At 38.9% G+C, this 230,686-nt stretch carries 212 protein-coding genes, 2 tRNA genes and 9 pseudogenes (2 of these 223 cut by a window edge); 84 read left to right on the top strand and 139 right to left on the bottom strand.

What is annotated here, in order from left to right; genetic code table 11:
• Positions 1 to 59, top strand: partial view of an O-methyltransferase gene (locus AMD27_RS06160; RefSeq protein ID WP_067657766.1) — the end only. 607 nt of this gene lie to the left of the window's left edge; only the last 59 of its 666 coding nucleotides appear in the window; the start codon falls outside the window, past its left edge; the stop codon is at positions 57 to 59.
• Positions 60 to 394: 335 nt separating this feature from the next.
• On the opposite strand, the gene AMD27_RS06155 is transcribed toward AMD27_RS06160, so the two are convergent.
• From AMD27_RS06155 to cysS, 15 genes are all read right to left on the bottom strand, one after another.
• Positions 395 to 1,237 (bottom strand): universal stress protein, encoded by an 843-nt coding sequence (locus tag AMD27_RS06155; protein ID WP_067657763.1) that lies wholly within the window; start codon positions 1,235 to 1,237, stop codon positions 395 to 397.
• A gap of 134 nt (positions 1,238 to 1,371) precedes the next feature.
• On the bottom strand, positions 1,372 to 1,989 hold the full coding sequence (locus AMD27_RS06150) for an acyltransferase (RefSeq protein ID WP_067657760.1): 618 nt from the start codon (positions 1,987 to 1,989) through the stop codon (positions 1,372 to 1,374).
• Positions 1,982 to 2,578 (bottom strand): IMPACT family protein, encoded by a 597-nt coding sequence (locus tag AMD27_RS06145; RefSeq protein WP_067657757.1) that lies wholly within the window; start codon positions 2,576 to 2,578, stop codon positions 1,982 to 1,984. Before AMD27_RS06145 ends, AMD27_RS06150 begins: the two co-directional genes overlap by 8 nt.
• A gap of 222 nt (positions 2,579 to 2,800) precedes the next feature.
• On the bottom strand, positions 2,801 to 3,289 hold the full coding sequence (locus AMD27_RS06140; RefSeq protein WP_067657755.1) for a type I secretion C-terminal target domain-containing protein: 489 nt from the start codon (positions 3,287 to 3,289) through the stop codon (positions 2,801 to 2,803).
• A 47-nt stretch (positions 3,290 to 3,336) separates the two neighbouring features.
• Entirely contained in the window at positions 3,337 to 3,549 is a 213-nt protein-coding gene (locus AMD27_RS06135; protein WP_067657752.1) for a hypothetical protein, read from the bottom strand.
• A 161-nt stretch (positions 3,550 to 3,710) separates the two neighbouring features.
• Positions 3,711 to 4,898, bottom strand: coding sequence for an HlyD family type I secretion periplasmic adaptor subunit (locus tag AMD27_RS06130; protein WP_067657749.1), 1,188 nt, complete (start codon positions 4,896 to 4,898; stop codon positions 3,711 to 3,713).
• Positions 4,895 to 7,033: a type I secretion system permease/ATPase gene (locus tag AMD27_RS06125; RefSeq protein ID WP_067657746.1), complete on the bottom strand. Its 2,139-nt coding sequence runs from the start codon at positions 7,031 to 7,033 to the stop codon at positions 4,895 to 4,897. Before AMD27_RS06125 ends, AMD27_RS06130 begins: the two co-directional genes overlap by 4 nt.
• The gene (locus AMD27_RS06120) at positions 7,030 to 8,511 is read right to left on the bottom strand and encodes a TolC family protein (RefSeq protein WP_081405934.1); all 1,482 of its coding nucleotides are present in this window, start codon (positions 8,509 to 8,511) and stop codon (positions 7,030 to 7,032) included. Before AMD27_RS06120 ends, AMD27_RS06125 begins: the two co-directional genes overlap by 4 nt.
• A gap of 198 nt (positions 8,512 to 8,709) precedes the next feature.
• The gene (lptB, locus tag AMD27_RS06115) at positions 8,710 to 9,456 is read right to left on the bottom strand and encodes an LPS export ABC transporter ATP-binding protein (RefSeq protein ID WP_067657740.1); all 747 of its coding nucleotides are present in this window, start codon (positions 9,454 to 9,456) and stop codon (positions 8,710 to 8,712) included.
• Positions 9,456 to 10,016, bottom strand: a complete 561-nt coding sequence (lptA, locus tag AMD27_RS06110) for a lipopolysaccharide transport periplasmic protein LptA (protein ID WP_067657737.1) — start codon at positions 10,014 to 10,016, stop codon at positions 9,456 to 9,458. Before lptA ends, lptB begins: the two co-directional genes overlap by 1 nt.
• Positions 10,003 to 10,548 carry an LPS export ABC transporter periplasmic protein LptC gene (gene lptC, locus AMD27_RS06105; protein ID WP_067657734.1) on the bottom strand — a complete coding sequence of 182 codons (546 nt, stop codon included), beginning with the start codon at positions 10,546 to 10,548 and terminating at the stop codon, positions 10,003 to 10,005. The genes lptA and lptC overlap by 14 nt, the downstream gene beginning before the upstream one ends.
• A gap of 32 nt (positions 10,549 to 10,580) precedes the next feature.
• The gene (locus AMD27_RS06100; RefSeq protein ID WP_067657732.1) at positions 10,581 to 11,126 is read right to left on the bottom strand and encodes a KdsC family phosphatase; all 546 of its coding nucleotides are present in this window, start codon (positions 11,124 to 11,126) and stop codon (positions 10,581 to 10,583) included.
• Positions 11,127 to 11,129: 3 nt separating this feature from the next.
• Positions 11,130 to 12,107, bottom strand: coding sequence for a KpsF/GutQ family sugar-phosphate isomerase (locus AMD27_RS06095; protein ID WP_067657729.1), 978 nt, complete (start codon positions 12,105 to 12,107; stop codon positions 11,130 to 11,132).
• A 236-nt stretch (positions 12,108 to 12,343) separates the two neighbouring features.
• A tRNA-Gly gene (locus AMD27_RS06090) sits at positions 12,344 to 12,419 on the bottom strand.
• Between the two features lie 62 nt (positions 12,420 to 12,481).
• Positions 12,482 to 13,903, bottom strand: coding sequence for a cysteine--tRNA ligase (gene cysS / locus AMD27_RS06085; RefSeq protein ID WP_067657726.1), 1,422 nt, complete (start codon positions 13,901 to 13,903; stop codon positions 12,482 to 12,484).
• A gap of 744 nt (positions 13,904 to 14,647) precedes the next feature.
• On the opposite strand from cysS, the gene AMD27_RS06080 reads away from it, so the two are divergent.
• Entirely contained in the window at positions 14,648 to 15,394 is a 747-nt protein-coding gene (locus AMD27_RS06080) for a M48 family metallopeptidase (protein ID WP_067657723.1), read from the top strand.
• A 118-nt stretch (positions 15,395 to 15,512) separates the two neighbouring features.
• On the opposite strand, the gene AMD27_RS06075 is transcribed toward AMD27_RS06080, so the two are convergent.
• Positions 15,513 to 16,340 (bottom strand): SDR family oxidoreductase, encoded by an 828-nt coding sequence (locus AMD27_RS06075; protein ID WP_067657721.1) that lies wholly within the window; start codon positions 16,338 to 16,340, stop codon positions 15,513 to 15,515.
• Positions 16,341 to 16,695: 355 nt separating this feature from the next.
• Between AMD27_RS06075 and AMD27_RS06070 the strand changes: the two genes are divergently transcribed.
• The gene (locus AMD27_RS06070) at positions 16,696 to 17,697 is read left to right on the top strand and encodes a pirin family protein (RefSeq protein WP_067657718.1); all 1,002 of its coding nucleotides are present in this window, start codon (positions 16,696 to 16,698) and stop codon (positions 17,695 to 17,697) included.
• A gap of 231 nt (positions 17,698 to 17,928) precedes the next feature.
• On the opposite strand, the gene AMD27_RS06065 is transcribed toward AMD27_RS06070, so the two are convergent.
• The 3 genes from AMD27_RS06065 to AMD27_RS06055 are packed head-to-tail and all read right to left on the bottom strand — an operon-like array spanning position 17,929 to position 23,843.
• A complete protein-coding gene (locus tag AMD27_RS06065) occupies positions 17,929 to 18,708 on the bottom strand; it encodes a lysophospholipid acyltransferase family protein (protein ID WP_081405932.1) in 780 nt (259 codons plus the stop codon).
• A 41-nt stretch (positions 18,709 to 18,749) separates the two neighbouring features.
• Positions 18,750 to 19,865: a beta-ketoacyl-ACP synthase III gene (locus tag AMD27_RS06060; protein WP_067657715.1), complete on the bottom strand. Its 1,116-nt coding sequence runs from the start codon at positions 19,863 to 19,865 to the stop codon at positions 18,750 to 18,752.
• Positions 19,866 to 19,913: 48 nt separating this feature from the next.
• The gene (locus tag AMD27_RS06055; RefSeq protein ID WP_416202813.1) at positions 19,914 to 23,843 is read right to left on the bottom strand and encodes a DUF3418 domain-containing protein; all 3,930 of its coding nucleotides are present in this window, start codon (positions 23,841 to 23,843) and stop codon (positions 19,914 to 19,916) included.
• A 576-nt stretch (positions 23,844 to 24,419) separates the two neighbouring features.
• Here AMD27_RS06055 and ahpC point away from each other — a divergent pair.
• Together ahpC and AMD27_RS06045 are read left to right on the top strand one after the other, a co-directional pair.
• A complete protein-coding gene (gene ahpC, locus AMD27_RS06050) occupies positions 24,420 to 24,983 on the top strand; it encodes an alkyl hydroperoxide reductase subunit C (RefSeq protein ID WP_067657709.1) in 564 nt (187 codons plus the stop codon).
• A gap of 368 nt (positions 24,984 to 25,351) precedes the next feature.
• Positions 25,352 to 25,558 carry a KTSC domain-containing protein gene (locus tag AMD27_RS06045; protein WP_067657706.1) on the top strand — a complete coding sequence of 69 codons (207 nt, stop codon included), beginning with the start codon at positions 25,352 to 25,354 and terminating at the stop codon, positions 25,556 to 25,558.
• 61 nt (positions 25,559 to 25,619) lie between these two features.
• Here the strand turns inward: AMD27_RS06045 and AMD27_RS06040 are convergent.
• Positions 25,620 to 26,212, bottom strand: a pseudogene (locus AMD27_RS06040) (O-methyltransferase).
• Between the two features lie 36 nt (positions 26,213 to 26,248).
• Complete coding sequence (locus tag AMD27_RS06035; protein WP_067657703.1) at positions 26,249 to 26,470, bottom strand: DUF1653 domain-containing protein; 222 nt, start codon at positions 26,468 to 26,470, stop codon at positions 26,249 to 26,251.
• A gap of 318 nt (positions 26,471 to 26,788) precedes the next feature.
• Here AMD27_RS06035 and ahpF (AMD27_RS06025) point away from each other — a divergent pair, with 318 nt between their 5' ends.
• From ahpF (AMD27_RS06025) to AMD27_RS06010, 4 genes are all read left to right on the top strand, one after another.
• Positions 26,789 to 28,354 (top strand): alkyl hydroperoxide reductase subunit F, encoded by a 1,566-nt coding sequence (gene ahpF, locus AMD27_RS06025; protein ID WP_067657697.1) that lies wholly within the window; start codon positions 26,789 to 26,791, stop codon positions 28,352 to 28,354.
• 234 nt (positions 28,355 to 28,588) lie between these two features.
• Positions 28,589 to 28,933 (top strand): hypothetical protein, encoded by a 345-nt coding sequence (locus tag AMD27_RS06020; RefSeq protein WP_067657694.1) that lies wholly within the window; start codon positions 28,589 to 28,591, stop codon positions 28,931 to 28,933.
• Between the two features lie 119 nt (positions 28,934 to 29,052).
• On the top strand, positions 29,053 to 29,745 hold the full coding sequence (locus tag AMD27_RS06015; RefSeq protein WP_067657691.1) for a VIT1/CCC1 transporter family protein: 693 nt from the start codon (positions 29,053 to 29,055) through the stop codon (positions 29,743 to 29,745).
• Positions 29,746 to 29,927: 182 nt separating this feature from the next.
• Positions 29,928 to 31,139, top strand: coding sequence for a YeeE/YedE family protein (locus tag AMD27_RS06010; RefSeq protein ID WP_067657688.1), 1,212 nt, complete (start codon positions 29,928 to 29,930; stop codon positions 31,137 to 31,139).
• Positions 31,140 to 31,493: 354 nt separating this feature from the next.
• Here AMD27_RS06010 and AMD27_RS06005 read toward each other — a convergent pair whose 3' ends face one another.
• The 3 genes from AMD27_RS06005 to AMD27_RS05995 form a co-directional block, all read right to left on the bottom strand.
• On the bottom strand, positions 31,494 to 32,789 hold the full coding sequence (locus tag AMD27_RS06005) for a dicarboxylate/amino acid:cation symporter (RefSeq protein ID WP_067657685.1): 1,296 nt from the start codon (positions 32,787 to 32,789) through the stop codon (positions 31,494 to 31,496).
• Positions 32,790 to 33,447: 658 nt separating this feature from the next.
• Positions 33,448 to 34,227 carry a TIGR03915 family putative DNA repair protein gene (locus AMD27_RS06000; RefSeq protein WP_067657682.1) on the bottom strand — a complete coding sequence of 260 codons (780 nt, stop codon included), beginning with the start codon at positions 34,225 to 34,227 and terminating at the stop codon, positions 33,448 to 33,450.
• Complete coding sequence (locus tag AMD27_RS05995) at positions 34,228 to 35,487, bottom strand: putative DNA modification/repair radical SAM protein (RefSeq protein WP_067657679.1); 1,260 nt, start codon at positions 35,485 to 35,487, stop codon at positions 34,228 to 34,230.
• Positions 35,488 to 35,838: 351 nt separating this feature from the next.
• Here AMD27_RS05995 and AMD27_RS05990 point away from each other — a divergent pair, with 351 nt between their 5' ends.
• A complete protein-coding gene (locus tag AMD27_RS05990) occupies positions 35,839 to 36,888 on the top strand; it encodes an NAD(P)H-dependent flavin oxidoreductase (RefSeq protein ID WP_067657676.1) in 1,050 nt (349 codons plus the stop codon).
• A gap of 75 nt (positions 36,889 to 36,963) precedes the next feature.
• Here AMD27_RS05990 and dusB read toward each other — a convergent pair whose 3' ends face one another.
• Complete coding sequence (dusB, locus tag AMD27_RS05985; protein WP_265733179.1) at positions 36,964 to 37,980, bottom strand: tRNA dihydrouridine synthase DusB; 1,017 nt, start codon at positions 37,978 to 37,980, stop codon at positions 36,964 to 36,966.
• 128 nt (positions 37,981 to 38,108) lie between these two features.
• Here dusB and AMD27_RS19335 point away from each other — a divergent pair.
• From AMD27_RS19335 to AMD27_RS19085, 5 genes and pseudogenes are all read left to right on the top strand, one after another.
• A pseudogene (locus AMD27_RS19335) lies at positions 38,109 to 38,609 on the top strand (site-specific integrase); the annotation flags it as partial.
• Between the two features lie 143 nt (positions 38,610 to 38,752).
• A protein-coding gene (locus tag AMD27_RS05980) for an IS5 family transposase (protein ID WP_416202806.1) occupies positions 38,753 to 39,504 on the top strand; the annotation gives its coding sequence in 2 pieces (ribosomal slippage) (positions 38,753 to 38,966 and positions 38,966 to 39,504; 753 coding nt in all).
• Between the two features lie 249 nt (positions 39,505 to 39,753).
• Positions 39,754 to 40,410 (top strand): hypothetical protein, encoded by a 657-nt coding sequence (locus AMD27_RS19095; protein ID WP_067657667.1) that lies wholly within the window; start codon positions 39,754 to 39,756, stop codon positions 40,408 to 40,410.
• Positions 40,411 to 40,544: 134 nt separating this feature from the next.
• A complete protein-coding gene (locus tag AMD27_RS19090) occupies positions 40,545 to 40,706 on the top strand; it encodes a hypothetical protein (protein ID WP_228140719.1) in 162 nt (53 codons plus the stop codon).
• Between the two features lie 15 nt (positions 40,707 to 40,721).
• A complete protein-coding gene (locus tag AMD27_RS19085) occupies positions 40,722 to 40,835 on the top strand; it encodes a hypothetical protein (RefSeq protein WP_228140743.1) in 114 nt (37 codons plus the stop codon).
• 72 nt (positions 40,836 to 40,907) lie between these two features.
• Here the strand turns inward: AMD27_RS19085 and AMD27_RS05970 are convergent, their stop codons facing one another.
• A complete protein-coding gene (locus AMD27_RS05970) occupies positions 40,908 to 41,090 on the bottom strand; it encodes a hypothetical protein (RefSeq protein WP_067657658.1) in 183 nt (60 codons plus the stop codon).
• Positions 41,091 to 41,307: 217 nt separating this feature from the next.
• Between AMD27_RS05970 and AMD27_RS05965 the strand changes: the two genes are divergently transcribed.
• On the top strand, positions 41,308 to 42,534 hold the full coding sequence (locus AMD27_RS05965) for a pyridoxal phosphate-dependent aminotransferase (protein WP_067657655.1): 1,227 nt from the start codon (positions 41,308 to 41,310) through the stop codon (positions 42,532 to 42,534).
• Between the two features lie 157 nt (positions 42,535 to 42,691).
• Here the strand turns inward: AMD27_RS05965 and AMD27_RS05960 are convergent.
• A pseudogene (locus AMD27_RS05960) lies at positions 42,692 to 43,006 on the bottom strand (winged helix-turn-helix transcriptional regulator); the annotation flags it as partial.
• A gap of 145 nt (positions 43,007 to 43,151) precedes the next feature.
• Here AMD27_RS05960 and AMD27_RS05955 point away from each other — a divergent pair.
• Positions 43,152 to 43,586, top strand: a complete 435-nt coding sequence (locus tag AMD27_RS05955; RefSeq protein ID WP_067657649.1) for a PaaI family thioesterase — start codon at positions 43,152 to 43,154, stop codon at positions 43,584 to 43,586.
• A gap of 119 nt (positions 43,587 to 43,705) precedes the next feature.
• Here AMD27_RS05955 and AMD27_RS05950 read toward each other — a convergent pair whose 3' ends face one another.
• Complete coding sequence (locus AMD27_RS05950; RefSeq protein ID WP_081405930.1) at positions 43,706 to 44,170, bottom strand: hypothetical protein; 465 nt, start codon at positions 44,168 to 44,170, stop codon at positions 43,706 to 43,708.
• Between the two features lie 239 nt (positions 44,171 to 44,409).
• Between AMD27_RS05950 and AMD27_RS05945 the strand changes: the two genes are divergently transcribed.
• Positions 44,410 to 44,485 (top strand) — tRNA-Asn (locus AMD27_RS05945).
• A 132-nt stretch (positions 44,486 to 44,617) separates the two neighbouring features.
• Here the strand turns inward: AMD27_RS05945 and AMD27_RS05940 are convergent.
• The 10 genes from AMD27_RS05940 to lepA all read right to left on the bottom strand — a co-directional run bounded on the left by AMD27_RS05940 (position 44,618) and on the right by lepA (position 52,776).
• Positions 44,618 to 45,451, bottom strand: a complete 834-nt coding sequence (locus AMD27_RS05940; RefSeq protein ID WP_067657646.1) for a DUF4198 domain-containing protein — start codon at positions 45,449 to 45,451, stop codon at positions 44,618 to 44,620.
• A gap of 134 nt (positions 45,452 to 45,585) precedes the next feature.
• Entirely contained in the window at positions 45,586 to 46,242 is a 657-nt protein-coding gene (locus tag AMD27_RS05935; protein ID WP_067657643.1) for a tRNA-(ms[2]io[6]A)-hydroxylase, read from the bottom strand.
• Between the two features lie 4 nt (positions 46,243 to 46,246).
• Entirely contained in the window at positions 46,247 to 46,981 is a 735-nt protein-coding gene (gene pdxJ, locus AMD27_RS05930) for a pyridoxine 5'-phosphate synthase (RefSeq protein ID WP_067657640.1), read from the bottom strand.
• Positions 46,982 to 46,990: 9 nt separating this feature from the next.
• Complete coding sequence (gene recO, locus AMD27_RS05925; RefSeq protein WP_067657636.1) at positions 46,991 to 47,710, bottom strand: DNA repair protein RecO; 720 nt, start codon at positions 47,708 to 47,710, stop codon at positions 46,991 to 46,993.
• A gap of 29 nt (positions 47,711 to 47,739) precedes the next feature.
• A complete protein-coding gene (locus AMD27_RS05920) occupies positions 47,740 to 47,931 on the bottom strand; it encodes an NF038104 family lipoprotein (protein WP_067657633.1) in 192 nt (63 codons plus the stop codon).
• Positions 47,932 to 47,958: 27 nt separating this feature from the next.
• Positions 47,959 to 48,981: a GTPase Era gene (gene era / locus AMD27_RS05915; RefSeq protein WP_171254829.1), complete on the bottom strand. Its 1,023-nt coding sequence runs from the start codon at positions 48,979 to 48,981 to the stop codon at positions 47,959 to 47,961.
• A gap of 12 nt (positions 48,982 to 48,993) precedes the next feature.
• The gene (gene rnc / locus AMD27_RS05910; RefSeq protein ID WP_067657627.1) at positions 48,994 to 49,686 is read right to left on the bottom strand and encodes a ribonuclease III; all 693 of its coding nucleotides are present in this window, start codon (positions 49,684 to 49,686) and stop codon (positions 48,994 to 48,996) included.
• Positions 49,658 to 50,032, bottom strand: a complete 375-nt coding sequence (locus AMD27_RS05905) for a DUF4845 domain-containing protein (RefSeq protein WP_067657624.1) — start codon at positions 50,030 to 50,032, stop codon at positions 49,658 to 49,660. Before AMD27_RS05905 ends, rnc begins: the two co-directional genes overlap by 29 nt.
• A 28-nt stretch (positions 50,033 to 50,060) precedes the next feature.
• Positions 50,061 to 50,915, bottom strand: a complete 855-nt coding sequence (gene lepB, locus AMD27_RS05900) for a signal peptidase I (protein WP_067657622.1) — start codon at positions 50,913 to 50,915, stop codon at positions 50,061 to 50,063.
• Positions 50,916 to 50,958: 43 nt separating this feature from the next.
• A complete protein-coding gene (gene lepA, locus AMD27_RS05895; RefSeq protein WP_067657619.1) occupies positions 50,959 to 52,776 on the bottom strand; it encodes a translation elongation factor 4 in 1,818 nt (605 codons plus the stop codon).
• A gap of 325 nt (positions 52,777 to 53,101) precedes the next feature.
• Between lepA and AMD27_RS05890 the strand changes: the two genes are divergently transcribed.
• Both AMD27_RS05890 and AMD27_RS05885 read left to right on the top strand, forming a co-directional pair.
• Positions 53,102 to 54,049 carry an IS5 family transposase gene (locus AMD27_RS05890; RefSeq protein WP_081406004.1) on the top strand — a complete coding sequence of 316 codons (948 nt, stop codon included), beginning with the start codon at positions 53,102 to 53,104 and terminating at the stop codon, positions 54,047 to 54,049.
• Positions 54,050 to 54,568: 519 nt separating this feature from the next.
• Positions 54,569 to 55,861, top strand: a complete 1,293-nt coding sequence (locus AMD27_RS05885) for a dicarboxylate/amino acid:cation symporter (protein ID WP_067657616.1) — start codon at positions 54,569 to 54,571, stop codon at positions 55,859 to 55,861.
• A 312-nt stretch (positions 55,862 to 56,173) separates the two neighbouring features.
• Here the strand turns inward: AMD27_RS05885 and AMD27_RS05880 are convergent, their stop codons facing one another.
• Complete coding sequence (locus AMD27_RS05880; protein ID WP_067657613.1) at positions 56,174 to 57,061, bottom strand: LysR substrate-binding domain-containing protein; 888 nt, start codon at positions 57,059 to 57,061, stop codon at positions 56,174 to 56,176.
• 134 nt (positions 57,062 to 57,195) lie between these two features.
• Here AMD27_RS05880 and AMD27_RS05875 point away from each other — a divergent pair, with 134 nt between their 5' ends.
• Positions 57,196 to 58,611, top strand: coding sequence for an aspartate ammonia-lyase (locus AMD27_RS05875; RefSeq protein ID WP_067657610.1), 1,416 nt, complete (start codon positions 57,196 to 57,198; stop codon positions 58,609 to 58,611).
• Between the two features lie 232 nt (positions 58,612 to 58,843).
• Here the strand turns inward: AMD27_RS05875 and AMD27_RS05870 are convergent, their stop codons facing one another.
• The 5 genes from AMD27_RS05870 to AMD27_RS05850 form a co-directional block, all read right to left on the bottom strand.
• Positions 58,844 to 59,308, bottom strand: coding sequence for an IS1 family transposase (locus AMD27_RS05870; protein ID WP_067657607.1), 465 nt, complete (start codon positions 59,306 to 59,308; stop codon positions 58,844 to 58,846).
• Positions 59,301 to 59,582 carry a transposase-like zinc-binding domain-containing protein gene (locus tag AMD27_RS05865; protein WP_067657604.1) on the bottom strand — a complete coding sequence of 94 codons (282 nt, stop codon included), beginning with the start codon at positions 59,580 to 59,582 and terminating at the stop codon, positions 59,301 to 59,303. The genes AMD27_RS05870 and AMD27_RS05865 overlap by 8 nt, the downstream gene beginning before the upstream one ends.
• Before the next feature lie 145 nt (positions 59,583 to 59,727).
• The gene (locus tag AMD27_RS19080) at positions 59,728 to 59,907 is read right to left on the bottom strand and encodes an Arm DNA-binding domain-containing protein (protein WP_067657601.1); all 180 of its coding nucleotides are present in this window, start codon (positions 59,905 to 59,907) and stop codon (positions 59,728 to 59,730) included.
• Between the two features lie 525 nt (positions 59,908 to 60,432).
• Positions 60,433 to 60,894, bottom strand: coding sequence for an acyl-CoA thioesterase (locus tag AMD27_RS05855; protein ID WP_067657598.1), 462 nt, complete (start codon positions 60,892 to 60,894; stop codon positions 60,433 to 60,435).
• Positions 60,895 to 61,078: 184 nt separating this feature from the next.
• Positions 61,079 to 62,464 carry a Do family serine endopeptidase gene (locus AMD27_RS05850; RefSeq protein WP_067657595.1) on the bottom strand — a complete coding sequence of 462 codons (1,386 nt, stop codon included), beginning with the start codon at positions 62,462 to 62,464 and terminating at the stop codon, positions 61,079 to 61,081.
• Between the two features lie 228 nt (positions 62,465 to 62,692).
• Between AMD27_RS05850 and nadB the strand changes: the two genes are divergently transcribed.
• Entirely contained in the window at positions 62,693 to 64,336 is a 1,644-nt protein-coding gene (gene nadB, locus AMD27_RS05845) for an L-aspartate oxidase (protein ID WP_150115754.1), read from the top strand.
• 151 nt (positions 64,337 to 64,487) lie between these two features.
• On the opposite strand, the gene AMD27_RS05840 is transcribed toward nadB, so the two are convergent.
• From AMD27_RS05840 to pabC, 4 genes are all read right to left on the bottom strand, one after another.
• On the bottom strand, positions 64,488 to 64,904 hold the full coding sequence (locus tag AMD27_RS05840) for a PaaI family thioesterase (RefSeq protein ID WP_067657592.1): 417 nt from the start codon (positions 64,902 to 64,904) through the stop codon (positions 64,488 to 64,490).
• Positions 64,905 to 65,014: 110 nt separating this feature from the next.
• Positions 65,015 to 65,623 (bottom strand): dTMP kinase, encoded by a 609-nt coding sequence (gene tmk / locus AMD27_RS05835; protein ID WP_067657589.1) that lies wholly within the window; start codon positions 65,621 to 65,623, stop codon positions 65,015 to 65,017.
• A 9-nt stretch (positions 65,624 to 65,632) separates the two neighbouring features.
• Entirely contained in the window at positions 65,633 to 66,679 is a 1,047-nt protein-coding gene (mltG, locus tag AMD27_RS05830) for an endolytic transglycosylase MltG (RefSeq protein ID WP_067657586.1), read from the bottom strand.
• Complete coding sequence (gene pabC / locus AMD27_RS05825) at positions 66,672 to 67,493, bottom strand: aminodeoxychorismate lyase (RefSeq protein WP_067657583.1); 822 nt, start codon at positions 67,491 to 67,493, stop codon at positions 66,672 to 66,674. Before pabC ends, mltG begins: the two co-directional genes overlap by 8 nt.
• Positions 67,494 to 67,675: 182 nt before the next feature.
• Between pabC and AMD27_RS05820 the strand changes: the two genes are divergently transcribed.
• The 6 genes from AMD27_RS05820 to AMD27_RS05795 all read left to right on the top strand — a co-directional run bounded on the left by AMD27_RS05820 (position 67,676) and on the right by AMD27_RS05795 (position 73,180).
• Positions 67,676 to 68,686, top strand: coding sequence for a sulfate ABC transporter substrate-binding protein (locus tag AMD27_RS05820; protein WP_067657580.1), 1,011 nt, complete (start codon positions 67,676 to 67,678; stop codon positions 68,684 to 68,686).
• 26 nt (positions 68,687 to 68,712) lie between these two features.
• The gene (locus AMD27_RS05815; RefSeq protein ID WP_067657578.1) at positions 68,713 to 69,318 is read left to right on the top strand and encodes an RBBP9/YdeN family alpha/beta hydrolase; all 606 of its coding nucleotides are present in this window, start codon (positions 68,713 to 68,715) and stop codon (positions 69,316 to 69,318) included.
• A gap of 84 nt (positions 69,319 to 69,402) precedes the next feature.
• Positions 69,403 to 70,236, top strand: coding sequence for a sulfate ABC transporter permease subunit CysT (gene cysT / locus AMD27_RS05810; protein WP_067657575.1), 834 nt, complete (start codon positions 69,403 to 69,405; stop codon positions 70,234 to 70,236).
• Positions 70,233 to 71,123, top strand: a complete 891-nt coding sequence (gene cysW / locus AMD27_RS05805; RefSeq protein WP_067657572.1) for a sulfate ABC transporter permease subunit CysW — start codon at positions 70,233 to 70,235, stop codon at positions 71,121 to 71,123. The genes cysT and cysW overlap by 4 nt, the downstream gene beginning before the upstream one ends.
• 12 nt (positions 71,124 to 71,135) lie before the next feature.
• Entirely contained in the window at positions 71,136 to 72,197 is a 1,062-nt protein-coding gene (locus tag AMD27_RS05800; protein WP_067657569.1) for a sulfate/molybdate ABC transporter ATP-binding protein, read from the top strand.
• A gap of 53 nt (positions 72,198 to 72,250) precedes the next feature.
• The gene (locus tag AMD27_RS05795) at positions 72,251 to 73,180 is read left to right on the top strand and encodes a CysB family HTH-type transcriptional regulator (RefSeq protein WP_067657566.1); all 930 of its coding nucleotides are present in this window, start codon (positions 72,251 to 72,253) and stop codon (positions 73,178 to 73,180) included.
• A 156-nt stretch (positions 73,181 to 73,336) separates the two neighbouring features.
• Here the strand turns inward: AMD27_RS05795 and carO are convergent, their stop codons facing one another.
• Positions 73,337 to 74,080, bottom strand: a complete 744-nt coding sequence (gene carO, locus AMD27_RS05790) for an ornithine uptake porin CarO (RefSeq protein ID WP_067657563.1) — start codon at positions 74,078 to 74,080, stop codon at positions 73,337 to 73,339.
• A gap of 303 nt (positions 74,081 to 74,383) precedes the next feature.
• Between carO and dapD the strand changes: the two genes are divergently transcribed.
• The 5 genes from dapD to AMD27_RS05765 all read left to right on the top strand — a co-directional run bounded on the left by dapD (position 74,384) and on the right by AMD27_RS05765 (position 77,875).
• Positions 74,384 to 75,205 (top strand): 2,3,4,5-tetrahydropyridine-2,6-dicarboxylate N-succinyltransferase, encoded by an 822-nt coding sequence (gene dapD, locus AMD27_RS05785; protein WP_067657560.1) that lies wholly within the window; start codon positions 74,384 to 74,386, stop codon positions 75,203 to 75,205.
• Between the two features lie 135 nt (positions 75,206 to 75,340).
• The gene (queE, locus tag AMD27_RS05780) at positions 75,341 to 76,051 is read left to right on the top strand and encodes a 7-carboxy-7-deazaguanine synthase QueE (protein ID WP_067657557.1); all 711 of its coding nucleotides are present in this window, start codon (positions 75,341 to 75,343) and stop codon (positions 76,049 to 76,051) included.
• A gap of 162 nt (positions 76,052 to 76,213) precedes the next feature.
• Entirely contained in the window at positions 76,214 to 76,882 is a 669-nt protein-coding gene (gene queC / locus AMD27_RS05775; protein WP_067657554.1) for a 7-cyano-7-deazaguanine synthase QueC, read from the top strand.
• A 16-nt stretch (positions 76,883 to 76,898) separates the two neighbouring features.
• Positions 76,899 to 77,309: a hypothetical protein gene (locus AMD27_RS05770; protein ID WP_067657551.1), complete on the top strand. Its 411-nt coding sequence runs from the start codon at positions 76,899 to 76,901 to the stop codon at positions 77,307 to 77,309.
• 101 nt (positions 77,310 to 77,410) lie between these two features.
• Entirely contained in the window at positions 77,411 to 77,875 is a 465-nt protein-coding gene (locus tag AMD27_RS05765) for a peroxiredoxin (RefSeq protein ID WP_067657549.1), read from the top strand.
• Positions 77,876 to 78,047: 172 nt separating this feature from the next.
• On the opposite strand, the gene AMD27_RS05760 is transcribed toward AMD27_RS05765, so the two are convergent.
• Positions 78,048 to 78,653 carry a LysE/ArgO family amino acid transporter gene (locus AMD27_RS05760; protein WP_067657546.1) on the bottom strand — a complete coding sequence of 202 codons (606 nt, stop codon included), beginning with the start codon at positions 78,651 to 78,653 and terminating at the stop codon, positions 78,048 to 78,050.
• Positions 78,654 to 78,758: 105 nt separating this feature from the next.
• Here AMD27_RS05760 and AMD27_RS05755 point away from each other — a divergent pair, with 105 nt between their 5' ends.
• Positions 78,759 to 79,658: a LysR family transcriptional regulator ArgP gene (locus tag AMD27_RS05755; protein WP_067657543.1), complete on the top strand. Its 900-nt coding sequence runs from the start codon at positions 78,759 to 78,761 to the stop codon at positions 79,656 to 79,658.
• 70 nt (positions 79,659 to 79,728) lie between these two features.
• Here AMD27_RS05755 and AMD27_RS05750 read toward each other — a convergent pair whose 3' ends face one another.
• Positions 79,729 to 80,295 carry a nicotinate-nicotinamide nucleotide adenylyltransferase gene (locus tag AMD27_RS05750; RefSeq protein WP_067657540.1) on the bottom strand — a complete coding sequence of 189 codons (567 nt, stop codon included), beginning with the start codon at positions 80,293 to 80,295 and terminating at the stop codon, positions 79,729 to 79,731.
• A gap of 104 nt (positions 80,296 to 80,399) precedes the next feature.
• Between AMD27_RS05750 and AMD27_RS05745 the strand changes: the two genes are divergently transcribed.
• Positions 80,400 to 81,200 carry an enoyl-CoA hydratase-related protein gene (locus AMD27_RS05745; RefSeq protein ID WP_067657537.1) on the top strand — a complete coding sequence of 267 codons (801 nt, stop codon included), beginning with the start codon at positions 80,400 to 80,402 and terminating at the stop codon, positions 81,198 to 81,200.
• A 110-nt stretch (positions 81,201 to 81,310) separates the two neighbouring features.
• On the top strand, positions 81,311 to 82,102 hold the full coding sequence (locus tag AMD27_RS05740; RefSeq protein ID WP_067657534.1) for a nitroreductase family protein: 792 nt from the start codon (positions 81,311 to 81,313) through the stop codon (positions 82,100 to 82,102).
• On the opposite strand, the gene AMD27_RS05735 is transcribed toward AMD27_RS05740, so the two are convergent.
• The 7 genes from AMD27_RS05735 to AMD27_RS05710 form a co-directional block, all read right to left on the bottom strand.
• Positions 82,099 to 82,413 (bottom strand): NGG1p interacting factor NIF3, encoded by a 315-nt coding sequence (locus AMD27_RS05735; protein ID WP_067657531.1) that lies wholly within the window; start codon positions 82,411 to 82,413, stop codon positions 82,099 to 82,101. The two genes, AMD27_RS05740 and AMD27_RS05735, sit on opposite strands and share 4 nt — an antisense overlap.
• An 8-nt stretch (positions 82,414 to 82,421) precedes the next feature.
• On the bottom strand, positions 82,422 to 82,754 hold the full coding sequence (locus tag AMD27_RS05730) for a hypothetical protein (RefSeq protein WP_067657528.1): 333 nt from the start codon (positions 82,752 to 82,754) through the stop codon (positions 82,422 to 82,424).
• Between the two features lie 273 nt (positions 82,755 to 83,027).
• Positions 83,028 to 83,153: a KGW motif small protein gene (locus AMD27_RS19275; protein WP_265733173.1), complete on the bottom strand. Its 126-nt coding sequence runs from the start codon at positions 83,151 to 83,153 to the stop codon at positions 83,028 to 83,030.
• A gap of 203 nt (positions 83,154 to 83,356) precedes the next feature.
• Positions 83,357 to 87,187, bottom strand: a complete 3,831-nt coding sequence (purL, locus tag AMD27_RS05725; protein ID WP_067657524.1) for a phosphoribosylformylglycinamidine synthase — start codon at positions 87,185 to 87,187, stop codon at positions 83,357 to 83,359.
• A 583-nt stretch (positions 87,188 to 87,770) separates the two neighbouring features.
• Positions 87,771 to 89,888 carry a 3-hydroxyacyl-CoA dehydrogenase NAD-binding domain-containing protein gene (locus tag AMD27_RS05720; protein ID WP_171254779.1) on the bottom strand — a complete coding sequence of 706 codons (2,118 nt, stop codon included), beginning with the start codon at positions 89,886 to 89,888 and terminating at the stop codon, positions 87,771 to 87,773.
• Positions 89,889 to 89,977: 89 nt separating this feature from the next.
• On the bottom strand, positions 89,978 to 90,775 hold the full coding sequence (locus AMD27_RS05715; protein ID WP_067657518.1) for an enoyl-CoA hydratase-related protein: 798 nt from the start codon (positions 90,773 to 90,775) through the stop codon (positions 89,978 to 89,980).
• Positions 90,772 to 92,307 carry an AMP-binding protein gene (locus AMD27_RS05710; RefSeq protein ID WP_067657515.1) on the bottom strand — a complete coding sequence of 512 codons (1,536 nt, stop codon included), beginning with the start codon at positions 92,305 to 92,307 and terminating at the stop codon, positions 90,772 to 90,774. The genes AMD27_RS05715 and AMD27_RS05710 overlap by 4 nt, the downstream gene beginning before the upstream one ends.
• 461 nt (positions 92,308 to 92,768) lie before the next feature.
• On the opposite strand from AMD27_RS05710, the gene AMD27_RS05705 reads away from it, so the two are divergent.
• Complete coding sequence (locus AMD27_RS05705) at positions 92,769 to 93,560, top strand: enoyl-CoA hydratase/isomerase family protein (RefSeq protein ID WP_067657512.1); 792 nt, start codon at positions 92,769 to 92,771, stop codon at positions 93,558 to 93,560.
• 63 nt (positions 93,561 to 93,623) lie between these two features.
• On the top strand, positions 93,624 to 96,362 hold the full coding sequence (locus tag AMD27_RS05700; RefSeq protein ID WP_081405928.1) for a LuxR C-terminal-related transcriptional regulator: 2,739 nt from the start codon (positions 93,624 to 93,626) through the stop codon (positions 96,360 to 96,362).
• A 135-nt stretch (positions 96,363 to 96,497) separates the two neighbouring features.
• On the opposite strand, the pseudogene AMD27_RS19075 reads toward AMD27_RS05700, so the two are convergent.
• The 7 genes and pseudogenes from AMD27_RS19075 to AMD27_RS05665 all read right to left on the bottom strand — a co-directional run bounded on the left by AMD27_RS19075 (position 96,498) and on the right by AMD27_RS05665 (position 103,026).
• Positions 96,498 to 96,974 (bottom strand): annotated as a pseudogene (locus AMD27_RS19075) (transposase).
• Between the two features lie 68 nt (positions 96,975 to 97,042).
• Positions 97,043 to 97,297, bottom strand: coding sequence for a hypothetical protein (locus tag AMD27_RS05690; RefSeq protein WP_228140718.1), 255 nt, complete (start codon positions 97,295 to 97,297; stop codon positions 97,043 to 97,045).
• Between the two features lie 1,277 nt (positions 97,298 to 98,574).
• Entirely contained in the window at positions 98,575 to 98,976 is a 402-nt protein-coding gene (locus tag AMD27_RS05685) for a nuclear transport factor 2 family protein (protein ID WP_067657506.1), read from the bottom strand.
• Between the two features lie 28 nt (positions 98,977 to 99,004).
• The gene (locus AMD27_RS05680) at positions 99,005 to 100,222 is read right to left on the bottom strand and encodes an alpha/beta hydrolase (RefSeq protein ID WP_212846460.1); all 1,218 of its coding nucleotides are present in this window, start codon (positions 100,220 to 100,222) and stop codon (positions 99,005 to 99,007) included.
• Positions 100,223 to 100,810, bottom strand: coding sequence for a VOC family protein (locus AMD27_RS05675; protein WP_067657503.1), 588 nt, complete (start codon positions 100,808 to 100,810; stop codon positions 100,223 to 100,225).
• A gap of 21 nt (positions 100,811 to 100,831) precedes the next feature.
• On the bottom strand, positions 100,832 to 101,755 hold the full coding sequence (locus AMD27_RS05670; protein ID WP_067657500.1) for a hydroxymethylglutaryl-CoA lyase: 924 nt from the start codon (positions 101,753 to 101,755) through the stop codon (positions 100,832 to 100,834).
• Complete coding sequence (locus AMD27_RS05665; RefSeq protein WP_228140717.1) at positions 101,752 to 103,026, bottom strand: CaiB/BaiF CoA transferase family protein; 1,275 nt, start codon at positions 103,024 to 103,026, stop codon at positions 101,752 to 101,754. Before AMD27_RS05665 ends, AMD27_RS05670 begins: the two co-directional genes overlap by 4 nt.
• Positions 103,027 to 103,130: 104 nt before the next feature.
• Here AMD27_RS05665 and prpR point away from each other — a divergent pair, with 104 nt between their 5' ends.
• Positions 103,131 to 105,122: a propionate catabolism operon regulatory protein PrpR gene (gene prpR, locus AMD27_RS05660; protein ID WP_171254778.1), complete on the top strand. Its 1,992-nt coding sequence runs from the start codon at positions 103,131 to 103,133 to the stop codon at positions 105,120 to 105,122.
• Positions 105,123 to 105,430: 308 nt separating this feature from the next.
• Here prpR and AMD27_RS19330 read toward each other — a convergent pair.
• The 5 genes and pseudogenes from AMD27_RS19330 to AMD27_RS05640 form a co-directional block, all read right to left on the bottom strand.
• Positions 105,431 to 105,755: pseudogene (locus AMD27_RS19330) on the bottom strand (hypothetical protein); the annotation flags it as partial.
• A gap of 50 nt (positions 105,756 to 105,805) precedes the next feature.
• Positions 105,806 to 106,951, bottom strand: a complete 1,146-nt coding sequence (gene prpC / locus AMD27_RS05655) for a 2-methylcitrate synthase (protein ID WP_067657494.1) — start codon at positions 106,949 to 106,951, stop codon at positions 105,806 to 105,808.
• Between the two features lie 68 nt (positions 106,952 to 107,019).
• Positions 107,020 to 107,904, bottom strand: a pseudogene (gene prpB / locus AMD27_RS05650) (methylisocitrate lyase).
• A gap of 229 nt (positions 107,905 to 108,133) precedes the next feature.
• Positions 108,134 to 108,598: an IS1 family transposase gene (locus tag AMD27_RS05645; protein ID WP_067657491.1), complete on the bottom strand. Its 465-nt coding sequence runs from the start codon at positions 108,596 to 108,598 to the stop codon at positions 108,134 to 108,136.
• Entirely contained in the window at positions 108,591 to 108,872 is a 282-nt protein-coding gene (locus tag AMD27_RS05640; protein ID WP_067657488.1) for a transposase-like zinc-binding domain-containing protein, read from the bottom strand. Before AMD27_RS05640 ends, AMD27_RS05645 begins: the two co-directional genes overlap by 8 nt.
• A 1,483-nt stretch (positions 108,873 to 110,355) precedes the next feature.
• Here AMD27_RS05640 and AMD27_RS05635 point away from each other — a divergent pair.
• On the top strand, positions 110,356 to 111,489 hold the full coding sequence (locus AMD27_RS05635) for an acyl-CoA dehydrogenase family protein (RefSeq protein ID WP_067657485.1): 1,134 nt from the start codon (positions 110,356 to 110,358) through the stop codon (positions 111,487 to 111,489).
• 147 nt (positions 111,490 to 111,636) lie between these two features.
• On the opposite strand, the gene AMD27_RS05630 is transcribed toward AMD27_RS05635, so the two are convergent.
• Both AMD27_RS05630 and AMD27_RS05625 read right to left on the bottom strand, forming a co-directional pair.
• On the bottom strand, positions 111,637 to 112,107 hold the full coding sequence (locus AMD27_RS05630; protein ID WP_067655823.1) for a transposase family protein: 471 nt from the start codon (positions 112,105 to 112,107) through the stop codon (positions 111,637 to 111,639).
• Positions 112,055 to 112,450, bottom strand: coding sequence for a transposase family protein (locus AMD27_RS05625; protein ID WP_067655826.1), 396 nt, complete (start codon positions 112,448 to 112,450; stop codon positions 112,055 to 112,057). Before AMD27_RS05625 ends, AMD27_RS05630 begins: the two co-directional genes overlap by 53 nt.
• Before the next feature lie 91 nt (positions 112,451 to 112,541).
• Between AMD27_RS05625 and AMD27_RS05620 the strand changes: the two genes are divergently transcribed.
• Together AMD27_RS05620 and AMD27_RS18035 are read left to right on the top strand one after the other, a co-directional pair.
• Positions 112,542 to 112,916, top strand: coding sequence for an IS630 transposase-related protein (locus AMD27_RS05620; protein WP_067655598.1), 375 nt, complete (start codon positions 112,542 to 112,544; stop codon positions 112,914 to 112,916).
• Entirely contained in the window at positions 112,913 to 113,461 is a 549-nt protein-coding gene (locus tag AMD27_RS18035) for an IS630 family transposase (protein ID WP_081405901.1), read from the top strand. Before AMD27_RS05620 ends, AMD27_RS18035 begins: the two co-directional genes overlap by 4 nt.
• Before the next feature lie 657 nt (positions 113,462 to 114,118).
• On the opposite strand, the gene AMD27_RS05610 is transcribed toward AMD27_RS18035, so the two are convergent.
• The gene (locus tag AMD27_RS05610) at positions 114,119 to 115,096 is read right to left on the bottom strand and encodes an NAD(P)H-dependent flavin oxidoreductase (protein ID WP_067657482.1); all 978 of its coding nucleotides are present in this window, start codon (positions 115,094 to 115,096) and stop codon (positions 114,119 to 114,121) included.
• Between the two features lie 293 nt (positions 115,097 to 115,389).
• On the opposite strand from AMD27_RS05610, the gene AMD27_RS05605 reads away from it, so the two are divergent.
• From AMD27_RS05605 to AMD27_RS18900, 4 genes are all read left to right on the top strand, one after another.
• On the top strand, positions 115,390 to 116,274 hold the full coding sequence (locus AMD27_RS05605; RefSeq protein WP_067657479.1) for a SphA family protein: 885 nt from the start codon (positions 115,390 to 115,392) through the stop codon (positions 116,272 to 116,274).
• Positions 116,275 to 116,346: 72 nt separating this feature from the next.
• Positions 116,347 to 117,645, top strand: coding sequence for an MFS transporter (locus AMD27_RS05600; RefSeq protein WP_067657476.1), 1,299 nt, complete (start codon positions 116,347 to 116,349; stop codon positions 117,643 to 117,645).
• A 311-nt stretch (positions 117,646 to 117,956) separates the two neighbouring features.
• Positions 117,957 to 118,889 carry an IS5 family transposase gene (locus AMD27_RS05595; protein ID WP_067657395.1) on the top strand — a complete coding sequence of 311 codons (933 nt, stop codon included), beginning with the start codon at positions 117,957 to 117,959 and terminating at the stop codon, positions 118,887 to 118,889.
• A gap of 834 nt (positions 118,890 to 119,723) precedes the next feature.
• Entirely contained in the window at positions 119,724 to 119,855 is a 132-nt protein-coding gene (locus AMD27_RS18900) for a putative transporter small subunit (RefSeq protein ID WP_212846459.1), read from the top strand.
• 77 nt (positions 119,856 to 119,932) lie between these two features.
• On the opposite strand, the gene pstB is transcribed toward AMD27_RS18900, so the two are convergent.
• From pstB to AMD27_RS05575, 4 genes are all read right to left on the bottom strand, one after another.
• Positions 119,933 to 120,856 carry a phosphate ABC transporter ATP-binding protein PstB gene (pstB, locus tag AMD27_RS05590; RefSeq protein ID WP_067657473.1) on the bottom strand — a complete coding sequence of 308 codons (924 nt, stop codon included), beginning with the start codon at positions 120,854 to 120,856 and terminating at the stop codon, positions 119,933 to 119,935.
• 13 nt (positions 120,857 to 120,869) lie between these two features.
• Positions 120,870 to 122,264 (bottom strand): phosphate ABC transporter permease PstA, encoded by a 1,395-nt coding sequence (gene pstA, locus AMD27_RS05585; protein ID WP_067657470.1) that lies wholly within the window; start codon positions 122,262 to 122,264, stop codon positions 120,870 to 120,872.
• Entirely contained in the window at positions 122,261 to 123,640 is a 1,380-nt protein-coding gene (gene pstC / locus AMD27_RS05580) for a phosphate ABC transporter permease subunit PstC (protein WP_067657467.1), read from the bottom strand. Before pstC ends, pstA begins: the two co-directional genes overlap by 4 nt.
• 107 nt (positions 123,641 to 123,747) lie before the next feature.
• Positions 123,748 to 124,764 (bottom strand): substrate-binding domain-containing protein, encoded by a 1,017-nt coding sequence (locus tag AMD27_RS05575; protein ID WP_067657465.1) that lies wholly within the window; start codon positions 124,762 to 124,764, stop codon positions 123,748 to 123,750.
• A 627-nt stretch (positions 124,765 to 125,391) separates the two neighbouring features.
• On the opposite strand from AMD27_RS05575, the pseudogene AMD27_RS19370 reads away from it, so the two are divergent.
• Positions 125,392 to 125,571 (top strand): annotated as a pseudogene (locus AMD27_RS19370) (aromatic ring-hydroxylating dioxygenase subunit alpha); the annotation flags it as partial.
• Between the two features lie 260 nt (positions 125,572 to 125,831).
• Here AMD27_RS19370 and AMD27_RS05570 read toward each other — a convergent pair.
• Complete coding sequence (locus AMD27_RS05570; protein WP_067657462.1) at positions 125,832 to 127,364, bottom strand: pyridoxal phosphate-dependent decarboxylase family protein; 1,533 nt, start codon at positions 127,362 to 127,364, stop codon at positions 125,832 to 125,834.
• A 3-nt stretch (positions 127,365 to 127,367) separates the two neighbouring features.
• Entirely contained in the window at positions 127,368 to 128,741 is a 1,374-nt protein-coding gene (locus tag AMD27_RS05565) for a diaminobutyrate--2-oxoglutarate transaminase (protein ID WP_067657459.1), read from the bottom strand.
• A gap of 471 nt (positions 128,742 to 129,212) precedes the next feature.
• On the opposite strand from AMD27_RS05565, the gene AMD27_RS05560 reads away from it, so the two are divergent.
• A complete protein-coding gene (locus tag AMD27_RS05560; RefSeq protein WP_067657456.1) occupies positions 129,213 to 129,914 on the top strand; it encodes an SIMPL domain-containing protein in 702 nt (233 codons plus the stop codon).
• A gap of 204 nt (positions 129,915 to 130,118) precedes the next feature.
• Complete coding sequence (locus AMD27_RS05555) at positions 130,119 to 130,886, top strand: sulfite exporter TauE/SafE family protein (protein WP_067657453.1); 768 nt, start codon at positions 130,119 to 130,121, stop codon at positions 130,884 to 130,886.
• Positions 130,887 to 130,982: 96 nt separating this feature from the next.
• On the opposite strand, the gene AMD27_RS05550 is transcribed toward AMD27_RS05555, so the two are convergent.
• Entirely contained in the window at positions 130,983 to 132,077 is a 1,095-nt protein-coding gene (locus AMD27_RS05550) for a fatty acid desaturase family protein (protein WP_067657450.1), read from the bottom strand.
• Between the two features lie 12 nt (positions 132,078 to 132,089).
• On the bottom strand, positions 132,090 to 133,157 hold the full coding sequence (locus AMD27_RS05545; RefSeq protein WP_067657447.1) for a flavin reductase family protein: 1,068 nt from the start codon (positions 133,155 to 133,157) through the stop codon (positions 132,090 to 132,092).
• 138 nt (positions 133,158 to 133,295) lie between these two features.
• On the opposite strand from AMD27_RS05545, the gene fabR reads away from it, so the two are divergent.
• Entirely contained in the window at positions 133,296 to 133,991 is a 696-nt protein-coding gene (fabR, locus tag AMD27_RS05540) for an HTH-type transcriptional repressor FabR (protein WP_067657444.1), read from the top strand.
• 130 nt (positions 133,992 to 134,121) lie between these two features.
• On the opposite strand, the gene AMD27_RS05535 is transcribed toward fabR, so the two are convergent.
• Complete coding sequence (locus AMD27_RS05535; RefSeq protein ID WP_067657442.1) at positions 134,122 to 135,825, bottom strand: AMP-binding protein; 1,704 nt, start codon at positions 135,823 to 135,825, stop codon at positions 134,122 to 134,124.
• Between the two features lie 826 nt (positions 135,826 to 136,651).
• Here AMD27_RS05535 and AMD27_RS05530 point away from each other — a divergent pair.
• Positions 136,652 to 137,449, top strand: a complete 798-nt coding sequence (locus tag AMD27_RS05530; protein WP_067657439.1) for an enoyl-CoA hydratase-related protein — start codon at positions 136,652 to 136,654, stop codon at positions 137,447 to 137,449.
• Between the two features lie 199 nt (positions 137,450 to 137,648).
• Here the strand turns inward: AMD27_RS05530 and AMD27_RS05525 are convergent, their stop codons facing one another.
• Entirely contained in the window at positions 137,649 to 138,509 is an 861-nt protein-coding gene (locus AMD27_RS05525) for a DMT family transporter (protein WP_067657436.1), read from the bottom strand.
• Positions 138,510 to 138,636: 127 nt separating this feature from the next.
• On the opposite strand from AMD27_RS05525, the gene AMD27_RS05520 reads away from it, so the two are divergent.
• Positions 138,637 to 140,037, top strand: a complete 1,401-nt coding sequence (locus tag AMD27_RS05520) for a PLP-dependent aminotransferase family protein (protein ID WP_067657433.1) — start codon at positions 138,637 to 138,639, stop codon at positions 140,035 to 140,037.
• Between the two features lie 148 nt (positions 140,038 to 140,185).
• Here AMD27_RS05520 and rapA read toward each other — a convergent pair whose 3' ends face one another.
• The 6 genes from rapA to AMD27_RS05490 all read right to left on the bottom strand — a co-directional run bounded on the left by rapA (position 140,186) and on the right by AMD27_RS05490 (position 148,304).
• On the bottom strand, positions 140,186 to 143,014 hold the full coding sequence (gene rapA / locus AMD27_RS05515; protein WP_067657430.1) for an RNA polymerase-associated protein RapA: 2,829 nt from the start codon (positions 143,012 to 143,014) through the stop codon (positions 140,186 to 140,188).
• Positions 143,015 to 143,297: 283 nt separating this feature from the next.
• Positions 143,298 to 143,942: an RluA family pseudouridine synthase gene (locus tag AMD27_RS05510; RefSeq protein ID WP_067657427.1), complete on the bottom strand. Its 645-nt coding sequence runs from the start codon at positions 143,940 to 143,942 to the stop codon at positions 143,298 to 143,300.
• A gap of 496 nt (positions 143,943 to 144,438) precedes the next feature.
• Positions 144,439 to 144,855: a GlcG/HbpS family heme-binding protein gene (locus tag AMD27_RS05505; protein ID WP_067657424.1), complete on the bottom strand. Its 417-nt coding sequence runs from the start codon at positions 144,853 to 144,855 to the stop codon at positions 144,439 to 144,441.
• A 115-nt stretch (positions 144,856 to 144,970) separates the two neighbouring features.
• Positions 144,971 to 146,269 (bottom strand): glutamate-1-semialdehyde 2,1-aminomutase, encoded by a 1,299-nt coding sequence (gene hemL / locus AMD27_RS05500; RefSeq protein WP_067657421.1) that lies wholly within the window; start codon positions 146,267 to 146,269, stop codon positions 144,971 to 144,973.
• Positions 146,270 to 146,365: 96 nt separating this feature from the next.
• Positions 146,366 to 146,986: a thiamine phosphate synthase gene (gene thiE / locus AMD27_RS05495; RefSeq protein ID WP_067662796.1), complete on the bottom strand. Its 621-nt coding sequence runs from the start codon at positions 146,984 to 146,986 to the stop codon at positions 146,366 to 146,368.
• Positions 146,987 to 147,326: 340 nt separating this feature from the next.
• Positions 147,327 to 148,304: a GlxA family transcriptional regulator gene (locus AMD27_RS05490; protein ID WP_067657418.1), complete on the bottom strand. Its 978-nt coding sequence runs from the start codon at positions 148,302 to 148,304 to the stop codon at positions 147,327 to 147,329.
• Positions 148,305 to 148,436: 132 nt separating this feature from the next.
• Here AMD27_RS05490 and AMD27_RS05485 point away from each other — a divergent pair, with 132 nt between their 5' ends.
• Both AMD27_RS05485 and AMD27_RS05480 read left to right on the top strand, forming a co-directional pair.
• Positions 148,437 to 149,321, top strand: coding sequence for an MBL fold metallo-hydrolase (locus AMD27_RS05485; RefSeq protein WP_067657415.1), 885 nt, complete (start codon positions 148,437 to 148,439; stop codon positions 149,319 to 149,321).
• A gap of 83 nt (positions 149,322 to 149,404) precedes the next feature.
• The gene (locus AMD27_RS05480; protein WP_067657412.1) at positions 149,405 to 149,953 is read left to right on the top strand and encodes a cysteine hydrolase family protein; all 549 of its coding nucleotides are present in this window, start codon (positions 149,405 to 149,407) and stop codon (positions 149,951 to 149,953) included.
• 85 nt (positions 149,954 to 150,038) lie between these two features.
• Here AMD27_RS05480 and AMD27_RS05475 read toward each other — a convergent pair whose 3' ends face one another.
• The 3 genes from AMD27_RS05475 to AMD27_RS05465 form a co-directional block, all read right to left on the bottom strand.
• A complete protein-coding gene (locus tag AMD27_RS05475; RefSeq protein WP_067657409.1) occupies positions 150,039 to 150,329 on the bottom strand; it encodes an addiction module antidote protein in 291 nt (96 codons plus the stop codon).
• A 2-nt stretch (positions 150,330 to 150,331) separates the two neighbouring features.
• Positions 150,332 to 150,628, bottom strand: a complete 297-nt coding sequence (locus AMD27_RS05470; RefSeq protein ID WP_067657406.1) for a type II toxin-antitoxin system RelE/ParE family toxin — start codon at positions 150,626 to 150,628, stop codon at positions 150,332 to 150,334.
• 110 nt (positions 150,629 to 150,738) lie between these two features.
• Positions 150,739 to 151,437: a hypothetical protein gene (locus AMD27_RS05465; RefSeq protein ID WP_067657404.1), complete on the bottom strand. Its 699-nt coding sequence runs from the start codon at positions 151,435 to 151,437 to the stop codon at positions 150,739 to 150,741.
• Positions 151,438 to 151,557: 120 nt separating this feature from the next.
• Here AMD27_RS05465 and AMD27_RS05460 point away from each other — a divergent pair, with 120 nt between their 5' ends.
• Positions 151,558 to 151,839 (top strand): transposase-like zinc-binding domain-containing protein, encoded by a 282-nt coding sequence (locus tag AMD27_RS05460; protein ID WP_067657355.1) that lies wholly within the window; start codon positions 151,558 to 151,560, stop codon positions 151,837 to 151,839.
• Positions 151,832 to 152,296, top strand: a complete 465-nt coding sequence (locus tag AMD27_RS05455) for an IS1 family transposase (RefSeq protein ID WP_067656583.1) — start codon at positions 151,832 to 151,834, stop codon at positions 152,294 to 152,296. The genes AMD27_RS05460 and AMD27_RS05455 overlap by 8 nt, the downstream gene beginning before the upstream one ends.
• A 103-nt stretch (positions 152,297 to 152,399) precedes the next feature.
• Here the strand turns inward: AMD27_RS05455 and AMD27_RS18025 are convergent, their stop codons facing one another.
• A complete protein-coding gene (locus AMD27_RS18025; RefSeq protein WP_081405914.1) occupies positions 152,400 to 152,948 on the bottom strand; it encodes an IS630 family transposase in 549 nt (182 codons plus the stop codon).
• Positions 152,945 to 153,319: an IS630 transposase-related protein gene (locus tag AMD27_RS05445; RefSeq protein ID WP_067655598.1), complete on the bottom strand. Its 375-nt coding sequence runs from the start codon at positions 153,317 to 153,319 to the stop codon at positions 152,945 to 152,947. Before AMD27_RS05445 ends, AMD27_RS18025 begins: the two co-directional genes overlap by 4 nt.
• Before the next feature lie 381 nt (positions 153,320 to 153,700).
• Between AMD27_RS05445 and AMD27_RS05440 the strand changes: the two genes are divergently transcribed.
• From AMD27_RS05440 to AMD27_RS05430, 3 genes are all read left to right on the top strand, one after another.
• Positions 153,701 to 154,948, top strand: a complete 1,248-nt coding sequence (locus tag AMD27_RS05440) for a hypothetical protein (RefSeq protein ID WP_067657402.1) — start codon at positions 153,701 to 153,703, stop codon at positions 154,946 to 154,948.
• The gene (locus AMD27_RS05435; RefSeq protein ID WP_067657399.1) at positions 154,948 to 155,301 is read left to right on the top strand and encodes a hypothetical protein; all 354 of its coding nucleotides are present in this window, start codon (positions 154,948 to 154,950) and stop codon (positions 155,299 to 155,301) included. The genes AMD27_RS05440 and AMD27_RS05435 overlap by 1 nt, the downstream gene beginning before the upstream one ends.
• Before the next feature lie 178 nt (positions 155,302 to 155,479).
• Complete coding sequence (locus tag AMD27_RS05430) at positions 155,480 to 156,412, top strand: IS5 family transposase (RefSeq protein ID WP_067657395.1); 933 nt, start codon at positions 155,480 to 155,482, stop codon at positions 156,410 to 156,412.
• Positions 156,413 to 156,614: 202 nt separating this feature from the next.
• On the opposite strand, the gene AMD27_RS05425 is transcribed toward AMD27_RS05430, so the two are convergent.
• The gene (locus tag AMD27_RS05425; protein WP_067657392.1) at positions 156,615 to 156,995 is read right to left on the bottom strand and encodes a DUF962 domain-containing protein; all 381 of its coding nucleotides are present in this window, start codon (positions 156,993 to 156,995) and stop codon (positions 156,615 to 156,617) included.
• Positions 156,996 to 157,274: 279 nt separating this feature from the next.
• On the opposite strand from AMD27_RS05425, the gene AMD27_RS05420 reads away from it, so the two are divergent.
• The gene (locus AMD27_RS05420; protein WP_067657389.1) at positions 157,275 to 158,735 is read left to right on the top strand and encodes a CYTH domain-containing protein; all 1,461 of its coding nucleotides are present in this window, start codon (positions 157,275 to 157,277) and stop codon (positions 158,733 to 158,735) included.
• A gap of 139 nt (positions 158,736 to 158,874) precedes the next feature.
• On the opposite strand, the gene AMD27_RS05415 is transcribed toward AMD27_RS05420, so the two are convergent.
• The gene (locus AMD27_RS05415; protein ID WP_067662794.1) at positions 158,875 to 159,537 is read right to left on the bottom strand and encodes a TetR/AcrR family transcriptional regulator; all 663 of its coding nucleotides are present in this window, start codon (positions 159,535 to 159,537) and stop codon (positions 158,875 to 158,877) included.
• 115 nt (positions 159,538 to 159,652) lie between these two features.
• Between AMD27_RS05415 and AMD27_RS05410 the strand changes: the two genes are divergently transcribed.
• Positions 159,653 to 160,876: an MFS transporter gene (locus tag AMD27_RS05410; RefSeq protein ID WP_067657386.1), complete on the top strand. Its 1,224-nt coding sequence runs from the start codon at positions 159,653 to 159,655 to the stop codon at positions 160,874 to 160,876.
• Positions 160,877 to 160,957: 81 nt separating this feature from the next.
• On the opposite strand, the gene AMD27_RS05405 is transcribed toward AMD27_RS05410, so the two are convergent.
• Together AMD27_RS05405 and AMD27_RS05400 are read right to left on the bottom strand one after the other, a co-directional pair.
• On the bottom strand, positions 160,958 to 162,667 hold the full coding sequence (locus tag AMD27_RS05405; protein ID WP_067657384.1) for an ATP-binding cassette domain-containing protein: 1,710 nt from the start codon (positions 162,665 to 162,667) through the stop codon (positions 160,958 to 160,960).
• A gap of 86 nt (positions 162,668 to 162,753) precedes the next feature.
• Positions 162,754 to 163,386, bottom strand: coding sequence for a hypothetical protein (locus AMD27_RS05400; protein ID WP_067657382.1), 633 nt, complete (start codon positions 163,384 to 163,386; stop codon positions 162,754 to 162,756).
• A 116-nt stretch (positions 163,387 to 163,502) separates the two neighbouring features.
• On the opposite strand from AMD27_RS05400, the gene AMD27_RS05395 reads away from it, so the two are divergent.
• Positions 163,503 to 163,898: a DUF3144 domain-containing protein gene (locus AMD27_RS05395; protein WP_067657379.1), complete on the top strand. Its 396-nt coding sequence runs from the start codon at positions 163,503 to 163,505 to the stop codon at positions 163,896 to 163,898.
• Between the two features lie 162 nt (positions 163,899 to 164,060).
• Positions 164,061 to 165,125, top strand: a complete 1,065-nt coding sequence (locus AMD27_RS05390) for an amidohydrolase family protein (RefSeq protein ID WP_067657376.1) — start codon at positions 164,061 to 164,063, stop codon at positions 165,123 to 165,125.
• Positions 165,126 to 165,213: 88 nt separating this feature from the next.
• Here AMD27_RS05390 and AMD27_RS05385 read toward each other — a convergent pair whose 3' ends face one another.
• From AMD27_RS05385 to AMD27_RS05360, 6 genes are all read right to left on the bottom strand, one after another.
• The gene (locus AMD27_RS05385; protein WP_067657373.1) at positions 165,214 to 168,003 is read right to left on the bottom strand and encodes a M16 family metallopeptidase; all 2,790 of its coding nucleotides are present in this window, start codon (positions 168,001 to 168,003) and stop codon (positions 165,214 to 165,216) included.
• A gap of 117 nt (positions 168,004 to 168,120) precedes the next feature.
• Positions 168,121 to 168,948 carry a PhzF family phenazine biosynthesis protein gene (locus tag AMD27_RS05380; RefSeq protein WP_067657370.1) on the bottom strand — a complete coding sequence of 276 codons (828 nt, stop codon included), beginning with the start codon at positions 168,946 to 168,948 and terminating at the stop codon, positions 168,121 to 168,123.
• A 329-nt stretch (positions 168,949 to 169,277) separates the two neighbouring features.
• Positions 169,278 to 169,592 (bottom strand): hypothetical protein, encoded by a 315-nt coding sequence (locus AMD27_RS05375; protein ID WP_067657367.1) that lies wholly within the window; start codon positions 169,590 to 169,592, stop codon positions 169,278 to 169,280.
• 279 nt (positions 169,593 to 169,871) lie between these two features.
• A complete protein-coding gene (locus AMD27_RS05370; protein ID WP_067657364.1) occupies positions 169,872 to 170,417 on the bottom strand; it encodes a M23 family metallopeptidase in 546 nt (181 codons plus the stop codon).
• A 66-nt stretch (positions 170,418 to 170,483) separates the two neighbouring features.
• The gene (locus AMD27_RS05365) at positions 170,484 to 170,930 is read right to left on the bottom strand and encodes a hypothetical protein (RefSeq protein ID WP_067657361.1); all 447 of its coding nucleotides are present in this window, start codon (positions 170,928 to 170,930) and stop codon (positions 170,484 to 170,486) included.
• Positions 170,931 to 172,844: 1,914 nt separating this feature from the next.
• Complete coding sequence (locus tag AMD27_RS05360; RefSeq protein WP_067657358.1) at positions 172,845 to 173,084, bottom strand: hypothetical protein; 240 nt, start codon at positions 173,082 to 173,084, stop codon at positions 172,845 to 172,847.
• Positions 173,085 to 173,641: 557 nt separating this feature from the next.
• Here AMD27_RS05360 and AMD27_RS05355 point away from each other — a divergent pair.
• The 3 genes from AMD27_RS05355 to AMD27_RS05345 all read left to right on the top strand — a co-directional run bounded on the left by AMD27_RS05355 (position 173,642) and on the right by AMD27_RS05345 (position 175,440).
• Positions 173,642 to 173,923: a transposase-like zinc-binding domain-containing protein gene (locus AMD27_RS05355; RefSeq protein WP_067657355.1), complete on the top strand. Its 282-nt coding sequence runs from the start codon at positions 173,642 to 173,644 to the stop codon at positions 173,921 to 173,923.
• The gene (locus tag AMD27_RS05350; RefSeq protein WP_067656583.1) at positions 173,916 to 174,380 is read left to right on the top strand and encodes an IS1 family transposase; all 465 of its coding nucleotides are present in this window, start codon (positions 173,916 to 173,918) and stop codon (positions 174,378 to 174,380) included. The genes AMD27_RS05355 and AMD27_RS05350 overlap by 8 nt, the downstream gene beginning before the upstream one ends.
• A 244-nt stretch (positions 174,381 to 174,624) precedes the next feature.
• Positions 174,625 to 175,440, top strand: a complete 816-nt coding sequence (locus tag AMD27_RS05345; RefSeq protein WP_067657352.1) for an rRNA large subunit pseudouridine synthase E — start codon at positions 174,625 to 174,627, stop codon at positions 175,438 to 175,440.
• A gap of 155 nt (positions 175,441 to 175,595) precedes the next feature.
• Here AMD27_RS05345 and AMD27_RS05340 read toward each other — a convergent pair whose 3' ends face one another.
• Positions 175,596 to 177,299, bottom strand: coding sequence for a M61 family metallopeptidase (locus AMD27_RS05340; RefSeq protein ID WP_067657349.1), 1,704 nt, complete (start codon positions 177,297 to 177,299; stop codon positions 175,596 to 175,598).
• Positions 177,300 to 177,477: 178 nt separating this feature from the next.
• Here AMD27_RS05340 and AMD27_RS05335 point away from each other — a divergent pair, with 178 nt between their 5' ends.
• The 4 genes from AMD27_RS05335 to AMD27_RS05320 all read left to right on the top strand — a co-directional run bounded on the left by AMD27_RS05335 (position 177,478) and on the right by AMD27_RS05320 (position 182,416).
• Positions 177,478 to 178,788 carry a D-alanyl-D-alanine carboxypeptidase PBP6B gene (locus AMD27_RS05335; RefSeq protein WP_067657346.1) on the top strand — a complete coding sequence of 437 codons (1,311 nt, stop codon included), beginning with the start codon at positions 177,478 to 177,480 and terminating at the stop codon, positions 178,786 to 178,788.
• 128 nt (positions 178,789 to 178,916) lie between these two features.
• Positions 178,917 to 180,203, top strand: a complete 1,287-nt coding sequence (locus tag AMD27_RS05330; RefSeq protein ID WP_067657343.1) for an NAD(P)/FAD-dependent oxidoreductase — start codon at positions 178,917 to 178,919, stop codon at positions 180,201 to 180,203.
• 135 nt (positions 180,204 to 180,338) lie between these two features.
• Positions 180,339 to 180,821 carry an FKBP-type peptidyl-prolyl cis-trans isomerase gene (locus AMD27_RS05325; RefSeq protein WP_067657340.1) on the top strand — a complete coding sequence of 161 codons (483 nt, stop codon included), beginning with the start codon at positions 180,339 to 180,341 and terminating at the stop codon, positions 180,819 to 180,821.
• A 164-nt stretch (positions 180,822 to 180,985) separates the two neighbouring features.
• The gene (locus tag AMD27_RS05320) at positions 180,986 to 182,416 is read left to right on the top strand and encodes a cryptochrome/photolyase family protein (RefSeq protein WP_067657337.1); all 1,431 of its coding nucleotides are present in this window, start codon (positions 180,986 to 180,988) and stop codon (positions 182,414 to 182,416) included.
• 19 nt (positions 182,417 to 182,435) lie between these two features.
• Here AMD27_RS05320 and AMD27_RS18695 read toward each other — a convergent pair whose 3' ends face one another.
• From AMD27_RS18695 to yaaA, 3 genes are all read right to left on the bottom strand, one after another.
• On the bottom strand, positions 182,436 to 182,606 hold the full coding sequence (locus AMD27_RS18695; RefSeq protein ID WP_171254777.1) for a hypothetical protein: 171 nt from the start codon (positions 182,604 to 182,606) through the stop codon (positions 182,436 to 182,438).
• Between the two features lie 586 nt (positions 182,607 to 183,192).
• Entirely contained in the window at positions 183,193 to 183,822 is a 630-nt protein-coding gene (locus tag AMD27_RS05305; RefSeq protein ID WP_067657328.1) for a metal-dependent hydrolase, read from the bottom strand.
• Positions 183,823 to 183,849: 27 nt separating this feature from the next.
• Entirely contained in the window at positions 183,850 to 184,629 is a 780-nt protein-coding gene (gene yaaA / locus AMD27_RS05300) for a peroxide stress protein YaaA (protein ID WP_067657325.1), read from the bottom strand.
• Between the two features lie 124 nt (positions 184,630 to 184,753).
• On the opposite strand from yaaA, the gene AMD27_RS05295 reads away from it, so the two are divergent.
• A complete protein-coding gene (locus tag AMD27_RS05295; RefSeq protein WP_067657322.1) occupies positions 184,754 to 185,383 on the top strand; it encodes an alpha/beta hydrolase in 630 nt (209 codons plus the stop codon).
• A gap of 46 nt (positions 185,384 to 185,429) precedes the next feature.
• Here the strand turns inward: AMD27_RS05295 and AMD27_RS05290 are convergent, their stop codons facing one another.
• The 6 genes from AMD27_RS05290 to AMD27_RS05265 all read right to left on the bottom strand — a co-directional run bounded on the left by AMD27_RS05290 (position 185,430) and on the right by AMD27_RS05265 (position 191,651).
• A complete protein-coding gene (locus AMD27_RS05290; protein WP_067657319.1) occupies positions 185,430 to 186,059 on the bottom strand; it encodes an FMN-binding negative transcriptional regulator in 630 nt (209 codons plus the stop codon).
• A gap of 39 nt (positions 186,060 to 186,098) precedes the next feature.
• On the bottom strand, positions 186,099 to 186,473 hold the full coding sequence (locus tag AMD27_RS05285) for a hypothetical protein (RefSeq protein ID WP_067657316.1): 375 nt from the start codon (positions 186,471 to 186,473) through the stop codon (positions 186,099 to 186,101).
• A 110-nt stretch (positions 186,474 to 186,583) separates the two neighbouring features.
• Complete coding sequence (locus AMD27_RS05280; RefSeq protein WP_067657313.1) at positions 186,584 to 188,830, bottom strand: bifunctional prephenate dehydrogenase/3-phosphoshikimate 1-carboxyvinyltransferase; 2,247 nt, start codon at positions 188,828 to 188,830, stop codon at positions 186,584 to 186,586.
• A 20-nt stretch (positions 188,831 to 188,850) separates the two neighbouring features.
• Positions 188,851 to 189,960, bottom strand: a complete 1,110-nt coding sequence (gene pheA / locus AMD27_RS05275) for a prephenate dehydratase (protein ID WP_067657310.1) — start codon at positions 189,958 to 189,960, stop codon at positions 188,851 to 188,853.
• Positions 189,961 to 190,249: 289 nt separating this feature from the next.
• Positions 190,250 to 190,480 (bottom strand): hypothetical protein, encoded by a 231-nt coding sequence (locus tag AMD27_RS05270; protein ID WP_067657308.1) that lies wholly within the window; start codon positions 190,478 to 190,480, stop codon positions 190,250 to 190,252.
• Positions 190,481 to 190,508: 28 nt separating this feature from the next.
• Positions 190,509 to 191,651: an acyl-CoA dehydrogenase family protein gene (locus tag AMD27_RS05265; RefSeq protein ID WP_067657305.1), complete on the bottom strand. Its 1,143-nt coding sequence runs from the start codon at positions 191,649 to 191,651 to the stop codon at positions 190,509 to 190,511.
• 300 nt (positions 191,652 to 191,951) lie between these two features.
• Between AMD27_RS05265 and AMD27_RS05260 the strand changes: the two genes are divergently transcribed.
• Positions 191,952 to 192,962 (top strand): glycosyl transferase family protein, encoded by a 1,011-nt coding sequence (locus tag AMD27_RS05260; protein ID WP_067657302.1) that lies wholly within the window; start codon positions 191,952 to 191,954, stop codon positions 192,960 to 192,962.
• Between the two features lie 130 nt (positions 192,963 to 193,092).
• Here the strand turns inward: AMD27_RS05260 and AMD27_RS05255 are convergent, their stop codons facing one another.
• On the bottom strand, positions 193,093 to 193,359 hold the full coding sequence (locus AMD27_RS05255) for a YeaC family protein (protein WP_067657297.1): 267 nt from the start codon (positions 193,357 to 193,359) through the stop codon (positions 193,093 to 193,095).
• A 2-nt stretch (positions 193,360 to 193,361) separates the two neighbouring features.
• Positions 193,362 to 194,303, bottom strand: coding sequence for an NAD(+) kinase (locus tag AMD27_RS05250; RefSeq protein ID WP_067657294.1), 942 nt, complete (start codon positions 194,301 to 194,303; stop codon positions 193,362 to 193,364).
• Between the two features lie 241 nt (positions 194,304 to 194,544).
• Between AMD27_RS05250 and mrcB the strand changes: the two genes are divergently transcribed.
• Together mrcB and AMD27_RS05240 are read left to right on the top strand one after the other, a co-directional pair.
• Positions 194,545 to 196,947, top strand: coding sequence for a penicillin-binding protein 1B (gene mrcB / locus AMD27_RS05245; RefSeq protein ID WP_067657291.1), 2,403 nt, complete (start codon positions 194,545 to 194,547; stop codon positions 196,945 to 196,947).
• Positions 196,948 to 197,015: 68 nt separating this feature from the next.
• On the top strand, positions 197,016 to 197,603 hold the full coding sequence (locus AMD27_RS05240) for a hypothetical protein (RefSeq protein WP_067657288.1): 588 nt from the start codon (positions 197,016 to 197,018) through the stop codon (positions 197,601 to 197,603).
• A 35-nt stretch (positions 197,604 to 197,638) separates the two neighbouring features.
• On the opposite strand, the gene AMD27_RS05235 is transcribed toward AMD27_RS05240, so the two are convergent.
• Positions 197,639 to 198,538, bottom strand: a complete 900-nt coding sequence (locus AMD27_RS05235; protein WP_067657286.1) for an NUDIX domain-containing protein — start codon at positions 198,536 to 198,538, stop codon at positions 197,639 to 197,641.
• A gap of 136 nt (positions 198,539 to 198,674) precedes the next feature.
• Between AMD27_RS05235 and hemP the strand changes: the two genes are divergently transcribed.
• Entirely contained in the window at positions 198,675 to 198,845 is a 171-nt protein-coding gene (gene hemP, locus AMD27_RS05230) for a hemin uptake protein HemP (RefSeq protein WP_067657283.1), read from the top strand.
• Between the two features lie 210 nt (positions 198,846 to 199,055).
• On the opposite strand, the gene AMD27_RS05225 is transcribed toward hemP, so the two are convergent.
• The 5 genes from AMD27_RS05225 to tsaA form a co-directional block, all read right to left on the bottom strand.
• Entirely contained in the window at positions 199,056 to 200,372 is a 1,317-nt protein-coding gene (locus AMD27_RS05225) for a sensor histidine kinase (RefSeq protein ID WP_228140716.1), read from the bottom strand.
• 121 nt (positions 200,373 to 200,493) lie between these two features.
• Positions 200,494 to 201,165, bottom strand: a complete 672-nt coding sequence (locus AMD27_RS05220) for a response regulator transcription factor (protein ID WP_067657278.1) — start codon at positions 201,163 to 201,165, stop codon at positions 200,494 to 200,496.
• Between the two features lie 180 nt (positions 201,166 to 201,345).
• On the bottom strand, positions 201,346 to 201,708 hold the full coding sequence (locus AMD27_RS05215) for a NirD/YgiW/YdeI family stress tolerance protein (RefSeq protein WP_067657275.1): 363 nt from the start codon (positions 201,706 to 201,708) through the stop codon (positions 201,346 to 201,348).
• A gap of 172 nt (positions 201,709 to 201,880) precedes the next feature.
• Positions 201,881 to 203,638: a GspE/PulE family protein gene (locus tag AMD27_RS05210; RefSeq protein ID WP_067657272.1), complete on the bottom strand. Its 1,758-nt coding sequence runs from the start codon at positions 203,636 to 203,638 to the stop codon at positions 201,881 to 201,883.
• Between the two features lie 331 nt (positions 203,639 to 203,969).
• Positions 203,970 to 204,680, bottom strand: a complete 711-nt coding sequence (tsaA, locus tag AMD27_RS05205; protein WP_067657268.1) for a tRNA (N6-threonylcarbamoyladenosine(37)-N6)-methyltransferase TrmO — start codon at positions 204,678 to 204,680, stop codon at positions 203,970 to 203,972.
• Positions 204,681 to 204,785: 105 nt separating this feature from the next.
• Here tsaA and AMD27_RS05200 point away from each other — a divergent pair, with 105 nt between their 5' ends.
• The gene (locus tag AMD27_RS05200) at positions 204,786 to 205,565 is read left to right on the top strand and encodes a ferredoxin--NADP reductase (protein WP_067657265.1); all 780 of its coding nucleotides are present in this window, start codon (positions 204,786 to 204,788) and stop codon (positions 205,563 to 205,565) included.
• A gap of 440 nt (positions 205,566 to 206,005) precedes the next feature.
• Here the strand turns inward: AMD27_RS05200 and AMD27_RS05195 are convergent.
• Positions 206,006 to 206,568 (bottom strand): annotated as a pseudogene (locus tag AMD27_RS05195) (TetR/AcrR family transcriptional regulator).
• A gap of 392 nt (positions 206,569 to 206,960) precedes the next feature.
• Positions 206,961 to 207,608: a cation transporter gene (locus tag AMD27_RS05190; protein ID WP_067657262.1), complete on the bottom strand. Its 648-nt coding sequence runs from the start codon at positions 207,606 to 207,608 to the stop codon at positions 206,961 to 206,963.
• 76 nt (positions 207,609 to 207,684) lie between these two features.
• On the opposite strand from AMD27_RS05190, the gene AMD27_RS05185 reads away from it, so the two are divergent.
• Positions 207,685 to 208,098, top strand: a complete 414-nt coding sequence (locus AMD27_RS05185) for a MerR family DNA-binding protein (protein ID WP_067657259.1) — start codon at positions 207,685 to 207,687, stop codon at positions 208,096 to 208,098.
• Here the strand turns inward: AMD27_RS05185 and AMD27_RS18015 are convergent.
• The 3 genes and pseudogenes from AMD27_RS18015 to AMD27_RS19060 form a co-directional block, all read right to left on the bottom strand.
• Entirely contained in the window at positions 208,072 to 208,260 is a 189-nt protein-coding gene (locus tag AMD27_RS18015) for a hypothetical protein (protein WP_081405926.1), read from the bottom strand. The two genes, AMD27_RS05185 and AMD27_RS18015, sit on opposite strands and share 27 nt — an antisense overlap.
• A 373-nt stretch (positions 208,261 to 208,633) precedes the next feature.
• Positions 208,634 to 209,059: pseudogene (locus AMD27_RS05180) on the bottom strand (arsenate reductase ArsC).
• Between the two features lie 240 nt (positions 209,060 to 209,299).
• Positions 209,300 to 209,443, bottom strand: a complete 144-nt coding sequence (locus tag AMD27_RS19060; RefSeq protein ID WP_228140715.1) for an ArsR family transcriptional regulator — start codon at positions 209,441 to 209,443, stop codon at positions 209,300 to 209,302.
• 171 nt (positions 209,444 to 209,614) lie between these two features.
• On the opposite strand from AMD27_RS19060, the gene yegQ reads away from it, so the two are divergent.
• Both yegQ and AMD27_RS05165 read left to right on the top strand, forming a co-directional pair.
• A complete protein-coding gene (gene yegQ / locus AMD27_RS05170; protein WP_067657256.1) occupies positions 209,615 to 211,006 on the top strand; it encodes a tRNA 5-hydroxyuridine modification protein YegQ in 1,392 nt (463 codons plus the stop codon).
• A gap of 72 nt (positions 211,007 to 211,078) precedes the next feature.
• A complete protein-coding gene (locus AMD27_RS05165; RefSeq protein WP_067657253.1) occupies positions 211,079 to 211,345 on the top strand; it encodes a YfhL family 4Fe-4S dicluster ferredoxin in 267 nt (88 codons plus the stop codon).
• Positions 211,346 to 211,523: 178 nt separating this feature from the next.
• Here AMD27_RS05165 and AMD27_RS05160 read toward each other — a convergent pair whose 3' ends face one another.
• The gene (locus AMD27_RS05160; RefSeq protein ID WP_067657250.1) at positions 211,524 to 212,447 is read right to left on the bottom strand and encodes a metal-dependent hydrolase; all 924 of its coding nucleotides are present in this window, start codon (positions 212,445 to 212,447) and stop codon (positions 211,524 to 211,526) included.
• A 194-nt stretch (positions 212,448 to 212,641) separates the two neighbouring features.
• Positions 212,642 to 213,574, bottom strand: coding sequence for a LysR substrate-binding domain-containing protein (locus AMD27_RS05155; RefSeq protein WP_228140714.1), 933 nt, complete (start codon positions 213,572 to 213,574; stop codon positions 212,642 to 212,644).
• Positions 213,575 to 213,642: 68 nt separating this feature from the next.
• Between AMD27_RS05155 and AMD27_RS05150 the strand changes: the two genes are divergently transcribed.
• Positions 213,643 to 214,314, top strand: a complete 672-nt coding sequence (locus AMD27_RS05150; RefSeq protein WP_067657243.1) for an FMN-dependent NADH-azoreductase — start codon at positions 213,643 to 213,645, stop codon at positions 214,312 to 214,314.
• A 130-nt stretch (positions 214,315 to 214,444) separates the two neighbouring features.
• Here the strand turns inward: AMD27_RS05150 and ahpF (AMD27_RS05145) are convergent, their stop codons facing one another.
• Entirely contained in the window at positions 214,445 to 216,010 is a 1,566-nt protein-coding gene (gene ahpF, locus AMD27_RS05145) for an alkyl hydroperoxide reductase subunit F (protein WP_067657240.1), read from the bottom strand.
• A 219-nt stretch (positions 216,011 to 216,229) separates the two neighbouring features.
• On the opposite strand from ahpF (AMD27_RS05145), the gene AMD27_RS05140 reads away from it, so the two are divergent.
• Both AMD27_RS05140 and AMD27_RS05135 read left to right on the top strand, forming a co-directional pair.
• Positions 216,230 to 217,156 (top strand): NADP-dependent oxidoreductase, encoded by a 927-nt coding sequence (locus AMD27_RS05140; RefSeq protein WP_067657237.1) that lies wholly within the window; start codon positions 216,230 to 216,232, stop codon positions 217,154 to 217,156.
• 15 nt (positions 217,157 to 217,171) lie between these two features.
• On the top strand, positions 217,172 to 217,780 hold the full coding sequence (locus tag AMD27_RS05135) for a DsbA family protein (protein ID WP_067657234.1): 609 nt from the start codon (positions 217,172 to 217,174) through the stop codon (positions 217,778 to 217,780).
• Positions 217,781 to 217,849: 69 nt separating this feature from the next.
• Here the strand turns inward: AMD27_RS05135 and AMD27_RS05130 are convergent, their stop codons facing one another.
• The 7 genes from AMD27_RS05130 to cxpE form a co-directional block, all read right to left on the bottom strand.
• Entirely contained in the window at positions 217,850 to 218,767 is a 918-nt protein-coding gene (locus AMD27_RS05130; protein WP_067657231.1) for a hypothetical protein, read from the bottom strand.
• Between the two features lie 73 nt (positions 218,768 to 218,840).
• Positions 218,841 to 219,971, bottom strand: a complete 1,131-nt coding sequence (locus AMD27_RS05125) for a toxic anion resistance protein (RefSeq protein WP_067657228.1) — start codon at positions 219,969 to 219,971, stop codon at positions 218,841 to 218,843.
• Positions 219,972 to 219,979: 8 nt separating this feature from the next.
• Entirely contained in the window at positions 219,980 to 220,762 is a 783-nt protein-coding gene (locus AMD27_RS05120) for a tellurium resistance protein (RefSeq protein WP_067657225.1), read from the bottom strand.
• Between the two features lie 326 nt (positions 220,763 to 221,088).
• On the bottom strand, positions 221,089 to 223,500 hold the full coding sequence (locus AMD27_RS05115; RefSeq protein WP_067657223.1) for a CSLREA domain-containing protein: 2,412 nt from the start codon (positions 223,498 to 223,500) through the stop codon (positions 221,089 to 221,091).
• Between the two features lie 10 nt (positions 223,501 to 223,510).
• Positions 223,511 to 225,307, bottom strand: coding sequence for a rhombotarget A (gene rbtA / locus AMD27_RS05110; protein WP_067657220.1), 1,797 nt, complete (start codon positions 225,305 to 225,307; stop codon positions 223,511 to 223,513).
• A gap of 384 nt (positions 225,308 to 225,691) precedes the next feature.
• Entirely contained in the window at positions 225,692 to 226,399 is a 708-nt protein-coding gene (gene hda, locus AMD27_RS05105) for a DnaA regulatory inactivator Hda (protein ID WP_067657217.1), read from the bottom strand.
• A gap of 15 nt (positions 226,400 to 226,414) precedes the next feature.
• Positions 226,415 to 227,635: a chloramphenicol efflux transporter CxpE gene (cxpE, locus tag AMD27_RS05100; protein ID WP_067657214.1), complete on the bottom strand. Its 1,221-nt coding sequence runs from the start codon at positions 227,633 to 227,635 to the stop codon at positions 226,415 to 226,417.
• A gap of 134 nt (positions 227,636 to 227,769) precedes the next feature.
• Between cxpE and purM the strand changes: the two genes are divergently transcribed.
• Together purM and purN are read left to right on the top strand one after the other, a co-directional pair.
• Positions 227,770 to 228,840: a phosphoribosylformylglycinamidine cyclo-ligase gene (gene purM, locus AMD27_RS05095; RefSeq protein ID WP_067657211.1), complete on the top strand. Its 1,071-nt coding sequence runs from the start codon at positions 227,770 to 227,772 to the stop codon at positions 228,838 to 228,840.
• 9 nt (positions 228,841 to 228,849) lie between these two features.
• Positions 228,850 to 229,482, top strand: coding sequence for a phosphoribosylglycinamide formyltransferase (gene purN / locus AMD27_RS05090; RefSeq protein WP_067657208.1), 633 nt, complete (start codon positions 228,850 to 228,852; stop codon positions 229,480 to 229,482).
• Between the two features lie 103 nt (positions 229,483 to 229,585).
• Here purN and AMD27_RS05085 read toward each other — a convergent pair whose 3' ends face one another.
• Both AMD27_RS05085 and sppA read right to left on the bottom strand, forming a co-directional pair.
• Positions 229,586 to 230,389 (bottom strand): alpha/beta fold hydrolase, encoded by an 804-nt coding sequence (locus tag AMD27_RS05085; protein ID WP_067657204.1) that lies wholly within the window; start codon positions 230,387 to 230,389, stop codon positions 229,586 to 229,588.
• Positions 230,386 to 230,686, bottom strand: the 3' end of a protein-coding gene (gene sppA, locus AMD27_RS05080) for a signal peptide peptidase SppA (RefSeq protein WP_067657201.1). Its footprint extends 716 nt past the window's final position; the window shows 301 of its 1,017 coding nt (coding positions 717-1,017); its start codon lies beyond the right edge, outside the window; it ends in the stop codon at positions 230,386 to 230,388. Before sppA ends, AMD27_RS05085 begins: the two co-directional genes overlap by 4 nt.

The raw sequence follows: 230,686 nt of genomic DNA, 5'->3' as shown, positions 1-230,686 counted from the left end.
CACTACAGACCGTAGGAAGCAAAGGTCATGATGGCTTTGCCATGGCCATTGTGAAGTAATTTTAAACGGCGCCATATCATCGCAAACAGATAATGACACAAAAGCCTCAATCCTTTTCCAACAAGATTGAGGCTTTTGAATGATTGTCGATTTAACAACCTATTTCACATAAAAACTTATCCCCGATTCCTGTTTGTATATCTGTGGATAAGTTTTAAATATTTGAATAAGTGACTGATTATAAAATAAAATAAACACAAGATTATAAAATAAACAGTGAGATATTTTGTTGTTATTGTCATCTAGACAATATCATAAATACCTATTCAATCAAGCTTTAATCTGTGTATTTTCAACGCAAAACTGGTTGCATTATCAACCTGAGCTTGACGGTTTATTTTGCGACCAATAGCGGTACAGTTGAATTTCGGAAAATATTGGTGGTGATACTACCCAAGAAGAATTGTTTCACTTTACTTCTGCTATACGCACCCAACACAATCAACTGAATTTGGTGCTGCTGTTGATAATCTAAAATATTTTCGGCCACATCACCGTAACGATATTCAACCACGACATCCACGCCTGCCTCTTTAAGAAATTGAGAAGGTGTATTTAAAACCTCTGGATGATCACCCACATACAATAAATGACATTGTAGTAATCTTAACAAATCACTTTTCGCAACGCGATGCATCATCTCTTTACAGGTTGGAGAATCTTCATAAGCGAAAATAAAACGCGTAGGTGGTTTGAAGGTTTCACCCACCGTCATTACGGTACATTTTGCACCTCGGATGAAATTTTCAACATTACTGCCCAAACTTTTATTCTTTTCTGCCGAGCGCTCACCCACTCGACCAATTAGGGCGATATCATTTTCATGAACAATATTAAAACTTTGTTCTAAAAAATCCCCTTTTTCTTGAATTTGTATCGCGGTAATGCCGTATTTCTCTTGGATTAAATCTGAAATATGGGTCAATAGGTTATTGCTATAATCTAATGCAAGTTCACTTTGTTTTTGTTCCAGTTCAGCCAATTCTTTAAGTAACATGGCATTACTTTCAAAACCAATCACTCCGCTAATTTCACCTAGATGATAACTCGCAGGATAATAGTCCAGTACTTGAAGCAGTACCAATTCCCGTTTTGTTTGCTGTGCAATCCAAGCTGCTGCTTCTGCAACGGCATTGATGCAAGGGGAAGAATCTATACAGGCGATCACACGGTTCATATTAACCTCGCTTTAACATTCAGCTAAACCAGTTGTTCTTTTTAAACTAGCATAAGTTTTTTATTTTTTAAGCTTTTTTGTGTAAATTTTAGCGTAGACATAGCGTATAACATGATTAAAATTAAAATCATGACTTATTCGCGGTAGCGAATTCTTTGCGCTGGATTACCCACCACCACTTCACGTTCTGCCACATCTTTGGTAACCATACTGTTCATGCCAACAATTGCCCGATCGGCGATTTTCACGCCGTCTTTAATCCCTACATGCGCGCCTAACCACACATCTTGTCCAATTTCGATGCCTTGTGAACGTACAGCTTGTTTATAAATTGGCTCAGCCAAATCCATACCATGATCGAAAGCATATAGATGGCAATACGCTGCGATGCGCACCTGATCATGTAATTTAATGCCTGCACGGCCACCATCTAAAATACAGTGATGATTAATGGCAACTTCACAACCAATATCTAAAGGCCCGTGAAGCGTACAATCCGCTGCAATAAAGGTATTGTCCCCAATAATAATTTTACGACCCGGTTCTGCAAAAATATGCGCTAGAGGTGAAATGAAACAATTCTCACCAATCTCGACCGTTTCCATCTCCATCAAATAGGCTTGATAGTCTTGTTGCCATGCCTCGGCCCATGCTCTGTGTTTAGGTTTGAGCGTCCAGTATAACCACGGCATATAGTTGAGACGATGTTTATGTTGCTCGCGATATTTAAGCAGAGGGTCTAAATCAGTCATGCTCTATGTCTACTCTTTTGAGATTTACGCGCCCTCGGGTGACGTCTTGAACTTTAAGCCTTAGGGGTTCAATTTGATGAATCTGGAGTTTGGCTTGAACATGCACACCTTCTGCGGTGTATGCTTCAACATATTCGATATCATTGAATTTGAGTTCATATTGAAAAATCGACCATTCATTGAATAGACAATCGAATACGACTTCACATTTCTCAATTAATTCGATCTTTTCTGCCAGCAGTAGACACTGACCTGCACAGCCGCCATAGGCGCGAACCAGACCGCCTGTGCCGAGTTTAACGCCGCCATACCAACGATTGATCAGCACAATCACATTGCTCAGATCATTGCCTTCGATAGTCGCCAAGATGGGCCGTCCTGCCGTACCTGAAGGTTCACCATCATCATTAAAACGTACATTGTGCCCAATTTTCCACGCCCAGCACTGATGTGTCGTCGAAATGTCCAAATGTCGACTTAAAAAATCTTTGACCTGTTGTTCATTTTCAACAGGTACAGCGATGGCTTGAAAGCGACTTTTTTTAATCTCTTCTTCAAAGAACGTTTCAGAAGCAAGGGTAAAAGGCATAGAGCTGTAGGATTCAAACTGATTCAGGAGTGCAGTGATTATAACGATTATCTATTTCTTTAAAGAAAAATCTCCAACGAATTGGAGATTTTTTGTTTGAAATAAAGTTTATCTTTAGAAAATCATTTGATTATTTTGTAATAGCTGATCAAGCGTCAGATCTTTAGCATCTAAAGTCAGCAAGTGCGTAAACTCGAACTCATCTTTGATCACCTGATTATTTTAATCATAGGATTGACCATCCCGATCTATGAAAATGACTGTGTTTCCATCTACAGTTTCAACCGAGACAAAGTCCTTGAGCATCGCATTCGAACCTTGTGTCAGTAACGCAGAGATATCGATTTTGTCGGTATCACCAAAATCTCTCCATACATCTGAGCCATTACCACCTGTTGCATCTTGATCACTAAGCAAGTTAAAGATCAGTGTGTCTGAACCTTCCAATAAAAAGTAAACGTCATCTGCTGAACCACTCTCCACCATATCATCTTTGCTTGAACCCATGACATTTTGACTGACATTAATTTCTAATGTAGATTTATCACTGTCTCCGGTCGGGGAAATCAATTCATAGACAAAAATTTCTTTGCCACCACCTTGACCATTTGCTTGATAACTGTATTGCCCATCTGATTTCACAGTCAATACACCATACTGACCCGTGACCGTAATTTCAGTATCGGTTTTGCTAGCATCCAGTACCACCATCTTATTGTTGATTTTAATAATGGTATGGTTGATGAGATCTTGATTAATCAGATCATTGCTGAGTAAATTTCCGCCAATGGTCTGATCCTCAGAACTTGGATCATTGACCCACTGACAAGCGTACCTTGGAGTTGACCTGCATAATCATCCACATCATTATAATCGTAGACCGTCATATGATCTGCAGTCAGTGTATTTCCTCCAATCACACTCACACCATTGGTGATTAAGTAGGCAACATAGTCGCCTTCTGAAAACATGATTTGCTCGGGTTTGTTATAAATTCTACCCAATGGAATAATTAGGGTACATATTTAATAACTTCTTAATTATCAACTTTTTTTGATATACGTCTGTATTTTTATCACAAAAAAGCCCAAACATAAATTATGATTGGGCTTTTGAAGCAGCTATTAAATTTCTATCGTTCTCTTAAAGCTTCTTTGGCTTTGTTGAATGGTTTTAACAGGTATTCAACAATAGTTTTTTCACCAGTTTTAATGTCAACAGATGAAACCATACCCGGTGTAATCGCAAATGCCTTACCCGCCTTGTTGTAAAGCTTATCGGAATCTGTACGAATATAGACACGGTAATAGAACTGATCTTGCTTGACTTCATCACGTAAAGTATCTGGCGAAATAATGGTCACCTTACCTTTTAAGCCACCATAGATTGAATAATCATAGGCCGTGATTTTCACCAAAGCTTCTTGACCTGGATGAATAAATGCAATATCACGCGGTGAAATACGCGCCTCAATCAGTAATTGCTCATCTAGCGGTACAATCGTCATCAATTTACCATTTTGTGGAATCACACCACCTAAAGTCATCACATCAATTTCTTTCACAATACCGCGTACAGGCGCTTTAAACACGGTACGGTTTAAGCTATCAGACTTGCCTTTAATCACTTGTTGCTGTGTTTCAATATCGGTATTGGCCTTCGACAATTCTTCACGTGCTTGAACATAGTACTGGTTACGAACATCATTGATTTGATTCGTCAAATCGTTGGCTTGGCGCTTTAAACGCAGCACTTCTACTTCGCTGGCTGCACCTTTCGCCACCAATGGTTCAGTCATTCTCAGTTCTTGCTCAACCAAAGCCTTTGCCTGCTTTAAACCCGCAATGGATTCTTCCATATTGGCACGACGCGATTGATACAACTGAGTTTCTTCACGCACCAGTTTAGATTCACTTAAAACACCCTCAGGGAACGCAATTGCCCCCCCATTCACTTCTGCCCGTAAACGCGCCGCAGTAGCCTGAGATGAGGTTAACAGCGATGTGGACTCACCCACGTTGGATGCAAAACGAGTCGGATCAAGCTGTGCCAAAATTTGACCTTTTTGCACAATATCACCTTCTTTCACATTAAGTTTGGTCAAAATACCGCCCTCAAGGGATTGAATGACTTGTTCTTTCGAGGTCGGTACAACTTTACCCGTACCGTTTGAGACTTCCTCAAGCTTAAAAACCCAAGCCCAGATCAACAGCACCAATAAACCAATGCCCACAATCCAAATGGTCACACTCACCTTAGGTAAAGGCGGTTCTAACTGAGAAACTTTCAGTGAACGTTGTTGTCTTACATCATCGCTCATGATCTATCTCCTGTGTTAGATTGCGACTGCTGGGCAGTGTTATTGAGAATCTGATCGCGTGGACCATCCATCACCACACGTCCTTCATTGACCACAATAATACGATCAACCAACTCTAAAACTGCACGGCGATGTGTCGCCACAATTAAAGTACGATGACCCAGCCAAACTTTCATATGGTCAATCAATTGCTTCTCGGACACATCATCAATCGACGCCGTCGGCTCATCGAGTAAAAGAATATTCGGCTGACAAATGAGTAATCGTGAAAGTAATAGCGCTTGTCGCTGACCACCCGAGAACCCAACACCACCTTCAAGAATAATATGATCTAAACCTTCTTTTTTCTCTTGAATGAAGTTCAGTGCACCTGTCACTGCCAATGCTTTAAGTAAGTCTTCATCGGTTGCAAGCGGCGCACCGAGTGTTAAGTTTTCACGTACCGTACCAAAAAACAAATGTGCATTTTGATTGAGCAGACCGACATCACGGCGTACATCAGAGGGGTCAAGTAAGGTGATATCAATATCATCGAGTTTGACTTTACCCTGCACTGCAGTTTGCATGCCTGAAAGTAGTTGTAGAATGGTTGACTTACCTGCGCCATTACGACCTAAAATAGCGATTTTCTCACCTGGATTAATCACCAGTTTTGGAATAACCACGCTTGGCTTCGGATCATCTTCACCGTATTTAAACACCACACCCGTGAGTTCAAATTGACCATTCAACACCGAACGTTGAATCAATTGGGTACGCTCTGGATGATCGACTTTTTTCGCCATCAATTCATCCAAACCCTCTTTAGCAGTCTTGGCTTGTTGGTAACGACCCATCACCCCTGTAATTTGTGCAATAGGAGCCAACATACGAGAAGATAAAATTGAACATGCCACCAAAGCACCTGTGGTCATATCACCTTTCATCACCGCAAAACAGCCCACCAAAACCACAATCGCAAAGGTTAAGCCTTGCAATTTCTGCGTCCAAAGACCTAAAACTCCCACAATTTTACGTTGCTTCATGCTAATGGTCGCTGAAACATCGTTCATGTGATTCCATTGGTTTTGAAAGCGTGACTCAGCACGTAACAACTTAATGTCTTCAATGCCTTGTACAGCTTCAACCAAAATCGCATTACGAATGGAGGATTCGCGCATACCTTCTTTGGCCAGTTGGGCCAATTTTTTTTGTGCCAATAGTCCTGGAATAATCATCAGCGGGACGACCACCAAAATGACCCAGAATAAATTACCACCAATCAGCCAAAAAATACCGAGGAACAAGAAGAAGAACGGCAAATCTGCAAATGCAGTAATAGTGGTCGAAGTGACCAATTCACGTACACCCTCAAGTTCCCGCACTTGCGAGATAAAGGTGCCCGTGGATTTAGAACGCTCACTGTTTTTAATCCGCAGTGCATGCCCAAAAACTTTATCGGAAATACGTAAATCTGCACGTTTACCAATCATGTCAGACAAAATTAACCGCGCGTATTTGAGTGCAAACTCAAAGATTGCCGCGATTAATACGCCACCGGCGAGCACCCATAAAGTCGGAATCGATTGAGCTGGAATGACACGGTCATAGACATTCATAGAGAATACAATGGTCGCCAATGCCAAGATATTTGCCAGCATCGAAGCGAACATAATATCGATATAACGTTTCCAGTCTTTGAGTACAATGTCCCAAAACCAGTTTTTCTCATAGGGTTTGATGTATTCATCAATTCGGGCATCAGGTACTGAGGTTTCAGGACGTAGGATATATACACTGTCAATCTCTTGTGCCAAGGTTTCCGCGGAAAAGGTTTGTGCAAGACCTTCATCACCGCTTAACTGAACACTGACATTGCCCTCAGAATCTGCTTTATCTATAACCCCAACTTGCCCGTCTTTAAAGCCCACCAAGACCGGTAAGCGCCAAGGATTTAAAATATCTTGTTTAAATTCGACTTTTCGTAAATGCAAACCCACCTGACGCGTCATAATCGCCAGCACGTCATCGGTACTTTGATTTTGATTCCAATTCAGTTCTAAACGTATTCTTTCTGCCGAAGCCTCAATACGGTAATGTCTTGCTACAGTTAAAACGCCCTGTAACCATGGCTGATAATTTATTCTTTTATTCATGGTTGTATCTCTACCCCTTGAATGGTGAGGTTATTAAGCTGATAGACATCACGGGTCTTACCTGCAGCGGCAACATATTGCACCAAATTTTCATAAATATCGTATCTTGCTGTTTCTATTTGTGAGTTCGCACTGTGAATGGCTTGTTCAGCATTTAACAAGTCAACAGCTGTACGCGTACCCAATTTATATTGTTCTTGATAAAGTTCTTTGGTTCTCACCGTTGTGGCTTGCTGCGCCACCAAGACTTGCATTTGACGCTGTTTATTTTCAATCTGCTCTTGTGACAAACGTATTTGATCAAGGGTCTCTAAATACACCGCATTAATACGCGCTTTGGCTGCTTCTTCGGCATAACTTGCCGCACGGGTCTGCGATGCCACGGCTCCACCTTGATAAAAATTACTGCTGGCTTCAAACATAATGGAACTGTCTGTGCCATCATCTTTATCGTTATTTGGATTACGACCATTGACCGCTTGGCTGAGTGTACCTTTAACATTGATAGTCGGATAACGGCTCAGTTGCGTTTGCTTCTTTTCAGAAGCTGCGATATCTGCTTGTGCTTTGGCCAACATCATTTGTGGAATTTGATTAAATTGCGGATCGCTATAAATATTAGATCGTGCAATCAGGCTCTCTGGAATTTCCCATTCTAAAGTAGACACTTCAGCACCCAGTAAAGTGCGCAGACGCTGCCTATACAGGCTTAATTGGGTTTCTTGAACAATTAAATTAGACTGCGCAGATTCTAAATAAGACTGGGCTTGAATCGGATCGGCTTGACTACTGATACCCGCCTTTGCTCTGAGATTGGCAATTTCAGCGATACGCGAAATCCCTTTAATTTGCTCACGCGCAATTCGGGTAATCTCTTGATAACGTTTAATGTTCACAATGGAGCTTGCTACTTGCAGCGCAATATCATCAATAGACACTAACAGCTGTGCCTGAGAAGCCATGAGCTTGGCTTCTTGGGTATTAATGCCACTTTTCACTTTACCAAAATCAAAAAGCATTTGCGTTGCATTTAGATTAAATAACTGACGTCCACGCTCACCTGAAGTCATATCTCCCGTCGATAATCCAGCATTTAGCTGCGGATAATAACCAGCACGCGCAACATCAATATTGGCATTTTGAGATGCCAATGAAGAAACACTTTGACTAATATCAGGATGTCGAGAAACAGCCAGTTGAACCGCCTCATCTAAACTTAATCCTGTGGCATTCATGGGGCGATTTACTGGAATATTTCCTGCTGATTGACTCGAAATAATGGGCAAAGATTGAATTTGATTAGGTGAATATTCGAAGTTACTCAACTCATTAAGTTGAATTTTTCGAAATTCATCTGAAGATTTTGGGGTAAATAACCGTTGAACATTGTCTTTAACAGCACCAAGATTAACTTTAGATTGTTCAGCATAGGCAGGAAACGAATACAAACTGAAAATAATCAGCGTTACACTCCCCATTTCTTTATGATTTATTTTATTTCTAGCCACATGGATTCTCTTTATTAAGCAATTTGAGACTTTCATCACAAAATTCACTTTATTTTACATATCTTTATATTATTATTAAACACATTATTAAATTAAAGTCCGATTCAATTAATTTAACTTGTAAACACTTATAAAACAATATTATTTTATAAGTGCCACAGTAATTTATTAGACTGTGAAATCATCGCCCAAATAAACACGTCTCACGGTTTCATCTGCTAGTACATCCTCAGGTGTACCTTCGGCAATGACAGCGCCTTCACTTACGATATACGCATGTTCACAAATGGCTAAAGTTTCGCGCACATTATGGTCCGTGATTAAGACCCCAATACCCCGCTCCTTCAAAGAACGAATAATATCTTTAATATCACCTACAGAAATTGGATCGACTCCCGCAAAAGGCTCATCCAATAACATAAATTTAGGATCTGCTGCCAAAGCTCGTGCAATTTCAGCACGGCGACGTTCACCACCCGACACGCTCATGCCCAGTGAATCTTTAATATGCGTGATTTTAAAGTCTTCAAGCAACTCTTTAAGACGCTCACTGCGCTGCTGCTTATTCAAATCTTTGCGGGTTTCTAAGATCGCCATAATGTTATCTGCAATACTCAATTTACGAAAAATTGAGGCTTCTTGCGGTAAGTAACCAATACCTTGGCGTGCGCGTTGATGCATAGCCAAATCTGAAATATCCAGATCATCTAAATGGATTTCGCCTTTATCCATTTGCACCAAACCCACCACCATGTAGAAACTGGTGGTTTTACCTGCACCATTGGGACCCAAAAGCCCCACAATTTGACCGCTGTGCATACTAAAAGAGACGTCTTTTACCACCCAACGCTTACTGTATACTTTGGCCAAATGCTTAATGGTCAGGGTCTGAACTGGCTTACTTGATACTTGCATTAATCACGTACTCCACCGAATGATTTAGATGAAGAGGGTGGAATAATGATTTGCACGCGACCTTTTGAAGCGCCCGAACCACCGCCTGATACTTCAATATCGCCTTTATTCATGCTGTATTTTAAAGAATTACCACGAATACTCGCACCATCTTGATAAAGATAGGCATTGCCAGTCAAATTCAAAATACCAGATTCCGCGTTATAAACAATTTTTTGTGCTTCACCGCGCGCAATACCGCGATTAGTCTCGAGCTGCTGTTGAAACTTCGCGGGAGAGCCTGATGCAGTCACCGTACTGATTTGTTTATTGGCGTTCAGATTTGCCACGATCGAGGCTGCATTTATCTTCATTGAGCCTTGTTCGATAATGACATTGCCTGTGTAAGTGGTAATCCCAGTTTTATCATTGTAGGTTGCGCGGTCTGCTAGCAACGAAATCGGTTGATTTCGATCACTGGGTAGAGCAAAGCTCATTGCTGAAAATGCACACAAACCAAGACCGAAGATTGATGTTTTCAGGAAAGAACGTGTTCGATTTTGAAGTTTAATTTGCTGCATACTTTCCTCGAATATTGCTAAATTCGTATTGACCTTCATTCAAATTTGCTTGTAAACCCTGACTAACAAATTGTGCATTCGGTGCATCTACTGTCACCTGCTTCGTAGTTTCCATAGTACCCAATTTTGGATAACCAATAAGCTCTGTGGTACGAAACACCATTTCGCCTTGTTGACCTAATGTAGTGGCTTTGACATCACCGGTCAGTACAATTTTTTCATTGTCGTCATACCCCAATGCTTTTTGTGCATAAAAAGTTGAATCCACCTGATTATTGTTATACATACTGGCGTTCAAATTTGAAAGCTTTGAGGTTGAGAGCTTCATGTCTTGCTCTAAATCATCGACCGTGGCTTTGACATAGAGTAGCCCTTTTTCATCTGTTTGAAGCAAATGAATACCTTTTGCCGAATATGTCATACTTTGGGCAGAGGCTGCATCCAACTTTTTGCCTTTACCACTATAGTAGTAATAACCACCGCTCATTGCAGCGATGATAATGGCAGCGATATATAAGACTCTAGTATCCATAAATCATCCACTATTTCGATGTAAGAACATACTTAAACGGATTGGGGCGCTGCGACATACTTTTGCAGCAAATCATGATAAACCCCTTTTGACATGAGCAACATGTCGCAAATTTCACGTACAGCCCCACGACCACCATGTGCTTGTGTCACCAGATCTGCTCGACGACGAACTTCAACATGACCATTTGGCACAGTCACCTTCATGCCTGCAATGGCAAATGCAGATAAATCGGGCCAATCATCACCCATATACAAACAATCTTCAGGCGAAATATTCAACTGAGCACAAGCTTCACGTAATGCTGTGCCTTTATCTTCACGACCTTGATACACCAAATCCACGCCTAAATCTGACATGCGTTTGTCAACGATTTGACTTTTTCGCCCCGTAATAATAATGACTTTAATGCCCGCTTGTTGCACCAACTTCATGCCCAAACCATCACGTATGTCAAATGATTTAAGTTCATCACCTGAATTGGTCAATGTCACAAAACCATCACTTAAAATACCATCTACATCTAAAACTAAAGCATCTACATGGCGTGCTTGTTCTAACAATACATAGGATGCCATTGCTTAATTTACCCCTGCTTGAATAAGATCATGCATACTAATCACGCCAATGACCTGTTTCAAATCATTTACGACCACAAATTGATTAATTTTCTTTTCGTTCATCAACTCTAAAGCTTCAACTGCACGTGCTTCTGGGGAAATCGTCAGTGGGTCTTTGACCATCACATCCGCAATTTTTAAATTGACATCAAAACCTTGCTGTTTATCAATTAAACGACGCAAATCACCATCTGTAAAAATACCCAATAACAGATCATTGTCATCCACAATTGTGGTTAAACCTAGACGCTTATTCGAGATTTCATAGAGTACTTTGTTCATTGGTGTATCTGGAGATACTTTTGGCAATTCATGCTGCGTGTGCATTAAGTGTTTAACATGCAGAAGTAATCGCTTACCGAGTGCTCCAGCTGGATGCGACATAGCAAAATCATTTGCAGTAAAGCCGCGTGCATCCAAAAGTGCCACTGCCAAAGCATCACCCAGCGCCAATGTCGCTGTAGTACTGGATGTCGGCGCCAAACCTAAAGGACATGCTTCTTGGATATCACCCAAAGTTAGAGCTACATCCGCATTTTGTGGCATAGGTCCTTTATCGTCACCACTAATGGTAATCAAAGGCACCTTTAAATGTTTGATTAAAGGCATCAGCATCATAATTTCATCACTCTTTCCCGAGTTTGAAATCGCAATGAGTACATCCCCATGCACCAGCATGCCTAGGTCGCCATGTCCAGCTTCACCCGGATGCATAAAGAATGAAGGTGTACCTGTTGAAGAAAAGGTGGCCGCCATTTTACGACCAATATGTCCAGACTTCCCCATACCGGTGACCACAAGTCGACCTTGGCATTGAAGAATGATTTGACAAGCCTTCGAAAATCGATCATCAATTTGCGCAGCCAGCGTTTCAAGCGCCTTTTGCTCTATAGACAATGTTTCCATTGCAACCTTTTGAAAATCGATCTGATTTGGCATATGTTCTGAATTCAATTTCTTAACCTTTACTCAGCGTTCAATGAACTGATGCACATAAATTTGTTATCGAATTTTATCATATCTGATGATTATGCAAGAGGATATTGTCAGAATTTTCACAAAACTGCATAGGTCGAATTGAGGCTTTATTGATGAGTGAGGCTACACCCTAGGCAAATTTGGTCATTTTAAGTCAAAAAAAAGCTCTGATCATTGATCAGAGCTTTTTTAGAATTTGGAGCGGAAAAAGAGACTCGAACTCTCGACCCCAACCTTGGCAAGGTTATGCTCTACCAACTGAGCTATTTCCGCGATAAAATGAATTATAGAGAATTACACAGCAGTGTCAACTCTCTACGATATCGTTTGATTAATTAATCAGCACGTCGCCAAATTGTACCTTGACGTGTATCTTCAAGCACCACACCTTGATCGAGTAAAGATTGACGAATTTCATCTGCTTTAGCAAATTCTTTGGCTTTTTTAGCCTCTACACGCTGTTGAATCAGTGCTTCAATCTCATTACCCGATAAATCTAGGGTGTCTTGACCAATGTCTGACTTTAAGAAATCATCTACATTGTGCTGCACCAAACCTAGAATATCAGTCAAATGACGAAGGGTAGCGTAATAAACCGCAGCTTGTTCAATATTTTGATCTTTGACAGCACGGTTGAGCTCTTTATTAACTTCAAAGAGCACCGCAATGGCTTCTGAGGTATTAAAGTCATCACGCATGGCTGCATTAAAACGCTCGACCAAAGTTTCATCATATACAGCAACAACGTCTGTGCCATAGGTTTGCTGATAGGCTTTAAATGAATGGTAGAAGCGAGACAAGGTATTTTTTGCTTCTTTAAGCGCTGTATCCGAGAAATTCACTGGGCTACGATAATGTGATGACACAATAAAGTAACGAATCACTTCAGGATGGAATTTCTCCATCACATCACGAATGGTGAAGAAGTTGCCAAGTGACTTCGACATTTTTTCACCATCAACATTGATGAAACCCACATGCATCCAATAATTGACATACTGTTCGCCCGTAGATGCTTCCGACTGGGCAATTTCATTTTCATGATGTGGAAAAGTTAAGTCTGATCCGCCACCATGAATATCAAAATGATTCCCCAAGCAGCAGGTCGACATTGCAGAACATTCGATGTGCCAGCCTGGACGACCGTTACCCCAAGGTGAAGCCCATGCCGGCTCATTTTCCTTGGCATGTTTCCAAAGGACGAAGTCAAACGGATGTTTCTTTTGCACTTCCACATCGACACGCTCAGATGCGCCTGCTTGCATGTCTTCGAGCTTACGACCAGATAAGCGACCATACTTAGCAAATTTTTCAACTTCGAAATACACGTCGCCATTGTCAGAGGCATAGGCTGTGCCTTTATTGACAAGCGTACCAATCATACTTTGCATTTGATCAATATAGTCTGTTGCACGTGGTGCTTCGTCTGGGCGCGCACAGCCCAGACTTTCGGCATCATCATTCATGGCTTGAATAAAACGATCCGTCAATGCGGTAATACTTTCGCCATTTTCATGGGCACGTTTAATAATTTTGTCGTCAATATCGGTAATATTACGGACGTATTTAACACTCCAGCCTTGGCTACGTAGAAAACGAATAATATAGTCAAATGCAACCATGACACGCGCATGTCCAATATGACAGTAATCATAGACTGTCATTCCACAGACATACATGTCGATATGACCTTCGACACGTGGCACGAATTCTACTTTTTTACGTTGCTCTGAGTTGTAAAGAACAAATGGTTGCATAGTTTTTCTAAATGCTAAATACAAAGATGGCTCATCTTAACCTAAGCACTATTTTTCATAAAGTTTTCACTTAAAAAATTGGTAGTGCATGAATACGACGTGATAAAAATAATAAGTTATTGATATTAAAATATATAAATGAATTATTACACGTTGGTTTTTAGCACTACCCAAAATTTATGGGTATAAATAATAATCTTTTTCTTTTTTAACTTTAAATTTTCTCTATAAAATAATACAAATATCGATTTAATAAAAAAAACAGCTGGTTATACAAATAACCAACTACTTCCACACAATACAACAGATATACCCGATAAATATCAAAATTAGTAAAACCGGAGTTTACATTATATGACTTATGAATACTTGATCAGGATCAGTTTATACAGAAAACGCGCAAAATTTAATTATTTTAAATATTATCAACAACTTAAATATTATTAGTGATTTCGAAAAATATGATTAAAAAAAATTAAAATAAAAATATTTATTTATGATAATGTGCCACATGTCACAATTTAACTCAAAAAATATTAATTTAATCAAATTAATAATAAAAATAAAGTTTGTTTAATTTAACTTAACATTGAATAATTAACACACAATAAAATCAGTTTCTATTAACCACCATAAAATTGACTGATTTTAATTATCATTTAAAAGGTGTTTATGAAGTCTTTCACTAGTGGCGTACTAACATTTATAGCAATCACTTTCAGTGGATGTGTAAGTACGACATCTATGGGCACTGTAGGCTCTGAACGTAAACAACTCATGATTATTCCAGAATCTGCGTGGAATAAAGCGGCGGATCGCAATTTTAATAAATTTGAGAAAAAAGCCAAAAGTAAATCAGTGTATTTAGTCGACCCTCGCTTAGACAACATCATGGCGCGCTTGATTCCCCATGCGAATGATTACTTAGCCGGCAATAGAAAAAAAATGAATTGGAAAATTAACGGCAATCTCAGTAGCAAACCCAATGCACATTCTTTTCCAAGTGGTCAGATTGTTGTCAACACCGCCATTTATATGTTTGAAAATTTAACCGATGATGAACTGGCAACTCTGATTTCACACGAAATGGCACATGTAATTCGTGGCCATAGTCGTGAGAAAGCATCGATATATGCAGCAACCAACCTAAGTCTTTTGGGTGCAACCATGGGTGCGGGTTATGCATTGGGCTTTGCAAGTGGTTTAAGCGGAAACTATGGTGTGACTCTGCCACATAGTCGCCATCTTGAAGAGGAAGCTGATCTTATTGGGCTAGATTTGATGGTTCGTGCAGGTTTTGACCATAAGTCAACTGTGACCTTCTGGGAGAAATTCGAAGCGAATTTAGTAAAAAAAGAAATTGATTCAAAATCCCCCACCTTTTTGTCCAGCCATCCAACCAATGAACAGCGTAAAAATGTGTTGAATCAGTATATTCTAGCCATCGACTCTTATCAAGTTAAATCAACACGTTATTCTGCTAAAAGCTAATTTTTATGCTTGAATAGGTCATATCATCTAGGGATGCTATGACCTTTTTTTGTTTAAGTTTATACTTTCCCTCATTGTAAAAAAAAGCCCCATATCGGGGCTCTTAAGTCATCATTTGTTAAGGATCCACAAAAAGATCGACCATCAATTCATCATCAGATGATTCAACACGGTATTTTTCAAAATCAGTTTCGCCAAATTCACTTAGGATTTCTTCATCTATAAGTAATCTTCCTGTCAAAGCACGATTTTGACTGTTCATAATGGCATAAGCTGCATCTGCCATAATTGCTGGTGTACGCGCTTTACTAAATAACTCACGACCTCCCAATGAAAATTCGATCGCAGCTGTGGCAATTATGGTTCTCGGCCAAAGCGAATTAACACTTATACCATAAGAGGCAAATTCTTGATTCATGCCAATCGTCAGCATACTCATGCCATATTTACTGATCGTGTACGGCGCATGCACAGCAAACCAAGATTCTTTTAAGTTTAATGGAGGGGATAAACTAATAATATGCGGATTGTTGCTTTGCTTTAAATAAGGCAATGCCGCCTGACTACATACCATAACAGCGCGGGTATTGACTTGATACATCAAATCAAATCGATTCGGATCTAAGCTTTCCACCCCGTTTAAATTAATTGCACCTGCATTGTTAATCAAAATATCTATTCCGCCAAAATGATCCGCGGCTTGCTTCATCGCAGCGGCTACAGCAATTTGATCACGAACATCCAACTGAATCGGAAGTGCGCTCCCCCCCTTTTTTTCAATTTCTTCGGCAACAGAGTAAATTGTTCCGCCTAATTTTGGATGTTCTGTTATGGTTTTGGCTGCAATCACAATATTTGCACCATCTTGGGCTGCTTTTAAAGCAATCTCTCGTCCAATGCCGCGACTGGCACCCGTAATAAATATTGTTTTTCCTTTTAGCGACATACTTCCCTCATCTTTTAATTATTCAGCAATGTTCAACACCACTGTACAAAAGAAAGTCTGAAACTCAAAATATGATTTTGAACCCCGAAGTCGCTGAACATCAGATTTTGCTATTTCTTTTTGCACTTTTTTTTGAATCTTGACTATTCATCTACATAAGCCATTTAAATATAACAATTTAACTCAAAATTTTGGTCTTGCAATTTACGCCATTTTTCTATTAAACCAATTTTGCAACAGTCTTTTCTAGATTCAAGACTTATCTATATATGCAATATATGCTTCAATCAAGCTCATAACAATTTGAATAAATAATGCTTTGCACGTCCTTGCTAAGTGATTATTGGAGAACCAAATGAGCCATCCGCATATTTATAATATTCAAGCCATTGAATTTCGTCTAGATTTAAAAGACCCGTTTTTATTCACTGCCCATCATATTGATTATTATCCTGAAGGCAATGATCAATTGGGTCCAAGCAAACCCTCAACTCCAGATAAACCCTATCGTATGTACTACGGTGATGTTGTGCCAGGTTTCCCAGAACACCCCCATACTGGTTTTGAAACCATTACTTTAGTTGAGCGTGGTTATGTGGATCATTTTGACTCGCTAGGCAATAGCGGTCGTTATGCAGCGGGTGACGTGCAATGGCTCAGTACAGGCAATGGTGTTGAACACTGTGAAATGTTCCCACTCTTACATCAAGATCAAGAAAATCCGTTTGAACTGTTTCAAATATGGTTCAACTCATCACCAGATGAAAAAAAACAAGATGCCGACTACAAAATGATGTGGCGTGAGCAGATTCCACACGTGTATGAAACCGACTCAAATGGTTTTAAAGCAGATGTTCGCGTGATCTCAGGTCGCTTCAAACAAACCTATGCGATTTCAAGACCACCACATTCATGGGCAGCAGCACCAGAACATCGCGTCAATATTTATATGATTGACTTAGATCCTAATGCAGAGCTGATTATACCCGCGACCACTTCAACCTCTACACGTTTTGCCTATTTTTATGAAGGCCCTGAACTGTATATAGAAGATCAGCCCATTGAATTTAAGCATTTGGTTGAGCTCAAAGCTGATGTTGAGATTAAGCTCAAAAACACCTCACAACGGGCGAAAATCTTATGGCTTGAAGGTGAACCCATTGGTGCACCTGTTGCGATGCGCGGTCCATTTGTACTGAACTCTGACGAAGAACTAAACACAGCCTTTGCGCGATATCGTAAAACTCATTTTGGACCTTGGCCATGGGACTCTGCTGCACCCGTCTTACCAAGAGAACAAGCTCGCTTTGCCAGCTATAAAAAAGGTCAGGAAATCGAACATCCTGAGTCGCTTTAAGATGTCCTGAGCAGCATTTAATGTTTAAAAAAAAAGCCCGAAGAGGAGTATATTCTTCGGGCTTAGTAAACTTATTCGAGTACAGAATCACTATACATTATTTTAGCAAAATATGAATTATTTTTATTTATTTATTTAACACCAATATATTCAACCACTTAATTTAAATATATTAAATAATTTTTTAGCGCTACTACACATTAAACACGCTCATTTAGCTTAACTATACAATCAGTCACTCTTTTCAGTGCTTTGATCTCGTATTTGTTTTAAATCCGCAATGCCCTGATACAACTGTTGCTGAATTTCGTCACGAAATAAGCTCAGATCATCCGTGTGAAAGTCATTCAAGTTCATGCGTTCTAGAAATTTAAAATAAAAAGGAATACGTTTGGGAATGATATTTGTAGGGATCGATGGAATCATCTCACCCTGTCTTAACCATTGACCAATTATGGGTACACTCAACACTTTCTTGAACCATGTTTGCTCTAAAAGTGCGTTGGCATCATAAGCCAAGTCATACACATCATCACCACCCAATGCGACAAAGGGTGCAATGTCATAATTATACGCTTTTGCTAATTTTAGAAAACCATAACGCTCTTTCCAAATCAGCTGATATTCCTCACCTTTACGCTTGACTACTTCACGACCACCGCCAGGGAAAACCAACAGCGAATATCCCTGCTGCATTACCTCTTGAGCATATTCTTGCAAACCATCTACTGCACCCATTTTTTTAACCAGATCGCGCCAAAATGGCACTTTAAAATGCAAATGATCACCCAAGCTGACAATGGCAATTTTATGTTCAGTAAATAAATAATCGATGAGAACGGGTGAATCTAAAACACCATAAATGGTGTGATTACCCACGTACATTGCAGGCTTTTGCGCATCAATATATTCAGTACCTAAGAAAGTCGGCTGAAAGTAAAAGCGTTGCAAGGCACTGCCGAGTCGAATCATTTTCGAGTTATGCTGGATTTGCAACGCTTTTTTAGTCATGTTGGTCTACTTTTTTAAAATATGCTTTTACGTATCAATGATTAAGCGACACGTTTTTGCACAAGAATTGAACCCACTGAGTAGCCCGCGCCGAATGAACACAGTACGCCATACTCGCCATCGTTCACTTGATCCGCGGTACGATGCAACGCAATGATCACACCTGCAGATGAGGTATTGGCAAACTCATCTAAAATAATCGGTACAAGTGCAGGATCTGCTTCTGCTGCCGCCTTACCCACGACTAATTTTAAAATCAGCTCATTCATGCTGGCATTGGCTTGATGTAACCAAAAACGCTTCACATTGGTCGGTTCAATCTGATTCTTTTCAAGTTGCTTGCTAATCATTTTTGCAACCAATGGACAAACTTCTTTAAACACTTTACGTCCATCTTGACGGAATTGTTTGTCGTCTGCTGTCGCATTCTCACTAAAATTCAAGAAGCCAAAGTTATTGCGAATATTGTTTGAGAACTGAGTAAACAACTGTGTATCTATAATTTCAAAACCTGTTTTGGTTTCTGTATCTTCAATAATCGATGCTGTCGCAACATCACCAAAAATAAAGTGACAATCACGTGAGCGATAGTCTGTATGACCCGATGTGATTTCGACATTGACCAAGAGCACACGGCGTGCGCCACATTTAATCGCATCATAAGCTTGTTTTAAACCGAAAGTCGCCGCTGAACACGCGACATTCATGTCATAAGCATAGCCCTGAATACCCAAAGCCGTTTGAATCTCAATGGCAACTGCAGGATAGGCTCGTTGTAAATTTGAACAGGCCAATATCACCACATCGATATCCTCTGCAGTCACCCCTGCATTGTCCATCGCTTGTTTTGCGGCAATCACACCCCACTCCGCTTGCAGTGAAAGCTCGTCATTACTGCGTTCAGATAAGTTTGGACGTAAACGGTTCGGATCAAGCACACCTGATTTTTCAACTACATAACGTGCTTTGACACCAGAGGCTTTTTCAATAAATTCAGCGCTCGAACCACGGCGCGCTTCAATTTCGCCTGCTGCAATCTTTTCAGCATTTTCAAGATTAAACTTTTCTACATAAGCATTTAAACTTTCAACTAACTCTTCATTGGTCACAACTTCAGTGGGATGATACAAGCCAGTACCTGTAATACGAATGCCCATGTAAAACTCCTTCTTAAATTCACTTGAATTTCAAAAACTCACGCTATATTAACTGATTCCGAGACGTTCCCATACTTTTTGTATACGGGTCGGAGAAATTGGCATTTTGGTTTTCATTGGTTGTGAGAACAATGAGATACGCAGTTCTTCCACCATAAAATAAACCTCTTTCATGCGCGGCTCTTTCTCAAACTTAAACAATTTATCCATCCACGGGTCGACTTGTTGAATCGCATCATCATCGCGTTGTAAATTATGCGACAACCGTTCTAAACGCATCAAGAGTGCCTTCAGATAGCGTGGAAATTCCATCCACACATCCACAGGCTTGGTATAAACGAATTGAGATAAATCCATCAGATCGAGCTGATCTTCCATATCATCTATATTTTTGGCATAAATATTTTGATTAAGCACCAAAAGTTGCTGACGAATCTGTTGCCACTGGATATAAATATCACTCATGATTTTTAGGGTGTCCTGACCGTGAGTTAAAAACTCTTTCTTGACTTTTACAAGTAGATTTTGGTACTCATATTCATTGATGGGTAAATCTGTAATCGACATCTGTAAGGTCGCATACACCAGCATTTGTTCAAGTTTGGCCTTATCGCCCAGCGGTGAATATGCCAGCGCCATTGGTCTAGAAATTTGCTTTTTCAACTGACGAATTAAATCCCCCAATTGCATATGCACCAGACGAATCACACCTTCTCGATGCTGTAAAATCGCTTCACTTTGATCATTAAAGGTCTGAATCACCACGCCAGATTCATCTTTAGCATCAAGTTCTGAAAACTTCTTCGTGGCCACCAAGGCTTGGTACTGTTTGACCACCACACCCGTCACTTTTTGAGAAGCTTCAAAGACGAACTTTTCTGGGAAAATGCTAAATTCACCTTTCAACTGTTTGACTGGACTGTGTGTCTCTGCACGGCAACGCGCTTTGAGCTCTGTCAGATCACGACCTTTTTCAATCAGTTTGCCTTTTTCATCAATCACTCGAATCAGCGGTCGTAAATAATCTTCAATACGATCGAATGAAAAATCCTTTTCAGAAATTTGCTCGCCTCGTAAAGCAAAACCTAAATAACAAAAAATATGCTGATTTAAATGGACTGCATCAATGCCTTTGATGAGCTTGCGCGCAGTATCTGGTATCGGCACCAGATTTCGACGCTTGTCTTTAGGAAGCGCTTTCAGTAAAGCTTCGATCAAATCCTGACGCCAACCTGGAATACCCCATGACCAGATATTTTCATCGACTTGAGCCAGCGCTTGAATTGGAATCTTAACCGTTGCACCGTCTTCATCGTGACTTGGATCAAAACGATAGCTTGCCGCTAAACGCAATCCTCCATTATGCAAATAGTCTGGAAATTGTTGTGTAGTCGGACGGTCATCCATCCACAGCGAATCTTCTTCTATATATAAATAACGCGGCTCGCTAGGTTCAACCGTTGCGCGCCAGTCTTCAAAACTTCGACGACTTGCTACATCTTCAGGCACTTTCGATGCATAAAACTGATAAATCGTTTCTTCATCGACCACCAAATCGCGTCGACGCAATTTATCCTCTACCCGCTCAACTTCTTCAAGTTTCAATAAATTGTGCTTTAAAAATGGAGGTGTAATACCCAAATTACCCGTCGTTAAAGCATCTCGAAGGAAAATTTCATGTGCCGCCTCTTGATCAACTTTCTCATAATTCATCAAAAGTTTCGGTTGAACGATCAATCCAAATAGCGAGATTTGATCATAAGCATTGACCACACCGGCTTTTTTCGACCAATGCGGCTCAAAATAATGATGCTTCAGCAAATCACCTGCCGCGAGCAAAATCCATTCTGGTTCAATCTTCGCTAGCGTTCTTAAATACACTTGAGATGTTTCAACCATCTCAAATGCCATCACCCAAGGTATGTTGCTTTTATGCAAAGTTGAAGCAGGGAAAATACGTGCTTTTTGCTGACGCACTGCCATAAACACATTACGTTCATCCGTTTTATTGGCAATAAAAGACAACAGCCCTGTCAGTAAAGCCCGATGCAAGTTTTCATAATTCGCCGCTTTACTGTTAAAAGAGAGTTTTAAACCTTCCGCCAGCTCAGTCAATTGCTCATGGGTTTTCTTCCATTCACGTATACGAAGCCAACTTAAAAAATGCTGCCGTGCAAAATTACGACGTTTATTTTCATTCATCGTTTCACGGTTTTGCTGCAAGGTTTCCCATAACTTTATATAAAATAAAAAGTCAGATTCACCTTCTTTAAACAATGCATGTTTTTGATCTGCCTGCATTTGCTTGTCTGCAGGACGCTCACGGGGATCTTGCACTGCCAAAGCCGAGACGATAATTAAGACTTCATTCAATACCCCAAAATGCGCCCCACCCAAAATCATTCGAGCTAAGCGCGGATCAATCGGCATCTTCGCCATGAGTTGACCAATTTTGGTTAAGGTATCCCGACTTTGCGGAGGTGCATTTTTTTTCACCGCAGGTTGAGAGGGAGGATTCTCTTTTTCAACTTTTTCATTGCTCTTACTTTCAATCGATTGATTTGACTGCGGCGCTTTCTTCTCACTCATTGCACCCAATTCAATCAAAAGCTTACGACCATCATTCACCAAACGGTGATCAGGTGGCTCAATGAAATCGAAATCTTCAAGCGAACCTAAGTTCAAACTTTGCATCTGTAAAATAACGGATGCCAAATTGGTTCGTTTAATTTCAGGTTCAGTAAACTCAGGACGGCCTAAAAAGTCATCTTCACTATACAGACGAATACAGACACCGGGTGCAATACGACCACAGCGCCCTTTACGCTGATTGGCTGCGGCTTGTGAAATCGCCTCGATTGGCAGACGTTGTACCCGTGAACGATAGCTATAACGTGAAATACGTGCAAAACCACTATCAATCACATAACGAATATTCGGAACCGTCAGTGCGGTTTCAGCAACGTTGGTGGCAATAATAATCCGTCGTCCACCACCACCTGCATTGAAAATACGTTGCTGTTCTGCAATCGCAAGTCGAGCATACAGCGGTAAAATTTCGGTGTGTTTTGGACCAAATTTTTGTAGGGTTTCTTGTAGTTCTCGAATTTCAAGTTCTGTACTGGCAAAAATCAAAATATCCGCGTGTTCAGGATGCCCTTTTTCTTGTGCATCTTGAAAACATTCTTCAACCGCTTGCACGACTGCTCGCGGTAAATTTTCTTCAAAATCATCAAATTCATCATCATCACTACCCACAATACTCATTTCTGAAATAGGTCGATAACGCAGTTCTACTGGAAAACTTCGACCTTCAACTTCAAAAATCGGGGCATTGTTAAAGTAAGCACTAAAGCGATTTACATCTAAAGTCGCAGACGTCACGATCACCTTTAAATCTGGGCGTTTGGGTAGTAGCTGCTTTAAATAGCCCATGATAAAGTCGATATTGAGTGAGCGCTCATGCGCCTCATCAATAATGATCGTATCGTATTTTGTTAAAAAGCGATCATGACCCAATTCAGCAAGCAGAATCCCATCGGTCATTAGACGCACCAATGAGTCCTGAGAGCCTTGCTCATTAAAACGGATTTTAAAACTGATCGACTCACCGAGTTTTTGACCGACTTCTTCTGAAATTCGCTGAGAGACTGTACGCGCCGCCAAACGACGTGGCTGTGTATGACCAATCATTCCAGTCAAACCACGTCCTGCAAGCATTGCAATTTGAGGGAGCTGAGTAGTCTTACCTGAACCCGTTTCTCCTGCCACAATCACCACTTGGTTCTGCTGAATGGCCTCAATCAACTTGTCTGTATATTGGGTCACAGGCAAATCTTGATTCAGTTTAATGTTGGGAATACTGTCTAGACGTGAACGGACTTTTAAATTGGATTTTTCAAATAATTCTTGATACTGCTTTGGATTTGCATCTTTACCTTTACGCAGTCGATTTAAACGATGACGGTCGCGAGCCATGACCCATTGATCTACATTTAAATGACTTACCACAGATGACGTACCCTAAAAGTAAAGATGAATTGCCTATTTTACGCTGTAACAAGATACAGGCATAGTCTTTGACCTACAAAACTCAGACTGAACAGATCATTTAACACCATGTCATTTAATTGTTGATTTTTATCCTCAGAAAATTCATCTCTAATATTCTATTAAACTAGTGACCTATTGACCTATTTCGAACTGATGTTTATTTATTTTTTTCTTTAGAAAAGCGTTATATGGCGCATATATCTACGATCACGATATTGATTTCCATTATTTTTCTATCTTTTTTAAACTCAGCCCTTGAATTCTCACTCCAATGGCTTCATGTTTAACAACGGATCTTTTCTTAACTTTTCTTTTGTCATGAAAGAATCATAACTTTGATGTTGAATGACAAAATGACTGTATTGAGTGAAATTGAATACTTCTCACATTACTCAGTTCGGTTTTTCCGATGCTAGTTATGTAAAAATACTGTTTCAGCAATAACACAAGTTTCGATACTCTATTAGAAATTAAAGACAATCCTTAATCATGGAGACAATGATGAGCTTAATTAATACTGAAGTTAAACCATTCGCAGCGACTGCTTACCACAACGGTCAATTTGTAGATGTTACAGAAGCTGATCTTAAAGGCAAATGGTCTGTCGTATTCTTCTACCCAGCTGACTTCACTTTTGTTTGTCCAACTGAACTTGGCGATCTTGCTGACAACTATGCTGAATTCCAAAAATTAGGCGTGGAAGTTTACGGTGTTTCAACTGACACTCACTTCACTCATAAAGCTTGGCATGATACTTCTGAAGTGATTGGTAAAATCCAATACCCATTAATTGGCGATCCAACGTGGACTTTGTCTAAAAACTTTGAAGTTCTAATCGAAGCTGCTGGTCTTGCTGACCGTGGTACTTTCGTTATCGATCCAGAAGGTAAAATCCAAATCGTTGAAATCAACGCTGGTGGTATTGGCCGTGATGCTTCTGAACTTCTTCGTAAAGTTAAAGCAGCTCAATACGTACATGCTCACCCAGGCGAAGTTTGCCCTGCTAAATGGAAAGAAGGCGATGCAACGCTTGCGCCTTCAATCGACCTAGTAGGTAAAATCTAATTCTTTAATTAGATCGAACTGATTTAAAAAAACCACGCTTTTAGCGTGGTTTTTTATTTGAATCATCCATTAACTTTTTTATTTAAAAATCGTTATTAGTGGTCAAAGATGAGGTAATACAGTTCAAAATTCAGGCGTTCTTATACATTTATTTCAGCTTAAATTTTCATAATAGACTGATCTAAAAATTATCATGTTTTTAATTTATTCATATTTTCCATCAAATAAATAGAAAACTTAATCTCATTTTGAGCATGCATTTGGATTTACAAATCTGCTATACATAAGCTTTCCTATCTGACTTATGGTCACAATAGGTTTAGCAAATCTAATAACATCATCATAAGCCTATAGTTCAAGGAGATGCCATGGGAACACCTCTTGCTGTGACGACTTGGAAATATAATGCGACCTCGCGCTATTTAAAAATATTTTACAATAATGGCTCTGGTGAGCTTTATCACCCTGTACCAGAGTTTATCTATAACAACTTATTGCGTAGCAGTGATAAAACGGCTTTTGTTCACAAGTACTTAGAATATGACTTACATTTCACCAGAATCAGCATTAATTAGACATTAAAAAGGATCAAATTGACGTTTGATCCTTTTACCGCTTTAGGTTGATCTATCCACTTTAATCTTTAAAAGTTACCATCAATAAGCCCGCGCCTATGGTCAATGTCGTAGAGATGAATCTTGAATCATTTTCAATTAAATCAAAAATAGCTTGAACCTCATGCGCGTGTGAAATTACATTATCAATGATCAGTACGCCACCCTTGGGTTCGAGCAAATGCTGCAAATATACCCAATAGTCGACATAAGCATCACGCTCTGCATCCAACACAATAAAATCAAATTTTTGCCTACAAGATCGCAAAATATGCCTGCATCAACCACTCGAAAATCAATGACATGATCAAGCTTTAACGCTTTCGCATAATGCTGCGCCTTCACGGTTCTGTCTGGATCAATTTCTAAAGTGATCAGTTTTGCTTGAGTGACTTGCGCTGCATCTGCCAACCAAAGGGTTGAATAACCCGTGGATGTTCCAATTTCTAAAATACGCTTAGATTGTTGAATACGGATCAACATCGCTAAAAAACGTGCGGATTCAGGCTCAATATTTCGATATCGACCTAGGCGCTCAGATTGCGATGCATCATACGCTTTAAATTCTGCATAAATGTCTTGCATCTTGGATATGAAATATTGGTCTAAACTCATAATTAAGCCTTATTTTTATTACTTTACTCAACCTGTTTATAGGACTTCTTGAATGAGTTTAAAGCGCTCCACTTCTCGATCATCGGGTGTGGTAATCATTTCAGTAAACATGGTTAAAGGTCTTACCCAAATCGAATAATCCCCATATAAACATTGATATACCACTAACTTTTCTTCAGTTTCACTATGCGTTGCGACATTCATCACTTGATAAAGTTGACCTTTATAATGTTGATATATTCCTTTTTTTAAGCTCATTGCGTTCAATCTACCTATTCATGTTGATTTAATTATAACATTGCTATTTTATTTTATAAGAATTTAACAATTTGGTCTTATAGGATGATTTTGCTGATCTTTTTCAGTTGTTTTATCCCATTATCATTTGAATTTTCTTACACTTAGCGCCATATAAGCTGTAAATTTCATTTTGATATTTGGCGACTAAATTTCCATTACAGGCTATAAATCCATAAAACCGATTGTTTATATAAAAACAAACTGTTTTACCTATTTCATGTTTTGCTCTACTATGGCTGTATTCAATAAACATTTACTCCTTTGGAGACGTTAGCCATGTTAGATCAAAATACTTCCGCACAACTTAAAACACTTCTTGAACGCTTAGAAAGCCCTATCGAAATCGTGGCAACCTTAAATGATTCTGATAAATCAAAGCAAATTAAAGAATTGGTAGAAGAAGTCGCAGCTTTATCTGCATTGGTGACTGCACGTTTCGACGGTACAAATAGCCGCGCACCAAGTTTTGGTATCGCGAAAATGGGTGAACAACCTCGTGTTAATTTCGCAGGTTTACCCATGGGTCATGAGTTCACCTCGTTAATCTTAGCATTGTTACAAGTATCAGGTTATGCACCAAAAGTCTCTGATGAAGTCTTGGCGCAAATTAAAGATTTGAATATAAAAGCTGACTTTGATGTATTTGTATCGTTGAGCTGTCATAACTGCCCAGACGTGGTTCAAGCACTCAACTTGATTGCAATTAACAACCCAGGCACAACAGCAACCATGATTGATGGTGCATTCTTCCAAGATGAAGTTGAAGAACGTAAAATCATGGCCGTTCCGATGTTGTTCCAAGACGGTGAGCATATTGGTCAAGGTCGTATGACTTTGGAAGAAATCATTGCCAAGTTAGATACCAACTCTGCTGCGAAAGACGCTGAGAAATTGAATGCCAAAGAAGCCTTTGATGTATTGGTGATTGGTGGTGGTCCTGCAGGGAATACCGCAGCCATCTATGCTGCTCGTAAAGGCATCAAAACAGGGATCGTAGCTGAGCGCATGGGTGGTCAAGTCATGGATACCATGGACATTGAAAATTTCACTTCAGTGCAAAAAACACAAGGTCCTAAGTTTGCAGCCGAAATGGAAGCACATGTACGTGAGTACGGTGTCGACATCATGAACCTGCAACGTGTGAAATCAATTGTGGGTGCAGACCAAACTACGTATGGCAATGTTGAAATCACTTTGGAAAATGGTGCAAAACTTGAATCGAAAACCGTGATCCTCTCTACAGGTGCACGTTGGAGAGAAATGAATGTACCAGGCGAGCAAGAATACAAAACTCGTGGTGTTGCCTACTGCCCGCATTGTGACGGCCCACTGTTTAAAGCTAAACGTGTTGCGGTGATCGGTGGTGGTAACTCAGGTGTAGAAGCGGCGATTGATCTTGCAGGGATTGTTGAGCATGTAACACTGGTTGAATTTGATACCAAACTTCGTGCTGACCAAGTGCTTCAAGACAAATTGAATAGCTTACCCAACACCACTGTGATCAAAAATGCCTTATCGACAGAAGTGGTGGGTGATGGCAAACAAGTAACTGCTTTGAAATACAAAGACCGTGCAACTGATGAAGAACATACGGTTGAACTTGCAGGGATCTTTGTACAGATTGGTTTGTTGCCCAATACGGATTTCTTGAAAGAATCGGATGTTGAACTGAGTAACCGCGGTGAGATCATCATTAATGATCGTAACGAAACCAATGTCAAAGGAGTATTTGCTGCAGGTGACTGTACCACTGTGCCTTATAAGCAAATCATTATTGCCACAGGTGAAGGCGCAAAAGCATCATTGTCTGCTTTTGATTATATGATCCGTTCGGGGCAGTAATCGAATTTTAAAAGAAAAGAAGGCAGGTTTTAGATAGATATCTTGAACTTAAATGCATGCCTTCGAGTCAAAGTCCGATATTAAACCCATGATGTTATTACTAACATCATGGGTTTTTATTTTAAGCCAATAAAATCTTTACAATTTTCAATATTTATTTTTTGCTGAACTTGTATATATTGGTCTCATCCAAAGACCTTGGATCAAAATAATAGTTTAATAAAGGTAGATAAAATGAATAAATTACTTGTTGCTTTAGGTCTTGCTGCTACTGTTGCTTTAGTTGGTTGTAATAAAGAGAAAGCACCTGAAACAGGCGCTACAACGGGTGAGCATTTAGAAAATGCTGCAACTCAAGCCGGTGAAGACATTAAAGATGCAACTCAAAATGCTGCTGATAATACGGCTGTAGCGGTAGATAACGCTGCTGCTGCAACTGAAAATGCTGCACATAACACAGCTGTAGCGGTAGATAACGCTGCTGATGCGACTGTTGATGCAACCAAAGATGCAACTGCTAACGCTGCTGCTGCGGTTGAAGAAGGCGCTTCAAATGTAAAAGAAAAAGCTCAACAATAATTTTTGCTGAGTTAAAAAGCCCTGTCTAAGGGCTTTTTATTTATCTGATGATAAATAACTTGATTTAAACTCGAAATATCTTCTATTTTAAATAAACATTCAATTTCACTAAAGCATCAATGTCGATATCTCAGCATGAACAGCCTCACTATATTCACCGCACTGGATGGTTACGCGCCTCAGTCCTCGGGGCCAATGATGGGATTATTTCTGTCACCAGTTTAGTTTTGGGCATGGCAGCAAGTGGCGCATCCAATCACACCCTTTTTATCAGCTGTATTGCGGGCCTTATTGCTGGTGCTTTATCTATGGCTGCAGGTGAATACATTTCAGTTAAATCTCAATCTGATATTGAAGAAGCAGATTTAAAATTTGAAGCCAATGAACTAGAAAAAAATCCTCATTTGGAGCTAGCTGAGCTTACACAGATCTATATTCAACGTGGCGTTAATCCCAAGCTTGCGCATGAAGTTGCGGTAGAGCTTATGGATCATGATGCCTTGCAAGCACATGCACGTGATGAAATTGGGATTAATGAAATGACCAGTGCTAAACCCATACTCGCTGCTTGGTCATCTGCCCTTTCCTTTTCATTGGGTGCATTTTTTCCACTCATGGCGATTTTGTTCAGCTCTGCTGAAAATTTGATGCTTATCGTTGGGCTGGTTGGCGCGTGTTCTTTAGGTTTATTGGGTGTCATGTCGGGTTATTTTACAGGGACATCTATGCTAAAAGGTTGTATTCGCGTCATGCTCTGGGGAATTGCTGCGATGCTGTTAACAAGCTGGCTTGGTTCTTTATTTAATGTTTGATTGAGGACATCGGTTCATATTTAAACTTTATTACGCTAAAAAAAAGAGCACATTATCAAAATAACCAATATACAAAATCAATTAATCTCAGCAAAATACCCGCGTTATATAGATACTCGAATACCCCATTTGAGTGTAGATCACTTAAAATAAACCTTTAATATATTTTACTATTTACTCCCATGTCTATTATCGCAGCAAAATCTGATCGCTCCCAGTTATCGGTTTGGGTGGCTATTTTCCTATTATTGGTGGGTATGATCGGCGCTTATCAAATCGTAGGTATAAACCAAGCGCTGCTGTTTTCAATTGGTGGCGCTTTAGGTATGACCTTATATCATGCTTCTTTTGGCTTCACTTCGAGCTGGCGTGTATTTATTAAAGAACGGCGTGGTCGTGGATTGCGCGCTCAAATGATCATGCTTGGTGTTGCAGTATTATTGTTTTTCCCAGCACTCGGTGCAGGTGAGCTTTTCGGCAATCCAGTGAAAGGTAATATCAGCCCCGTGTCTATGTCGGTCATGATAGGTGCCTTCATTTTTGGTATTGGTATGCAACTCGGTGGCGGCTGTGCATCAGGAACACTCTATACTGTAGGTGGTGGTAGTTCTCGTATGCTCATCACCTTATTCTTCTTCTGTACAGGTTCTTTAATTGCGACCACGCATCTAGACTGGTGGTTCAATCTACCTCATCTTGCACCTATTTCTGTGGTGGCAAGTCTAGGCGTCGTGCCTGCGCTACTTATCAACTTTGTGTTGTTTGCACTCATTGCGCTAGCCACTATATATTTTGAGAAGAAACGTCATGGCTCGCTTGAGCTTGAACCCGAGAGTGAATATCAAGGTTGGAAGCGTTTCATACGCGGTCCATGGCCACTCATCTGGGGCGGTATTATTTTAACCCTGCTCAACTTTGCCACTTTAGCTTTGGCAGGTCGTCCTTGGGGTGTAACCTCTGCGTTGGCAGTTTGGGCGGCAAAAGTAGCAGCATTCGGTGGTATTGATGTTGCGTCTTGGGCCTATTGGCAAATACCAGGCAATGCCAAAGCACTGTCAGAATCACTGTGGTTTGATATCACCTCCATGATGAACTTCGGTATCATGTTGGGTGCTTTATTGGCAGCAAGCTTAGCTGGAAAATTTGCACCTCGCTTAAACATTCCGAAACGTTCAATTGTTGCGGCGGTAATCGGTGGCTTAATGCTCGGTTACGGCGCACGTTTAGCATATGGCTGTAATATCGGTGCTTACTTCAGCGGCATTGCGTCAGGCAGCGTACACGGATGGTTATGGCTCATTTTTGCCTTTATTGGCAATAGTGTCGGTGTAAAACTCCGTCCTGTCTTTTTTCCAGATGAAAAACCGCAGTCTGAAAAATTGACTGGTTGTTAATCTACACACTTTAAAACACGCAGCTCATCTTGATGATGGGCTTTTTTTTTAATGAATGAAACTCAATATAGCGCCTATATCCTTTAAGCTTTATTGCAATCATTCTAAATTTGTTTCTATGAAGAAAATTAAAGACAAACCATATGATCAGCGAAGCATGTTATTTTCATTTCTAAATTGTAGTTTGAGTGATTGCCCTAGATAAGCAATCTTCAATCTTCAATCTTCAATCTTCAATCTTCAATCTTCAATCTTCAATCTTCAATCTTCAATCTTCAATCTTCAATCTTCAATCTTCAATCTTCAAAGCATAAAAAAACCCATCATCAGATGGGCTTTTTTAATCAAACAAACTTATATTTTCTTTTTTAAGGTCGCATCTAATTGTTCTTTATCTAACGCATTATCCCAACGCGCAATTACGATTGTAGCGCATGCATTACCCACCAAGTTGGTGAGCGCACGGCATTCTGACATGAAACGGTCAATACCCAGAATCAAGGCCATACCCGCAACAGGCAAAGCAGGAACAACAGACAATGTCGCTGCAAGTGTAATAAAGCCTGCACCTGTCACCCCAGCTGCACCTTTAGAACTGACCATCGCGACAAGTAAAATGGTTAACTGCTCCCAAATGGTCAAATCGATATTACAAGCTTGCGCAATAAATAGCGCCGCCATGGTCATGTAGATATTGGTACCATCAAGGTTAAATGAATAACCTGTTGGAATAACCAAACCGACCACAGACTTTTCACAACCCGCTTTTTCCATTTTGGTCATCAATGTCGGTAAAGCTGCTTCAGATGAGCTTGTACCCAGTACCAACCACAATTCGTCTTTGATATAACGAATTAAATCTAAAATAGAGAAACCGTTATAACGTGCAACAGCACCCAAAATAACCAAAACGAATAACAATGATGTGATATAGAACGTCAGAATCAATAACAATAAATTACCAATACTTGAGATACCAAATGCACCAATGGTATACGCCATTGCACCGAATGCACCAATTGGCGCGAGTTTCATTAACATACCCACCAAGTAGAACACTGGTGCAGTCAGGTTGGTTAATAATTCAGTGATTGGCTTGCCTTTCTCACCTACTGCGGCAACTGCCAAACCAAAAAGTACAGCCACAAAAAGTACTTGTAAAATATCACCGCCAACCAAAGGGCTCACAAGCGTCTTCGGAATGATATTCATGAAGAAGTCAACGACCGTCGCATCATGTGCTTTTTCAACATAGGTGGCAACTTTGTCGCTTTCTAAAACAGTAGGATCAATATTCAACCCCTTACCCGGCTGAACAAGGTTTGCAACAATCATACCTACGATCAATGCCAAGGTAGAGAAGGTAATGAAGTAAAGCATTGCTTTACCAGTAACACGACCGACCGCCCCCATATTGGTCATGCCAGCAATACCCGTTGCCACTGTTAAGAAAATAACAGGTGCAATAATCATTTTTACGATTTTAATGAAAGCATCGCCTAGTGGTTTTAAGCTTTCACCGAGTTCTGGCATAAAGTGACCAAGCAAAACACCTGCTACAATTGCAAAAATCACTTGAACATAAAGAATTTGATAAAATTTTTGCTTCTTGGGTGGCTGCTGAGATTGCTCATCAACTTGAATATCCATAGAAGACCCTTTTTAAACTCAAAAAAACAATAAACCATTTATTTATATGATATTAGCATCATCAAAATAAATGAATGAGATGAAAATACAGCGCAAATTAGTGCGCAATTCTAAAGAAAACAAATCAGCAATGACAACCTTTTATATAGTTCTTTAGTCGAATAAGGCGAAAAAATTAATAATTTGACTTGATTCTTTTAATGAAATGATTTTGATTTTACAAAAGAAAGGATCATCACAAATTTAATTACAATTTATTGTTTTACATTGTTTTATTAGAAAGTGACATAAGCACTCATTCGCTAAATTGTTATAGTAATGGGGATTACCAGTCCAAAATATTATGACCACATCACATCAACCATACAACAATACCTAAAAAGTATTTTAAATAGCCATTTAAAAATTTAGGTCTATATTAACCACTGAAAATATTTAATTTAAAAAAAAACAACTGAATTAAGCTTTCTTAAAACATTTATTACAAGTTATTAAAATACATCGCACTTAAATATTTAAAATCAATAACTTAAGGTCAATTTGATCTTAATCCAGTGTTTATATTTTACTTAACCAAATGTGGGTTTAAATATTAGAACAAAATAAATAAAGAGTTTGAAGCATGAGGGAGTTAAACGAGATTTAAAACAAATATGAATTAAACCTCCTTTTCATTCATATAGCGCCAATAACGTTTCGGCACATATTGTATATGTAACTTCATATTTTTACGGGCTTGGATATTTACGCTATTAAAATAATCTTTCCAAAGCTGGTCATACAGTACTTCTTCATCATCCAGCTCAATGCTAAAGCTTTGGCTTGCGCCAATTGCAAGTTGTGCATCGACTTCATAAGCATTCATTTGAATTTGATGGACTAGATCTAAATCATAATAGATACCAAATTTTCGCTTTTCATCATAGATCAACCATTTTTGATCTTGATAACGACTTTTAAAATGTCGCTCAATGAGCGGTAAAACATTAAAATCGGGTCGAACTAAACTCAAAAACAAACCATCCTGACACTTTTTGAAACGTACAAAAGCTTCCATACGATGTTTTTCACGACCGACTTGCTTTGCCCACTGCGCCAAAGCCAAAACATCCTGATGCCCATAGTCTTTATCGACAGGTCTGCTCGATTGAAATACATAAAGACTAAAATCGAAAAGCGATTGAAATGCATCTATTTGCTCGGACAAAAACGTGTAATAAAAGTTGCGAATACCACTGCTCGACACTTTCTGCTTTAGGCCTTGCCACACGCGCTGCGCTTGCTCCTCATTAGACTGTACATCGATACTTTCATCAAACAAGGCATGTTGAATGTGATTGGGGGTCACTACTCGAACATCAAACTCTTTAAATTGAAAAGCGCGATACACACAGCTAAGCAAGCCTGTCATGCTGCCATCAAAAACATACTGTGCCATTTAGAAACCAAAGCCCAACTGAGGTGACAGTTGTTTTTGATATTTAGACTGCCCACCTTGCAAGATTTGCTGTCGAATTTGACTGGGCAAGCGCTCTTTAACAAATTGCGGGGTGTCCTGACAGCGAATAAAATGCTGCGCTCGATTGTAAGCCACACCCATACGCTTCAATTGATCAATATGAATCGCACCAAAACGACGTGCCTGAACAATTTTCTTGGCAGAGCGCACCCCAATACCCGGCACACGCAAAATCATCCGATAATCCGCGCGGTTAATATCTATAGGGAATTGATCTGGATGGCGTAGTGCCCAACTCAGTTTAGGGTCTATGTCTAAGTCTAAGTTGGGATGCTGATCATCGACAATTTCTGTCGCATCAAAGCCATAAAAACGCATCAGCCAATCGGACTGATACAAGCGATTTTCACGCAACAAGGGCGGCGCTGACCCAACTGCGGGTAAGGCTTTTTCTTCATCATTAATCGGGATATAACCCGAATAATATACCCGCTTAAGTTTATAATCCTTATAATGTCGATCTGCCATTAAAATCACATCTTGATCGGTTTCTTGATGGGCGCCCACCACCATTTGTGTGGTTTGCCCTGCTGGAACAAACTTAGGCACAGACTTGATTAACTTGCGCTCATCGGTCAATTGAATCAAACGATCTCGTACAATGCCCAAGTCTTTTTGCACTTCGGCATGAGATTTTTCTGGAGCGAATTTCTTCAACCCATCTTCCGTGGGCATTTCTAAATTAATACTCATCCGATCTACATACAGCCCCGCTTCATGAATAATTTCTTCTGAAGCACCTGGAATGGTCTTAAGATGGATATAACCATTAAAGTTTTCTTCAAGACGCAGCTTTTTCACGACTTGAAGCATACGTTCCATGGTGTAATCCGCAGACTTAAAAATCCCTGAACTGAGAAATAGCCCTTCAATATAATTTCGACGATAAAAATTAATGGTCAAATCGACCACTTCTTGCACCGTAAACGCCGCACGTTTTACATCATTTGAGCGCCGTGAAACGCAATATGAGCAATCAAAAATACAGACATTTGAAAATAAGATTTTAAGTAGCGAGACACAGCGCCCGTCTTCAGTATAGCTGTGACAAATCCCGGCGCCTGTATTGCCCAGTCCCTTGTCTTTGTTTTTTCGATTACTACCACTTGAAGAACATGAAACATCATACTTGGCAGCATCAGCTAAGATTTGTAACTTTTCACGGATACGATCTGACATGACAATGACTTTAGAAAATAAGTGATTTGGCTATTATAAAGGTTGTCAAAATTCACGGCATGACACTCATCTTGCATGCGACATGAGATGACGCTTCATTTTATCTCTTGAATTTTTGGATAATAGATTCTTGTGCTTATCTTTGAACCCTATAATTTGGAAGTTTAAGTCTAAAAAAACGAAAGGGACTTTTCCAAATAGAGATTTATCAAACCTCATATTAATGGTATCTCAGTGCTTTCAATATCCAGCCTTTTTATCATATGCATCATTTTTTTATAAAATAATGAATATAAGTTGCTTAGTGCGCAGAGCTTAGGCACATTTGAGTTTAATTCATGGAGCCTAGATATGACTTTATTAGAACAACTTGCGATTCAGCACCCTCTTTTTCTTGCGCCAATGGCGGGCGTTTCTACAGCAAAGCTGGCTGCTGAAGTTTCAAATCAAGGTGGTCTAGGCTCGCTAGGTTTAGGTGCAGCCTCACTGGCTTCAGCAAAACAACAAATTTTGGAGACCAAGGCTTTAACCAATCGACCTTTTCAAGTCAATTTCTTCTGTCATCAATCCTCCCTGCAAGATACACCGCGTAATCGAACATGGATTGAACATTTAAAACCCCAATTTGAAAAATTCGGCGCAGAATTACCGCACGATTTAGACTGTATTTATCCAAGTTTTTTAGACAATGATGATTATTTAAATCTAGTTCTAGATACTCAGCCCAAAGCGGTCAGTTTTCATTTTGGTATTCCACATGAGCGTCAAATTAAAGCCCTCAAAGATGCAGGAATTATAACCATGGTCTCTGCAACCAATCTTGCAGAAGCCAGAGAAATAGAGGCCGCAGGCATTGATATTATTATTGCGCAAGGCATTGAAGCCGGCGGACATCGTGGTATTTTCAATGAAAACATAGACAGTGGGATCAAAACAGCAGACTTGGTTAAATTGCTTGCAGCCCATTGTTCACTGCCTATCGTTGCGGCAGGTGGCGTGATGAATGGCTTCCAAGCGCAGTATCTACTCAATTTAGGCGCAGCTGCGGTGCAGCTTGGTACGGCATTTGTGCAATGCAAATCTTCGAGTGCCAATGCTGCCTATCGTACGGCTTTACTCAGTAAACCCATTACACAAATTACTTCCAGTATATCTGGGCGTCCTGCGCGCGGGATTATCAATGCTTGGGCAAAATCTGTCGATTTACCAGAACGTGTAGAAGTTGCACCTTATCCTTATGCATATGATCTAGGCAAACAGCTAAATGCTGCTGCATTGAAACAAGGCAATTCAGAATATGGCGCATTTTGGGCTGGCAGTAACGTCATTCAAGTTCGAGAACTTGAAGCAACAGACCTGATGAATCAGTTGATTTTAGAAATGAATCAATATGACGAATGATGAAATAAAAAGCAAAAAGCCAAATATGTACATTTGGCTTTTTTATTACCTTAAACTTTTAAAGTCGATTGTAAATTACACGTCCAGTAAATTAAATTGCTCAGTTTGTACATCACTCATAATCAAGCCTTGATCAAGCAATAAGTCAAAATAAGCTTCAACCACTTTGGCTTGATCTACAGTATTTTCAACTTTGTACATGTTTTGGCGAAACTCATTGCTTGAGCGCAAACCTTTGGTATACCAAGCAATATGTTTTCTCGCAATTCGACATCCTGAGTATTCACCATAGAATTCATATAATTCTGATAAATGTCCCAAAAGCACATCTTTCACTTCTAAAATGGAAGGTGCTGCTAAATGCTCGCCAGTATTTAGATAATGCGATATTTCTCTAAAAATCCAAGGGCGACCTTGCGCCGCGCGTCCGATCATCACTGCATCTGCGCCCGTATGTTCCAAAACAAATTTGGCTTTTTCAGGACTATCAATATCACCATTTGCGATGACTGGAATTCCAATACTATTTTTAACTGCTTTAATCAGATCATATCGTGCTGTATTTAAATACATATCTTCACGTGTACGACCATGCAAAGCCAAGGCTGCAATACCCGCTTCTTCTGCACGCTTTGCCACACGTAAAATGTTTTCCTGACCATTTAAATAACCCAAACGCGTTTTGAGGGTCACGGGTACATCCACGGCGTGAACGACTGCATCTAAAATTCGAGCGACCAAATCTTCGTCTTTGAGCAGTGCCGAGCCCGCCAACTTATTGCAGACTTTCTTGGCAGGACAGCCCATATTGATATCGACAATTTGAGCGCCGTTCGACACCTGATAGCGCGCTGCTTGCGCCAATTCTAATGGATCTGAACCTGCAATTTGTGCAGAAATTGGTGCAAGTTCACCATCAAAATTTGCACGATACAAACTTTTTTTACTCATACGCAAGGTTTGATCAGCTGTCATCATTTCACTGACTGCATGACCGGCACCAAAGTATTTGCACAGAGTTCTAAACGGACGATCCGTTACGCCTGCCATCGGAGCGACCCAAATAGGCGTAGGCTTTGATTTATCAAACAAATCTCTAATGACGCTGTGTTGACTCAATTTTTCTAACCTCGTTTAACTTTGTTTAGTCACTTCATATTGACTTTTTAATGCACAAGCGTTGCATCCTATTTGCACCTTAAATATCTAGGTGCAAATTCATGGGTACAGTCACAAATGACAAACTAAAGACGGTACAACACGATATAGAGTACAAATCCGCGTTCAACACCTCGGCTACCCAGAATTCAAACAATCTAAAACATTCAGCAAAAAATCACTCGCTGATGAATGGATCAAAAGAACTGAGGCGACAATTGAATTGAACCCTGAAAAAATATTGAACCTTGAGGTGCAATTAAAACAAAAAACACTCAAAGAATTTATTTTTCAGTAGTTGGAAGAAGCGGACAGTTTTTGCCAGAACTAAAACAGGAATACTGCAACATATCGCTAGTTTAGAGATTCCAGAGAAAAATATCTATTCATTAACTCGACAAGATTTTTCATAATATGCAATGTTAAGAGTAACAGGGAATCCATTAACTGGTTCTGATGGAGTCGCTCCTGCGACTGTCTTAAAAGATCTAAGGCATATTAAAGCGGTGATTGTACATGCGGAGTTCGTTTGGGGCGAGCCATTAGAAAATATCCTGATTGAATAAGCAACAGTGTATAAATCTGACATCTTTCTTCTTGAGTAAGATGAGACTAGGGCGTGTCCTCATTTGAAGTATATATTTCACTCATCAGTTTCATTCTATTAAAATAGCTTAACTCGTTGTCTAGAATTAAGCTTCAGATCATGTCACGTAGAGTCATCACAGACGAAATTTGGAATCAAATCCAACAAACTATGCAATTTTATGGCTGTTATCGTTCACGTAATAGTAAGAATATTATGGAAGCCATCCTATGGAAGCTTCGCACTGGTGCTCCTTGGCGTGATGTTCCTGAAGATCTTTGCCCATGGCAAACGGCTTACAACCGGTTTAATCGTTGGGCGAACAAAGGGCTCTGGGAGAATTTGTTTTTAAATTACGAGGCGTATTGGATAAAGAATGGGTATTCATTGACGGAAGCTATATCCGCGCGCATCAGCATGCAAGTGGAGCTCGGCATGGTGAAGAAAGCGCAATTGGAAAATCAAGAGGTGGAGCGACTACAAAAATTCACCTTGCCGTCGATGCGAGTGGATATCCGATTGATTTTGAAATCACTGGCGGTGAAGTCCACGACAGTCAAGTTGCAAGCCAATTAATTGAATTGGTGGGTGAAGCAGAGTATTTGATTGCAGACAAAGGCTATGATTCAGAGAATATCCGGGAAGTTGCTCGAAATCATCATATGATTCCGATCATTCCAAGAAAATCTAATAGTAAGAAAGTAAACGTTGAATTTGATCATTATCTTTATGGATTAAGACATCTCGTTGAAAATGCGTTTGCTCGCTTAAAACATTTCCGGGGTATTGCCACTCGTTTTGAAAAGTTAGCTCGTAATTACAAGTCAATGTTATTTTTGGCTTGCTCATTCATTTGGTGTAAATCCAAATGAGGACAGACCCTAGGCTTTTATCGCATCTACACACACTATAAAACCAACTTAAATCCATTTAAGTTATTGAAAAAATTAAAATATAATTTAAAACATTAAACCACCCATTTCGAAAGCTAAAGTGAAAATACTCTTTTTGTCTCAAGTTATATCATCTTATTTTTTCAAAATTAAGCCTAGCTTGTCTTAAAAAATTCATAATATGGTCGAACAATAATAAATTGATTAAAAAGTCGCAGAATCTGTAGCTTGGGCAGATCCAAAAACATTCTTTATCAATATGTGCGCTTAGGTACTGAAAAGTCTTTAGCTGAAAAAGGCATTCACTTCACAGATGGTCAACTCTATAAAGCATCAAATGTCCTGATTAAAACACTGGCAGATAACTTACTGATAGGTGTCTATAACGAGCAAAATGAGCTGGTCGTACCAAAAGGTTATCTGCCAAGCTCAAGTGGTATTTATGGTCTAGTACATATGGATGCGACTCAAGCACTTCAGAACTTGGGTGGCACTTTAGCAGATTGGACGGGCATTACACCTGCGAGTATTTTAGATCATTATCTTGGTGCAAATACCTCTGAACTCAATGGTGGTGCAAGCCGCCCATTCTGGTGGTATGTCGAACTTTTAGGCGATGTGATCAAAGCGAATCTTAAAGGGGGTGCAAGCCTCATTCATGTCGTAAGCCAACTCACTACAGAAGGCTTGAATTTTGTCGGTCAATACGTGAATGGTGAATTGCTACATAATGATTTCTCTTCAAAAGATCAACTGGTGAATACCTTGACTCAAGTGGCTTATGTATATGCAGGCGACCTTGCAGGTAATATTGCCATTGCCACCAATATTTTAAATCCAGACACCAACACATCAGCACCCTTAATCCATTTGGTACTACCTTAGTTCAGTCTGGAAATGATGTGATCAAAGGTAACTTAGGCAACAATAGCTGATTTGGTGGTGCAGGTAACGATACGCTAGACGCCAATGGTGGGCTACTCAACATCCCGAATGGTGATGCGGGTAATGACAAACTGTTGGATGGTTTAGGCAACGAAAGCTATGCATTTAAACTCGGTTTCGGTGTTGACACGATCTATGAAAAAGGTAGAAACGATACAATCAAGTTTGGTGAAGGAGTCAATGTAAATGACTTACTATTTAACAGTTCAGGTAAAGACTTAGCCATTTCACTCTAAGATGGTCAAGATCAAATTACCATCAAAGACTGGGCAAAAACCGCAGCCAATCAAGTTGAAAACATTCAATTCTATAGCGGCGAACGTTATGACTTGACCCATATTGATCGGCAATTAAATTTTATCTAAAAAAACTCATTTTAAAGCCATAAAAAATAGGTGCATCATGCACCTATTTTTTATCTTAAGCATAAGGACAGCTTAACGTTTACCAAATGAACGACGTGTGCCACGGGGTGGCATCCAAGTACGGTCTGCATAAGGTGTTGGCCTCGGACGTAAGTCTTCCACCTCTTCATCTGCCGGTTTCGCATCATTTACTTGCTTAATTGGAAACGGTAAATTGACCAATGGTTTTTTCTTGGGAGGATTTTGCGCGCTCATTAGCAGTAACTCAATTCAATCTAGCGCCATTGTACGAAAAAAATCATTTTTTTGCGAGCCTATTCAAATTGTAACTCAGCACTATTTTAGGGCTATTTTTTAAATATTTTCGTGATTTTTTGATAATTCGTCCAGATATTGAACGACGCAGTCGCTCAATTTAAGCTAAGATAGTGTGCTTTTTATTTTTTTAATCCCCATAAGAAGGAATACTGCCGTGGACGTACGTCTCTCTGATCGTGTCAATGCCATCAAACCGTCCCCTACACTTGCCGTTACCAATAAAGCTGCTGAACTCAAAGCCGCTGGCAAAAATGTTATTGGTCTTGGCGCAGGTGAACCGGATTTCGATACTCCGCAACACATCAAAGATGCAGCAATTGCAGCAATTAACAATGGTTTTACCAAATATACAGCTGTGGACGGTACGCCAAGTCTTAAAAAAGCAATCATTGCTAAGTTCAAGCGTGACAATAACCTTGACTATGCAGCAAACCAAATTCTGGTTTCTTGTGGTGGTAAACAATCATTCTTTAACCTTGCTCTAGCATTATTGAACAAAGGTGATGAAGTGATCATCCCTGCACCTTTTTGGGTAAGCTATCCAGATATGGTGATCATCGCTGAAGGCATGCCTGTCATTGTAAAGTGTGGTGAAGAACAACGTTTCAAAATCACACCTGCTCAATTAGAATCAGCGATTACTGACAAAACACGTTTAGTGGTACTCAACAGCCCTTCTAACCCTACAGGTATGATCTACACCAAAGCTGAACTTGAAGCTTTGGCTGAAGTTCTTCGTAAATACCCAGAAGTGTATATCGCATCTGACGATATGTACGAACCAATCCGTTGGGATGATGAGTTTTATAACATTGCAACTGTAGCACCTGACCTTTATGACCGTACCATCGTGCTGAATGGTGTGTCTAAAGCTTATGCGATGACTGGCTGGCGTATTGGCTATGCAGCGGGTCCTGCTAAGCTGATTGGGGCAATGAAAAAAATCCAATCTCAATCGACTTCAAACCCAACGTCTATTTCGCAAGTTGCTGCTGAAGCTGCATTGAATGGTCCTCAAGATGTGCTTGAGCCTATGATTGAAGCATTCAAACGTCGTCATGACTTGGTTGTGAATGGCTTAAATGAAATCAATGGTATCTCTTGCTTACCTGCGGATGGTGCATTCTATGCATACGCAAACATCCGCCCATTGATTCGTGCGAAAGGCTTAAAATCTTGCACAGAATTCTCTGAATGGTTATTGGAAGAAACTGGTGTTGCCGTTGTTCCTGGTGATGCATTTGGTCTAGGCGGTTTCATGCGTATCTCTTATGCAACTGCGGATGAAGTTCTTGTTGATGCACTAGCACGTATCAAGAAAGCGGCTGATTCAATTGAGGGCGTAGATGCTGCGATTGCATCTATTGCTGCTGAAAAATAATCTGAAATTTTTCGGATAAAATAAAACCCGCGTCTATCGCGGGTTTTATTTGCTTTGTACTTTTCATAGTTGCTACTTGTCATTGATCCTTAATTTTCATTGATTAAAGTGTTCCAAGTGTTTACCCCATTAATTGATTGAAGTTCGGTGGATCTGCCTCAGTCCATTTCACTCCCCACTCCACCATCGCCATTAAAATAGGCAGCAGTTCACGTCCTTTTTCAGTTAGTACGTATTCAAAGCGCTGCTGACGATCAATATAGGGCTGTTTTTCCAATATCCCTTGCTCAACCAAACGTGATAATCGCTCAGCCAATACATGCCGTGTAACGCCTAAGCTCTTTTGAAAATGCTCAAACTTGCGCATGCCTGTAAACGCATTTCTGATAATGAGCAACGTCCACCGATCTCCGAAAATCGCAAGACTTTGCGCAATCGGGCAGTTTTGTTCGGTCGCCTCGATCCATTTCATGACTTAATCTTCCACATCGTGATGATCAATTGACATTGACGATACTTTATACAATTATGTATGGTATTCACAAGTTCTTATTTAGAACTTGTTAGATAAAAATCGATATCTAGCTGTATTCAATATGCAACTCGAAGGAAAAACAATGAATCCAAAAGAAATGACAGGACTACAACTTCTCCAAGCAATGGCTGCAGGTCATATTCCTCCTGCGAGTATTAGCGAAACTATTCCAATGAAACCGACTCAAATTGAAAGTGGTCAAGTGACATTCGAAGTTCAAGCGGATCAGCGCCATCTTAATCCTTTAGGCGGTGTACATGGGGGTTTTGCAGCGACCGTACTTGATACGGTGACAGGCTGCGCAATTCATACTGTATTAGAGGCAGGTGTTGGCTACGGCACCATCGATCTGAACATTAAAATGTGTCGCCCTATTCCTAAAGATAAGCCCCTCACAGCGATAGGTGCCGTGATCAATACCAGTAAAAATTTAGCTATTTCTGAAGGTAAAATTATTGATGAACAAGGCAAACTTTATGCACACGCCACCGCGACTTGCATGATTATTCGTGGGTAAATAAAGATTAGTCCCATCAAAAAATGAAGCACCTTATAGGGGTGCTTTGATTTGAATATCAAAATGATTAAGGCAGATTCAATTCGTGACCTTTAATCTTTAATGACCATTTTTAATCATTAATGCGCAGAACCAATCGCTTTGAGCTGTGTCTTGTGTGGTTTGGTTGGGTACTGACAAGCCTTGAAAGTGCAATAGTTTTGCAACACATTATCAATCTGCAAAGTTTCTGTTTGATTGTTCTTTATCGACCATGCACATGTTTCATTTCTACCCGTCAATATATTACCGGTAATGGCATACACATAAAGATCTTTCTCTGGGTTACGCTTGTCATCTTCTACATTTACATTGAGAAAAAGTTCAAATTGATAGTCAATGGGTGCTTTCGCCAACCATTTTTGGGCAAACCAGAGCTGCAGTAAATCGCCCAAACACAGTGATTCTTTTTTAAAGGGCCAAACTTCAATAAAGGCTTCATCCACAGAGATTTGGTACTGCTTTGGATCAGATAAAATAGCGAGATAGTTTTCTTTATAAAAAGAAAGATTAGAAAATATTTGGGATATGCTAAGCGTATTCATTCGCTGTCTCCGAGTTTAGCCATTTTAGTGCTGGCAAGTTGGTTTAAATCCACACTGTTTAAGCAACCGCTTAAACGTTCTGTTATGAATTCAATTTAACAAGCCGAATCGGTTGCTGCAAGTTTTTTTCGCATTTTCTGACATTTCGCGCAAATAAAGAGCATATAAACTCAAAGTGACGCCTTCATGACAATTTAAGCTTGACCCTTGCTCAAATCTCCTTATAATCGCATTCAGATTCTCCAATAGCTCAGTCGGTAGAGCGACGGACTGTTAATCCGCAGGTCCCTGGTTCGAGCCCAGGTTGGAGAGCCAAATATTAAAAAGCCCACTCATTATGCAGTGGGCTTTTTTTATCTCTATCATTTTTATACATATATAAAGATGAGTGAAAGTGAATCACTCATCTTAAGCTTCGTTTTAACAATAAAATGACCAATAAAAACATCAATCAACTACATTGAATGCCAAAGTATATTTATAACGTTTTAAATTATCTGTTTTAAACTCAAATGGCTGCTGATAATCCAGTTTCAGCAAATACTGACCCTTATCTAGTATCCTAAAATTCAGTGTTCCATCTACAGCTGTAGTGAGGATTTTATAGACTTTTTCCTTACGGCTAAAATCGTAAGTCTGTGCTAACAGCTCAACTTTAAGATTTGCCACGCCGTGTTGATCATCCAGAACCTTGAATGACACAGGCTGATTGACCTTAATCGCATTGGGGTGAGTCAAAAACTGCATATCGAAACCGCCATGAATGTGCTTAATCACATGGTCGGAGGTTTGGCGACGCGATAAAAAGCTTTCAATAATTTCTAAAGTTTCAACGCTTTTGACTTGGGTATTTTTTTTCAGCTGAGATGCATAAAGGACATTGGCATTTGAGCTTTGAGCTTCTTTCGGTTTAGCATTGACCAGTGCTTTCCACTTCCCTGTGTCCAATGCAAATTTGGCTGTACTGCCTTGTTTTTCACCGCGAATACGATAAGTACCATCCATCTTATTTTCAAGACTATACGCACTCAAAGTTTGGGTTTTTAACCAGGCTTGATCTTTGATATAAATCTTTTCACCATTAGGCGTATGAAAATGAAAATCAAAATTTTTTATCGCCACTTCTGGTGCAAATGGATTGTCATAAAAGCCTGCAACAATTGCCGTGTGATTATTGAAGGTTTGAAAACTTAAAGGTGCCACATAGGGATAATGTGCATGGGAAATGGTCGTGCATAATGCGGCTGCCGTACAAAAAAGAAGGGTTTTAAAAGTATTCATTCTATCCATTTGATTAATCAAGCATAACCAGATAGTGTAGAAATAACCCAACATTATGTAAATGATTCTTATTTGTTATTGTAATATATTAAAAAAACCATTTAAAAAAATTCCCTCCGTAGAGGGAATTTTGATTAAGCTGCCTGTAATGGTACACCGCTATGGAAGCGAAACAGCTCATCGGGTGCCAATATCAATTTTTTTTCCACTTCGCGAAAATGTGCAATCCGGGCTTGAATATCTTCTTTTGGATTTTTCAGTGTCGAGCTTTGTGCAACATCCAAAGCCAATGACAAATAGTCTTCAAAATGGCGAGATTCAGACTTAAGCAAGTAACGGTAATACCGCCCAAGCTCTTCATCCACAATCGGTGCAAGCGCATAGAAACGTTCACAAGAGCGTGCTTCTACAAATGCCCCAATCACCATAATATCAATCAAGGCTTCAGGCTCATAGGTGCGGACTTCCTTACGTAAACCGCCCGCATAACGTCCCGCACTAATCGACTGCCATTCTTGCCCACGCTTAACCATCAGTTCAAGCACTTGCTCATAATGCAGCATTTCTTCACGTACCAACTGGGCAAGTTTCACTTGCAGGTCAGTATAGAAGTTATAACGAAACATCAGATTCATGGCTGTACTGGCCGCTTTCTTCTCACAATTGGCATGATCTTGCATTAAGATATCAAGATTATCTTTTGCTGCATCTAACCATGCTTTCGGTGTTTCACAGCCTAAAAATGCAATCACAGGCTGAATGAGTTCATCGTATTTGGTGGTATTTTGCATGATTTTAGTTCGTTTCACGCATAGCTTGAATGGCTGCTTTCATATCTTTTACAGCTTGTTCTAAACCCACAAAAACACTGTCTGCAATAATTGAATGGCCAATATTCAATTCATGAATTTCAGCAATGGCTGCAATGGGCGCGACATTATCTAGGTTCAACCCATGCCCTGCATTGACCACTAAGCCTTTTGATGCGGCGTAGGCTGCACCTGCCACAATGCGCGCCAACTCAGCTTGCTGTGCAGCTTCAATTTGGGCATCTGCATAGGCACCTGTATGAATCTCAATGGTCGGCGCGCCACATGCTACTGCTGCATCAATTTGTGCAAAATCAGCATCAATAAATAGCGATACATCACAGCCAATGGCAGTTAGAGCTTGAGTGGCTTTTTTAACATTTTCAAAATGTGCGACTACATCTAAACCACCTTCAGTGGTCACTTCTTGACGTTTTTCAGGTACGAAACAAACATGATGAGGGTTGATTTCTTTGGCGAATTCAACCATTTCATCGGTGACTGCAATCTCAAGATTCATGCGCGTTTTTAAAACAGGGCGCATACGACGTACATCATCGTCTTGAATATGACGACGATCTTCACGCAAATGTAAGGTAATCCCTTCCGCCCCTGCTTGCTCACAAATAAGTGCAGCTTTAACAGGATCAGGATAAGTCGTTCCACGGGCTTGTCTTAAGGTCGCAACATGATCAATGTTTACACCAAGTAATACAGCCATAACATTTTCCTAATTCGATTTGATTTGAGATTGAGCGCTTTGAATCCACAGTTGACGACTTTTTAAAGGGCGATCACCCAATAAAGATGTAATCATCTGACGGTAAAGTTTATTCAACAATTGTAACTGTTTAGCATTAAAATCTGTATCTTTTTCATAGCCCATCATGCTGTGAATTTGCTCACCGGTCAGCGTTGAATTAGCGCTATGTGCCACAGGTATAAAGCCATCATTTAACTGAAACTGATACTTTTGGTGGGGCAGAATTTCATTCTGATGGGAGTCATTATTAAAGTCGATGGCATAGCCCAATTCTTGCATCAGCACATGCTCGAATTGACGTAAAATTTGTTTTAAAAAGGTATCGGATGAGTCTTGCTGCGCAAGCGTTTGCAAATGGGTGAGTGTAATATGATATTGCTTAAAGGTTTCAGGCATCGCTTCTTCAAGCGGACATAAACGCAAAATGACTTCATTTAAATAAAAGCCCGAAAAAAAAGCATCCCCATAGAAAAAAATGGGATGATTCAATATTTCTAATTTGGTGAGATTTTTAAGTTCAGATTTACCTGTGGCTTGCAAAGTAATCGGCTGATACTGGGGCGGCGGCATTTGTCTTAAAATACCATCCACGCGCCCGTACTCTTCGGTAAATAAATGAACGATATGACTGCGTTCACGGTACTTCCGATGATGGATTAAATAACCATGCAAGATTTCATTACGCATGGGATCAGCGCTAAACTTGCTTCATCATCTTAATCTTTCTTCTTTTGATCAGATTCATCTTCATCATCCCCATCAGGAATGACCGCACCGACCACTGCTGCAGTGCCTTTGACCACGCCTTTGGTGGTTTTATAGGCCACTTTGACAGGAACCGTAACAAGTTTATGTATACAGCCTTGTAAAAAAATCATACAAGTGATTACTACCAACACTTTCATCATTACAGTTTTCCCTGTCAAATTAAACGATTAGATATCGCTATAGCCGAGACTTTTCAGTGCTCGTTCGTCATCAGACCAACCCCCTTTCACTTTAACCCAAAGTGTCAGCATGATTTTCTCTTCAAACATTTTTTCCATATCGGCACGGGCGTCCATCCCAATTTTCTTCAATTTTGTACCTTTATCCCCAATCACAATGGCTTTTTGACTAGAACGATCAACATAGATAGTGGCATCAATATAGGTACAAGCAGGCTTCATACGACCTGTTTTTTCATTTAAAATCGGCTCTTCAGTCTTGAAAGACTCAATTTGCACGGTCAAATCGTAGGGTAATTCCTCACCCAACTGACGCATGATTTTTTCACGAATGATTTCACTTGCCAAGAAACGCTCAGAACGATCTGTCAATTGATCCATTGCATAAAGCGGTGGCTGGAAAGGCAAATACTTTTCAATCGTATCACGCAAATGTTCAAGGTTAGCACCACGAAGCGCAGACACAGGAACGATTTCAGCAAAGTTCATCAACTTTTCACGCTCAAGAATCAATGGCAATGTACTGTTTTTATTCTCAAAAGTGTCAATTTTGTTAATGATGAGAATCACTGGCATTTCTGCATTTTTCAGTTTTTCTAAAACGAGTTCGTCGTTTTGAGTCCACTTGTCGGCATCAATTACGAACAACACTAAGTTCACATCACGCAGTGCAGAAGAGGCAGCACGGTTCATCATTTTATTGATCGCCCGAACTTCTTTCTTGTGCATCCCTGGCGTATCGACAAAAACAGCCTGTGATTTTTCACGGCTATCAATACCCACAATTTTGTGACGCGTGGTTTGTGGCTTACGTGAAGTGATCGAAAGCTTTTGACCTAAGATGTGATTCATCAAGGTAGATTTGCCCACATTTGGACGTCCAACAATCGCGACAAAGCCACTTTTGAAGTCAGCAGGAATGGTCATTCCTTGCGAACTAAAGAACTGGTTTAACAGTTCGTTGTTTTCTGGGGTCGTAGGCTGATCTGTATCTTGAGGATCATTTTGCATCGACATAATAGGTTACTGCTCCAATAGCTTTAAAATTTCCGCCGCAACTGCTTGCTCAGCAAATCGGCGACTCAACCCTTCACCTATGCATTTAGGTAAACCTGCCACATCACACTCAACTTTGAAGTGTTGATTTGGCGCATCACCTTGTATATCTACAACCTCGTAAACAGGGAGAGGTTTTTTACGTGCTTGTAGATATTCCTGCAAACGCGATTTCGGGTCTTTCAGTTGATCTGTAGGTTCAATGTGGTCTAAATACGGTTCATACCATTTTAGCACAACGTCTTGTAGCACTTTTAAATCATGACAGTCGATGTATATCGCTCCAATAATGGCTTCTACAGTATCTGCCAAAATAGATTCACGATGATGACCGCCAGATTTTAATTCACCTGCACTGAGTATTAAACTCTGGCTAAGTTTCAAATCTGTTGCAATCTTACCCAAAGCTTCCTGTCGAACCAAAGTCGCACGCATACGCGTTAATCGACCTTCATTTTCACTAGGATAAGCTTCGTACAGATAATTCGCAATGATCATACCTAATAATGAATCGCCTAAAAATTCTAGACGCTCATAATTATATTTATGACTTACCGATCGGTGAGTCAGCGCAAGTTGGAGTAACTCAAGTGTGTTAAATTGATAACCGATGCGACTGAGTAAGCGTGGATCACTTACTTTGAACTGACCTTTGATCAAAACTTTTCTCGAATGTTAGGATTAAGTCAATATTCAATAAGAAGGGTTTTCTTACTTCATATCTTTTAATCACTTCTAGACCATTTTCAGTATTAACACGGGCAATATCGTCGAACTGAATGTCTCTAATATTATTCATGTTAAAACTTTGACTCATTTGAGTCGAAAACTGCGAAGGTGTGATAGATGAAGCGCTTTTTTGAATTTGCTTTTCAATCTCTTTGTTAATCACACGATCATCCCAATATGATGGCCAAACTGCCACAATTGCTTTCAAAATAAAAGCAACCACCATCACCCCTAATAAAATCGAAATATATGATGCACCTTTTTCAGCGTTGCGCATTTTTTATTGTCCATGCTGTAAAACTAAATTAATCAATTTGACCATTGCGACTAAATGAAGGCAATTTGAAACCTGGTTCTTTATGCATCCATACAAAAATCGCCTGTCCTGTTAAATTTGCTTCAGGCACCAATCCCCAAAATCGGCTGTCTGCACTTTGGTCACGGTTATCACCCATCATAAAATAATGACCTGGTTTGACCTTAATTTCCCAACTTTCCCCATTGGTCTTTACAAAACGATCATTTTCAGTGGCAACAAAGGGTAAATCTTTTTTCGACTGCGCATAATTAAACTGCGAAACCAAACTATTTTGGCCTTCTAAGTTACGCACCAAATGTTGATGCTCACCTAAAGTTTCATAATGATAAATCGATTTTGGCGTATCTAAAACATCTTTTTCACGTTTAAACTCTGTCTGTTCAAACGGAATAGCCGTACCATTCACTGTCAGTTGACCATTTTCATAAACTACATGATCCCCCGGCAAACCTACCACGCGCTTGATATAGCTAATCGTCGGTTGTGGCGGATAACGGAACACCGCAACATCACCACGTTCTGGCTCATTAATATTCAATACCTTGGTATTTGAAATAGGTAGACGCACACCATATTGGTATTTGTTAACCAGAATATAGTCACCTGTTTCTAAAGTGGGCACCATCGAATCCGATGGAATGTTATACGGCTCAAATAGGAATGAACGCAACACCAAAACCACTGCCAACACAGGCCAAAAGTCATATGCCCAAGTGATAATGAAATTTTCATTGCCTTTCCCTTTCGTTTCGCGCTGCTTAAGCACCAACTTATCAAGCAACCACAGTCCAAAGAAAATCAGTGTGGCAGGTACAAGGATCAAATTAAAATCAAAATCCATCAGGCATATATCCTTTGTTTCTTCAATGTTTTCTTAAATGTTCTTATCTATCGACTTTCAATACAGCAAGGAACGCTTCTTGTGGGATTTCAACACTACCCACTTGCTTCATGCGTTTCTTCCCTTCTTTCTGCTTCGACAACAGTTTCTTCTTACGTGAAACGTCACCGCCATAACATTTAGCGAGAACGTTTTTACGCATAGCTTTCACTGTTGAACGCGCAATAATTTGTGCACCAATGGCTGCTTGAATTGCCACATCAAACATCTGACGTGGAATCAATTCTTTCATTTTTTCAACCAATGCAATACCGCGATGACGCGCATCATTACGGTGACAAATCATGGCCAAAGCATCGACTTTTTCACCATTAATCAGAACATCTACTTTCACCAGTGACGAACTTTCAAAACGTACAAAGCTATAGTCTAGTGATGCAAAACCACGTGAGCACGACTTTAAACGGTCGAAGAAATCCATCACGACTTCAGCCATCGGCACTTCAAAAGTCAATGACACTTGTTTGCCCAAGAACTTCATTTCTTTTTGAACACCACGACGTTCAACACACAATGTCATGACATTACCCAAGTATTCTTGCGGTACAAGAATATGACACTCCGCGATTGGCTCGCGCAAATCTTCAACAGTTGAACCATCTGGCATCTTAGACGGGCTATCGACATAAATCGTTTCACCATTTTTCATCAAAGATTCATAGATGACTGTTGGCGCAGAAGTAATGATGTCTAAGTCGTACTCACGCTCTAAACGTTCTTGTACAATTTCCATATGCAGCATACCTAAGAAGCCACAGCGAAAACCAAAACCTAATGCATCTGAACTTTCAGGTTCAAAAAATAGTGCCGAATCATTAATTTGTAACTTCTGCAACGCTTCACGAAAGGGTTCGAAATCACTGGCATCAATGGGGAACAAGCCTGCATAAACTTGTGGTTTAACCTTTTTAAAACCTGGTAAAACCTCAACATCAGGTGTTGTAGACAACGTAATGGTATCGCCCACTGGCGCACCAAAAATATCCTTAATTCCTGCAATGACAAAACCAACTTCACCTGCTTCTAATTCGCCAGTTTCAGTATGTTTAGGGTTAAAAATACCCACTGAAGTCACGATATGCGTTTGGCCTGTTGATTTCACCAACATTTTGTCGCCCTTACGGATACGACCTTGTTTAACACGAACCAAAGACACAACGCCTAAGTAGTTATCGAACCAAGAATCTACAATGAGTGCTTGTAGCGGTGCGTCACGATCGCCTACGGGTGGTGGAATAATATTAACCAATGTTTCTAGAACACCCTCTACACCCAAGCCTGTTTTTGCAGAACATGTTGGCGCTTCAGTTGCTTCGATACCAATAATATCTTCAATTTCTTGAATCACACGCTCAGGCTCAGCCTGTGGTAAGTCAATTTTATTGAGGACAGGAAGCACTTCAAGACCTTGCTCAAGCGCGGTATAACAGTTCGCAACAGACTGTGCTTCTACGCCCTGTGCAGCATCGACCACCAAGAGTGCGCCTTCACAAGCAGCCAGTGAACGAGAAACCTCATAAGAAAAGTCAACGTGTCCTGGAGTATCAATGAAGTTCAACTGATATTCTTGACCATTTGGATGCGTGTAATATAGAGTCACTGAAGCGGCTTTGATAGTGATCCCGCGCTCGCGTTCAATATCCATAGAATCAAGGACTTGAGCTTGCATTTCGCGAGCTTGCAATCCACCACAGGTTTGAATAAAACGGTCGGCCAAAGTCGACTTACCGTGGTCAATATGAGCGATAATCGAAAAATTACGTATGTTATTGATATTTACAGATTTCTTAGCTGATGCCATATACTACTCTAAAAGTATGTACACACTAATGTACTCAAAAATATGAAGTACTAACAGTGAATAAAGATGTTACTAAACTTGGAGGACAGTATAAGCAGTTGATCCTTGAAAATACATAGACATCATTAAAAAAAAATTATACTTGTATTTAAACTGTTCATCGATTTCACATCTATACAATAAACCTTTATTTAGAGGATTTTTCAAATAACTTGCGTTCAAACTTTAGACGATTTACTAAGCTTTGCATGCACCTCTATGTCCTCCAGTAGGCTTTGTTGCACAAACCTACCATTAGATGCTTATTCAGCAATATAATTTCGGAATGAATAAGCCTACACCTAAAATTTATCGTACAACCAATTGGTCTTCCTATAATCGGACCTTAATCAACCGAGGAAATATCTCCATTTGGTTTGATCCTAACACTCAGTGGTATGCCCAGCCAAAAGGTAAACACGGTCGAAATCACACCTATTCCGATACCGCTATCCAATGCTGTTTGATGATCAAATCTCTATTTCGCCTATCTTTACGTATGGTCACAGGCTTTGTTCAAAGTCTGATTAAACTCTGTGGATTAGATTGGGCAGCACCAGATTATTCGACCATATGCAGAAGACAAAAGCATATTGATATCGCAATTAGCTATCAGAAAAGTAGTGATGGACTACATCTACTCGTCGATTCTACTGGTCTGAAATTTTTAGGTGAGGGTGAATGGAAACGTAAGAAACATCAGCCTGAATACCGTCGTCAATGGTGCAAACTTCATATTGGTATAGACGCTAAAACCCTACAAATACGGGCTGTACAACTCACTACAAATGATGTCAGTGATTCACAAGTATTAGAAGATTTACTTGCTCAAATTCCCTTGGATGAGCAAATTGATTCTGTCTGTACAGATGGTGCTTATGATACAAAGCACTGCCGACAAGTCATTTTAGATCGAGATGCACATGCGGTAATACCACCAAGGAAAAATGCAAAGCCTTGGAAAGATCAGCAAGCGATGTCTATAGAGCGGAATGAGTTATTGAAAACAATCAATCTTGCGAAGCAGTGCTTCTCAGGAAGATCCCTTTGGAAAAAGTGGTCTGGTTATCATCGTCGAAGTTTGGTGGAAACCAAGATGCATTGCATCAAATTATTAGGCGATAAATTAACGGCAAGGAGTTTCCCTAGTCAGGTGAATGAGATTCATGCACGCGTAGCAGTCTTAAATAAATTCACAGAGCTAGGTCGCCCTCATACCCATGTTGCCACTTAAATTTGATTGGCCTAGGATAGATTTATCTTTCACACCTTTATGCAACAAAGTCATTCTAGATTAAAAAACGTTGTTTTTGCACACCACCAATAATATATTATATGGTGATAATCTTGATTTAAAATTTCCAGTTTTACCAAATAATTTTTAAATTCAACCTCAATTCCTATAAGAACGATATTATAATTATGGCTATTATTTTTTAAATAAAAAATCACTCATGTTTTCAAAATTTTTATTTTTCTGCATTCATACACTCCCTTCAAAGACTGTTTAAAAAAAATATCCAGTAAGACTAAAGAATTATTTTATGCATTTTTTGCATGAAAAATTTAATTTTTGCATTGTCGTTTTTTCTTAAAAAAAGTGACACTGGCGCAGTTCATCGTTAGATCGATGCTTTTGTACACACTTTCTGGATGAAAGTTTGCATCATGCACTCAACACGGAATGTCATCAACGTCTTTGTATTAAAGAAACTAAGTTGATGAAAACAACATAATAGAAGGAACTATTTTTATGAATCAAAAAAAACTGCTAAAGTATATTTTGATTGCGATGGTATCGGGAATTTTAATTGGTTGGGTATGTCATTATGCTTTAACTCCCTTACAAGCTACGAATATTGCCTCTTATTTTAAGATTATTACCGATGTATTCTTAAGATTAATTAAAATGATTATCGCACCTTTGGTTTTTGCCACGATTGTCTCTGGCATCATTTCGATGGGTAAATCGACTTCTTTAGGTTCTATTACATTAAAAGCAATGAGTTGGTTTATTGGTGCCTCCCTGATTTCACTTTTATTAGGCATGGGATTGGCCAATTTATTTCAGCCGGGCGCTGGAATGAACTTAATTATTCCCACAGAGGCTGTAGATGTAGGCGTAAGTGCCACCAGTTTAAGTCTACAAACATTTATCACACATATTTTCCCGCGTAGTTTTGCCGAAGCGATGGCAAATAATGAAATTTTACAGATCTTAATTTTTGCTATTTTCTTTGGTTCTGCACTTGCATATGTGCAGCATCAAAGTGAAGCAACTGTGATTGGTAAGATCATTCATGAACTTTGTCGCGTCATGTTCCGTATCACCGATTATGTGATGGCTTTGGCACCGATTGCCGTTTTTGCCGCAATTGCTTCTGCTATTACTGTTCAAGGGCCTCAGTTAATTATCGATTACAGTATTTTCATTGGTGAATTTTATATTGGCTTATTCATTCTTTGGACTATTTTGATTGGTTTTGGTTATATTTTCCTGAAAAAAGATATTTTCCGCTTAATGCGCTTCGTTCGTGAACCAACTATGCTGGCTTTTGCTACAGCGAGCAGCGAAGCTGCTTATCCTAAAACTATGGATGCCTTGAACAAGTTTGGCGTACCTAAACGAATCACCAGTTTTGTCTTGCCATTAGGCTATTCTTTCAACCTAGATGGTTCAATGATGTACATGGCATTTGCAGTATTATTCATTGCACAAGCCTACAACATTGATTTAAGTTTCGGACAACAAGCATTAATTCTATTTACACTGATGATTACTAGTAAAGGGATTGCAGGCGTTTCACGTGCTTCAATTGTGGTTATTGCCTCTACACTTGCGATGTTTAAGTTGCCAGAAGCCGGTATTTTACTCATTCTTGCGATTGATCAATTCTTAGATATGGGTCGTACTGCAACTAATGTGATTGGCAACAGTATCGCCACCGCAGTCATTGCACGAACAGAAGGCAATAAGCATGATGTACCTGAAGAAGAAGCTGTAGAAGCGATTGTTTCGTTCAATCGCTTAGCAGATAACAGTTAATTCGTTTAATCTCTGTGTTTATAAGTTTTATTCAAATACTAATCATAGAATATGACCATTTAAAAAGTGATGAGTGTTTTAAACTCACCATCTTTAAATGGTCATTTTTCTGATTTTAATCATGATCATTAAAAAATTATTATAATAATTTCAATCATTCTAAATAACTTAAATTCAATATGAATGAGTTTATTTAAACAATAAAAAGTATGCAAAATAAATATAAAATTCAAACAATCACTAGAGATCTATAAATAAAAAAACAAAAAATTAACTCTTTTAAAATATAAATATTTAATCAATAGAATTTTATTATCCTTCTTGATAAACCAAGGCATCCCAAATATAATTAATCCTTTTTGAAACAATCATTTCGCGTCGAATAATATAAACATCTTGGAAAAAATTATATTCTTGCATATCCAATACTTTTAATTTATTTTCTTTAATTTCTTTTCCGACTAACAATTTAGGTAACCAAGCAATACCTAGACCTTGTAAAACCAATTCTTTTAAATCACCTGCATTATCTGTTTCATATAAAATTCGATAATCTAATTTATTTTCAATTACTTCATCTACGCATTTTCTTAAATAGGCCTGTTTACTATACGCCAATAATGGAAAAGGTTGATCTAAAGAATATTTTTGCTCCTTACCATTGACTAAGGTGACAGGCAATACTTCCATTTCAACAATTTTGTGATAAACAAAAAAATCAAGATCGAATTGTTGTAACGTTTTTTGGTCACAGTAACAAATTAAAAAATCACATGAACCATCTTTAAGTAAACGCATGCCCTGTTTTACATTTGCTGCAATAATTTCTAATTTTAAATCTTCAATATCTGTGGATAATGGATGAATAAATTGTGGGAAGAACTGTGTGGTCAATGAATGAGAAACTGCAAATTTAATTGTTAATTCATTGTTCTTAATATTTTTTTCTAAATATTTTATGGTGGTCAATAATTGGCTTTGTATGTTTTTTGCAGATGCTAATAATACTTGTCCAGCATCAGTGAAATCGATATTTTTACTATGCCTTTTCAGAATTTGAAAACCCAATGCCGTTTCAATATTTTGTATTCTACGGGTAAAGGCAGACTGTGTGACGTGGCGCATTTCTGCCGCTTGAGAAATAGATTTTTCTTGCTCTAACGCAAGTAAGTCCTCAATCCATCGAATTTCCAATGTCATGACTTATCCTTTATTGATACATTTACATATTATAATCTATTATGCAAAAAATGCATGCAGTAATATCTTTTTACATTAGAAAAAAAACAATTAACACTCTAATATAAATTAATGGTTAATTAGGGTCGATTAAAATGAATATTATGATTAGTACACGCACTGAAAAAGATTTACTGGGTTATAAAGAAATACCTTCTCATTGTTATTATGGCGTACAAACATTAAGAGCTTTAGAAAATTTTAATTTAAGTCAAAATAAATTAAACCATTTCCCTATTTTCATTAAAGCACTTGCCATGGTTAAATCTGCATGCGCACATGCCAACTTTAAACTGAATAAATTAGAAGAAAATAAGAATAATGCAATTCAATTTGCTTGCCAACAACTTTTAAATAATTTACATCACGATCAATTTCCAATTGATATGATTCAAGGTGGTGCAGGTACTTCAACCAATATGAATATAAATGAAGTGATTGCAAATATTGGTTTAGAATATTTAGAACATGCTAAAGGTGAATATCAATACTTACATCCAAATAATGATGTTAATATGTCTCAGTCTACAAATGATGTTTATCCAACAGCGATCAAAGTCGGTTTAATCGCTGCAATAGCACAATTAAATACTCCATTTGAACAACTCATTCAAAGTTTTAAATTTAAGTCAGATGAGTTTTCTGATATTTTAAAAATGGGCCGTACTCAATTGCAAGATGCTGTACCAATGACTTTAGGTCAAGAATTTGGTGCTTTTGCAAACACACTGCAAAATGACTTGAACAAATTGAATCAAATTATGCCAGATGCTTTAAGTGTGGTGAATTTGGGTGGGACGGCAATTGGAACAGGTATTAATACTGAAGCTCAATATCGTGAATATGCAATTTCCTCATTATCAGAAATTACGCAACGAAATATGAGTAGCGCACCAGATTTAATTGAAGCGACTTCAGATATGGGCGATTTCGTTTTATTATCTAGTTTATTAAAACGTACAGCCACTAAACTTTCAAAAATTGCAAACGATTTACGTTTATTATCGAGCGGTCCTCGAACAGGTTTAAATGAAATTCATTTAGAAGCTCGTCAACCAGGCAGCTCAATTATGCCAGGTAAGGTTAATCCGGTAATTCCTGAAGCGATGAACTTGGTGTGTTATCAAATTATTGCCAATGATTTGGCCATTACTTTAGCAGCAGAAGCCGGTCAATTACAGTTAAACGCTATGGAGCCTTTAATCGCTTTCAAACTTTTTGAATCTATTGAATTGTTAGGTAAAGCAATGCAAATGTTCCAACTTAAATGTATTGAGAATATTCGCGCCAATACTGCTCATTGTAAGCAATTGGTTGAAAATTCAATCGGTATTATTACTGCTCTTAATCCCTACTTGGGCTATGAAACAACAACACGTATTGCAAAACTGGCGAATGAATCAGGTCAAAGCGTTTTAGCTTTAATTAAAGCAGAAAACTTACTTTCTAATCAAATTTTATCAGATGTTTTATCAGTGAATAATATGGTGCAACCAAAGCAGTGTGCTTAAGGCTAAACTTATTACTTAAAATTTGGGTAGTGCATGAATACGACGTGATAAAAATAATAAGTTATTGATATTAAAATATATAAATGAATTATTACACGTTGGTATTTAGCACTACCAAAATTTGAATGATTTTATTTAAAAAGGAACCGATTTATTTGGTTCCTTTTTATTTTCCACTCTTGTTAATTTAAACTTCTACTATCGATCAAAAGATTACATTTTTTGGTAGTGTTTAAGTATGACGTGTTAACCACTTATCTTTCATGTCTTGATTGTATTTTAATAAAAACATATGCAAGACAGCTTCATGATTTTCTTTCTTCTTCGAAAAGCTTAAAGTTTTCCGTGTAAAACGCCCTAAGCGATTTCTTAATGTGGCATTGAACCGCTCAACATGGTTCGTTAAACCTGTATGTTTACCTACAGAGCGATGGGTACCAGGATCAAACACCTCAGCATAACTTGACCAATAATCACTACATGTTGCTAAATTAAAGTAGCTTGAGGGAATACGGCAACGTAAATCTGTACATGTTTTATCATTGCGCTGACCACATACATAAGCGACGACCTGACGTGTACGACGGCATAGTGCAATCCAACTCCAAACCTTATGACGACGAGCTTTTACAAAGCTCCAAAGTTCATCCAGTTCTAGAACACCTGTTGGATGAGCATCAAGTAATTCGTCACTCAATTTCCTGTTGTTTACTTTTTTTTATCCATCCCATGAGCGTTTGAGGTGCAACACCAAATAGACGTTGCATGCCTCTTAAACTGCCTCGTTCAAGATAAGTGTTGATCATAAGTTCTTTTTGCTCTTCGGTATATTTGATTTTAGGTTTGAGCACACTTGATCGACCGCAATCTTTACATCTGAACTGCGCATTCCCGCTTTTATTGTGCCCATTCTTATAAATATTTGCTGATTGGCAACGGGTACATAAGTAGCTTATCGTTTCTATGATCATGTTTAAGGTCTATTGCTCAGGCATTTTCAAGTCTATTCTAGATTAAAAAACGTTGTTTTTGCACACCACCCAGAATTTTTCATGCCATTCATAAAATAATTTTTCAAATGTTTAGGCATCTTTAATATTTGATTTTTCTTGCAGCTTAACCTGTTGTGGGGGCGTAGCCCTTTTCTAATTCTTCTCTTAATCTATCGCTTTCTGTTCTGACTTCTTTAAGAGGTATATTCGGATATAAATCAAGATCCAAGCGATGTTGCTTACCTGCATACCTATATCTAAGTTGAAAAACAACTTTGCCTTTAGGCGTGACACGGACACTCATGGCATCACAATCAGCAATCTTCTACCTTGCCTCTATCTCTGCTGACCTGTGCTTTCAGCCATGCTTCTGTTAAAGTCATTAATGTCACCATGTACACAAATATTAGGATGTGACACAAAATACTTATTTATGTACACGATTATGTACATATTTAGCTTGTCTTTATGTGTCTCGATATGCCCTATTGTGTCTACTAAATGTGGCGCAATAAAAAAGCCCAATAGTGGGCTTTAGTAAGGTTTTATATCTCTTTCCACCTTCTTGTGACTCTTCGTGTCTTTATCACAACTGTAAATATAAGCGATAATCAAAAATTTAAGTATATTCCTGATATCAATAATTTTTTTAGATTGCGCCATGAGGTGCCTTGAACTATAAATTGCGCTACGTATGACAAGCAGACTACATAGCAAAAGCTGTTTAATAAATTGCGCTCATTTATAGCAGATGGATTTTTCAAAGTATTCATAATAATGAGTTAGTGATGTGGAAATATTTAGCTCTCATTTCCTGCCGTCAAATCAATCACTCATCTCCAATCATTTCAAGATTGGAAAAATCCAGTGGATTCACTCCATCTTCAATACTTTGATAGGCATGCGTAAAGGTGGGAGACAAGCGTTTAGGCTTGCCTGTTGCGATTTCAACGCACGCCCATTTGGTACTGGCCACAAATAAAACCGCACGATCTGCAGGTCTATAAAATACGTATTGACGATATGAATACATGGCATTGATGTCACTAAACCACGTTCTGAGCACTACGTCATCCCCAAGTACACTGGCTTTTTTATATTGCATATGATGTTCCACTGCCACCATTGCATGTTTAAGTTCTAGGTATCCCTTAAGACCTAAACCAATATGATCAATATGTGCGGTCGCCACATCCTGCATCCATTTCACATACACTACATTATTGACATGCCCAAGTAGATCAATATGTTCAGGTTGTACTTTCAATTTTAAATCAAAAAATGTGGTCACGAAATCGCCTTATATAGAGATAGAACGCATTGCGCTTCAATCTAGCAAAGCCTGTACCTTAAAGAAATCACAAAAACAAAAAAAGCCACTCGAAAATAAGTGGTTTTAAGAATGGCTCAAGCATTCGGTCTGCAAAATGTGCTGAACATGAATGCTAGGGCCTTAACTTATTATCTAATAACGATTAACGAATGCGTAATCCCACAACAGCATTACGTCCATCTCGAACGATACCAACACGCGCTACTGTATTATTTTTCAAATTGGATACCTGTTCGATAAAATCATTCGGTGTAAGGATAGTTTTGCCATTAATTTGCGTCACCACATCACCCGCTTGAATACGTGATTGTGCAGCTAAGCCACCTGGAGTTACACTCTGAATAAGAACTCCACCTCTAATCTCAAATCGAGTTTTTTCCGCTTCAGAAAGTCCACGAATTGCAACACCGAGCACTGGGCCACGCTGTGCTTTTTCTACTGTTTTATTTGCTTTCGCTGGGGTATCGTCTGGTGCAGTCGTTAAAGTCGAAGAAATCACACGTGCTTTATCATCACGTAAAACTTCAAGCTGAATCGTTTGATTTGGCGTAGTTCGGTTTAAATAGTTTAACAAATCTGAGGTTCTGGAAATCGGTGTACCGTTATATTTTAAAATCACATCACCTGCTTTAAAGCCCGCTTTTTCCGCTGGTGAATTGGGTGCAATTTGGGTAATCAATGAGCCTTCTGGTTTAGGTAATTTATACGCTTCTGCCAAGTTACGATCAATATCTTGCAACATCACCCCCAAATAAGAGCGCGTGACTTTACCATTTTTCTTCAACTGATCGGCTACATCCATTGCGACATCAATCGGAATGGAAAATGACAAGCCCATATAGCCACCCGTTCCACTAAAGATACGAGAGTTTACCCCAATGACTTGACCTTGCTGATTAAACAAAGGTCCACCTGAGTTGCCGGGATTTAAAGCCACATCTGTCTGAATAAAGGGCACAGACGTTTCACCCAACATATTTCTTGACTTGGCACTGACAATGCCCGCGGAGGCAGAATAATCAAAACCAAAGGGTGAACCAATTGCAAGGACAGGCTGACCCACTTTCAACTGATCCATATTGCCTGTGCTTAATGCAGGGAAATTTTGACCTTCAACTTTGAGCAAGGCCACATCGGTACGTTCATCACTCCCGATAACTTTGGCATCAATTTCACGGCGATCATTCAGCATGATCGTCACTTCGGAAGCATCTTCAACCACATGGTGGTTGGTGAGCAAGTAACCATCTTTGGTAATAAAAAATGCACTCCCGAATGCCGTCTTTTCTTGCGGGGCGCGCTGCTGAGGAATAATGATCTGATTACCAAAAAAGCGTTTTAAAATTTCCGGCACTTGTTGTTGCAGAAGTTCTTCTTGGGTCATTTTTTTGACCACATTGACACTTACCACGCCCGGACTGACTTGTTCGACCAAATTTGAGAAATCCACAGCCGATGCCGCTTGCGTCTGAACCGCTACGGTAAATACGATTGCAAACACGCTTTTTTGTATCAGGTTTTTATTCATCTCAGACAAACTCACATCTTATGATTTTCGATAAAATTATATTTAGCACAATCAATATATAGTTTGCGTAAAAAAATGTTACTTAATTTATGAAAAACAATAGTTTACTTAATTTTCCCTTAAACCGTTCTATATTCACCATTTTCATTAAAATTTTAGAATTGACACTATTGTAATTTTATCTAAAAAAGCGTCTGATAAAGCCACTTTTTTTAATTCAATTAGCGAATGGAAATGTCTAATTTTATTAACGCGCAAAATTTTGATGTGATTATTGTAGGAAGCGGTGGTGCAGGTCTTACTTTGGCACTTTCCTTACCGGATCATTTTAAGATTGCGCTTTTGGCGAAATCACATCTCAATGATGCCAGCACTTACTTTGCGCAAGGCGGTGTGGCTGCGGTACTGCATGAATCCGATTCGATTCAACAGCATATTGAAGACACCTTAATTGCGGGTGCATTTTTATGTGAAACTCAAGCGGTACAGCAGACTGTTGAAGGAGGCAAAGCCGCGGTCGACTTCCTACTGGGTCAAGGGGTGCAATTCACCTTAGATGAGGATCAAAATTTACATCTGACCCGTGAAGGTGGACATTCCAAGCGAAGAATTATCCATGCCGCAGATGCAACAGGTAAAGCCATTTCTACAACCTTAGTAGAGAAAGCCATGGCGAAAGAGAATATTCAAATTTTTGAAAATTTTATCGCGATTGATTTAATTACTTCTCAAAAATTAGGTTTGGACACAGATCAAAATCGAGCTTGGGGACTCTATGCACTTAATGAGAAAACAGAGCAAGTACATACCTTTTTAGCCCCCTTTACCGCACTGGCCTGTGGCGGTGCCATGAAAGCCTATTTGTATACTTCAAATCCTGATATTGCCACGGGCGATGGGATTGCGATGGCGTATCGTGCAGGTTGCCGTGTTGCCAATATGGAATTTAATCAATTCCATCCCACCTGTTTGTATCACCCACAGGCAAGATCATTTTTAATTACAGAAGCGATGCGTGGTGAAGGTGCATATTTGCGTCTGCCTGACGGCGAACGCTTTATGCTCCGCTTTGATGAGCGTGCGGAACTTGCTCCGCGTGATGTGGTAGCACGAGCAATCGATTTTGAAATCAAGCGTTTGGGTATACGTCATGTCTGGTTGGATATCACTCATAAACCTGAAAGCTTTATCATTGAACATTTCCCGACATTACATGCACGTCTTTTAGACTTAGGCATCGATATTTGCAAAGAAATGATTCCAGTTGTGCCTGCTGCACATTACACCTGTGGCGGTGTGATGGTTGATCCACATAGTCAAACAGATCTTTCGGGACTATATGCCATTGGTGAAACCGCTTATACAGGCTTACACGGCGCAAACCGCATGGCAAGCAACTCACTTTTGGAGTGCTTTGTCTATGGTTTAGCTGCAGCGAAACATATTCAATCTGAGCATCATCAACATGTTCAATTGCCTGTCGTTCCACATTGGGATACCTCCCAAGTCACCAATGCCGATGAAGATGTGGTGATTTTACAAAACTGGGATGAACTTCGCCAAACCATGTGGAATTATGTGGGCATTGTGCGTACAACCAAACGCTTAGAACGCGCTTTGCATCGGATTGAAATGCTCAAAAATGAAATCGCAGAGTACTATAACGATTACCATGTTTCTAAAAACTTGATTGAGCTGAGAAACCTCGTCTTGGTGTCTGAAATGATTGTGCGCTGTGCCATGCAGCGTAAAGAATCTCGTGGATTACATTACAGCTTGGATTATCCAGAAATGTCTGATCAGCTTCACAAAACCATCTTGATGCCGCCCAACTTTGAATTGAAGAATAGTGCGATCAATGAACCTGCTTAGTGCTTAGTTTAGTTCTTAACTTCTTCTGAAAAGCGTGAATTTTAATTCACGCTTTTTATAGACTCTTTTATAAACTACAGATTCGTTGATAAGGTCATAACAGCCTGCAAACCCAAAGATCATGCCTCAGCTTGCGCTTCATTGTGGATGCTTATCGTTTAGGCGGAATTGAATAGGTTCCTGTCACATGAGCAATCGGTTCCTCTAAACCGATAGAATACAGATAAACCTCTCCGACCACCAAAGTTCTGCCCACTTTTATTAATTTACAAACAGCGCGAATATCTTGCCCAGCGGCAGGTTTTCGCAAAAAATTAACATTTAAATGGGTCGTCACCGTCAGCCCCACAATTCCTATTTCACCGAGAATCGCCACGTAGAGTGCATAATCGGCTGCGGTCATCATGGTCGGGCCAGAGACTGTACCCCCCGGTCTAAGATCTTGTGCATCGATGTGATAGATGATGCTTGCACCAGCCTCCACCACAGATTCGATTTCACATTTTTCTAAGCTCTGTGGAAATTCACGTTGTAAAAATTCGATAATCTCATCTTGAGTACTTTGCATAATCCTTCACAATAAAAAATCCCTGATATCTTTTAATATAAGGGATTTCATAAAAATGAACAGTGATTTAAAAGACCATTGTTATGCAAAAGACCCAAATTATGGATGGTTTAAGATAGTTTGCTCAGCTCAGACAGTGCATCTGCAAAAACGTGCTCAGGGGTTTGGGTTGCATCCAAGCGCTTCATACGGTTGGGTTCATACTGATGAATTTCAGCAAAGCCGGATCGGACCTTTTCAAAAAAGCTCAGCTTTTCTTGTTCAAAACGATCTAGTGCACCACGCTCACGCGCACGCGTCATACCGAGTTCTATGGGTGCATCTAACCAAAAGCTAATATCGGGCATTTTTTCAACAAAGTGATCATTTAATAATTTGAGTTTATTACGGCTTAAACCCCGACCCGCACATTGGTAAGCAAAGCTTGAATCACTAAAACGGTCACAGAGTACAATTTTACCTGCCGCTACAGCGGGCATAATCACTTGCTGTAAATGTTGCGCACGTGCTGCATACATAAGAAGTAGCTCAGTATCATGACTCATGCTTTCTTCATGATTCACCGATAACAACAGTGAGCGAATTTGCTCAGCCATGGGCGTCCCTCCCGGTTCTCGGGTTAACACCACTTCACGACCGCTGGCTTGAAAATGTTCAAACATTTTACGAATTAAGGTGGTTTTGCCTACACCTTCCGTGCCTTCAAAACTAATAAACATGCTGACTCCTTAATTTTTAGCACGGATGACGGACAGATATTCTTGAACAGCACGATTATGATCTTGCAGATTACTACTGAATTTATGCCCACCATTACCTGTTGCCACAAAGTAAATATGGTTTGAGCTGTCCGGATGCATCGCAGCTTCAATGGCTTTTGAGCTTGGCAGTGCAATTGGCGTTGGTGGTAAACCACTGATGGTATAGGTGTTATAGGCTGTTGGTGTACGCAAATCTTGACGCGTAATATTGCCTTTATAAGCATCGCCCATTCCATAGATCACAGTTGGATCGGTTTGCAAACGCATGCCCATTTTCAAACGGCGCACAAAAACACCTGAGACTTGTTCAAGCTCACGATCGACACTGGTTTCTTTTTCAATAATCGAGGCCATAATCAAGGCTTCATATTTATTTTGATAAGGTAAATCTGAGGCACGCTTGGCCCAAGCGTCATCAAGCGCTTTTATTTGACGCTGATACAGATCAGATAAAATTTTACGATCCGTTTCACCTTTGGCAAAAAAATAAGTGTCTGGTGAAAATAACCCTTCCGGATGATCATAAGGAATATTCAGCGCTTTCAGCAATTCAGGATAAGGTAGATGTGAAACTTCTTTCGTCACCAACTCATCTTTTTTAAGTGCCTCAATCAATTGTTTAAAGGTCGTGCCTTCAATCACCAAAATTCGGTTCATTTGCGCATTATCTGCGTCAGACAACATATTCAGCACTTGGCGAATGCTCATACCTTGGGTGACTTCGTAGACGCCGGCTTTCATGGTGTCATGAATCATCACGCGATGATAAAGCTTTAACACAATGGGAAAGTTCACCTGATCATCCTTGGCTAAACGATCAATAAAGCCTGAATAGGTGTCACCACTGCCAATGGCCAGCATTTGTTTTTGACCATCGACTGGATAATTTTTAAACAAACTCGACCACAGCACAAAAAATAGGATCAGTAAAAGTCCAACGATCATCACCAACAGCCCTTTGAGCTTGGTTTTAAACGTCGATTGTTTATTGTTGTTTGTTTTAGGACTAGGCATATTCAGACATTTGATTCAATTGAAGAGTTTGGAATAGTTCAAAACAAGGTTGAACATCTAAAGGCAATGCATTTAAATCCGTTACCGCTTTCATCGGATTCAATGCGTTGCAAAAAAATAAACTTTGAAAGGTCGAAATTTCGCCCATATCAACATATCGCTGTTCACATACAATTTGCTGTTTCTGCATGCGACTCAGAATTTCAGCACGCATCACGCCATGCACGCCATTATAACGAAGTTCTGGTGTAATCCATGTATTGTTTATTCTAATAAAACAATTACTGCTCACTCCTTCAACGATACCGCCTTGCACATCTGTAACCAAAGCTTCAAGCCAGGCTTTATCCTGTGCTTCTTTTTTAAGCAACACTTGTTCTAGACGGTTCAAGCTCTTAATCCCAACCAGTTGCGGCATGGATAACCCCATCGCGGTATTGAGCACCCCACTTGAGATCGTCTCAAATTGGAAATCAGTTATTGTTTGCGGATAGAAAATCACATAAATATCGGCTGGATGATCGGGCAAAGCATAGCCACGATTGCCCTCGCCTCGGCTGATCATAATTTTTAAGGTGCCATTCATCGGATTGTGTTGCTGCTGAATACGACGAACACTTTGTTCAATCAAATCTAAGTCTACATTTAACAGTAAACGTTTGGCGGCAAATGCCAAGCGCGCAAAATGTCGCGCTTTTAATTCAAATGTATTGTCATGCATTCGTGCCGTGCTAAAACAGCCATCACCATAATGAAAAGCCCGATCCAACAGCGATAGGTTTTTGACCAGATCAGCATTTTTAAAACACAACATATCAGTCCAAGCCCTTTCAAATCGCGACACATAATCGAGAAATATAGTTACAGCCACTTATCTCATTTATTCATATAAAATTCGTTTTTTATTATTTTTTATGGATAAAGAGAACCGCTATTCTGCACACATATTCACTTATTTACATTACTTAAATCATATAACCTTTGGGGATTATATACATGCGATTATCAAAATTAAAACTCGGATTACTTGTTGCTTTAGTTTCAGCGTCATCTCTGACCAGCGCCGCACGTGACTTCCTTAACGTGTCTTATGATCCTACCCGTGAACTTTATACTGAAGTTAACAAAGAATTTGGCGCCTATTGGAAGTCTCGTACAGGTCAGGACATTAATTTCCGTCAATCGCATGGGGGTTCAGGTAAACAGGCCCGCGCCGTAATTGATGGCCTAAATGCAGATGTAGTCACGCTGGCTTTGGCTGCTGATATTGATGCGATCGCAGAAAAAACCAATTTGCTTCCAAAAAATTGGCAAAAGAAATTCCCGCATAATGCGACACCCTATACCTCGACCATTGTCTTTTTAGTGCGTAAAGATAACCCTAAAAAAATTAAAGATTGGGGTGACTTAATTAAACCTGGTGTGGAAATCATTACACCTAACCCTAAAACCTCAGGCGGAGCGCGCTGGAATTATTTAGCGGCGTGGGCATGGGCAAAACACCAACCAGGCGGCAATGATGCTAAAGCACAAGAATTCGTCCGCAAAATTTATAAGCAAACCAAAGTTTTAGATTCTGGTGCACGCGGTTCAACCACAACCTTTGCCGAACGTGGTATTGGTGATGTGTTATTGGCTTGGGAAAATGAGGCATATCTTGCACTGCGTGAGCAGCCTGGTAAATTTGAAATTGTGACGCCTTCTTTGTCTATCTTGGCCGAGCCACCTGTCGCAATTGTTGAAAAGAATGCAGAAAAATCTGGCAATAAACAACTCGCACAAGGATATTTGAACTTCCTTTATTCAGCTAAAGGTCAAAACATTGCTGCAAAAAACTTTTATCGTCCACGTGATGCTAATGTTTTAAAAAAATATAGTTCTACATTTAAACCACTGAAACTCATTACCATTGATCGTGAATTTGGTGGCTGGACCAAGGCCCAAAAACAACATTTTGAAAACAACGGCATATTCGATCAAATTACCAAAGCGAACAGCGCAAAGTAATTTGATCACTTGATACAGGAGCACGTCTGATGCATACGATTATTGTCCCAGGTGTAGGTGGTAGCGATCAAAACCATTGGCAGTCTTGGTTACAACGTCAGTTATTGTCGTGCTCACGTGTGCAACAACAGGACTGGAATAAACCACTATTACAGAAATGGATTGAAAATTTCGTTACTTCCATTTCAAAAATTGAAGGCTCTATTCAGGTGGTTGCACACAGCTTTGGCTGTTTAACAACAGTTGCTGCCATACACCAACACCCCGAGTTGGCAAAAAAAATTAAAAACCTGATTCTGGTGGCCCCTGCAAATCCAAGTCGTTTTGGTGAAAATGGTTTTGCGCGTGACAGCATTGGCAATTACGCAGATTTTTTTCACAGTATCAAATTGAACATTCCGACCCATATGATCATCAGTGAAAATGATCCTTGGTTGAGTTTTGAAGATGCCAACACACTTGCTCAAGCATGGAATATTCAACCCATTAACTTGGGTCAAGTTGGTCATATTAATGTTGATTCTGGTTTTGGACCTTTTCCTGAAATTTATGATTACTTGATTGCTGAACAGAATCATCGCTATATAAGCAATACTGATGACGCCAAGTTGTATTACACATTTGCAATTTAAGGGATGCCTTTTATTCTTGGCGTAACTTTTTAAATTTACATGCTTACTGCTTTCAGTAAGCTTTCTCTCTTTTGAGGAGCAGTCATGTCGCAGCGATCCCGAGTGCTGCCAGGTTTTGGTCTTTCTCTAGGCTTTACCCTAGCGTATCTATCGTTAATTGTACTTATTCCCCTCTCTGCGGTTTTTATCAAGTCGCTGGGTATTGGCTGGGATGGTTTATGGGAAATTCTAAGCTCAGAGCGTATTTTAAAATCTTTACAACTGAGCTTTAGTGCTGCACTCATTGCGGCTTTGGTGAATGTGGTATTTGGTTTATTACTGGCGTGGTGCTTGGTACGTTATAGTTTCCCTGGTAAACGTATCGTCGATGCTTTGGTAGATTTACCCTTTGCACTTCCAACGGCGGTTGCTGGTATTGCGCTGACTTCTTTATATGCCCCAACAGGTTGGATCGGTCAGTACTTAGAGCCCATTGGGATTAAAGTAGCTTATACCCCCATTGGTATTACCCTTGCCTTGATTTTTATTGGTTTACCTTTTGTGGTGCGCACGGTTCAACCTGTACTGAGTGATCTGGAAATGGAACTTGAAGAAGCCGCTGCAGCACTGGGTGCGAACCGTTTTCAAATTATCACTAAAGTGATTTTACCCATTCTTCTTCCTGCACTGATCACTGGCTTTGCGCTCGCATTTGCCCGTGGTGTAGGTGAATATGGCTCAGTGATCTTTATTGCGGGTAACCAACCTTTTGAGACTGAAATTGCACCGCTGATGATTATTTCCCGTTTAGAAGAATATGACTATGCGGGTGCAACCACCATTGCGGTGGTGATGTTGGTACTTTCCTTCTTCATTTTATTCTTAATTAACTTATTACAAGCTTGGGCAAGCCATCGTACAGGGAGAACTGCACAATGAGCTTAAATAGCAACAGCAACGCTTTAGCTTTAAAACTCCAGTCTAGAGATGCGACACGTGAACCCACATGGGTACGTCATACCTTGATTATCATTGCCATGATCTTCTTCTTGAGCTGCTTAATTTTGCCTTTGATTTTGGTCTTTGTGGAAGCCTTTAAGCAAGGTGTTGGGGTTTATGCCCAAGCCTTGGTTCACCCAGACACCTTATCTGCGGTCAAACTAACGCTATTAACGGCTGTGATTGCTGTTCCATTAAACGTGGTGTTTGGTGTCGCAGCAGCATGGTCTGTTGCGAAATTTAACTTTCGTGGTAAATCACTTCTGACCACCATCATTGACATGCCATTTTCGGTATCGCCTGTGATTGCCGGTCTAATGCTGGTACTCATGTTTGGTGCGCAAGGCTGGTTCGGCGGTTGGCTCATGGACCATGACATTAAGATTCTTTACGCCGTGCCTGCAATTGTACTGGCAACGATTTTCATCACTGTACCTTTTGTCGCGCGTGAACTTATTCCATTAATGGAAGCACAAGGCACAGAGGAAGAAGAAGCTGCAATTGTACTGGGCGCATCAGGCTGGCAGACCTTTTGGAAAATCACCCTGCCCAATATTAAATGGGGTCTAATTTACGGTGTGATTCTATGTAATGCCCGTGCAATGGGTGAGTTCGGTGCGGTATCTGTGGTTTCAGGTCATATCCGCGGTGAAACCAATACCTTGCCACTGCATGTCGAAATTCTATATAACGAATATACATTTAGTGCGGCATTTGCGGTTTCTTCTCTCTTGGCACTGCTTGCGATTGTGACCTTGATTCTAAAAACATGGGTCGAAATTCGTCAAGAGAACCAAAATAAACGCAATGAAGATTCAACAGTTTAAAGGAAACACCCAATGAGTATTCAAGTCAAAAATATTGAAAAACACTTTGGTGCTTTCCATGCACTAAATAACATTTCACTAGATTTTCCAGATGGTCAATTGGTGGCATTACTCGGCCCTTCTGGCTGCGGTAAAACCACCCTACTTCGTATTATTGCGGGTTTAGAGTCTGCAGATGGCGGTCAAGTCATCTTAGAAGGTGAAGACTCCACCAATGTGCATGTGCGTGAACGCCAAGTGGGATTTGTATTCCAGCATTATGCGTTGTTCCGTCATATGACAGTTTTTGACAATATTGCCTTTGGTTTACGTGTACGCCCACGTGCAACACGCCCAAACGAATCTGAAATTAAAAAACGTGTCATGCGTTTACTCGATTTGGTGCAACTGGGTTTCTTGGCAGATCGCTATCCTGCACAGCTCTCAGGTGGTCAGCGTCAACGTATTGCGCTAGCACGTGCCTTAGCAGTAGAACCTCGTGTATTGTTGCTGGATGAACCATTTGGTGCACTCGATGCCAAAGTACGTAAAGAACTGCGCCGTTGGTTGCGTACTCTACATGACGAATTACATATTACCTCTATTTTTGTGACCCATGACCAAGAAGAAGCTTTAGAAGTAGCCGATCAAATCATTGTCATGAACAAAGGAAATGTGGAGCAAATTGGTTCCCCGCGTGAAGTATATGAAAAACCGGCAACACCATTTGTCTTTGATTTCTTGGGTCAAGCCAATCGTTTTGAGGGTCAAAACAGCAATGGAGTGATTCAAATTGGTGAGGATCGCATTCAAGTGCCGTTGGCAAAAGATGCGCCTCAAGGCGAAGTAATTGCCTTTGTTCGCCCAGATGAGCTGCGCATTCATGCCCAGCCCACTGACAATGCTTTTCAAGCAACCTTTATGCGTGAAGTATGGATTGCAGGGAAAGTGGTTGCTGAACTACAAAGCCGTCAAGGCAATTTAATTGAAATCCTGCTTACACCAGATGAAGCTAAATTACATCAATTTAGACCCAATCAAACCGTTTGGTTAAGCCCTTCTAGTTTGCATTTGTTCGCAAATCAAGTCGCTTAAGGAACATCTGATGGGGCTGATATGCTCCATCCCTTTATAAGGTCAATATAATTATGAATTTCCAACAATTAAGAATTATTCGTGAAACCGTTAGACAGAATTTTAATTTAACTGAAGCTTCAGCAGCCTTATACACCTCACAATCGGGTGTAAGTAAACATATCAAAGATTTAGAAGATGAGTTAGGGGTTCAGCTTTTTATTCGTAAAGGCAAACGCCTATTGGGTCTAACTGAGCCGGGACAGTCACTACTTGGCATTGTAGAACGCATGTTGGTCGATGCAGATAATATCAAACGACTTGCAGACGACTTTAATAAAGTCGATGAAGGCACATTGACCATTGCAACGACACATACACAGGCGCGTTACGTGCTGCCGCCCATCGTCAATTCTTTTAAAAAATTATTTCCCAAAGTACATCTGATTTTGCAACAAGCCAGTCCTGTCGAAATTTCCGAAATGCTGCTCATGGGTGATGCCGATATTGGTATTGCGACTGAGTCACTTACCACTGAAGACAATTTAGCGAGTGTTCCGTTTTACAACTGGAAACACAGCATTATTACACCGCAAGGTCATCCCCTGACGCAAATTCCGCCGCGTGAGATCACTTTAGAGCGTTTGGCTGAACACCCTATCATTACCTATCACGGCGGCTTCACAGGACGCTCTAAAATTGACAAAGCTTTTGAAGAGGCACAGCTGGATGTAGATCTGGTGATGTCGGCGCTCGATGCAGATGTGATCAAGACTTATGTTGAACTGGGTATGGGGGTCGGCATTGTCAACGACGTTGCCTATGATACCGAACGTGACCATCGCCTTAAACAAATCGATACTGATCTGTTTGGAGTCAACACCACATGGATTGCTGTACGCAAAGGGCATTTACTGCGCGGCTATGGTTACGAATTTGTATCACTCTGCGCACCAAGTGCTGATATTAAAGCGCTCAAGAAAATCGCTTATCCAAATGATTAAACTTTAATGCCACATAAAATTAGAGGACATTAAGTCCTCTTTTTTTGTATCTGATTAATGCAAAATGAAGTGTTATCTCAATCATTAAAAACGAAATATTAAATGCAATAAAAAAACGAGCCGAAGCTCGTTTTAATTTAAATCATATATTGATGATTAGAAATGGAAGCTTACGCCGACTTTACCGACTGGCAACCATTCATATTTGTCTTTGTTTTCTAATTTGTATTTAAGATCGTCTGCAGCATCTTGACCAGTTGCAGTACCGCCAACCTCAGCTAAACCAACAGATTGGATACTCGCTGTAGGGTTACCTGTATAGTAAGCACCGACTTCACCGAACACACCCCAATTTTTGTTGATCTTCGGTGCAAAACCAAGACCTACGTATGGAGCAAAGTCATTATCATTTGACATTTTGCCACTGATAGAACCTTGACCAGTTGGAGCATTATAGTTTTTACCATTAATTTTGATTACATCATTAGAGTTAGATAGACGCTTCTCTAAATCATATTCAGTATCAACATAACCAACACCAGCCGCTACATACAAACCTTGAGCCCATACGTTATTGCTTGCACCCCAAGGACGGATTTCAGCATTTAAATAACCAACGCTGTTATCCATTTCCATATCATATTTAGTGCCATCGATCGACAAATCATCAGACCAAGAGATATCCCCACCGTTATAACCCAGTGCCAAACCGACATAAGGGTTTGCAGTCCAAAGTAAAGCACCGCCGTAACCTGTAGTACCCACTTCAGCACGAACGCCAGTTGGGATCAATTGGTTAGCTTCAAATACGTTGCCGCTATGCACAACTTGAGTTTCAGCCATAGCCAAACCTGATGTTGTTAATGCCGCAGTGACTGCAAGTAATTTTAACATTTTCATTTTTTTCTCCTCAAGAAAATGAGTTGTTCTTTAATCGTTAATGTGTTCAGACTCGGCACATCATAATTGATAACGCACGCGCGATTAATACACAAATTGATTATTTTTTGTTATTTTTTGATACAATTAGGTATTAGTTATTGTTTTTTATTAGTTTTATGATTAATAAACAACCACCCTGCACCGTTATATATTTTGATCGAAAATTTAGCATCAGTATTTTCTATCACAATGTGTTTTTTTATCTAAATCAGTGTCAATTTGGTGTAGAATCTTTAAAATTTTTTTTGGAAATGGAAGATCATGTCTCAGCTTTCGACAATCATTGAACAAGCGTTTGAAGACCGTGCAAATTTTACTGCAGCAGACTGCTCAGCTGAAATTCGTCAAGCAGTTGAACAAGCTATTTCAGGCTTAGATAACGGAACACTTCGTGTTGCTGAAAAAATTGATGGCGAGTGGGTTGTTCATCAATGGCTTAAAAAAGCGGTATTGTTATCTTTTAAATTAAATGACAACAAACCTGTTGAGTCAGGCGATCTTCGTTTTTACGATAAAGTTGAAACTAAATTTGCACATTGGACGGAAGCTCAGTTCCAAGAAGCTGGAATTCGTGTGGTACCCCCTGCTGTGGCACGTAAGGGTTCTTTCCAAGCGAAAAACGTGATCATGATGCCATCGTATGTCAACATTGGTGCTTACGTCGATGAAGGCACAATGGTTGATACTTGGGCAACAGTTGGTTCATGTGCTCAAATTGGTAAAAATGTTCATTTGTCAGGTGGTGTAGGGATTGGTGGTGTACTTGAGCCACTTCAAGCGAACCCAACAATTATTGAAGACAACTGCTTTATTGGTGCACGTTCTGAAATCGTTGAAGGCGTGATTGTTGAAGAAGGTTCAGTAATTTCAATGGGCGTATTTATTGGTCAATCGACTAAAATTTATGACCGCGCAACGGGCGAAGTGCATTATGGCCGCGTGCCCGCAGGTTCTGTCGTTGTTGCAGGTAGTCTTCCATCTAAATGCGGTACTTACAGCTTATATGCTGCCATTATCGTGAAAAAAGTAGATGCACAAACACGTTCTAAAACAAGCTTGAACGATTTACTACGCGAGGATTAAGTCTCGATTTTTCGGAACTTAATGTTCCTCAGAGCTTTAGTCGCTCTTCGTCTCTACGGTTAGTCTTAATCGTAGAGATTTTATTTTTCTATCTGTTGTATTTTATCTTCCTGATTTTATTTGGTTAACTTTGTTATGAGTACTTTGCGATCTTCTGCTATTCCTGTTTCTGATCCTTCTGCAGGTTTACGCATTACAGAAATCTTCTATTCACTGCAAGGTGAAGCCGATGCTGCGGGCTTGCCAACTGTATTTATTCGTCTGACGGGTTGCCCTTTACGTTGTACTTACTGCGATACTACTTATTCTTTTGAAGGCGGTGAGCGTCAGTCATTAGATCAAATTATTCAAACAACACTCGACTTTAAAACCCCATATATTTGTGTGACGGGTGGTGAACCACTCGCACAGCCTAATGCCATTCCGTTGATGAATCGTTTGATTGAATTAGGCTTTGATGTTTCACTTGAGACCAGTGGGGCGTTGGATGTCTCTAAAGTCGATCCACGCGTATCCAAAGTCTTAGACTTAAAAACGCCAACTTCTGGTGAAGTTACACGTAATTTGCAGAGTAATTTTGAGTATTTGACTACACATGATCAAATCAAATTTGTGATTTGTAACCGTGAAGATTATGAATGGTCAAAGCAGCAAGTTGAACAATTTCAACTAAACGAAAAAGTAAATACAGTCTGGTTCTCTCCCGCTTTTGCCGTAGAAAAAGCGTCAGTCAAATTGCCTCCACTGGCACGTGATTTGGCGCAGTGGATTTTAGAAGACCATCTGCCTGTCCGTTTCCAGCTACAGTTGCATAAATTGCTCTGGAATGATGAAACAGGGCGATAATCTCGTTTAACAACACGTATAGCAAACTGGCTATACACAACTTGAGAAGCAGATCTAAACTAAATGGGTGTACGCGCTCCCAAGCCTATGCCTTTTCATTTTAATCGTTGAATTTGCTTTTTACAGTCAAATATCTATACATCAATATTTTGGAGATTTGTTATGCGCACTCGTGCCATTGTCTTGTTATCTGGCGGTTTAGACTCAACCACGTGTTTGGCTTGGGCGCAGGCGCGTTATGAATGTATCGCACTGAGCTTTATGTACGGTCAGCGCTCAACGACAGAGCTTGATGCTGCGCGTAAATTATCAAATGAGGCTGGTATAGAGCATCGTGTCATTAATATTGATTTGGGCAATCTTGGCGGTTCTGCCCTGACCGATCACAATATTGATGTACCTGATCATGAACAAGACGGTATTCCTGTAACTTATGTTCCAGCACGTAACACCATTTTCTTGTCTTATGCACTTGCAGCGGCTGAAGTTTTTGGCGCTGAAGCGATTGTGATTGGGATTAATGCGGTTGATTATTCAGGATATCCAGACTGTCGTCCAGAATTTATTGATGCGTTTGAGAAGATGGCGCGCCTAGCAACCAAAGTCGGCGTTGAAGGAAAACCTCTTAAATTTGAAACACCTTTACTACAATTATCCAAAGCAAATATTATTCGCTTAGGGGTAGAACATGGCGTAGACTACAGTCAAACGGTGTCTTGCTACCAAGCAGATGACCAAGGACGTGCTTGTGGCACATGCGATAGCTGTCGTTTACGTAAACAAGGTTTTATGGACGCAGGTATCGAAGACCCAACACGTTATATACCGTAATAACAAGGTACTTTTTATGAAAAATTTAAAATCAAACATTATTCTTTCTACATTTGTTTCTGCGATTGCATTGGCTGCGACTGCCTCTCACGCAAATGATTCAAGCAAAATGCAACAAGCCTACAAAAGTACAAATGTAAAATCTGCACTCATTAATGTTTGTAAGGAAGAAACTGCAAAAAGCAAAAAACTATCTGCTGCTGAAGTAAGCAAGTACTGTTCATGTGCAATTGATGCAGATGGTAAATTGACCAATGCGCAAAAATGGGAAATCCAAAGTACCATTAACCAAAAGAAAAGCCCTGCGACTTTAAGCTTTGTTCAAAACCAAAATAAAGATCTTCAAGCGTGCTTTGGTCCTCAGTTAACGGGTAAATTAAAAACTTTAACTGAAGAAGCAATGAAAGCAGCTCAAGCGAAAAAATAATCGTTTTGAGTCATGCCCATGAGCCACTTTATGTGGCTCATTTTTTATGTAAACTTCTAATCAATATTTATAGATACACTTTTGCTTTTTTGGAGAAATACATGACCACGGAATCAATAAGCTTGCCGAATCAAAGCTTTTTAACCACTACAAGCGAAGTGAATTTAACTGAAGTTGCTACAGAATGGTTAATCCTTTATTTCTACCCTAAAGATTCAACCCCAGGTTGTACCACACAGGCTGTCAGTTTTTCAGGTTTAAAAGATCATTTTGATGCCTTAAATACTACGATTTTTGGCGTATCGCGTGACTCAGTCAAAGCACATCAAAATTTTACTGAAAAACAAGCATTAAGCATCAACTTGATCAGCGATAAAGAAGAAGTGCTGTGCCAACATTTTGATGTGATCAAAGAAAAGAATATGTATGGTAAAAAAGTGATGGGTATTGAACGCTCAAGCTTTATTTTCCACAACGGTACGCTTGTCAAAACGTACCGTAAAGTCAAAGCGGCAGGACATGCTGAACAAGTGTTGGAAGATTTAAAAATGCTTCAAGGCAAGTAAAATCTGCTTGGTTATAGCTTAATTACTATAGCTTAATTACTACCGCTTAGTTATCAAAGCCCGTGAATACTGGATCAGACACCCACGCAAAAAGATTACGTTTAAAATCCCCAATTGGGGATTTTGTAAATTTTGCTCTGCATAATTTCGATTTTTAGAGATTCAACAGTCCTTAGATATTTAAAACTAAGGACAACGCAATGCCCCACATCATCATTCCAATCAGAATATCCAATACCCTCCATGCTTTGGGATTTTGAAACCAAGGCAACAAGAATTTCGCACCATAACATAGACTAAAAAAGAACAACCAAGATGAGATCACCGCACCTAAAGCAAACCACCATTTATAGGGTGCATATTGGGAGGAGATCGACCCCATCAACACAACAGTGTCCAAATAAACATGCGGATTTAACCAAGTAAAGGCCAAACAAAGCAACACAATTCGTTGAAGGCTTGAAGGCGAATCTGCATCAAGTGAAATTGCCTGCTCCGTTCTATACGCACTATAGAAATGCTTTGCTCCATAGATCAATAAAAAGAGTGTCCCTAAATATTTAGAGACGATAACCACATGAGGATAGTGCTCGATCACCTGTGCAAAGCCTGCAACACCTAACAGAATTAAGATTGAATCAGAGCCTGCGCAGATCACACAAATCCATAATATATAGTGCTGCTTTAAAGCTTGCTTCAACACAAAAGCATTTTGTGCCCCTATAGCCACAATTAAACTCAAACCAATTGCAAATCCACTTAAGAGACTGTTTAACATTTCAGATTGCCATTATTTTTAATGATGGAATTATCTATCAATATTGATTTAATTCATTAAAACTAAGTTAATATCAATCTAACTAAAAACAATTAAGTTAGATCAATGCTCAATAGTAAACAAACCGATGCATTTTTTGCAGTCGCACAGACGGGCAGCTTTGATTTGGCGGCAACGATGCTCAATATCACTGCTTCTGCGGTGACATTGAGAGTGCAAAGCCTAGAAAAATATTTGGGGCATTTACTCTTGGTACGTGATCGTCCGTGTCGAGTGACCAAAGCTGGTCAAACCTTACTCACTTATTTACAGCATCAAAAGCGCTCACAGCAAAGCTTGATGCAAGATTTGGGCGGACAAGACGTTGAAAATGGATTTTATCAACTCAATATTGCAAGCAATGCTGACTCATTGGCCTCATGGCTGTTGCCGACCCTACAATCTACTTTGCTTAAACATCAGATGACCTTACACGTCGAAGTCGATGATCAATCTCGAACACATCATTTACTTGAAGCGGGTCGAGTGAGTGCATGTCTGAGTACGCAAGCAGATGCAATGAAAGGCTGTGTTGCGGAACAACTGGGCAAGATGCATTACCACCTTTTGGCAACACCTGAATTTGTGAACAGATGGTTCTCAACAGGCTGTCATCGAGACAGCTTACGATGGGCACCTGCCGTCATGTTTAATGAAAAAGATCGCTTACATAGCGACTTTATTTTACAACATTTTGGTCTTAATCCGACTCAGTATCCGCATCACCTCATTCCCTCTTACAGCGCTTTTTATGATGCGATTTTCTCAGGGCTGGGTTTTGGCTGGGTACCTGCATTTCAAGCCAGACAGGCAATGTTACAAGGAGATTTAGTCGAAGTGATCAAAGACGCAGTATTAGAATTATCGTTGTATTGGCATCATTGGAAACAGCAGTCAACACAACTTGAACTGCTGACTGAAGTGCTGTGCCGTGAAGCCAAACATGCCATGAATGCGGCAAACTAAGCACATTGAGAATCAAAATCAGGGCTCAAATATAATCGTGTCAATCAACTTGAGCTCTGTTGATTCAAAATTAAATATTGGAAAAATCTTGCTGTTCAAATTTGGTTTTTAGCTGGGTATATAACACTGTTTGCTGAAAAGCACGCAGAAAATCAGTTGTACCGAGTGGTAAAGCGGATTCCATAATCTCACCACGATAATACGCTTCTCGAAGCGGCGTCGCTGACATTGAACCGACCAAGCTCTCGAGTTTTAACATTTCCCACTCCGGAAAAAGTGCTAAATAATAAGACGAATCATCTTTAAAATGCCCTATCAATCCAACTTTATCATCACTTGTGACACGCTCTGCCACCAAAGATTTGACTAACTTCACCCATTTCACATCATTATAAACATCAATGACATGTACAAAATGAATGCGTTTTTGATCTGCTTCTGAAAAGTTAGACAGAACCATCTGTTCACGCTCTAAAGCTGAAAATGGGTTTTTGATATTTCTTTCACTTTGTGCCGAACCCAGTGCCAAAATAATATGCTGACTGTTATTTAATGCAATTTTGATGGTCTGCATGTGCGCCAAATGAAAGGGCTGAAAACGACCAATAAACACCAAGTAATCAAATTTATATTGCATAGGGCATCTTATTTTTTATGAACTCGCCAGTTGTGTCGTACCTAAAAATATGCGACATAATAAGCGTCATAAAATTAAATTCAGTTTAAAGCAAGGATAGTACGATGACACTGAGCTGTATTCAACAACCACATGAACATTTGGACGCGAATTTAACCGATGGCGTATTGACGTTGGCGATTAATCGTCCTAAAGCCAAAAATGCCCTGTATGGTGAATTATATCTTTGGATTGCAAAAGCTTTGGATGAAGCAGATGTGGACAAAGATGTACGTGTGGTGATTTTACGTGGTGCGGATGCAGATTTCAGTGCTGGCAATGACATGCAGGACTTTATGAAGTCTGCTGCAATGAAAGATCAAATTCGTCCACAAGATGGCCCTCCTTTTGTCTTGCTTAAATCTGCTGCACAATTTTCTAAACCGCTCATTGTTGCTGTTCGCGGTGTGGCAATTGGCATTGGTGTGACGATTTTGCTGCATGCAGATCTGGTTTATACAGATCATACTGCAGTCTTCCAAATTCCTTTTGTGAGTCTAGGCCTATCTCCAGAAGGTGCGTCAAGTAAGTTATTGGTTAAGCAAGCAGGTTATCATCAAGCCGCTGAACTTCTTCTTACTGCACAAAAATTTAACAGTGAAAAAGCGCTTCAAATCGGTTTGGTGAATAGCATTGAAGAGGATGCCTATGCCAAAGCGGCTCAGCAAGCTCAAACTTTGGCTGCATTACCGCTTGCCTCATTGGTGCAAAGTAAAGCCTTGATGAAACACAATGTAAAAGAAATTGTCGAATGGATTGACCATGAAGCTGAAATCTTTATGCAGCGTGTTGGTTCACCTGAAATGATGGAAGCTGTGGGTGCCTTTATGCAGAAACGTAAACCTGATTTCACTCAGTTCAATTAATTTTTTGCACTTAAATAGACTCGCTCAAGTATGCATTTTGTATTTGAGCGTAGCTTCCTCATATCCGAGTGTTAGGATATTTTTCTATTTCTCCCACATTTTGAGCTGATATGACCGACTCTAATCATTCTAATACCAATTTACAGTCTGAATCCCAAAATACCAAAAAACGTTATTTCGAAGCAGCGCCGCTGAATATAGACGTTGAGAACTTTAAGAAAGTGCTTGAAAGTCGCCGTTCGGTTCGAAAATTTACAGATAAAGCCATTCCTACTGAAGTGCTTGATGATTGTTTAGATATGGCACTACTTGCACCAAACTCATCCAACTTACAGCCTTGGACGTTTTATGTAGTGCAATCTGCTGCTAAGAAACAGCAGATAGTCAAAGCCTGTTTAAACCAATTGGCAGCCAAGACTGCATCGGAACTGATTGTGTGTGTCGCGCGTACAGATCGCATTGATGAAATGGCAAAACGTAATGTCAATGAATTTCCATTTCCTGAAATTCCACCTATGATCAAAAAGTACTATAAATTTATTCCTTACAATTATAAAACAGGCTATTTCAATGCACTAGGTAACTTTAAGAAAGTCGCTTTCAAAGTTGCACGTACTTTAAATAAACAACTTCCTGTTACTGCATTTAATGAAGCGGACGCGAAACTTTGGGCGAGTAAAACTACCGCTCTGGCATGTGAAAATTTAGTGTTGGCTTTGCGTGCACATGGTTTTGACAGTTGTATGATGGAAGGTTTTGATGAGCCTTTGGTGTGTAAAACCCTAGGACTCAATGATCAGCAATATCCTGTCATGGTAATTGGTGCAGGCGAACGTGCAGAAGATGGTGTATTTTTCCCGCAGTATCGTTTTGACCGCAAGCTGTTTATTCAAAAAGTTTAATCGATATCGATGATTTGAATAAACTCAAAGGCAGGTTCTTCATAAGGATGGCTTGCCTTTAATGCTTTGGCAACAGCAGATGCTTTGGCTTCAGGGACAATGGTTTCTACCCGCCACTCTGGAATTTGCTCTAAGGTATATAGCTTACCAATAAATGGATTAGCCCCTTGAATCGGTTTGAATTGACCTGTGCCTAAAACTTGCCAAGCACAATGTTCATAGTTGCCTATACCACCCGCCCCTGCGTCAAAAATGGCACGTTTGGTGGGTTCGAGGTGTGATTCAGGGACGTAATAGATCAGTTTTAACATTTCTTAGATTAACCTGCATAAATACAGGTTAATTTTGAATGACCTTGAGCAGTCTCTTCAAGTAAATTTTCAATATTCCATGTATCACCCATAGATTTTTTCATACGGTAAAGTACATCCGCAGGTGAGCCTTTAAAAATAAAGTAGTAAATACCTGACTCTCCCTCTTCAGTTTTATATGACTGAAAAGCAATTTTAATTAAATTCGCATTAAATACATTGAAATTAACAGATAAGTCATTTTGCTTCATATGTTCGGTTTTATAGAATTGATAACCTTGGATACCAAAATATGAACTGTTTTTTATTTTTAATATTTGTTTTCCTGTGTCTAATTTCACGTTTGAGTTTGTGCTTCCTGAAAAATCCTGAAGAATTTAAACAAACTTACTTTTTTCAGGTTGAGAGAAAACATGACAGTTGATTGCATGTTCATCTATCAATTCAGTTATTTGAAAATTTTTAGCATTTGCTGATTGAAGAGCAATAAAAATAGTAAAAGTAAAAATTAGAATTTTATGCATTTTTTATACTCATTTATTTATCATAAATTATAAATGAATTGTTTTTCTACTCATTAAATTTCTGATTAAAGCTCCCACTGACCCAATTAATTAGATGCGTAAATATACATATCCGAGCAAAATCAGCAACAATTGCAATGACACGACCATCCCAAACAAAATCCATCCTTTTTGGCGTAAAACCACTCGGTCTAAATAACGTTCAATTCTTGTCATTTTGTCACCTCATTCATAATTCATTTATTGAACACTTCCGGGGCAAAACTTCTATCCTTCAATAGACAATTTATAACAAGCAAGAAATAAACCAAGTTAAACAATGTAACCCATTATTTTCTCAAATTGATTTTTGATACTCATCTCAAAGAAAAAGCCCCTTTCGGGGCTTCTTCAATTTGACTAATTCATATTCAAATTAATTAACCAGTAAATTTACGGGCATTGCGGAACATACGTAACCAAGCACCATCTTGATCCCAATCTTTAGGTTTCCAAGAATGCTGAATCGCACGGAAGTTACGTTCAGGGTGCGGCATCATAATCGTTGCACGACCATCAACAGACGTCACACCTGTAATCGCTTCTGGCGAACCGTTCGGGTTCAATGGGTAGTGTTGAGTTGGGTTACCTAGGCTATCGACATAACGTAATGTGACTTGATTGCCTACATTTAATGCTGCGATTGAGCCATCAGCAGCAACCACACGACCTTCACCATGCGCCACAGCGATTGGAAGAATTGAACCTTCCATATCTTGTAACAATACAGAATTTGATTTTTCTACACGAACATTGACTGCTCGTGCTTCAAACATTTCAGACTTGTTGCGATGGAAACGCGGCCAGTTCTCTGCACCCGGAATTAAAGGCGCAAGTTGCGACAACATTTGACAACCGTTACAAATACCCAATGAGAAGGTTTCGTCACGGTTAAAGAATTGTTCAAATTGATCACGGAGCTTTGGATTAAACAATACAGACTTCGCCCAACCGCCCCCAGCACCCATGACGTCACCATAAGAGAATCCACCACAAGCCACTAAGCCTTCGAACTCATCTAGGCTGACACGACCTGCAAGAAGATCACTCATATGGACATCAATGGTATTGAAACCGACTTTATCGAATGCAGCCGCCATCTCAACGTGACCATTGACCCCTTGCTCACGCAGGATCGCCATATTTGGACGGCGTAAATTGATAAATGGCGCTTCAATTTCTTCATTCAAATCGAATGTAGGTTGTGCAATCAGACCTTTGTGATCTTTATTGGCAATCAAACTATATTCTTGATCTGCTGTTTCAATATTGTCACGTAAGCGTTGAATTTGATGTGAAACTTCAGTCCACGCTTGTTGCAATTCAACACGGCCTAAGCTCAAGCCATTTACAGTTAAGCTATCTGTGGTATTGACTGTACCCACCACTGTAATCGCATCTTTAAGCGTAGAGGCAGCAACTTCAGCTTCTAAAGTCGCCCAGTCTGCTTTAGAAATTTGCAATACAGCACCGATTTCTTCAGCAAATAAGCCAGCAATCGATTGATCTTCAAGCGCCACGCCTAAACGTGATGCAAACATCATTTCAGCAACAGTTGCCAATAAACCACCATCACCAATATCATGGTAAGCCTTGATCAAACCGCGGTTGTTCCAGTCTTGCACCAAGGCGAAGAATGCTTTGAAGTCATCAAAACTGTCAACGTCTGGTGTGACAGAACCAATCGCTTTATAGACTTGCGCTAAGATCGAACCACCTAAGCGGTACTGACCTTTAGACAAATCAATACGCACAAGAACAGATTCAATATTTTTAAGTTCTGGTGTTAACGTCTTGCGTACATCAAGAACAGGTGCAAATGCAGTGATCACGCCTGACATTGGTGAAGTCACAGACTTATCTACACCATCATCATTCCACGTGGTACGCATAGACAGCGAGTCTTTACCGACTGGAATAGCGATGCCCAGTGCTGGACACATTTCCATACCAATGGCTTTGACGCCTTCAAACAAAGCTTGATCTTCGCCCGGTTGACCCGCTGCTGCCATCCAGTTTGCAGACAGCTTAATGTCGCTAATCTGTTCGATGTTGGCACACATGATGTTTGAAATCGATTCAGCCACTGACAAACGTGCTGACGCAGCTGGATTTAGAAGTGCTACGGGTGGACGTTCACCCATTGCCATAGCTTCACCGGTAAACCCTTTTAGGCTTGTTGTCGTGACAGCAGCATCTGCCACAGGCACTTGCCAAGGACCCACGAATTGATCACGAGCAACCATACCGGTAATCGAGCGGTCACCAATGGTGATCAGGAATGATTTAGAGGCAACGGTTGGATTCTTCAAGACACGGAAAATCGCATCTTTTAATTCAACTTTTGCAGCGTCAAAGTCATCGCCTTTACGCTCTATCGTTTCGTATGATCGGCTCATACGCGGTGTGCCACCCAGCATCACTTGCATGGGCATATCCACGGCTTTATTGTCAAACAATGGATCTTCAACGGTTAAGTGACGTGCTTCAGTCGCTTCACCCAGTACCGCAAACGGACAACGTTCACGCGCACAGATCGATTCGAACAATTCTAATGAGCTTGGGCGAATCGCAAGCACATAACGCTCTTGCGCTTCATTGGACCATATCTCCATTGGAGACATGCCCGGCTCTAAGGATGGAATTTTACGTAAGTTAAGAATCGCACCCAATTCATGATCATTGACCAGTTCAGGCATGGCATTAGACACACCGCCCGCACCAACATCATGAACAGATACGATTGGGTTGTTGTCTTCAAAGCGCCAGCAGGTATCAATCACTTCTTGGCAACGGCGTTCCATTTCTGGGTTTTCACGCTGTACAGAAGCAAAATCTAAGTTTTCACCGAGTTTACCGCTGTCTACAGAAGACGCTGCGCCACCACCTAAACCAATCAGCATTGCTGGTCCACCGAGGACAATCAGCAAATCACCCGGTTGGATCGGATCTTTTTCAACGTGGTCTGGACGAATATTACCGTAACCACCCGCGATCATAATCGGCTTATGGAAGCCTTTGACATCGCCATTCACGTTTTGTTCAAAGGTACGGAAGTAGCCATTTAATGCAGGACGACCAAACTCATTATTAAACGCAGCACCACCGAGTGGCCCTTCAATCATGATTTGTAGTGCAGACGCCATACGTGACGGTTTGCCGTAGTGGTCTTCCCACGGTTGTTCAAAGCCCGGAATATTCAAGTTAGACGTGGTAAATGCGGTTAAACCTGCTTTTGGCTTACCGCCACGACCTGTTGCGCCCTCATCACGGATTTCACCACCAGAACCTGTCGCAGCGCCTGCAAATGGTGCAATCGCTGTTGGATGGTTATGGGTTTCAACTTTCATTAAAATATGAGCCGCTTGGCTCTTATATTTATAGACATAGTGCCCGTTTTCATCAGGTTTTGGATAAAAACGTTGGGTGTCATAGCCTACAATGACAGAGGCATTGTCTTTATAGGCAGACAACACGTCAGTAGGCGATTCTTTATAGGTGTTTTTGATCATTTGGAACAATGACAATGGCTGTTTTTCGCCATCCACTGTCCACTCAGAACCAAAGATTTTATGACGGCAATGCTCAGAGTTTGCTTGGGCAAACATCATCAGCTCGATGTCATTGGGGTTACGCCCCATTTTAGTAAAGGCTTCCGTTAAATATTCGATTTCTTCAATCGACAATGCGAAACCAAATTCATTGTTGGCATCCACAAGCGCTTGTTGACCTTGACCTAAAATATCAATGCTATTTAAAGGTTTCGGTGCAGTCTCAACAAACAATGCAGCCGCTTGATCAATCTCAGTAAACAAGGATTCAGTCATACGGTCATGCAAAGCAAGTTTTACTTCATTCGACACTTCAGAGATGCCTTTTAAAGTAAACAAAACACCGCGTTCAAGGCGGTGTATCGGGATATTACAATTGGCAAAAATATCAGTCGCTTTAGATGACCACGGAGAAATTGTCCCCAAACGTGGCGTGACAAGGATCTGAATTTCATCAGCTGCTGCTTGGCGAAGTTCAAATGATTGACCATCATTTAAAAGCGCTAATGCAGATTGATGCTGCGGCTCGTTAAGGGCTTGATCAAACAGATAAATCCATTGACTTTCAATTGATTGAACTGAACTCATTGACGTTAAACGATTGAAGAGTTGAGTTTTCTTAAAAGAAGAGTGTGCTGGTGCACCGGCCACGATATACATGCTGATTTGGCTCCGCGGGCAGGGTCTTGTGGACCATACCGCCAATGTGACTTGAAGAGAGCGCATATTCTACTGCGTATTGAGTGAATCATCTAGATAAAAAATTGGCTTTATGGTGTTTAATGCCAAGCAATTCTTTAAGAAACTGTGTAATTTCATATAAAAAAATTGAATTAGCAATATAATTTCGTGCTAAAAAGCTTGTATCTAAATGATTCGAAATAATATCTTCAAATATTTATTAAAATAAGAGATCAAATAGAAATGATTCAAACACTCCTATACCACTCCCCCGACAACGATCAAATTCTATTTCAAAAAATGACGATTTCCCTCAATGAAAGTTGCATGGTATTTAAGATTTGCACCCAAATTTCATCAGTATGACTCTGCGTGAGATTTGTTCCAGAACTTAATTTTACAAGTTAGAAGGATGATATAAGATATTTTAATTGAATAGACCAGAAGATTGGGATCTGCACATCAAATGAGAACATACCTTAGAATTTTGATGGCTATTCAAGTTGATATCCACAAATTTTTTAACGTGCGATAGAGGTTTAAAATCCTCTCTTCCTTGAAATCAAATAGTGTGAAATTTCTCTTTCGAACTCGCCATTTGGAAAAGTTTATCTGGAATTAAATGCTGTATTTTGTACGTTTTTGCTAATTCAATAATCTTATTGCTGCCGATCCAATCAATATACTTAAGTGGCCCTCCAAGATATTTAGGGAACCCTACCCCCATCACCATTGCTGAATCCAACTCATAAGGATACTCAACAATTTTTTCTTCAAGACACCACACTGATTCTAGGAGCATGGGTAACATTAGATAATGTAATATGTCCTGATCTTCTAAATGATAAGTATTATTTTGAGGTGGTTGAACAATCATCTTTGGATTTAATGATTTCTCTTTTTTATTAGCATAGACATAAAAGCCATTATCATTTTTTGCGCCCAGCATTCCCTTAGACACAGCTACTTCCAAAATAGCAACATGAGAAGAGTCCATTCTTTCAGGATAGGCATCGGCAATATTGATTAGAACATGGGTTAACGTATCAAATCCGACGACATCTTGTAACAATGCAGGTCCCATAGGCCAACCAAAATCAACCATAACTGAATCGATTCTTTCAATTGAGATACCTTGTCTTACTAACTTTAAAAAAGCAATCATATAGGGTGTCAAAACACGATTAACCAGAAAACCCGCACAATCATTTACAACAATTGGCGTTTTTTTTATGTCCTTTACGTATTGAATAGCTTTTTCAACGATACCAGCTTCAGTCAATGGCGTCTTAATTACCTCTACTAAGTCCATTTGTGAAACCGGATTAAAAAAATGTAACCCGATGAGTCTTTCTGGATGAGCAAGTGAAATAACAAGATCTTTTAAGCATAGCGATGACGTATTCGTAGCAAAAATACAATCATGATTTACAATTGTTTCAAGCTCTTTAAGCACGTTATGCTTTATATTTAATTTTTCTGTTACAGCTTCAATCACAATTTCACATTGATTAATAGCGCCTAATTTTTTGCTTTTATGAAACTGATTCAATACCTCAGATTGCTTTTTTTTATTGATTTTATTTTTAGTGACTTCTTTACTCATTAATCTATGAAATTCATTTGAACACTCTTCTAAGGATTTTTCTGAAATATCATAAACTGTCACATCTATGCCATTTCGTGCGTTTACATACACTATCCCACCACCCATAATTCCAGCACCAACTACTCCAGCTTTTTTTATAGGGACAAAGCTAGATGACCTATTTAGATTTTTTTTAAGTTTTGAATTATTGATAAATAATTGTACCAGACCTGTCGCTGCCTGTGTTTTAGCAATCTCACTAAATTTTACTGACTCGTGTATTAATGCATCATTATATGATAAATCCATTGAGTCATAGATCAGCTTAATTACTTCAGAAGCAGCTGGATAATCCTTCGCATTTTTAGTTTTATATTTACTGAGTGTAGACTGGTACTCTGCATGGTTAATTCGTTTTTCTACTGGAAGCGCAGATTGTTTACTTTTACGAATTAATTTCCAATCTATTGTACCATCGATTGCATCATTTAAAATTTTATAAGCGCAATTCAAAAGCTCATTTTTTTCACATATTTTGTGTACAAGACCATACTCTAAAGCTTGTTCCGCACCAACATTTCTGCCTGAGGCCATCATATCAATAGCGATTTTAGTATTTGTTACGCTAGGAAATCTTACAGTGCCACCATAGCCTGGTATAAGTCCAAGAGTTACTTCAGGAAATCCCAAATGAGCATTTTGCTCAATAACCCTTAAATCAGTTGTTAAACTAAGCTCTACCCCTCCTCCAAGAGCAAAACCATTGATCGCAGTTAATGTGGGATAAGGTAAACTTTCAAAAGCAGTTAAAATGGTGTTTTTTTCCAAAACTTCCGATAAAATATCCTCAGTGTTTAATTGCATTAATGCTGGAAATTCTAAGATATCTCCCCCTAAAATGAAATCATTTTTATTGCTCATTACAAGCAAACCGCTGATATTTTCACTATCAGTAAGGGTGATTAATGCCTCATGTAATTCTAAGAGTGTACGTTTATCAAGTTTATTGATACGAGTATTTTTCCTATCGAAACATAGCATGACAATATCATTATGAATTTTTTTTAAACTAAGCGTTTGACCTTGGTACACAACCATCACCTTGGAATATATTTTAGTTATTAAACCAATCAAAAGGAAAAAAAAGTATTGTTCAATTGGACTAATATTATTTTCAGCGGTTATTTTTTAAATTGAGGTTTTCTTTTTTCCATAAAAGATTTAACGCCTTCTTGAAATTCATTTGAATCAAACAACTCTGACTGCTTAATACGTTCATAATCGAGCTGTTCTACAAGAGTATTGACGAAAGATTGACGGTAAAGGTTGTTAATTTCAGATTTGGCATATACTGGAAGGCTGGATAACTGGCTTGCTAACTTCATGGACTCAGTAATTAAAAACTCATCTTTTACAACTTTCCAAACGACTCCCCAATCTTTTGCTTTCTGTGCATCTAATTTCTCACCAGTTAAAGTTAATGCTTTCGAACGCGCCAACCCAATGGTTCGGAGCAACTGCCATGATGAACCTAAGTCTGGAATTAAGCCAAGTTTAGGCATAAATGTTAGTAAAAAATATGATTTTTCTGCCGCAATAATAATATCACCAGCTAAAGCCAATCCAACTCCTGCCCCTGCAGCAACGCCATTCAGAGCGATAATTACCGGTTTTGGGAAATATGTTAATTTAATTATCCAAATATTAAAATAATCTTCCATATCTTTATTAAGATTTTCACCAAGTGACCGATTAGAATTTCCTTGAATTAACTCTTGATTTAATTCAGCACCAGCACAAAAAGCATCCCCATCACCCGTGATCACCAGACTATAGACATTATTATTAGCTTCTAAATCATCTAAAATAGAAATAAATTGCTTAGCAATATCAACATTGAGACTATTAAAAACTTCCGCCCGATTTAATTTTAGCAGTGCTATTTTGTCTAAATATTCAACGATAATGTTTTCTTTCATATAGTATCTCCGCATTTTTTTATATTTCTAGAACGTAATACATTTTTTAGAATTTTACCGGCACCTGATAACGGGAGATCACTTGTAAATTCATAGCTTTTCGGGCATTTAAATCCTGAAAGATATTTTCTACAATGAGCATCTAGATATTGATTAGAGAAGGTATAACCTTCTTTGGGAATAATGACTGCATGTACTGACTCCCCCCACACATCATGAGGTATTCCAATTACAGCACACATGCCCACGCCTTCAATTGCCATAATCACATTTTCAACTTCAGTTGAGTAAACATTTTCTCCACCCGTAATAATCATGTCTTTTATTCTGTCTACTAAGACCAAAAAACCATCTTCTCTGAGATAACCGCCATCACCTGTATACAACCAACCATTTTTAAGCGTATTTTTTGTTTCTTTTGGTTTTTTCCAATATCCCAACATAATATTAGACCCAGATACAATAATTTCACCTACTTGATTACATTGTAATTCTCGTCCTTCACTATCTACGATTTTTACAGTGCATTGATGAAGTGGAAATCCTCCTGATTTTAGATTGTGGTCATGATTATGTGCTTCCATATCTAATACAGTTACACATGGTGATGCCTCTGTCATACCATAAAATTGCACAAAGCCAGCATTAGGAAAAATTTCAGATGCTTTAGTAATGAGCTTACGATTAATTGCAGATCCACCATAAATCAATCTTTTTAGAGTTGTTAAATTATAGTTTTTGGACTCTGGAGAGTTGATTAACATTTGCAACATTGTAGGGACAAAAAAACTTTCAGTAATTTGATACTTCTGAATAGTTTTATAGACTTCAATAACATCAAAACCTTTTAAAATCACAAGCGGCATATGCCTTTGTAAAACTTGTATTAACCAGTTTACGCCACCAATATGAAACAATGGTGGTACCTGAATAGCTATGCCCATATTATTTTGAAGATAAGTAGATGCGATCCACGCATTATTCTTTATATGGCTGTGCGTTAGCATCACCCCCTTAGGCTTTCCTGTTGTACCACTGGTATAAAATACTGCAGCTAAACGGTCATCTTCCGTATAAGAATCTACAATTCCTTGATGATTCCGAACCATCGCATGGTAGATGTTTAGTCCTGGCAAATCATCATCACCCAGATAAATGACATGCTTTAGAAGAGGACAACTGTGCTTCAAATCATTAACTATATCGGTGAAATTTTTATCTACAAAAAGTATTTCAGATTCACATTCATTTAAAACATATACCATCTCATGAATGGCCCAACGTATATTCATAGGGTTAATTACACCACCCAGCCAGAATACAGTTAGCATAGTCTCAATGTATTTATTACTGTTTGGAGCAAGGATACTCATCGGCCTACTTAAGTCTGTATTTAAAGCAGAAATGGCTGATGCAAATCTTGATATATTGTTCTTAAGCCCCTCATATGTCGTGATTTTGTCTTCATAAATTAAAGCATTATGATGAGGGTACTTTTCTATTGCTTCATGCAGAAAACTTGTGATTGACATTTCATCACTCCCTTAAATCCAATTGGTCAATTTATAATATTTATATAAAATAACTTATAGATTTTATTTAAAATAAATAAATACCTCAAAAGAACTAAATTTATTTTTAGTTATTAACAATAAGGTAGTGCATGAATACGACGTGATAAAAATAATAAGTTATTGATATTAAAATATATAAATGAATTATTACACGTTGGTATTTAGCACTACCATAAAATTTAATAAACAATTCATAAATTTTATTTATATAAAGTATTAAAATTAATTTAAGAATTGCAACTTTCATTCACTTGACTTAATTAAATTTAAGGCTAAAAATAAGCCATTCAAAAAAATTTATTATTTAGATCATCTAAATAATATTGAATAATTTTACGTAATGAACAAGGATGGTAAAAGTTTATATTTCACAATATGAATGTAAACCAACATAGAGAAGCAGAATTAAGGAATGAATAATGTTAAATAAATATAATTGTATTAATTGGAATTATCAAGATCGCATTTTAACCTTAACATTAAATAGACCAAATAGGCTTAATGCTATAAATGATGAGTTACATAAAGAGTTAGCAACTCTTTTTATCGATGCAGCAAATGACCCATTATCTGATGTCATTATTTTAACAGGTGCAAATGGATCATTTTCTGCTGGAGGTGATATCGATTGGTTACAAGGTCAAATTGATGATCATACAAAATTTGAACTCACTGCAAGAGAAGCCAAGCAAATTATTTTCGCAATGTTAGATTGTGAAAAACCGATTATTTCTAAAATACATGATAATGCAATTGGCTTGGGGTGTACTCTTGCATTATTTTGCGATGTTATATATGCGGCAGAAAATGCAAAAATAGCAGATCCCCATGTGGGAATTGGTCTAGTGGCAGGTGATGGTGGTGCCATAATATGGCCGCAACTTATTGGATATGCACGTGCTAAAGAATATTTAATGACAGGAAAAGCTTTGACTGGAACTGAAGCTGCGCGAATTGGGTTAATCAACCATGCTGTTCCGGCATCACAACTTGATGAAAAAGTTGAAGAATTTTCAAAAAATATTGCTAATGGGCCACTTAAAGCAATTAAATGGACTAAAGCTAGTGTGAATATTGGTTTAAAACAATTAGCACATTCCATTATGGATACTTGTATTGCATATGAAATGATAACAAACCACACTCAGGATCATCAAGAAGGTCTCGATGCATTTAAGGAAAGACGTCGACCAAATTTTAAAGGCATGTAAATATAAAGGTAGTATTAATATACTGCCATAATTCTTAATATTACTCACTATCAAGGATGAATTGTGAAGTTAATAACAGATGCACAGATATTTAGAAATAAACAGAATTATTTAGATAATACAATAACCACCCCAAATTATTATGTATATAGAAAACACCTAATAGAAAATATTATTGCATACCATAATTCTGTTAAACTCGTTCTTATTCAAGCACCAGCTGGTTATGGTAAAACTAGTTTAATGGAACAATATAACGAATGGTGTCAATTAAATAAAATAGCCACGTGTTGGATTAGTATTGATTCATCAATGAACGATTTTGATGAGTTTATTCAATCCATATCAAACGCTATCAATGATGTCGTAGAAAATAACGAAAAAATTAAAATTGGTTTAATTGACAGAATAATTAAACACAAAAAACCTTTAAAAATCTTTATCGATGAAATAGAAATAATCAATAACAATTTAATATTAAACTTTTTGGAAAATTTACTAGATTTTTTACCACCAAATTTACAATTAATCGTTAGCACAAGAAGGATTCTTAAAATAAATTTGGGTAAATTACGGATAAAAAGAGAAGTTCTTGACTTTTACTTCAATGACCTAAGATTTACTTATGAAGAATGTAAAGTATTTCTAAACAAACATCTCAGCTACAATTTAGATGACGTTGAAATTGATCTGTTGAATGAAAAAACGGAAGGTTGGCCTGCAGCAGTTCAATTGGCTTCTTTAGCTATTCGAGAACAAAAGAATAAAATTAGCTTTCTAAAAAGCTTTTCAACAATAAATAATGAACTTTCAGATTTTTTAGCAGAAGAAATTTTAGATATAATGGATAAGAATGACAAAGATTTTTTACTTAAAGTTTCTTTACTAGATCAAATTGATCATGAAATTTGTGAATACATTACAGGAGATAAAAACGCTAAAGAAATTTTATATAAACTTTATAAAGATAACTATTTTTTAATACCTATAGATTTGAATAAAAGAAAATTTAAGCTTCATGCTTTGTTTAAAGATTTTTTAAAGAACAAAATCCATGAGTCTGTTAAATTTGATGTTAACGTATTAAATGCGAAAATTGCTGAATGGTACTTAGATAAAAAAAATATTACATTGGCAATTAATCATTTCATTGAAGCGCAGGATCTTAAAAAAACAGTCTACTTACTAAAAAAACACGCTAAACAGTTTTTGATTGCAGGTCGAGTAAGAAAAATTTTAAAATGGTTAAACCATTTAAACATTGAATCTCCTCAATATGATGATGATTTTGAACTCCGACTTATCTATGCTTGGGCGCTCATTTTAAATCGACAACAATTTAAAGTAGAAACCATCATCGATAAATTAGTTGATAAATTTCATCAAGATTTAGAAAAGTTCCAACAAATTCAAATTGTCATGTGCTTACAATTATCTATGAATGATAAAATTTTGGAGTGCCATAACTTATCTAGTCAACTTCTTGAGACTATAGAAGTCTCATACAAATTTGAACGTAGTATATTATCCAGTATTGCTTCTTTTTGTTTAATTAGTCTTGGTAAATATATTGATGCCCGAAAGTTAATAGCTAATTCTTTACATAATGATGCAAGTTTAAAATTTAGCTTCGTACGTAATTTAAGTGACTCGCAAGATGGTCTCATTGATTTTTTACAAGGAAATTCCTTAATTGCAATTTCAAAATTTGAAATTTGTTATGAGTCTTATTGGTATGGTGAGTCTAATATCCTTTCTGGTGGAATTGCCAATATTAGTATTCCTTATGCCCAAGCACTGTACGATATAAATCAATTAGATAAATCTGAACGAATTCTTGCAGAGACTCTCTCATATGCTCGTGAAAATGGTACAACAGATTTAATTATTTTAGGTTATGTACTGTATGCTAAAATTTATTATAAAAAAGGAAAACGACTTTCATGTTTTAAAATTTTGAAAGAATTAGAAAGTATTTCACAAAAATTAAATATCGAACGAATGAATGCATGTTCTAAAATTGAGTTTTTTAGGATCCATTGGTTAGAAGGAAATTTATTTGAAGCACAAAATGTTTATTCGGAGTTGTGTAATTTTGAATTTTGGAACTCGTATACTTCATATATTTTACCCTCACTAGATGAAGATGATCTAAAATCTGTCGGATGGCGATTGAACATTGCGAATGGGAATGCATCAAAAGTCATTCAAGAAGTTACAGAAGAAATTGAAATTGTAAAAATATTTAATCGTCGGAGAAAGTTGATTAAATTACAATTAATTTTATCTTTAGCATATTTTTCAATGTCTAACATCGAAATGTCATTTAAATGTCTCTTAAATGTGCTTAAGCAGTCAAGTCAAAATGGTATAATCAACCTAATACTAGATGAAGGCTCTAATATTCAACTTTTGATTAAGTTACTTTTAAATAGTTTTGACTATAAAAAACATTTATCAAAAATTAATATTGAATATTTAGAACAACTTAAATCCTTAATTAATGTTGATCATATTTCAATTGATAATACAATTTTCAAAAATAGTATTTTTGATAAAATATCATCAACGATCAAAATGTTAAATGTTAATAATTCTCTTACGATTGATCACAATGTATCTAAACGTGAAATTGAAGTTTTAACATTACTTGAAAAAGGTCTGTCGAACAAATCTATTGCTGAAAAGCTCTTTCTGTCAGAGACAACTATTAAAGCACACCTTAGAAATATTAATTCAAAACTTTCTGCTAGCAATCGTACTGAATCTGTTGCAATTGCTAGAGATTTAGGTTTGATTTAATGCTTCAACAACTTTCTTTTCATGAAATAATTCAGCTTTAATCATTTACTTAAAAAAGACTCCTATTGGGAGTCTTTTCATTTCCTATAATTACGGTCTTTTTGGCTTCTGGTATAGCTGGATTTAAATTTTAAGCTACATTTCCTTCAAACCCAAATCGAGTGCTTCTTCTATCGTTTTGTCTAACCGGACAGCGATATTTTTGACTTTGGATTTTAGCACTGACCATGCTTTTTCAATTGGGTTTAAGTCTGGACTGTAAGCAGGCAAGCACATGATTCTACAGTTAAAGTCTGTGGCTGGTTTTTTGATATTCCCATTCTTATGAATCGAAGCGTTATCTAGAATCAGCAGATGCCTCTTGGTCTTATCCTGATTATTTTAGTTAAATTTTCAAGTAGATATCTCAGCCATCCCGTGAACATTGCTCGATCGCATGAATCTTGAAAAAACCAAAGGGTAAAGGAACTCATATGCCGAATTAGACCTCACAGCACTGATGATACTTAATCTTTTCCCATGACCACCCAATTTTAAAGCAGGGCAACGACTGCCTAGTCTAGACCAACCACATTGCGCTGTATCTGTGGTGTTTATTCCAGATTCATCAATATAAAGAATCTGATCTTATCCAAACTCCTCTTTCCATTGCGGAAGAAACCAGTTGAATACAGCCCTTGTTATTTTATCGGCTTGCTTGTAGAGAAAACTCTTTTTTTACGTGTCCAACCAAGCCTATGAATGGCTTTTAATAGGGTTGAGTAAAGGATTGGATACCCAAACTTTTGTTCAAATAAAGGAATGAGATCTTTCACTTGAGAAAATTCAGTAGTTTGAACAAAGTGTTTGAAAACGTCCATATCCTTGATTTTAGTGGGTCGACCTGCATTGATTTTAGGCTGTTTCAATTCTCCAGTAGTGTTCTGAAGAAGCATCCAGTCATCTAAAGTGGTCCTAGATATTTTGAAAGTTTTACATGTGTATGATTTGTGATTGTTTTCTTGATAAAACTACATGACTTTTTCACGTAAATCCACTAAATATATTTCAGGCATAATCTTGATCAAATGAATTTTTAATCATTGTATCCTAAAATAGGATTGCAGCTATATATAGGCCGACCAAGATTCATTTTAAAAAATTATTCGATACTCCAAATTTAGTTGATAATCACAATTAGAGCACTCTAAATTTTTATTATTTTACGAAAATTCTATTTAAGCCAATTATTTCAATGGTTTGAATTATTGGATTATTCTGATGACTGCGTTGCTAAGCAAATAGAGAAACAGACCTCCCCTAAAAAGCCAGCATGACTACGAGCTTTACTCATGATTAAATTGTACCCTTCTTTAAATAAGCTGAAGAGTATTTCTATTTTTTTATGTTATTTTAAGTGGTACTCATCCAAGGTAGACGATTAAATAAACGGTAGTGCTAAAAACCAACGTGTAATAATTCATTTATATATTTTAATATCAATAACTTATTATTTTTATCACGTCGTATTCATGCACTACCAAATAAACTACATGTTCGTTCTTTGATATGGAATTAAATTAATATCTTGTTGTTTTAATATACTTTTAATTCCTGGCCAATATAACCAAGAGCCGTATATAATTTGGCTTGTAATCCTGTTAGCAATTTTAATGTCAACAATATGTCCATTCGATAATGCATCGCTGATAATCTCAACAAACTGATTCATAACTTGGTGTGATTTACAGTCATAAAATTACCATAGAGCTTTTGTCTCGATACTCAATTTTAGCTAAAGTGTTATGACGCTAAATGCTTTGATTTATACATACAAGCAGTGTCGTAGAATCCATTCATAGATATTTTTCATCAAAGCCACATGTAAAGCGTGTATTGCCAATTGATGAGATGAGTTATGAGAAAGTAACAGGGTAAGCTTTTAAACACACGGCTTTCATGCTGTTTCAAAGATGTAAAAAAAGCTGTTAAACTATTAAAATGAAAGTGCTTATACTGAATTTCAATAAAGATGATTTCTGCAATACTCAGTTGTGCAGAACAAATATACAAAATCGACTGTGGTGCTTGAAAGCGTGAGATGTATGATGCCCCCTCCTAATAGTTTTCAATCACGTTTTAAGTCAAATTCTTATCCGAGATTCAGGTTATTTAAAATTGTAAGATTAAAATTATCTGAAATAAAAAGGTCTCTAAGTAGAGACCTTTTCTGTTATTTACTGAATAACTTTGTAAAAGTGTAAGTGTCCATATATTCAATCATACGGTAAATCATGCCCTCATCATTGAATAGATATAAAAAATGATAGGTGTTTTCGTAAACAATGCCATTTTTAAATTTAAATAATCCTACTGCTTCAGCTGAAACCCTATTATCTTCAGCTGTTAAATGTAGAATATCAAATTTAGCCTCTATCACATTTCCTTGAAATCTATTTTTGATTCGGGTTATATATTCCTCCAATCCATTCATTTGTCCAGCAAAAGGAAATTTTCCTGGCATACTATGAGTTACATCATCTGTAAATAACGTTAACATCTCATCATAATTTTGATTCACAAAATAATCAAAAAACTTTCTGGTAGTTTCTTTGTTTTTTTCAATTTTTTGCATAATACTCCCTCATTTTACTACTTACGAATTACCAAAAATTTCTTTTCTCAGCCCATTCTTTAATATGGTCAATACATTGAGTCATTAACTCTGGCTGACTACGGTAATAATGTGTTGCACCTTTAATTTCGATGTACGTTGCATCACTAGTGGCTAAAGCATCACGAATTGTAGGATTATGAGTAGCAGGTACTGCATCATCTGCTTCATTTATGATCTGTAATACAGGAGTTTTCTGAATTAACTTGGCACTATCGACGCCTTTTGCATTGGTATAGTCTATAGACCATTGCGAGAGCCAACTTCTTAAAGTTGAGAATCTAGCCAAACCAGCAGGCGCACAGTTTACAGAAACAGGATCTCCTAAATAACATTCATTTTCAGTACGACCATTGGGATCAATTGTTTTATCAATCCATCTCACATCACACATAGTTCGATGTGTTACAAATCCTCTTTCGCTCTCCCCTTTTTTATTAATTTGTTTGAGTGTAGCCAGTACCCATTCAGTAATTTTTCTGTTTCTTTCCCTTTGTTTTTGTCTAAAAGCTTCAACAAAATCTGCAGAAAAAGGTGGTTTATTTGGACAATCTGGTGAGTAAATATCGAATTCGATATCTCTTACGTCAGGATTGTTTTCATCAATAACAGATGGATCAATCCATTCCGTTAGCGTTTCTGCACGACTGAGATGTGCTGCAATAAATATTACTGCATCAGCTGGAATAAGGTTTTCCTTGGTCAGATCATAAACATCACCAGCTGGTGTATGTGTAATGGTTGTATTTTCGGCCTGCGCTTGATAAAAGAGAGAGAGTGAACCTCCTCCAGACCATCCAACTAAAACAATTTTTTCATATCCCTTCACTTCCTTGGCATATTGAATATATTGACTTAGATCCTTAACTACTTTTTCCATAATTAAAGATGAATCATTAGATGGGTAACGACTATTCGCACATAAAACGTGCTTACCTGCTTTAACTAATGCAAGGGGCATTGGTAGTCTGTTCAAACTACCAGTAGGATGCATCATTACGTATAAAATTTTAGACTCGATATCTTTTGGAATCAAAAATTGTCCTTCAATACTGACTTGACCTATTTGTCCATAAGAACCGTATGTTTCAACAATTTTTGATGGATCTGTAAATTTTAATATCACTGGAACACGATCGAACTCGTGTACATTTTTAGTGAGATTACCTTTGTCAAAATCAATAATTTTTTCTTGAGCTAATGTCATTTAATTTTTCACTCCCTTGTGCTGTTTCTTTTTTTCAATCCATTGTTTCAAATATTGATGAGCCTGATCTTTTTCATTTTGCATATATAATTCGTCTACGGAATCAACTGCAAATTCTAAATTAACTCCATTAGGATCGTTAAAATAAATTGATTGTGTAAATTCGTGATCAATAGGTCCGGCTACTCTTACACCTGCATTTTCAAGTCTCTCCTTGGCTTGATATAGTTTTTCCATATCATTTAGCTTAAGTGCAATATGATCCGTCCAAGGTTTTTCAGCCGCCATACCAGGATGATCAGGTTCACCAAGCGTGTCGAAAAATGCAATACTCGAACCATCCTCTAATTCAAAAAATAGATGTACGTATGGGTTATAGCGCCCACTACCAGGTAAATTTTTAACTATTAGCGTATGAACTAATCTTAAGCCAAGTAGATCTTCGTAAAAATGACGTGTTTCTTCGGCATCATGGCAATAATGCGCGAGATGATGTAAACTTTTTACAGTAACTCCAACAGGTTCTACTGTTTCATGAATACGAGTCTTCATATTCGGATAAGCACTTGTTGATTTTGAATTTTCCATGACCTTTCTCCTTGGCTGGCTTTAAAAAAATGTATCTAAAGAGGTAATATTCTGTTTAATCCAATTCAGAGAACCACCTCCCAAATTTCTATTTAAAATATTTTCAGCATGTTGAACCGCATCTACCAATTTTTGCAAAGATATACCAGTGCTATAACCGCATTGTTCAGCCATAAGGACTAAATCTTCTGTCGCCATATTCCCAGCTGCTCCTTGTGCAAATGGGCATCCGCCTATACCACCAACACTTGCATCAAACCATCTGACTCCCACATCTAATGCTGCCCAAGCATTTGCTAGTGCCATCCCTCTCGTATTATGTAAGTGTATAACTGTCTGATGTTGTGGAATAAACTGGAGAGCTTCAATCAATCTCTCTCTAACTAAAAAAGGGGACGCTGATCCAATTGTGTCAGCAACAACAATTTGATCTACACCTTCGTCATACATTTCACGGGCAAGTTTAAGAACTGTCTCCTTACTCACTCTTCCCTCATACGGACAGTCAAAAGCGACACCAATATAAGCTTTGGTTCTTAATTTATTCTCTTTAGCTAATGCAATAATCTCTTTACTTGAAGAAATAGCTTTGTCCAAACTCATATTAATATTCTTTTGGTTCATAGTCTCAGTAGCACAAAGCACTAAAGCTACTTCTTTAGCGCCTGTAGTTATTGCTCTTTCCACACCTTTTATATTAGGTATTAATACTGACGCATCAACCTCAGGAAAATCTTGTAAAACTTTAGGCACAAGCTCCATGGCATCTGCAAGCATCGGAACTGCTTTAGGTGATACGAAACTAGAGACCTCAATGTGTTTTAAACCAGCATTAACTAATTTTTGAATAAGCAGGTATTTATCAGTTGTGCTCACGTATTGGTTTTGATTTTGCAGCCCGTCTCTTGGTGAGACATCTGTTATAAAAATTTTTTCCTTATTCATTGTATTATTCCGTTCTTTGCCAATTCATCAATATGAACTTGTGAATAATCCAATAAATTACGAAGAACTTCAGATGTGTTTTGTCCTATTTTAGGAGGGGGACTAAATATTTCTGTAACAGTACTAGTGAGTTTAATCGGATTACCTGGCATACGAATCATTTCACCAGAATCCAATTCAATATTAACAACCATATTTCTTGAATTTACTTGAATATCTTCAAGTGCTTGGATCATATTGTTGACAGGACCACAAGGTATCCTTACCTTCGTCAAGTTAGTAAGCCAATATTCAGTAGTATTTTTTAGGAGTTCTTCAGAGATCAATTTGTCAATAAGCGCTTTATCTTTGAAGCGGACTGGCTGAGATCTATACTCTGGGTTTTGGAGCTCAGGTATCTTAATAAACTCTGCAAATTTCTCAAAAAAACTATCCCCAATACATGCGATAACAATATATCCATCTTGTGTCTTATAACAATTATAAGGAACGTGTATAAAATGGCCATTACCGATACCTTTTGGTGCCTCATTTGACATTAAACTCATGGTACCCATATAGCTGAGAAGCGAAATTTGAACATCTAGCATCGATATATCTACATGCTGCCCAACGCCTGTTTTTTCACGCGCCATCAATGCTGCAAGAATACCTAAAGCACCGAATATTCCACCTCCTAGGTCACCAATCGGAATACCACTTCTAATGTGGCCTGTATGTTCATCACCTGTTATAGACATCCCCCCACCCATTGCTTGAATGACTTGATCAAATGCAGGTCTGTGAATATCTGGACCAGTACTCCCAAATCCAGTAATTGAACAAGTAATAATGCGGGGATTAACTTTTTTAAGTTGTAAGTAATCAATGCCTAAACGAGCGGTTACTCCAACACTAAAGTTGTCAATAACGATATCTGCTTTCCTAACAAGTTCTCTAAATACAAGTTTGCCTTCATCAGATTTTAGGTCAATACAAATACTTTTTTTATTTCTATTCAACGTTAAAAAATATGCCCCCATCCCATCTTTTGAATAAGTACTATCGTTTTCAAGTAATCGACGTGTACCTTCCCCTATCGTTGGAGGTTCTACTTTAATAACTTGTGCACCCAAATCTGCTAATAGCATTGCCCCATATGGACCCGATACCATATGGGTCAAATCTAAAATAGTTAAATCATTTAACGCCATCATATTCTCGATAGAAGCAATTATAGTTATACTGTTTAAGCAGGTTTTATGCCAACCCATAATAATGGCAATAAGCATATGAATATGAACATTTTTTTAAAATAGAAACTTATTTTTATGTTACATTTTTTTCATTAATGAAACATTTGAAACATTATTATATAAATCATGGTGGAACCAGGATGGTTCAAAGAGTTTTTGAAATTATGGATATATCATCTACACACAAGGATAGCTTTCCCAAAATTTGTTTTATGACGTATTACAAATTAAGAGAGTTAGCTGAACCAGCAATTTTTCAATATTCAAATCGTGCGAATATAAGAAGTATAGATGCTAGTTTTGAAGAAACACTGTCAATCGCTCGCAAACTAATAGAAAATAATGAAGTAGATGCCTTTGTAAGTGCAGGTTCAAATGCGTCCATATTACGTGAACATTTACAATTGCCTGTGATTTCCATTGAAGTGTCTGGTTATGATCTACTCAGATCGCTTATGGAGGCAAAACGGTATGGAAAAAAAGTAGGTGTAATAAGCTTTAAAAATGCCCTGCCACCACTTAAAGAATTTGCAAGCCTCTTAAATCTAGATCTCTACGAATTAAATTATCATAGCCCTAATGAAGCTATCGCTTGTATTGAAGAGTTAGAAAAAGAAAAGGTCGATGTCATTATTGGCTCAAGCTTAATTTTCGACTTATCGACTAAAAAGAACCTCAATAGCATTTTGGTCTATTCACTAGACAGTATACATAATGCCTTCGATCAGGCTTTAGAAGTTTGTCGAATCAAAAAACTCGAATCTAATCGTTTTTTTCAGATTAATAATATCCTTCAAACTTTACCAGAAGCCGTTGTAGCAGTGGATGTTGACGAAAGAATCACTGCGATAAACAAAAAAATGAAGATGATTATCTCGTCATCAGATTCAAATATTTATGGCAAAGTACTCTCAGAATTAAATGACGTTTTATCCTTAAAAAAAGTTCTGAGTAAAAAAGATATTACAACACCTAAAGCAATTCAATTAGGTGGGAAAAGCTGGTTCGCTGTATCGGCACAAATTTTTGAAAATGATGAAATCATTGGAGCTACATTAACCTTATACGACTCTAGTTTGATTACAAATGCTGATGAAAAAATTCGAATTTTTGAAAGAAATAATCTACTTCAAGCACGCTTCACATTTAGTGATATCTTGGGTAATGAAGACAATATTAAAGAGACGATTCATAAGGCAAAAAGATATGCAGAATCTCAGCATGATATTTTAATTATTGGTGAAACTGGAACAGGCAAAGAACTTTTTGCACAGTCCATTCATAATGCAAGCTCAAAAGCAAATAAGCCTTTTATTGCAATTAACTGTGCATCCTTTCCAGAGACCTTGATTGAAAGTGAATTGTTTGGTCATGAAGAGGGTGCTTTTACTGGTTCAAAAAAAGGTGGGCGTAGAGGTTTGATTGAAGCAGCTCACACTGGAACTCTTTTCCTAGATGAAATTGGAGATATGCCACTTTCTTTACAAACACGTTTGTTAAGAGTTTTACAAGAAAGAGAAATAACACGTTTAGGTTCAACAACACCGATTCCTATTGATATAAGACTTATCGCTGCTACGCATCAAAATTTAAAACTACATGTGAAAGAAAAAAAATTCAGGCAAGATCTATTTTTTAGATTAAATACCTTACAAATAAAGATTCCACCATTAAGAGAAAGAAAACAGGATATTTATGAATATTTTAAGCTAAAAATTACACATCAATTTCAAACTGATCAAGAACAAGCTCAGATTAGAAAACTACTTGAACTTATTTCACCATATTTAAGTAATTATTTTTGGCCAGGTAACTTTCGAGAATTAGAATCAATTACCAATCGAATTGTATTATTGCTATCTGAAAAAATTAGTATTTCTTTTGAAGAATTATTGAATGAAATACCAGAAATATTTGAGTTAAATGATGACTTCAACTCAAATGAACCACTTGAAAATACCGAAAGTGATGCTCTGAAGCATCAAGAACTATCCTTATTAATTGAAAAAGAAACGTCTAAAAAACAACAAGCTTTAAAAGCAATGAAATTAGCACATGGCCAACATATAAAAGCATCAAATATTTTAGGTATAAGCAGAACAACACTATGGAGATGGTTAAATGAAGACTAATATGGACTAAAGTTTAGCAGTTTGTGCAATAAATGCTAATCTAAGAATACTCACCTAAAGCACGATCAAGTACAATCGCATTTTATAGTGATAGGCCATGTTGTCATCCAAAATCGCTAGCGGACGCATATTGGCTAAAATGCACGAACGATGGATATGGTTACTTTATGGATGCCATTCATATAACGGACTTGATACTTTTATAGCTTCTCTCAAATAAAACATTGGAATATAAGCTTTAAGAAACTGCTGAGGTTTCACCGCTATTTTCACCAAAGCATCAGTCATATCTGATAAAACATCGATATTGGCGTATGGGGGGCTATTCCCACACAAGTATTTGGATAATGAATCAAAGAAGATATCTTCTCTAAGTTGATCTAATGCATGATGCTTTTATCCGCAAGTAGCACATCTATATTTTCAAAGACAGTTTTAGTCTATTCAATAATAGGGAACCGGCCTCGATTATGTCGGTTTTCCACTACCTTGATTATTAAAAATCAGTTCTTCTGGCGATTGTTCTAAAATGACAGGATCACCATGGTTGGCCAACTATTCTGCTAAAACATTAGAGGTATACGGTAATTTTGCATGTGCGCCTGACTGAATATCGTCTAATGCCTGACGCACATCATCATATTCGAGCTGGGTACCCTATAGTGATTTATGGTAGAAAATTTTCATTCGTCTCGCTCAACCAATGGTTTAAACGCTAAATCTTCTGGACCAATATAATTTGCACTCGGACGAATAATTTTTCCATCTTCTCGTTGCTCAATCACATGCGCAGACCAACCAGCTGTACGTGCAATGACGAATAATGGTGTGAACATTGCAGTAGGCACCCCCATCAAATGGTAACTTACAGCACTAAACCAGTCCAAATTTGGAAACATATTTTTAATTTCTTTCATTACTGATTCTAAGCGCTCAGCAATATGGTACATTTTTAAATTTTTTTGTGCATGGCCCAAGTCAAAAGCAACTGTTTTAATCACGTCATTTCGTGGGTCGGAAATTGTATAAACAGGATGTCCAAAACCAATTATAACCTCTTTGTTTCCAACACGTTTTCGAATATCTGCTTCTGCCTCATCTGGATCGTTATAACGCTGTTGTATAACAAAAGACACTTCATTAGCTCCTCCATGTTTTGGTCCACGTAAAGCACCTATTGCTCCTGCAATTGTAGAGTAGATATCTGACCCTGTACCAGCTATGACACGTGAAGTGAAGGTTGAAGCGTTAAACTCATGCTCCGCATACAAAATTAAGGATGTATGCATAGCGTCTACCCATTGTTTTGATGGCATACGACCGTGTAAAAGGTGTAGGAAATGTCCACCTATAGAATCATCATCAGTTTCAACTTCAATACGGCGCCCATTGTGACTATAGTGATACCAATACAACAGCATTGAACCGAAACTTGCCATGAGTTTATCAGCAATATTACGTGCACCCGCATAATTGTGATCTTCATTTTCTGGAGTCAAGCAGCCTAATATCGATACACCAGTACGCATAACATCCATCGGATGAGCTGATGGTGGCAACTGTTCTAAAGCAACTTTGAGCGCAAGCGGTAGTCCACGCATGGTCATTAATTTTGTTTTATATGCATGTAATTCAATAGTATTTGGCAATTTTCCATGTACCAATAAGTAAGCGACTTCCTCAAATTCGCAGTTCAATGCTAAATCTTTAATATCATATCCACGATAGTGTAAATCATTACCACTACGCCCAACCGTACATAACGCTGTGTTCCCCGCAACTTGTCCGCTGAGAGCTACTGATTTTTTTGGTTTACTTCCAGTTACCATAGTCCTACTCCTTAATTTTTTATATTGCTAAAGTGATTCCATCACTTCCCTATCATTATCTTTATGCGCTATTTAGTTTTTGCAAAGGTCTGCTCTAAGTAATTTTCAAAAGTATGGTAATTAATTCTCTCGTATAACTCTTGTCTCGTTTGCATAGTATCTAGAATATGTTTTGAGTGCCCTTTTCACACAAACTCAAATATACATTTTCAGCAGCTTTATTCATGGCGCGGAATGCAGACAATGGATACAACGCCAAACTAACCTTTGCTGTGGCTAATTCCTCAGTCGTGAAAAGTGGGGTAGATTCAAACTCAGTCATGTTTGCAAGAATTGGAACCTGTATTTTTTCAGCAAATTCTTGATACATTGACAGTTCCGTTACTGCCTCAGGAAATAACATATCAGCGCCAGCTTCAATGTATGCACCCACATGATCTATTGCAGCTTGCAGACCTGCAACCGCAAGAGCATCAGTACGTGCCATAATCACAAAGTCTGTATTCGTTCTCGCATCTACAGCCGCTTTAATACGATCGACCATCTCTTGTTGAGTTACGATTGCTTTATTTGGACGATGACCCGCATCGCTTAGCACTAACCTGATCTTCAATATGCATTGCAGCAGCGCCAAATTTGATCAAAGACTTCGTGGTTCTTGCAATATTAAATGCCAATTCACCGAATCCTGTATCAGCATCTACTAGTTGTGGCAAATCACAGACATCAGTAATACGACAAACATCAACAAGTAAATCCTCAAGATTAGAAATACCTAAATCAGGTAGTCCTAAAGAACCAGCAGCAACACCACCGCCCGATAAATAAATTGCTTTATACCCTACTCACTTCGCCAATAAAGCATGATTTGCATTTATTGTACCCACAACTTGTAACGGTGCTTCTGATAGAACTGCTTCTCTAAAATGATATCCTATTGAAGTATTAGACATATCTGCATCTCTAGTGTTATTAATATGAAAAGTATTGTGTTACACATTTTTTCAAGTGAACGGAAATTTTCTCGTCGCTTTAAGCCACATATAGTATTAATCCATATAAATTTCATAAACTTAAATTTATATTTTTTGATTAACATTAAAGCTGTTTAACACTATTTTTATTAATCTATCCGAGATGTAAGAAGGATAAAACGTTCTAAAGAACTAATTTAGGTAGTGTCTAAATATGACGTGTTAACCACTTATCTTTCATGTCTTGATTGTATTTTAATAAAAACATATGCAAGACAGCTTCATGATTTTCTTTTTTCTTCGAAAAGCTTAAAGTTTTTCGTGTAAAACGTCCCAAGCGATTTCTTAATGTGGCATTGAACCGCTCAACATGGTTCGTTAAACCTGTATGTTTACCTACAGAGCGATGGGTACCAGGATCAAACACCTCAGCATAACTTGACCAATAATCACTACATGTTGCTAAATTAAAGTAGCTTGAGGGAATACGGCAACGTAAATCTGTACACGTTTTATCATTGCGCCGACCACATACATAAGCGACGACCTGACGTGTACGACGGCATAGTGCAATCCAACTCCAAACCTTATGACGACGAGCTTTTACAAAGCTCCAAAGTTCATCCAGTTCTAGAACATCTGTTGGATGAGCATCAAGTAATTCGTCATTCAATTTCCTGTTGTTTACTTTTTTTTATCCATCCCATGAGCGTTTGAGGTGCAACACCAAATAGACACTGCATGCCTCTTAAACTGCCTCGTTCAAGATAAGTATTGATGATGAGTTCTTTTTGCTCTTCGGTATATTTGATTTTATGTTTGAGCACACTTGATCGACCGCAATCTTTACATCTGAACTGCGCATTCCCACTTTTATTATGCCCATTCTTATAAATATTTGCTGATTGGCAACGGGTACATAAGTAGCTTATCGTTTCTATGATCATGTTTAAGGTCTATTACTCAGGTATTTTTAAGCCTATTCTAGATTAAAACACGTTAATTTTGCACACTACCCTAATTTAAAAGGTAAGCAACTCGAATCCTATTTAAACTAATGATTTCAAAATTTGAATTGTTAGTTTATTCTGATGACTGAATTGTTATACACATAGCGAAACATAGCCCCCCTAAAAAGCCAGCATAACTACAAGCTTTAATCTTCATTAAATTGTATCCTCCCCTCAGTAAACTAAATAATATTTCTATATTATTGCGTTGCTTTAAGTAGTATTCATCTGAAGTAGACAATTGAATAAACTATATTAAATCTCTTTCATAAATCAAAAAGTGAGCTATTTTTGCTTTATATTTGTACTCCAAGTTTTTTAGCATTCGTGCATAATTTTCAGATAAAATCCATTAATTCAAAGAAGCTTTCTGATCCTCAGTTTAAGTTATACACGGGCATCTATGGTCAACCTTCTATTTAATGGTTGAGCAATTAAAAATATATGTTGCTGTAAAGGTAGACCACCCAAGTTAAGTCTGGAGGATCAGGTTTTACTTTGTCTAAGCTATTGGCGAGAATTCATTTCACATTGCCACGAGTTATGGGATGTCAGAACCCACAACCTCAAGAATTGTACGTCACGTTGAAGACTATCTGATTCAGTCCAATCTTTTAAGCTACCGAAGAATTTAACCGAAGGCGGAGGTATAAACTGGAATGTGGTAATAGTAAATGCCACAGAAATTCAAATACAGTCACCAAAAAAATAGCAGAAAAGCTATAGCGGTAAGAAAAAGACACACACTTTTAAAGTACAGGCCATGATTCATTGCAGGACTCACCAAATTTTAAGTTTGTGTAGCAGTCATGGTGCAGTGCAAGATTTCGAGCTATTCAAACGCAATTTAAAGTAAATTCCTTTAGGGGCTATAAAGGCTATCAAGTGGTTTAAGTTTATTGCCCTTAAAAGCCAAAAGATGCGGTAAATTAGACTCTAAACTAAAAATTTATAATCAGGAAATCAACAAAAGAAAAAGAAGAATTGAGGATGTCTTTGGTCGCCCCGCATTGGTTTTAGGCTGTTTCAATTCTCCAGTCGTGTTCTGAAGAAGAACCCAGTCTTCCAAAGTGGTTCTAGATATTTTCAAAGTTTTATTACATATGTATGGTTTGTGATTGTTTTCTTCATAAATCTGCATAACTTTCTCACGTAAATCAACTGAATATATTTTAGGTATAATTTTGATGAAATGAATTTTTCATCATCGTATCCTAAAATAAGAGTCCTGCTATAGCTCCTTAATAGTATTCGACCATCTTTTGTATAAACAAAATTCTTATCCACGATTCCGATTATTGATATTTTCAAATAATAAAATAAATTATTCAAAATAGTTCTAAAGAACAATGAAAATAACTTTTTACATAAATACTATAAAAAATGGAATTTAACATTACACAGGTATGCAACGACTGTTATGGATGCTGAACTAGAACTATACAGAGATAACTTTAGACGTTTTTTAAGTGAGTATATTGAACCTTTCTATCCAGATTGGGAAAAAGAAGGGATCATGCCTCGTTCAATATGGAATGCTTTGGGTGAAAATGGTTTTCTTTGTATTGACCTTCCCCAAGAATATGGTGGTTATGGAGTGCCTATTGAATACTCACTTATGCTGGTAGAGGAATCAGCACGTGCAGGATATGGCGCTTTAGCAGCATCAATATCATGTCATTCTGAAATTGCAGCCCCTTATATTCTTCATATTGGCACTGAAGCGCAAAAAAAATATTGGCTCCCTAAAATGGTGTCAGGTGAAGTCGTCGCAGCAATTGGCATGACTGAACCGGGTGCAGGCTCTGATTTACAAGCGATTCGAACCAATGCTGTACTAGAACAAAGTACATATATTGTAAATGGATCTAAGACATTTATTTCGAATGGCCAACATGCTGATTTAGTGATTTTAGCAGTCAAAACCACTCCAAATATTGGTGCTAAAGGAATTTCTCTATTACTTGTTGATACAAAACTACTAGGCTTCAAAAAAGGTAGCAATCTAAAAAAAATTGGATTACATGCACAAGATACCTCAGAATTGTTCTTCGACAATTTACACGTTCCACAAGAGCAGTTACTTGGGCAGGAAGGTAAGGGCTTTTTTTATCTCATGAAAGAGTTACCTAGAGAGCGAACCGGTATTGCAGCTCAAGCACTTGGGTCCATCAAAGGGGCTATAGATGTCACAACACAGTATGTTCAAGAAAGATCTGCTTTTGGTCAGAAAGTTTCACAATTTCAAAATTCACGTTTCGTGCTGGCGCACGCTAAAATTAATGAATTGGCCGTATCAGCTTTTTACAAAGAAAATTTAGAACTATATAAAGCGCATCAACTTAGTGTTGAACGCGCAGCAGCTTTAAAATGCTTTAGTACAGATATGCAAATGAAAATTGCAGACAATCTACTACAATTATTTGGTGGATATGGATACATGCAAGAATATGTAATTTCAAGATTTTTTGTTGATGCCAGAGTTCAAAAAATTTATGGTGGAACAAATGAAATTATGAAAGAAATTGTTGCACGAGAATTACTGGGGCGCTAAACAATGCCCCTCTTCGTTTGAATTTTCGAGTTAATTTATTATTTGCATGCACTTAGGGTTTAACCAAATTAATAATGATTACTTTCATTGGATAATTTTTTAAAAATAAAGGTAATTAAGTTATAAATATTAGACTTCTTTCATAAGTCATTTTTTATTCAGCTCCATGTTGTAAATTCCAGCAATTAAATTGAATCTTAAGCCCAGTCTTTTTCCACGGTTACGATATCGCTCAGCAAGAATTTTGAAAGTTTTCAAACTACCAAATATATGCTCAATGCCAATTCTCCTTTTATTGATTTCTTGATTATACATTTTTAGCTCAGGATCCAGTTTGCAGCGCTTTTTTGCTTTTAATGGCAATAGGCTATTCGCATATACTGCATAAATCCCTTGATAGCCTTTATCTGCAAGAATGAAGGCACCTATAGGAATCTGATTCAAGTTACGTTTGAAGAGTTCAAAATCATGTACAGCACCACGACTCGTGCATAAACTTAGAATTTTCTGAGTCTTATAATGAATGATGGCTTGAACTTTGAAAGTATGTGCCTTCTTCTTCCCACTATAGCTTTTCTTCTGTTTTTTTAGGCCTTTGTATTGTAATTTCTGTGGCATCTACGATCACCACATTCCAATCAATGCCTTCGCCTTCTGGCAAATCCTTTGGTAAATTAAATAAATTCGACTTGATGAGGCAGTCCTCTACGTGGCGGACGATTCTTGAAGCTGTAGGCTCTGAAACACCATAACTTGTTGCGACATGGAACAATGTTCGGTATTCACGCCAATAACTTAAGCATAGAAGGATTTGATCTTCTATGCTCAATTTAGGTGGTCTGCCTTTGGCAGGAACATGCATATTAAGTTGCTCAACCATTAAATAAAAGGTTGACCATGAGATGCCTGTATATCGCTTGAACTGTGTTTCAGAAAGCTTTTTTGAATCGATGTATTTCATTCAAAGATTATGCATGATTATTGAAGAGGCTTTGGTATAGCTGCAATCTTATTTTGGGATACAATGATAAAAAATTAATTTGTTCAAGATCATGCCTAAAGTATATTCAGTGGATTTACGTGAAAAAGTCATGCAGTTTTATGAAGAAAATAATCACAAATCATATACATGTAAAACCTTTAAAATATCTAGAACCACTTTGGATGATTGGATTCTTCTTCAAAACACCACTGGAGAATTGAAACAGCCTAAAATCAATGCAGGTCGACCCACTAAAATCAAGGATATGGATGCTTTCAAACACTTTATTGAAACTACTGAATTTTCTCAAGTGAAAGATCTCATCCCTTTATTTGAACAAAAGTTTGGGTATCCAATCCTTTACTCAACCCTGTTAAAAGCCATTCATAGACTTGGTTGGACACGTAAAAAAAGAGTTTTCTCTATAAGCAAGCCGACAAAATAACAAGGGCTGTATTCAACTGGTTTCTTCCGCAATGGAAAGAGGAGTTTGGGGAAGATCAGATTCTTTATATTGATGAGTCTGGGATAAACACCACAGATACAGCGCAATATGGTTGGTCTAAACTAGGCAGTCGTTGCGCTGCTTTAAAATTGGGTGGTCATGGTAAAAGATTAAGTATCATCAGTGCTGTGAGGTCTAATTCAGCGTATCAGTTCCTTTACCCTTTGATTTTTCAAGGTTCATGCGATCGAGCAATGTTCACGGGATGGTTGAGATATCTACTTGAAAATTTAACCAAAGATAATCAAGATAAGACCAAAAGACATCTGCTGATTCTAGATAACGCTTCGATTCATAAGAACGGAGATATCAAAAAACTAGCCAAAGACTTTAACTGTAGAATCATGTACTTGCCTGCTTACAGTCCAGATTTAAATCCAATTGAAAAAGCATGGTCAGTGCTAAAATCCAAAGTTAAAAGTATCGCTGTCCGTTTTGACAAAAACATAGAAGAAGCGCTCGATTTAGGCTTGAAGGCAATGTAGCTTAAAATTTAAATCCAGCTATACAAATAATCGGCAAAAGATTGATTATTTTTTGATTTATGAAAGAGATCTATTCTATTATTTTTATTTATTGTTAAATTTAAGTTTAGTAGACCTCTTTCATAAGTCAAAAAATCTTCTTTTGGTTAATATTTACACCTTATATTTCTGAGCTATCGTGCATAATCTGCAGATTAAATATATCAACTCAAAAGCTTTCTGAAACACAGTTCAAGCTAAATATTCATAAAAATAAAGATAAAATAAGTTCTTAGCAACCCAATAAAAAAACTCCTTTCTATTAATTCTAATTTAATTTTAAATATTATTAAAATTAAAACAACCCGAATCATACTTAAGAAGTTGAGATAATCTATTCTGAGAAGTCTCTATGATTTTTAACATCAATAAGTCTATGAACTAATCTGATAACACTAAAATTTGATTCAAATAGATCATAAAATTACATATATTTTATAATTTTAAAGGAAAAATCCTTATCCGCGATTCGCGGTTAAAATAAGATCTAATATATAAACCAACAGCTCATTTAATACAATCATCAAAAAAAACTTTACTGTGATTTAATGTGAATTTAAAAAATTCTCTTTAGGCTTACTCCATCTCTTATTCCATTTTAAATTTATTTCGATTAAATCAATCTGAATAATGTGCTAGCCTATCATTTATAATCTTATTCGCTTCTGAAACAATACTTTCAATTAACTCTTTACAATTTGGAATATCATTTATCAAACCTTGAACCTGACCAGCCCAAATTAAGCCAGCATGTACGTCACCAGTTTCAAGAGCATTCTTACCAATTGCACCAGAAACCAGGTTTCTAATATCTTCAAAAATGCTGTCCTGTCTGCTTGAAATTTCTATCACTTGATCAGAAATTTTGTTTTTGGCTACACGCGCAGTGTTATTGAATTTTCTAAAAATCAAATTAGTTGATTTCGCATCATTCTCAACAATAAATTTTTTAATGTTCTCGTGTATTGGTGCCTCTAAAGTTGCACAAAACCTAGTACCCATATTGATCCCTTCAGCTCCTAATGCCAAAGCAGCAACAAGCCCCCTACCATCAGCAATGCCACCACTTGCAATCAACGGAATTTTAATTACGTTAGCGGCAGAGGGTATCAAAATTAAGCCAGGAATATCATCCTCACCGGGATGCCCTGAACATTCAAACCCACTAATAGATATAATATCTACACCCATTTTTTCTGCTGAAATAGCATGTCGTACAGATGTACATTTATGAATTACGATGATGTCATTCTGCTTGAAGTGGTTTACATGTTCCTGTGGTTTAGAGCCTGCGGTCTCCACAATTTTGATCCCCCCCTGAATAATGGCATCCCTATATTCAGCATATGGAGGTGGATTGATTGAAGGTAGAATCGTAAGATTCACTCCGAAAGGCTTATCTGTAAGTTCTTTACAGCGTTGAATTTCTTTGTATAAATTTTCAGGTGTTGACTGAGTTAATGCAGTTAAAATACCTAACCCTCCTGCATTAGAAACTGCACTAACAAGCTCAGCTTTCCCCACCCACATCATCCCCCCCTGAACAATAGGATATTCGGTGCCTAATAACTTGTTCACTCGCGTATTTAATTTCATTTTAACACTCAATTCAAAACTTACTTTTACTAATTATAAAACTCTAATTATTTAAAAATAAATCGATCAAAAGAACTATTAAATTATTCAAACTATGTTTCATTTATAAAGTAATTTATTTCAAAAATGAAACGCAAAATATTTTTTATCAATACACTTTCTATTCAAACCCAATAGTTCCAAGGATCCTAAATATTGGCATGAGTTTTGCCTTAAATAAAACCAGGTATTTTAATAAGATTACCTCATATATCTCATTAATGGATTAATTGTATTTTATATTAAGGATTAAAATGAAAACCAATAAAACAAATATAGCTTCAGCAGTATTATTAACCATGGTTTCAGTTAAATTATATGCAGCAGAAAATGGAAACTCAACCTATTCTGGAGGTTCATCAAATTTTGGTATCGCTGTATATCCGACTAAAGCTGGAAACTATCTACAGGAAAGTACAGTATTTTTATTTTCAGATTCATTTCATGATGCAGATGGTGATAAAGCAGACAATAACTTTGACCTAAAAGCACTGACACAATCATTCAGATTCATCACATCGTGGGACAAGAAGTTTCTTAATGCAGATGCAATGGCAACTGAAGTTATATTAAGTTATACAGGGGTTTTCAATTCTTACGATGTAAATGGACAAAAAGTGGATGCCGATCGTCATGGCGTCAGTGACATTTATATTCATCCTATAAGCCTACAATGGAATGTAGATGAAAACTGGAGTTGGGCTGGTTCGCTTGTATTTCGTATTCCTAGCGACTCAGACGTCTCTGGTCAAAAATTTGCCATTCAACCAAGCGTAGGCTTCAAGTACAAACATGATACTGGTGTAGAGTTTGCTGTTTTACCACGTGTTTCTTTAAGCTTCAAAAACTCAGAAACTAACTATCAAAATGGTACTGAGCTTTTTGTTGACTATAGCCTTACCACCAGAAATGGCCCTTTACAATGGGGGATCTCCGGATACTATGCAGGTCAACTGGAAAATGATGAAAAGAATGGTATAGAACTTCGAAACTCTAAAACAAGTGGTTTTGGTATTGGGCCAGGTTTTCGCTATAACCATGGGAAATTTTCATCACAATTCAACTGGATTCACGATGTATTTGCTGAAAACAAATCAAAAAATGACACTATGAGTTTTTCGATCATATTCGCATATTAAATGGCTGCTATGTAATAAAAAAGATTATGGCCAACACTTACAAGGAATGTCTCACAATCGGAGGTGGGTCAAATGGATGCTGAAATATCTATAAATGTTAATCATTTAATTGATAACGCCAAACTAAAACCTTTCCATTACACGGTTTTTTTTTGGTGTTATTTCATCGTTGTTGTAGACGGATATGATGTAATGATCAATGGTGTAGTTCTTCCTCTTTTAATGAAAGAGTGGAATTTAACGACCTCACAAATGGGTCTGTTAACCAGTATGACCATGATAGGAATGATGTTCGGCGCAATGATCATGGGTATCGTCGCAGATATCATTGGACGAAAAATTTCAATTATTATTTGTGTAATATTGTTCTGCTGTTTTACCTTCTTAGGAGGTTTCTCAAGCTCACCTGCAGAACTCGCTATCATACGTTTTATAGCTGGATTAGGGATTGGTGGTGTATTACCCAATTTAACAGCTTTAACCTCTGAATTCGCACCTAAAAATATCAAAACAACATTTGTTACTATTATGCTAAGTGGTAGTGCTGTTGGTTCTGTAATTGCTGTATTAGTTGGACAAATGGTAATTCCAGAGCATGGATGGAGAATGATGTTCTATTTAGCAGGTTTGCCACTACTACTGATTCCTTTTATGTTTAAGTTTATCCCAGAATCTTTAACATATTTAGTAAAAAATAATCAGACTGATCGATCAAAAACTATTATTCATAAAATTGACCAGAACTTATTTATTAATGATACAACTACACTTGTTTTAACTGAACAAAATGCTAAAAAAGCTTCATACAAAGAGCTTTTCATCAAGAACCGTACTCGCTCAACCCTTTTATTTGGTTGTGCGATGTTTATGGCACTTTTAATGCTTTATGCATTAGGAAGTTGGGTACCTAAGATTATGATTAATGCTGGCTACTCTATGAGTGCTGGTCTTAACTTCTTGCTTGTTGTTTGTATTGGTGCAGTTTTAGGCAACATTCTTGGTGGTGTTTTAGCTGACAAATTTGGTATTAAACCAATTATTGTGTCGATATTCCTAGTCGGTGCTATCTCTCTTTATTTACTTAGTTATAACCCTACTGATGTAATTATTTACCTATTACTCGGCTTTTCTGGTGCTTCTGCAAGTGCATCAGCCATGTTGCTATACAGTTACGTAGCTCAGTATTACCCACTTGATGCGCGTTCAACAGGAATTGGAGTTGCATCTGGTGTTGGACGTATAGGTGCAATAGTAGGCCCCATCATACTCGGACTCATTTTAGCAATGGAATTCTCTATTAAAATGAACTTTGTGATAATTGCAATTCCCGCGCTAATCGGTGCCATTACTGTAGCTTTGATTAAAACTTAGATCCTCAAATGAAGTGCAACAGAGATTAATTTATTGAAAGGAAGCAAGATGAAATAGCATTTTGCTTTCGACTGACCAAAGTCAAAGTTGCACTTTGAACTATAACCATCTTACTCAAAAAGTAAGAGTTTAGATTTATACATTATTGCGTGAAGATTTTTCTAAACAGCACACTGCTTTAAGGTTTCAACACGCATCCACCATGATTGGTTGGAAAGTCAATCGTAAGAGAAACATTTATGTTTTAAAAACAACATGGCTTTGTTGCACAAAGCTGTTCTTAAAGGCATCTTCATCAATATAATTTCTAAATGAATAAGCCAACACCTAAAATCTATCGGACAACCAATTGGTCTTCCTATAATCGAGCCTTAATCAACCGAGGAAATATCTCCATTTGGTTTGATCCTAACACTCAATGGTATGCTCAGCCAAAAGGTAAACAAGGTCGAAATCAAACATATTCCGATACAGCTATTCAATGCTGCTTAATGATCAAATCCTTATTTCGACTCTCTTTACGTATGGTCACAGGCTTTGTCCAAAGCCTCATTAAACTTTGTAGATTAGGCTGGACCGCACCAGATTACTCTACCCTCTGCAGAAGACAAAAGCACATTGATATTGCGGTTAGTTACCAAAAGAGCCGTGATGGACTGCATCTACTTATAGACTCCACTGGCTTAAAGTTTCTAGGTGAAGGTGAATGGAAACGTAAGAAACATCAGCCTGAATACCGTCGCCAATGGCGTAAACTTCATATCGGTATAAATGCTGAAACCCTGCAAATACGTGCTGTTCAGCTCACGACGAACAATGTGAGTGACTCTCAGGTTCTTGGCAACTTGCTTGCTCAAATTCCATTGGATGAGCAGATTGACTCTGTCTATACAGATGGGGCTTATGACACGAAACACTGCCGACAAGTCATTTCAGATCGACAAGCGCATGCTGTGATTCCGCCAAGAAAGAATGCAAAGCCTTGGAAAGACAAACAAGCGAGGTCTATAGAGCGGAATGAGTTATTGAAAACAGTCAAACGGCTAGGAAGAGCCCTTTGGAAAAAATGGTCCGGTTATCATCGTCGAAGTTTGGTAGAAACCAAGATGCATTGCATCAAATTATTGGGAGATAAATTAACGGCAAGGAGTTTCTCTAGTCAGGTGAATGAGATTCATGCACGTGTAGCAGTCTTGAATAAATTCACGGAATTAGGCCGCCCTCATACCCAAATTGTATCTTAAATTTGGATCCTTTGGGATAGCTCTGCCTCTCAAGCATTTGTGCAACAAAGCCGTTTATCATTAATATTGATGTTCTCATATTAAACTCCTCTGATGTCTCTGTAAACACGTCTATTTGGGCTGTTATATCTTAATTTTTCGCCGTTAATAACTTATATATCTTTATATATTTCAAAACTTTAATCTAATTCACAGCTACAGCTCTGATCTTCCATAACCTGACTCCAGAACAATTAGACTTCTTTTCTAAGACCGCATTCTTAGAAAAAGGCGCACCCTTTTTTTATTGTGGTTCTCGCCTATGCCATTGGTAACCAAACCATTTCCCAGCGTTTATTTGTAGTACAGGAATATCTAATCAAATCCAGCTTGATTAATGCGTTGGAAAACTATTCTCTTCCCTTTGATCGTCAGTTTGCATTGGAATTGAGTGAATGCTCGCACCTTTAAATGGTCTATATTGAGTGCTTTCGTTGCATTTCTATTGATTCGCTTTGAACTCACTCCACTAATACTCTCACTGCAACTATTTTTGAAATTCTTGCAACTATTGGTACGGGTGTGGCACTTGGTCTAATGAGCTTCCGATTCTTTGGTAAAAATACTGCGCTCGTTGTGGGTTGTAGTGCAATCATTCTACTAATGCCGAATATGATGGGTTCCTACGAGATCATTTAACCTTGCTGAGTTCACTAACTGCATACAGTGCAAGCGCAGTAGTCTGTACGGCACTCACCCTTTTAAACCGTAAAACCACTTTTAATTTCGATGACATTAATAAAAAAGGGATTGCATTACACGATCTACCTCAACAAGTAAAATAAGGAGCATATCATGACCCCAAACCTATTAACCCTCTATCTCATGTTATGGCCAACCCTTGCTATGGGCGTATTAACCATTCTATGTGTAAGTCTTTATCAAGATTATAAACTTGCGAAAGAAAATGGCGATGACTTGGTCTGACGGGCTGAGTGAATCCTAGTCCAATCAAAAAAAGAGCCTGAAGGCTCTTTTTTTGATTCATATTAAGCGTATTTCGATTAACCAAAACGTCCTGTAATATACGCTTCAGTCAATTGATGATCGGGCTGAGTGAAGACTTTTTCTGTTGAGTTGACTTCAATTAAATCACCCAAATGAAAGTAAGCGGTACGATCAGATACACGCGCAGCTTGCTGCATCGAATGCGTCACAATCGCAATAGTATATTGCGTTGATAACTCAGAGATCAATTCTTCAATTTTCGCTGTTGCAATCGGATCAAGCGCAGAACATGGCTCATCCATTAAGATCACTTCAGGGCTCACTGCAATGGTACGCGCAATACATAACCGTTGCTGCTGACCACCTGAAAGACCAGTACCTGGCTGGTTTAAACGGTCTTTGACTTCGTCCCACAAACCCGCTTTGCGCAGACTATTTTCAACAATTTCCTCTAAGTCATATTTATCGCGTGCAAGACCGTGTAGTTTAGGACCATAGGCAACATTGTCAAAAATTGATTTTGGAAAGGGATTCGGTTTTTGGAACACCATGCCCACTTGTGCACGTAGTAACACGACATCCAAGTTGGGATCATAAATGTCTTGATTATCGAGTAAAACCTTACCCGTGACACGACAAGAATCAATGGTATCATTCATACGGTTTAAAGTACGTAGGAAAGTCGATTTACCACAGCCAGATGGACCAATAAATGCGATCACTTCATTTTCATAAATATTTAAATCAATACCTTTAATCGCTTCAGCTTCTCCATAATATACATGGACATCGGAAGTGCTGAGTTTGACTTGATCAGACTTGGCATCTTTCTTATTTGAAGACTGGGTATCGAACTGAGAAACAAATGAAGTTGTTGGTTGTTTCTGATTTGCACCAGTTACTGAAGATGGTGTAGGTTCTGAATTCACTGATTTATCCTGTTCTAAGGGATTAGTTTTTGTCGTCGTAAAAGTATTCATATCATGCCCTCAATTACCAACGTACTTCAAATTTCTTACGTACCCAAATTGCAACGCTATTTAGGCCGACCATTAAAGCGAGTAAAACGATAATTGCTGCAGCAGTACGCCCTTCAAAGAAGTTACGTAATTCATTACCTTGCCATAAATAAACTTGAACAGGTAAAGCGGTTGCTTGATCTATAGGTGAAACTGGAATATTGGCAACAAATGCACTCATACCAATTAATAATAGTGGCGCTGTTTCACCTAACGCATGTGCGATACCAATGATCGCACCTGTCATGATTCCTGGTAAAGCTAATGGCAATACATGGTGAAATACGGTTTGGATTTTTGATGCGCCAATACCCAAAGCCGCTTGACGTATAGAGGGTGGAACTGCTTTCAATGTCGCACGTGTCGTAATAATCACAGTGGGTAAAGTCATTAAACTTAAGACTAAACCACCTACTAACGGTGCAGAAATAGGTAGATGCATCCAACCAATAAAGATTGCCGCACCTAATAAACCAAACACAATCGATGGAACAGCAGCTAAATTATTGATATTTACTTCAATAATATCAGTAATGAAGTTTTTAGGCGCAAATTCTTCCAAATAAATCGCACTTGCTACACCTAAAGGTATCGATATAAAAATAACAATGAGCATCATGAATAAAGAACCCATGAATGCACCTGCCAAACCCGCAGTTGCAGGCGAACTACGCGAATCTGGATTGGTAAATAATTGCGTATTGAAAGTACGTTCAATCACACCTTTCGCAGCAAGTTGATCTGACAATTTACGTATTTCTGGGCTTAACTGTTGCTGATCATTAGGTAAACTACGATCAATACTACCTGCTAACCAAACATCAATATTTGCATCGGCCAAGAAGTTTAATTCAATTTTTTTACCAATGAGTGCTGGATCTTTAAATACCATATCACGGACACGATAGGCTTCTGAGCTGGTATATAAACTGCTTAATTCATCACGGTGACTTGCTAGAGATGGATCTTTAGCAATCAAGCCATTTGCGATAATCGCGTCCCAATCCACCATACCCATTTTGGTTTGCCAATCAACATACCGTTCTTGATATTGTGCAGGAGATTCACCTACTTTTTGAGTTGGTCTAGGACCAACATCAATTAAAGCAGGATCAAAATATACAGGCACTGTCATACTGGCTTGCCAAAAAGCAGGTAAACCTTTATATAAAATACTGCCAAACAATAACGCCACGAAAGCTAAACCGATTATGACTGATGTAAAGCCAAATAGACGAAAAGTTTTTTCTTTACGATGACGCTTCGCCAAAGTGCTTGCGATTCGAGCTTTACGCTTTTCACGCAATTGAGCAGCGATGTGAGGATCAAATACATTTTGACCCTCTTGAGATGTATTTGATCTACTCATTCGTATTGCTCACGATATTTACGCACGATATAAAGTGCAATAATATTAAGACACAATGTAATGACAAACAGTGTCAAACCTAATGCAAATGCAACTAAAGCTTGTGGACTTGCGAAATCAGTATCACCTGTTAACTGCTTAACAATTGTGACGGTCACCGTAGAGACTGCTTCAAATGGATTCACATGCAACAAAGGGCTATTTCCTGCTGCAAGAACTACGATCATGGTTTCACCTACTGCACGAGAGACAGCAAGTAAGAATGCACCTGTAATCCCAGGCAAAGCCGCAGGTAATACAACCTGACGAATTGTTTCAGATTTTGTTGCACCTAAACCCAATGAACCATCACGCAATGACCGTGGCACTTGGGTGATAATGTCATCTGATAATGAAGAAACGAAGGGAATGATCATAATCCCCATCGCAAAACCTGCGGTTAATGCACTCGTTGCATTAATTTCAAGCCCAATAGATTCACCCATCATTTTAAGAAACGGCCCAATGACCATTAGTGCGAATACACCATAAACGATGGTAGGAATACCCGCTAAAACTTCAATGGCTGGTTTTGCCCAAGAGCGAAAACTGGGTGATGCATATTCTGCTAAATAAATCGCAATCATTAAACCCAATGGCACGGCAACCAAAAGTGCAATACCGCTCACCATCAGCGTACCCCAAAGTAATGGTAATAAACCATAACTTCCTTCTGCACTTCCCGAGGTACTAAAGCCTGGATCCCACACAGTACCAAAGAAGAAATCAACTGGACTGACAAATTTGAAAAAGTTTACCGCTTCACTAAACATCGACAGCACAATGCCGATTGTAGTCAAGATGGCAACACCTGAACAAAGAATTAATGCGACATTTATGGTACGTTCAACATGATTACGAGCGCGATATTTTTGATTAACTTTTTTCTTCGCCCAAATCAAACCTAATATTGCAACACAAATCACCACTGCAAATTTTGCTAACGAACCCATTCTTTCAAATTTTGCTAATTGTTCTGCTGCTGCAACTTCATAGGCAGCTGGAGTATCTGTAACCCCAAAACCAGAAGCAATAGCTTGCACACGATCAATCAATACGTCTATTCCAGCTTCATCCAAAGTAGATGCAATATTTGCTGGAACATTTTGTAAAATATAGTGTTGCAGAACACTTGGTTCAACAAAATTCCAAATCAGTAAAATCAAAAAAGCAGGGATACCACACCACAACGCAACCAAAGCACCATAGTAGCCTGGTCGTGAATGGAGTATAGCTGAGTTGTTCCCCTTACCTGCTAGGCTGCGGCTTTTACGTAGCCCAATTTGATATGCGATAGCCATTAAAGCTAATAACACGCCAATAAGTAGCAGATTCATGTATTCTCCACCGTTTTTCCCATTCTAATTATTCGAAAAAACTCTGCTTAGCCAAAAAGGCTGATAATAGTCTCCCACCATCAGCCTTAATATTTCTACTCTAGACTTTATTTACCAGCCTTAAATGCTGCAAGTACTTTTGCACGTTCAGCATCAGACATTGAAATCAAACCAGCTCTATCAAGCTTAGAACCTTTTCCTGAAACTTTTTTATTCAAGAAATATTCAGTGAACTGTGAAAGACCTTTGATTGATTTTAAGTGTTCGCCTTTCACATAGAAGAACAAAGGACGTGAAACTGGATAAGTTCCGTTGAGTACTGTTTGCTCAGAAGGAATAACGTTATTTACTGTCGCCACACGTAGTTTGTCACGGTTTTGATCATAGAAACCTAGACCAAATACACCGACTGCACTTGGAGAAGTTTTTAAACGTGCAAGCGTTTCAGTGTAGTCACCCGCAATTTCAATCACTTTGCCATCTTTACGGAAAGTAGAACATGCTTTTTTCTGAGCATCTTTATCTAACTTTTTGTAATAATCGTAAGATTCACAACCTGCTTCAATCATTTTTTCTTGGAATACTTCACGTGTTCCGTGGTTTGATGCCGGAATGACCAATGTAATCGGTTCATTTGGAAGTGATTTATCAATTTGATTCCAACGTGTATATGGGTTAGCAACCAATTTACCATTCGATGGTAATTCTGCCGATAACGCAGCAAAGACATGCTGAGGTTTTAATTTATAAGCTGCTTTGGTTGAGTTTGAAGCAAATACGATGCCGTCATAACCAATTTTAATTTCTTGAATTTTATTGACGCCTGCTTTTTTACACGCTGCAATTTCAGTATCTTTAATTTTGCGTGAAGCATTTGCAATATCAATGGTATTATCGCCTACACCTGAACAGAATTGTTTTAAACCCGCAGAACTACCACCAGAACCAACAACAGGTGCTTTGAATTGAGGGAAAGTATTACCAAATTCTTCAGCCACAATACTGGCATAAGGCAGTACCGTAGAAGAACCAGCGATTTGAATGGTGTCACGAGCTGCATGTGCAGTGCTCGTAACTGCTACCCCAGAAAGTGCTAACGCAATTGCAATGTTAGTAAAGCGCATTTTATTTTCTCTCAATTTATTCAAATTTGAAGTACGCCACTTTTAATTCAGTTGAGTACTTATTTCGATCTATGCATTTTGAGTTTAAAATATGACAACAAGGTTACAGCTAGATGACGATTTAATGATATTCAATGTAACATTCAGTATTTAGATGACAATTATAAAATGTCCACTAGCATAACTATGCTCTTCAAATTTCAGATAAATTATTGAAAATGTGAATCTTTAATCGCTCAATGCTGGCATATTTAGACATATACGCTGTGCTAACTCATGGCATTAGATAAAGCCTCAGGATTATTCTCTCTTTTCTAATAGAGCCGCGCAGTAATTAAGATTTCATCAAACATGATGTTGCTTTATAGTCGAATAAAGACCACATTCAATTCAGATTGCGTTGTCCACATAACCCTTAATGAGCATGATTGGCATATTTTGACCCAGCGTGGGTATCCGATTGCACCTGATTAAAACATCACTGAACAGCCTATTGCGACCCTATTTCTAAACATGTCTTTAGTGCTGTATAGAATAGGAGATGAATTGATTGTCGCGAAAGATGTTTGTCTACATTGCGGTGTACGTCTGAGCTTAAGTCAAAAGGATAAAAACTTAACCGTTTAGGATACCTATGATTTTAATTTGAAAATATTCCAAGAAGATCGTCTAATTGTAGAAAATCAAAAACCCGAATATTTGCCACTAGATTTGAGTATAGAGGTGCATTGCCCCGCGTATCACAGTCCAAATATGTATCGAAAATACTTGAGGAAGATGGGGTTTAGTCCAAAGTTTGTAGCCTAGATCAAACAATAGAGCTTGGTAAAAATAGTACTAAATTTACTATCCTGATAATTGACATGGATGTCTCTATTGCACTTCAGGATAGGACATCCATAGATGAAACACAGGATTTCGTTACTTTGATATCTCAAGATAACAATCCACCTACGCAAAAAAACATACTTCAATGATAATTCAGGCTATGCCATAAATTAAGCTTATTTTAATTTAGACATAAAAAAGGAGCTCAAATGAGCTCCTTTTTCTGCTTCAAGCCACGATTAATCGAGCGCTGTCACATAGCTACCATCCGCAATGGCATCTTTAATACGATCGGCTTCTGCAAGCACAAGTGCAAGCAAGTTCTTCACGTTATCTAAAGTTGCAACAGGACTTAAGGTCGTCATTTTCAAGGATTGATTTTGACCGACTTTGGTCACACCAATGTTCGCTTCACCACGAGCAAACAATTCGTCTGCCACGTTTTGGTTCAGTGTATCGAGTAATTCAACAGGATAACCTGCTGGAATCACGCGGAACAACACAGATGCAAACTGAGGATCAACCAACATCTCAAGTCCGTCAGTTGCCGTAATATAATCTGCAACGTCACGTGTTAGACCAACACCATGGTCGATCATTGAACCGTAAAGCTCTTCACCGAGTGATTCCACCGTCATCCAAAGTTTCAACGCATCAAAACGACGCGTGGTTTGAAGTGACTTCGACACAAGGTTGGGTACGCCATGCTCTTCATCATAAGCTGAGTTTAAATACTCCGCTTCATAATGCATGAAACGATAGTTCGCCTCATCTTTAAGTAAGAATGCACCACATGAAATGGTTTGGAAGTAATGCTTATGGAAATCAAGCGTGATCGAGTCAGATAACTCAATACCGTCGAGCATAGAACGGTAGTCATTCGAAAGAATCAGTGCACCACCCCATGCCGCGTCAATATGCATCCACGCGCCATATGTGTTGGTAATGTCACGAATTTCTTTCAATGGATCAATCGCGCCTGCATCGGTTGTGCCTGCAGTTGCCACCACACAAGCCACAATCTTACCTTCAGATTGAAGATGCGCCATAGTTTTTTCTAAAGCAACCACATCCATCTGAGCGTTATCGTTCACAGGAACAGTCACTACAGATTGGAAGCCCATGCCCATCATCGCCATGTTCTTTTGCACAGAGAAGTGTGCATTTTCAGAACAAATGACTTTGACATTCCGCATTGCATCCGCAGGTACGCCATCGCGCTGAACAGACCACGGCTTGCCGTTTTCATCTTTCCAGTGTTTAGCAATACATGCATCACGTGCAAGCAACACACCCATCAAATTCGATTGTGTACCACCAGAAGTGAACACACCAGCTTGACCTACGCCGTAGCCTACTTTTTGACGAAGCCAGTCAATCAACTGCACTTCCATTAATGAACCTGCAGGGCTTTGATCCCATGAGTCCATTGATTGGTTGGTGGCGTTAATCAATACTTCCGCAATTTGACTGGTGACCATGGTTGGGCAATGCAAATGCGCAAGTGAATGCGGATGATGTACTTTCAAGCTTTTATTGAGGAAAAGCTCCACCATACGATCAAGAGATTTCTGTACACCCATACCTTCTTTTGAAGGATTGAACGCAATTGCAGAGCGAAGATTTTTAATGCTACCGCCCGTATACATTTTGTCATTTTGCAACCATGCTGCTACAGCTTTTGTAGCCTCACCCATTGCTGACTGATAGTCAGCAATGGACGCAGCATCATTGCAGAGTAACGCTTTACGATGTTCTGCAAAATCAACCATAATTTACGCGCCTCGAGTTGCAACGAGTGCTTCAGCAAGTGCTTTCTTAAAGCGAGAAACTGCTTCAACACATTCATCATGCGTGATGATCAATGGGCAAAGTAAACGAATCACTGTACCGTTACGACCGCCTTTTTCTAACAACAATTTGTTGTCAAAACATGCCGCTTGAATGGCTGCTGCCAATTGACCATCACCAGGTAATGAACCCATGTGATCTGCCGCTTGACGCTCATCTACAATTTCAACACCAATCATCAAACCACGGCCACGCACGTTACCGATACATGGGAACTCTACCGCTAATTTTTTAAATTCAGCCTGTAAGAAATCACCACGCTCTTGTGCATTTTGAGCCAAGTTTTGTTCTTTAATGGTTTTGATCGTTGCAAGACCTGTACCCATAGCCAATTGGTTACCACGGAAAGTACCGGTGTGACCCGCTGGTTGCCAAGCATCAAACTTACGTTTAATACCCAGTACTGCAAGCGGTAAGCTACCACCCACAGCTTTAGACATCACAATTACATCCGGTTCAATCCCTGCATGTTCAAAGGCAAACATTTTACCTGAACGTGCAAAGCCTGCTTGAACTTCATCAAGAATCAACACGATGTTATGCTTTTCAGTCACTTCGCGAATTTTCTTTAACCATTTTGTTGGTGCTGTCACCACACCGCCTTCACCTTGAATTGCTTCAAGAATTACAGCTGCAGGTTTCGTCACACCACTTTCAACGTCTTCAATAAAGTTTTCAAAGAAATACGTTAATGCGTCAACGCCTGCTTCACCACCCAGACCTAATGGGCAACGGTATTCGTGCGGATATGGCATAAATTGAACGCCTGGCATTAAACCATTTACGGCATTCTTCGCAGACAAGTTACCTGTCATTGCTAAAGCGCCGTGTGTCATGCCGTGATAGCCACCTGAGAAGCTGATCACGGTATTACGACCTGTATATGTTTTTGCCAATTTAATTGCTGCTTCCGTGCCATCTGCACCAGATGGACCACAGAACTGTAGACAATACTCCGCCTTACCACCTGGTAATTGCTCAAGCAATGCTTCAGTAAATGCATCTTTTAAAGGGGTTGTTAAATCTAATGTGTGAAGTGGAAGACCACTTGCTAAAGTATCTTGGATACTTTGGATTACCGCAGGATGGTTATGGCCTAAAGCCAAAGTCCCTGCCCCAGCTAAACAATCGAGGTACGTTGTACCTTCAACATCAGTAACCCAGCAGCCTAAAGCTTTTGCTATTGCCAACGGTAATTTACGTGGATAGCTACGAACATTGGATTCCATCTGGCTTTGGCGAGTCAAATAGTATTCGTTAGTAGAATTAGGGGCAGGATTTACAGAAGAAACGCTCATATCGAATTACCATCTCTGATATGGGTTGATAGAAATAAGTCGGGTGACTTGCGGTCTGTTGACTCGGTGCTTTATAAATTCCAGTTAGACAGTTTTTTGTTTACGTTAACTAGGAGCGCGATCATACCTCGTTTTACAGAAAAATAAATAAGTTTTGGTACTTAAGGCACCTAATTTCATCGAAAAAAAACGTTTGGCTAACTGCTGTACAGTATCATCATCTTACAATGTGACATGCAAAAGAAACCCCTCATTTTATTCCAATTACTTTTTTTTATTGATGCGACCCTAACACTGAAACAAAAAACAACACCAAAGTATTGATTTAAAATAATTATCATATAAAAACTTAATTTAATTTTGATGGAAAATTTTACAAATGCACCACAAATTTTGCATCAAAAAACCAACAATAAAACCTAAGCTTAATTCAATAGAAATAATTCACTTCTCACAAAAAATGGAAATCAAATGCGCTATTTAAGCCTTGCTACCCTCATGATCTCTGCCGCTGTCAGCAGCAACCTCTTTGCGCAGTCAAATGACGCACTTAATTATAATGTGGTGAACATTCAGGCGGAAGCGATGCGTCAGGTGTCAAATGATGAAATGCATGCCGTTTTATTTATTGAAAAAAGCAACAAACAACCGGCTGAGCTATCCAGTCAAATTACACAACTGATGAATCAAGCGATGCTATTGGCAAAAAAATATCCACAAGTAAAAGTAGAAACAGGTTCACAAACGACTTATCCAGTCTATGACAATGACAGTAATAAACTCAAAGAATGGCGTGGTCGCGCCGAAATTAATATTGAAAGTACTGACTTTAAGGCGGCAAGCCAACTGGTCAGCGAGCTGCAACAAAGTTTCCAGACGCAATCGATAAATTTTACTGTCTCAGATGCGCAGCGTAAAAAAGTGGAAAACGAGTTGATGGTTGAAGCCTCAAAAAACTTTCAACAACGTGCACAGCTATTAAGCCAAACATGGAATAAATCTGGATACAATCTGGTCAATTTAAATCTTAATACCAGTAACCATTACCCTCAACCCATCATGCGTGCCAGCATGGCAAAATTTGCAAGTGCTGAAGCAGCAGATGCACAAAGCGTAGCCGCGGGTGAATCTAAAATTACCGTTAATGCAAATGGTACAATTCAATTTAAATAAGCATGATTTACATGAAATTTAGATTTAGATATCATGTGAAAAATATAGCGAAATAGTTTTAATGACGCAGGTATCTCAAAAGATATATGCGTCATTTTGATTTCGCCTTTAGGAATTTTTTATAGGCTTTTCCAGTGTCTTCATTCAGCTTTATCCGCTATGATCAGTTTTAAAGCTCTAAAATACAGCGATAAAAACTAAAAAATGATCCTAGAATCCCTTAACTTTTCTCTAATTTTTTTTGCCTTTTGTGCTGGACTGGTCGATGCTACGGTAGGCGGTGGTGGTTTAATTTTGGTGCCAGCACTGATGTATGCTTACCCAAATCTGAATATCGCCACTATTTTTGGCACCAATAAAGTCACTGCGCTTGCTAGTGCCTCTTCATCTGCTTTTGGCTTTATCAGACGTGTAAAAATCCCATGGAAATTGGTTTTACCCACCATGGTATCTGCATTTATTTTTGCCTATATTGGCGCTATTTCTGTGGCATATATTCCCAAAACTTTCATGCAATATGCAGTCTTCATATTACTGATTGTCATGGCGATTTATACCTTTGTAAAAAAGGATTTGGGGAAAGTTCATACACTCCTGCATGTAGGTGCAAAAGAAATCTGTATGGGCATGCTGTTTGGTGCACTCATTGGTTTTTATGACGGTGTATTCGGACCTGGCTCAGGCAGTTTCTTTTTATTTTTGTTTATTAAAGTCTTTGCCTTCGATTTTATTCATGCTGTGGCCTCTGCAAAACTTCTCAACATCGCCACCTTTAGTGCAGCGCTGATATTTTTTATTCCCGCAGGTCATGTACTGTGGGCCGTGAGCTTTTATATGGTTATTTCCGCCATGATCGGTGCATTGATCGGAACACAACTGGCCTTTAAATATGGCAGCGGCTTTATTCGAATCTTTTTCTTGGTGCTGCTCATCTTTCTCATTGCCCGCATGGGCTACCAATTGTTTGCCTGATAGAAATAAGAAGCGTATTTATTTAAAAAACCAGAATCAAAAAAATTAACGTAAAAAAAAGACACTTTATCAGTGGCTTTTTCATTTAAACGATCATTATTTCTTAAACGGAAATGCATATTTCACAATACGTTTAATCACACTACCGTACTGTTTGATTAGACTCGCATTGTTATAATTCAAGCCATATTTTTCACACACAGCTTTTACTTTTGGGCCCATTTGACGGTAACGGCGCGCCGGAATGTCTGGATACAAATGATGCTCAATTTGATGACTCAAATGACCGGTCAAAATATGGAATCCTTCAGAACCCGTTAAATTAGATGAACCACGAATTTGGCGCATATACCAATGTCCGCGACTTTCGTTTTCCAAAACTGATTTCGGAAACACTTCAACGTCTTTGGTAAAGTGACCACAGAAAATAATACTAAAGGTCCAGATATTACGCAGACCATTGGCAACCAAGTTCCCTGTAAATACAGGCAACGCCGCAGGTCCTGCAATCAGTGGGAAAAAGATATAATCTTTGAACAGTTGTTTAGAAATTTTCTTCTGCATCGGCTGCCAGCGCGAATGAAACTCTTGCTTAGACATGCGACCTTTTAAATATTTACCAATTTCTAAGTTTTGAATCGCTACGCCCCACTGGAACAGCAAGCAAAACGGAATGCTATATAAAGGTTGTAATAAATAACCTTTTTTCCAACGTTGCTCTGGGAACAAACGAATGATGCCATAACCAATATCATCATCCATACCTTTGATATTGGTATAGGTATGATGCTTAAAGTTATGGGTCTGACGCCAATCTGAAGCAGTGCCGACAATGTCCCATTCATAGGTTGTGCCTTTGAATTTCGGATCATTCATCCAGTCATATTGACCATGCATCACGTTATGACCGAGTTCCATATTTTCCATGATTTTGGCAAAGCCTAATAGCCCTGTACCTAAAATCCAAGCTGGTGGAAACCACCCCGCGAATAAACAGGCACGACCTGCAATCGAACTATATCGAATTGCAGCATACACACGCTTGATATATTTTTCGTCTTTCTCACCAATATCATCAAGTACGTCTTGTTTAATGGCATCTAATTCACGTGCAAGCTCATCTAACTCATAGTGGCTTAATTCACGATTTTTAGGATTCTTAAAATATTGTAACTTTACTGGCATATTCATAGAAATACTCGCTTAAAGATCAATGACTAAATCAGTCTGAGCTGAATTGACGCAAATTTTTAATAGACCACCTGGTTCTGTATGTTCAGCGCCATTGACTAAATTCTTGGTTGAACCTTGTGCTTTGACACACGCACATTTATTGCACACCCCCATACGACAGCCGTGAGTGGGTTTAATATTTTGTTGTTCAAGTCCAAGTAAAATCGATTGTCCTTTTGGAATCGATACACTTTGATTCAACTTAGACAAAGTTACCGTAATAAAGCCCGTTTCATTGTTGATCACTGGGGTCAGGCTAAAGGCTTCACTTTTGAATACTTTGGCTTGAGCAAACATCTGTTCAGCTACAGCCACAAAACCAGATGGACCACAGCTATATACGGTCGTTGTATTCAAGTTTTCAATACATTGCACATGTTCAGGGTTTAGACGTGCATCCATCTCCTGTTCTTGCGTATAAAAAATATGTAGCTTGAAATTTGGATACTGGATTGCCCACTGTTCAAGTTCAGTTTTAAATGCAGCATCACTGTGTTTTTTAACCCAATACATCAATTGAACAGGCTTATTTTCAATTTGCTTCGTTTTTACCAATGTCTTAAGCAAACTGTACATTGGGGTAATCCCGCTACCCGCTGCCAATAACACCAAGGGCGCATGATTCTTGTCAATCAACATATCGCCATAAGGCAAGCCAAACTCGATCACATCTCCAATTTTAGAGAGCTCGCATAACCATGTGCTCGCCATACCCTTATGCACTTTTTTTGCAGTAAGCAGCACATGTGCATCATCAAGTTGCGTCAAGCTATAGGTACGCTCATAGCGACGACCATTACGTGTCACGATGACAGGATGATGTTGCCCTGCTTGACCCATATTGAATTTTTTATTGATTTGAATTTTGAGACTAACCGTTTCTGAAGCTGTTTCGCTTTTTTCAACAATACGACCGAGTGACTCATTGACCGACCAGATTGGATTAATTTTTTTTAGCCAAAAATTTGCAGCCTGTGCATCAAAGACAGATTCAACAATCGAACCGAAAACAGATTTTCGTTGCATAACAGCGTGCATATTTAGCTCACTACAGTGTGGTTTCTAATTATTATACACATGTATATATATTTGTATAGCTATTCATTTTGCATCTATTCATTTCACTTCCCCATTGTCGAGGCTATACTAGCCACATAATCTAATGTCTTCGATTTTATGACTGCCTTAAACATTGCGTTACCCCTAACTGCTTTAGAACGAGATTCCACATCTGCCTCAGACCATGGAACGATACGATCTGTCGGTCGTAAAGCCACGATTACCAAAGAAGAATTGTTCCAAGCTGCTTTAAATCTGATTGGGCCGCAAAAAAGTATTGCGTCTTTAAGTTTGCGCGAAGTTGCCCGTGAAGCAGGCATTGCACCAAATAGTTTCTATCGTCATTTTAAAGACATTGATGAACTGGCTATAGAGTTGATTGATCGCTCTGCAATTGTACTGCGTCAAATTTTGCATGAAGCACGCTTAAAAGCGTCGAGGCACTCAAGCATTGTACGTAGTTCAGTTGAAGTTTTTATTGAACAATTAGATGCAGATGAAGGCAATTTAAGTCTATTGTTACGCGAAGGCTATACCGGATCAGCCTCTTATAAAGAAGCGGTAGAAAAACAGCTCAATTATTTCCAACAGGAATTACAAGAAGATTTGGTGCGTTTAGAGCGACTGAATAGCAGTAAAATGCTACATCCTGAATTGGCTGCCAAAGCCATTACCCAGTTGGTGTTCAATATGGGTGCTAAAGTGATTAATTTACCGAGCGAAGAGCGTAAAGAAGTCGCGGAACAAACCATGATTATGATTCGGATGATTTTAGAAGGTGCGCGTCATTTGAAAGATTCTAAAACACCTTAACCAGCATTTATTCACGTCTATTTTTCTTTAGAGAATCATAAATAAGCCCTTTATTTTAGATTTACATAAAGGGCTTTCTTGCATTGTATTTTGAATCTTAAGTTTTGATGGTTCACTGTAGAAATTCAAATTACTCCCAAATGACTTCTTTGTTTTCTGCCACCCACTGTTCGATCCGTGGCTCATACTTAGATTCAATCTTATTGCGCTTAATTTTCATGGTTGGGGTGAGCATATCGTTATCCATGCTCCATAAATCTGTAATCACCACAATAAAACCAATTTTTTCATGTGACTCCAATTTTTCATTGATCTCATTTTTTAAAGCAAACAATGTGCTTTCAATCTCATCACGCTTGTTGTCTTGTTTGAGTTTATGACGAACTTCCTCAGCCAACATCACAAATGCAATGGGTTGCTTGTGACTTGCTCCGCCTACACAGACAGATTCAATCATTTGATGATTACCAATCTTTTGTTCAATCGGGACGGGCATTACATACTTACCTTTGGATGTTTTGAAGATATCTTTAACACGACCAGTAATTTTGAGTCTGCCTTGGGCATCTATTTCCCCCATATCCCCTGTGCGTAAGAACCAATCCGGTGTTAAATCCTCAGCGGTCTTCTCAGGATTTTTATAATAGCCGAGCATAGTACCTGGGCTTTTTACCAAAATTTCGCCATTTTTATCAATTTTACATTCAACTCGATTTTGCACATGACCTACAAAACCACTTTCATACTGTCCAAAACGGGTAATATGCGAATAGCCCGCATTTTCAGTCATGCCATAAACTTCAAGTAGCTCTAACCCTAGACCGCGATACCATTTAATAATATTGACAGGGAGCGGTGCAGAACCTGTTAGCGCATAACGAACATGATTTAAACCGAGCTTGGTCAACAGTTTATTTTTAATAAACTTACCTATCACAGGCAATTTGAATAAGACATTCTGAACACTTAGCGGAATTTTTTCATTGATGCCTAAATAGAATTTGGTCCATAGCCTTGGAACTGAGAAGAAAATGGTGGGTTTTGCCCGATTCAAATCATCAATAAAAGTATCGAGGGAATTGGTAAAATATACTGTAAAGCCACAAATGAGTGACGATGATTCAATGAAAATACGTTCAGCTGCATGCGCGAGGGGTAAATAGGACAACGCCCTTTCAGCTGGTGTCACACTAAAGGTATTTTTCAGCTCACTCGACGGCGCCAATAACGTGGTGAAACTTTGCATCACCCCTTTAGGTAAGCCCGTACTTCCTGATGTATAAATAATAGTGGCTAAATCATCCGCTTCTGGAAATATAACCGTTTCCAAAGGTTCAGTTTTAGCTACGATATCTTCCCATTTGGGTGCATCATAATCTGGCGAAAGCGGTAATCTCACGCATGGAAAATTTGCGGGAATAATCTTCTTGACGTCATTCCAGCTGTCACCCATTCCGTCTAATTTCCCAATAAACAGAAATTTACTCTCACTATGATCGAGTATATATTGCGTACCGTCAGCATTTAAAGTGGTGTAAAGTGGTACTGAAATGTGCCCTGACATCCAAATGGCTAAATCCGCCATAATCCAGTGCGCACTGTTCTTGCCTAAAATTGCAATCTGACTTTTCGCAGGCATATTTAATGATGTTAAATATGCCGCCATACGGCGCACCTGATTCGCAACGTCTTTCCATGTAAAACTGATCACCTCACCACTGGGCAAGGGTTGAACTAAGTAGACTTTGTTCGGCGTGATTTTTTCCCAATGCAATAAATAATGAATATGTGTGGGTAAAAATTCCTGCTGTTCCGACTGATTTAAATCTTCCATGTGCTTTAATTTCCTATCATCTCGATAAATTGGCGAAGTCCATTTTGTTTATTTATTATTCAATTTAAATTCTTAGCATAATATCGAGATAAATCAAGTACAAAAAAGCGTTATTTGATTGACAATATAAACCAAAATTCAACTAGAACATTTTAGGTCAATGACGTTGAGTTTCTTCGCCAATACAAAAGTACATTATTCAAGCTATCACGAGATCATCGCTCATGAATTGAATTAATCCTGATTGGCTAAATGATCAGTAAGAATTAAAGCCAGGACATAACTAAAAGTCGTACAAGCACTCACCTATATATTAGCTGTTTCACACCGATTAGTTTTGCAGTACCCAACTGAGCATTAAATTAATCTGACAACATTTATCAACTGGGCATGAAAATTGGGCACGAAAAGAGTGCTGTTCGTGACCGATGCAATCTCACTAAAACTAGGTTTCATTCACTCCCTGTAAAATAAATTAGCGTAGGCAGGCATTCAGGTCACTATTTTTCCGAGCTCAACCCTGATCCTACTTTTGAAGTGATTAAAAACGGATCAAAGCACTTTTAACCGAATTAAATATCAGTATCAAGGTGTGCAACCACATGATTTTCCAGATATGATAGAAGTCGCATTTACAGAAGCACATGGCATGTACGCTGTGCCTAAGTATATGAATTATGCAGATGCCGAACGTATTTTAATTCACCTCGAGAAAGTTTGATTTAGTACCCTTTGAAATTTAAAAGCCAATTAAAAAAATTTAAGCGGTTTAAATTATAATCAAAAGCTAAACAGCATCATCTATTTAAAATAAGGATATTTTAAAATGCTGAAATCGCTTGAATTCCCTTACCCACACCTGCATGCTCAACTCGAACAAGGGGTACTGACACTTGTCATTGATCGTGCAGAAGCTAAAAATGCTTTAAATACGGAGTTGTATATCAATCTTCGCCAAGCCATCTGTGAGGCAGACCAAGCAAGTGAAGTGCGAGTTTTAGTTTTACGGGGTGCTAATACCGACTTTAGCTCTGGAAATGATATGAAATCACTCTTACAGCTTCCAAAGTTTCCTGAAGCGGGTCAAGCAGGCTCAACGCCACCATTTATGTTACTCAAATCCGTAGCTGAATTTTCAAAACCATGTATTGCTGCTGTTCGTGGTGCTTGTATTGGTGTTGCCAATACACTTCTTCTGCATTTTGATTTTGTTTATGCCGATAACAGTGCAACTTTCCAAATGCCTTTTGTCAGTTTAGGTTTATCTCTAGAAGGTGCAGCCAGTTTACTGTTGGTACAATGTGCAGGCCACCATCAAGCAGCGGAAATACTTTTGAGTGCAAAAAAATATGATGCAAATAAAGCTTTAAAGGTAGGCATCATCAATGAAATCGTAAATCTTCCTTACGATTATGCATCCGCTCAGGCGCAGCACTTAGCAACACTTCCGATTGCTTCGCTTAAAGCTGCCAAAAAATTAATGAAACATAATTTGGATCAAATTTTAAAATGTATAGACGATGAAGCAGAAGTCGTGATGCAGCGGGTGGGCTCACCTGAAATGTTTGAGGCAGTGAATGCTTTTATGCAAAAAAGAAAGCCTGATTTTTCACAATTTAATTGATGGAATATTTGGTAAATCGCCAAGAAATAAGTCTGTAACACGAAGAACTCATAAACAGAGATTCCTATGCGAGAAGATCTGAAACGGCCTGATTCAAAATATCAATGCTGAAAAGAGAATTCTAAGTACTTCTTACCAAAGATGTTTGATGCAAGAAATTGAGCATAGGTTTACCATTTATTTTAAAATCTATAATTTATTATGCATATTGCTTTGCTCCTGCAACACATATTACAGCAACTAAAGTTACAATAAACATTGACCAACTCACTGTTTCATGCAGTAGCAATGCAGCAAGACCAAGTCCTATAAAAGGTTGAAATAATTGAAGTTGCCCTACAACAGCAATTCCCCCTTGTGCCAATCCACGATACCAAAATACGAAACCTAACAGCATACTGAAAACAGAAACATAGCCCAAACTAATCCATGCTGGGTTCGTGACATGCTCAAATGATGAGGGCATAGTGATTAAAGCCATTGGTAACATAATTGGCAACGATAATACTAAAGACCAACTAATCACTTGCCAACCTCCAATCTTTCGAGAAAGGCGCCCACCTTCTGTATAACCCAACCCGCATATAACAATGGCGGCCAACATCAATAAATCACCTTCAAATGAAATACTTTCATAGCCTATCACGGCATAACCTACAACAAAGGCGGCACCTATAATGGAGAATACCCAAAATAAGGGCTTTGGATGTTCTCCACCACGTATCACAGCAAATACAGCTGTACAGAGAGGTAAGAGTCCTACAAATACAATGGAGTGGGCTGAAGTAACATGCTGGAGTGCCAATGCTGTTAATAGAGGAAACCCCACGACAACACTTAAGGAACTGATTATTAGTGAATAAATATCAATAATCTGTGGGCGAGATTGTCTAAGCAAAAGAAGCAAAATTACCGCTAATAAAGTAGCAATTATCGCACGTGCACTAGTGAGAAATATCGGATCAAAGTCTGCAACAGCTATGCGAGTGGCCGGCAATGATCCAGCAAATATCACAACACCAATAAAACCGTTAATCCAGCCGCTTGTTGATTCTTTCATTCAGTTTTCATCACTTCATTCAATATCCTTATATGAACATATGCTACATTTAATGTACCAGCTACACTTCAGTACAATTTATAGAAACTGTTATGGATTAAAAAACAGTACAGTAAAGGATTAAAGAATGAGAAATGGTACACGCATCCATGCAGTGATGGTCGAAGTTCAATCGAAAATTGCTTCACGTACCTATCTATCAGGTAGTCGATTACCTTCTGTACGACAGCAAGCTCAAACAATGCAAGTTTCTGTTTCAACTGTGGTTGAAGCGTATGAACGCTTAATGGCTGAAGGAGTTGTTACATCCGTAAAGGGATCAGGTTTTTACGTAAATGGACCAGTCCCTCCACTTGCACTCACACAGCTTGGGCCGAAAATTGATAGAGAAGTTGATCCGTTGTGGATTTCACGACAATCACTAGAAACAAATCAAAACGTTCTTAAACCAGGCTGTGGTTGGCTTCCTTCATCATGGTTATATGAAACAGGAGTTCGTCGCTCCCTACGTCAGTTAGCACGGGCAGATATAATAGAATTATGCGAATATGCAACACCATTAGGTCATCCTGCATTACGTCAACTTCTCTCAAGAAAATTAACAAATACTGGAATTGAGGTACCCCCAGAGCAAATTATGCTAACTGATTCAGGAACTCAAGCTATTGATTTAATTTGCCGTTTTTTCCTTGAACCAAATGATACAGTCTTAGTTGATGATCCTTGTTACTTTAATTTTCATGCCTTACTAAAAGCACATCGCGTAAAAGTGATAGGTATTCCCTATACTTCAAATGGACCTGATATAAATGCGTTTGAATTTGCTTTAAAAGAATATTCCCCACGACTTTATATCACAAATTCAGGTATTCATAATCCAACAGGCGCTGTTCTTTCACCTGTAACAGCTCATAAACTTTTGAAGTTAATTGATGATACTAATCTGATTATCATTGAAGATGATATTTTTGTAGACTTTGAAAATACACCCGCACCTAGGCTTGCCTCATTGGATGGATTATCAAGAGTTATTCAAATTGGGAGCTTTTCCAAAACCGTATCAGCTTCAATACGTTGTGGTTATATTCTTGCTCGAAAAGACTGGATTGAACATCTTGTGGATTTAAAAATTGCAACTTCATTTAGTAGCGGAAGACTGACTGCAGAAGTGATATTAATGACATTAACTGACAGTGGTTACCGTAGACATATGGAAAAAGTGCGTTTGCAGTTAGCAGATCAAATGATAAAAACTGTTGCCAAACTTAAGGATATCGGTATAGAGCCTTGGCTAGTCCCTAAAGCAGGAATGTTCCTTTGGTGTCGTCTACCAGAAGGTATAGACGCTACAACTATCGCTCGGGCATGTCTGCAAGATGGTGTAATTCTTGCGCCTGGTAATGCTTTTAGTCAGTCATTAAATGCTTCAAGATTTTTACGTTTCAATGTTGCTCAGTCTACTGACGATCGTATATTTGATATTTTGAAAAAAGTTTTATCAGAAAAAAATAAGTCCTTCAGCACTTAATTAATATAATACAAGTTATATAAAAGACTCAATTTATAGCACCGTTAATTATTAAATTAATAACAATCAGTTATACAAAGTTCATCAAAGAAAATTAAGAACTAAAATAAAAAAGCACCCGAAGGTGCTTTTCTATAATCCATTCAAATTAGGGTTTAACTACAACCAAGACTTGAATCGCCTCAGGCGTCACAGATAAACCATCGAGTAAGCTTAAACCTTCTTTTTGCAGTTTTTGTAGACGTGAAATTTCATCTTCACGAATACTTGGATTGAACTGTTTCAGGTAAGTCAAACGGTCAATTTCGTATTGCCATTTAGTGCCATAAATTTCTTTGGCTTGCTTGGTCAAATCAGGCAATGCACCTTTGGCAATATCCAATGCTTGCGCATAACGCTGCTCAACCACATCACGACGTGCTTTCACCACTTGACGGCAACTGTTGCCATCCAAATGATGTAAATACGGTTTTAAAATTTCAGGTGCAATTTTTTGCGATAAGTCCTGACCTTTTTCGCTTAGAAGCACACGGATCAATTGTGTCGGTAAGCTTGATGGCAAGTTTAGTGCTTTCGGCGCAACCACACCCACTTTGAACCACACTTCAACCAATACTGAACCTTGTGGCAATGCAGCAGATTTCAACACAGAAACGTTAGTACTACCAAACGACTGGGTATTGATCATCTCCATCACGCTTTCAGTAAATGGATGCTCTAAAGTCAAATATTCTGCATCTTCACGAATTTGCGCTTGGTCACGATAGAATGTTACCGTCATACCATCTTCATCCAGCGGAATACCTTGCACTTGCATTTGCTCAGTTGGCTTGATGATGACTGTACCGTTACTTTGCTCATCAAAGTCGATATTGGTCGATGCCATAAAACGTTTTATGAACATTGGCAATAAGCTATTGTCATCATAATTTTCAAGTGCAGTCACAATTTCTTGTGCAACGATCGGACGACAAGAGTTGTACTCGAGTAAACGGTCACGACCTGCTTGTAGCTCATGCTCAAGTGCTTGACGCTGTACATTGACCGCTTCAAGTAATGCTTCAAAAGCTTCAGGCTTATCATTGACTAAGCATTCTTTTATATCGAGAATGAAGTTTTCTTGTAAGGTTTGCGCCGTCGGTGAAATGTTGCTGAAAATATTCAACGCTTCGTTATACCAGCGGAACATACGCTCTTGCGCTGTACCCAATAAATACGGTACATGAATTTGAATACGATTTTCTTGACCAATACGATCTAAACGACCAATGCGCTGCTCAAGTACATCTGGGTTTGCAGGCAAATCGAATAAAATTAAGTCTGAGGCAAACTGGAAGTTACGCCCTTCTGAACCAATTTCAGAACACAGTAAAATCTGTGCGCCATACGACTCTTCTGCAAAGTATGCCGCTGCTTGGTCACGTTCAAGTAAACTCATACCTTCATGGAACATTGCCGTACGAATCCCTGCGTGGATACGTAAGGCATTTTCAAGCGCTTCAACCACTGGGCCACTACGCGCAATCAGTAATACTTTCTTATGTTTTAACTGGGTACGTAGCATTTCCATAATCCACGATACACGTGGATCAAATTCCATCCAAGCACCATCAAGTTGTGCTTCTTCAGGCCACATTTGCTCACGCAATTTACCCGCTTTCGACCAGTTTGCAGGTGCAGGCAAAGGTGCAGGTTGACAGTCACGACCTGGGAAACCTTGAATCGCTTCACGTGTGTTACGGAACAACACGCGACCGGTACCATGACGATCTAAAAGTTCATGAATTGCGCGGAAACGCTGTTCAGGATCATCATTAATTTTATGACCCAATAACTGTTCAATTGCTTCAAAATGTCCTGCTTCGAGTGGCAAATCTGACATCAGTACTTCGGCAATTTGCGCGGTGTGATGATACGTTTCTTCTTCATCCAAGAAACGATCGAGTGAACTAAAACGCTGTGGATCAAGCAAACGTAGACGCGCAAAATGACTTTCCACACCCAATTGTTCTGGGGTTGCAGTCAATAACAACACGCCCGGTGTTTTTTCTGCCAACTCTTCAACGAGGTCATAACGGTCGTTCCCGCCCTCTTCCTCAGACCACATTAAGTGATGTGCTTCATCGACCACCAACAGATCAAAACCAGCTTCAATGGCTTGCTCACGCAAATCATCATGGTCAATCATTAAATCTACTGAGGCAATAATGCATTGCTCAGTGAGGAAAGGATTCAGTTCAGGGTCATGTTCTTTAATTGACGCAGTACGGGTCAAATCAAACAAAGAGAATTGCAAATTGAAACGGCGACGCATTTCAATCATCCACTGGTATTGCAGTGAATCTGGCACCAAAATTAAAATACGTTCAGAACGACCTGTTTTCAGCTGCTGATGAATGATCAGACCTGCTTCAATGGTTTTACCTAAGCCGACTTCATCTGCCAGTAAAACACGCGGTGCAAAACGCTTACCGACTTCATGTGCAATATAAAGCTGATGCGGAATCAAACCGACACGTGCGCCCACCATGCCACGAAGTGGGCTATTTTGCATATTGGCTTGCATTTGCATTGCTTCAATACGCAAGTCATACCATTCTTTATAGTCGACTTGACTCGCAAGCAATCGATCTAAAGGCTTAGACAGCTGGATGGTTGCACCAATACGAGTTTCATTTAAAGACTTGCGCTCTTCTGTACCATCGACCAAGGTACGAATCACATTGTAACGAATTACGCCATTACGTTCTTCAAATGACTCGACATTCCAAAGTGCGCCTTCTTGGTCTTGTAATTCATCTTTTACGTTAAAAACAATCCGAGATAAAGGTGCGTTATTGCGTGCATAGACACGGGTTTCATCACTCTTTGGGAATAAAATACTAATTGATCTTTCATCTACATCAATTAATACACCTAACCCAAGTTCTGTTTCTGTGTCAGAAAGCCAACGTTGACCAATAGCAAATTGCTGCAATTTTTTCCACCTTATCTCAAGTTAGGACTGAAAAACCAATGCTCAATCAGGAGATTATTTGAACAAAGTTTAACGTCTTTAAGCAATATATTTTGACATAAAGCCCACCAAAAAGTGAGCAATATTTAGGGTTGATTGGTTTTAAGCATTAAACGCTATGTTTTGTGTAGAAACCTAAGATTCAACAGCTTAAAACATCCTTCCCAGACCGACTAAATGTGATAACACATTTAAAAATGTCATTAAAAAATGAATTTAAAATGAATTTAAAATGAAGGTACAACTAAAAAGGAACAGGACAATGAAAATCCATACGTTCGTCAGTAATTGGATGATTAAAACTTAACTGCTCGGCATGCAAACATAGACGCGGCATCAGGTTCTGGTGCTCAGACTGCGCATAGAGCGTATCCCCTACAATCGGATGACCCAAGTACTGCATATGCACACGAAGTTGATGCGCACGCCCCGTAATCGGCGTCAGTTTAACACGAGTCACAGGCTGACCTTGAATTTCAAAATGCTCAGTTGCGATCCAATGGGTTAGAGCCACCTTATTGTGAGTTGCATCTACGATATGCAACGGCGGACGCGTTGGATCATAAATGACAGGAATATCGACTGTACCCTCACCGTCTAGATGACCCACCACAAGAGCTTGATAGGTTTTTTCTGTGAGTCTTTCTTGAAACTGTCTTGAAATGGATTTCTGCCCTGCTTTAGATAAACCAAACACCAAAATGCCTGAGGTATCTCGATCTAACCGATGAATCAGCAGTGTACGACGTTCTTCTTTCAATAAACGTTTGATCACGCAGTCTTGTAAATCTTCGGTTTTACCTGGAACGGAAAGCAGTCCAGCAGGTTTATGGATGACCATAAAATCTGTATCACGATAAATGAGATGTTCTTTTAGAAAGTTACTCAAAGTTCAATTCCTAGCAGATCGTGAAAGTGAGCCGGCAATGATAAAAAGCTTGGCATAAAATTACAATGTAAATTCAGAAAAACTTGAGACTTAAACCGAGAAAATTACGATTAATCTGATTTGTTTTTCTGAGAGGTACCTGAAATACCGATGCTTGAGAAAAAGAGCAGCTGAAAATCTCTCTATCTAAGAGCATTCGGATCTTTTTAAATACTGACTGAAGATTTGCATTAGAGACCAGATCTTTATCACAACCTGAATGATCATTTTAAATTATCATTTAATGCGATGAGAAAACGTGAAATCAGACCATGTTGAGGGGCTACTGGCTTAACTATGACCTTTTATACCGTTAAAGACATGATGTTAGAACAGGTTGAAGCCATATTAGAAAACTTCATTTTTAACCAAAAACTCTAGAGCCTTAATGATTTTTTGCAGCCTTTAATTTTTTGCGTGATCGAAACAGCTTTTGTCTAATCACGCGATTTTTAAATTAATCTGCCAATGCCAAAAACACTTGAATTGCATGTTGCGCAATTTCAGCATCTTCATAGGACTTTACGCCCGACACGCCTAATGCACCGACCAAATGCTCTTTATAAATAATCGGCTCTGCACCTTCAACCATACCTGAAAAAGAATTGACCGTCAGAAAGCCCAACTGACCGTCTTTAATGAGTTCTTCAAAGATTTGCGATGGTTTACGACTTAAGGCAGAACATTTGGCTTTTTCAACAGCTAAATTTGCCGTCATCGGTGAAGCACCATCCATACGTTTCATTGCCAGTAAGGTTCCTGATTCGTCCACCACGGCGATACTAACATTGAATTTTTGGTCTATGGCATATTGGTGCGCGCGCGTCAGCAAAAATTCAGCATCTTCCAAAGTTAAATAATGTTTGGTTTTCATTTCTAATCGCTATCCCTGAATTTTCTACTTGAGACTAGGCTCAAGACCAAGCCTGACACAAAAAGCCCACAGCATTCATGCTATGGGCTTATGTTAATAGATTTTTGAAAAAAAACTATTTTATACGTGCAAATACCGTTTTAGCTGCTTGAATTGTATACGCAATATCTTCATCTGAATGCGCACTTGAGATAAATCCAGCTTCAAATGCAGACGGTGCAAGATTTACGCCCTGTTCAAGCATCCCGTGGAAAAATTTACGGAACATCTCAACATCGCATTTTAACATTGAATCAAAGCTGGTAATGTCTGTTTGATCTGTGAAATACAAACCAAACATTCCACCAACTTGCTGAGTTTTAAATGCAATACCCGCTTCATCTGCTGCTGCTTGTAAACCCGCGAGTAGCTTTTCCAGTTGTGCAGTTAAGTTTTCATAAAAGCCTTCAGCACGTAAATGCTTAAACATTTCAATCCCTGCACGCATTGCCAGTGGATTACCTGACAACGTTCCTGCTTGATAGACTTTACCCAGTGGTGCAATGCATTCCATCACTTCACGTTTACCACCAAAAGCACCTACTGGAAGCCCTGCCCCAATGATTTTACCCAAAGTGGTTAAGTCTGGTGTTACGCCATAATGTGCCTGTGCGCCGCCCAGACCAACACGAAAACCGGTCATCACTTCATCAATGATAAACACTGAACCATGTTCATCACAAACATCACGAATCGCTTGTAAGAAACCATCAATCGGCTTCACCAAGTTCATGTTGCCTGCCACAGGCTCAACGATGACACCTGCAATCTGTGAACCAAACTTCGCGAAGCATTCTTTTAATGTTGCGATGTCATTGTACGGAAGCGTTAAAGTATGTTTTGCAAAATCTGCAGGTACACCTGCAGAAGTCGCTTCACCTTCACCACTGGTAAGCAATCCAGAACCTGCTTTTACCAATAATGAGTCTGAATGACCGTGGTAGTTACCTTCAAATTTTACAATCTTGTCACGACCGGTATAACCACGAGCAAGGCGAATTGCCGTCATGGTTGCTTCTGTACCTGAGTTGGTCATACGGACCAATTCAATAGAAGGCATGATTTCACAAATGATATCCGCAAGTGTGGTTTCATGAACTGTTGGCGCACCAAAGCTTAATCCGTCAACCGCTGCTTCTTGCACGGCTTTAATAATCGTAGGATGTGCATGTCCTAAGATCATTGGACCCCAAGAACCGACGTAGTCTACGTAACGCTTACCATCCACATCATACAAATAAGCACCTTGTGCTTTTTCGATAAACACTGGGGTACCACCCACGCCATTAAATGCGCGTACAGGTGAGTTCACTCCACCTGGAATGTGTTTGCTGGCTTGTTTAAACAATTGTTCTTGCTTGGCAGATAAAGTCATGGAGATTCTCAACTCAAAAATTTAAATGATTTAAATGATTTAAAAAGATAAAAGCTTTTACGTCTTTTCAGCAATCTTTAGCCTTTTTCAATAATCTTATGCTTTTTCAGCAAATAACTCAGACCAGTCATACACTCGTTGGGCAACCCCTGACATTGAACCTCCCAATACATCACTGATCACAGCACACAGATCAGCACCTGCTTCAATCACAACACCTGAGTTTTCTACAGTCAGACCACCAATGGCACAAATGGGTACATTCAGTTTTTCTTTGGCAAGTTTGAGGGTTTCAAGACCGATATTACCCGCTTCAGGCTTGGTATCCGTTGCATAGATTGCACCAAACGCTACATAGTTTGCGCCATCTGCAATCGCTTGCTCAGCGAGTTCAATCGAGTTGTTGCAACTCCGACCGATCAACACATTTTTAGGAAGACGAGCAACTGCATCTACAATCGAGCCGTCATCTTGACCTAAATGTACACCCACGCCATATTGCACAGCCGTTTCTAAATCATCATTGATCACGAAAGGTACGTTATATTGATTGCACATATTTTTCATATATTCAATTTCGTAGGCTTGATTTTCTTTCGCCACATTTTTACGGCGATATTGCAAAACAGCCACTTCATAGGTCGCCATTGCGCCTTCTAATTTCGCCAGTAACAGTTCAATCGGATCATCATTGGTAATTAAATACAAACCGCGCATGGTTAAATCACTCAAAGCAAATACAAAAATTGAACCCATTATAGGACAAAGCACAGTGTTATCGCATTTGTTAAATTGAACAAAATATAAAGCTCAGCAATTTACTGAACTTATAGAAGATACGGATTGCAGATAATTCCAAGAATTTAAATGATGAAAGATCGGTGAAAAATTCAAAACAGCTTGCTTATTGATCGTTTTGTTGGCAATAAATATCAAAGTCACTCAAAAGTAACCAACATGTTTTACAGTCGGCTCTTTAGGGTATTTTGAGATTATTTAAGATAGATAAGATATGATTTTTAAATAAATAAAAAGAATATAGTTCGCATAATCGCCATTATATTAAATGGGGTAGATTATCCTCATTAATTATCCCAAAAGCTTTTCTCCATGCCTGAGGGCTGGTGCCATATTTTTCACGAAATTTTTTTCTAAATGACACTGTATTATTAAAACCTGAAAGCTCGGTTATCTTTTCGATAGACAAGTTTGTCGTTTCTAGTAGTTCACTGCTTAATCTGATTCTTTCAGTATTCAGCCAATCGACTAAGGTCATGCCTGTCGCTTTCTTAAAATGCCTTGTGAATGTCCTACGTGTCATATGTGTCCGTTGAGCTAGGCCTTCAATATTATGTTGTATAGCTAAATTTTTTCTTAAAAAATCAAGTAATAGGTTAATTTTTGCATCTTGGCCCGATTCTGCTACTGGCTGTTCAATAAACTGGGCTTGCCCACCTTCACGGTGAGGCGGAATTACCATTACTCTAGAGAATTTATTCGCAATTTGTGCATTATAGATTTCACGTACCAAGTACAAACAGCAGTCTAACGCTGCGCCTGTTCCAGCAGAGGTTACGATCCTTTGATCTTCTACATACAAGGCATCATGATCAAGCTGAATCTGTGGAAATCGTTCACTGAAATCTTGTTCAGCCATCCAGTGCGTAGCTGCTTTTTTACGTTCAAGTAAACCTGCATATGCCAATGCGTAGGTTCCATAACATAACCCAACAATTCTAGATCCATTTTTATATGCGTTATTGAGTCCATCCATTAAGATTTGATCTGGCACATGATTGAAATCATCCCATCCAGGAATAATGACCAAATCAAAATCATTGATAAGGTCGACGCCACCATCAGGCGTAATTGTCATCGCGCTTTCTGTTTTGACGGAATCACCATCTAGAGAAAATACTTTTAGATCAAACAATGGTTTATCTTCAATTTTGATATTGAAAATAATATGGGGGATAGAGAAGTGAAATGGACTTATATTGGGATAAACAAACAATCCAATCACTGGTATACCCATTTAACTTACCTCTCTAAAATAATGAATATAGCATGTTGTCCCAATAGTTTCGATGATTGTCCTTAAGGACAATTTTTTTGTTTGATTTTTTCTATCATGATTCAAGTATGACTAAATGATTGGATCTGGAACATGAATAAAATTTTAAGTAGCTCTGTAATTGCGCTCTCTCTGGCAATGGCTTCAGTCCATTTATATGCGAATGATAAGGTGGTTCAGCGAGATACTTCTAAAGTTACGCATATACAAGAAATTCGCAATGCGACGATTAAAGTAACCTATGCTGATACGACTTTTTTAATTGACCCAATGTTTGCTAAAAAAGGGTTTTATGAAGGTTTCCCTGATACTCATCGTAGCTATTTACGCAATCCATTAGTCGATTTGCCTATCAAGCCTGAAACGATTTTAGAAGGTGTAGATGCGGTAATCGTGACCCATACACATTTAGATCATTGGGATGATGCAGCACAAGCGACTATTCCGAAAAACATGCCTTTGTTTGTACAAAATATAGAAGACCAGAAAGTCATTCAGTCACAAGGCTTCAAAGATGTTCGGGTATTAACGCAAGCGACCTTTGAAGGGATTAAGCTCACTAAAACTGGTGGTCAACACGGTACTGATGCCATGTACCGTATTCCTAAGCTTAAAGCTGGATTAGGCGAAGCAATGGGTGTTGTATTTGAAGCTGCTGGCCATGAAACGGTTTATGTGGCAGGAGATACCATCTGGCGTTCTGAAGTTGATCAAGCGATTCAAACATTTAAACCTGATGTGATTGTATTGAATACAGGTAACGCCTTGGTTAATGGCTTTAAAGAATCCATTATTATGGGTAAAGAAGATACTTATCTCGCAACTCAGAAAGCACCCAATGCCAAAGTTATTGCTGTTCACATGGATGCCATTAACCACATGTCGGTAACACGTGCTCAGCTTGCAGAATATGTAGAAGACAAAGGGATCCAAGATAAGGTTTTAATTCCTATTGATGGTGAAACGCTTTCTTTTTAAAGTAATTTAAAGAAGTGGAAGCATTCCACTTCTTTAAAACCTAAGTAGAACAAAACAAATATGAGTTAAGTAAAGGAATAGATATGTCAAAATCAGCTTTATTAGTGATCGACTTACAAAATGAATATCTACCTACAGGTAAATTACCATTGGTAAATATTGAACAAACTGCTGCTAATGCAGTGAAAGTAATTGCGAAGGCCCGTCAACAGGGTACTCAAGTGATTCATGTCCAACATATTGCTGATGCTGAATCTCCTATATTTGAACCTAGCTCAAATGGTATTGAATTTCAGGACACAGTTAAGCCGCAAGCAGATGAATCCGTGATCATTAAAAATCACATCAATGCGTTCTTAAACACGAATCTCAAAGAAATTTTAGATAGCAATCAAGTGACTGAGTTAGTCGTGATTGGTGCTATGAGCCATATGTGTGTCGATGCGGCTGTTCGTGCTGCTTCTGATTTTGGTTATAAGGTAAAAGTGATTCATGATGCTTGTGCAACACTAGACCTTGAATTTAATGGCATTAAAGTACCTGCTGGTCATGTCCATGCAACATTAATGGCCGCTTTTGAATTTGCATATGCTCAAGTGATATCAACTGAAGATTATTTAGCTAAAGATTAAGACTTTCTAAAATCAATATAATACACCTTATGCGAAATTGAAAGTGGGAGCCTCAGGCTCCCATTTTTATTAGTTTTTTTAAATTTTAAGCATTTTGAACTGTAAGTTTTAAACCTAAAGCATTCACTACACGATTGATCGTATCAAAACGAGGTGCAGAGTCATGACGAAGTGCTTTGTAAAGAGCTTCACGGCCAATACCTGCCTCTTTTGCAATCTGGGTCATCCCTCTTGCTTTAGCAATTACACCAAGCGCATGAGCTAATTCAGCAGGATCATTATCTTCAAGAACCATATTGAGATACGTCACAATATCTTCTTCAGTTTTAAGTGATTCAGTCATATCAAAACTTGGTAAATCAGCGACTTTAACCATTTTTAATCCTCCAATGTTTTAGATAATTTAACTGCTCGCTTGATATCGTCTTGCTGTGTAGATTTATCACCGCCACCTAGCATCACAATCACAACATCACCATGTTGGATATAGTACATTCTGCAACCGGAACCGAAGAACCCTCTCATTTCCCATACACCTTCTTGGAGAGGTTTAATGTCTCCCCAATTTCCACGCTGAACCTTATCTAATCGACGATTCAGGCGAATACGGGTCATATTGCCTTTAATGTCATCTAACCATTCATCAAATTCAGGCAGACGTTTAATTTCAATCATGAAGCTTGCTTCTATTCTGGCTTAATTGTATTCGATCGAATACATAAAGCAAGTGTTTTCCCTCTAGATTCATCTACAAAATTTGTAAATTTCGCATAATGCCCATTATGTTAAATGGATGCTGAATCAGGGTAAATTTCCTTTAATTCAATCGCAGTATTTTGAGTATTGGGGATATGGCCAAACACATACTCATCTTTGCTTTGAAAGAAGATATCAAAGCTTTGACTCATCAGTGAGTCTACTTGGCTTTGCTTTTGATAGATCGGTGCAATTCGATTGATATAGTGATTCATCCAATCGACTTGGTTTGTAAATGCTGAGTAATCTTTCAAATCTAGATATAAGTTTTTTAAATCTGCTGTAATCGTTTCCACATTGGGATTGAACATCCACACGGTCATGTCCATCGGTTCTATAGCGGTCATTGTATAGCTTTGCTGATCATTGATCTGTTCAATTTTATAAAGTTGAGCACCACGTTCACTGTAGCTAGAGCACAGTAGTTTGGTATTTTGCACTTGGAAGTGATCTTTACCGATTTCATGTTCTCGAATGTGTCGTGAAAGTTCCAAATAATCAGGTAGGGATGCTAATTCTGATTGAGCGAACTCTTCAAATAAAGCGATGCAGCGATTGATCACATAGCTTTCGCCTGTGCCAGTGATAATGCCGTTGTCCCAAGAATGGATTTTTGAGGTTGAGTGCGCTATAGGCTCATTTAGTTGATCTTCTTTGAGTATGACTTCCTTATTGTCTGCTGCAACAATAATGCTATCATTCAGTTGAATTGCTATGATGAAAGTCATACTTTGATTAAAAATATTGAATTATTAGATGTTTATTTTAAGCTAAATTGGGTAGTGTGCAAAATTAACGTGGTTCAATCTAGAATAGACTTAAAAATACCTGAGTAATAGACCTTAAACATGATCATAGAAACGATAAGCTACATATGTATCCGTTGCCAATCAGCAAATATTTATAAGAATGGACACAATAAAAGCGGGAATGCGCAGTTCAGATGTAAAGATTGCGGCCGATCAAGTGTGCTCAAACCTAAAATCAAATATACCGAAGAGCAAAAAGAACTCATCATCAATACTTATCTTGAACGAGGCAGTTTAAGAGGCATGCAGCGTCTATTTGGTGTTGCACCTCAAACGCTCATGGGATGGATAAAAAAAAGTAAACAACAGGAAATTGAGTGACGAATTACTTGATGCTCATCCAACAGATGTTCTAGAACTGGATGAACTTTGGAGCTTTGTAAAAGCTCGTCGTCATAAGGTTTGGAGTTGGATTGCACTATGCTGTCGTACACGTCAGGTCGTCGCTTATGTATGTGGTCAGCGCAATGATAAAACATGTACAGATTTACGTTGCCGTATTCCCTCAAGCTACTTTAATTTAGCAACATGTAGTGATTATTGGTCAAGTTATGCTGAGGTGTTTGATCCTGGTACCCATCGCTCTGTAGGTAAACATACAGGTTTAACGAACCATGTTGAGCGGTTCAATGCCACATTAAGAAATCGCTTAGGGCGTTTTACACGGAAAACTTTAAGCTTTTCGAAGAAGAAAGAAAATCATGAAGCTGTCTTGCATATGTTTTTATTAAAATACAATCAAGACATGAAAGATAAGTGGTTAACACGTCATATTTAGACACTACCCTAAATTGAAGCTTAAGTTTTGAATTTTATAAAGATAGGTAGACTTATGGCTGGTGGTTCTCAAATCATAATTATAGCTGGATTTAAATTTTAAGCTACATTGCCTTCAAGCCTAAATCGAGCGCTTCTTCTATGTTTTTGTCAAAACGGACAGCGATACTTTTAACTTTGGATTTTAGCACTGACCATGCTTTTTCAATTGGATTTAAATCTGGACTGTAAGCAGGCAAGTACATGATTCTACAGTTAAAGTCTTTGGCTAGTTTTTTGATATCTCCGTTCTTATGAATCGAAGCGTTATCTAGAATCAGCAGATGTCTTTTGGTCTTATCTTGATTATCTTTGGTTAAATTTTCAAGTAGATATCTCAACCATCCCGTGAACATTGCTCGATCGCATGAACCTTGAAAAATCAAAGGGTAAAGGAACTGATACGCTGAATTAGACCTCACAGCACTGATGATACTTAATCTTTTACCATGACCACCCAATTTTAAAGCAGCGCAACGACTGCCTAGTTTAGACCAACCATATTGCGCTGTATCTGTGGTGTTTATCCCAGACTCATCAATATAAAGAATCTGATCTTCCCCAAACGCCTCTTTCCATTGCGGAAGAAACCAGTTGAATACAGCCCTTGTTATTTTGTCGGCTTGCTTATAGAGAAAACTCTTTTTTTACGTGTCCAACCAAGTCTATGAATGGCTTTTAACAGGGTTGAGTAAAGGATTGGATACCCAAACTTTTGTTCAAATAAAGGGATGAGATCTTTCACTTGAGAAAATTCAGTAGTTTCAATAAAGTGTTTGAAAGCATCCATATCCTTGATTTTAGTGGGTCGACCTGCATTGATTTTAGGCTGTTTCAATTCTCCAGTGGTGTTTTGAAGAAGAATCCAATCATCCAAAGTGGTTCTAGATATTTTAAAGGTTTTACATGTATATGATTTGTGATTATTTTCTTCATAAAACTGCATGACTTTTTCACGTAAATCCACTGAATATACTTTAGGCATGATCTTGAACAAATTAATTTTTTATCATTGTATCCTAAAATAAGATTGCAGCTATAATAAGAATGGGATTACATTCATTACGCCTGCAAAGTTTGAGGCGAAGGCTGGGCAACATATTTTTAAAAGCGGGGGTATTGTTAATATTCCTCATATTAGCTTACCTATCTTAGAAGATACTAATAAATATAGATTAAGGTTTCACCTTAAAGATGAAGAAGAAAATCCATTTATAAAACATAAATATATTGCATTTACACAAAATGGAAAATCTATAAAAGGAATTACGGATGAATACGGTTACACAGAATTTTTCGATACTATTCAATCAGAAAAAATAGATTTTCATTTATACAAAGACGAACAATTGGACATCGAATAATTATGGCTACTTATTACCCTTATGTTGTCCTAGAAACCAATATCAATCCAAGTCTTTTAGAATATTTAATACAAATTAAAGATACTGTTAGTGGTAAGAATTTGTCTCCATCAATTTATAAAAATAATCGCACCACCCTAAAGAAAATAGGAAATTTATATCAAACTGACTCTATTGAAATTAGTGGATCTAAGATTGGCCTTGAAAAAATTCGAGATTGTGTAATTATTTTTACTCTATATAGAAAAGATTTGAATGGTAAATTAAATACAGTATTAGATCAGATCATTCCCCCGAATAAGATTGAATCGTTTATATCAAAGACACATAGTCAAAATAAGGATATAGCTCACACTAAATATAAAGAAGCTAGTCCTATAACGAAACAAAAAGCAGAGAAATCGACTAATACAGTAACATTGAATTTAAATAGGAACCGTATTTTTCAATGTATCGATGATGGATGTAAACCAGGAGAGCCTAATGATCCTTTTTCTAAAGCCCAAATTGAAGCTGGGCTGCAATCTAGATTAAATGAACCTCTTCCAGATCAAGATATAACCTCACTATGTGGTCCAGCAGCCTACTTTTTTTGTTTAATCAATTTAAGTCCATCTAAATATAAATTAGCAGTAAAACAATTATGGGAAACAGGACAATCAAAAATTGGGGAGCTTGAAATTAAGCCTTCAATAAATGGTTGTAGAAAAGTCCAAAATTTTTATAAAAAATCTAATAGCCAACCTAAAATTCCACCAATTGATTGGATTACGCTTGCAAGTTTACGTGAATCTGAAAATATTGGTCTTAAACTTAATGATCCTTCACAAGAAGTCGCAGGAATTACGACATGGGGAGAAGTCGCTAATTGGTTTAAGAAGTCTGGTTTTAAAGGTGTAAAAAAATATCCTTTTTACCTCAATGGTTACAATCCAAGTTTAATTAGTGAAATCAATCAATATGCTGGTGAAGATTACTATGTAGTTACTTTAATATCGGCAAGTCTTCTAAGTAGTGGAACAAGTTCAGGAACACAAAGTTTTCCTGATCATTGGATTATTTGGACTGATAAATTAAGAGATTCCAAGGGACAAGCTATTACAATTGCTGCAAATCCATATACAACTGAAGTCAGCCTAAAAATGTTTACTTGGGGTGAAGAAAGCCAAAGACTAGGCAAGGGAATTTCTTTATATAATTTTGAAAAAAAAGTATTTTTTGCCATGCTTGTTAAAAAGGAAACATTCTAATGAAAATAAATTTGGTCTTTATTATTTCTATATTTTTATTACTTAATGGCTGTGGTAAAAAATATATTATCATCCCAGATAGTTTACCTGTTGCACATATTAATCAAGCATATCAACAAACTATAAAAATATCTGGAGGAAAAATTATTGATAAAGATCAACCTTTGAAAACAAATATACCTGAAGATTTAGGAATAACTATTCAACCAGCTAATGAAATAGATGGTTATAATATTATTGAAATTAAAGGAACTCCAAAATATAGCGGTACGTTTACGATTCATATTTGGGGTGGATTTTATGGTGGTGGTAATGCAGAAATCAATAAAAAATATACGTTTAAGGTTGAATAATATTAAGCATAATTTAGTATCGTAAATTTAATTTTTCTAGAGTTAACATAATACACCTTATGCGAACTGTGTTATATTTACCTTTTAAATTCAAATAGTTATTTTAAGTTTTATAACCCAAACAGGCTTTGTTGCACAAAGCTGTTCTTAAAGGCATCTTCATCAATATAATTTCTAAATGAATAAGCCAACACCTAAAATCTATCGGACAACCAATTGGTCTTCCTATAATCGAGCCTTAATCAACCGAGGAAATATCTCCATTTGGTTTGATCCTAACACTCAATGGTATGCTCAGCCAAAAGGTAAACAAGGTCGAAATCAAACATATTCCGATACAGCTATTCAATGCTGCTTAATGATCAAATCCTTATTTCGACTCTCTTTACGTATGGTCACAGGCTTTGTCCAAAGCCTCATTAAACTTTGTAGATTAGGCTGGACCGCACCAGATTACTCTACCCTCTGCAGAAGACAAAAGCACATTGATATTGCGGTTAGTTACCAAAAGAGCCGTGATGGACTGCATCTACTTATAGACTCCACTGGCTTAAAGTTTCTAGGTGAAGGTGAATGGAAACGTAAGAAACATCAGCCTGAATACCGTCGCCAATGGCGTAAACTTCATATCGGTATAAATGCTGAAACCCTGCAAATACGTGCTGTTCAGCTCACGACGAACAATGTGAGTGACTCTCAGGTTCTTGGCAACTTGCTTGCTCAAATTCCATTGGATGAGCAGATTGACTCTGTCTATACAGATGGGGCTTATGACACGAAACACTGCCGACAAGTCATTTCAGATCGACAAGCGCATGCTGTGATTCCGCCAAGAAAGAATGCAAAGCCTTGGAAAGACAAACAAGCGAGGTCTATAGAGCGGAATGAGTTATTGAAAACAGTCAAACGGCTAGGAAGAGCCCTTTGGAAAAAATGGTCCGGTTATCATCGTCGAAGTTTGGTAGAAACCAAGATGCATTGCATCAAATTATTGGGAGATAAATTAACGGCAAGGAGTTTCTCTAGTCAGGTGAATGAGATTCATGCACGTGTAGCAGTCTTGAATAAATTCACGGAATTAGGCCGCCCTCATACCCAAATTGTATCTTAAATTTGGATCCTTTGGGATAGCTCTGCCTCTCAAGCATTTGTGCAACAAAGCCGCCCAAACATCACTGTTTGGGCTTTTTTATTGAATCTTACCGTTCTACGGCTATTCTTTAAATACTGTTTAACTGTTTTGTGTAGCCCAGTTTAATCATTTTATAATATTTAAAAGCCCAGCAATCTCTGGGCTTTTTACTTAAAAAGGCTTAACTTTCAATTTTATCGAATTTACGATCTACAAGGCTTAAATTCCCTCGTAAAATATCAGACAACATGCGCCAATCCGAAATGAAGCTATACAGCGGTTGTTTAAAACTGGCAGGTTTATTCTTTTCAAAAACAAAATGACCGATCCATGCACATGCGTAACCAGATACCAGTCCATAAATCAGATATTTGGGTTTACGTTGAATGATGGCTTTACTGAAAAAATAAATCCCAACACTGCTCCCCGCAGCATGTAAACGACGACTCATGATGCTACGGTGTTCAGTTAAATAAAAACGATAAAATTCAGAATAATTTTTAATGGGCAACTGAAACTGCGGTTGTTCAACATTCTGTTGAGGGTCGACATAGGCATTCATGTTGTTTTTATCCTGTTCCTTTTTCCATCACATTAATCCAATTTACGCTTAAAGAAAAGCCTTTAGTGATAAGTGTTTGATGATGAAGTTTTATGGATTATTTGACGAATTTACTATGACTGCCATTTTTGAGTCAGCCGAATCAGTTACAATCCTAATTGCCCAACATATTCGGGCATAGAATGTTGCCTTAAAGCTCAGTCCATTTGGTCTGTTGCCTTAAATATTTGTCTGCGAGACAGATCTTTTTATAGAAAAATATGCGTTTAGGATTAAACAATGATTGAAGTTGAATTAAAGTTTCAGATTCCAGAAAACCGTCGTAATGCCCTCCTGAAAGCTGTTGACCCCAAAAAATCTGAACTCATTCAATTACAAGCAAAATACTACGACACCCAAGAACGCAGCCTTTCTCAACATGGCATTGCTTTACGTCAGCGCCTAGAAGGTACGCGCTGGATTCAAACCCTAAAAGCAGCCGGTCAAAGCCACTTGCATCATTTCGAAGACAATTATGATTTAGGCGAGTTAGCACAAGCGCCTGATTTAGACCTCTCAATTTATGCACAAAAACCTGAAGCAGATGCAATACTCAAAAAAGCACTCGGTGAAAATTTCGCTGCCTTACAACTTCAGTTTGAAACTGATATTCAGCGTACTTTACGCGTAATTGAATTTGAAGAGGCTGAAATTGAAGTCTCTGTCGATATTGGTCAAGTCAAATCTGAGGAAAAATCGCAAGACATTCATGAAGTAGAGTTTGAGCTTAAATCGGGTTCAGTCGAATCTCTTTTGGCCTTTAGTTTTGAATGGGTTAAAAAATATCAGCTTTGGCTTGATGTGCGCAGCAAAGCTGAATTTGGCAATTTATTGGTTCTTGATTTAAAGGTCAGTCCCGCAGTACTGGACAAAGAGATTATTCTGGCCAAAAAAGAAACTGCTGAAAAAAGCATGCGCTTTTTAATTGCCAATCATATGCAACATTTATTGCCCAATATTGCCGCCATATCTGCTCAAGTGTCTGAAAAAGAACATATCGATCAAGCGCACATTGCTTTAGAACATTTGTTTTTAACGCTATCCATTTTCAAAGATTGGACTTCTAAGGGCGTGGATAAATGGGCGAACCAACTTTCGGCATTTAAAAGTCATTTTGAAAATTTAAAGCATTTTGAACACATGCAAAATACGTTGGGCGCACTGTTACAGAACCCCAAAACGGCAGAAAGTTTGAGTAAAGATGTGCTGTATGCTCAAGAGAAATTGAACAACTTAGTCAAATCGACCCAAAACGTTCAGCATTATTTAGAGTTACTAATGTTTAGCTTAGGCACATCAAAGAAAGTGCAAAGTAATGATCTAAAATGGTATGCGCAAAATACCTTACAGAATCAGTATAAAGCCTTACAAGATGCCCTAAATAGCGCAGATCTGGCGGATTTAGAAAGTTTAGAAGCTTTGGCTCTACGCTTAAATGAACTCAAATTTAGCTTCCCCATTTTGACTCAAATTTTTGATGTTAAGAATTTGCAGAAATATGGTAAAGCCTTGAATGATGCGCAGCACGCTGCTGAGCAGTATCAAATTTTGGCGTCATCTTCATCCTATTTACAACAGACGGAATTAGAAGCCAGTGATTGGTTTGCTTTAGGTTGGCTGACTGCCAAGCAAGAAGTGTATGCCGAAAAACTTTTAGAGGCGACGGAACAATTCTTGGTGAGTCGTAAGTTTTTAAAGTAAGTATGCTGCTTTTAAAGTAATCTGCTTTTAAAGTAATCTGCTTTTAAACACAAAATACTTAAATTTAAAATCGAGATACTCATTTTAATCCGCATTGTTTATAGTGCGGATTTTTCCAAGTCATTCAAAATTTAATAACTTATGATTTCCACGTTTGCATGGCCATTTTCACCACTTGTTCAAGTTGCAAAATAGATGCACCATCTCGTGCTTGCATAGACATGCCCTGTAATAAAGTACTGTAAAAATCAGCCAGACTCTGCACATCGACACCTTGCGGGATTTGTCCCCCTTGTTGAGCCTGATTAAAATAATCCTTTAATTTTCGCTTGGTCACATGACGCCTACTCATCAGTTGGTGTTGAAGTTCTACATTTTGTTCTGAACAATTCATGGTCGCGACCACCAACATACATCCTGTCGGTTTATGGTTTTGAATGAGCTTTTTGACATTTTCCAATAAGTACAATTCCAATGCAGTTTGAATATCTTCTGCATCTTGAAAGACATGATCTATAGAACAACCCTCATATTCAGAATAATAATCTAAACACTTTTCAAAAAGTGCAGCTTTCCCGCCAAAGGTACTGTACAGGCTTGGAGCTGTTATTCCTAAAGCTTGAGTCAGATCACTAATTGAGGTCGCTTCATAGCCATATTGCCAGAATAACAATGTCGCTTTTTCTAAAGCTTGCTGCTCATTAAAGCATTTGGGTCTTCCTCGCCGTTTTGTAATTTGCGTAGGTTGTGAAGTTTCCTCAGGTGCATCTACTTGATTTTTTAGTTTTTCAATTTCTCGCATAAACAAGCCATATAATTTTATAACGATCACTACTAAATTAATTGACGCTGAAGGATTAATCAAATACTTTAATTTCATAACAATCACTATGAAATTAATAATAGGATCTCAACGCATGAATTCTCCCGATGCCCCTCATCAAGTTAATTTAAATGTCACGTCATCGCAAGGTAACTGGCTGGCGATACTCACGGTATCCATTACCGCATTTGCTTTGGTCACCAGTGAGTTTTTGCCCATAGGCGTACTTAACGCGATTGCTCAAGAATTAGATGTCACAGTAGGTTCAGCTGGTTTAATGATTACTTTGCCAGGGATCATGGGTGCTTTTGCTGCACCTTTGGTTTCGGTATGGGCTAAACAACTGGATCGTCGTTATTTACTTATCGGTCTCACTGCAATTATGGTCATTGCGAACTATATGACCAGCGTGGTGCAGAGCTTTGAATGGCTTTTGTTTAGCCGTTTCTTCTTAGGGATAGCCATTGGTGGATTTTGGGCGACTGCGATTGCGCTGAGCGGTCGCGTTGCTCCGCCTCATTTACCTATCGCCAAAGCAACTGCCATAGTAATGGCGGGCGTTACATTGGCTACAGTGTTGGGTGTTCCTATTGGCACATGGTTAAGTGAGCTATATGGATGGCGTAGTGCATTCTTAATCACCGCGATCATTGGTGCTGTGATTTTGGTTTTAGAATGTATTTTCTTACCTAAACTGCCACCTAGTTCGGCAATACAATATCGCGATTTGCCTGCACTATTTATCAATCCCAAAGCACGCAAGGGTCTAGTCATTATTCTATTGATGGGCTTGGCGCATTTTTCAACTTACAGTTATCTTGCACCCTTTTTTAAAAATGTCGCAGGATTCGATGGCTCCACCATTAGCGCCCTCTTACTTATTTATGGTATTTCAGGGTTTTTGGGAAATGCATTTGCAGGTTTTAGCAGTAATATCAATGTGCGTTATACGCTTGCTGGTATTGGTGTCTGTTTTGCTATTGTATTTATGAGTTTCCCTTATTTTGCTGTGCATTTATTTGGGGCTTATCTGCTTACCGCACTGTGGGGTTTTGCATTTGGCGCATTCCCAACATCTGCAAACATTTGGATGTTTGTGCACGCACCTGAGTCTGTTGAAAAAGGAATGCCCTTATTTGTAGGTATGTTTCAGATCATGATTGCTACTGGCGCGTTATTTGGTGGATATATCGTGGACCATTTCAGTGCCAACAGCCTCCTTTATAGTGTGCTCATCTTTATCGGTTTTGCCTTAATTTCTGTATTTACGTATAGCAGAGGTTTAAATAATCCTAAAATTCAATGTCCGAATACTTAATCAGGTGGGATAATCAACATCTTAATTAAGCATGTTCTACATGTTGACCAATGAATCTAGCTTCATTTTTTAATGAAGCTATCACATCAAAACATCATTAAAACTGTTACTTTTTAATAATGCATTAAAATCAAGGATTTCATCTGCAAATTCAATTGCGTAATTTGCATGTGAAATCATAAAAATCGTGCTCACCTGTTCACGAATCATCGGCATTAATTTGAGACTTGTTAACTCATCTAAAGCTGCTGTAGGCTCATCTAAAATAAGTAATTGTGGTTTTTTTAGCAGCGCACGAATAATACTGATTCTTTGTTTTTCACCGCCTGAGAAGCTTTTGTAAATATCTTGGATATCACTATCTAAACCAATATTGTTTTTATCAAGGAGTTTTATTAAATCAAATCTCTCCAACCATGACATTAACTCATCATCATTGATATCGAGCATGCTGTTGTGCACTAAATTCTGCCTTAATGTTCCTGAATACACGATTGGTGTTTGGCTTACGAAAGCGATTTCTTTAAATATATGTGATGAAAAATGATCACTGATATCAATATTTTTATAACAAAGTTGTCCTTTTTCTATTTGTTGTAAGCCCATAAGATAATTGATAAAACTGGTTTTACCAATCCCTGTTCGACCCACAGCCACATAGAATTTACCCGCTTCAATTTTAAAATTAAAGCTTTTTAAGCTGGTCTTACCTAAAATCAATTCAGCATTTTGAAAATGATAAAATACATTGGAGTAACGAGTGGAGTGTTGAGTAAACTCATCCTTTTCATATTCAAAATAATCATTGAATTTGCTTAGTGCAATAAAATCACCACGCAATCGAATAATGCTTTGCGACATCATCATCAACGGCATGGTTAGACTAATAATATAGCTGCTAATGAGTACAAAATCACCGGAAGTAAAGCGATGCTGTTGGAATAAATACACCGATAAAGCCATAAACACAAACAGGAAAAACCCAACAAAGGCGACTTGATACAACATAAATATAGTGATTTTACTGTAGGTATTTTTTGATTGTGTGATGTAATGATTGATTCTTTTTTCAAAAGCATTTAATTCAAAGGCCGTTGCACCGTTCACTTTAATGTCATAGCTACTTTGTACTTTTTCAATAATAAATTGATTCAATTGATTCCGTGATTCATACATGGCTGTAAAAAAGTCTTTTGTCTTAAAAGTGATCAACAAAGATAATAGTACTGTGCAAATCGAAAAACTTAAAAAGTACAATCCATAGCTAAAATCAATATTATTTGAAAGAACCCAAACCATACCAACGATTTGAAAAATAACAGGCATAATAATAAAAAAAACGGTATAAAGGATTTGACCAAATGCAGCCGACCCGCGCAATAAATTGGTATTAAATACACCTGCATCTTGTTTTTTTTGAACGTCGTATTTTAATTTAAAGTAATTTCTCATTCCTTCAAAAATAAGAGAGGAGTCTAATCTCCTTAACAAGAACGAACTAATTAACCCATCCACTTGGTTAATGATTTGATTGATCAGCCAACCGCATGCATAAGCTAAAGCCAATAAATAAAGTAGATCAATGCTGAAAAAATCTCTAAAAAAATATTCCTTATTTCCAACTTGAGATTGATCAACCAATAACTTTAATAGATATGGTAAACCAATACTCAAAAGTGTTGTCACTAACAAACAAACACTAATCACCAATAAATAGGGTTCTGGATGGGGATAAAACTTTTTTGAAATCTTCCAAACTTTAATAAATGTACGAATTTTTTGATCAGTCATTAAGGCTTATTCACATTTTTTAGATATCATAAATGTGATGGATTGTTCATTTAAAGAATGATCTTGTAATCAAATATACAATCAAGCTATCTATTCTTGCCAAACACCCGCCACGTATTATTGTCCGCCAATGGGTCGCTATAACTGTCATTACGCTGCTTACGCGGTTTATCTCGTGCATCCACCAGTTCAAAATGAGATTCTGTACTGAGCACAATACCATTCACATAAAAACGTGTACGGCTGTAATCACTTTGACCATGCTGAAATACATAGGTTCTTAAATCGACAAATTCACGATGCACCACCAACGCCGCTGTGTCATCTGTATCTAACCAACGCGACATAGCCATCACCTGTTCAGGTTCAAATTGCCCACATTTTTCAACGAGACTGGCGATCCCTCGAAAAGTCTTAGATTCTTTTGCTCGTGTTTTATTGATTCGAATACGATCAACATGAAAATAAAAGAGCGGTAGATTTAAATGGCTGGGTAAATGAATCGCATCAGGAACGTCATCTTCCATGAACGGTTGAAACAAATCTTGCGCCCTTTCGATCAAACCTATCCACTGCCGATAATAGTCATCCACTTGCTGTTTACTGCCATAATAAATAGGCAGACCTTCAACATTGGCAAGATTCACAGGTGGCCAGATATTTTGACGAAGTAGTGCAATATCACTTTTAAGACTTTGAACTGCAATAGCATCCTGCATGGCGATCACCGATAAGGTTAAATTAGCTTAGGCTATTTTTAGGTTAAGGCAAAGGTTTAGTTTATGCAAGGCTTTGCCTATAATAGCGCATTAGATATTTAAGCTAGGAACAGTTCATGGTTCAAAAAATTGAAGCAACTGATGTAACCGAAGAAGAAGCGTTAAATGCGGCTTTCTTTGAGCGTGCTGATGATTTTATTAAACAAGCCAATGAATTTTGCCGTATTGAAAAAGGTTCAACGGTGAAACCTGCTGAAATTCGCGGTCAAGTCAGTGCTGCGATGTTGTTTGGTACAGCACGATTTAACACATGGGTTGCAGCCAATGGTTTTAAAGATGGCAATGAAATGCGCGACGCAAAAGAGCAAGTCATGTCGTATGTGATGCAACAGTTTCAAATGATGCTTGAAGATAATTACGACGAATATTGTGAGCAGTTTGAAAACTATCTTCGCTTCCGTCATAACGAAGAATTCCATGCCAATAAGCATGAGCACAAACCGACATCTTAAAATTTGTGTGGTGCTGTATCGAGCAGTCTTCATTCTAAAAAGCCCAAGTGGGCTTTTTTTATGCTTTCTATTTCCTTCATAATTTTGGACAAAAATATAATTCAAAATAGCGGTTTTTTGTCGTATTTTTAAAATTCAGGATGACTCAAAAAAGGAACAAGAATGAAGCAGCTAGATTTTGCATTGATCGATGCGCATATCCATCAGTGGGATCCATATAACACTCCGCACGCTGCAGCAACAGCAGTCAAACTATTCGGCAAACATCCTTATCTACTGGATAAAATCGTGCGCTTGGCCAAACCTAAAGACCTAATTGATACATTGGGCCTGACGAGCCATATTACTGCGCCCTATTTACCTCAAGATTATCAAAAAGATCTGGGGCATTACAGGGCTGCGCAAGTGGTGCATGTCGAAGCCAGCTGGAAAAATCAATCCGCCAAAGGTGTGGTGGCAGAAACTAAATTTATTGAGTCACTTCCCTTTGACACTCATGGTTTAAGTCTGGGTGGTATTGTGGCTGCTGCCGATCCACGAGACAGCAATTTTAAGAAAATATTAAAAATGCATCACAAGGCATCGCCTCACTTTCGAGGCATACGTAAAATGGCGGCCTTTCATGAGGATTTAGCGATTCATGCATGGACAGATGAAGCGCATTTATATACCCATAAAAAATTCCTAAAAGGCTTTGAAGCCTTGGCCCAGTATAATTTGAGTTTTGATGCATGGGTGTATTCTACCCAGCTGTACGATGTAATCAGCCTTGCCAAACAGTTCCCGGAAACCTCTATTGTGCTGGATCATTTTGGTACGCCAGCAGGGTTGTTTGGGAAAGTTGGTAAGCATACAGGACTGACTCAAACGGCAAGAGACAACATAATGTTCCGCTGGCAAGAAGACATGGCTGAACTGGCACTATGCCCCAATGTTTATACCAAAATGTCAGGTTTGTTTATGCCTGTGCTGGGTCATCAATTTCACACCCACAAACAATTGGCAACCAAGCAAGAAATTCTAGATCAAGTTTTCCCCTTAATCAATCATGTGTTGCAAAGCTTTGGACCATATCGGGTCATGTTCGCGTCCAACTTCCCCATGGATCGGGTCAGCACGTCATTGGTCAATCTCATCGATGCTTTTAGTGATGCAGTGGCAGCTTACCACCCTGATGCGGTTGAGCAAGTATTTCATCACACAGCCAAACAGTTTTATCGCTTATAAGAAATTCTAGATAATAAAAAACCCACCTAGAGTGAGTTTTTTATTTGATTCAGTTTAGCTGTTATTTTTAAGTTTGATTTTAACAATCTTATTTTTGAGCTTCACTGTTTTGAGCAGCATTGTCACTAGCATACTGATCTGCCATGACTTCGACCAAATGATTCAACTTGATGTATTTTTTAATCACAGCACCCACATCTGATTTCGTCAATTTGGCAAATTCTTGATCGCGTACAGCACGACTTTGCATGTTTTTACCCCGTTCAAGTTGACTATTTAACATGCCATGAATACGGCGCTCATCTTCAAGTATGGTCACACGCTGTTTCATGATATTGGCTTTGGCTGCTTCAAGCTCTTGCTCTGTCACGCCATGGCTGAGCAGATCATTCAACACTTTATGTACCACTTGTGATACTTGCGTCGACTTGCCTGCCGTGTAATTCGCACTGATCATGAGTGCGCCCACATCACTATAAGCATCTAGATTCAAGTCACTTCCAAAACCATAGACCAAAGCATTTTTCTCACGTAGCTCCATGGCTAAACGCGAAGATAACTGTGAATCTCCTAAAATATAGCTAAACACAATCAGTGCAGCAGCATCAGGATGATCGGCTCCCACAGGAAGCGTGAGCAATCCCTGATAATTACCAAACTCGCGCTGTTCTGCTAAAGCATGAACTTTTTGAGCGGGATAGTCTTTATGACTTGAACTTAAGCGCGCGTAACTTTGTTTGACTTTCCATGTAGTCATATTTTTATTTAAATATTTCAATACCGCATTGGCATCAAACTGACCAGTAATGGCAATCTGTGCATGATCCGTACTGAAAAATTCTTGATACAACTGTTTAACTTGCTCAACCGTTGCCGCTTGCATTTGTTTCTTGGCAAGCTCAGGCTCAAAGTGATAGCGCAAATCTCCCGGCTGATAGGTTTCAATCAAACGTGATATGGTCAATGCCGCCACAGTTTCAGGTTCAGTATAAGGACGATTTAAGCTGGACAAACTTTGCGATTTAATCAGATCAAATTGGCTTTGCTCAAATTTCGGATTTTTCATCACTTCAATAATATATTTGAAGAAGTCTTCAAAATGTTCATTTTTGGCTGTGATCTGAATGGTCATGCCATTTTCAGATGCACTTGCCACTGCTCGACCACCCGCTTCAATCGATTTATCCGCAATGTCTTGTAAGCTGTATTGATCAGATGCACGTAACAGCAAATAGGCAGTCAACTCAATAATTTCAGCTTTATTAAACAACGATTCTGCGGTACCAAAATTGACAGAAATTGTGGCATAGGTTTTATCATCACGCGTTGTCGTCGGGAATAGCGCATATTGCATACCATTTTTGAGTTTACCGCGTTGAATCTTTTGTTCAGTCACCTCCAAATAGCTTTTCGAGGCTTTCACAAACTGCGCAACTTCAGCCTGATATACAGATACATCTTTGAGTGGCTCAGCTTCAGCTTGGGTTTGATCTAAGGTCTGGGCTTGTTCGGTGTCTAACTTTTGCTGTTGCGCTTTTTTTTGATCCTCAGGGGTAGGTTTGATATCCCCTGAAATACGATGCTGGGGGATCAAAAATTGACTCAATACTTGATTCACTTCATCTACAGATAACTTTTGCACATCTGCTTGGTCTTTAAAATACTGCGTCCAGTCACCGTTTGATGACACCACATACTCACTGAGCATTTCACCGACAGCAGAGGCATTCGACATCATGCTTTCTTGACTATTACGAATTAAATTTTTAATGCGTTTTAGTTCTGTGTCATTAAAATTTTGTTTTTTCTCAATACTTGAAATGAGGGTATTACCCACCTCTTTGGCATCATGATTCGGTGCATAGATTGCACCCATAAACACCAAATTAAAATCTTGTGCTAACCATGTGGTCGATTGCACTTGCGTCGCCGTACCAGTTTCCACCACGTCTTTGTATAGATGTCCACTCGGTTGCATGGTGAATAAATACGGAGACAAGACCAATGCCTTTTGTCTTTTTTGATCTTTACCGTTTAAATAAATATTATATTTGGCTAAATCACTGCCTTTTTTCACCACAAACTGACGATCTACCATTTTAGTAGAATCGAGTATTGGTACTTTGACTTGCGCTGGAATACTACGTGCAGGAATCGGGCTGAAATTTTTATCAATCGCACTTAACACATCCGCCTTGTTGAACTTACCTGCGACGACCATGACCGCATTGTTTGGCGCATACCAAGAACGATAGAACTGATTCAGCTCATTCATCTTAATCGACTGAAGTTCGTTTAAATCCCCAATCGGTAAACGACCTAAATACTGATTGCCATAGGCAGATTTCCACATCTGATCCATCAATACCGAAAAGGGTTGATCCATGCGCACTTCACGTTCACGCATTACAATCGAGATTTCTGAAGGAACAAATTTTTCTTGTAAGACCAATTTATCCATACGCTCAGCTTCGAGATACACCATTTCATCTAAAGCATTTTTCTCAGGACGAATCACACTGGTGTACTTGGTTGAGTAATAATCTGTGCTGGCATTACTCATGAGGGTATGTTGATCTAAACGGCGCTGAAATTCTTCGCCTTTGACATTTTGAGTGCCTTTAAATGCCAAATGCTCTAACAAATGTGCCAAACCACCCTTACCCTTCGGATCATTTAAAGCACCAGTTAAATACACCATATTCATAAAGATTTTACTTTCTTTATCGTTGGGTGCCAAAATAACGCGAAGACCATTGTCTAATTTATATTCTTCAATATTTTGTTCTGTTTTGACCAAAACAGCTTGCGCCATGGCGCCTGAGCTAATACCCAGCATTAACAGCGAAAGACTCAGTGTTTTAAACCGCATTAACATACAATGTCCAATAATGTAAAAATCAAGAAAATAAAATGCTCTTGACTAAAATGTTGATGTTGAGCTTTTTTATTATGCTCACGTATAACCCAGATTTAGGCTCAAAAATGGTACAATTTAAAGCGCAATTTCAGCGGTCATATATAGCTTGGCATAACCTGAAATTTCAATACGATCATGATCTTTTAAAACACAGTACAAGGTTCCACCACGTGCTGAACTTTGATACGCGACCAAGCTTTTCTTGTTTAATTTTTCTGCCCAAAGTGGGGCTAAACCTGTATGCATTGAGCCCGTCACTGGATCTTCATTAATACCTTTATGCGGTGCAAAATAACGCGCCACATAGTCATAATGTTTAGAATCTGCGGTCAGTGCAATATCTAAAGCATTTGAAGCTGTAATCGCAGTGCTGACTTCATAAGCTTCAGCAATCGCATTGATCATGGCAAAATTAGGTTTCGCCTCAATCACATCTGCTTCAGATGCACAAATCAAAATGTAAGCCTGTTGATTCATATACACCGCTTGAATCGGTCGATCAATTACTTCATTTAACAGTTCGGGATATTCTTCAACTTTGTGGGGCACACGCACTGGAAAATTCATTTGAATCTTGCCGTCATTCGCTTGGGTGATGGTAAAAATACCTAAGTTTTTGACATGAAATTGTAAGGTTTTGGCTTGGGTATAATCTTTAAATAATACAAAACTGCTGGCCAGTGTGGCATGACCACAAAAATCGACTTCTACTTTCGGGGTGAACCAACGGATTTCATAATTTTCATCATCGATGATTTTCACAAAGGCAGTTTCAGCCAAATTATTTTCAGCGGCAATATTTTGCATCATAGATACATCTAACCAGTCATTAGTGACAATCACAGCAGCAGGATTGCCCTTAAATAATTCTGTTGTAAACGCATCGACTTGGTACATTTTCATTGCCACTTCTCCATCACTCTATTTTTTCTCTTAGCCCCCCAAAGGGACTAAAAATCTTGATACGCATTTTATCTTTATTTGTTGAAATTGCTTGCGAATACTTACCATTACTTACACATTGGCCCAAGTTTAGCGCCCTGTTAGGCAAGTCAATAGGTTTAAATGACGTCATCTCAAATGCTCATCTAAGAAATATAAAAAAACCCTCAGATGAGGGTTTTTTTATTGAAAATAAATAAGGGGTTTCAGAACAACTGCGTTTTAGCTGATCTCGTCCCTAAGATCAAACACCCCCATCACATTTCTGTGATCAGTGTGAGGGTAGCGTATTAACGCTGTTGATTTTGCTGATCTTGAGGATTTTGTTGACGCTGGTTACCGTCTTGAGGGTTTTGTTGATTTTGTTGGCGTTGATTGCCATCTTGTGGATTTTGTTGGTTTTGCTGACGTTGATTGCCATCTTTGGGATTTTGCTGATCTTTTTGATCATTTTGCTGTTGTTGCTGACGGCGTTGTTCGTCTTGTTGATTTTGCTGTTGTTGATTGTGATTTGGGTTTTGTTGTTGCTGCTGATTCTGGTTTTGCTGGTTTTGATTCGGTTGATTTGGGTTTTCATTTTGATGTTGATTTTGTAGATTACTCATTTCATTTCTCCATGAATTATCAATTATTGAATCGTAGCGAATACGATCTATTTAACTTACTCCAATATTCGATCACTGCGAGCGCTAAGGTGTATCTAAATACCGCAATGTAATGCGTCGTATGGAAAAAATGAATTAAATCATTAGACAGAATATTTTTATTTTTACTTAAATCACAGAATGAATGCAGATACTTACCCAAAATTACGTAAATGAATCAATAGATTTAGCATTCAAAATTTTATACATATTCACATAAAAGCTAACTTTATCTTAGGCTTAAGGGTTTAAATAGGGATAAGGGTCGGTTGCACCTTGACCACTTAAATAAATGCCATAATGCAGATGCGGTGGCGTGTTTTTGGCATTTCCAGTATTGCCCACATAGCCCAGTACTTCACCTATCTCAACCCAATCACCCACTTGAATCTCTGCTGCATAGTCATCTAAATGTGCATAGTAATGTCGACTCAGCTGTGGACCCACAACCCATACCACTTTGCCGCCAAGTGTATCTAAACCCACTTGTGAAACCATGCCTTGGGTCGCACTAATCACGGGTGTTCCTCGTTTGGCAAAAATATCGATGCCTTGATGCTTACGCCCTTCACTTCGCGCAGCGCCCCATGTATCTTGGATCTGGCGCGATTTGACCCCTTCAACAGGCATAGAAAGTGGTGCAACTAAAGTTTGCTGCTTTAAGTTCCAATACAAAATAGGATATTGTATACCTGCAGCATCACCCGATGGAGGTGGCTGGCAGCCTGTTAAAAAACTGATAAAAACAACAGTCACAAAAAGTTGAACAAATGACGCCAATTTCATGAATCACTCTCTTAAAATTAAAAATTCATTTTATAATGCTAAATAGAAAAAAGTCCTGAGTTGAGCCTATATCCGCCATTCTTCAGCATCTGGATCATGAATAAACCGATTGATATCCAGCAAAATTTCCTCAACAAATTGTAAATAATTAATGGAATTTAAATCTGGAAATGCACAATTTATATAATCGTCATCGTCAATCCAAGCAATGCGATTACTCAAACCATATAAACCTAAATAAATAGCGATCTCGTACATTTTTCTGTAATTTTTAAATGCAAGAAATGATGCTGCATCGCTCATATCTTTCTCACTCATAAAGTACTGAAATAACATTTTGGCAATTTCAGGCGTGGCTCGAATATAAAATCGTTGCTCTACAAAAAATTCTAACAATTGATGTTCATTCATGCTCGCCATTTCAAAAAAATGATCGGGACAATCAACCAGCTCTTGCTTTTCAATCGTTGAATAGAGCCAATCGTTGACCGCTTGAAATGAGATTAACTTCAACTTTAGTGCATAAGCGAAAAAATAATCTTTTGTTCTTGAATCATCACTTTTTATCTTCTTATCAAGAATCAGAAAGTTTATAGATATAAGGCATTCACTCTATTCCATATATTGAATCACAACCTTTGAAGAAGCAGGAAAAGTCTGAGCTTAGATCTAATTTTAATCCTTATAACGACCCAACAACAGTGAGAAATGTTGTACTTGCTAGGTTTTAATCTATGCTAAGAACGGCTGAAATCACATATATAGAATGAACATTTGTAAATTATAAATTTAAGACTATCACTTTTTCAAAGTCATTTAGAGGAACCGAATAAGAGCCGACAATAAAGAAAAACCGTGTGCATGTTGCTCCTCTATTAGATTAATTTTATGACTTATTAATCCAACAGCACATGAGTGACCGAAAGTATGCCCTCCTTCTGCCTTATGATCCCAACAATATGCTTTTGAGCATTACTTTAAATAGAATACGTAAGTATATGAGATTAAAATCAGTCACCGCAGATGACTTCTGAGCAACAGCATCTACTGAATTAAATAGTCTTGGCTATAAATCAAATGGGATTGAAGCATAACCAGGCCATGCTGATGAAGATCAAGCTAGAGCATCTTATCGCCCTGCAAAATAGTGGGCAGATCATCGCAAAATGCTTCAGCATAGGGCAAATGTTTGGGATGAATAGTAATCAAAGGGTAGTTTAATGAACGTATTTAAATTTATTAGTGGCTTAATTGCTTTTCTTTCTTTTTTATCATTTAGCTATTTCTTTTCAGGCGGTGGTGGCGATTTTGGCTTGTCTGAGCTAAATCCAATTTAGGCTTTAGCGGGTATAGTATTTGCTTTATCTTTTGGATTGGGTGTGCCGATCTGGTTATCATTTATACTTTCTATTCTGATCCTCTTAAGCATTCCTGTTTTAATCTATCGCTTGGTACTGGGTTTGTTTAAGCGACTAAATCGACAATAATACCGACGCTAGATCGATCAAGGTGTTTAAACAATTTTTCCGACTCATTTCAGTGGATGCTGGGCATTGACTTTAATCAGCCTCATTGAGATGAACGTCGCAAAAGGCTTTAGGCATGGGTAGGCTTGGATAGGCATTGTAGATGAATGGTGATCAAAACAAAGCTTAGGCTATACGCATTAATGATTAATAATTTTCACCCCAATTTCATCTGTTATGATTCTCTTTGTGGCATATTTAAAAGCTGCATTTAAGGGTCAAGATCAAATATTTTAATAGAAGATTTCTAAAGACTAAAATATGTACATCAAAATGGGGATATCCCCTAGTAAGTGCCTTAAAATATAATGCATGTCTATCCATAAATCATTTTTGGTTGTTGTTTCAATCATATACATTTAATCATTACTACACCCGCTTCAACTGCACTCAATCATTGATATCTGCTGAATGGTCTTTTTACACTCGAAAAATTATGATTGCTCAATCAAAAATGTAGAAAACAAATGAGTATAATGATTCAAACACTCTAAATTTTTCCTGCGCTTTTTAAGATTTTTATTGGCTTATATTGTGTTCACCTCAGACTCCAATCCATTACCATTTTCTATTGCCTCACACCTAGTTTGCCATACGCGCTCTACACTTTTGCCTGATAGAATAAAATACAGGTTAAATGTACCTAAACCTTCTTGTCTGCTACAGAAGTGCTATGATTTTTGGGTTCTCGCCCAGACATCTAATTAATCGATTTACTCAAATCCAAATAGCTTTGATCTCCCCCCTCCCCATAAGAAAAGCCTCTCAAGATCTAGAATCTGAGAGGCTTTGTGTACCCTATACTTTGGCCAAGTAACTTAGAAGACCTAGTGAAAAATTTAAATCTTCACTGTCTTTCCAGTACAAAAAAAACCATCAAATGATAGTTTTTTATATCAACTTATTTTTTTGAAAATTTCACTTCAATCTGGTACTCATCTTGAGTAACTTTAATCCTAATATTCTTATATGTTCGTTTGTTCGGATCCATCGCAGATCCTGCCACTTCATCGAAAAAATTACGATCATTCATCAACTCGCCATATGCCTTATAACCTAATAGGATCTTTTCAGGCTTAATTTTTTTAACTGTAGACTCTTTAAGAATATCATCCAATTTCTTAACAGTGAGGTCTGGCATTTAAAATCAATCTCAAAAATAAAAAACATATTATTGATTATTTATATGACAAGTTAATGTCAAAACCCCAACGATGGATGAGGTTATTGGATTGAGCCCCCAATTTGTTGTTTTAAATCCATAGAATTCGAGAGAATAGGCGTTACGGACAATAAAAACCCACTTAACTCTGTCAAATTAAGTGGGTTTTTAACTTAAATATTTTTATTTTTGTTTTACGTTGTAGGAATGACAATAATATATCACTCAAAATTTCATAAATAAGTATAGAAAGTACTGAAGCAATGTACTCAAATGTAGCGATTAAGTTATATTTATTAACAACTTGATTGGTAATTAAACAATAATGACTAAAGAACAACCACATCCTATTCTCAATTGCTGCGCTAGGTAAGATTCGACCCTAAATCAACTGTATCTAACATCGTTTAACAATTGGGAGTAGTTCATTTGCATACAACGTTCAATCACACCACTTTAGATAATCGGTAGTGTGCAAAATTAACGTGGTTCAATCTAGAATAGACTTAAAAATACCTGAGTAATAGACCTTAAACATGATCATAGAAACGATAAGCTACATATGTATCCGTTGCCAATCAGCAAATATTTATAAGAATGGACACAATAAAAGCGGGAATGCGCAGTTCAGATGTAAAGATTGCGGCCGATCAAGTGTGCTCAAACCTAAAATCAAATATACCGAAGAGCAAAAAGAACTCATCATCAATACTTATCTTGAACGAGGCAGTTTAAGAGGCATGCAGCGTCTATTTGGTGTTGCACCTCAAACGCTCATGGGATGGATAAAAAAAAGTAAACAACAGGAAATTGAGTGACGAATTACTTGATGCTCATCCAACAGATGTTCTAGAACTGGATGAACTTTGGAGCTTTGTAAAAGCTCGTCGTCATAAGGTTTGGAGTTGGATTGCACTATGCTGTCGTACACGTCAGGTCGTCGCTTATGTATGTGGTCAGCGCAATGATAAAACATGTACAGATTTACGTTGCCGTATTCCCTCAAGCTACTTTAATTTAGCAACATGTAGTGATTATTGGTCAAGTTATGCTGAGGTGTTTGATCCTGGTACCCATCGCTCTGTAGGTAAACATACAGGTTTAACGAACCATGTTGAGCGGTTCAATGCCACATTAAGAAATCGCTTAGGGCGTTTTACACGGAAAACTTTAAGCTTTTCGAAGAAGAAAGAAAATCATGAAGCTGTCTTGCATATGTTTTTATTAAAATACAATCAAGACATGAAAGATAAGTGGTTAACACGTCATATTTAGACACTACCAAGAATTTAAACCACTCGAAATTAAAGCGTCGATTCGAGCATCTAAAGTTGATGTCTTTTGCTACGCTTCATATGTATAAAGCAAAGTCGAAGAACACAAGATAGAAGCATGATATAATAGCCCACACATAGTGGGCTTTTTTATTCCCACACTACCCACATTATCAAAAACGGACAACTTAACAGGAAACCCCTGTGAAATTCCGAACTTATCCTTTATATTTTAAGCAGTTACTATGAAAATTGTCATTCTCAACAAGCCTTATGACGTCCTCTCCCAATTTCGCCCAGATGAAAAACACCAAACCATGGCAGATTTCATCAGCGATCCAGAACTGCGTATTGCAGGTCGTCTCGATTTGGATTCTGAAGGCTTAATGTTCTTAACTGATCACGGCGGTTTGAACCAATTTATTACCAATCCAGCCAATAAGAAATTTAAAACTTATGTGGTCCAAGTGGATGGTGATATTACCGAAGAAGCGCTAGAGCAACTTCGTAAAGGTGTTGAACTCAAAGACGGTATTACACTGCCGGCAACTGCGAAAAAGATTGATGAACCCGATTGGTTATGGGAACGCACACCACCTGTTCGATATCGTGCTTCAGTTCCGACCACTTGGGTTGAAATTTCAATTTGTGAAGGTCGTAACCGTCAAGTCCGTCGTATGACGTCTGCGGTCGGTTTCCCAACTTTGCGTTTGATTCGTACGCAAATTGGGACGCTCAACTTAGAAAAGCTCGGTTTAAAACCGGGTGAACAAATCGAAATTGAACCTTTACTTTATCCAGACTTTAAAGATGTTCCTGCGGAAAAGCCGTATGAAGGTCGTTCTTTTGCGAAAAAGACCACCACCAAAAAACAGCATTTTTCTGTAGCAAAAGATAAAGCACGTGAAGAACGTGGCGAAGCGCCGTTTAAAGGCAAGAAAAAAGCCACTGGTGGTACCACACGTATCTGGCAAATGGATGATGCGGATAAACCAAAGCGTAAAACCAATGGCACAACGCGCCCGAATACTAAAGCGCCACGTGGTCGCCGTACTCGTTAATGTGTTGTCATAGATAAAGCTCACTTCTGTGGGCTTTTTTTATATCTGATCCTTTTAACATTCACTCAATATTTTATATAACGCAATAAAAGTATTGAACAATAAAAAACCGACGCTGAGCATCGGTTTTTTAATAAAAGTACATGAGCTGGAAATTAAGCTTTCAGCCATTGATCAGCTTTAGTTTGATCTACAACTTTAAGCTCCACTTCATTTAATGCTGAGCCTGAAGCACTCACTTTAAACTGCATAAATTCATCGCGGCGGAATGCATAGACTTCAAAATCACCTGATTGCTTGGCATATTGCGTCAATAATTTTTCAGACGCTTTAAGCCCATTAATCGCCACAATCACATCGTGTGCAGACAGGCCTGCTTGCGCAGCAGATCCATCGCGACGTGCGCTTTGCACCAACATACCTTCAGGTTTGTCTTGCACTTTCAAACCAAACGGTAGTGACTTCTCGTCTTTGAGCAAGTAACTCATCCCAAATTCAGGAAGCAATTGTTCAAGTGGTAATTCATCTGTGGTATTAATCAAATGATGAATCTGCTCCGTCCAATCATCGCCGGTCAATTCTTTGCACAAATCGAAAATGGTCCGTTCGCTGACCTGAATGCCCTGTTGCGCATTTTCATACATTTTACGCAGCAGCGCATCTAGACTCGATCCACGCAAACGCAGGCCTAAATCTAAACACAGTGCGACCAAACAGCCTTTGTTGTAGTAGCTTGTTCCTGCACTATTTGAGTTTTCATCTTGACGATAGAACTTGACCCACGCGTCAAAACTGGATTCCGCCACAGTTTGTACTGCACGACCTGGATTTTGCAAATAACGATCAATTTGCGCTTTGAGTAGCGCAATGTATGAGTCTTGATTGATCACACCACTGCGCAGTAAAATCAAATCATCATAATACGACGTAAAGCCTTCAAAGATCCAAAGCAGTGTGGTGTAGCCTTCTTTATTCAAATCGTAATTGACGAAATTTTCAGGACGAATGAACTTTACCAGCCACGAATGGAAATATTCGTGACTGCATAAACCCAAGAAACGCTGATACTCTTTTGACGGCTCATCTGCTTCATTGGCTTTTGGCAAGTCTTCACGTGGACAGATCAAGCTAGTGCTGTTCGGATGTTCCAGACCACCATAGCCATTTCCAGTGGCCATGGTCATAAAGGTGTAATTTTCAAATGGCGCAGAACCAAACATTGCAATCTCTGTCGCACAGATTTTCTCAATATCTTGCTTCATTCGCTGCTCATTCATGGCATGTTTGCCTGACACTACAAATTCATGCGGAATGCCATTGGCTTCAAAACTAAAGCGAGTTTGATCTGCCAACTCAAAAGGTGAATCAATCAATTCTGCATAATCTTTAGCGTTGAGCGTATAGCGACCTTTAACCAAGGTTTTCGATGGCATACCCGTCGCGATTTGGAAATGTTTCAATTCTTTGGGCAGAAAAACTTCGACTTCAACTGGACTATTTTCCTGACCTTCAAGTCCTAAACATACACAGGCTGGATTGACATATAAACGATTTTGATCGACATAGGCCCCACGCACTGACAAGTCGTAAGCATAGACGTCATATTCGACCGTAATCAGCTCAAAGTCTGTATTAAACAGACTCCATTTATTCTTTTCAGTTTTGCGAATTTGTAGAACACGTCCGTCTTCATCATAGGCGCGAACCGATTCAACGTGTTTGGAAAACTCACGAATCAGGTAACTTCCAGGAATCCAAGTTGGCAAAGATAAAATTTGTGTTGGCTGTGCGACAAAGCGCACAGTCACGTGAATAAGATGCTGACGATAATCGTCAAATTCGATCTGATAATGCAACATAATAAGTGTTTAAAATACTGAAAAGCTAATTTGTAATTAGATTAGCATTTTTTTCGCCAGACAGGCGTGATTCGACCGAATTGTCTACAATTCTGACTAGCGATGATAAAAAAAAAAGCATAGCATGCGGTGTGCTTGAATTATCAGTGCCACAGGATTGGCTTTAAAGGTAAAACCGTTGAAAATTATTACTGCTCTCTTTGTTTGTTTCAGTTTTTTTTGCTCTACGTGGGCAAGTGCGACGCTCCTCAATATCGAACCCCTCAGCGTTGAATCTGAAGCGTGGACCATATTAGACCCCCAGTCAGGTCAAGTGATTGCAGAGCACAACAGCGATGTTAAACGCGCACCCGCATCACTCACCAAAATGATGGTGGCCTACATTGCACTGAAAGAAATTAACGCAGGAAAGCTGAATCGAAACGAAATACTGACTGCAACTGAAGTGGTCAATACAGTGCAATGGGATGAATCTCAAATGTACTTAAAACCGACAGAAAAGATCAGTGTAGATCAATTACTGGCAGGTCTCATTGTGATGTCAGCCAATGATGCCGCTGTGACTTTGGCAGAGCGCATATCCAGTTCTGTACCGAATTTTATGATTCGAATGAATCAAGAAGCTCAAACCTTAGGTATGAAGGATACGCATTTTTCAAATCCTGCTGGCATTACTATGGATGATCATTTTTCGACTGCTCATGATTTGGCATTACTGGGTCAAGCCGTAAGTACAGAAACCCCTGATTATTTGTATTATTCCAAGCAACAAAGTTTTAGCTATAATTTACATTTTCACCGTGCGACCAATATTTTACTGAAACAAGATCCCTCTGTAGATGGTTTAAAAACGGGCTTCACCAAAGTGGCTGGGTATAATTTGGCTTTAACAGCTAGTCGTCCTGCAATGCAGTTGGACATGCCCAACCGACGTTTGGTTGTGGTGGTGCTGGGCGCCAAAAATGCAGCCACGCGTGCGGAAGTCGCACATAAACTGATGAACTTGGCTTATAGCTACACGCGTAATGAAGTTGCCATTAAAGACAAACAAATCATTGCTGAATTACCGGTGATTCAATCAACCTTGAAAATGTTTAAGGTTGAAGCCAAACAGTCACGTTACATGACTACCTCTCTCTATGCTTCAGACGCCACCATTGATTTAAACCAATTTGATAATCAAGCACAGCGCCTGATTCAAACCGACGTATTCGGTCACTCCAGTGTGCTTGAACCTTTGCAACATACCAAAACGCATATGAATATTGAGTTAAGCACACAATCTTTAACTGCGCCATTGGCGAAAATCATGCAATTGGCGCAGATTCAGGTCTATCAAAACAATCAACTGATCCAGACTTTCTTGATCGAAGATGATGTCAAAATTGAACAAGCCAGTTGGTTAGAACGTTTTTTTGATTGGTTTAAACAACTGTTTAACTTTGGTGCAGACAGTAGCTCGCCCGCGAAAATTTATCCACTACACTAAGCCAAACTGAATTTAACTTTTTATTGTAAATCTGTAACTTGTAAAACAAAAACAACAAGTTTAATCCAAAGAGATGGCATATTACGGTCATCTCTTTTTCGTTATAAAATAAAAAATAGGACACAAGAATGAGCAATCTTCATCGCATTGTTATCATCGGTGGTGGCGCAGGTGGTTTGGAACTGGCGACACAACTCGGTGACATTTTGGGTAAGTCAGAAAAAGCCAAAATCACACTCGTCGATCAGAAGCTGACCCACATTTGGAAACCGCTACTGCATGAAATTGCCGCTGGCACCATGAACTCAAGTGATGAAGAAACCAATTATTTTGGGCATGCGTCTAAGCATCATTATGAATTTGTATTGGGTCGTCTAGAAGCGGTTCAAGCTAAAGAAAAGACATTGATTATTAAAAAAGTCATTTCCTCCAAATATGAAAGGACGACTGAGCAAATCGAACTGGAATACGACACCTTAGTGCTCGCAGTCGGTTCAGTGTCAAATGACTTCAATACTCAAGGGGTGAAAGAGTATTGCCATTTCCTTGATACGCCTAAGCAAGCCGAAGTCTTTCAACAAGACTTACTGCACTTGTATCTAGACGCGCAAAATAAAGCCGATGATCGCGAGCTGCATATCGGAATCATTGGCGCGGGTGCAACGGGCGTCGAACTTGCAGCCGAATTAGTGCAAGCCAAACAGAATTTTTACAAATACGGTCTAAATAAAATTGATCCTAAAAATGTCAAAATTACCTTAATTGAAGGTGCAAATCGGATTTTACCTGCCTTGTCTGAAGCCATGGCAGAACACAGTGTAAAACAGTTAACACGAATGAAAGTCGAGATTGCCACCTCAAAACGTGTTGAGCGCGTGGATGCTGAACGTATTTATTTTAATGATGGCAGCAGCATTCAGGCTGAACTGAAAGTTTGGGCAGCAGGGATTAAAACCCCTCAAGTCATCCAACAACTTGAAGGTTTTGAAAAAGATCGTATGGGACGCTTAGATGTTTATGCCACCCTACAGACCAAGTCTGATCCGAATATTTTTGCTTTAGGTGACTGCGCACACTGCGTATTGGATGCCCGTGAAGCCGCACTTGGACCGCGTGCCCAAGTGGCAAGCCAACAAGCGACCTTTATGGTCGAGGCTTTAAAAGCACGCATTGGTGGTAAACAGCAACCGATGTTCGTATTTTCAGACAAAGGCTCACTGGTCTCTTTAAGTAAAAATAAAGCCGTAGGTGAATTACTCGGTCAGGTTAATGTACAAGGCTTCGTGGCAAAATCCATGTATGTGTCGTTGTACCGCCTGCATCAAGCCACTATTTTTGGTTATGCGCATGCAGGTCTACTCACGGCAAAAGATTTTGTTACACGGAAAATCTCACCCAAGATAAAATTGCATTGAAATTTAGAAAAGTGCCCTTATTAATGAAAAAACCAGCATAAAGTACCTAAAATGCATTTTTTTGCTAATTTTAGTCTACAAAAATTGCATTTCACTTTATGATGTACCCTTAAAATATTTGAATGGATCATTAACATGACAGTTATTGCAAATAACCTTGTGGTTTTATTTAACTACACGTTGACTAACGCAGAGGGTGAAACTCTCGACCAATCTCAAGGTGAACCACTTGCATATTTGCACGGTGCTGGAAACATCATCCCAGGTTTGGAAAAAGCGTTAGAAGGTAAAACTGTTGGTGAAAAATTCACAGTAAACGTACCTGCTGCTGAAGGTTATGGCGAATACAACGCTGACCTTGTTCAAGAAGTTCCTGCGCAAATGTTCCAAGGCGTTGAAAACATCGAAGCTGGCATGCAATTCCAAGCGCAAACTGATGACGGCGTTCAAATCGTTACGGTTAAATCAGTTGACGGCGAAAACATCATTGTTGATGCTAACTTCCCACTTGCTGGTCAAGATCTTACTTTTGATGTTGAAATCGTTGAAATTCGCGAAGCGTCTCAAGAAGAATTAGATCACGGTCATGTTCACGGTGTAGGTGGTCATCACCACTAAGATCGATTCGATCTGAATAAAAGGCAAAGTTTTTACTTTGCCTTTTTTATGGCTTTTATTTGAGCTTTTTTAATCCTGTCCTGTCTTAACTCTTACAGGAATCCTACCTAAAAAACCATGCGTTTTTATATAATTAAGTCTAATTCTACTTCTTTATATTGATTATGCAGCTGATTTGGTTTAGACAAGATTTACGGATTCATGACCATACTGCGCTTTGGCATGCAACTTCAGCTGGGTCCTGCATTGCTTTAGTGATTCTAAGTCCGAAACAGTGGCAGTTGCATCATGATGCCACGATTAAAATCGATTTTTATTTGCGTCAACTCGAACAGCTTCAGATTCAGCTACATGCGTTAAACATTCCCCTTGTTGTAGCAACCATCGATCTTTGGCAGGATGTTCCTGCATACATCCAAGATCTATGTAGCAAGCTTAATATCAGCACAGTACATAGCAATATTGAACTGGGCGTTCATGAACTGGATCGAGATGCAAAGGTACAAGCCGCATTAGATCAGCAGTCCAAAGCTTTTGAACTATATCATGATCGGACTTTGTTTCCTGTTGGCACGATTCGTAATCAATCGGGTCTTCCCTATCAAGTGTTCGGTGCATTTAAAAAAAACCTATATGAAAAACTCAGCATCGCCTTAACCCCTTGCTACCCTGCACCTGAAGCACAGTCAAAAATTGATTCTCGTGATTTGAAAAGTGTTCATTTAGACCATGTAAAGCTTCCGAGCATTCATGATTTTTATCCTGAATTTGTGCCGCCCGAGCATGTTTGGCCTGTGGGTGAAGATGCCGCTTGGAATATTTTGGATGAGTTTCTAGAGCATCAGGTGCGTCAATATAAAACCGAGCGCGACTTACCGCATGTTCAAGGTACCAGTCAACTTTCAGCTTATTTAAATACCGGCATAATTTCAGTCCGACAATGCGTTCAAGCGCTGTTCCGAGAGCATCATGGACATTTCTTTATTGATCACGAAGGTCAACAAACCTGGCTTGATGAGTTGCTCTGGCGTGAATTTTATCAGCATATTTTATTTGACTTCCCGCGCGTCTCAAAGCACCGCCCCTTTAAACAAAATACCCAGAACATCGCATGGCGAGATGCTCCTGAAGACTTAGAGGCTTGGCAACAAGGGCAGACCGGCATTCCGATTGTGGATGCAGGCATACGTCAAATGCTTGCCACAGGTTGGATGCACAATCGGGTACGTATGATTGTCGCGATGTTCTTATGTAAAAACTTATTAATTGATTGGCGCAAAGGTGAACAATGGTTTATGCAACATCTCATAGACGGAGATTTAGCAGCCAATAATGGCGGTTGGCAATGGTGCGCATCTACAGGTACAGATTCTGTGCCGTATTTCCGTATTTTTAATCCAGTCAGTCAGTCACAAAAGTTTGATCCCAATGGCGATTATTTACGGCAATGGTTACCTGAACTTGCGCACTTAGATGCCAAGAGCATTCATGATCCTTATGCGAAAAATCCAAATTTAAAACTTGATTATCCAAAGCCAATCGTGGATTTAAAGCAAAGTCGAGTACGCGCAATTGAGACTTTTAAGCGTATTTAACTTACTTTAAGCGCTTCGCTTAATATTGCGCGCTGAGCACTTGAGAAAGATGAAGATCCTCACGTTCAATAAAATCGTGTTGTTCCAGCGCAAAGCTTTGAAACAGCTTTTGAATGAGGTCTGCTATAGCGTGACGATTCAGGGTTTTAATCGTCACTAATACACAGAAAACCTCTGCAACTTGGCTCAATCCAAATGAATATTCATTTTTCGCATAGACCATCCTATCAATGACATGGGGTTGTAGATGTTAAAATTGAAATGATCCATCCAAAATCTATTCCGCTAAATGCATTGAAGGTTCATTTAAATAATCTAGCGCGAAGCTCTCGGTCATATACATACAGTAGATCTATAAGGGGATTCTGATGGATTCAAAATCACTTAACTCTGCTATAAAGACATGGGTCATCGGGGCTTGAGCGAACCAATTGGTCTGGTTTTTTCTTTGAATCTGTTTTTTATTGTTTTTATAAATAGAGTAATAAATCAACCCGGCTAAAATCGAAAAAAATACCAAAGCTGCAGTGCCTAAAAGTATAAATATCCCTGCCAATACTGCCACCAACACCATAAAAAACAGATAGACAAAAATCTCCCCCAAACATTCTTTTATAAATGTGACGAAACAATGGTCTTGTTTTTTAGGGTTTTGATCGATTTATTGTTTGAGTCGGCGAAATTTTTCTAAAGATTGGATTGCTTTGCTTTGATTTGCTTTGATTTGATTTGATTTGATTGGATTGGATTGGATTTAATTTAATTTAATTTGTGAATTAAACATGATTTTTTAAATTAATCTTGGCCTGTTTTTCAAAGCGTTGGTAAAAATAGCTTGTTTGAAAAATAGGACTCATCTGGTCAAATTGTTTGAGGACTTGTTTTCTTTTCAGTTGATAAATAGCTGGCTCGACCCATGCATACTCATGCTGAATTTGGCGCTCATATTCAGCAAAACGTTGTGGATCACTGCCTAAAATTGCAAGATCAATATCCAAGAGATAATTTAGATCCGCGTCTTTCGAAGCCTGATGTTTTTGCGTCGCCAAAATCCATGCATAGATTTTTTCAAGCTTTACCGTCGATAAAAAATTCTGACACACCTTTTTCATCAGTTCCGCGCTTTGTAATTCATTATCAAGTGCTTTAGGATCATAAACCAGATCATGAAACCAAATCGCAATTTCAACCGCTAAAGGATCGTGCAAAACATGCTGAACCTGATGAAAATGCGCTAAGCACTCTACAATATGCTGCTGAGTATGATAATAACGCTGTGGTTCTGAATATGCCTGACTTAACAGCCCATAAACATTTTTACGATGTGTTATGGGCAGATTCGCTTTAAGCAGACAGTGTTCCCAATGCTGACGAAAATCTTTTGTGTAGTTTTGATTTGCTAGCAATGGGACATCCTCACAATTTGAACAACCTTAGGCTACTTGCTCATCACGTTTAAACACCAACTCACCCTTGAGTGAGCTTTCGGCGTCGAAGTAATAACCATCAGTATTAAATGATTTTAGGTCTTCAGCTTTTGAAATTTGATTTTCAATGATGTAACGCGCCATCAGTCCACGTGCTTTTTTGGCATAGAAACTAATCACTTTGTATTTCCCAGTTTTTTGATCGAGGAACACAGGTTTTAAAATTTCAGCCTTAATTTTGCTCTCTTTGACCGATTTATAATATTCATCGGATGCCAGGTTGACCAATAATTCTGACTGAGCATCTGCCAGATCTGAGTTGATCAAGTCAGTAATATGATCACCCCAAAAGGCATATAGATTTTGACCGCGATCATTATTCAATTTTGTACCCATTTCCAAACGATAAGGCATCATTAAATCTAAAGGGCGTAATAGCCCATATAAGCCCGATAACATCCTTAAGTGCTGCTGTGCGAACTCAATGTCTGAATCATCCAATTGATAGGCATCTAAACCTGTATAGACATCCCCTTTAAAGGCAAAGATGGCTTGACGTGCATTGGAAAAATCAAAATCAGCTTGCCAGTCTCTAAAGCGCTCAACATTGAGGGTGGCAATTTTTTCACTCACGCTCATTAGTTTGGCCACTTCAGACGCAGATAAGCTACGACTTATGTCTATGAGCTGTTGAGCATGGTCTAATAATCTTGGTAAAGTGTGCTTATCGGTTGGAAGTGTAGATTCATAATCTAACGTCTTAGCAGGGGAAATTAAGGCGAGCATAGAAACCTGATCAAAAAACAATTAATCAGACTATAACAGTAGACTTATTTTATTTCCATTTGTGTTTTTCTTTGCAATTGACGTTAAAATACCCGATTCCCCTGCACGTTAATCGGTATTAATTATGTCTGAACAAATGTTCATTCAAGGTCCTATTGGCAAAATTGAGGTTTTTGTTGATTATCCTCAGGGCGAAGTAAAAGGATTCGCTGTCGTTTGTCACCCACACCCCCTTCAAGGCGGTACGCCGCAACATAAAGTGCCTACACTGCTCGCGCAAATGTTTCTTGAGCGCGGTTATATTGTATACCGTCCAAGTTTCCGCGGTTCTGGTCAAAGCGAAGGTGTACATGATGAAGGATTTGGTGAAACCGAAGATATCTTAACCCTGATTAAGCATGTTCGATTAATGCACATTAGCTTACCTTTTTATGTCGGAGGTTTTAGTTTTGGTGCACACGTTATGGCTAAAGCGTATCACGCGCTTCCTGACGAAATCCAGCCAGAGCAAGTGATTCTTTGTGGCCTCCCTACAGCGACGGTTGCAGGCATTCGTCACTATGAAACACCGGCCATTAAAGGCGATATTTTGTTTATTCATGGTGAGGCTGATGAAGTGACGCTATTGTCTGATTTGATTGTTTGGGCCAAACCTCAACGTCATTTACTGACTGTACTTCCAGGGGCAAATCACTTTTTTACCGGTTATCTAAAGCAGCTTCGTATTGCAATTTCGCGTTTTTTAACCGCGTGATGCATCTTTTTTAGACCACCTTCAAGGTGGTCTTTTTTTGATTTATTTATTTCGCTCGATCTTGAATTTGCTCAAACATCAAGTTGCTGATCGTGGATTTTCCTTGCTGAGAAAGCGCTTGTGCCACATTTTCTGCATCGTCTATTGAACGGTTCTGGCTCAGTTTAAATTTACCCATCATGTCTTTAATATCAATTTTAAGCCCCACAATATGCTCTAATTGATCTTGAATATAATCCTCCGGCGCATCGGTCATTTTCCAAGGTTTACTTTGACTTGCCTCATGGTGACGAGTCAGTTTAGCAAGAATTCCTCTTAGCTTTTTTTGATCCTCAATTAAGCAAACTTTGCCTTTGACATGAATCACCACATAATTCCATGTCGGTACAGCGCGATGATGTTCAAACTTCCCTGCATACCAGTTTGGCGACACATAAGCTTGATCGATGTGAAATACCACCAATGCATCAGTCTCATGACGGAGCTTGTGATAGAGCGGATTTTCTTTTGCAATATGCGCAAGTAAAACATGCTGCTGAGCATCATATTCAAAGGGCAAATGATTCGCGTCTAGCTCCCCATCGATATGAGTAATTAAACTGCCAAATGAATGCTGCTTAATTAATTCAATCAAAATGTTTAATCTAGATTCCTCAAAATGATGCGGTAAATACATACTCAGCTTATCCAATTCTCTTAAGCACGATGTTAAATATTATGACTTCCATTCAAATGCACTAAATGACTCATCTTCTTTCAAGGTGTTTTCCACCGCTTGCGACAATTGCTTGATCACACTTTGAGTTTCAATTCGGCTAAACCAATCTTGCTCTTCATTGGCATGAGCAGTAATTTCGCACACCAACAGTCCATTTTCATCTTTAACACTGCAATTGACCCCAATGGCCACAGGATGATCTTCGACACTCACTTCTAGTTTTTTTTCAGCCGCTTCTTCAGCGGTGAAGCCATAATTTTTAAGCTGTTTAGAGAGTAAATCGGTCACGTATTGTTGAGTAATGTGACATGAGTTGCTTGCATTGGGGTGAGAATGCGTTTCACAGTTTGCTAAAAATTGTAATTTTCTCATGTCTTCATCCAAAGGCATTTTATTTATATGGATTGAGCATAAGCAATAAATATAAAACAGCCAAGCAAAAGCTTGGCTGTTTTAGACCAAAGATACAAAAACCTGACGAATTATTCGGTGACTTTAATGCTCAGTCCCGCTTGATTGCTCAGCGCTGTAAAGGTTGGGAAACTGGTGGCAACTGTTTCTGTCCCAATGATCTTAATTTCACCCGAAGTCCGTAGGCCTGCCATCGAGAAACTCATGGCGATACGGTGGTCATGATGTGATTCAATTTCACCGCCATTGAAAATCGCAGACCAGTCGCCTGATTTACCCTTGCCTTCGATGATAATGCCATCTTCAGTTGGCGTGCAGTCGATGCCCATGGTTTTTAAACCATCTGCCATCACTTGTATGCGGTCAGACTCTTTCACACGAAGTTCTGCTGCACCTGTTAAAATGGTCCGACCTTCTGCACATGCTGCCGCAATAAATAAAGCGGGAAATTCATCAATCGCAAGCGGTACTTGATCTTCGGGCATATGAATACCTGTGAGCGTACGCGTGCCACGAATACGAATATCTGCAATCGGCTCACCGCCTGCAATGCGTTCATTTTCGACACTGATGTCTGCGCCCATTTGCTTTAAAATTTCAATCACACCAGTACGTGTCGGGTTAATGCCTACCGCTTCAAGGGTGACATCTGAATCTTCCGTGATCGCAGCACCCACCATGAAGAAAGCAGCCGATGAAATATCTGAAGGTACTTGAATATTGGTCGCGACCAACTTACCGCCGCCTTGCAGTGAAATACGATTGCCTTGGGTGTTGACCTCATAACCAAAGGCACGCAGCATACGTTCAGAGTGGTCACGTGTCGGCTCAGGTTCAGTAATCGAGGTTTCGCCATCTGCCCAAAGTCCCGCCAGTAAAATACCTGATTTCACTTGTGCAGAGGCCATTGGTAAGTCGTAGTGAATACCGTGTAGGTTTTGGTTGCCGGTAATGGACACGGGCGGTGTACCACGCTCACCTGTGGTTTGAATCTGCGCACCCATTTCACGTAAAGGTTTGGCTATACGCTCCATCGGACGTTTAGAGAGGGATGCATCTCCCGTCATCACAGAGTCAAACTTTTGTGCAGACAACATGCCTGAAAGCAGGCGCATAGACGTGCCAGAGTTGCCCATATAAAGCTCACCGCTTGGCGCTTTTAGCCCGTGCATGCCCACACCATGAATGGTCACTTCACCATTTTTTGGCCCTTCAATATTGACGCCCATATCACGAAACGCTTGTAAGGTTGCCAGTGCATCTTCACCTTCCAAGAAACCCGTGACCTGCGTGGTGCCTTCTGCAATCGCACCAAACATGATTGAGCGATGTGACACTGACTTATCACCCGGAATGCTAAACGTCCCTTGGAATGATTTCGCCCCCGGCAAAATACTAAACTGCTGTGTCATGCTCTTTTTCTCCATCAAGGGTTTCTTGGCAAGCATATGAGTGAAGTGTTGTCGTGCTGCTTGCGCATGCCCGAGTAAACCCATCAGTGCTTGTGAATCTTCTTCTTCAATTAGTTTACGAATGATTGACAGTTGGCTTTCAAAACCATCGACTGCATTTAAAATGGCTGTTTTATTGGCAAAGAAAATGTCATGCCACATTTGAGGGTCACTGGCCGCAATCCGAGAAAAATCTCGAAAACCTCCCGCTGCATAGCGGAAAATATCAAGATTATCTTCACGGTTGGCCAGTTGCTCAACCAAATTAAAGGCCATCAAATGCGGTAAGTGGCTAGTGTGTGCCAGCACTTCATCGTGCTTTTCCACATCCATGCAAATCACTTCAGCTTTGGCCGCTTGCCAAAGACGAGTCAGCTTTTCAACCGCCCAAGTGGCAGAGCTGGGTAATGGCGTTAAAATCACTTTATGATGGGCAAATAAATCAACCTTGCCTGCATGTACGCCCGTGTGCTCCGCGCCTGCAATGGGATGACCCGGTACAAAACCAATGGGCAATGCCTCACCAAACACCGCCTTTGCTGCCTCGACCACGTTGCCTTTGGTACTGCCCACATCCGTTAAAATAACGTTTTCAGTTAAGTGCGGACGGATCTGTTGCAACACCTTTTGCGTTGCTCTGACAGGGAGTGCCAACACCACCAAATCTGCATGTTTAACTGCATCAATGGGGTCGCTATAACCTTCAGAGATTAAACCCAGCGCTTTGGCATCCTCTAAAGTCTTTTGCGAACGAGTAGATGCCACCACAGTCGTTGCAAGCTGTTCAGCGGCTATCACACGTGCCAAGCTTGAACCAATCAAGCCCAGCCCAATAAATGCCACTTTTTTAAATAATGGTTGAGCCATGTTTAAACGTTTAACCCAATTTATAGAACAGCAAGTGGGTATGAACCCAGTACGCGCACTTCTTTGACCAATGGACGAATTTCTTCAATTGCAGCTTTAACATTGTCTTGATCGACATGACCTTCAAGGTCAATGAAGAAGACATAGGCCCATTTTTCAGGCAATGCAGGACGGGTTTCAATACTGGTCAAACTAATATTGTGTTTTGCAAATGGTGCTAAAATTTCAAGTAAAGCACCGGCACGGTCATGTGCTGAAACCAAAAGCGACGTTTTGTCACTGCCACTTTGCGGTATTTTTTCACGGCCAATGACCAAGAAACGTGTGGTGTTTTCAGGGTTATCTTCAATATTACTGTTTAAAATTTCAAGATCATACAGATTTGCCGCAATTTCTGAGGCAATGGCTGCTGAATGCCATTCATTACGAATACGGCGCGCAGCTTCTGCATTTGAACTTAAGGCAACACGTTCAACACTTGGATAATTTGCATCTAACCAACCACGGCACTGCGCCAACGTTTGCTGATGGGCATAAATTTGTTTAATACTGTCTTTCCGCGTGTTAGAAGAAATGAGGAATTGATGGTGAATACGCAGCTCAACTTCACCAATCACATTGAGATGTGACGATTTAAAACAGTCTAAAGTATGATTCACTACACCTTCAGATGAATTTTCAACCGGGACTAGACCATAATGTGCACTGCCCGCTTCAACTTCACGGAACACTTCGTCAATGGTGGGCATCGGACGAATCACGGCATCTTGACCAAAGTGTTTCAGTACTGCTGAATGCGTAAAAGTCCCCACTGGACCCAAAAATGCAATACTTTGCGGCGCTTCTAAAGCCAAGCATGCAGACATGATTTCACGGAACAAGCGTGCCATGGTGGTATCTGAAAGTGGTCCTTCATTACGCTCCATAACATTACGCAAAACTTGTGCTTCACGCTCAGGACGATAAAACATTGGGTTTTCTTCAGAGGCAAACTTGGCTTTTGCCACAGCTTCCGCCAGTTTAGCGCGACGATTGATCAACTGCTGAATTTGTTGATCGACCGAGTCGATATCTTCACGGATTTGAACTAAGTCTAAAGAATTCGTTGTGTTTTGATCATCGTTGATCATTGTTATGTCGCCCTGCAGAAACGGTTATGTAAACAGTATAACAATAGTTAGCTTTCAATTGTTAAGCAACCAAACTTTGATCAAATCAGTTTTAAAAATATACAGTTGAATTATTCATCAATTTGATCAATATCTATAATCAAATTTTAGGCATCTATTTACATTGGCGGATTCAAGAGGAAAGTTCAATATTCTAATTTTGAAGAATATAGATTGGATTTACTTGAGTCAAAAAATGCCCACCTGACGTGAGCACTTGATTTAAACATCGAGAAAATAAATGTGAATTTTAAAATCTTAAATTCGGCTGAAATACCCCGATCACAAACCAAATCGATGCAATGATCCATAATAGCAGTGCATAAAATCGAATTTGCTCGGTATTCCAGTCCCAGCTCATCCAGCCAAAAGTGAGTGCGGATTTCAATCCGACCAACCACTGTGCCCCGCCCCACGACAGTACCCACTTATAAAAGAGTGACTGAAGCAGAAACAAAATCACCCAAGCGATTAAACTCACAGGTTAATACCTAACGTAGCTATTTAAATTAGCGACCTAAAATACCGCGAGCCACAATCTCTTTCATAATTTCATTGGTGCCGCCGTAAATACGTTGTATGCGCGCATCTACAAAGAAACGAGAAATTGGATATTCCGTCATGTAGCCGTAGCCACCAAACAGCTGTAGCAGGTTATCGGCAATCTTCATCTGCATGTCAGTACTGAAGCTTTTTAATGCCGCAGCAGTTTCTACATCTAACTTGCCTTGCATGTAAAGTTCTACATTTCGCTCATAAAAAGCAGCCGTTGCGAGCTCGTCAATTTTGGCTTGGGCTAAGACAAAACGGGTATTTTGGAAGTTTCCAATGGCTTGACCAAAAGCTTGGCGCTCTTTGACATATGCTGCGGTCACATCAATCGAACCTCGAATCGCACCAATCGCAGTTGCAGCAATCGCTGTACGCTCACGTGGGAGTTCTTGCATTAAATAAGCAAAGCCTTGACCCGGCTGACCCAACAATTGATCTTTAGGCACTTTGACATTGTCAAAGAAAAGCTCCGAAGTATCTTGTGAGTGCAGACCAATTTTTTCAAGATTGGTGCCCTTTTTGAATCCGTCTAAATGCGTATCTGTCAAAATTAAAGATACGCCTTTGGCACGTGCTTGCGGATCAGTTTTTACCGCAAGTACCACAAGGTCAGCATGTTGACCATTGGAGATAAAGGTTTTAGAGCCGTTTAAAACATAATGATCGCCTTGCAAAATTGCACTGGTACGCATGGCTTGTAAATCTGAACCAGCACCCGGCTCAGTCATGCCAATTGCACCGACCACTTCACCTGAAACCATTTTCGGCAACCAATATTGCTTCTGTTCTTCTGAGGCAATATGCAAAATATAAGGCGCTGCGATTTCGGAGTGGCATGAAATTCCGGTTGAAATTGCGCTATACCCTGCCCGTGCAGACTCTTCAACCAACATCAATGAATAATGAGTCGGTACGCCATAACCGCCGTATTCTTCTGGAACATCGACACAGAGAAAACCATTTTCACCCAGTTGATTCCACAGTGATCTTGGGTATAGCCCTTCACGCTCCCACTGCTCATAAAAAGGCGCCACATGTTCCTTCATAAAACGCTTGAAGTTATCACGAAATAATTCTAAATCAGCATCATAAGCCAACATCTATTCATTCCTTGTCTGGTCTAGTCTGGTCTTGTTCTTTTGCATCAATTCAGTGTACAGATACAAAAGTCTTTTGTTGTTGTATTAAATTTATCTATTGGCATCCTAATCATTTTTATGGTCAGTGTCATGCGCAATGCTGAAGCAAAGGCTGGTTATTTGAGTCAATCTCGTCACGCTGAGCTTTAAAATCGCCAGAAACGCTAAAATAGAATGAGACAGCCTAAAACTGGGCATAGGATTCACAGCGTTTATGACCTAGTATAGATTGAATGCAATATTGATATTGAAAAATTAATCATGAACCAAAAACGTAATCTCTACCGAGATCTTGAACACCCTTTTGCACAATATGTTCGGATTGTGGGTAAAGGTAAAAATGGTTCAAGATCTCTTAGCTACCAAGAAGCCTACGATGCTTTTACTTTAATTCTTCAAAATGAAGTGCTCGATGTGCAATTGGGCGCATTTTTGATGCTACTTCGCGTGAAAGAAGAATCGGTGGATGAGCTGAGTGGTTTTGTTCAAGCCACACGTGATCAGCTTAAGTTTAAAGCGCTGGATGTAGATTTGGATTGGTCATCCTATGCAGGCAAGCGTAAGCATTATCCGTGGTTTTTACTGGCAGCACTGACCCTTGCGCAAAACGGTTATAAAATTGTAATGCATGGCGCCTCTGGTCATACCTTGAACCGTGTTTATACCGAACAAGTTTTAGAGTACTTAGGCTATTCTATTGCTCAAAATGAAGATGATGTCGCTCGACATCTTCAATCTCAAAATTTTGCTTATATACCCTTAGCGTGCATTTCACCCATCTTGAGTGATTTAATTGATTTAAGAAATGTGATGGGACTGCGCTCTCCAATTCATACGCTTGCAAGACTAATCAATCCTTTTAATGCCAAAGCGACTTTACAAGCGATTTTCCATCCGGCTTATCGCGGATCACATCAACAAACCGCATTTCAATTGGGCTATCAAAATAGTGCTGTCATTAAGGGTGAAGGCGGTGAATTTGAGCGCAATCCAGACGCGAAAACTTTAATCTGCGGTATTAAACATGGTGAATTGTATGAGCTGGAACTCCCAAAGTTAACAGCAGATCGTAGTCCTATTGAGGAAGAACTTGACCTCACGACCTTTAAAGCGGTTTGGGAAGCTAAGCAGTCACATGAATATGGCGAAGTGGCTGTCGTTGAAACCATGGCGATTGCGCTTTACAGCATGAATGCTTTTGATACCTTTGCAGAAGCCCAAGCCAAAGCGAAAGTGTTTTGGGAGAATCGTTCAGCTTCAAATGAGAGATAAACGTCTTAACAGCTAAAAACTCACTTTTAGATCGTTTATTTCCAAAGTATAGTATTAAATTCATTTCTCAAAAAAATCAGTTAAAAAAAGACACCGCCGTGTCTTTTTTTAACTTTAATTCAGCAATGTATTACACAAAACGAATCGGCTGGAATTCAGGCTCAGGTACGTGAGAATCGCATTCATCACCTTCGTCCTTATGACCTTTGTCAATATAACCTGAACGTTCATTTTCAGGTAAATTCTGCGCTTCCCATGCAATCACAGCTTGCATAGAAATTTGACGTTGTTCTTTGGTGAGTACAACACCATTGGGCCATTTACCAATCTCAACCGCTGTCTTTAAACGCGCGACAATATCGGCATCTAAGATAGAAAGCATTTGTTCAATATTCATGGTCAATCCTGTTGTTGAAATGATTCAAAATCTTGATTCCAGCCAAGCTTGGTACGGCATGCCATATAAAAATCATAGCCTGGTGGATGTAATAGCATTAACTTAAAAGGATGTTTGCGAATGTGCAACCAATCCCCTTCATTCAGTGAAATACTGTGTTGACCATCAGCACTGACCATCGGTAACACGCGATTTTCACAAATTTGGATTTTAATTTCACTCTGGCCACCGACCACAATCGGTCGAGAGGATAAGGTATGCGGATGCATCGGTACAAGGACAATCGCATCCATACTCGGATGCAGAATTGGGCCACCACCCGAAAGTGCATAAGCGGTTGAACCTGTTGGCGTGGAGACAATTAAACCATCACTATGCTGACGGTAGACGTACTGACCGTCGATGTGCAAATCAAATTCGATCATATGCACCGACTTACCCGAATGCAGCACCACGTCATTCAATGCAATGGCATCATAAATCAGCTCATTCTTACTGCGAACTTCAATTTCAAGTAGAAAACGGCGGTCTAACTGAAACTCACCTTTTAAGACTTGATCGAGTTTAAACAGCACTTCAGTCGGTTTGATATCGGTTAAAAAACCTAAACGCCCTCGGTTCACGCCTATGACAGGCGTGTTGTATTTCACTAAGGAGCGCGCTGCATGTAATAAAGAACCATCACCACCCACCACAATCACCAAATCCACCACTTCACCCAATAAAGCACGGCTCACAGTTTGCGTATTTTTATAAGGCACGAGTTTGGCAGTTTCTGCGTCAAAAACTGGATGTAAACCTAAGCTGATAATATGATCATGAATCAGACTTAAGGTTTCCACGACCGATGATTTATCTGGTCGTCCAATGAGTCCAATATTTCGAAAGGTCTTGGCTGAAAGTTGCACGTATGCCGCGGCTCCAGAAGAATGAGGGAATATCATAACATTAACAGATGCAATCTGACATCTGACAGATCTGTTTCAAATGAGCTTAATCTGTTCAGTCACCCTACCCTTAAAGTATAAATGAACGAGATGCTTTCACTTACTTTGAAGCATAGTGGCTTGCTTCTCAAGCATTAATTTCGGCTTTTTAATTGCTTATTTTCACAGTTTAATTATTGCAAAAAAATGAAAAGCTTCGCATGATGAGCCAAACTAATTCGAGTTATGCTCTTAATCTATGAAGTCTGAACGTGGTATTGGCTTAATTGCGCTCCTTTTTTCTGTGCTGATCATTGCGGCATTTGTCATTTTTAGTATCTATCTTATTCGTATAGATAATGTCATTCGTGACAAATTTGAAGGCAACCGCTGGGATATTCCAGCTAAAGTATTTGCCCGTCCTTTAGAAGTGTATGCCAATGCACCGATTGATCAGGCGGATTTCCAAAAAGAATTGGGTTTACTCGGCTATAAAAATTCTGAAAATTACACCAAACCCGGCAACTTTTTGGTTCAAGACAATACCGTTTTTGTGCATACCCGTGGGTTCGACTTCGGTGATAGCGTTGAACCTGAACAAATTTTGCAAGTGGCATTTACAGATGCACAGGTTTCTGAAATTAAGGCAACCAAACCTTCCAGTACAGGCATTGCTCGTTTAGAACCCATGCTGATTGGGGGTATTTATCCGCAGCACAATGAAGATCGTGTACTGATTAAACTCAATAAAGTCCCAAAACCACTGATTCAGGCTTTGATTGCCACTGAAGATCGTAATTTTTATCACCATCACGGGGTTTCTGTGCGTGGTACAGCCCGTGCGGTGGTAAGTAATATCACGGGGGGTAAACGCCAAGGGGGTTCAACTTTAACCCAGCAATTGGTGAAAAACTTCTATTTAACGCCTGAACGTACCCTAAAACGTAAAGTTAATGAAGCCTTTATGGCGTTTTTGCTTGAGCTGCATTATGACAAAGATGAGATTTTAGAGGCTTACTTAAATGAAGTGAATCTAGGACAAAACGGCAACTATTCTATCAATGGTTATGGTTTGGCTTCACAGTTTTACTTTGGTTTGCCGCTGCGTGAACTGAGTATTGCTCAGCAAGCGTTCTTGGTTGGTTTGGTTCAAGGACCTAGTCTATATAATCCTTGGCGTAACCCTGAAAGCGCTAAAAAACGTCGCAATATTGTGTTAAACAATATGTTGGTTATGGGCTATTTGACCCAAGATCAGTATGATACCGAATCTGCAAAACCTTTAAATGTGATTAGCAAGCCGACCATTGGCCCTGCTCGCTTTCCGGACTTTTTGGACATTGTCCGTCGTCAGCTTAAAGCCGAGTATCAAGAAGGGGATCTGACCAATCAAGGTCTACGTATTTTCACCACTTTAGATCCGATTGCACAAACCAAAATTCAAACTTCTTTTATTGATACGGTTTCACGTATTTCTAAGGCCAACCCTGCACGTTTGAAAAACTTGCAAGGCGCAGTATTAGTCTCTCACCCTGAAAACGGTGAATTGATTGCAGCAGTCGGTTCAACGGCTGACTTTACCGGTTTTAACCGCGCGATTGATGCCAAACGTCAAGTCGGCTCATTACTCAAACCTGCGATTTACCTCAGTGCATTAGAATCTGGTCGCTACAATTGGGCAAGCGTGGTAGAAGACAGTCCGATCAGTATTCCCGTCGATGGGAACAAATCATGGACGCCTAAAAACTATAGCGGAAGTGGTTATGGTTATGTACCAATGGTACAAGCACTTGCCAATTCATATAACCTATCTGCTGTGCGTTTAGGACAAGAATTCGGACTCTCCAGTTTCAGTAATAATTTGTCTAAATTTGGAGTCACTTCCAATATTCCAAGCTACCCGTCTATTTTCTTGGGTGCTGTGGATATGTCACCCATGGAAGTGCTGAGTATTTACGGTAACTTTGCAACAGGTGGTTTTAAATATCCAAATAAATCGATTCGTTCGGTGGTGGATTCAAATGGTCGAGCACTCGATCGCTATAGTTTGAATGTACAACAAACCATTGACCCTTCAGCAGCTTACTTGCTGAACTATGGTTTACAACGTGTAATGACTGCCGGTACAGGCAAAGCTGCATATAACAGCCTACCCACCAGTTTGAATTTGGCAGGAAAATCAGGCACCACCAATGACACACGTGACTCATGGTTTGCAGGTTACTCTGGAAACAATCTGGCTGTGGTATGGCTGGGTCTAGATGACAATAAAGTGACTGGGCTGACAGGTACATCCGGTGCACTGCCCGTTTGGATTAACGTGATGAAGCAACTACGCCAAAAGCCAGTCAATTTGCGCCAACCAGATAATGTCCAGTGGCAGTGGCTTGATGTAAGCAGCGGTGAACTCTCTGCGCAAGGCTGTGAAGGCGCGCTGTATATTCCGCTGCTGCGTCATACCATTCCTAAACGTGCAACGGCGTGTGGCCTGCCGCATTATCAAGTCGAACCCACTTACAGTCCTGATACGCAAACTGTTCCTGAAACCAATCCATCTGAAGATAGTATTGAAAACTACATTCGAGAAAGTGAAAGTGAAATGGAACAAGAATTATCCAATTCCAATAGCCGTGTGATTTCGAGTGGCAGTTTTCAACCTTAAATTAAAGTGTTTAATTCGTGATACGTACACGTTCCAGATACGTACATGTTTGAAAATAGGTATAGCGTATGACAGGGTCTAAATTAGGGTTTAAATCAGGCTTTTTATCATTGTGTCTGGTCTCAGGGGGTAGTATCTCTTTGGTGGGTTGTCAGTCCACTTCCGTTCAAAAGCCGACGCAAACGCAAAACTTGCCTAAAACAGAAAGCGTACCTCAGGTTAAAACTCCTGAGGGGATTAAAATTACCCCTTATGAACGTCCTGAGATTAAACGCGAACAATTGCAAGTCGTAATACCACCACAGCAACAAACCCAGCAAAAATTTGATGATGGTCGTCAGTTGCCTGCATTTAAACAACTAATGCAACAGACTCAAACAGCATTTAAGCAAGGCAAATGGAATGAAGCTGAACAAGCTGCAATGCATGCTCAGCGCCTTGCGCCGCAATCTGCAGAAACTTATATGTATTTGGCAATGATTTCAAATCATAAAAATCAAGCCAGCAATGCAGAGTCCTTAGCTAGAAGAGGACTCAGTTATGCACAAACCAATAGCATGAAGCGTCAACTGTGGCAGATTATTTTAAAATCAGCACAGTTGCAAAAAAATGCGAAAACCATTCAAGAAGCACAGGCGCGTATACAAGCTTTATAATCAAAAAAATCTCTTCTGAAGAGATTTTTTTTGGATTAAAACTGCCGAATGCCGGCGACCCCATATGCCCCGTATTGCTCTGCGAGCTTTAAATCTGAAGGGCTTAAACCACCAAGTGCAAAAACAGGCACCTCAGCGATTAAACAAAGCTGTACAAACTGCTCCCAGCCCAAAGGCCTAGCATCTGCATGAGTCGCTGTCGTGTGAACTGGACTCAACATCATGGCATCACAGCCGATGTTTCGCGCTTGTTCAACTGAAAGCGTATCATGACACGATGCGATGCTGCGAATTCCTAAAGGCAATGCCCCCGCATTGAGACGCATTAATTGGTCATGCTTAATCTGTACTGCCGCCAGATGCTGTTGAACCGATGTATCGAGCGCTTGCCACAGTTCAATGTTAACGATTAGCTGATTGAGGTTTGAGGCTGGAAGCGCATTGATTACTTGTATGAGATCAGTCGTTGGCGCTGCTCTTAAATACATCCATGTGTCATGATTCAAGCCTTCTAGATCATTTATATCTGCTGAAATTTTAAGATATTTAGACCAGTTTAGACGTTGAATGATGCGGTCATTGGCCTTGGGGAACGCCAGATCCTTTAATTCTGCTCGGTTGTACCATGTCCATGGGTGTTGAATTTCATTCAATTGCGCAAGCGAAAGCATGCTGTGAAAAATATGTAAATGCACATGGAGGTCATCATATTCATATCGAATCACATCAAATGGATGCCATCTGGTGATATCGATGCCGACTTCTTCACGTATTTCACGGCGACAAGCTTCCACAGGCAATTCAGCATGTTCGACTTTACCGCCTGGAAATTCATATTTATTGCCTTGATGTTGCGTTCCTTTGCGCCATCCGACCAGTACTTTATTTCGATGTAAGATCAATGCAATCGCAACATTTACAATGGGTTTATTCATGCGCTTCAGCTTTTACAAGTTTATCCAAGTGTAAGCAAATATGGTTTTTTTATAAATGAGTAAAATTATCGTTGACAGCTCTATTCGATAATGATTATCATTTAAATCGTTCAACACATACCACGGAGTCGAAGGAATGAACGCACCATTTAGCTTATTTACCCGTAATAATGAAACACATCCATCACTTCCAATGCTACATTCCAACAACTTATTTGCCTTGGGCCGTGAAATTCGCATTATGCATGCAGGAGAAGAATATCGTTTACGTTTAACCCGTAACAACCGCCTCATTCTGACCAAATAAAATAACAATAATTCACAACAATAATCGTGGAAAAAAGCAGTATGAATCAGCGCATACTGCTTTTTTAATGCTCGTTTAACGCTTAGCTTTATTTTAAATCTGGTCTAAATTTTGATGGGTAGCATGAGCATTTAAGCATGCACTTCAATCCTTATATCTTTAAATTTAATACAGACGTCTTGATGAACAATGAAATAAACAAGCGATTGATTAAAAATATTCAGGCTGTACAGGCAAAGCAACATCAACCTTTAAACCGCCCAAATTTGAGGCTGAAAACTCAATCTTGCCGCCATGTAATTGGATGATTTTTTTGCAAATCGAAAGCCCCAAACCTGAACCTTGAGTTTTGGTGCCCAGTTCTCGATAAAAGCGCTCTCCTAACCGTTTTAACACCGCATCACTTAAGCCCTGCCCCGCATTTTCTATCTTAAAATGCACACTAGAGTTTTGCGGATTTAACTCCATCTTAATTATTCCGCCTGGTTCGGAATAGCGAATGGCATTGTCGACCAGATTGCGTATACAGATCAAAATCAGTTCTTTATTTGCTTCAAGACTGACATTTTTAAGCTCAAGCTGATAATCAATCTGCTTTTGCAAAGCATAAGGGTGCAGTATGTTAAGCACCGCTTCTACAACAGCATCCATCTGCACCGTTTGGCGCGGAAGCTGTTTGGCATCGGATGGATCTAAACGTGCAAGCAGAAGTAAATTTTCGAGCACATTACTGCCTCGGCTGACATCCGCCTGAATTTGCTTAAAGCCTTGGCTTAAAGCGGGATCGATCTCCCCATATTTTCGGTTTAACAGTTGCAAGCGCATCTGAATCGCGGACAGCGGCGAGCGTAATTCATGCGAGGCATCCGAAGTAAAGCGCTGCTCTGCCAGTAAAGATTGCTCTAAACGACTGAGCATCTGATTAATTTGCATCACCATCGGTTGTAATTCTTGAAGTTCAGGCTGTGGCTGTTGAATAGGACTTAAGTCTGCGGCATTTTTCTCAGAAATGTCTGTTGAGAGTTTTAGTAAAGATCTAAATTGGCGTTTAATTGCAAAGTGCACAATTCCCCATTGTAATAACCACAAAATACTCAGTATGCCCAAATACCCCAAGCTACTCATTGCAAGCTCTTGAAAACGCGCCAGCATCGGTTGATACATGGTCAACGTTTGATCATCTTCAAGAGCTTGATAACGCCTTAAAAGCTGTCCATCTAACCAGACCAATGCAAACTGCTCATGATCATACAGGACTGTTTCAGCTTGACCTGCATAGCTTTCAAAATGATCTGTTTCTGTTAGCAACTGATGAGGCAATTTCAGCTGATAATCGATATCAAACTGCTCACTGAGTTCATCTAAATCTGCACCAGAAGCTTGGCGCTGACCTACGCTAATATCTGAGCTGAGCAAAATTTCAGAAATCTCATCCATCATTTGATCATGCAATTGCATGGTTTGATAAAATGAAAGACCAATTAAAAGTGCCAGCGCAATTAGCCCTGCAAGCATCGAACTGAACATGGATGATTGCACTAATTTTTTTTGTAATGACACGTTTTTTGGCTGATCTGACATCGATAACTGTCTCAAGTGAGCTAGAGATTTTTGCTAGGAAAATGGTTTTATCAACATCACTAAATATCTATTTTAATGAAGATGCTTGATTCATACGATAACCGAGTCCACGAATGGTTTTAATCAATTCACTGCCAATTTTTTTGCGCAATTGATAAATATACACTTCAATTGCATTGCTTTCGATTTCATCTCCCCATGCATACAGGGATTCTTCAAGTTGCTCTCGTGTCACCACATGCTCAGGTTTCTGCATCAATTTATATAAAATCTGATATTCCTTAGCGGTCAAGTTCACAGTCTTTTGATCTTGCGTCACCACTTTAGCCTGAGTGTCTAAATTTAAATTTGCATAGTGAATTTGATGTGAAGCCTGCTGTTGTTTCTGCCTCAGTTGACTGCGAACACGCGCGGATAACTCCTCTAAACTAAAAGGTTTAATCAAATAGTCATTGGCACCCAAATCCAGACCTTGCACACGGTCATGAATACTGTCTTGTGCCGTGATAAAAATCACGGGAGTTTCGATATTATTTTTACGTAGCACCTGCAATATTTCATCACCTGTGGCTTTGGGTAAACCACGATCCAGTAAAATACAGTCATATTGATGCTGTTCTATCGCATGTATAGCATAATCGCCACGATCGACCCAATCGACATTATAGCCATCGAGCGCTAACCACGATTGAATGCTTTCTGCTTGAGAAGCGTCATCTTCAGCCAATAATATTCGCATCACTTTCTCATTTTTTAATCACTAGATTATAGATCGGTACTTTTAAATAGCATGCCTGAAAAAACCTCTTTTGAACAATCAATCTCTATAAAAAAACCACATCATGACAATGTGGTTTTTTTTTGATCTTCACGCATCTCTGGATTTAAATTCATGCGTCAGTCAAGAATGAGCTAGACCTTAGAATTGCACAGCGTCCACATCAATTTCGATACGTTTCGCAGGTTTATAATCGATATCGACTTCGCCTGTAATCACCACCGGTGTTTTTGCAGAAATAGCCTTTCCATTCCATAACTCATCATCAATATCGACATTAATACTGCCTGTGTGGTCACGGAATTGGTACTTCTCATCACCCGTGGCTTTTACAATGTAGCCTTTTAACTGTACTTTACTGTCATCTTTGAGCGTTAACGCCTGTTTCACAGTTGTAGTCGACACAGCGGTAATGGCACTTTTATTTACTGCGGTATCGGCTACAGCAAATGTGGTTGCAGTGACCAGTGTTGCGGCAATTAAAGCTTGATTGAATACGTTCATGTGATCACCTTCATCTTTAGTTTCGTGTTTTCGATAGATACATTAAACCAAACCAAGATGAGGTGAATCTTAAGAAATGATCATTTTAAAAGTTATGGCAGTTTATTTTCAAACTGTATATTCCACCCCATTGCTTATTTCACCCCATTGCTTATTTCACCGCATGTCCAGATTAATTTAAAGGCACGACCCGAAGCACTTCTTCTAAAGTAGTTACTCCGTCTATGACTTTACGCGCACCCGCAATGCGTAAAGGCTCAACGCCCTCTTTTTTGGCTTGGGCACGAAGTTCATCTAAATTGGCATGCGCACTGATTTTCTGCTTTGCTTCTAAACTTACTGGCATAAATTCATAAATGCCGACACGTCCTTTGTAGCCGGTGTGTCTGCACACATCACAACCTTTGGCATGATAGACCTGTTCGGGCATCTCCATAATATAATCAAAGGTTAGATGTTCCCACTCTTGCGCGTTAATATTGGATTTTTCTTTACAGTGTGTACACAGCTGACGCACCAAACGCTGCGCCAATACCCCTAAAATAGTTGCGGCACTTAGAAAAGGCTGAACGCCCAGATCATGTAACCGCGTCAGGCTTGAAGGAGCATCATTGGTATGCAAGGTCGATAGCACCAGATGCCCAGTAAGCGCCGCTTGAATCGCCATATTGGCAGTGTCGTGATCTCGAATCTCACCGACCATAATAATATCAGGGTCTTGACGCATTAAAGCGCGGACACCATCAGCAAACCCGAGTTCAATGCCTGGGTTGACCTGCATTTGGTTAAAACTCGGCTCTAACATCTCAATTGGATCTTCGATGGTACAGACATTGACCTGCTCTGTAGCAAGCTGTTTCAGTGAAGAATACAGTGTGGTTGTTTTACCAGAGCCTGTTGGACCCGTCACCAAAATAATGCCGTGGCTATGCTGAGTTAAGCTGTGCCATTGATCCAATAAACGCTCATCGAAACCCAGTTGTTGGAAACTGCGTACCAATACTTCAGGGTCGAAAATACGCATGACCAACTTTTCACCAAATGCCGTAGGCAAAGTCGATAAGCGTAGTTCAGTTTCAACGCCTTTGGGTGTCCGGGTTTTTAATCGCCCATCCTGCGGGCGGCGCTTTTCTGCGACATTCATCCGACCTAAAATTTTAATGCGGGAAATCACCGCAGTGAGCGTATTGGCAGGCATATTATAAATGGTATGCAACACCCCATCGATACGAAAGCGAACTTTGCCTTTTTCTTTGCGTGGTTCAAGATGAATATCACTTGCACCCTGCTCAAAAGCAAACTGTAAAACCCAATCGACCAATTTCACAATGTGTTGATCATTGGCATCGGGGTTCTGTGCATCTCCCAACTGTAACAGTGCTTCTACATTTTTACTCTGTGCATCATAGGCACTGGTTTTCTGTGATGAGTTTACTGCACGACTGACTTGATAATATTCAACAATATAGCGTTTTAACTGCTCAGGACTGAGCAATACTTTCACAATTTTCTTGGGACTTAAACTCTGTTGCAGGTTATGTAGCCAATCACTCAAATAAGGCTGATCTGTTCCAATCAAAACTTGATCGTGTTGCACTTCAACGGCCAAGATATTATTTTTAACTGCAAATTCTTGTGACATGACTTGGGTAAGTGCCGCCACATCTGCTTTCAAGGGATCAATCACATACCAAGGCATATCTGCTTTAATCGCCAGCCACTGACATAAAGCCGTCAGCGTTAAACGACTCTGCGGCGCCGCATGGTCACTTAGATTAAAGTGTGAAATCCACTGTAAAGGATGCCATTTTAATTGTTCCCGTTGACGATGCGTGGTTTGCACCAAAAGTTTATCGCGCTCTGAGATTCGTCCGTCTTTTAATAATTGTTCCAAGCACCATGTGGTATCAATTTCAAAATTAAAGTTCATTCTTTTTAGCCCCAAAATTTGACTCGACTATAGCAAATTCGGGTCATGATTCACTTTAATCGAATTAAAATAATTCAACCCAAAGTCCTGTATATTTTATAAGTACTGCGCTTTAAATATGCTACTCAACATCGAAATAGATCATGTTTAAATCTAAGAATAGATAAACGCGACCAGAGAAATACTCAACCCATTTTAAGCGTAAATCTTTAAAGTGTTTTGCCCGAAATCCAAGTATTAGGTATATCCAAACACCAGGTTAGCATAATCACTCAATGTTAAAAAAACACTTGATCTACATGACCTTTTAAATCGAGCATCTATGCTTAAGCTAAACGATATTCAGGATTTCCACGCCCTCTTCATCGACCTTAAATTTAACTTCAATTCCTGCAAAGTTCATACCGTAAATTCGCTCTGCATCGGCTTGATATGCAGGTCTTGGATCTAAAGACAACACAGCTTCTAGCTCAGCCACATGCTGTTGGGTTATTTTCTGCTGACGAAGTAGATCTTGTTTAATCTGTTCGGCCTCGAATGACCATCGCACAGCTTTCATCTCAGGCTCATCCTGAGCATAACCACTTTGAGCACCTTGAACCGCATCTGAATACTGGATATACGGTTTAATATCTAAAATGGGTGTACCATTTAACAGATCACTCCCCGTCACATAAACTCGAAGCGATTTACCGACTTTTTCTAGTTTATTGAATTGAACCACAGACAATCCAATTGGTGAAGGTCGATACATACTCCGTGTGGCAAACACGCCGATTTTTTGATTACCCCCCAAACGAGGTGGACGCACTTGCGGACGAAATTTGTCTGAGTCTGATTGGTTCTTATTGTCATGAAACTGCCAGATCAACCAAAGATGACTAAATTCTTCGATCCCTTCAAATGCCAATAAATCATTATACGGTTCCGACATTTCAACATAGGATTCCACCTGTACCAAATTCGGCTGACGAGGAATCCCAAATTTCTCCAAATAAGGAGATTGCATATAACCAATAATGGGCATTTTCACTTCAATCATAATCACTTTTTCTGATAAGTTCAATTCAATATATTCAGTTTATCGAGAATGATTTTAGATTAGAATAGTAAGCTGTTCTAATTTGATAATTTATTGAGACCTTTAATGGCTGCTTTCAACGTCGAAAAGATTACTCACGTTCACCACTGGAATGACACGTTATTCAGTTTTAAAACCACCCGAGACACGGCGTTACGTTTTAAAAATGGTCAATTTGTGATGATTGGCTTGGAAGTCAATGGTAAGCCTTTAATGCGCGCGTATTCAATCGCGAGTGCCAACTACGAGGAAGAGTTAGAGTTTTTCTCAATTAAAGTGCCTGATGGTCCTTTAACCTCTATTTTGCAAAAAGTAAAAGTAGGCGATGAACTTTTAGTCTCTAAAAAACCGACAGGTACTTTGGTTCTTGACGACCTAAACCCGGGTAAAAACTTATATCTTTTATCGTCAGGTACCGGTCTTGCCCCTTTCTTATCAACCATTCGTGATCCAGAGACCTATGAGCGCTTTGAGAAAGTGATTGTGGTTCATGGTACGCGCTTTATTTCTGAATTGGCTTATCAAGATTTGATTTTAAATGAGTTACCAAGCCATGAGTTTTTTGAAGAATTGGGCATCAAAGAAAAATTAATTTACTACCCAACTGTGACTCGTGAAGAATATCCAAACCGAGGGCGCGTAACCACAGCGATTGAAACTGGCGAAATTTTTGAGAAAATTGGCCTACCACGTTTTAATCCAGAAACAGATCGCGCAATGCTTTGTGGTAGTCCAGCCTTCTTAAAAGATGTCGTGGCGCTTCTAGATCAACATGGTTTAAAAGAATCTCCGAAAATGGGTGTTCTAGGTGACTATGTGGTTGAACGAGCATTCGTTGAAAAATAAAATAGACAGATTTTAATTTCAATCAAAAAAACCGAAGCATCTGCTTCGGTTTTTTTATAAGTTCAAACTAATATTTTTTAATACTTAAATAATCATAAAAAATAGTGATTTAGTTTTGTCTTTTGGTATAAAAATCATTTAAAAAATTCAATATAGATATTGCTTCTTGCCTTAAATCCCTTATACTTTCACAAAATATAGACAGATCTGTCTACATTTTATGAAACTACAACATGACTTGTGACATTCAGAGGGAAAAATAAATCTGAGAAGACGTCCAAAGTTTAATTCTTATCAGCACAGCGCGATTACTCCAAATAATCGCGCTTTTTTTGGCGCTTACATCATTAATCGAAATTGGGGTTAAAGCATGACTTAATAAATTGATCAAGATATGGATTAAAACGTAGACTGTTCTTTAAACATGTATTTACAGCCAATTAAACCCGTTCCAACTGGGTCAATGTTTCAACACGCTTCCAATAATCCTCTAAATGGACTTGCTGAGCATCCATTTATGCCTGAATGGTCATTCCATCTAAAATACAGGATAAAAAGCAGCCAGCTGATCTGCTTGTTTGATGCCTAGCTGATGCAGTGCATGACTAAGCTTACATTGATTGCAACCATACTTTATATTCAAATGTAGGCTGTAAAGACGAGGGATAACTTTTGAAATTTCTTCTACGGCTTTTTGGAACATGCACACATTGAAATCTTCTGTTCGAAACCAAGCATCGTACCAAGTAAAAATCAGTTTAATAAGCGAAAAATAATCCTGAGGATCATACTCCGATAATGCAGCATCTAATGACGCCTGCAAATGCTGATTTTAAATCACGAGGCATGCTTCAATTAATTTTGTTTTAGATGGAAAATATTTATAAAAGGTCATTTTAGCGACATTGGATTCGCTAATAATTCGGTCAATTCCGATTGAATTATACCTATAAGCATTGAATAGATTCAGTACAACGTTGATGATGTCTTGCTTCTTTAACATTTACTGTACCTGATGCACCACACTTTAAAGACTAAGCGCTTGGCTGATAAATAATAAACGTATTTAAACTACATCCGCTGCGATATTCAATTATAGCCGATCTTCCTCATTTATCCTGCAAACTTCATCAGTAAAAATTCAAATAATAGCGTGAATTCATCAACCTGAATGATGAAGTATCATCAAATGGATGTCAGCCCAAGTCATATCCCAGTCGTTTAATGACAAATGTATATAGAACGCTCAATATTTAGGCGATAGGCACTATTGAAGCTCCCACCTATGCCTAAACTCAAGAATGAAATCACTCTCGCTTTTACCTATACGCCGTGTCTTGAGTCATACCTTGATGAATCGTGCCATGAATAATGTCTTGAATAACGCATCGTTCTTTAACTACACGTTGTCTTGGCTGTCTTCTCAGTTGTAATATTTTGCTGACGTTCAATTAAGGATTTCTTGATGACCTGATAACCTGCACTCAGCCCTAGACCCGCCATAATGACGGCAACAATAATATCGGGCAACATACTGCCTGTACCAAATACACCCAACGCAGCAAAAATCACCGCGACATTGCCAATTGCATCATTACGGCTACATAGCCAAACAGACTGCATATTCGAGTCGCCATCTCGAAAACGGTACAAAATCACTGCGGCAATCACATTGGCAATTAAAGCCAAAACACCAATACCCCCCATGGTGATCGCTTCTGGCGGAATACCCTGCATGTAGTTGTAAGCCACTTTCGCAATCACGACGAAACCAAACAACGCCATAGTCACGCCTTTAATCAATGCCACTGTTGCTCGCCAGTACAAACTTGCACCCAATACAGCCAGCGAGATGGCATAATTCGCTGCATCTCCAAAGAAGTCTAGCGCATCTGCCCACAAAGCTGCCGAGTTGGCATACATGCCACCCATCACTTCAACCATGAACATCGCCAAATTAATGACCAAGGCAATCCAGAGCGCAGTACGAAACCTGCTGTCGGGTTTGATCGGTGCCGGTTCATGACTACAGTTACATGCCATACTTTCGCTCCTGTTGTTTTGTTAGTCAGTTGTATTAAACTGATTAAAAACTATGGTCTAACTCCAAGGTCAAGCCATGAACACTAAGATTCATTATTTAATGCGTGATTTGGTCAAAAAGACAGATTTGAGTGCAGACAGCATTCGTTTTTATGAAAAGAAAAATCTGATTCAGCCCACATTACGTGGCGACAATAATTATCGTTATTATGATGATGAGGCACTTAAACGCCTGATTTTCATTCAGCGTTGTCGGGCTTTAGATTTATCATTAAAAGAAATTCAACGTTTAATAGAACTTGAGCAACAGCCCGATCAAGATTGTAATGCGGTCAATGAACTTATTGATCATCATCTTGAACAAGTCGATGCCAAAATTGCGGAGTTGCAACGTTTTCAGTTACAACTCCAGCAGTTAAGACAATCCTGCAATACCCAAAGCACCATCGACCATTGCAATATTTTAAAACAACTGGAAGCGGAGGATTAACAAGTGCTTTGATTTAATGTTTTTTTGATTCACCCGCTTAGATAATTCTTCCGCAGATTCTTTACGCTCGAAATAACGATCCGTCAGATCACTCGACTGAACTAGGCTCAACAGCGTAAATTTGGATAGCTCTTCAATGATATCCACAATGTGAGCATTCATTTATTAAACCGATACGTCTCTGATGAAGCTGATTAGATATACCCGACAAGTCAATGCCAACGCCGACACCCAAAGCCATGTCAACAAAAATCCAAAGTATCAGTTTTTGATCTAAAAAAGACATTCGTGAAGCACGATATAATGTACAACTCTATCAATAATGAAGTGAAGCTTCGCTCGATGGAGCGTGTTATACGTTCAGAACTCACAACAACTTATATTTAAATAGACGCGATAGATGATCTTTTACTGATTTATTTTGAATAGAAAAAGGCTTAAGAATACACAATGCATTTTTGTTGTTAGATTGGCATTTAAAATACAATCGATTTCTAAGCAAATTTCATCAAATTCTCATCCATCACTGCATGGATTATTGAATTGAAGCAATATCTTGAATTTCTAGAATCCATTGTTCTTTGCCCAAATACTGAATATCAAGCGCAAAAAAAGCATCAAATCTGCGCTGAATATGCTCAACAGTCTGCATAAATGCCTGCATTTTTTCCTCATGTGGCAAGTCTAAATGTGATGGATCATCAAGTCGTCAATGCACTTTAATTGCACTTCCCAGATATAAAGGACATGCTTCTTGAGCGGCGGAATCACACACCGTCACCACCACTTGTGGATTAAACTGCTCACACTCTTCCATGGTTTTACTCCATAGATTTTCGGTCGAGATTCTAAGTTTTTCCAAAGTCTCTAGACTCAACGGATTGACCTGTCCAGAAGGCTGACTCGCACTACAAGTGCTCCAACCTTCGGATTCTCTAGCATTAAAGATCGTTTCAGACAAGATGCTACGGCAGTTATTTTTCTATACATTAAAATAAAAATTCACAATTAATCCAATGATTTAGTTATAAATATTGGTTTGTATTTAGGTATTAAATGCATCCGATTCAAAACGCGAATTCTCCTGCGCGATTCGATTTAAAACGTCTGTACACCATGTCGATAAATCCGCATGTAAGCTGTAATAGATCCACTGCCCTAGATGTCGGTCTTGGATAATTTGTGTGGCGTGAAGGAATGTTCAATATCGTGAAATTTTCGGTTGGCTCAAATTCATTACAGCTATGAAGTCACAGACACAGCGCTCACCTTGTTTCACGATGAATATCAAAATATCTAAACGCGTTCGATCTGCAAGACATTTAAAAAAATCAATTTGATCCATGCTCAACACACTCACACATATGCATATTCGAACCTCCATATATACTGGCTGAGTTAAATCTGTTTTGCGATATTTAAATTAAAACTTGCCCTAATCCCGAGTTATTTACTAGGTTGAATCTATTTTTCAAACACTTACAATAAAGCCATATTTTAGTATGCCTTTAATCTGATGACCCTTTCCCATGTGACAGAGCTACTCTCTCCTGCTGGCTCGCTTAAAAATATGCGTTATGCTTTTGCCTATGGTGCAGATGCGGTTTATGCTGGTCAGCCACGTTATAGCTTACGCGTGCGTAATAACGAATTTGATCATGAGCATCTAAAAATTGGCGTTGCTGAAGCGCATGACTTGGGTAAAAAATTCTATGTAGTGGTGAATATCCAGCCGCATAATGCCAAGCTCAAAAACTTTATTCGAGATTTAACTCCCATTATTGCAATGCAACCCGATGCACTGATTATGTCTGATCCAGGTTTAATCATGATGGTGCGTGAGCATTTTCCAGAAATGGATATTCACTTATCTGTGCAAGCCAATGCGATCAATTGGGCGACGGTGAAATTTTGGCAAAATATGGGTTTAACTCGCGTCATTTTGTCACGTGAATTATCCATCGATGAAATTGAAGAAATTAAAACCCAAGTCCCTCATATGGAAATTGAAGTCTTTGTGCATGGTGCGCTCTGTATGGCGTACTCAGGACGTTGCATGTTGTCTGGCTACATGAATAAACGCGATGCCAATCAGGGGGCATGTACCAATGCGTGTCGTTGGGAATACAAAATTTTAGACGCCGAAGAAGATGCAACGGGTGATGTTATTCCCGTTAAAAATAGATCTTCTGACTGTTGCTCAAAAGATGCAGATGAAGTGCACATGCAACTGCAGCATCAATTTGATCAGCCTGTCTTATTGCAACGAAATGATGAAGATTTATTTGCCGCTGAAGAAGATGAGCACGGCACCTATTTTATGAACTCGAAAGACTTACGTGCTGTTCAACATGTCGAGCGCTTAACCCAAATGGGCATTCATTCGCTTAAGATTGAAGGTCGTACCAAATCTTATTTTTATTGTGCACGTACCGCTCAAATTTACCGTAAAGCAATTGATGATGCCTTAAAAGGCAAGGCTTTTGATCCCACACTGATGACTCAGCTAGAGGGTTTAGCCAACCGTGGTTATACCGAAGGTTTTTTACGTCGTCATGTGCACAGTGAATATCAAAACTATGAACACGGATCTTCACGTTTTGATCATCAAATATTTTGCGGTGAAGTGCTAGAGCAATGCGGTGATCACATCAAAATTGAGGTCAAAAATCGCTTTGTCGTTGGTGATACTTTAGAGCTGATGACACCCTCTGGAAACATCATTTTTGACTTAATCTCGATGAATGATCAAAAAGGCAATGCAATTCTTGAAGCTAAAGGCTCAGGTCATCTGGTTTATGTTCCTGTACCCGCTGAAGTGGATATGAGTTATGCCCTACTCATTCGGCATTTGCCAAGCTCAAACATCGACATTTCAGCACCTTCATTGGCGTATGTCGCAAGTTAGTGCGTTGTGAATGTTTAGAAGAGTGTCGAGGTTTTTTGAGAATCAGTAGGATAAATTTAACTTGAGAATGCAATGGCTTTGAAAATTACTGAGCAATGTATCAACTGTGATATGTGTACGCCAGAATGCCCCAACGATGCCATTTCCGAAGGCGATAAAATTTATCAAATCGATGTTTTACGCTGTACCGAATGTGTCGGTTTTTATAAAACACAAACCTGTGTGGATGTCTGTCCAATCAATTGCATTGAGCAACATCCTGAATATAAAGAGAGTGAGCAACAACTTCTGGAAAAATTTAAGGCTTTAAATCTACTAATCCCACCCCTTGCTTCCTGATCGTGTCTGAGCAACAGATAGGCTTAAAATGTTAAACGCTAAATAGCGAGATGAATAACAACAGCGCTCTATGTTTCGACATTGGAAGTGCCTAAAACAAAAAAGAATAAGAAAATAAAAAGACAGCGCTCAAAGCCAAAGTGTATGGAGACACTTTGGCTTTCTATTCTTTTAATGTTTAGGTTGTAACTTGAGCTGCTCGTACAGCAGGTGAAACTTTAAAATATGCCAGTGCCTGTTCAGTGTTACCTTCAGATTCAGGATGAAAACTCGGCGATAACCAGCGCACCACAGATTTGGCTAAAAAGGTAAATGTGGGAACATTTCCTGTTCTACGCCCTGTCCGCTGTAACTCCCACAACATTTTAAAGATATTGGCTTTGGCAAGTTTCTGCATGTCTTCAAGACTATCTTGACGTGCTAGACTGCGCCCAATATCGACCATCAAATACATAAAGATAGGAAAGACAGCTGCCATTAATACTTGGCGTGAAATATAAAAACCGAATTTGTTCTGGAGCAGATGATGAAATAAATCAAATGCGACACTTCGATGTTCGACTTCTTCAGCCAAATGCCATCGAAACAAATCGCTCATTTCAGGGTCAGCATTATTTTTATCCCAACTGCTGCTATGATCAAGCGTCCATTGACCAATAACCCCCGTAAAATGCTCAATAGCAGCAATGATGCCCACACGGGTGATCAACCAATATGACTCAATCAACTTATTGTTAAATAAAGCCAAACCAAAGGGCCGATCTGAAAGTAACTGTCCGAAGATCGCTTCAGCAGTATTTAATCCTTTTTTTAGATCATAATCATGAGCTTGCATGAATTTCTGACCTACAATATGCGCACGTGCATGAGTTGCTTCTTGTTTAATAAATGCTTTCACGTCGATTTTTAATGTCTCATCTTGAATTAAGGGTAAAGCTTTATTGAAGACACGGCAAAACCAAAACTCACCTGCAGGAAGCAGCAGATTAATCGCATTATAAGTGTGCGATGAAAATGGATCATTGGGAATCCAATGTATTGAAGATTGGTCAAAGTTAAAATCAACAGCGCGTGGGGTAATCTTAATTGCTAGAGTATTCAAGCCATTCTCTCATTATCTTTATTTTAGATTTATATTAAACAGATTATTTGAGATGCAATTGGCTTAATTAAAAAAAAAATGAAAATATTGACCAATTTAAATGCAAACTGAAATCCAAGGTAGAAATACTTCATGTTTAGACTTATGCATTCAAAATATATTTATACTCATCAGCCAGCATCATTGTGAATGATTCATCTGTCTAAGGTTTTTAGTAACTTTTCTCTACACCATGCTTCAATGTCTAGCGTCAATTTATCTACATTTAGCAGGCTAACAAAATAATAATCTAAGGCTTCAAGCCCCAATGGAGAGACCTGAACTAAGCTGCCATTTTTAAGATAGTGTGCCACTGCTACTTTACTCAATAATGCAACGCCTTGACCTGCCAATACTGCTCGTATGGCATGTCCCTCTTCGTTATAAAAAACCTGTCGTTGTGATGAATCAATGTGTAGATCCTGTTGTTGATACCACTTTTGCCAATTAATGCGTTTAGGACAATACTCATCTCCCCAAGAAAAGTGAATGAGTGGCACAGCATCCCATTTAACTGGCTCTTTTAGTAAGAAAGGATGACACACTGCAATATATTCATCTTTTGCCAATAAGCTTGATCGGAGATCTTGATAGCCGCCCATACCATACCGAATAGCAAGATCATATTGCCCAGTATGCATATTCACAACGTCGTAGCTGGCATGAACTCTAAACATCACTTCAGGATAAAGCCTTTGCAAATCTGGTAAATATGGAATCAGCCATTCTGTCGCATAAGTTGGAATAGTTGTAATCGTAAATAATCTTTGTTTATGTGCCTGAAGATGGTCAATGGCTTGCTGAATCTGTACAAAACCTGCCTGTACATGCTTAAGTAAGAATTCCCCCTCAGCAGTCAAAATAATTTTTCGTGTTCGTCTTTCAAATAATTTTAGCTCTAAGGCTAATTCTAGTTTCTTGATTCTATGACTGAGTGCTGTCGGTGTTAAATGTAGACGCTCCGCAGCTTTTTTAAAACTTAAATCCTCTGCGACATATTGAAAAGCCAGCAATTGCTCAAGGGAATATTGGATTTGCATATTGGTTGTAATTTTTATAGATGAATCAAATTCAGTTATAACATACATTTTAATCGTTTGTGACGTGATCGTCTGAATCCCATACTCGAAGTGAATTTTTCATTCGAGTAAAGCATATGACAAATATTTTAAGAATCGATGCAAGCCCACGTACAGGCATTGCGGGTCAAGTTCCTCATGGATCTCAAACAAGAAGACTCACCGAATTATTTGTCAATACTTGGTTATCCAACAAACCCGATAGCATCATTAAGCATCGTGATGTAGGAAAAAATCCTCCCAAGTTAATCGATGAACAATGGTTAATTTCTGAATTTGGCTATGCCAAATCGCAAACTGAAGCACAACAGCATCTTGCATTAAGTGATCTATTGATAAAAGAACTGCATTGGGCAGATATTATTGTTGTAGGCGTGCCAATGTATAATTTTGGACCTCCTGCACACCTGAAAGCTTATATTGATAATATTGTTCGTATAAACAAAACCTATCGTTTTGATGGAACACTTGATCAACCCTATATTGGCTTATTAAATAATAACAAAGTCATGGTGATTTTATCCTCGCGAGGTGGCCATGACTTTGATGAGTATGCTCCATTTCAAAACCATGTAGAGCCTTCGATTAAAACTGCTTTCAACTTTATTGGCATTCAGCAATTTCATGACATTGCGATTGAATACCAAGAATATGGTGGCGATAAGCTCGCTGAATCCATTCTGCAAGCGGAATTAGAAGTGAATACTTTAGTGGAGCAATTACTACTTAAAGATAAAAGAACAATCTAAGACATAAAAAAAGGAACTTGGATGTTAGCGTCCGAAGTTCCTGTAAAATGAGAGTATCTAATTGATCTGATACTTTTTTAACTTGTTTCAGGGTCAACATCCTTTAGATATTGACCCTGCGGTTTGAGAATTACTGCCCCGAACGGATCATATAATCAAAAGCAGACAATGATGCTTTTGCGCCTTCACCTGTGGCAATAATGATTTGCTTATAAGGCACAGTGGTACAGTCACCTGCAGCAAATACTCCTTTGACATTGGTTTCGTTACGATCATTAATGATGATCTCACCGCGGTTACTCAGTTCAACATTCGAGTCTTTTAAGAAATCCGTATTCGGCAACAAACCAATTTGTACAAAGATCCCTGCAAGTTCAACCGTATGTTCTTCATCAGTTGCACGGTCTTTGTATTTCAAAGCAGTTACTTGTTTGCCATCACCCACCACTTCTGTCGATAAGGCATTTTTGATCACAGTGGTGTTGGGTAAGCTATTCAATTTGTCTTGAAGCACTTGGTCAGCACGAAGTTTGGTATCAAATTCAACCAGTGTTACATGCTCAACAATCCCTGCAAGATCAATCGCCGCTTCTACACCTGAGTTACCACCACCGATCACCGCAACACGTTTAGCTTTAAACAGTGGGCCGTCACAATGCGGGCAGTAGGCAACACCACGAGTTTTGTATTCTTGCTCGCCTGGTACATTCATTTCTCTCCAACGTGCACCTGTAGAGAGGATCACGGTTTTCGATTCAAGTTTTGCACCATTTTCCAAAGTGATTTCAACATTGCCATACGTAGTTTGGTCTGCACCCACAATTGATTTCACACGTTGCAGGTTCATGATGTCGACACCGTACTCACGTACATGTGCTTCCATTTCGGCTGCAAACTTAGGACCTTGTGTTTTTTGCACTGAAGTGAAATTTTCAATGTCCATGGTATCCATGACTTGACCACCCATGCGCTCAGCTACGATCCCTGTTTTGATGCCTTTACGAGCAGCATAGATGGCTGCGGTATTCCCTGCAGGACCACCACCAATCACCAATACATCAAAGGCTTCTTTGGCATTCAATTTCTCAGCGTCTTTCGCAGCAGAGTTGGTATCTAACTTGGCAATGATTTCTTCCAAAGTCATACGACCTTGACCAATATGCTCACCGTCTTGGAACAACATCGGAACGGCCATGATTTTACGTTCTTCAACTTCATCTTGGAAGAATGCACCATCAATCATGGTTGCTGTTGTGCCTGGGTTGTTAATTGCAATCAAGTTGAGTGCTTGAACCACGTCTGGGCAGTTATGACAGCTCAACGATACAAATACATCAAAGTCAGCTTTTATATTCAAATCTTTAATTTGCGCCAAGACTTCATCAGAGACTTTTGGTGCATAACCTGATACTTGTAACAATGCTAAGATTAACGAGGTGAACTCATGACCCATGGGTAAACCTGCGAAATTAACACGAGGTTGTTCACCCATTTTCGCGATACCAAAACTTGGTGCGCGGCTATTTGTACCGTCGAAACGTGCAGTCACCAATGCAGATAAAGCTGCGACTTCTTCTACCAATTCTTTAATTTGCTTTGATTTATCAGAATCATTTAAGGTTGCCACGATTTCGATAGGGCTTTCTAAGCGTTCAAGAAGTGTTTTAAGTTGTGCGGAAGTATTTTGATCTAACATGGCTAACGTCTCCAAAGGAGTAAATGTTTATTGAATACAGCCATAGTAGAGCAAAACATGAAATAGGTAAAACAGTTTGTTTTTATATAAACAATCTGAAAAATAGATTTAAACTTTTTAAAATGCTCTATTTTTGCAACAAAGCTTTCTATTAATACGGCTGTCGAGTTTCTAGCATTCGTTTTAAGCTGGATTATTACAGCAAATAAGATGAATAAAATGAAAGCAATCCAATTTGAACATTACGGCGAACCGTCAGTCCTTAAAATAAATGAGATAGAACGTCCAGCATTGAAATCTGGTGAAGTGCTGGTACAGGTTAAAGCTTTTGGGATCAATCCGATTGACTGGAAGCTTCGAAGTGGCGTGATGCAAAAATTTATACCTTTACAATTTCCAGTGACTTTAGGCGCTGAATTTTCAGGCATAGTCTCAGAAGTTACAGATGCAAATTCCGAATTTAAAGTCGGTGACCAAGTCTATGGCCGTGCACAGCACAGTTATGCCGAATATGTGGCTGTAGATCCAAGTGTGATGAATATTATTCCTGAGTTTTTAGATTTTGCAGAAGCTGCAAGTCTTGCTAGTGGAAGTCAAATTGCATACTCAGCATTGGTCACTTTAGGTAACTTAAAAGCGAATCAGCGTGTACTGATTCATGCAGGCGCTGGTGGCGTGGGGACAGCTGCAATTCAAATTGCAAAGAGTATCGGCGCGCATGTTACAACTACGGCATCGTCACACAATTTTGACTTGCTTCAAACTTTAGGTGCAGATGATTTAATTGATTATCACCATCAAGTTTTAAGTAAAAATTCAGAAAACTACGATTTAATTCTAGACAGTGTCGGTGGCAAAACCCAAATTGATTCATGGGCACTGCTCAGTCCGACTGGAACATTGATCTCTTTGGTTTCAGATGAACAGCAACATCGCTTAACTTACGAGCACACACCTGATCAACGTAAATTTTTCTTTATGCGCGGTGTGCAAGGCAATCCAGCACCTGCGGTACATCAACTGATTCAAGCGCAAAAGCTAAAACCTGTCATTGACCAAGTCTTTGATTTTGATGATGTGGCAGCCGCTCATTTAAAAAGCCAAAGCGGGCATGTCTCTGGAAAAATTGTCATTGTCTTAACCTAAAATGAGTACTTCAAAATGAAAATAGAATTTGTCTTTGATATCGTTTATCCCATGAGCTATGTGGCTTTTCAAAAACTAAAGAAAAATTGGAATGAGCATACGGCGTATAAAGTAGAGCTGATTCCGATTCAAGCCGTGCCTGAAATTCCGGAACAGGGTTTAAATGTTTTACAATATTTGACTGAAAAATATGGCTTTGTTACTGCGAAACGCAAACTGGAAATGGCTAAATTTGCTGCGTATAGCGAAGATGTTGTGATTGATATCGAACATATGAAGCGCATGCCCAATAGTCAATTGGCACACCAAGCGATTTTGGCACTCGATCATAATTTTGACCAATTGGCGCTGACTCAAGCCTTGTTTCATGCCCTGTTTGCACATGGTCAAGACATTTCAAATCCAGAGATTTTGAAAAGTATTATTGAAGGGATTGGTTTAGATGGCGCACACGTCATGCGTTCGATTCAACACAGAGATATTGCTGATCATCAAAAAGAATTGACTCAATATGTGCATGAATTGGGTTCGCATCCAATTCCGTATTTTATTGTGGATGGTCGCATTACAGACCATACCTTTATCGTTCAAGAGCTGAGAAAACCGCTTAAAGAAATAGGTTAAATTAAGTCTAATGCAATAAAAAAGCCCGAGGATTCAGTCAGCGGGCTTTTATTTAGATTCAAAGAAAGTTTAATGAATATTTTGCTCGATTCTTTGCGTACGACCACGAATTCGACTGGACAATAAATACAGTACAATACTGATAATCATACTCAGCACCGCAATTGCTAATAAGACAATTCGTACAATGTTTGAGACTTGCTCAGCTTGTTGCACTTTCGGTACCACGCTTTTCGCAATCGGCGTCATAGCTTGACCATACAACTGCTGCTGCATCACCCAAAGCTGTTCAGGCTTAAAACCGTATTCGATAAAGTTTTTCTCAGTACGTTCTGCTTGAATCAACTGCGCCACATAAGAGGTCGCAGCATCTTTATCTATAGGCTCATGTAATAGCGCAGTTTGTGCCAGCACATAGGCTTTTACGGTTGAATTGGCCTCGGTTTCATCTAATAACTGCGCAATCTGACTCTGACCAATATGCTGCTCATAATGAACCAAGTGATACTGCTCTTCGTGGTCATCATCTCTTAAATCGTACTGTAAATAGGTTAAGCCTGACCAAAGGACGATTACAGCAATCAACCAAGCCACAAACTTTAATATAAAGGATTGAAAGCGGACATAAAAGAAACGCATCTTTTTCAAGATCGCAATCGCCATAAATGCCCCGATCAAAGACAGCACGACTTTTAAGATTAACCAGCCAAACCAAGCCAATAAATTAAACAAATAATCAGGCTGATTTTGATATTGGGTGACCATGGCATCAACCGTATACGGCAAATGCAACTGCTCTACCGCTTGCGTTAAACCGAAAAAGCTAAACACAAAATCCTGCTGAGCAAATACGGCAATACAACTTGCTGCAAATACCAGAACACTACCGATGCTCATTAAACTCAGCTTGGTTTGGCGTCGCTTTAACACCGCTAAGCCCTTCGAAATGTCTTCAGCTTGAACCGGATGCTCTTTCGCTGCGGTCAATAGTCTATCCTCTCGATGACTCAAACAATAATTTAAGATGATTAGGTTAAGATAATTTTTTAATATTAATGGGTTAAGATTGATGTGGTGCATTGCTACTCGAATCTAAAACCAATTGCTTCAAATTACTCTGTAAAGCACGGATACGTGTCGATGCTTCTTCACGTTTTTGCATGCCCTCTTTTTGAATCTGAATCACATCGTTCACTGTTTTAATGAGGGTATTTTGCACATGTTCAAGGGTTTCAATATCAATCACTGAACGCTGATTGGCTTTGGCCGTGTCCACAGAGTTCTGATGCAACAAGTCGGCATTGCGTTTTAACAGCTCATTGGTCGCATTATCGATGGTATTAGCCAATTGCACACTATTCTTCTGTTCATGCAAAGAAATCGCCAAACTGATCTGGTTTTTCCATGCGGGTAAAGTAATGTTTTTGATCGCATAAAATTTATCGACTAACATTAAATTATTGGATTGAATAATGCGAATCATGGGTAAAGTTTGCATTGCAGATTGCTGTAAGAGTTGCAAATCACTGACGCGTTTTTCGAGATTATTGGCCAAATGGTTTAAATCATACACACGCTGATTGGTTTGCTGATCTTGTTCTTGTGCCGATAAAGTCGCAATTTCTTGCTGAATTTCTTGCTGTTTTAGATGCCCTGCCGCAATATAAATGCCCAACTGTTTATATTCGTCTTGAACCCCATCAAACATTTTATCCAGTGTACCTACACGTGCTTTTAAACCATTTTGTGAGCTTTCAATTTCTTTGACCAAGGTATCAATTTGCTCCTTGGTGGTATTAAAATTCTGATCAAAACTTTGTTTAGCACCCTTAAATTTACCGATGATTCCACCCAAAAAACCAGTGCTTTTCGGTTTATTTAAAATGCTCGAAGTATTGAGTTGTTGCGCAACGCTAACGACTTCATTCAGTTTTTGACCTGTAACATCAAGGTCTTTATTTTTGACTAAATTAAGCAGTTCATCTGTATAAGTCGAGGTTTTAGTTGCAATATTCTTACCATACTCAGCCACACTGGCATGGTTAATTTCGGCCAATTCTTTACGTGCATTTAAAACTTCATTGAAATCTTCAGGTTGCAAACCGATTTCTTTTAAATTCAAACGTTCAAAGTCTTGTTGTTGTAATTCCGTCGAAGACACCACCGGTAAATTTTGGATTGAATCTGACATAGCACACCTTATTTTCTATCTAATGAGTTCTTTAAAGATTGAATGAGTTTTTCACGACTTTGATCTAATTCTTGCACAGAAGCAAGAGATTGCTTTTCGTTGCTTTGCTTTAAATGATACTGCCACGCAGGAATCAAAACCTGCTGCGCTTCCTTAAAACGATCCATCAAGCTTAAGGACAATTGTTGCGTTAACTGCATTTGGGCCAACGCAATATCATTACTGGACTGTAGCGTTTGTAAGGTATTAATTTTTTTAGATAAGCGATCTGCAAAATTATCCAAGGGATGTCTATTTTTCACAAAGCTTGGATATTCATGCAAAAACTGTTGGGCCGCAACAATATACTTGGCCATTTGCTCTCTATAGCCTTGTGCTTGCTGAAACCGTGATTGTGATTTTTGAATCTCGATGTGTAGCCTTTGATTCAAAGTATCTGCTTCGCCGATTAATCGATCTAAGTCTTTTAAATATTTGATTTGCCCTGCATTAAACTCTAAATCAAGTCCAAGCCATTTTTGCAAAGCATTAAATTTGCGCTTTTTTAAAGATTTTTTGGAGTTATTCAATTGCTGAATAACATTGGAAATCACTTGGCTGAGCTGTTGGGTCAGTTGTGGATCTACCCCCTTTAACAGGACAGACTGTGCTTGGATCAGTTGGTCCGCATAATGATTTAGTCGTGCTTGATCGTCTAGTAAAGGGACTAGATTATGACGCTTAATCGCCAACAGCTCTTCTGGACTCACAGCGATCTGATCTAAAGGGACAAGCTCAATAAATTGTTTCATAAAGATAAATTTTAAATGCGTGTATTTATATTAATTATTTATATGCGTCCTAGTGTAGCAAATTGCAAATACATCAGCCGATATAACGCTGATATCTGTATAAAATCCTCAATGGCCTTTTAAAAGAACAATATTCTGAAAGAACATTCTTAACATCTGATTAATATCATGCTCGTCAATGATGCTCTTCATTTAATAAAAAGAAAACCAGTGCATGAATTCACTGGTTTTCTTCATTGGATAAGGTTAACCACTTTAACGCTTTGATAAGGATGCTATTTGAATAGGTTAAATCAAAGATTCAATCGCATCAAGTGATCTTCATTTTAACTTTTTTGCAAACGTCTACGCATCAATGCAAGCCCTGCCAAACCGAATAGACTCCACCAACCCATTGAACCTCCACCGCCACTGACACGAACACTGTCAGGTGCAGTTGCAGTATTTTTCAAATTGATTAAACCCACATTGGATATGGTTTCATCGGCATCATAGACTTGGTATTCTAATTTATGACTAAAGACATCTAGGGTGTTATTCAGCTGAACCGTGATGTTTCCGCCATAGCAGGTTTCTTTACGGTCAAGTCCTGGACAAGGCTCAGAGCGTTCAGCGCTAATAGAAACAGCATCGGGCACTTTCACAAATCGAATCGCCTGATTCTGTCCTTGTGCATTTTGGTAAAATGCCGGTTTATTCGGTTTAGAGACAAGTTTTGAAACTAAGCCGTCGCCTTTATCATGGGCATCTTTAAGCAAGTCAACGCTAATTTTTTGCGCACCACCATGCTGAATCACAAAGTTAGTTTCAGCTGGAACCACAGGGGCAATATTAATAAACTGCGCAGAAATATAGGCACTCGAGCTTTTTATAGGGGATGAGTTTTTCGAGGTTAAGGTATATTTACAGAACTCTTTATCACCAGATGGGGTCAGTCGATCATCTGTACGATACATTAATATTTGTTTTAAGGCAGGATTCCAGACACACTTGAGATTCTGATCGTATACGCCAATAAATTGACCTGCACTATCCAGCTTACCCACACCTTGAGACTCGACACTGACGTTATAATTATCTACTGTCAGGTGTCGAATCTGACGTCCTCCTGTTGCATCAACCTGTTCATCAGGCAGATTATTTAAAAATGGATCAATGAAAATGGTCCGATATTGCTGAGCAGCTTCCGTTTGAGTGATCAGATTCTGAAATTTCTCATACTGTATTTTATAAAAGCTTAAAAATTCAGGTTTGGTGGTTTTATCTTCAATGAGAGACTTAAACAGATCAGATTCTGCTTGATACTTCTTCAGTAGATCCACCACTGAAACATTGGTCTGGCCTAAATTTGCAACCGAGAGTTTCATAATTTCAGTTGAACCGATATCACAGCTATTTTGCCTACTCGATGGATTATCTGCATTTGAGCTTTGAAGCCGTGTTATACCGCGCTGATCTAAGTTGTCACAATTTAAAGTACCGACGTCGACCAAATCTTGATCTGTCCCAGTGTCTTTAGGAAAATAAAGCGCTAAGAAACCGGTATGCGCTTGTGGGGCTTGAAGGGTGCTGAGTAGACTATCAAAACTTCGACCATTTAGCTCAAAAGTATTACTTTTTATACCCGCTTCAACTTTTGCAGGTAGCTCACACTTCTCAGCTTCACTGATCTGGTTCAGTGCGTTAGACGCTAAAAATATATTGGAAAACTCAAGTGCACTCAGATCCCCATCTGTATATCGACAGGCTTTGGCTTGGTTAAACCCAATAATATTAAAATTTAGATTTTTTTCTGCGATCCTGTTGTAGGCTAAAATTGACTGCGCTGTATTTCGAACAATGGTATTACTGAGTAATTTTAAACTCGATGCTGTACTTATACCGCCCGAACCATTGACTGCGGTTGAACTGAATCGAATTATACTCCCTGAAGCTGTATTGGCGATATTTCCTGTCATAGTGGTGGAGTTGATATTGACGGTCGGTTGACCACAAAATGCAAAGCCACTTTGGCTATCATTTGAGCCATTTTCAATAAATGTAGTCGCACTTAAATCAATTTTACGGGTGGTGTATTCCAAATTATCCATACAGGACATTGCTAAAATACTGCCCAGTGGTGCTTTATTGCCTCGGATCTCCCCGCCACGTACAGTGATGGAGCTATTGGCGTCATTTAAGTAAATTGCACCACCCGCCTGCGCTGATGAATTTAAAATGGAAACATTGGCCAAATTGGTGCCACCGCCTACAAATAATGCTCCTCCCGCTGCATTACTCGCAGCATCTTTTAAAACCAAATTTTGTAAGGATAAAGACGGTCTATTCAGCTGAGTGGTATTGAAAATACGGCTTTTATTTTGCCCACTTATGCTGGTTTTGATCGGTGTTGCCGCTGGATATTCATTGGTAATTGCGTTCGGCTGACTAAAATCGACAGGTTCTTTACCTAAAATCAGAAGGTCAGCATTAGGCTGTAACTCTTTATTGAGTTTATATTCGCCTGCGTCTAACTGAATGACATTGGTCACGGTATTGTACTGTTGACCTCTAGGGCAGCCACCATAGGCTTTATGAGTCGATGCTGCAGTCACCGCTTCACGCAAAGAGCACTGACTAGCATTTTCACCATCTTCATCTGCAAATGTGGTCACATAAATCGTACTGTCTTCTGCTGCCATGAGTGACATTGCCGTCAGTACGGCAAGGGTCAACAGTCCTTTTTTATAATTTTTCATTTGATTCGCCTTATTGTTTTTTTAACCGACGTAATACTATTAATCCCAATAGAATCATCAATCCACCAAAGCCATAGCTACCACCTGAAGTTTTAACTTTGTAATCCTGGAAGTTGTTTTCTGGGCTTTGAACCACTTTAGTAGGAATTTCAATATAGGGATTTGAAGAGTCGTTAAAGCGCGTCGTAGTGGTCACCACCAGTATTTTGAATTCATCTGAACCATGCCAATTACCATTTGGCACATAAGTGACCTCGCCCTCTTGATTGATTTGTGTATTGCCTTTGCTTGGGGTATTGGTCTGCACAATCTTCATACAACCCGCTTGCCATGTTTGATTATTGGGTGCGTTACCAAAAAGAACTTGGCACTGGCTTGGTGAAATAAGCTCACCATCCGCTAACTGGTCTGCAATACTCATTTTCCCAGTCTGACCATAAAAAATATCAGCCCCAATATTATTGGTAGACTGTCGATCTACTTTAAGCTCGATTGCACCGCGGTCACATAACTCAGGATTGGCTGAACGTACAGTGCCACGCTGGTCTACACCACTACAAGACAACAATCCACTGTTCAAAATAGGACCTTTATTCACTATGGGTGAATCTGCAATCGTACGGTCTGTGGCGAGTAATCGCGGTCTAAAATACCCCAGTAAAACGCCTTCAGCTTGCTTAAACGGACACAAAATACCATCTGATGCGATATCACACTCACCTTCAACTGCAATTGATGCAATCAAATTGGTATTGCCCAACACTTGAGATTGACTCCCTTCACAGCCTGCTGAATAGAGATTATTGCTGATTTTCTCAGCCGATCCACCATTAATAACTTTACAGTCCTCGAGACCATTTTTCGCCAAAATGCTATTGGCAATAATACCTTGTTTAAACGGTGCATCTAAAATCAGACCCATTTTATTCAAAATCATAGTGATGTTATTAATGGTCATGCCATCCATCACACGGACGATATAACCACTATTATTAAAGATGGTGCTGTTGGAAATTCCACGTCCAAAAAATGTGCCTAAGCTTTTACTGGTCTCTTCATCAAAACCATCACGGGCATAGAACAAGGCAGCATTGGAACTGCTGGCTTCGTTGTCTCGAATGACAGATTGCGCAATCGTATACTGCGGAATTTCGCTATAAACCACTCCGCCTTGCTGTGCCTTATTACCTTGTAGCAAGGATTTTTGAATACTGACGCTACTTAGAATTTTATCTTTTTCATAGCGACCTGCATTATAAATTGCACCGCCTTCACGCGCCTTGCCATTTAATAGCTGCCCCAATTCGATGCTTAAAATTTCTTTGTTATAAATTAAGCCCCCTTGGTCTTTACAAACGGCTGCATCACAGCCATTTAAGGTGATTTCAAAGAGTGAAACTTGAATCAAATTGTCTTTTTCTTCGGGGGGATGGGCAACTAAACTTCGATCAATGTTAAAAATACGATCTTGCCCCGCCATTTTAATGACTGCATTTTTTCGACCCAACATATTTTCAGTGGGGCTTGAATCATATCGCGCTCTTAAATTCAGCGTTCTAGAAATGTTAATTTGGCTATTGAGTTTATATTCGGCATTACTCAGGATAATATTTTCAGATGCGTCTTTTCCACCGCAACCGTTATAACCCACTTCAGGCATACCTTTGTTGACATATTCAATTGCTTCACGGAGTGAACAGGCATTATCAGCCTTAACAATATCATCGGTAGTGGTGACCACTATATCTGCACTAAACACCTGACTACTTACACAAAATATGAATAAGCCTATGCCATGTTTGAGCATTCCAATCTCCTTGTTTTATATTTATTTTTCTTATAGCGAACAATAACTTCGTTGCGCTATTCGTCCATTTTGCACACTTTGTCACAGTTGAAAAATTAACACAATATCTTTTGGTAACTGAATATATGTTCAATTGACCATTTTAATTCATTACAAAATGTGTTTTAGAGTTTAAGCTTTATAAGCTTTTCTTATCTTGAGACTTCTTTATCATGAGACTTCTTGGAGATGACACTTTTTTTTCAATTCTTTTTTGAATACACAGACATTTTGCATGGACATTTTTATTCTCACACAAAATTAAAAACCTAGCCTGATGAGAGGCGTATAAAGAACTCGGTTGAGGATTTGGACTATCAATACAGATTGATTTTCAACAGTGCTTTAATGATGGTATTGATCAATCAGTGCATAGATCTGTTTTAAAATTGCATTAGAGAGTTTTACTTTCTCACCTTGGAGTAACTTCTCTAACTGATCCAGAGACTGTAATAAGATACTGGTCTGTGTTGGGCCATGCAGTAGCAGATATTCTATAATTTGCGGATCAAAATGTACACCGCGACGTTCAATTACAGAATTTAACAGTGCATAGCGGTCTGCGTAGGATTGACCACTCGGAACTTTTACACTCACTGCTTGAGTCAGACGTGATTGCAAATCGGGTAATTCAAGCTTTAATTCAATTGGGGCAAATCGGGATGAAAACACCAGTTGCCCGCCATCTTCATTGTTTTTATTGATCAGATGAAAAACAGCTTTTTGCCAATGCGGTACGCCACTGATTGCCTCAATATCATCCAAGGCAACCAGATCATAACGCTCTAAGGACGTAATTGCGTCTATAGGTGCATCGAGCAGTTCAAGTAATGACACTTTGATGGCAGATTTCCCCACCTCCAAGAATGAGTCGCAAATAGCTGTTAATAGATGACTTTTCCCTGTGCCTGCCCCACCATACAGATAAAACCGATTGACTAAACCTGCATGGAGCTGTCGAACTGCATCAATAACAGGTCCCCAACCCGGCCCTGAGAAATCACTGATTCGGGCATCGAGTTGAGGTTCTATATCCAATTGCAATTGACGCATAGACGCTGTATTACCTTAGATGTCTTGATTATTTTCAAAATCAATCTTACTTGATTTTTCAGTTTCTTGCTGATTATTTATAGTTCGATCTTTAATTTCTACATCGATATCAAGTTCGTTAGTTTGAATGCTTACCGTACCCGCACCTGCCTGCTCTACAGTCATCACTTGAGGTGCATATAAATGGCTCTTTTCGTAGCACTCTTTGACATGTCGAAGTAGAACCACTATCACTGCCGCAACAGGTAAAGCAATGAGCATTCCGAGGAAACCTGCCAACTGAGCACCAGCAAGAACAGCAAATACCACTGCCACTGGCGAAAGTCCAATTTTATCACCCAATAAGAACGGCTGTAATACATAGCCCTCAATGGCTTGACCTACCATGAACACACCAAGCACCAGTGCCAACTGCATCCAGTCCAAACCAAATTGAAAGAATGTCGCAATGACCGCAGCGATAATCCCAACACCAAATCCCAAATAAGGAATGATACTGGCAAGACCTGCTATCATCCCGATGATGAGACCGACTTCTAAGCCAATAATTTGTAGACCTACAGCATAGACTACGCCCAATAAAAACATCACCAAAAACTGACCTTTGACGAATGCCCCTAAAACACTGTGGCATTCACCGACAATTTGTAAGGTACTTTTTTCATAAGGACGCGGAATAAGACGGCGTAAGGCATCTAACATGCGTGTCCAATCGAGTAGAAAATAAAAAGCAATGATCGGTATCAAGACCACAGTGCCACCAATTTGTAGGAAATTCAAACCTGATTGTGCCAGTTTAGTGACCATGGCTTGAATACTGTCTGCACTATAATTGGTTTGAATATAATCCATAACCGCAGCAGAAATTTGCTCAGTATCAATCTCCATTGGCATGAGATTGAAGCTGGTCGACATCCACGGCAACAAGGTATAATTGACCCAATGCACCCCTGCAGGAATGCTAGATTTGGCATACATTAATTGCTGCCAAATTAAAGGCACCAAATACCAAATGGCTAAAGTGACAACGACGCCAATACCGATAAAAACTAAGCTGATCGACAACCATCTTGGCAACCCGAATTGATGCAGTTTCTCCACCAAAGGACTAAACAAATATGCAATCAAAAATGCGCCAACAAAAGGAATAACTACAGGTTTTAATAGATATAAAACCCAAATAATTAATGCAATCCCAGCCAGGATAAAAATTCGTTTTAATATACGATCTTGCATGCAATCTCGCCTTTTTCTAAGTGATTCGTTATTGAAATAAAAATATTTTGATAAAGATAGCATTTTAGCCCATAAATAACATAAGAGTTTCGTATATTCAGGTATAATCGCCGCGCGAATGCGGAGACTTCATTATGAGCAACTCAACTTCTACTCCTACCCCTGGTTTAAGCTATAAAGACGCTGGTGTCGATATTGAAGCGGGCGACTTACTCGTCGATCGTATCAAATCTGTCGCAAAGCGCACTGCACGTCCCGAAGTGATGGGCGGATTAGGCGGCTTTGGCGCACTTTGTAAAATCCCTAAAGGTTATGAAGAACCTGTTCTGGTTTCAGGCACAGACGGTGTTGGAACAAAATTACGTTTAGCATTGAATTTAAACCGTCATGACACCATTGGTCAGGACTTGGTGGCAATGTGTGTAAACGACCTTCTGGTATGTGGTGCTGAACCTTTATTCTTCCTTGATTACTATGCAACAGGTCACTTAAACGTTGATGTGGCGGCAAATGTAGTCACAGGCATTGGTGCGGGTTGTGAGCTTGCGGGTTGTGCATTGGTCGGTGGTGAAACCGCTGAAATGCCTGGCATGTATGAAGGCGAAGACTATGATCTTGCAGGTTTCTGTGTAGGCGTAGTTGAACAAAGCAAAATTATTGATGGAAGCAAAGTAAAATCAGGTGACGTACTGATTGGAGTGGGCTCAAGTGGTGCACACTCAAACGGTTACTCTTTACTTCGTAAAATTATCGATGTAAAAAACGTTGATTTGAATCAAATCATCGATGGGCGTTCACTTGCAGACGTTGCAATGGAACCGACACGTATTTACGTTAAACCGATTCTAGAACTCCTCAAACATGTTGATGTACATGCGATGGCGCATATTACCGGTGGCGGTTTACCGGGTAATTTACCTCGCGTACTCCCAAATGGTGCGCAAGCGGTTGTAAATGAATCATCTTGGGAATGGCCTGCATTATTCCAACTTCTTCAAAAAGAAGGTGGGGTTGAACAGTTTGAAATGTATCGTACATTTAACTGTGGCGTCGGCATGGTGATTGTGGTTGATGCACAAGACGCAGATAAGACTGTTGAATTACTCACGGGTCTTGGCGAAAAAGCATGGAATATGGGTCATATTGTGGACAATGCTGACTCTGTTGCTGGCGCTGACGAAAAAATTCGCGTTACTTTCGCATAAGCCATTGATATGACAAATATTGCTATCCTTGTTTCAGGTAGTGGAAGTAATCTACAAGCCCTGATCGATGCCAATCTTTCAGGGCATATTGTCGGTGTGATTTCCAACAAACCTGACGCCTATGCCTTAGAACGGGCAAAAAAATCTGACATTCAGACTAGGGTTATTGAACATAAGCAATATCCAAACCGTGAAGCTTTTGATGATGTAATGAATCAACAGCTACTCGATTGGAATATAGACTTGGTGGTTCTTGCAGGCTTTATGCGGATTTTAAGTGCGAAGTTTGTATCGGCATGGCATGGGAAAATACTTAACATTCATCCATCGCTATTACCGCACTATAAAGGCATGCATACCCATCAACGCGTATTAAATACCGGTGATGTCTATCATGGGTGTACCGTTCACTATGTCACGGCAGAGCTCGACGCAGGTCAAGCATTGGCGCAAGGTGTATTGAATGTGAAGCACTGTGACGATGTACGCAGCCTCGCCCAACGCGTTCATCAACTTGAGCATATGATTTATCCTCAAGTGGTGGAATGGATTTGTAGCGGTAAAATCAAACATCTTGATGATGGTACGGTACTTTACCAACACAAAGCCATGACTCAGCCTGTACAGTTTTGTCAGCTCTAAAACCGAATTTGATTCAATAAAAAACGCATCTTAAGATGCGTTTTTTATGTGCTGAACTTTGCTTCAAATCAAATCAAATCAAATCAAATCAAATCAAATGATGCTACTGCATATTACGTTGAATCAGTGATTTTAAAAAGACGGCAAGGTCGGCTGGGTGTTCTAGCGGGAACATGTGTCCACCTGGCATCACGGTAAATGGAATTCCAAATTTCTTTTGCACTTGCTGTGGAAATTTGCGTGCTAAAAAAGGTCCTTTTTTAGCAACGACCAAATGCATGGGCACTTGCGGTTTATTTTGCGCTAACCACCACAGTGACGGATTGGTTCTAAATACATTGACTTCATCCATTTTCGGAATGGTCAGTTCTACACCACCGCGCAGACGATCTTCAATCAATGCGTGCTGTATATAATCCTGAAAACAAGCATCATCAAAATCTTTGTAAAAGCCTTTGGGTCTAAGCAGCTCAGCAGCTTCTTCACGACTTGACCAATGATCACGACGGCGTAAAGACAATGCAGCAGGTGACATAGTATCAACAGCTTTCAGCTTTAAGGTCTTCGCGACATGAAGCAAGAATGATGACTTGCCCATAATCAAAGGTGGGTCAAGCATAATCACTTGATCAAAAAGTTCAGGACGCTTGAGTGCTGCTTTAAAAGTCAGCACCCCACCCAATGAATGCCCAATTCCAATCACTTTACGACCTTGGGCTTTTTTCACGATATGATCAATCACTTGCTTCGACAAACTCTCCCAATGATTGTCTATCGGATAGCGCTTATCTTGTCCCAGTACTGGCACATAAATGATATCGTAATCATCACTTAAGGCTTGAAAGAGTTGATCGTAAACACGTGATGGAACGCCGTTGGCATGTGCAAAGTGAATCAGTGGTTTCATTGTAATTTCGTCGTTTGTTCAGTCTGAACCTGTTGTGAAATGGCTGTTGCAAAACCTTGACCAATACTGCTCCCCATACGACTCAAAACCGAATCAAATGGACTGTGCTGAATGGTATAGTTCACTGTTTTATCAATTTTCAATTCACGTTTTAAGGTGTTTAAACTACCTGCGCGGTCAGCAATGCCAAGCTTCACAGCTTGATCACCAGTCCAAAACAGCCCAGAGAAAATGGCAGGATCTTGAGATTTAAGCTTATTACCACGTCCCTTTTTCACCGCATCAATAAAGTGCTGA

The sequence above is a fragment of the Acinetobacter sp. TGL-Y2 genome, assembly GCF_001612555.1.
GTDB lineage: Bacteria > Pseudomonadota > Gammaproteobacteria > Pseudomonadales > Moraxellaceae > Acinetobacter.
Note: the sequence above shows the minus strand (reverse complement) of the source record. Positions and strands in the feature narration are given on the sequence as shown.

Excerpts from the sequence above, each read along its gene's own strand:
- AMD27_RS05575 (WP_067657465.1), bottom strand. The coding sequence starts at position 124,764 with ATGCGCTTTACTAACATTGCAATTGCGTTAGCACTTTCTGGGGTAGCA.
- AMD27_RS05600 (WP_067657476.1), top strand. The coding sequence starts at position 116,347 with ATGGATGCTGAAATATCTATAAATGTTAATCATTTAATTGATAACGCC.
- AMD27_RS05490 (WP_067657418.1), bottom strand. The coding sequence starts at position 148,304 with ATGGGTATACCAGTGATTGGATTGTTTGTTTATCCCAATATAAGTCCA.
- AMD27_RS05570 (WP_067657462.1), bottom strand. The coding sequence starts at position 127,364 with ATGGTTGATTTTGCAGAACATCGTAAAGCGTTACTCTGCAATGATGCT.
- AMD27_RS05565 (WP_067657459.1), bottom strand. The coding sequence starts at position 128,741 with ATGAGCGTTTCTTCTGTAAATCCTGCCCCTAATTCTACTAACGAATAC.
- cysW (WP_067657572.1), top strand. The coding sequence starts at position 70,233 with ATGAGCTTAAATAGCAACAGCAACGCTTTAGCTTTAAAACTCCAGTCT.
- AMD27_RS05400 (WP_067657382.1), bottom strand. The coding sequence starts at position 163,386 with ATGCAGGATGCTATTGCAGTTCAAAGTCTTAAAAGTGATATTGCACTA.
- AMD27_RS05735 (WP_067657531.1), bottom strand. The coding sequence starts at position 82,413 with ATGTTAAAACTGATCTATTACGTCCCTGAATCACACCTCGAACCCACC.
- AMD27_RS05255 (WP_067657297.1), bottom strand. The coding sequence starts at position 193,359 with ATGAATATTGAACAAATGCTTTCTATCTTAGATGCCGATATTGTCGCG.
- AMD27_RS05190 (WP_067657262.1), bottom strand. The coding sequence starts at position 207,608 with ATGGCATGTAACTGTAGTCATGAACCGGCACCGATCAAACCCGACAGC.
- AMD27_RS05640 (WP_067657488.1), bottom strand. The coding sequence starts at position 108,872 with ATGATCATAGAAACGATAAGCTACTTATGTACCCGTTGCCAATCAGCA.
- prpR (WP_171254778.1), top strand. The coding sequence starts at position 103,131 with ATGGTTCAAAGAGTTTTTGAAATTATGGATATATCATCTACACACAAG.
- pabC (WP_067657583.1), bottom strand. The coding sequence starts at position 67,493 with ATGTTGTGTTTTAAAAATGCTGATCTGGTCAAAAACCTATCGCTGTTG.
- AMD27_RS06045 (WP_067657706.1), top strand. The coding sequence starts at position 25,352 with ATGGGAACACCTCTTGCTGTGACGACTTGGAAATATAATGCGACCTCG.
- AMD27_RS05405 (WP_067657384.1), bottom strand. The coding sequence starts at position 162,667 with ATGACTGATCAAAAAATTCGTACATTTATTAAAGTTTGGAAGATTTCA.
- pdxJ (WP_067657640.1), bottom strand. The coding sequence starts at position 46,981 with ATGGCTGTATTACTTGGTGTAAACATTGATCATGTTGCGACCTTAAGA.
- AMD27_RS05150 (WP_067657243.1), top strand. The coding sequence starts at position 213,643 with ATGACAAATATTTTAAGAATCGATGCAAGCCCACGTACAGGCATTGCG.
- AMD27_RS05800 (WP_067657569.1), top strand. The coding sequence starts at position 71,136 with ATGAGTATTCAAGTCAAAAATATTGAAAAACACTTTGGTGCTTTCCAT.
- AMD27_RS05330 (WP_067657343.1), top strand. The coding sequence starts at position 178,917 with ATGAGCAATCTTCATCGCATTGTTATCATCGGTGGTGGCGCAGGTGGT.
- AMD27_RS05465 (WP_067657404.1), bottom strand. The coding sequence starts at position 151,437 with ATGACTTTCATCATAGCAATTCAACTGAATGATAGCATTATTGTTGCA.
- AMD27_RS05165 (WP_067657253.1), top strand. The coding sequence starts at position 211,079 with ATGGCTTTGAAAATTACTGAGCAATGTATCAACTGTGATATGTGTACG.
- AMD27_RS05970 (WP_067657658.1), bottom strand. The coding sequence starts at position 41,090 with ATGAGCGCGCAAAATCCTCCCAAGAAAAAACCATTGGTCAATTTACCG.
- AMD27_RS05760 (WP_067657546.1), bottom strand. The coding sequence starts at position 78,653 with ATGTTAAACAGTCTCTTAAGTGGATTTGCAATTGGTTTGAGTTTAATT.
- AMD27_RS19080 (WP_067657601.1), bottom strand. The coding sequence starts at position 59,907 with ATGAGTGTCCGTGTCACGCCTAAAGGCAAAGTTGTTTTTCAACTTAGA.
- AMD27_RS05355 (WP_067657355.1), top strand. The coding sequence starts at position 173,642 with ATGATCATAGAAACGATAAGCTACATATGTATCCGTTGCCAATCAGCA.
- AMD27_RS05210 (WP_067657272.1), bottom strand. The coding sequence starts at position 203,638 with ATGAACTTTAATTTTGAAATTGATACCACATGGTGCTTGGAACAATTA.
- hemL (WP_067657421.1), bottom strand. The coding sequence starts at position 146,269 with ATGACTTTATCTGCCAAGCAAGAACAATTGTTTAAACAAGCCAGCAAA.
- cxpE (WP_067657214.1), bottom strand. The coding sequence starts at position 227,635 with ATGCAAGATCGTATATTAAAACGAATTTTTATCCTGGCTGGGATTGCA.
- AMD27_RS05955 (WP_067657649.1), top strand. The coding sequence starts at position 43,152 with ATGAATCCAAAAGAAATGACAGGACTACAACTTCTCCAAGCAATGGCT.
- AMD27_RS05360 (WP_067657358.1), bottom strand. The coding sequence starts at position 173,084 with ATGCCAGACCTCACTGTTAAGAAATTGGATGATATTCTTAAAGAGTCT.
- AMD27_RS05370 (WP_067657364.1), bottom strand. The coding sequence starts at position 170,417 with ATGAAATTGGCGTCATTTGTTCAACTTTTTGTGACTGTTGTTTTTATC.
- AMD27_RS05425 (WP_067657392.1), bottom strand. The coding sequence starts at position 156,995 with ATGAATGCCTATGTCGACCCTCAACAGAATGTTGAACAACCGCAGTTT.
- recO (WP_067657636.1), bottom strand. The coding sequence starts at position 47,710 with ATGCGTAATGAAATCTTGCATGGTTATTTAATCCATCATCGGAAGTAC.
- AMD27_RS06135 (WP_067657752.1), bottom strand. The coding sequence starts at position 3,549 with ATGTTTTCAGAAGGCGACTATGTTGCCTACTTAATCACCAATGGTGTG.
- AMD27_RS18015 (WP_081405926.1), bottom strand. The coding sequence starts at position 208,260 with ATGAATGCTCACATTGTGGATATCATTGAAGAGCTATCCAAATTTACG.
- AMD27_RS05235 (WP_067657286.1), bottom strand. The coding sequence starts at position 198,538 with ATGAATAAACCCATTGTAAATGTTGCGATTGCATTGATCTTACATCGA.
- AMD27_RS05940 (WP_067657646.1), bottom strand. The coding sequence starts at position 45,451 with ATGAATACTTTTAAAACCCTTCTTTTTTGTACGGCAGCCGCATTATGC.
- AMD27_RS05260 (WP_067657302.1), top strand. The coding sequence starts at position 191,952 with ATGAACCAAAAACGTAATCTCTACCGAGATCTTGAACACCCTTTTGCA.
- purN (WP_067657208.1), top strand. The coding sequence starts at position 228,850 with ATGACAAATATTGCTATCCTTGTTTCAGGTAGTGGAAGTAATCTACAA.
- AMD27_RS06155 (WP_067657763.1), bottom strand. The coding sequence starts at position 1,237 with ATGAACCGTGTGATCGCCTGTATAGATTCTTCCCCTTGCATCAATGCC.
- AMD27_RS05215 (WP_067657275.1), bottom strand. The coding sequence starts at position 201,708 with ATGAACGTATTCAATCAAGCTTTAATTGCCGCAACACTGGTCACTGCA.
- ahpF (WP_067657240.1), bottom strand. The coding sequence starts at position 216,010 with ATGTTAGATCAAAATACTTCCGCACAACTTAAAACACTTCTTGAACGC.
- tmk (WP_067657589.1), bottom strand. The coding sequence starts at position 65,623 with ATGTTTATTAGTTTTGAAGGCACGGAAGGTGTAGGCAAAACCACCTTA.
- nadB (WP_150115754.1), top strand. The coding sequence starts at position 62,693 with ATGGAAATGTCTAATTTTATTAACGCGCAAAATTTTGATGTGATTATT.
- AMD27_RS05325 (WP_067657340.1), top strand. The coding sequence starts at position 180,339 with ATGACAGTTATTGCAAATAACCTTGTGGTTTTATTTAACTACACGTTG.
- AMD27_RS05140 (WP_067657237.1), top strand. The coding sequence starts at position 216,230 with ATGAAAGCAATCCAATTTGAACATTACGGCGAACCGTCAGTCCTTAAA.
- AMD27_RS05430 (WP_067657395.1), top strand. The coding sequence starts at position 155,480 with ATGAATAAGCCAACACCTAAAATCTATCGGACAACCAATTGGTCTTCC.
- AMD27_RS05605 (WP_067657479.1), top strand. The coding sequence starts at position 115,390 with ATGAAAACCAATAAAACAAATATAGCTTCAGCAGTATTATTAACCATG.
- AMD27_RS06065 (WP_081405932.1), bottom strand. The coding sequence starts at position 18,708 with ATGACTAAAAAAGCGTTGCAAATCCAGCATAACTCGAAAATGATTCGA.
- AMD27_RS06070 (WP_067657718.1), top strand. The coding sequence starts at position 16,696 with ATGAGCCATCCGCATATTTATAATATTCAAGCCATTGAATTTCGTCTA.
- AMD27_RS05320 (WP_067657337.1), top strand. The coding sequence starts at position 180,986 with ATGCAGCTGATTTGGTTTAGACAAGATTTACGGATTCATGACCATACT.
- yegQ (WP_067657256.1), top strand. The coding sequence starts at position 209,615 with ATGACCCTTTCCCATGTGACAGAGCTACTCTCTCCTGCTGGCTCGCTT.
- fabR (WP_067657444.1), top strand. The coding sequence starts at position 133,296 with ATGACTGCCTTAAACATTGCGTTACCCCTAACTGCTTTAGAACGAGAT.
- AMD27_RS05225 (WP_228140716.1), bottom strand. The coding sequence starts at position 200,372 with ATGTTCAGTTCGATGCTTGCAGGGCTAATTGCGCTGGCACTTTTAATT.
- AMD27_RS05550 (WP_067657450.1), bottom strand. The coding sequence starts at position 132,077 with ATGAATATGCCAGTAAAGTTACAATATTTTAAGAATCCTAAAAATCGT.
- AMD27_RS05390 (WP_067657376.1), top strand. The coding sequence starts at position 164,061 with ATGAAGCAGCTAGATTTTGCATTGATCGATGCGCATATCCATCAGTGG.
- AMD27_RS05220 (WP_067657278.1), bottom strand. The coding sequence starts at position 201,165 with ATGCGAATATTATTGGCTGAAGATGACGCTTCTCAAGCAGAAAGCATT.
- AMD27_RS05445 (WP_067655598.1), bottom strand. The coding sequence starts at position 153,319 with ATGCCTAAAGTATATTCAGTGGATTTACGTGAAAAAGTCATGCAGTTT.
- AMD27_RS05535 (WP_067657442.1), bottom strand. The coding sequence starts at position 135,825 with ATGGAAGATTTAAATCAGTCGGAACAGCAGGAATTTTTACCCACACAT.
- AMD27_RS05395 (WP_067657379.1), top strand. The coding sequence starts at position 163,503 with ATGGTTCAAAAAATTGAAGCAACTGATGTAACCGAAGAAGAAGCGTTA.
- AMD27_RS06130 (WP_067657749.1), bottom strand. The coding sequence starts at position 4,898 with ATGAGCGATGATGTAAGACAACAACGTTCACTGAAAGTTTCTCAGTTA.
- AMD27_RS05710 (WP_067657515.1), bottom strand. The coding sequence starts at position 92,307 with ATGTCAATCACAAGTTTTCTGCATGAAGCAATAGAAAAGTACCCTCAT.
- AMD27_RS05470 (WP_067657406.1), bottom strand. The coding sequence starts at position 150,628 with ATGATTGAAATTAAACGTCTGCCTGAATTTGATGAATGGTTAGATGAC.
- pstB (WP_067657473.1), bottom strand. The coding sequence starts at position 120,856 with ATGAATACTTTTACGACGACAAAAACTAATCCCTTAGAACAGGATAAA.
- AMD27_RS05115 (WP_067657223.1), bottom strand. The coding sequence starts at position 223,500 with ATGAAAAATTATAAAAAAGGACTGTTGACCCTTGCCGTACTGACGGCA.
- AMD27_RS05385 (WP_067657373.1), bottom strand. The coding sequence starts at position 168,003 with ATGTTAATGCGGTTTAAAACACTGAGTCTTTCGCTGTTAATGCTGGGT.
- AMD27_RS05875 (WP_067657610.1), top strand. The coding sequence starts at position 57,196 with ATGAATATTATGATTAGTACACGCACTGAAAAAGATTTACTGGGTTAT.
- AMD27_RS05555 (WP_067657453.1), top strand. The coding sequence starts at position 130,119 with ATGATCCTAGAATCCCTTAACTTTTCTCTAATTTTTTTTGCCTTTTGT.
- AMD27_RS05675 (WP_067657503.1), bottom strand. The coding sequence starts at position 100,810 with ATGGAAAATTCAAAATCAACAAGTGCTTATCCGAATATGAAGACTCGT.
- AMD27_RS05375 (WP_067657367.1), bottom strand. The coding sequence starts at position 169,592 with ATGAGTAATCTACAAAATCAACATCAAAATGAAAACCCAAATCAACCG.
- AMD27_RS05885 (WP_067657616.1), top strand. The coding sequence starts at position 54,569 with ATGAATCAAAAAAAACTGCTAAAGTATATTTTGATTGCGATGGTATCG.
- AMD27_RS06020 (WP_067657694.1), top strand. The coding sequence starts at position 28,589 with ATGAATAAATTACTTGTTGCTTTAGGTCTTGCTGCTACTGTTGCTTTA.
- AMD27_RS05795 (WP_067657566.1), top strand. The coding sequence starts at position 72,251 with ATGAATTTCCAACAATTAAGAATTATTCGTGAAACCGTTAGACAGAAT.
- AMD27_RS06000 (WP_067657682.1), bottom strand. The coding sequence starts at position 34,227 with ATGGCACAGTATGTTTTTGATGGCAGCATGACAGGCTTGCTTAGCTGT.
- queE (WP_067657557.1), top strand. The coding sequence starts at position 75,341 with ATGAGTACTTTGCGATCTTCTGCTATTCCTGTTTCTGATCCTTCTGCA.
- AMD27_RS06015 (WP_067657691.1), top strand. The coding sequence starts at position 29,053 with ATGTCGATATCTCAGCATGAACAGCCTCACTATATTCACCGCACTGGA.
- AMD27_RS05995 (WP_067657679.1), bottom strand. The coding sequence starts at position 35,487 with ATGTCAGATCGTATCCGTGAAAAGTTACAAATCTTAGCTGATGCTGCC.
- AMD27_RS05410 (WP_067657386.1), top strand. The coding sequence starts at position 159,653 with ATGAATTCTCCCGATGCCCCTCATCAAGTTAATTTAAATGTCACGTCA.
- AMD27_RS05880 (WP_067657613.1), bottom strand. The coding sequence starts at position 57,061 with ATGACATTGGAAATTCGATGGATTGAGGACTTACTTGCGTTAGAGCAA.
- queC (WP_067657554.1), top strand. The coding sequence starts at position 76,214 with ATGCGCACTCGTGCCATTGTCTTGTTATCTGGCGGTTTAGACTCAACC.
- AMD27_RS05380 (WP_067657370.1), bottom strand. The coding sequence starts at position 168,948 with ATGAAAATGTACCAAGTCGATGCGTTTACAACAGAATTATTTAAGGGC.
- AMD27_RS06010 (WP_067657688.1), top strand. The coding sequence starts at position 29,928 with ATGTCTATTATCGCAGCAAAATCTGATCGCTCCCAGTTATCGGTTTGG.
- ahpF (WP_067657697.1), top strand. The coding sequence starts at position 26,789 with ATGTTAGATCAAAATACTTCCGCACAACTTAAAACACTTCTTGAACGC.
- AMD27_RS05520 (WP_067657433.1), top strand. The coding sequence starts at position 138,637 with ATGAGAAATGGTACACGCATCCATGCAGTGATGGTCGAAGTTCAATCG.
- mltG (WP_067657586.1), bottom strand. The coding sequence starts at position 66,679 with ATGCCTAGTCCTAAAACAAACAACAATAAACAATCGACGTTTAAAACC.
- rbtA (WP_067657220.1), bottom strand. The coding sequence starts at position 225,307 with ATGCTCAAACATGGCATAGGCTTATTCATATTTTGTGTAAGTAGTCAG.
- AMD27_RS05085 (WP_067657204.1), bottom strand. The coding sequence starts at position 230,389 with ATGAAACCACTGATTCACTTTGCACATGCCAACGGCGTTCCATCACGT.
- hda (WP_067657217.1), bottom strand. The coding sequence starts at position 226,399 with ATGCGTCAATTGCAATTGGATATAGAACCTCAACTCGATGCCCGAATC.
- era (WP_171254829.1), bottom strand. The coding sequence starts at position 48,981 with ATGCAAAATGATCCTCAAGATACAGATCAGCCTACGACCCCAGAAAAC.
- AMD27_RS05440 (WP_067657402.1), top strand. The coding sequence starts at position 153,701 with ATGGCTACTTATTACCCTTATGTTGTCCTAGAAACCAATATCAATCCA.
- AMD27_RS05665 (WP_228140717.1), bottom strand. The coding sequence starts at position 103,026 with ATGCTTATTGCCATTATTATGGGTTGGCATAAAACCTGCTTAAACAGT.
- AMD27_RS05340 (WP_067657349.1), bottom strand. The coding sequence starts at position 177,299 with ATGTTGCATTATCAGATCGAATTTGACGATTATCGTCAGCATCTTATT.
- lepA (WP_067657619.1), bottom strand. The coding sequence starts at position 52,776 with ATGGCATCAGCTAAGAAATCTGTAAATATCAATAACATACGTAATTTT.
- cysT (WP_067657575.1), top strand. The coding sequence starts at position 69,403 with ATGTCGCAGCGATCCCGAGTGCTGCCAGGTTTTGGTCTTTCTCTAGGC.
- AMD27_RS19275 (WP_265733173.1), bottom strand. The coding sequence starts at position 83,153 with ATGACAAGAATTGAACGTTATTTAGACCGAGTGGTTTTACGCCAAAAA.
- lptA (WP_067657737.1), bottom strand. The coding sequence starts at position 10,016 with ATGCAGCAAATTAAACTTCAAAATCGAACACGTTCTTTCCTGAAAACA.
- pstA (WP_067657470.1), bottom strand. The coding sequence starts at position 122,264 with ATGAGTAGATCAAATACATCTCAAGAGGGTCAAAATGTATTTGATCCT.
- AMD27_RS18900 (WP_212846459.1), top strand. The coding sequence starts at position 119,724 with ATGACCCCAAACCTATTAACCCTCTATCTCATGTTATGGCCAACCCTT.
- AMD27_RS06145 (WP_067657757.1), bottom strand. The coding sequence starts at position 2,578 with ATGCCTTTTACCCTTGCTTCTGAAACGTTCTTTGAAGAAGAGATTAAA.
- AMD27_RS05685 (WP_067657506.1), bottom strand. The coding sequence starts at position 98,976 with ATGCAAAAAATTGAAAAAAACAAAGAAACTACCAGAAAGTTTTTTGAT.
- AMD27_RS05620 (WP_067655598.1), top strand. The coding sequence starts at position 112,542 with ATGCCTAAAGTATATTCAGTGGATTTACGTGAAAAAGTCATGCAGTTT.
- AMD27_RS05840 (WP_067657592.1), bottom strand. The coding sequence starts at position 64,904 with ATGCAAAGTACTCAAGATGAGATTATCGAATTTTTACAACGTGAATTT.
- AMD27_RS05185 (WP_067657259.1), top strand. The coding sequence starts at position 207,685 with ATGAACACTAAGATTCATTATTTAATGCGTGATTTGGTCAAAAAGACA.
- AMD27_RS05765 (WP_067657549.1), top strand. The coding sequence starts at position 77,411 with ATGACCACGGAATCAATAAGCTTGCCGAATCAAAGCTTTTTAACCACT.
- hemP (WP_067657283.1), top strand. The coding sequence starts at position 198,675 with ATGAACGCACCATTTAGCTTATTTACCCGTAATAATGAAACACATCCA.
- AMD27_RS06035 (WP_067657703.1), bottom strand. The coding sequence starts at position 26,470 with ATGAGCTTAAAAAAAGGAATATATCAACATTATAAAGGTCAACTTTAT.
- AMD27_RS05690 (WP_228140718.1), bottom strand. The coding sequence starts at position 97,297 with ATGCTTCTTCAGAACACTACTGGAGAATTGAAACAGCCTAAAATCAAT.
- pheA (WP_067657310.1), bottom strand. The coding sequence starts at position 189,960 with ATGATCAACGATGATCAAAACACAACGAATTCTTTAGACTTAGTTCAA.
- AMD27_RS06140 (WP_067657755.1), bottom strand. The coding sequence starts at position 3,289 with ATGGTGGTACTGGATGCTAGCAAAACCGATACTGAAATTACGGTCACG.
- AMD27_RS05475 (WP_067657409.1), bottom strand. The coding sequence starts at position 150,329 with ATGGTTAAAGTCGCTGATTTACCAAGTTTTGATATGACTGAATCACTT.
- purL (WP_067657524.1), bottom strand. The coding sequence starts at position 87,187 with ATGTATATCGTGGCCGGTGCACCAGCACACTCTTCTTTTAAGAAAACT.
- AMD27_RS06080 (WP_067657723.1), top strand. The coding sequence starts at position 14,648 with ATGGGCACTGTAGGCTCTGAACGTAAACAACTCATGATTATTCCAGAA.
- AMD27_RS05745 (WP_067657537.1), top strand. The coding sequence starts at position 80,400 with ATGACACTGAGCTGTATTCAACAACCACATGAACATTTGGACGCGAAT.
- AMD27_RS05480 (WP_067657412.1), top strand. The coding sequence starts at position 149,405 with ATGTCAAAATCAGCTTTATTAGTGATCGACTTACAAAATGAATATCTA.
- purM (WP_067657211.1), top strand. The coding sequence starts at position 227,770 with ATGAGCAACTCAACTTCTACTCCTACCCCTGGTTTAAGCTATAAAGAC.
- AMD27_RS05715 (WP_067657518.1), bottom strand. The coding sequence starts at position 90,775 with ATGAAAGAAAACATTATCGTTGAATATTTAGACAAAATAGCACTGCTA.
- AMD27_RS05345 (WP_067657352.1), top strand. The coding sequence starts at position 174,625 with ATGAAAATTGTCATTCTCAACAAGCCTTATGACGTCCTCTCCCAATTT.
- AMD27_RS05120 (WP_067657225.1), bottom strand. The coding sequence starts at position 220,762 with ATGAAACAATTTATTGAGCTTGTCCCTTTAGATCAGATCGCTGTGAGT.
- AMD27_RS05850 (WP_067657595.1), bottom strand. The coding sequence starts at position 62,464 with ATGAATAAAAACCTGATACAAAAAAGCGTGTTTGCAATCGTATTTACC.
- AMD27_RS05865 (WP_067657604.1), bottom strand. The coding sequence starts at position 59,582 with ATGATCATAGAAACGATAAGCTACTTATGTACCCGTTGCCAATCAGCA.
- AMD27_RS05290 (WP_067657319.1), bottom strand. The coding sequence starts at position 186,059 with ATGTATTTACCGCATCATTTTGAGGAATCTAGATTAAACATTTTGATT.
- AMD27_RS05155 (WP_228140714.1), bottom strand. The coding sequence starts at position 213,574 with ATGTATGTTATAACTGAATTTGATTCATCTATAAAAATTACAACCAAT.
- AMD27_RS06005 (WP_067657685.1), bottom strand. The coding sequence starts at position 32,789 with ATGGATATTCAAGTTGATGAGCAATCTCAGCAGCCACCCAAGAAGCAA.
- AMD27_RS05485 (WP_067657415.1), top strand. The coding sequence starts at position 148,437 with ATGAATAAAATTTTAAGTAGCTCTGTAATTGCGCTCTCTCTGGCAATG.
- AMD27_RS05135 (WP_067657234.1), top strand. The coding sequence starts at position 217,172 with ATGAAAATAGAATTTGTCTTTGATATCGTTTATCCCATGAGCTATGTG.
- ahpC (WP_067657709.1), top strand. The coding sequence starts at position 24,420 with ATGAGCTTAATTAATACTGAAGTTAAACCATTCGCAGCGACTGCTTAC.
- AMD27_RS05905 (WP_067657624.1), bottom strand. The coding sequence starts at position 50,032 with ATGCGCAACGCTGAAAAAGGTGCATCATATATTTCGATTTTATTAGGG.
- AMD27_RS05435 (WP_067657399.1), top strand. The coding sequence starts at position 154,948 with ATGAAAATAAATTTGGTCTTTATTATTTCTATATTTTTATTACTTAAT.
- AMD27_RS05770 (WP_067657551.1), top strand. The coding sequence starts at position 76,899 with ATGAAAAATTTAAAATCAAACATTATTCTTTCTACATTTGTTTCTGCG.
- AMD27_RS05625 (WP_067655826.1), bottom strand. The coding sequence starts at position 112,450 with ATGAAATACATCGATTCAAAAAAGCTTTCTGAAACACAGTTCAAGCGA.
- AMD27_RS06120 (WP_081405934.1), bottom strand. The coding sequence starts at position 8,511 with ATGGGGAGTGTAACGCTGATTATTTTCAGTTTGTATTCGTTTCCTGCC.
- lepB (WP_067657622.1), bottom strand. The coding sequence starts at position 50,915 with ATGGATTTTGATTTTAATTTGATCCTTGTACCTGCCACACTGATTTTC.
- AMD27_RS05920 (WP_067657633.1), bottom strand. The coding sequence starts at position 47,931 with ATGATGAAAGTGTTGGTAGTAATCACTTGTATGATTTTTTTACAAGGC.
- carO (WP_067657563.1), bottom strand. The coding sequence starts at position 74,080 with ATGAAAATGTTAAAATTACTTGCAGTCACTGCGGCATTAACAACATCA.
- AMD27_RS06075 (WP_067657721.1), bottom strand. The coding sequence starts at position 16,340 with ATGTCGCTAAAAGGAAAAACAATATTTATTACGGGTGCCAGTCGCGGC.
- AMD27_RS05530 (WP_067657439.1), top strand. The coding sequence starts at position 136,652 with ATGCTGAAATCGCTTGAATTCCCTTACCCACACCTGCATGCTCAACTC.
- yaaA (WP_067657325.1), bottom strand. The coding sequence starts at position 184,629 with ATGCTCGCCTTAATTTCCCCTGCTAAGACGTTAGATTATGAATCTACA.
- lptC (WP_067657734.1), bottom strand. The coding sequence starts at position 10,548 with ATGGATACTAGAGTCTTATATATCGCTGCCATTATCATCGCTGCAATG.
- AMD27_RS05935 (WP_067657643.1), bottom strand. The coding sequence starts at position 46,242 with ATGCAAAATACCACCAAATACGATGAACTCATTCAGCCTGTGATTGCA.
- dapD (WP_067657560.1), top strand. The coding sequence starts at position 74,384 with ATGTCTCAGCTTTCGACAATCATTGAACAAGCGTTTGAAGACCGTGCA.
- mrcB (WP_067657291.1), top strand. The coding sequence starts at position 194,545 with ATGAAGTCTGAACGTGGTATTGGCTTAATTGCGCTCCTTTTTTCTGTG.
- AMD27_RS05670 (WP_067657500.1), bottom strand. The coding sequence starts at position 101,755 with ATGAATAAGGAAAAAATTTTTATAACAGATGTCTCACCAAGAGACGGG.
- AMD27_RS05420 (WP_067657389.1), top strand. The coding sequence starts at position 157,275 with ATGATTGAAGTTGAATTAAAGTTTCAGATTCCAGAAAACCGTCGTAAT.
- AMD27_RS05240 (WP_067657288.1), top strand. The coding sequence starts at position 197,016 with ATGACAGGGTCTAAATTAGGGTTTAAATCAGGCTTTTTATCATTGTGT.
- AMD27_RS19060 (WP_228140715.1), bottom strand. The coding sequence starts at position 209,443 with ATGGATCAAATTGATTTTTTTAAATGTCTTGCAGATCGAACGCGTTTA.
- thiE (WP_067662796.1), bottom strand. The coding sequence starts at position 146,986 with ATGCGCGGTTTGTATTTAATTACCAATGATGATCCGATTGAACTGTTA.
- AMD27_RS06125 (WP_067657746.1), bottom strand. The coding sequence starts at position 7,033 with ATGAATAAAAGAATAAATTATCAGCCATGGTTACAGGGCGTTTTAACT.
- AMD27_RS06055 (WP_416202813.1), bottom strand. The coding sequence starts at position 23,843 with ATGGCTCGCGACCGTCATCGTTTAAATCGACTGCGTAAAGGTAAAGAT.
- cysS (WP_067657726.1), bottom strand. The coding sequence starts at position 13,903 with ATGCAACCATTTGTTCTTTACAACTCAGAGCAACGTAAAAAAGTAGAA.
- pstC (WP_067657467.1), bottom strand. The coding sequence starts at position 123,640 with ATGAATCTGCTACTTATTGGCGTGTTATTAGCTTTAATGGCTATCGCA.
- AMD27_RS05250 (WP_067657294.1), bottom strand. The coding sequence starts at position 194,303 with ATGATATTCCCTCATTCTTCTGGAGCCGCGGCATACGTGCAACTTTCA.
- AMD27_RS05755 (WP_067657543.1), top strand. The coding sequence starts at position 78,759 with ATGCTCAATAGTAAACAAACCGATGCATTTTTTGCAGTCGCACAGACG.
- AMD27_RS05280 (WP_067657313.1), bottom strand. The coding sequence starts at position 188,830 with ATGGCTCAACCATTATTTAAAAAAGTGGCATTTATTGGGCTGGGCTTG.
- AMD27_RS05630 (WP_067655823.1), bottom strand. The coding sequence starts at position 112,107 with ATGCCACAGAAATTACAATACAAAGGCCTAAAAAAACAGAAGAAAAGC.
- AMD27_RS06150 (WP_067657760.1), bottom strand. The coding sequence starts at position 1,989 with ATGACTGATTTAGACCCTCTGCTTAAATATCGCGAGCAACATAAACAT.
- AMD27_RS06060 (WP_067657715.1), bottom strand. The coding sequence starts at position 19,865 with ATGGGCATTCGTATTACAGGTACTGGCTTGTATCATCCCACTGAAGTT.
- AMD27_RS05265 (WP_067657305.1), bottom strand. The coding sequence starts at position 191,651 with ATGTTGGCTTATGATGCTGATTTAGAATTATTTCGTGATAACTTCAAG.
- AMD27_RS05750 (WP_067657540.1), bottom strand. The coding sequence starts at position 80,295 with ATGCAATATAAATTTGATTACTTGGTGTTTATTGGTCGTTTTCAGCCC.
- AMD27_RS05505 (WP_067657424.1), bottom strand. The coding sequence starts at position 144,855 with ATGAAAACCAAACATTATTTAACTTTGGAAGATGCTGAATTTTTGCTG.
- lptB (WP_067657740.1), bottom strand. The coding sequence starts at position 9,456 with ATGCAAGTATCAAGTAAGCCAGTTCAGACCCTGACCATTAAGCATTTG.
- AMD27_RS05635 (WP_067657485.1), top strand. The coding sequence starts at position 110,356 with ATGGATGCTGAACTAGAACTATACAGAGATAACTTTAGACGTTTTTTA.
- AMD27_RS05545 (WP_067657447.1), bottom strand. The coding sequence starts at position 133,157 with ATGCACGCTGTTATGCAACGAAAATCTGTTTTCGGTTCGATTGTTGAA.
- AMD27_RS05560 (WP_067657456.1), top strand. The coding sequence starts at position 129,213 with ATGCGCTATTTAAGCCTTGCTACCCTCATGATCTCTGCCGCTGTCAGC.
- AMD27_RS05525 (WP_067657436.1), bottom strand. The coding sequence starts at position 138,509 with ATGAAAGAATCAACAAGCGGCTGGATTAACGGTTTTATTGGTGTTGTG.
- AMD27_RS05740 (WP_067657534.1), top strand. The coding sequence starts at position 81,311 with ATGACCGACTCTAATCATTCTAATACCAATTTACAGTCTGAATCCCAA.
- AMD27_RS05415 (WP_067662794.1), bottom strand. The coding sequence starts at position 159,537 with ATGCGAGAAATTGAAAAACTAAAAAATCAAGTAGATGCACCTGAGGAA.
- AMD27_RS05705 (WP_067657512.1), top strand. The coding sequence starts at position 92,769 with ATGTTAAATAAATATAATTGTATTAATTGGAATTATCAAGATCGCATT.
- prpC (WP_067657494.1), bottom strand. The coding sequence starts at position 106,951 with ATGGTAACTGGAAGTAAACCAAAAAAATCAGTAGCTCTCAGCGGACAA.
- AMD27_RS05950 (WP_081405930.1), bottom strand. The coding sequence starts at position 44,170 with ATGAATACGCTTAGCATATCCCAAATATTTTCTAATCTTTCTTTTTAT.
- AMD27_RS06100 (WP_067657732.1), bottom strand. The coding sequence starts at position 11,126 with ATGGCATCCTATGTATTGTTAGAACAAGCACGCCATGTAGATGCTTTA.
- AMD27_RS05200 (WP_067657265.1), top strand. The coding sequence starts at position 204,786 with ATGGCTGCTTTCAACGTCGAAAAGATTACTCACGTTCACCACTGGAAT.
- AMD27_RS05890 (WP_081406004.1), top strand. The coding sequence starts at position 53,102 with ATGAATAAGCCTACACCTAAAATTTATCGTACAACCAATTGGTCTTCC.
- AMD27_RS05125 (WP_067657228.1), bottom strand. The coding sequence starts at position 219,971 with ATGTCAGATTCAATCCAAAATTTACCGGTGGTGTCTTCGACGGAATTA.
- AMD27_RS05610 (WP_067657482.1), bottom strand. The coding sequence starts at position 115,096 with ATGAAATTAAATACGCGAGTGAACAAGTTATTAGGCACCGAATATCCT.
- AMD27_RS05295 (WP_067657322.1), top strand. The coding sequence starts at position 184,754 with ATGTCTGAACAAATGTTCATTCAAGGTCCTATTGGCAAAATTGAGGTT.
- AMD27_RS05460 (WP_067657355.1), top strand. The coding sequence starts at position 151,558 with ATGATCATAGAAACGATAAGCTACATATGTATCCGTTGCCAATCAGCA.
- tsaA (WP_067657268.1), bottom strand. The coding sequence starts at position 204,680 with ATGATTGAAGTGAAAATGCCCATTATTGGTTATATGCAATCTCCTTAT.
- AMD27_RS05595 (WP_067657395.1), top strand. The coding sequence starts at position 117,957 with ATGAATAAGCCAACACCTAAAATCTATCGGACAACCAATTGGTCTTCC.
- AMD27_RS06095 (WP_067657729.1), bottom strand. The coding sequence starts at position 12,107 with ATGCCAAATCAGATCGATTTTCAAAAGGTTGCAATGGAAACATTGTCT.
- AMD27_RS05990 (WP_067657676.1), top strand. The coding sequence starts at position 35,839 with ATGACTTTATTAGAACAACTTGCGATTCAGCACCCTCTTTTTCTTGCG.
- AMD27_RS05820 (WP_067657580.1), top strand. The coding sequence starts at position 67,676 with ATGCGATTATCAAAATTAAAACTCGGATTACTTGTTGCTTTAGTTTCA.
- AMD27_RS05680 (WP_212846460.1), bottom strand. The coding sequence starts at position 100,222 with ATGACATTAGCTCAAGAAAAAATTATTGATTTTGACAAAGGTAATCTC.
- AMD27_RS05285 (WP_067657316.1), bottom strand. The coding sequence starts at position 186,473 with ATGAGAAAATTACAATTTTTAGCAAACTGTGAAACGCATTCTCACCCC.